This is a genomic window from Enterococcus sp. LX10, from assembly GCF_023539285.1.
Taxonomy (GTDB): Bacteria; Bacillota; Bacilli; order Lactobacillales; family Enterococcaceae; genus Enterococcus; species Enterococcus faecalis.
The window spans coordinates 2,332,501-2,563,186 of sequence record NZ_CP092784.1 but is presented as its reverse complement, the minus strand read 5'-3'; the positions used below and the strand labels follow the sequence as shown (position 1 = coordinate 2,563,186).

The following is a 230,686-nucleotide window of genomic DNA, read 5'->3' as shown; positions in this document are numbered from 1 at the left end:
AAATTTCGCGTTAAATAAAGCAATTGTAGCCGGCTATGGTTCGAAACTAATGGTGGGGCGTTTTCCAATTGCTGTGTTAGAAATTGAAATGGATCCGCTGTTAGTCGATGTCAATGTCCATCCTACTAAGCAAGAAGTTCGTTTAAGTAAAGAAAAAGATTTAATGGCATTAATTGAACAGGCGATTCAAGAAGTGTTGAGCCAAGAACAGTTGATTCCCAATGCGGCAGACAATTTGCGGTTTAAAAAGAAACTACCGCCAGAACCCAAAGCCGAACAAATGGAAATTCCTTTATCGACTGAACAACCTGCGGTAAAACAACGACCGGGCAGCTTAAGCTATAATCCCGCAACAGGTCGCTTCTATGCGGAACATGCGACAGACGAAACACCAGTCTCAAGCGCCCCTGAAGCTGTCAACCAGACAGAAAGAGCAGTGGACCCAATGGACGATCCATTTGCGCCGCCAGTACCAGAATCAACGAGTGTAGCGGAAGAAACGTCAGCTTACGAAATCTCTTCGGCAGCTGTTGATTCCGCAAATCATTGGGAAACAGCTAGTAATGAGCAACAGATAATAGCCGAAGAAACGAAAATAACTGAAGTGCCTGATTCAGAACCTTCTCTGCGTTCATCAGAGGCTGCTGACGAGGTTTTCCAAGAAGAAATGAAACTTCACCCAGAATTTGATGCCAATAGCGCTGCGAGTCAAAGAGAACTGAAACAAGCCCTGAATAAGTTGGAAGAAGAACGACCGACAGAACGTTTTCCTGAGCTAGAATACTTCGGTCAAATGCACGGAACTTATTTATTCGCACAAAGCAAAGATGGCCTGTTTATTATCGACCAACACGCTGCCCAAGAACGAATTAAATACGAGTACTTCCGTGAAAAAATTGGCGAAGTCAGTGATGATTTACAAGAATTATTGGTACCAATCGTTATTGATTATCCAAATAGTGATGCCTTGAAAATTAAAGAGCAGAAAGAAACCCTTGCAGAAGTCGGCATCCATTTGGAAGACTTTGGACAAAATAGTTTCATTGTGCGGGCGCACCCAACTTGGTATCCTGCAGGCGAAGAGGAAAGCATTGTTCGCGAGATGATTGACATGTTGCTAACAACTGGCTCGGTCAGCGTGAAAAAATTCCGTGAAGCAACTGCCATTATGATGAGCTGTAAGCGATCCATCAAAGCCAATCATTACCTCAACGAGCAACAAGCACGCGTGCTATTAAAAGATTTAGCCTTGTGCGAAAATCCGTTTAATTGTCCGCATGGACGTCCGGTGCTGATTCATTTTACGAATTCAGATATGGAACGAATGTTTAAACGCATTCAAGACCCCCATTAAAAAGAAACGAGGCGTCATCAATTTATGCAAATTATTTTAGCATCCCAATCTCCTCGCCGTCAGGAGTTATTAAAGCGTGTGGTCCCAAATTTTACGATTGCACCAGCCGATATCGATGAAACTGTTGGCAAAGACGGCTTACCAGCAGAATATGTGGCGCAAATGGCTGCCCAAAAAGCAGCGGCTATAGCAGAACAAACCCCCGAAGCACTAGTCATTGGCTGCGATACAATTGTGGCATTGGCGGGAGAAATCCTCGGCAAACCCACTTCTCGGGAAGACGGTTATCGCATGTTGCGCCTCCTAAGTGGCAAAACACATGACGTGTATACAAGTGTGACGTTGAAACAAGGGGAAAAAGAGCGCTCCGCGACAGTTCATTCAACCGTGACGTTTTATCCACTGACAGACACGGAAATCCATGCGTACTTAGATACCGCAGAATATGCCGACAAAGCAGGCGCTTATGGTATCCAAGGACAAGGAGCATTATTAATTGAAGCAATCGCTGGCGATTATTACGCCATTATGGGCTTACCAATTGCCAAAGTAGCCCGACTACTAAAAGAATTCAACTAATAAAAGACAGTCCTTTTCATTCGTCAAAAAGAGAAAGGACTGTCTTTTACTATGCAAACTATTAGGTGCCTGTTTGGCAAACGTGGTATCATTGAACCCAATAAATTGAACAGAAGAAAAGGAGTGGACAGAATGACAAAACCAACAGAAGAAGAATTAAAACAAACCTTGACGGATCTTCAATATGCCGTCACACAAGAAAACGCAACAGAACGCCCTTTTTCAGGAGAATATGATGACTTTTACCAAGACGGAATCTATGTAGACGTTGTTAGTGGCGAACCGTTGTTTAGCTCCCTGGACAAATACGATGCTGGTTGCGGCTGGCCATCCTTTACCAAACCAATTGAAAAACGTGGCGTCAAAGAAAAAGCTGATTTTAGTCATGGCATGCACCGAGTAGAAGTTCGCAGTCAAGAAGCGGATTCACATTTAGGGCATGTTTTCACTGATGGCCCACTCCAAGAAGGCGGCTTACGTTATTGCATTAATGCGGCAGCTTTGAGATTTGTGCCAGTGGCAGATTTAGAAAAAGAAGGCTATGGCGAGTACCTTTCTTTATTCAAATAATCCTCATTTTTTAGACAAATACGATAAAATAGTTAGAAGAAAGCGACTTTTGATGAATATCTTGTATGAAATACAGAAAATCTCTTGATTTATTTGGCTAGGACTACTATTATTTTAGAAGGAAAGTATTGTTCAGTTTTAACGAATTGGCTGAAATAGAAAGTGGAGGTTCTAATGTCGAAACATTATTTTGATCCAAGATTGAAAATCTTTTCTTTGAACTCTAATCGTCCCTTAGCAGAAAAAATTGCGGATGCTGTGGGTGTGGAGCTAGGAAAGTGCTCTGTAACACAATTTAGTGATGGCGAAATTCAAGTGAATATTGAAGAAAGTATTCGTGGTGCACATGTTTACGTCATTCAATCAACAAGTAGCCCTGTTAACGATAACTTAATGGAACTATTAATCATGATTGATGCGTTAAAACGTGCGAGTGCTAAAACAATTAACGTGGTTATGCCTTATTATGGGTATGCACGTCAAGACCGTAAAGCACGTGCCCGGGAACCAATCACTGCTAAACTTGTTGCAAACATGATTGAAAAAGCTGGCGCAACAAGAATGTTGACATTGGACTTACATGCGGTCCAAATTCAAGGATTCTTTGATATTCCAGTGGATCATTTGATGGGTGCACCATTAATTGCCGATTACTTCATCGAACACGGCATTCAAGGCGATGACGTCGTTGTTGTTTCCCCTGACCATGGTGGTGTAACGCGTGCGCGTAAATTGGCAGAATTCTTAAAAGCACCAATTGCGATCATTGACAAACGTCGTCCAAAAGCGAACGTAGCAGAAGTAATGAACATCATTGGTCATGTGGAAGGCAAAACATGTGTCTTAATTGATGACATGATTGACACAGCGGGGACAATTTCTCTTGCTGCAAACGCATTGAAAGAAGCCGGAGCAAAAGACGTTTACGCTTCTTGTACACATCCCGTTTTATCAGGACCAGCCTTACAACGTATTGAAGATTCAGCAATTGAACGCTTAGTTGTAACAGACTCTATTTACCTATCTGATGATCGTAAAATTGCTAAAATTGACGAAGTCAGCGTTGGTGAATTAATCGGAGATGCGATTAAACGTATCCACGAAAACAAACCAGTTAGTCCGTTATTTGAAACAAAAAATAAATAATTACAAAAAAACCGCCCACATCATTTTTCTGATGTGGGCGGTTTTTTTTGTGTACTATAAATTATTTAATAGCAAATGAATCGCAAGAGGATACGTGAGATTGTTATTACAGAAATAATAGGTAGAGGCTAAAACCCAGCCCATTCCACAATAAAAAAGCATGGAAATTGATGGTAATAGTCCATGGCTAAGACCAAAAAAAAAGACCAGAAAAAAATATTTTACATAAGACACTTCGAGAGGTGTTTTTTATAAAAAATAAGTTCATAAAAATGCCACGAGTCAGGAGTTCTTCTATTATAGGTGAAAAGAGTCTAGTATGAAGGGCCATTAAAACAGGTGCTACATTTCGGACTTCATTAATATAATGTTGATTTTCTGGAGTAGGAATGCGTGAGAAAAGTAAATTTAGAATAATAGAAAATAAGAACATGCCAATAGCTAGTAATAGATTTTTAAAGATTGCTTGCTTTTTTTCTTTACTATTTTTTTATAGCTATTAAGCTCATTCCAGTTAATGCTTCTATGCTGGGTAGGGCTGTCAAAAAAGTGGACAGGAGATAAAGAAGTGTTTTTTTCTTTGTAGATAATTTTGTTTCGATACTATAACAACCCCCTTTTCTATTTTGTCAGAATGATATGTTTACAAATTGAACTACTAATCAAGGAATAAAAAGGAAATGAAAAAATGATGCTTCCTCTATTGTGACTTTTATTATAATTAGATAAAATATAGATGTCAAAAAGATTAAAAAGGTTGAAGCTTTAAAAATATTGGAAAGGAGTATACAAATGAAAAAGATAACTGAACGACCAATTGTCAAAATCTTAATTAAGATTTTGATGTTTGCCTTATGTTTTTATGCGGGGATAAAATTCGTTGATTTCATTTTTCCGTTAGTAGGATTTAAATAATAAGCAAAAGAAATGAACGTGGAGACAAGCACAAAGGACCGTGAACTTCGTTGCTAATAGTAAAGTATTGATCCTTGGAAACTAAAAAGCTGTTAAAAATGACAATAAAAAATAACCGTCAACTTTGATCGGTACGGTTATTTTTTGTAACAAAATCGGTCACCGTCTTAAACGGCTCTGCATCAGAGAGGTATGTTGAAGCATATCTCTCTTTTCGTTTTCATTATAGCACATTTTCCTAAAAAAATATATTTGAAACTAATTATTTTTTAGTTTTACATGGTATAATCTAAGTGTAGAGAAGTTATGGCGGTGGCCATCTAATCTGAAAGTGAGGTGGTGCGTATGAGCGTACTTCCAAAATTTACGGAAAGGAGAGGCCTGTTGTCAGCATATGAAACAATTCAGACGATCCTAGGGTTTGGTATGTTTACCATTGCTTTGATTGCGCTGATTGTGAAATTGCTTAAAAATGACAATAAAAAATAACCGTCAACTTTGACCAAGCACGGTTATTTTTAAATAATTAACATGGTCACCGTCTTAAACGGCTCTACATCAGAGAGGTATGTTGAAGCATATCTCTCTTTTCATTTTCATTATAGCACATTTTCCCGAAAAGCACGAATAAATTTATCGTTAATCCGTGAAATCCTAAAAGCTGTTAAAAATGACAATAAAAAATAACCGTCAACTTTGACCAAGCACGGTTATTTTTGTAACTAAAAAGGTCACCGTCTTAACCGGCTCTACACTAAAGAGGTGCCTGCTGCTAAAGGTTCTTGTCCTTCTTTAGCGATTGAGCAGTACATCAACGCTTAGTTCAGTCATTTCAGAGACTTGTATGTCGGCTCCGAGTAAGGGTTGGCTGGCCGACAAGCCGACGGCATAGATGCCCGCGGCTTTCAAGCCGTCAATGCCTGATTGTGCATCTTCAAAGCCAATGGCGTTTTGCGGTAGCACGCCAATACTGTCAGCGGCGGCTAAAAAGATTTCAGGATCAGGTTTGCCTTTGCTTAACGAGTCGGGATCGACAATTGTGGCGAAGTACGCGCGCACGCCTAATTTTTCCAAAATCAGGGGCGCGTTTTTTGAAGCTGAAGCCACGGCACAGGGAATGTGACGTGCTTGGGCTTGCTGTAGCAATGGCACGACACCAGGTAAAACATCTTCTGTCGTTAAATGTTCTAATAATTGAACGTAGTGGTCATTTTTTTGCTGAGCTAAGGCTTCTTTTTCTGCTGGAGTAAACGCATTTTCACGGTGGCCATGGGCTAAAATGCGGTCCAAGGAATCCATCCGACTAATGCCTTTTAATGTTTCGTTGAAGGTTTCGTCAATGGGAATACCTAGCGAATCGGCCAACGCTTTCCAAGCTTGATAATGAAATTTGGCGGTGTCAGTAATGACACCATCCAAATCAAAAATAAATCCAATCGTCATTGTGGTTCGCTCCTTTATTGATAATGTACTTCTTTTGGTCGTTCGGCGGTTAACGGAATCAACGCGCCCTGAACCAATAATTGTGTGTCTTTATCTGCTGTAATCGTGACACTGGTTTGTGTTAATGAAAATTGATACGTCACACCTTGATGAATAAACTGGAAGGCCAGCGATTGCCAATGTTCAGGTAAGTTTGGACAAATTGATAACTCGTTTTGGCGCGTGTCAACGCCTGCATACGTCGCTAAAGTAACGTGAATCGTCGCAGCCATGACCCCTGTATGAATCCCTTCAGCGGTCGTGCCACCTTGAATGTCACGATAATCGGAATACAACGCTTCTTGATAAAGTTGCCAAGACAGCTCATGGAATTGCGCCATTTCTGCCAATTGAGCATGAACAATTCGTGACAAAGTCGAACCATGAGACGTCCGTTTTAGATAATACAAAAGATTTTTTTCCAAATAATCCGCAGGCAATTGATACCCTAAATCTTCTAAAATTTGATCCACCCGAGTTTTGTCTAAGTTGTAGAACAACATTAACGTGTCGGCTTGTTTCGCCACTTTGTAATCATCGGGAGATTCTCCTTCGGCTTTTAAAATTCGATCCATGCGGTAAATATTGCCGTATTTCTCTTTCATCGCTGCCCAGTCAATCTCTTTTAAGCCGAAATACCCTTCATATTGCGCAATAATGCCGTCAGAATTAACTTCAATTTCCAGTGAATTTTGAATTTGCTGCATGCGGGCTAGATCACCCGAAGTGGTCTGAGTTTTGGCAAAAAGTTGTGCCTGTTCTTCCTCAGAGAAAAGTGCCAAAATGTTGGTTAATTCTTCGAATAGCCAAACCACCATCAAATTCGTATAGGCGTTGTTTTTCAAGCCGCTTTCCGCTTGGTCTGGATAGCCCTCGTGAAATTCATCAGGTCCCATCACTTTATCAATAAAGAACCGTCCTGTTGCGTCATCTAACGTCGCAGCGCTGTTCCAAAATTGAGCGATTTCTAACAACATTTCGCCGCCATATTGTTTCATAAATTCATGATCCTGTGTACTATGCCAATACAACCAAGCATTGTAAGCAATCGCCAAGGACACATGCCGTTGCAAAATACTATGATCCTCGCCCCAATGTCCATTCAACGGATTTAAGTGAAGTTTTTGCGTGGTTTCCCGCCCATCACGTCCTGATTGCCACGGATACATTGCGCCACGATACTGGCTGGCCGCCGCATTTTCCTTCGCCTTCTCTAATCGATGGTAGCGATACAGCAACAATTGTTTCGCCGTGTCAGGATAATGTTGAATATAAAAAGGTAAAATAAAAATTTCATCCCAGAAAATATGTCCACGATACGCTTCACCATGCAAGCCTCGGGCGGTAATCGAGACGTCCAATGCTTGGGCTTGGTTACTAAAAGGCGAAGCCGAAGCCAGCAAGTGATAACTGTGAATCCGTAAAAGTTTTTGAGACATCAAATCGCCTGTCACAGTAATGTTGGCTTGTTGCCAAAGGGTTTGCCAAGCGCGGGCGCTTTCCTGAGCGGCGGCCGCAAAAGAGTCCTTCGGCGTAAATGGTACCTGCCAACTTTGTTCGGCGTGGCTGGCTTGCACATAGACTTGTTTTTCTAGCGTATAGCGCGTGCCTTGGTGCGCCATCACGGTCACCACTTGGGCGATTTTTTCCGCTTCTTCTTGAATCGTAATGGCTTCTTTTTCAAAAAAATCACCGGTTATCAAGGCCGTTTCTCGGACGCTCAAGTTGGATTGATTGGTACAAACCTCAATCACGGTTTTGTTTTCCTGCGCGCTTAATGCTGTCACCTGAAAATGTTTGGCTGTTAAGTTACGATACCGCGCCACGTTATAGTTGTAGACACTGCCATCAGTGACGGTTTTCAAAGTAATCGGGGCTGAAAAGTTTAACGGCTCAAATGTATATTGCAGATGATAGTCATTCGGCTGTGCCATATTGGCAATTTTTTTCGTCGTTAATTTAATTTGCTGATTGTCCGCATCTTTCAAAATCATTTCTGCGACAAACAACCCCGTTTTCAAGTTCAATTGACGATGTAATTGTTGTAGCGTGTCTGGAGAAATCGTTAACCAGTCAGTGGCATCGCCAATTTTTAAAGCGATGTGTTGGTTGTCAGGAGCATTGACGAAATCTTCATTTTCCACTACTTGACCCGCAACTTCCGAAGACGCTGTATTATAAAGCCCCGCAATGTAGGTCGCTGGATAATGATCATCAGAAATCGTCATCTCAGGGGTTGTGCCGCGCAAGCCTAAAAAGCCATTGCCGACAGTTAACAGGGACTCCACCGCATATTCATTTTTCCCAGGCACGTAGCCATAATAGTCCAAATGCCAAGCCAGATACTGCCGTTTTTCTTCAAATGCTTCCAGCAAATTCGGTGTCGCCGCTTGTTCGGCTGCCGTTAAAAGTGGCGTGTTTAACTGTTCTGCGAACGCTTGAATCACCGCTTGCGGAACTAGCGCCAACGTTTCCTCTGGCGAAAAGAAGTCCGCTGGGAAATCAGCCACAATCCCCCCCAGAATCGGCGCCGCCTCTGCCAAAATCAATTGGCACAGTTCAGGAACCGTTTCTTCGATAGTCAAGGCTTCGAAAGGGAACGTTTTTTGGTGAAGCGGTTCCAATTTATGGTTAAAAAAAGTCGTCGTTAGTTGGTTCGTTGCGAATGTTAATTCTAAAATAGTCATGTTTGGCGCCTCCTTGTAAACTTGTATAGACATGTTGTGTTTGACTACAGTATAGTATGAACGAATCAGAATTACAAGGATTTTCCCTAGATTCTTGGGAAAAGTTTTCCAGAAGGGGGCTGTAACAGACTGCACTGGTTCCGAAAAAAAGGCGGTCAAGCAGTGGTTTAGCTGGGGGAGTCAGTGCGTAAGCAAGGCAGAAAGTGCGGGGGATTTTTCTGACCAGCTCTAGGTTTTTCGGAGGGAATATGCTATGCTTTTAGAAAAGAAATTGTTGGTAGAGGAGGATCGGCATGAACAAGTTTCATGACATATTTTTAGAATTAGAACAACAAATTGTCCAAGGCGACTATCAGCCAGGCGATTTATTACCTAGTGAAAATCAATTAGTGGAAACCTACAATGTTTCCCGTGAAACAATTCGGAAAGCCTTGAATTTACTGATTAACGCTGGCTATATTCAGAAAAAACAAGGCAAAGGCTCGATTGTCTTAAACTTTAAAAAATTTAATTTCCCTATTTCAGGAGTGACCAGTTACAAGGAGTTACAACAAACGCAACATATTGAAAGTCATACTCATGTAGTTTCCTTAGAAGAAATTCCTGTGGAGCGCAACTTGGCTCAATTAACTGGTTGGACAGAAGGCGCCCCTGTTTGGCGCTTAGTCCGGCAACGGGAGATTGAAGGGGAAGTCGATATTTTAGATATTGACTACTTGATTAAAGAGATTGTCCCAGAACTGCCGAAGCACCGTGCCGAAGATTCGATTTTCGATTATCTGGAAAACGACCTTGGCTTGGCGATTAGTTATGCTCAGAAAGAAATTACCGTGGAACCGCTCACAGAGATGGACAAGCAGCTGATTGGTGAAGTCGAAGGCAATCATGTCGTGGTGGTCCGCAGTATCATGAACTTGGAAGATACGCGCTGTTTTGGCTATACGGAATCCCGTCACCGCTTAAACAAATTTAAGTTTGTGGAATTCGCCCGTCGTCGCAAGTTGTAAGTCTTGGCGACTAGCAAATGCAAAAATGGCTGTCATTAAATGGAAATTGACGATTTTTTCGCCGAAATCGCGGATAAATTTATAAGATTTTAAAAGAAAACGTCAAAAAGTAAGAGTCGAACCCTTACTTTTTGACGTTTTCTTGCTGTTTATTAATCGATTTTGCCGTGAAAATCATTAAATAACACTTTCGAATGTCGAAAAGTGTTGAAATTTATGTTTAAAACCAAGGGATATCGTTGATATCAAAAGAATTGTTGATTTTTTCTATGCACGGTTAAATATTTAAAATCACAGACACAGGGGAATCTTGTATAATTAAGACCATAGCTTCAGAAAGGCATTCTGGAAATTCTTGAACAAAGGAGGCATACATAGATGAAAAAGAAATTATTTGCAAGCTTACTCGTTGGTAGTGCAGTCGTTGGGGCAAACTTGGTGCCTCTTTCGGCACAGGCTGTCACAACAGGAAATACACCAGTCCAAGTAGAATTTGATGGGGGGAAATTAGCAGATCAGGGAGATAATACTGGCGCAATCGTAGATCCCGATCCGACGAAACCGAATACGAATTTTGACTTATTAGCCATTCCGAAAATTTTTGACTTTTCTCCAGTAAAAATTGGCGAAGACTTAACCGCCATTAAGCCCATTTCAACTAAGCCAAAATCGATCATGGTGGGTGATGTCCGCGGAACCAAAGAAGGTTGGCATGTCACTGGCGAAGTAGTGAGCATGAGCAATGGCACAGATACATTAGATGGACAGATTACTTTTGGGATGACACCATACTATGCCATATTCAATGAAAGTACGAGTTCTTACGGGGGCTTCAACACTCTGAATGGCATGAATATCGCCAATGATCCAACGGCCCCTAGCTTTAACGGTGCGAGCCTTAAGATTGGTGGCGGCGCTACGGCTTTAATTAACGCCCCTCTAGGAAAAGGACAAGGGACTTGGTCAGGTCGTTTAGATAACTTAACGTTAAATGTAACAACCCCAATGCAACAACTGAAAAAAGGCGCGTATACAGGAAATGTCACTTGGAATCTTGTGGCAGGACCAGCAATTTAAACGTAAACAGGTAAACAATAGCGGACGGAAGAGCTGTTTAAATGGTCTTCCGTCCGTTATCAAACAATCAATAAAAAAAAAGAGAGGTATGTAAAATGAAAAAGAAATTACTCGCAAGTTTGTTGGTAAGTAGCGCAGTGGTTGGTGCTAGTTTGGCACCGCTCTCAGCACAGGCCGTGACGACTGGGAATACGCCAGTGCAGGTGGAGTTTGGTGGTGGAACGTTGCCAGATGGGGACTCCGATGGGGAAAATACAGTAAGACCTGACCCGGGTGCTACAAATACTGATTTTGATTTGCTTTATATTCCTGAAAAGATTTCATTTGCTAAAACGGCTATCTCTGATGACCTATCTGCCATTTCTTCTGAAGACATTACCCGCTATGGAGTAGGTGATTTAAGAGGGACGAAAGAGGGCTGGCATGTTACTGCCACAATTCCTGAAATGACTAACGGTGAAGAGACCTTGACAGGCACATTCTCTTTTACTCAAACAGGCTATGCTTTAACTTATAATGAAGTATCAAATAAATTTTCTGTATTAAAAGAGGAAATTTTCACGAATGATCCTTCTGCTCCTGAATTTCTAGCTGCCAGTAGTATTACGATTGGCGGTGGTGCCGCATTAGTGGGGAATGCAGTGAGTGGAAAAGGCCAAGGAATGTGGAATTCTTATTTGACCGAAAAATATTTAAACATCACGACCCCTTATCAACAAATTAAAGCAGGTACCTATACAGGTAACATCACTTGGAACCTCGTGGCAGGACCATCAATTTAAACATAAACAGTTAAACAATAGCGGACGGAAGAGCTGTTTAAATGGTCTTCCGTCCGTTCTTAAACAATTAATTTAAAAAAGAGAGGTATGTAAAATGAAAAAGAAATTACTCGCAAGTTTGTTGGTAAGTAGCGCAGTGGTTGGTGCTAGTTTGGCACCGCTTTCGGCACAGGCCGTGACCACTGGGAATACGCCGGTGCAGGTGGAGTTTGGTGGGGGAACGTTGCCAGATAGTAATGGTGATCCGAACACAGTAAGACCTGACCCAGGTGCTACAAATAGTGATTTTGATTTACTGTTTATTCCTAGAGAATTTGATTTTGGGAAACTGTCAATTTCCGATGATTTAACACAGCCTATTCCTAATAAAGAAGATGAAGGGGAAGGGCTTAATGGGCACGTAGAAGCTGTTGGTGTAGGTGACTTGCGAGGTACGAAAGAAGGCTGGCACTTAACTGCCCAATCAAATGGTTTGAAGTTAGGTAGTGAAAGTTTACAAGGAAATATCAGTACTAGTTCGATAGGTAGATATGACTTGAAATTCGATGAAACTACTAATAGTTATACGAATTTAAATGTGGAAGCTTCTAATCCTGAAGTTCGGCCAGACGTAGCTATTCCAAAAGGTTGGACACTGGCCTTAGGTGGAGAAGCAACGCTGATGGCTAACGCTGCTACAGGAAAAGGCCAAGGGTTATGGAAGTTTTCAATGTTTAGTAGTTCTTTAAATATTACGACACCAGCATACAATATCAAAGCAGGGAACTACACAGGAACTATTACCTGGAACCTCGTCGCAGGACCATCTATCTAAGACCAAACAAAAAAGTCATCCCCTCAGGATGACTTTTTGCTTATTTCTCTGTGAAGGTGCTATCTGTTTTGACAGTTTCAGCAGGCGGTGTTTGCGCCGCTAATAAGTCGCGAATTTCTTTTAAGTAATCTTCACTCGTTGGTACCACTTCTTCTTCTGCCGCTTCTTCTTTTTTGCCACGGTTTTTCATTTTGTTAGCTGCTTTGACAATCAAGAAGAGGACGAAGGCCGTAATTAAAAATGTAATAAGTGCACTAATCACGCTACCAATATTGAATTCAACGCCTTCGACTTTATAAACAAGGGCACCCAATGCATCATCGGCACTCTTTTTCCCAGTCGTCAAGACAAAAATCAGACTAATTAACGGGGTAATCAAGCCTTCCACCACTTGTGTCACAATCGCTGTAAACGCGCTACCAATGACAACACCAACGGCTAGGTCTAAGACACTCCCGCGCATGATAAACTCTTTAAATTCTTTAATCATTCTTTTTTCCCTCCTCACTTTAAAAACAGTATACCGAATCTTCTTGAAAATTTGAACTGAAAAACTCTTATCATTCAGAAAGCACCTGAAGCTGTGTTATAATGGAGCTATTGGAAAAAACATTAAAAAATGCTTTAGAATTTACACGATACATATATTTCACAGCATTCTTTAGGTAAGATGAAGCAAATGAAGGAGCGATGCGGCAATGTCTGTTCAATTAGTTAAAGGCGTGAATTTACACGTCATTCCTACAGAAAAATATAAAACGGTGCGTCTTTTAGTCCGCTTTAATACACGATTAAATCATGAAACCATTACAAAAAGAACGCTGTTGTCCAGTTTAATGGAAACCAACAGCTTGAATTACCCGAATCAAGTCAAGTTAAGTGAGCGTTTGGCGGAACTTTACGGCGCCAGCTTTGGGATTGGCGTTTCCAAAAAAGGCAATCAACACTGGTTTAATATTTCTATGAACATTGTCAATGATCATTATTTACAGGATAGTCAGGTGCTTGCCGAAGCAGTGGACTTTTTGAAGGAAATTATTTTTGCCCCCAATATTCAAGCGGGCCAATTCGAGGCAGAAACCTTCCAACGGGAGAAAGAGAACTTGAAAGCGTACTTGGAAAGTATTGTGGAGGATAAGCAAACCTATGCTTCTTTGGCGCTTCAAAGTGTCTATTTTAATCAATCGGAGGATCAAAAAATCCCTAGTTTCGGGACCGTTGCGGCGTTAGCTGAGGAAACAGCGGCGTCATTAGCAGCGTATTATCAAAAAATGCTGGCGGAAGATCAAGTGGATATTTTTGTCTTAGGCGATGTCAATGAGGCGGAGTTAGTGCCATTATTCAAGCAATTACCGTTTACGCCTCGTGAAGAAGGCAAAGCCGCGATTTTCTACAATCAACCAATTCGCAATGTGATTGAAGAGCGGACCGAGCGTGAGGTGCTAGCCCAATCGAAATTAAACTTGGCTTACAACACGGATATTTATTATGGCGATAGCTATTATTTTGCGTTGCAAGTGTTTAATGGAATTTTTGGCGGTTTCCCGCATTCTAAATTATTTATGAATGTCCGTGAAAAAGAGCATTTAGCGTATTATGCTTCTAGTAGTATCGACACCTTCCGTGGCTTCATGACGGTTCAAACAGGGATCGATGGCAAAAATCGGAATCAGGTCTTGCGTTTGATTTCGACAGAATTGGAAAATATTCGCTTAGGTAAGATTAGCGAATTAGAAATTGAACAAACGAAAGCAATGCTAAAAAATCAGTATATCTTAGCGTTAGATAATGCAGGCGCGTGGCTGGAAAAAGAATACTTGAACGAATTAATGCCGCAGACGATGCTGACGGCGGAGGAATGGATTGCGCGGATCAATGCCGTGACCATTTCAGAAATCCAAGAAGTGGCCAAACGCTTGGAACTTCAAGCGATCTTCTTTTTGGAAGGAGAAACGGAAAATGATTAAAAAAGACTATGCACAAATTAAAGAAACATTGTATACAGAAACACTGGAAAATGGTTTAAAGGTTTACCTATTACCGAAAAATGATTTCCAAAAAACGTATGGCTTGTTTACGACCGATTATGGTTCCATTGACAACACGTTCGTGCCAATTGGTCAAGAGGAAATGATTGAAGTACCTGACGGAATCGCCCACTTTTTAGAACATAAAATGTTTGAAAAAGAAGATGGCGATGTCTTCCAAAAATTTGGGCAACAAGGGGCTTCAGCGAATGCCTTTACCAGTTTTACGAAAACGAGTTATTTGTTTTCAACGACGGATCAAGTGACACAAAATCTAGAAACGTTGCTTGATTTTGTGCAATCGCCGTATTTCACGAAGGAAACGGTCGAAAAAGAAAAAGGCATCATCGGACAAGAAATTCAAATGTATTTAGATGATCCTAACTGGCGCTTGTTCTTTGGGATTTTAGGCAACCTTTATCCGAAACATCCATTGCACATTGATATTGCCGGTACAGTGGCAAGTATTGCGGAGATTACCGCAGAGGATTTGTATACATGCTACAATACGTTTTATCATCCAAGTAATATGACCTTATTCGTGGTAGGGAAAATGGACCCCGAAGCGTTAATGGCGTTCATTCGTGAAAACCAAGCGGCGAAAGAGTTTTCTGCCGCCCAACCTATTCGTCGGCATTTTCCTGAAGAAACAGCTGCTGACATTGTCAAAGAGAGCGCCATTGAAATGGCGGTCACACGGGCAAAAGTGCTTGTTGGCTTGAAAGGCTTAGATGAAGTGCCAACAACGGGTCGTGACTTAATGAAATATCAAGTCACCGTGAATTTGTTGTTACAATTATTGTTTGGTAATACCTCTCAAAACTATTTGGCTCTTTATGATGAAGGCTTGTTAGATGATAGTTTTAGTTATGACTTTAATTTAGATCGCAGTTTCCATTTTGCGGATATTGGCGGCGATAGTGAGCAACCAGAAGTCTTAGCAGAACGAATTGAAGCTATTTTATTATCTGCCACAACAAGTCCAGAATTAACGGAAGAAAATTTGTCCTTATTGAAGAAAAAAATGATTGGTAAATATTTCCAATCCTTAAACTCTTTAGAGTATATCGCCAACCAATTTTCACAATCATTGTTTGGGGAAACCACGCTGTTTGATAAGATTGAAGTCATTGAAAGCATTCAATTAGCCGACGTCCGCCAAGTAGCAGAGACCTTTATTCGTGAAGAAGGATTGAGCCGTTTCTACATGTATCCTAAAGGAGAAACCGAGCAATAAACCAACTGTTTAAGAAAAAGAAAAATCTTTGAAATCTTTCAATTTTGTTATCCTCAGTTGGCTTCTTTTGTGGTATTCTTAAAGGACGGGAATGTTTTCCTTGGCAATTGAAAAAGACTGATGAGACAATCGATAAATTAACAAAATAGACTGGAGAAGATGGACGAGTGGCCAGCGTAAATATTGGAGAAACACTAAAAGAAGCAAGATTGCAGAAGAACATCTCAATTGATGAACTGCAACAAATGACAAAAATTCAAAAAAGATATTTAGAAATTATTGAACAAAACGATTTTGAGTCCTTACCAGGCACCTTTTATGTGCGGGCGTTTATCCGCCAATATGCAAGTGCGGTCGGCTTAGATGGCAATCAATTGGTAGATATCTATGATGGCAAAGAGCCAGCAATTGTCGAAGAACCCAAGCCAGTGTATGAAGAGCTTGAAGGGTCACGTAAGCAATTGCATGACGAAGAAAAGCAATCCAGTTGGTTACTGCGGAACTTACCAGCCATTGCCTTTTCGTTAATTGGTTTAGCCATTGCGGTCGTGGTGCTGTATATTATGTGGCAAGATCAAAAAGCCGAACCGATTATTCAAACACCGGCAACTAGTGCCAGTGTGGAAAAACCCAAAGAATCAAGTCAAGCCCCAGAAAGTAGCACACAAAGTAGTACACCGCCGTCTTCTTCAAGCGAACCAGAGAAGAAAACAGCTGTGGCTGTGGTGAGTGATGCCAACAATCAAGTAACTGCAACGGTTAAAGATGCGAATAGTCCAATCAACATTACCTTTAAAGGGACTGAAGGCTCTTGCTGGATTGGCGTGATGGTCGATGGCAACTATACGTACCAACACACCCTGCAAGCAGGAGAGACCCAAACAACAGCTTTACCTGCAAATGCCGCCAATGCAACACTGATTCTAGGCGCCTCAAATAACGTCGCCATCCAAGTCGATGGCGCCGATTTAACACTGGAAAAAACGCCAGTTTTAATTCGTAAGGATGTTACATTAGGGATTACGTATCGTTAGAAATGATGTAAGAAGAATCTGGAAAAACCGTCAAACGGCAATTACTCCAGATTCTTTTCTTTTATAATTAACAGCGAATGGTTAAAAAAGACGACAATAATAATTCAAGAGAGAAGGGGATATCAATGCTTAAAATAGTTAATAAAAAATTTAATCTTATCACCATATTTTCAATCGCTCTGTTGGTCATGGGCTCCTTGATTGTTGGCTTACAACTGTATTTCTACTTTATCTATGGTTCTAAATTTTTAGACAGTATCACATTGATTGGAATGATTAATTTCGGTTTAGGCTATTACCAGCTCTTTTTAAAAAAAGGCAAGAATATTTCTGAATAAACGGTCAAACGGCAATTATTCCAGATTCTTTTCTTTTTTTCGTGACACTGCCAGCAAGATAACGTAAAATAGAACAGGAGAAGGAAGGGGCAATTGAAGTGAATTTACCAAATAAATTAACAGTTTTAAGAATATTTATGATTCCGATTTTTATTATTATTGTGTCGGTGCCGATGGACTGGGGAACGATTAGTTTTGGCGACACAACGTTAGCCGTTACCCAATTAGTGGGCGCGATTATTTTTGCAGTTGCTAGTTTTACAGACTGGTTGGATGGCAAAATTGCCCGTGCGCAAGGCTTGGTGACGAACTTCGGAAAATTTGCGGACCCATTAGCGGACAAAATGCTAGTGATGACCGCTTTTATCGTCTTAGTTGGTCAAGGCAAAGTACCCGCTTGGATTGTAGCAATTATTGTTTGTCGTGAATTGGCAGTAACTGGTTTACGGTTGTTATTAGTCGAACATGGCGAAGTAATGGCAGCAGCTTGGCCGGGAAAAGTAAAAACAGCTACCCAAATGGTTGCAATTATTTTACTATTCATTAACAACATTCCATTTTCAGCACTTCATCTACCACTAGATCAAATCATGCTATATGCCTGCTTGATTTTCACCATTTACTCTGGTGTTGATTATTTTGCTAAGAATAAAGATGTTTTTAAAGGTTCGATGTAAAGAGAGAATCAAAACGCTTGGCTTGTGCCAAGCGTTTTTTTAGTATTCATGATTGAATGGACAAATAAACTGTGCTTGTTTAAAGGGAACAAGGAAGGGTACACTGCTTTAATGACCGATAGCTTTTCAGCGCTATGGAATGGAACAGGAGGAGATAATTATGAAAAAAATCGGGTATCTTTGTTGTATTATTTTGTTCATATTTTTAACGGGGTGTAGTCATAATGAAAAAGAAAGCGGACATCTTTTAGATAACAATTCGTTTCCATTGATACTTACCACGATCACTGAACAGGAAGAAGACCTAACAAAAGGTTCAATTTTTTTAATAAGGATAAAACCATGACGTTTGAAAAAGAATATTTGGTTAATCCAAATAATGAAGACACACTAAAAACAAGTAGAGCAGAAAAAGAGGTGTATCAAAATATTAAAATAAAAGAAAATAGAGATAGTTATGAAATTACTGGTCAGTTGGACAAGAAAACGAACACAATAACGTTTAAAAAAGTTGATAAAGGAAAACGTCTATCTGATGCAGAAGGAAATGTGTATGGCGATTTCGGTGGTAAATAGAAAAATGGTCAGAAGTTTTAAAGGGCAAATATAATACAATTCCGTTTTAATTGAAACTAGATATTTTAACAATTGGCTGCCGCTTAATTAGTATTTCAATGTGAGATACTAGTTAAGCGGCAGCCAATTTTTGTCACCGACTTTCCTTTACGACAAATAATGCGGATCGGTCTTAGTCGTGCTAATGTTATCACGGATTTTTTTCAAGGAATCGGCATTTTGATCAAAATTGTGATACATCGTATTTGTATATAAAATATCCATTACCGTTAAGTAACTAATCCGTGAAGCCAAGGATTCCGCACGAAACAAGCCTTCTTCGGTGACGACAATAATTGCTTCGTCGGACAAGCCTGCCAACTCTGAACCGCTGTTACCAGTTAACGTAATCATTTTTGCGTTGGTTTTTTTAACTTGTCGTGCTAGGTTGATTGATTCTTTAGTTTTGCCTGAATGGGAAAAAATAAACACACAATCTTCACTGGTTAATTTTGTGACAAAACTTAACTGCATGTGGTAATCAAAAATGTAGTTGCACCGATAGTTAGTCCGAATGAATTTATGGAAACTATCAAAAGCCACAATCGAGGAGCCGCCTTGCCCAAAAAAATGAAGCGTTTTGGCAGAGTACATCAAAGCCAACACGTTATCTAACAGCTCTTTTGTTAAGAACTGTGTGGCGTTACTGAGGGAATAAATATTGGCTTGTAAGACTTTTTTAGCAATCGTAATACTATCATCATCTGGTGAAATATCATCGGCGCCATTCACGCTATTGACGTTTTGAAAAGTCGGCTGATAATTAGAATTTCTGGCGATATCAATTTTAAATTCTTGGAACCCAGAATAGCCAATCTTTTTTACAAATTGATACACGGAAGATTGGGAGACGCCAATTTCGTTGGCCAGACTTTCTAACGTCATTTGTGTCAATAGTGATTCAGAATGAACAAAGTAATCGGAAATTTTCTTTTCTGTGAGGCTCAAATTCGGTTTTTTGATCCGAATCCGTTGATCCAAATAGTGGTTTTTCATTAACACGTTCCTCCAATCTTATTTTTTAAAAATAGAATGAATGCCTTTTCATTGTTGGTATAGACTGATTATAGTGGAAAAAGAGGACAAATACAATTTCTCTTTTTCTCCACAAAAAAGAAATTCTTTAAAAAAAGCCAAAAAAAATAAATAATCTTTTTTCTGAAAAATGAAGGGGTCTTGAAAAGACTTCTCACAACTAAAGAAAGTAGCCAGTAAAAAGAACGTGATACCAAGAGATTTACTTGTGTTTTTTGTATGAAAGCTCCTTAAAAATAAAAACGTTTTACCTTTTGAGTAGGCAAGATTTTTGCTAAAAAATAAAAAATATTTTTTAATTAGTGTAATCGTTTACATTATTTTTTTTATCCTTTATGATTGAAGTATCAAAAGAGGCAGGTGAAAGAAAAATGGACATTGGCTTTATTGGACTTGGGAAAATGGGTTTGAACATGGCATTAAATGTTCACGAACAAGGCTGGCCCATTATTGGCTTTGATGTGACAAAGGAAGCAAGAGCGACTGCTAGAGAACAGGGGCTTTCCGTTGTAGATTCGTTGTCAGAATTATTGAAAGCGCTTAACAAAAGGAAGGTGATTTTTTTAAGTACCCCCGCTGGTCAGATTACCAATCAATTAGTGGCAGAATTGGTAGAGCAATTAGCACCAGAGGATATCATTGTGGATAGTGGCAATTCAAATTTTCATGATAGTGTCGCGAATGCTCAGCTTGCTAAGGAAAAAGGAATTTATTTTATTGATTGTGGTACTTCTGGTGGCATCAAAGGAGCGCGGGAAGGAGCGTGTTTAATGGTTGGCGGTGCGCCTGAAGCTGTCAAAGTGTTAACCCCATTTTTTGAAGATTTAGCTTGTGAACAAGGATATCTTTATGCTGGGAAATCAGGAGCTGGTCACTATTTGAAAATGGTGCATAACGGGATTGAGTACGTCATGATGCAAGCCATGGGCGAAGGATTCAATTTATTAGAAGCCGCCGAATATGATTTTGCGTTGGAGAAAGTAGCCGATGTGTGGAATCACGGCTCGATTATTGAAGCTCGCTTGATGGGCTTAGCGAAAGAGGTTTTTGCAGAAAATCCTACGTTAGCCAATTTAGAAGGGAAAGTTGCAGCAAATGGCGAAGCCAAATGGATGATTGAAGAAGCATTGCGTTTGGAGATGCCCGTCCCAACGACAGCGTTGTCCTTATTTACTCGAAATGAAAGTATGCTAGCAAATCATTTTTCAAACAAAGTGGTCGCTTCTTTGCGACAAGGATTTGGCGGGCATGAAGTCGTAAAAAGTCAGTAAAGGAGTTTAGTCATGTTAAAAAAACAAAAAATTGCCATAGTGAATTCCAGTAGTTTTGGTCAAATTTTTCCTGAACACTTGACGCGCTTAGAAAAAATAGGCACCGTGAAGCATTTTACAGTCGACAGTGAAATTGGTGGCAAAGAGTTAGCGGAATGTTTACAAGGATATACGATTATTATTGCTAGCGTGACGCCATTTTTCACGAAAGAATTTTTTGAACATAAAGATGAATTATTGCTGATTTCTCGCCATGGCATTGGGTATAACAACATCGATTTAGACGCTGCAAAACAGCATGACACAATTGTTTCCATCATCCCAGCTTTAGTAGAACGAGATGCCGTGGCGGAAAACAATGTCACAAATTTACTAGCTGTTTTACGGCAAACCGTGGCTGCAGATGCCAGCGTTAAAGCAGATCAATGGGAAAAACGAGCGAATTTTGTCGGTCGGACATTATTTAACAAAACTGTGGGTGTCATTGGTGTTGGGAACACAGGAAGTTGTGTCGTTGAGACGTTACGAAACGGATTTCGCTGTGACGTGTTAGCGTATGATCCCTATAAATCCGCCACTTATCTGCAAAGTTATGGAGCCAAAAAAGTAGACTTAGATACGTTGCTAGCTTCAGCAGACATCATTTGTTTATGTGCCAATTTAACTGAAGAAAGTTATCACATGATTGGCTCGGCGGAAATTGCCAAGATGAAAGACGGCGTCTATCTTTCCAATAGCGCACGAGGCGCCTTGATTGATGAAGAAGCCATGATTGCCGGCTTAGAATCGGGCAAAATTGCTGGGCTTGGGACAGATGTTTTAGAAGAGGAACCAGGTCGGAAAAATCATCCTTATCTTGCGTTTGAAAATGTAGTAATGACGCCGCACACCTCCGCTTATACCAGGGAATGCCTGCAAGCGATGGGAGAAAAATGTGTACAAGATGTGGAAGACGTGGTGCAAGGTATTTTACCTCAACGGGCAGTGCAAGAAGTCAGTCGTTACGTTAGTTAAGAAGGAGGAGGAGCATGTTAACTGATTTAAAAGTGAAAGTTGGACCGCAATTTTATCGTTACCACGAAGGCGCCTTAGCTTCGGTGCCGTCACTTTTCAAGGAATATCACGCCCAACGAATTTTGGTGGTGCATGGCACCGTATCCTTTGAAAAAGCTCAGCCATTTTTGCCCTTCTTGGCAGATTCAGAGTATCAATTCTTCTATCACACTTACACAGGAGAATGTAGTTATTTTGGCGCCGAACAAATTTCACAGCAAATAAAGGAACACCAGATTGACTTTCTTCTGGGAGTCGGCGGCGGTAAGTTAGCCGATTTAGTGGGCTACAGCGCCCATTTAAACAATCTGAATTTTGGCTTGGTCCCTACTTTAGCTAGTAACTGTGCGCCATGGACACCGTTAGCTGTGATGTATCAAGAAAATGGCGCGGCCGAAGGCAAAACGGAACATTTCTTTCGCCAAGCTGCGTTTTTAATCACTGATCCTAAGTTGCTTCTTGATGCGCCCCGTGATTATTTTGTCGCTGGTTTAGCTGATACGTTAGCGAAATGGTATGAATCAGAGACCATTTTACGCCAAGCCCATTTGCAAGGGGAACCCTTTTTACAATTAGCGGGAGCGACCGCCAAGCTTTCGCAAGAAGCGATTATGCGGGACTCAAAAGCAGCCTTAGCAGCGATGGACGAGGGCAAACTCACGCCTGAATTTGTCCATCTTTCAGAAATTGTTTTCGCCGTTTCCGGATTAGTCGGCGGCTTCGGCGACAAATACGCCCGCAATGCAGCAGCACACGCCATGCATGATGCTATGAGTAAATTTTTACCAAAAAGTCATGACTATTTACATGGCGAAAAAGTAGCTTACGGCATCTTCTATCAATTAGCATTGGAAAAAAGGTGGGCCATCATAGACGCATTAATCCCTTTTTATCAAGAGCTAAACTTGCCCATGTCGTTACGACAAATGGGCCTTTACCCAGAAGAAGAAGCAGTACTCGATGCAATGGTTCAATTTATTGATTCAAAAGAAAAGGTTCATTTAATTCCTATTGAGATTTCGGAAGAACGTTTACGTCAAGGGATTGAAGAGCTAGAAAAGTATATCCAAAACCAAGGATAAGAAGGAGGAACTATGGAAACGTTAAGTGTTTTACAAAGTTTGATAATGGCGCTTTGGGTGGCAGCAATTATGTCCAGATGGCTTGGAGGAGGAGCAACGTTAACGTTGCGTTTCTCGCCCTTAATGACAGGGTTAGTAGCAGGTTTAGTGATGGGCGATGTCCCGAAAGCGATGATTGTCACCGCAGCATTACAAATGATTTACATGGGTGTTTTTTCACCAGGTGGCTCTATGCCAGCAGAACCATCAATTGCGGCAGCGATTGCTGTGCCAGTTGCGTTGCTAGGGAATTTGAAGCCGGAAGCGGCTATTGCCGTAGCGGTTCCTGTCGGTCTTTTAGGAAGTTATTTATATCAATTCCGTTTCTTTATTAACACGTTTTTAGGGAAGTATACCGATCGTGCGGTGGCTGAACTAAATTCTAAAAAAATTGCCCGCTCAATTATCTGGTATCCAACGATTGCCTCATTTATTTTATTCGTTCCATTAGTCTTTTTTGCTCTTTATTTAGGGGCACCAGTCATTGCCGATATTATTAAAGCATTAGAAGGAACCGTTGTGATTCACGTGTTAGAAGTAGTCGGTGGTGGTTTAGCCGCAATTGGGATTGCGACAACGGTCTATGTCATTGGTCGAAAAGATTTCTTGGTTTTCTTTTTCCTTGCATACTTCATGAGTATCGTCTTTAAGTCATTGGAAATTACCATGGTAACGTATGCCATCTTTGGCGTAATTATTGCGTTAATTTTTGTGCAAGTCCAAAAAGGCAAACCTGTAGCAGAAAGTGCTAGTTCCGCCAGTGCCACCACTGATTTTGATGATGATGACGATTACGATGACGGGTTTTAAAAGAAAAAGGAGGAACTGAAATGACGGAAACAACAGAAAAAGTCGTGCCGAAAACAACGAATTTAGCACCAGAAGAAATTACCAATAAAGATGTTACAAAAGCCTATCTCCGTTGGCATTTTGCCAATGAAATTCCCCATTCCTTTGAACGTTACTTGGCGCCTTCGTTACTGTACGCAATGATGCCACTTTTAAAGAAATTATATAAAGACGATGAACAATTAAAAGCCGCTTATATGCGTCAACTGCTGTTTTTCAATACGCAATTAAGTTGGGGCGGCGGGGTCATTACTGGATTGATGGCTTCTATGGAACAAGAGCGGGCCAAAGAAGAACATGAAGGCCGCGAAATCATGATGCAAGATGATTTAATGTATAACACCAAAGCTGGCTTGATGGGCGCGTTAGCTGGAATTGGTGATGCGATTGACTCAGGTACGGTTCAATATATTTTTATTGCGATTGCGGTGCCGTGGGCGCAACAAGGTAGCGCATTAGGTGCGATTTTCCCCTTTGTCGCGTTTGCCCTTTATCAAGTACTGTTAGGTGTGTTCTTTGCGAGACAATCCTTTAAAATGGGGCGGAATGCCACAGGCTTAATGCAAAGTGCTGGGATTCAAAAAGCTATTGAAATGTTATCTGTTTTAGGGTTGTTCATGATGGGAATTTTAGCTGGTAATTATGTCAAAGTTTCTTCAACCCTTCAATTTAAACTTTCTGGCCGTGAGTTTGTGGTCCAAGATATCCTTGATCAGATTGTCCCAGGACTCTTGCCGCTAGCTGTCGTAATGGGCGTGTATTGGTTCTATACGAAAAAAGGCTTGAAAGTTACGCAAGCATTATTGTGGTTAACAGGTATCTTAATTGTCTTAGCAACAGTCGGTATTTTATAAAAAGAAAAGGACGTGAATCAGATGGGCGTAGTAAATTTAGCAAGAGTAGATGAACGATTAATTCATGGACAAGTGATGGTGACCTTGTCCCAAAAAAGTGGCGTTAATTCCATTTTCGTTGTCGATGAAGTGGTGGCAAAGGATAAATTTATGCGTGATTTATACAAAAGTGCAGGCAGTCGGACAGGACAAAAAACCATTGTCATTACGCCGGAAAAAGCCAAATTTTATTGGGATGAATACCAATTCAAAGAGTACAACTGTATTTTAATCGCTAAAACCGTCTCTGTAATTTATGACTTAGTAAAACACGGAGTCCCTATGAAGGAGTTAAACATCGGCGGTATTGCACAGAAAAATCCAGAAAAAGATTTATTAGTAACCAAATCAGTTTATTTAAACAAAGAAGATGCTGAAAAATTAAAAGAACTACATGAGGTGTATGGCGTAGAAGATATTTATTTCCAAGCAACGCCTTCTGCACCAAAAACTAGTTTAAAAGAGGTTTTAGGCAAATTTAATTTATAAAAAGGCCAGTCGCTTGAGTCATTGCATGACTGTTTGAAGTAATGACTCAAGCCACTGAATTGAAGGAGGAACTTTTATGTTAGGGATTGTGATTGCTACACACGGTGCACTAAGTGACGGTGCGAAAGACGCAGCTACTGTGATTATGGGCGCAACCGAAAATATCGAAACTGTTAATCTAAATAGTGGAGACGATGTCCAAGCACTAGGCGGACAAATTAAAACAGCGATTGAGAACGTCCAACAAGGGGATGGCGTGTTGGTCATGGTTGACTTATTAAGTGCGAGTCCTTACAATCAGGCAGTTTTGGTGATTAACGAACTCGAACCAGCACTACAAAAGAAAATCTTTGTGGTGAGTGGTACCAACCTACCAATGGTCTTAGAAGCGATAAACCATCAATTATTAGGCACACCGATTGCTGAAGCGGCGCAAGCGATTGTTGCGCAAGGCAAAGAAAGTGTGCAAGCATGGGATATTTCTATGACTTCCTTTGAGGACGAAGAGGATGAGGACGATGATTTTTAAGAATGTAGTAAAGGGTGAAAGCAATGAAATGGGGATTTAGATGGTACGGAGCGGCAGGCGATGCCATTCCGTTAAAACACATTCGACAGATTCCAGGAATTACTGGCGTTGTCGGTACCTTGTTAAATAAACTACCAGGTGATGTTTGGACAGTAGCCGAAATTCAGGCACTTAAACAATCGGTGGAACAAGAAGGATTAGCACTTTTAGGAATTGAAAGTGTCGCTATTCATGATGCCATTAAAGCGGGAACGGATCAACGAGACCACTATATTGATAATTATCGCCAAACGTTACGTAACTTGGGGAAATGTGGAATTTCCTTAGTGTGCTACAGTTTCAAGCCTATTTTTGGTTGGGCTAAAACGGACTTGGCGTATGAGAATGAAGATGGCAGCTTATCGTTGTTATTTGATCAAGCTGTGGTAGAGAACATGCAGCCAGAAGACATGTATCAATTAATTCACAGTCAGTCAAAAGGATTCCGGTTACCAGGTTGGGAAGAGGAGCGTTTGCAACAATTTCAAGAATTGAAAGCCATGTATGCCGGCGTAACGGAAGAAGATTTGGTCGAAAATTTGCGCTACTTTTTAGAACGTGTGATTCCTGTCTGCGAAGAAGAAAATATCAAAATGGGGATTCACCCCGATGATCCACCTTGGGAAATTTTTGGTTTGCCAAGAATCACTAAAAATTTAGCGGATTTAAAACGGATCCTTTCCTTGGTGGACTCACCAGCAAATGGGATTACATTTTGTACAGGTTCCCTTGGTGCGGATCCGACGAATGATTTGCCTGCTATGATTCGTGAAATAGGTCACAGAATTAATTTTGTTCATTTCCGCAATGTGAAGTATTTAGGCGAGCATCGTTTTGAAGAAACGGCGCATCCGAGTGTCGCTGGTTCGTTAGATATGGCGGAATTAATGCAAGCACTGGTAGATGTAGGGTATGAAGGTGTTATTCGTCCTGACCATGGGCGGGCAATTTGGGATGAAAAAGCGATGCCTGGTTATGGTTTATATGATCGAGCAATGGGGTTGACCTATATTCAAGGACTGTACGAAGCAACCAAAGCCAAACAAAATAGGAAGTGACAGAATGGAAACAAAAGTTGAAAAAAATCAACTGTATCAACAATTAGCGACATGTAAACTTTTACCACTATACACTGCAACAGATTTACGCTATTTGCCACAAGTAGAATCAGTCTTAGTAGAAAACGAATTACCGTTTATTGAAGTCACTTTTCGGAGTCAGCTGGCCTTGCCTGCCATCAAACAACTTGCTGCTTCAGGGAATTTAATTGTGGGCGCAGGAACTGTTAGAACCTTGAAAGAAGCCCAAGAGGCAGTAGCGAACGGTGCACAGTTCATTGTTTCCCCAGCGATTGTTCCAGAAGTCATTGATTTTTGTCTGGCAAACGAGGTGCCTATTTTTCCAGGAACAGCTACGCCTGGGGAGATTCAGCGAGCGCTGGCGTATGGCTTACGAGTGGTTAAATTTTTCCCAGCCGATATTTATGGCGGGTTAAAAGCCATTAAAAGTTTAAGCGGTCCGTTTTATGATGTTCAATTTTTACCAACTGGCGGGATTGATGAAACAAACTTTATAGAGTATGTGGAAGCCAAAGAAGTATTAGCAGTGGGCGGCTCCTTTATTTTATCGGAAAAGATGCTTCAAGAAGATGAAGCTTCGGCACGCCAGCATGTTCAATCTTTACTCACGAAAATCAAAGAACGACAAGCAAAATAAAAAGATGGGCTAAGTTTTGTTACTTAGTCCTTTTTTTTCTGTCCAAATGTTACTGACATTATTTTAGTTTTCATTTTGTAAAAATAGTATAGGAGAAAAGCAATCAGTTATGTATAATTAGTGAAAGAAGGTTGCGTGAATGAAGTAAAAATAAAAAGGAGAGCAAAGGATGTTAAAAAATGTAGAAGTGTTTTGGCAAAACTTTTTAGATAAACATGAATTAGATATGTTGATGCCCGATGTGTGGATGTTTGGTGATGGCTCTTCTGAGATGGGTAATCGTTTGGGTCAATTGGTTGTTTCTGGTCGTAAGACTGCGACATGTTCTTCTTTAGATATTTATAAAATGGAAGAAGAACAACTCCCTAAAGCAGGTCAATACGACATAATTTTAGATGGTCAGTCTCAACCGCTGGCTATTATTCGAACAACCAAAGTTGAAATTATGCCCATGAATAAGGTCTCAGAATCTTTTGCGCAAGCGGAAGGTGAAGGAGATTTGACGTTGGATTATTGGTATGAAGAGCATGCGCGGTTCTTTAAAGAAGAAATGGCCCCCTATCAGTTACAATTTTATCCCGATATGCTGTTAGTTTGCCAAAGTTTTGAAGTAGTGGATCTTTATACAGAAAAAGAATAGACAGAGAAGCGGTGACTGACACGATTGAAACGAGCAGTTGTCGCTTTTTTTACTGATTTTTTGAAAAAGTTGCGTATGTTTATATAGACAGGGTGATAGAAAAGAGATGTGTATTTTAAGTGTCGAGGAAAAGATGGTACAATAACCTAAGGAATACTAACAAGGAGTGAATGTTATGAAAGAAGAATTTTCATATGAAATTTTAGAAGAAGTCGCTGTGTTATCTGAGAATGCTCGTGGCTGGCGTAAAGAATTGAATCTAATTAGTTGGAATGGTCGTCCACCAAAATTTGATTTGCGTGAGTGGGCCCCTGATCACGAAAAAATGGGTAAAGGCATCACCTTAACCAACGAAGAATTTGCTGAATTAAGCAAAACAATTAAATCCATGTAAAAGGAGCACCCTGTCAATGAAAAGTATGACTGGATTTGGAAAAAAGACCATTCAAAATGAAAATTATCAATTGGATATCGAAGTCAAAAGTGTTAATCAGCGGTTTTTAGATATTCAATTGCGTATGCCCAAGGAACTGAATGCCTATGAACTGGTGATTCGGCAAGTAATCAAACGCACGTTAAAACGTGGACGTGTGGAAGTCTATGTAAATCTCCAAAAAATCGGCAACAATCAAAAAGAAGTACTCGTGCAGTGGGACTTAATTGATCAATTATTAACTTCGGTAGATAAACATTTAAAGGAAAACTATCCGGAAGCAACGTTTGATGCAGGGAGCACGGTCAACCATTTATTAAAGCAAAATGATTTTGTCGAAATAGTGGAAGCAGAAATCGTTGATCAGACATTTGAACCATTTCTTGTTCAAGCATTTGAAGCAGCCATCGCTAGTCTTGACCAAAGCCGTGTGCAAGAAGGAACGCAAATTAAACAAGTCCTGCTTGACTATGTAGCAGTGTTGACCCAATCAATTCAAGAGCTGCAAGCGTTTGTGGGTGTTTTTGAACAAGAATACCGTCAACGTTTTGAAGCGAAATTAAACGAATGGTTAGGGAGCCAAGTGGATGAAACACGCTTATTAACAGAAATGGCCATTTTATTGGAAAAAGGCGATATTCATGAAGAATTGGATCGTTTGGATATCCATATTGATAAGTTGCATCAGTTGCTTGATGAAACAGAACCAGTGGGCCGAGAACTAGATTTCTTAATTCAAGAAATGAACCGTGAAGTCAATACGATTGGTTCGAAATCAAGTCCAATTGAAATAAAAAATAGTGTCGTTCAAATGAAAACAACCTTAGAAAAGATTCGTGAACAAATTCAAAATGTCGAATAGAGAAAATGGTTTCGTGTTTTTCCAGAAAACGCTATAATATAGAAGTAACGAATAAATGACAGAGGTGAAAGCAATGACTAAATTTTATGATGTAACCTTTCAAGAATTAAGTGGTCGTTCTGTGGTAAAAACAGAAGTCGCTTCAGACAGAGAACCATTTGACGTCTGGCAAGATGCTTGTGCAAGCTATTCTGAAACAGAATTAAATATCCAAATTAACGAAGACACGTTTGTAACTTTAAATCGTCACTTTGTTGTTCGGATTGACGTAAAAGAAGTCGACGGCCCTGTCGACAAACAAGTTCGTCGTCGCGATGAATTGATGAACGTGGTCAATACGCTTTCTAATATGGGCTTATAAAAAAATGAGCGTGGGACAAAAATCCAAGGTGATTTTTGTCCCACGCTCAAAAAATGATAAACGTTGGGAATAGAAGCAACTCATTTTCAATATTCTTATCTTCTTTTATGTGTATTACTTTAATAAAGTTGAGTGGAAAGCTCATTACATAGTAATAATTGCATTATTTATTTTGTTACAATTCATTAATTAGAATAATTTATTTTTCGTAGGATGATAGTCGTAAATAAATATTCAATTATGGTAAGATATATATAATTACAAAATAATATAAGGAGGCTATGAAATTGAGCAACAAGTCAACAATTCACACTCCCAATCATGAACAAAGTCTTCATATTTTTCATATTGACTATGATATAGATGATTCTGGTAGTATGAACCAAATGGAAAATAAGTTTTATAACGAACTTTTTAACGATATCCCTAATTTTGCTTTTGGAAAGTATCAAGTGGAGAAACGACTAAAAGATGGAGATAGTATAATCCCTATAGTCAGAGAAGCTATGGAGAAAATCTATAGTATACCTGAAATCCGAGAAGCTAGAGAATATTATACAGGTAATCTTGATGTAGAGGATAAATACATAAAAAGAGGAGAATTTGGAGAATTAATATTATATCACCTACTCCATGAATATTTTAACGCAGATGCTTTAATATCAAAAATTTATTTTAAAGATAGCTTAAGCCTAGCTCCTCACGGATTTGATGCAGTACATGTGGATTCTGAAAAAAGAAGCCTCTGGCTTGGGGAATCTAAACTCTATAAAGATGGTAATAAAGCAATATATGAGTTAATCAAAGACCTCGAAGGTCATTTTCAAACAGATTTTTTTCATTCTGAATTTACAATTATTTCTAATCGAGTTCAAGATGACGATGGAGAAGATGATGAATTCATAAAAGAACTAATATCACCTGAAACAAAGTGCTTGGATAAACTTGCAAATATTAAAATCGCATTATTTGCTGGCTACTCTAGTGATTGTATAAATCAAGTTAATCCATCAGAAGACACATTTCTAGAGAAATTAAAAATTGAAGGACAAAAAATGATGGATATTCTAAATACTGGGAAAGAAAAACATCCTTGGAAAAATCATTTAGATGTTTATCTATTTTTATTGCCAATAAAGAATAAAACTGAATTTGTAAAATCTTTGCACTTAAAATTATTAGGAGGACAACAGATATAGATGGAAATTGAAGTTCAAAAAATTTTGAAAATTAAAAAGCTAGAATCCATTGAGGATAGTTTCAAATTAGCAAAATATGTATCTTCTAGAGTAGATGATGAAGAAGCTCGAAGAATCATTATTCATGTCCTTGAAATATGGGATAATGTCAATGCTCAAAGTAAATCGATTTGGATGGATTTAATTGAGCGTGCTGGCTTTTATTCCTATCTTAATGATAAAGATGAGACCTCACTTGGTATACAGGCAAAAATACGGAAACAGTGGTATAAATCTGAGCACCTAGAAGGAGTATTCTTTCATGCTAAACAAAAAATTATTGAGCAAAAAATATATCAAGGGAAAAATGTAGCTGTTAGTGCTCCCACAAGTTTCGGAAAAAGTCTATTGATTGAGGAAATAGTTGCTAGGAATAAATTTAATAATATACTAATTATCCAACCAACACTTGCTTTAATAGACGAGACAAGAAGAAAAATGAGTAAATACAATAATTACAACCTTGTAGTAAATACATTACAAGAGCCAAGAGAACGAAATATATTTATTCTAACCGCAGAACGAGTTCTTGAATATGAAAGTCTGCCTGTAGTCGATTTCTTCATAGTTGATGAATTCTATAAAGTAAGTAACAGGCGAGGCGATGAACGAATTGACGTTCTAAATATTGCGATACACAACATACTTTCTAATGGACCTCAAGCCTTGTTCTTAACCCCTTCAATTGATGCACTTTCAGATGATTTTATAAATAAGTACGACATTGATTTTTTAAGAACAGACTATTCACTGGTTAATACAAATGTTCAAGAGGTAAGATTTAAAAATAGTAAAGAGAAGAAAAATATACTATTTCAAATGCTTGCTGAAAGGAAAGAACCGTCACTCGTCTACATGTCCTCACCGTATAAAGCATATTCTTTAGCAAACGAGTATAAAGAATTCCTTTGCAAAAATAACTTCGTAAGAAAACAAGTTGATCTCCCTCTCACAGAGTGGATTGATAAAAACATCTCTGAGGACTGGGATTTGAAAAGGCTTCTCAACTTTAGAATAGGAGTTCACAATGGTGAACTTCCAAGGCATGTAGTCACAAGTCAATTAGCATATTTTGAAGAAAAGATTTTAGATGTACTATTTGTAACAACTTCACTAATAGAAGGGGTCAACACTTCTGCTAAAACAATGTTTATTTTTGAAACAAAGAAAGCAAAAACAAAAATTGACTTTTTTGATTACTCTAACATTAAAGGTCGAGCAGGAAGAATGAATAAATTTTTTACTGGGGATGTATTTATTTTCGGTGATATTCCGACTGAAGAAGATTTTAAAATAGATGTACCTTTTGTAGAACAAAAAGAAATTTCAGATGAAGTTTTAGTAAATCTAGACGATGATATAAAAGAAGAGCACAATAATCGAGTAGATAATATAAAAAAAAATATTCCTGAAGATTTAATGGAATTGATTAAGAAGAATGTTATCAATATAGCTGGTCAAAAAAATTTATATAGATATATTGAAGACAATTATCAAATTTTGATGCCAACACTGATTTGGAGTGGTATTCCAGACTATTTGCAATTGTCAAAATCATTATATTTAGTATATAGATTTTTAGAGTCGGAAAATATAAATGTAAAATACACAAATATGTTAGCTAGCAGATCTCTAAGTATGGTAAATTCTGTATCATTAAAAAAAGTAATTAATGAGCATGGAAATTATTTGTTTAGCGAAGAAAGAAAGAAAAAAAATATAACTTCAGATAATATTTCTACAATAGAAAAAAATGCTAAAGAAAAAGCAATCAGAGAAATACTACGTTTCGCTAGAAAAGATGCCGGATATAAGATTCCTAAATTACTTAATGTTCTTAGAACGATTCAAGAATATGTTTATAGTAAGCATCAGCTACCTTTTGGGGATTATTCTTATTTTTCTGCTAGACTTGAAAATGAACAGGTTGATGAGAGGCTCAGAATGTTCATAGATTTTGGCGTTCCAACGAGTGCTATCAGGAGTATTTCAAAAGTGATCCCAGGGCACCTTGAAAGTGAAACGGATATAATTAATTATATAAAAATAAATTTTCAAAGTATATCTCAGAACCTAATTGAGTATGAGAAGAAATTACTTTTTCAAGCTATTAATAATGGAGTATAGTCAGATTTATCAGTGACAAAAGACCTTCTATGATGAAGGTCTTTTTGGCTATGGTGAATCCATATTCTATTTGCACTTATGAACGTTAACACTTCTGTTTCGACCTCAATTAGAATAAAAGAAACAAGCCAACGGCGCATAGGAAAGAAAGAACTGCGGCACTTAAAAAGATTGTCCGCATGGCTGCAGTTTTACTGCTTTCTTTGCCGTGCTTTTTCTGACGTTCTAAACGTTTTTGAAGCTGACGGGTAATTACTGAGAAAATCAGCCCGAAAAGGACTAAAACACTTGTGGCAATCGATTTGGGAATAAAATGATTCGGTTCTGCAACGGTGGTTTCCCCAGAATGTTCGTTTGATTCTGACGCAGCTTCCGCTGTTGTTTGTTTTGGCTTAACTTCTTGGTAAGCCACTTTTGGCGCTTGAACCGTACTATTTAACAAGGTCAAGGGCGTGTCGACTTGCACTTGCCCTGCTACTAATTTAAAAGTAGGTTGACTGCCTTTGGGAACGACACCGTATAAATCGTTAGCCAAAGTGACTTTTTTGTGATCAATGGTTTGTGGTCCTTTGTCTAAAAGTTTTTTGCGTTCGTATGTCGTATAGGCATAGTCCAGCAAAGCATTCCCAGCCACATGACGTTCGTATTCACCATCTTGGTTTTGCCAATTACCAACGCCTAAAATGACTTCAATTAAACGGAAATCCCCTTGTTTGACAGTCGCAATATAGTTAAAGCCACCTGTTGGACTAGAGCCTGTTTTTAAACCATCCACGCCTTGGTAGCCATACTTAGCGCCTGGCAAAGAATAATTGTACGCTTCAAAAGTTTCCTCGTAAGGCGTGCCGACCATTGTTTTCACCACTGGTTTATTGGTGATTTCTAAAATTTCTGGATAATTTTTCAGAAAATGATAGGTTAGTGAAGCTAAATCTCTAGCTGTAGAGACGTTATCGCCATTTGGGTCAATTCCTTGCATTTGATACAGGCCGTTAAAGGCACTTGCTTGCGCCCCACTGCAGTTGTAATAGGTAGTATTTGTCATCCCTAGTTCAGCCGCTTTTTGATTCATTAAATGAACAAAGTCAGTAGGTTGGTTCCCTGAAATTAAGTTTGCCAACATGAGAGTCGCCACATTAGAAGAGGGGACAGCAATCATTTTTAACAGTTCACGGACTGGATAAGCAACACCTAACGTAATTTTGTTATTACTAATGGCGTATATTTTAGAAATATCGACATCTTTTTGCGTAGCAGTCACAGTCGTATCCATTGTAAATTTTCCTTGCTCCATTGCTTCAAAGGCCAAGTACATGGTCATCACTTTGGCAATACTGGCAGGATTCCACGCTAAATCTGGTTGCTGCGACCAGAGAATTTCTCCTGAATCAGCATCAACAACGATGGCTGCTTTGGGAATGCCATCCGCTTTCAGAGTCGTCCCCATTTTTTTAGCAATCGCGGTAATATCTTCTTCTGCGTGAGTCACAGTAGGTTGGGCAAAAAAGGCCCCATAACTGACAACTAAGCCTAGCAGAAACAATGTAAATGGTTTAATTCGTGCGATGTTTCTCAGTCCTTTCTTATTCACGTTTTTTCATCCTAAAGGAGTCATCACTTCATTTTACTTAAAAAATGGCTGCCTGTATAGGAATTCTAGGTAATTTGTTTAAAAAAAGAACAAGTTATGAAAGCCAAATTAAAGAAGAAATGTTATTTTTTCAGTGAATCTCCAAGAAAGTCTTGAAAATTGCAGAAAAAAAGTGCAAAATAGAACTAATACTGTGAAATTATGTTTTGAAAGGAAGTCGTTATGTCAGAGCGCGGGTTATTAATCGTATTGTCAGGTCCTTCAGGAGTGGGGAAAGGGACTGTAAGAAAGGCTATTTTCGACAGTGAAGAAAATGATTTTCAATATTCAATCTCAATGACCACTCGGAAACAGCGAGAAGGCGAAGTGGATGGAGTAGATTACTATTTCCGTTCAAGAGAAGAATTTGAAGCGATGATTGAAGCTGGAGAAATGTTGGAATATGCGGAATATGTTGGTAACTATTATGGGACACCATTAACGTATGTTAACCAGACGCTAGATGAAGGTAAAGACGTCTTTTTAGAAATCGAAGTCCAAGGGGCTAAACAAGTCAAAGACAAAGTGCCTGATGGCGTATTTATCTTTTTGACACCCCCCGATTTAGCGGAATTAAAATCAAGAATTATTGGCCGCGGAACAGACGAAATGTCTGTGATTGAAGAACGAATGGCTGTGGCCAGAGAAGAAATCGAAATGATGGCGCTGTATGATTATGCGGTAGTGAATGATGAAGTTCCTTTAGCCGTGCAACGAATTAAAGACATTATCGCGAGTGAGCACTTCCGTGTTGACCGTGTAATTGGAAAATATATTAAAATGTTAGAGGAGATGTAGCCTTATGATGTTAAAACCGTCAATTGACTCATTGTTAAAAGAAGTCCCTTCAAAATATTCTTTGGTTATTTTAGCAAGCAAACGTGCGCATGAATTAGATGAAGGCGTTCAACCAACCGTTGAATCCTTTGATTCTGTAAAAAGTGTGGGTCGTGCGTTAGAAGAAATCGAAGCAGGAACAGTGATCAGTGATCCAAATCCTGAAGAAAAACGCGAACGTCTACGCATTGAACGTGAAGAACGCAAACGCCAACGTGAACAAGAGCAAAAAGAATTAGAAAACCGTTTACGTGACGAAAAAAATTAATTGAATGATTGTCAACGAATGGAGAAAGCCGTCTGTCTATTTCAGAGGCTTTCTCTTCGTTTATTCTGAAAGGTGCCAACGAGACACACAAGACAAATCAGTCAATCTTTAGTACAATAGGCAAAGAGAATTTACATAAAAAGGAGGATGCACCATGCAAAAAGTAGCCAAAGTTATTGTGGATGTACCAACGATGCAAACCGATCAACCATTCACTTATTTAGTTCCTGAAAATTTAAATGAGCAATTGGCTGTCGGCATGCGTGTAGAAGTGCCTTTTGGTAACGGTAATCGGCATGTTCAAGGGTTTGTTCTAGCCATTGAACCAATGGCTGCAACGGTTCTTGACGAAGCCAACGTTCAGTTGAAAGAACTAGTGGCGGTGTTGGATTTAAAACCTGTCTTAAATACAGAAATGTTGACTTTAGCTGATTATATGAAGGAAAAAACGTTTGCCTTTAAAATCACTTGTTTGCAAACCATGTTGCCTAGCGTAATGCGTGCCGATTACCAAAAATATATTTATTTAACGGATGAGCTTTCTGAAGAATTACAAGATCAGTTATTTTATGGTTTAGAGGAAATTTCGTGGGACCAAGCGCAAGAACGTGGGATTTTGCCTCAACTAATGGCGTTGCGTAAACAGCAAAAAGTCGATATTCGCTACGAAGTTACGACGAGAAATAAAGTCAAAATGGTCCGCTTCATTCAAGCCGCTAAGGAATTTGAACAACTAGAGGAAATTCGTTTGGGTTTACGCAAGGGAGCTAAGAAGAAAGAGCAACTTCTTTACTATTTACAACGCTTGGGCACTGAAAAAATCACCGCTGTGAAGGAAATGAAAGAATTAGGTTTCAGTACCGCGCTTTTAAATGAAGCGGCCAAAAACGGCTGGTTAACGTTCATTGAAAAAGAAGCGTATCGTGATCCGTTTGCTAATCAGACGTTTGAAAAAACGACTGCGTTATCTTTGAACGCAGAACAACAGGTGGCTGTGGAAACAATCTTACAATCGGTCCAAGAACAGCAAAGTCAAACCTATTTATTGGAAGGTATTACAGGAAGCGGGAAAACAGAAGTTTATCTACAGGTCATTGCAGAAGTTCTTAACCAAGGCAAAACAGCCATTATGCTTGTTCCTGAAATTTCTTTAACTCCACAAATGGTGCAACGCTTTAAAAGTCGCTTTGGCGAACATGTTGCTGTAATGCATAGTGGCTTATCGCAAGGTGAAAAATACGATGAGTGGCGGAAGATTGAACGAGGAGAAGCGGAAGTGGTGGTTGGCGCGCGTTCTGCCATTTTTGCGCCAATCGAAAACATCGGTGTGATCATTATTGATGAAGAACACGAGGCAAGTTATAAACAAGAAGAAACCCCCCGCTACCACGCGAGAGATTTAGCGATTTGGCGTTCGGAGTATCATCATTGCCCTGTTGTTTTAGGCAGTGCCACGCCATCCTTGGAATCACGCGCTCGTGCGCAAAAAAATGTTTATCAGCGGTTACGATTAACACAGCGTGCCAATCAAGCGGCAACCTTGCCCACGATTGATGTAGTGGATATGCGTCAAGAAGTAGAAAATGGCAATGTCTCTTCTTTTTCCATGTCGTTGCAAGAAAAACTCCAAGAACGCTTAGAGAAAAACGAACAAAGTGTTCTCCTGCTTAATCGCCGTGGCTATTCGTCATTTGTGATGTGTCGCGATTGTGGCTATGTGTTGCCGTGTCCGAATTGTGATATTTCCTTAACTTTGCATATGGATAGCAAAACAATGAAATGTCATTATTGTGGGCATGAAGAGCGGATTCCTTATCGCTGTCCTAACTGTGGCCAAGATAAAATTCGTTACTACGGAACAGGCACACAAAAAGTAGAAGAAGAATTACAAACGTTGTTACCAGACAGTCGTATTCTCCGAATGGATGTTGATACGACCCGTCGCAAAGGTGCGCATGAAAAGATTTTGCGAACATTTGGTGAAGGACAAGCGGATATCTTATTAGGCACACAAATGATTGCCAAAGGACTGGACTTTCCAAATGTGACGTTAGTCGGTGTCTTAAATGCTGATACCGCCTTGAATTTACCCGATTTTCGTTCCAGTGAACGGACCTTCCAATTATTGACACAGGTCAGCGGCCGCGCTGGTCGCGCTGAAAAACCGGGAGAAGTCATCATTCAATCTTTTAACCCCGAGCATTATGCGATACAATTGGCAAAAGCCCAAGATTATGAAGATTTTTATACAAAAGAAATGTATATTCGTCATCGTGGGGATTATCCGCCGTACTATTTTACGGTCCAAATTACGGCCAGCCATCCTGAAGAAAATGAAGCAGCGAAACAAATGTTTCAAATTGCGACGAAATTAAAACAAGGCTTATCGCCGCAAGCTATTTTGTTGGGACCAACGCCCAACGCAATTATGCGTGTCAATAATCGGTACTTTTATCAAGTGATTATCAAGTATAAACAAGAACCAATGCTTCAACCATTATTGAAAGAAATTTTAACCGATACACAACGAGCAACGGCTCGTGGTTTAAAACTTTCCATTGATGCAGAACCCATGAATTTTATTTAAAAAATACAGCTTTGAAAGGAGCACTTATGCGCTATCCAGTTGTGATTCACCCGAACGAACACTTAAAAATGAAGGCTCAACCTGTGACGATTATTACCGATGAAATTGTGCAGTTACTAGAGGATATGTATGAAACAATGCTGGCCCATGATGGGATTGGCTTAGCAGCCCCGCAAATTGGGAAAAATTTGCAAATGGCAGTGATTGAAATCGATGAAGAATCTGGTCGTTTTGAACTAATTAATCCTGTGATTATTGAAAAAAAAGGAACCAGTATTGATGTGGAAGGCTGTTTAAGTATTCCAGAAACATATGGAACCGTTGAACGAGCAGATGAAGTGACTGTCCGTTATTTTGACCGTGAAGGTGAAGAAATGGAAGTTACGGCTTACGGCTATTTAGCTCGAGCTTTTCAACACGAAATTGATCATTTGAATGGCGAGTTATTTATCGACAAAATGATTGAGAAAATTGCACCAGAAGATTTAGAAGCGTATATGGAGGAACATTTTGATGACTAAAATTGTATTTATGGGCACACCAGCCTTTTCTGTTCCGATTTTAGAAAGTTTAATCGAGGCAGGCTATGACGTTCAAGCGGTTGTCACGCAACCAGATCGACCAGTTGGCCGAAAAAAAGTGATTACCCCAACGCCTGTCAAAGAAGCAGCTTTAAAACATAACTTATTAGTCTTACAACCAGAGAAAATTTCAGGTTCTCCTGAAATGGAAAAAGTGATTGACTTAGCACCAGATGTAATTGTGACAGCAGCCTTTGGGCAATTTTTACCAGAGAAAATTTTAAAAGCGCCCAAACTAGGTGCGATTAATGTCCATGCCTCACTTTTACCAAAATATCGTGGCGGCGCACCTGTACATTACTCGATTATTGAAGGAGAAAAAGAAACAGGCGTCACGATTATGGAAATGGTGAAAAAAATGGATGCTGGCGCGATTTTATCGCAACGTGCAATTCCGATTACGAAACAAGATGATGTAGGCACCATGTTTGAAAAATTAAGCATTCTAGGAAAAGAACTTTTATTAGAGACGTTACCTAAGCTAATTGCTGGCGAAATTACGCCTATTCCACAAGTGGAAGAAGAGGCTACTTTTTCACCAAATATTACTCGAGAACAAGAACGAATTGACTGGCAAAAAACCGCTGAGGCAATTGATAACCAAGTGCGTGGTATGCGTCCTTGGCCAACAGCGTTCACAACCTACCAAGGGACCAACTGGAAAATTTGGGCAGTGACACCACTGACTGAAACAACAACCAGCGCCCCAGGAACGATTATCCAACGTAGTAAAAAAGCGCTGTGGATTGCTTGTGGTGAAGGGACAGTCCTTCAAATTGATCGCCTGCAACCAGCAGGTAAAGGTCAATTAACGATTCAAGAATTTTTAAATGGCGTTGGTCAAAATGTCGCAGAAAAAGATAAGGTGGACTAACAAAAATGGCTGAAAAAATCCCCAAGAAATTAAAACGTTCTGTTCGATACGTTGCTTTAGAAACCATCGAACGTGTGGATAAAGGTGGGGCGTACTCCAATCTTTTACTTAATGAAATGATGACAAAATCAGAACTAAGCGAGAAAGATGGCCGCTTGTTTACAGAACTTGTCTACGGCACAATTAGTCGCAAATTATTGTTGGAATACTACTTAACACCATTTGTTAAGAAACCGCAAAAAGTCGATAATTGGGTGAAAAATTTATTGATTTTATCGTTATATCAATTACTTTATTTAGATAAAGTGCCCGATCATGCAGTCATTAATGAAGCGGTTGAAATTGGCAAACGTCGTGGCAATCCTGGGATTGGTAAATTCGTGAATGGCGTGCTGCGGGCGTTCCAACGAAATGGAGCACCTAGTTTGGCAGCAATTAGCGATCCAGTTGATCGTTTAGCCACGGAAATTAGCATGCCACGTTGGTTAACAGAAAAATTACTTGCCCAATTAGGCGAAGAAGAAACACGGCAGTTAGGTTTGTCATTATTTGAAAAAAGTCATGCGAGTGGTCGAGTAAACACGCGGTTTATTTCACGAGAAGAAGCGCTGGAAGAATTACAAGAAACAGGGATTGCCGCGAAGGAAAGTCAACTTTCCCCTTATGGTGTTGTCGCTGAAAAAGGCTACTTAGCTGGCAGTGAACTGTTTATTAACGGTTGTTTAACCATTCAAGATGAAAGCTCTATGCTCGTGGCTCCAGCGATGCAAATTGAACCGCATCATCGTGTCTTGGATGCTTGTGCGGCTCCTGGTGGCAAAACGACTCATATCGCAACTTTTTTAGAGGCTGAAGCAGGTGGTCGTGTGACTTCTTTAGATATTCATGCGCACAAAATTAAGCTAATTAATGAAAATGCGCAACGCCTCCATGTGGCGGATGTCGTCCAAGCAGAAAAGCTTGATGCGCGACAAGTGGCCGAAGAATTTCCCGCAGAAACCTTTGATCGGATTTTAGTTGATGCACCATGTTCAGGCTTAGGGCTAATGCGCCGTAAACCAGACATTAAATACCATAAAACGGCCAATGATTTTCAAAATTTACCTAAAATTCAGTTAGAAATCTTAGAAAGTGTTGCCCCAACACTAAAACAATGGGGTATAATGGTCTATAGCACTTGTACTATTACGCCAGAAGAAAATCAGGAAGTAGTGGCAGCCTTTTTAGCCAAACACCCTGAATTTGAAAAAATTGAAATTGTTGCAAATGAAAACGTCCAAGCAGTAGTAAAAGAGCAAGAACTGGTTCTGTATCCCCATCAATACATGACAGATGGCTTCTTTATTTGCTGTATGCGGAAAGTTAGTTCAAATGAGGTGAAATAATTTGGAAATCAACGTTCAATCAGATGTCGGTCGCAAAAGAAATACGAACCAAGATTATGCCAACGTTTTTGAGAACCAACAACACATAACCTTTGCTGTTTTAGCAGATGGCATGGGTGGCCACCAAGCAGGTGATGTCGCTAGCCAAATGGCAGTCAATAATTTAGGTGAGAGTTGGTCCAATGCGTCTGTCGACTCAGCTGAAAAATCTGCACAGTGGTTAATTCAAGCAATTCAAAAGGAAAATGAAAAAATTTATGAACGCGGACAATCGAAACCAGAGTATTTAGGAATGGGGACAACCGTGGTTGGTGCCATTCTTTTACCGGATTCATTTGTCTTAGCAAATGTGGGGGATAGTCGTGCTTATTTAGTTCGTGACCAACACATGTTACAATTAACAGAAGATCATTCTTTAGTGAATGAACTAGTAAAATCAGGGGAGATTACTCGTGAGATGGCTGCAAATCATCCACGAAAAAATGTCCTAACACGTTCTTTGGGAATGCCTGGCACTGTCGAAGTCGATGTAACCAATCATGAATGGCTGCCTAATGACTATTTACTGTTATGTTCGGACGGTTTAACCAATATGGTTCCTGAGACAAAAATTTTAGAAATTTTAGAGACGTCAGATCCCTTAGAATCCAAATTAAGCCAACTCGTTGCTCAAGCAAATGAAGCGGGTGGTTTAGATAACATTACCGTGTTAGTGATACACTTTGACGAACAGAAGGAGGAAAACCAATGATAGAAATCGGCAAGAAGCTGAATGGTCGATATCACATTATTGGCAGCATCGGAAGTGGCGGCATGGCCAACGTCTATTTAGCACACGATTTAATTTTAGACCGAGACGTTGCAGTAAAAGTCTTGCGCTTTGACTTCCAAAATGATCAAGCCGCCATCCGACGTTTTCAGCGTGAAGCACTAGCCGCAACTGAGCTGGTTCACCCGAATATCGTCAGTGTGTACGATGTAGGCGAAGAAGATGGACTACAATATTTAGTCATGGAATATGTGAAAGGAATGGACTTAAAACGTTACATCCAAACGCATTTCCCAATTCCTTATTCCACAGTTGTGGACATTACGCAACAAATTTTATCTGCTGTCGCAATGGCACATGAACATAGAATTATTCACCGGGATTTAAAACCGCAAAACATTCTGATTGACGAACACGGCACAGTCAAAATTACTGACTTTGGGATTGCGATTGCCTTGTCAGAAACGTCAATTACGCAAACGAACACAATGTTAGGTTCGGTGCATTACTTATCGCCAGAACAAGCGCGCGGAAGCATGGCGACCAACCAATCAGATATTTACGCTGTGGGAATTATTCTCTATGAAATGCTAACGGGGAATGTACCGTTTGATGGTGAATCAGCCGTAACGATTGCCTTAAAACATTTTCAAGAAGAAATTCCTTCTGTCAAAATGTTTGATCCAGGGATTCCTCAATCATTGGAAAATGTGGTTCGTCACGCAACCGCAAAAGACCCAAGCGATCGCTACAAAACAGCGAATGAGATGGCAGAAGACTTATACACGTCCTTGTCAGCCAGTCGTTTAAACGAACCTGCGTGGGAACCAACGGCTTTATTAGGAGAAACGAAAGTATTAACTCCGATTCCCGAAGACATCGCTGAACCGGAAGAGACAACGCCTGTCGAAGTTCCAGAAGATACCGCAGATGACATTTTAGCTGAACAACCACCGAAGAAAAACCGCAAAAAATTGTGGATTGGCTTAGCAATTGCGGCATTAATTGCTTTAGCAATAGGTGGCTTAGCCTTTGCAATGTCGGGCGGTAAAGACGTTGAAGTTCCTGATGTTACAAATGAAACGAAAGCGGCCGCTTCACAAGCGCTACAAAGTGCCGGGCTGAAAGTCGATAGTGAAACCAAAAAAATTCCCGACGATAAGATTGAAGAAGGCAAGGTGGTCAAAACAGACCCCGAAGCAAAATCATCTGTGAAAAAAGGCCGATCTGTTACTTTATATATCAGCTCTGGAACAGAAAAAATTGAGATGGCCGATTATACAAAGGAATCGTATGAATCTGCTGTCGAAGCCTTGAAAAAACTAGGGTTTTCAGAAGACCAAATTACAACGAAAAAAGAATACAGTGATTCTGTGTCTACAGATAACATTATTAAACAAAAACCAGCTGCAGGTAAAAAAGTTGATCCGAAAAAAGACAACGTCACTTTAACGGTCAGTGAAGGACCAGAAGCGGTTACTTTGCCTAGTTACGCCGGTTATTCTTACACAAATGCAGTAAATGCACTGGCACAATTAGGTATTTCTGAATCTCAAATTACGCGTGTCGACCAAGCAAGCGATACGGTAGAACCAGGTTTAGTCATTACGCAAGACCCCGCACCAGGGGGCACCGTAGTACCTAAAAATGGTCAAGTGACATTATATGTAAGTAAAGGTAGCGACAAAGTGACACTTTCTGATTATAGCGGAATTTCTTATGATAATGCGGTAAGTCGCTTAATTGCTTTAGGTATCCCAGAATCTCAAATTAAACGAGTGGACGAAGAAAGCGACAAAGTTGAAAAAGATACCGTGATTAGTCAAGAACCAGCTTCTGGTACCGCTGTTGATCCGAAAAATGACACGATTACTTTACATGTCAGCAAAGGCAGCGACTCAGTAACTGTTCCCGATATTTCAGGCTATTCGCCAAAAGCTGCAGAAGACAGCATCAATAACGCTGGTCTTAAAATCAATGAACAAGGGTTATCTGGCTCTGGCGACGGGCAAGTCGTTGAACGAACCAGTCCATCCGCTGGCAGCAAAGTCAAAAAAGGCGACGCTGTTACGGTTTATTATTCAAAAGCAAATGATTCAAAAAGCACCACTAGTGAAAGTAGTACGAGTAATTAAGACAAGAGGTTGGGACAGGAGTGTTTAGCTTCAAGAAATAAGAAGAAATTTCCGAAAGATGCTTTTCGTCTTTCGAGGAATTTCGGCTTATTTCTGAAGAAGCTGCTCCTGTCCCGCCGTTTATCTTAAGATTTAAGTCTAGGAAGGTAAGTCATTTCGACTTATGTCCTAGGCTCTTTTTAATTAATAGAATCGAGAGGCTCTATTGATTTCTCTGCCACTATCCTGTATATTCGAAAGTAGTTAGGAGTGGTTTATCTGAAAGGTCAAATCAGAAAAGCGTTAAGCGGTTTTTATTATGTATACGCAGATGGAGAAACATATCAAACAAGAGCGCGAGGGAATTTTCGTAATCGAAAAATTACGCCACTCGTGGGAGATGAAGTACTTTTTGAAAGCGATAATTTAACAGATGGTTATGTGTTGGAAATTTTACCAAGACGAAATGAATTAGTGCGCCCGCCTGTTGCAAATGTGGATCTAGGTGTGGTTGTCATGAGTATGGTTTCGCCAAATTTTTCGTTTAATTTGTTGGATCGTTTCTTAGTCAGCTTAGAGTATAAGGATATAGAACCAGTTATTTATTTAACGAAAGTTGATCTATTAGATGAGCCGCAACGTCAAGAAGTCACTGAAATTAAACAGATTTATGAAGCGTTAGGTTATGCGGTGATCGCTTCGGAAGACGTAGAAGCCACCAAAGAATTAGAACGCTTTTTCCCAGAACGGTTGACTGTTTTTATGGGACAATCAGGCGCTGGAAAATCAACATTGTTGAATCAAATTTCACCAGAATTACAACTAGCAACTGCGGAAATTTCCCAATCTTTAGGACGGGGCAAACATACGACCCGTCACGTGGAATTGATTCCGTTATACGACGGTTTGGTTGCTGATACACCAGGATTTAGTGCCATCGATTTCTTGGAGATGGAAGCAGTGGAATTACCAAAGCAATTTCCTGAATTTGTTGCCGCGGCCTCTCACTGTAAGTTTCGTGAATGTATGCACCACAAAGAACCTGGTTGTGAAGTGAAACGCCAAGTGGAAGCGGGAACCATTGCGACGAGTCGTTACGAAAATTATTTACAGTTTTTAATGGAAATCGAGAATCGACGACCTGTTTATAAGAAAAAATCATAGCAAATATAAAGGGAGCGAGCCAAATGAAACTAGCACCATCCATTTTAAGTGCCGATTTTGCCAATTTAGAAAGAGATATCCGTTTAGTAGAAGAATTAGGAGCAGATTATATTCATGTTGATGTCATGGACGGTCAATTTGTGCCCAACATTACCTTAGGGCCGAATATCGTTTCAGCGATTCGTCCAGTGACAAAACTACCATTGGATGTTCATTTGATGATTGTACAACCTGAAAATTATATCAATGCCTTTGCGGAAGCCGGTGCGGATATTATTACTGTCCATCAAGAAGCAACACCCCATATTCATCGTGCCTTACAAATGATTAAAAATGCGGGTGTGAAAGCTGGCGTAACCATCAATCCTGGGACACCACTTTCGATGATCGAAAATGTATTAGACTTGGCAGATCAAGTCTTGGTAATGACTGTCAATCCAGGCTTTGGCGGACAATCATTTATTGAAAACTCACTAGAAAAAATTGCTCAATTAAAAGAATGGAAAGAAACAAAAGGATACACCTATGAAATTGAAGTCGATGGCGGGATTGTTCCTGAAACTGCCGCACGCTGCAAAGAAGCTGGTGCGGAAGTGTTTGTTGCAGGCTCCTACATTTATAATGCTGAAAATCCTCAAGAACGAATCGATGCACTGAGAGCAGTGCTAGACAAATGAGTCGTGTCTTACTGGTAGCTGGCGGTGAGCCAAGTGATTGGCCAACCATTGAACCAGCTACGTATGATTATTTTGTAGGTATTGATCGCGGCTGTCTCCATTTATTAGAGGCCGATTTACCGTTACAATTAGCGGTGGGCGATTTTGATTCATTATCACGAGAAGAATACCATTTTGTCCAAGAAACTGCCGAAACACTTATCCAAGCACCTGCTGAAAAAGATGATACAGACACACAATTAGCACTTCAAGAAGCTTTACAACGATTTCCACAAGCAGAGATGACGATTATCGGTGCAACAGGGGGCAGAATTGACCACCTGTTAGCCAATCTTTGGTTACCCTTTGAACCACGATTTCAAGGTGTACTTCGCCAAATTCGTCTATGCGATCGTCAAAATAGCATCCAGTATTACGCCCCTGGTTCGTATATCGTACAGAAAGAGCCAGATAAAGAATATCTGGCCTACTGCTGTTTGACGCCTGTAGAAAACTTGACGCTACGACGCAGTAAATATTTATTAACCAATCAAGATGTTCCTTACCCAACATCGTATGCAAGTAATGAATTTATCGAAGAAGCCGCTGCTTTTTCCTTCGATGCAGGGATGATTGCGGTTATTCAAAGTAAAGACAAGTAAAAAGAAGTTGAACCTTCAGCAAAGTGCTGAAGGTCCAACTTCTTTTTTATGCAATAAAAAAAGCCGAACAACGAACGTCCAGCTTTGCTTATTTAAGTTTATTAAACACGTTCGATTTTACCAGATTTCAAAGCACGAGTTGACACCCAAACTTTTTTAGGTTTACCATCGATTAATACGCGAACTTTTTGTAAGTTAGGTTTCACAGTGCGTTTTGTTGAGTTCATCGCATGTGAACGGTTATTACCACTTGAAGTCTTACGACCAGTGAAGTAACATACTTTTGCCATTTTAAGTTTCCTCCTTTGCCTTGATCTTGGAGCGATAATATTCAGCTCATACTAACTTAATTTATCATATTAGGCACTGATTTGCAAGAAGATTTTTTTCTATGATTTGACTTTAGCAATCAAAAAGAGTAAATTGAAATCTTGCTAGAATGTTCACTTAGAAGTGGAAGAATGAAAATATCTGACGAACTTCCTTTTAATTAAAGGCTGGATATGATAAAATGTTATGGAAGAAAATAGGGCGAATGTGCTCTTATAAGGAGGCTTTCATCAATGGCTGTAAAAATTCAAACACCCGCAGGTACCATTGAGATTACCAATGATGTGATCGCTACAGTAGTTGGCGGAGCTGCGACAGATATTTACGGAATTGTCGGAATGGCAAGCAAAAATCAAATTAAAGATAACTTAAACGATATTTTACGTCGTGAGAATTACTCACGTGGTGTCGTTGTTCGTCAAGAAGACAACGGAATCGCAGTGGATGTCTACACGATTGTTAGTTATGGTACAAAAATTTCTGAAGTTTCTCGTAACGTCCAAGAAAAAGTAAAATATAATCTTGAAACATTATTAGGTGTCACTGCGAATTCAGTTAACGTTTTTGTTCAAGGAGTTCGTGTATTACCGGATTAGAGGTAGTGTACTGTCAACGATGCAATTGCACAAGGAAGTCGTGTGTTGCCGTTAGCGGTAAATCTGAAGGAGGATTTTTTAGGTGAATGTAACAGAAATCAGCGCAGGTCAGTTCCAGGAAATGGTCCAGGCAGGTGCGACTCGTCTGCACACAAATGCAGAATATGTCAACTCATTAAACGTTTTCCCTGTACCCGATGGTGATACAGGAACAAATATGAACTTATCAATGACCAGTGGTGCAAAGGCTGTGGCCGATTCTCGCTCTGAAAAAGTAGGAGAATTAGCAGGTGCGTTATCCAAAGGGTTATTAATGGGTGCTCGTGGAAACTCTGGGGTTATTTTATCTCAATTATTCCGCGGCTTCTCAAAACAAATTCCTGAGGTTACAACATTAAATGCCAAAGACTTGGCCGCTGCCTTTACACATGGTGTAGAAACAGCGTATAAAGCAGTGATGAAACCCGTTGAAGGAACAATCTTAACAGTTTCTCGTGAAGCGGCGCGTTCTGGTGAACGTAAAGCGAAAGAAACAGATGACTGTATCGAAGTTATGACAGCTGTTGTAGCAGGCGCTAAACGTGCCTTAGCGAAAACACCTGATTTATTACCTGTCCTAAAAGAAGTCGGCGTTGTAGATAGTGGGGGTCAAGGACTACTATTTATCTATGAAGGATTTTTAGAAGCGCTTAGTGGCGAATTTTTACCAACTGAAACGTATGAACCAAGTCCTGCCGAAATGGACGAAATGGTTAATGCTGAACATCACCGTGGTGTTAGTGGCCACGTTGCGACAGAAGACATTAAATTTGGCTATTGTACAGAAATTATGGTTCGTATCGGCGAAGGCCCAACCGTGGACAGCGCTTTTGATTATGAAACATTCAGAAACTACTTAAATGAACTAGGCGATTCTCTATTAGTCGTTAACGATGACGAAATTATCAAAGTTCACGTACACACTGAGCATCCAGGTGAAGTGATGAACTACGGCCAAAAATTTGGTTCGTTAGTAAAAATAAAAGTAGACAATATGCGTTTACAACATGAAACGTTAGTTGAACGCGATGCTCAGCAAAAAGCGTTGACTGAAAAAGTTCGCGTACCGTTTGCTGTGATTGCTATTGCAGCCGGTGAAGGCGTTCAAGAATTATTCCGAAGTTTAGGTGCAAGCTACATTATTAGTGGTGGCCAAACAATGAACCCAAGTACGGAAGATATTTTAAAAGCAGTTAAAGAAGTGAATGCAGAGCAAGTCATTATTTTACCAAACAACAAAAACATCTTTATGGCGGCTGATCAAGCAGCAGAAGTTGCCGATGTACCAGTAGCGGTTGTTCCATCTAAAACCATTTCTCAAGGAATGACAGCAATGTTAGCTTTCAATGATCAACAATCATTAGAAGAAAACAAAGCAAGTATGACGGAAATGTTAGACAGCGTTGTGAGTGGTCAAGTAACCACAGCTGTTCGTGACACAACCATTGATGACGTTGAAATTAAAAAAGATGACTTCTTAGGAATGATTGATGGTAAAATCGTCGTTTCTGAAGCAGATCGTTTTAATGCATCATTAGACACGTTGAACCGCATGATTGATGAAGACACTGAAATCGTGACAATTATTGTCGGCGAAGATGGTTCAGTTGAAGAAGCTGAAAAGCTAATCGCTATTTTAGTTTCTGAAAACGATGAACTAGAAACAGAACTTCATGAAGGTGGACAACCTGTGTATCCATACTTATTCTCAGCAGAATAGGTTTTCGTGATGAAAAAATAAAAACGAATAGGCTGGTTCATTAGTTAGGGCTAATGAACCAGCCTATTTAATGAATGATCCATTTTTTTGCGTATATTAATGAGGAGGGGATTTTATGGACATCACAGATTTAGTCAGCGTATTGCCCGGTGTTGGCCCAAAACGTGCTGAAAATTTACAAGAACTGGGGATTGTTACAATTGAAGACTTATTGACGTATTATCCCTTCCGCTACGATGATATCCAAGAAAAGGATTTAAGCGAGATTCAGGATCAGGAAAAAGTTACGCTAAAAGGGCTAGTGGTTTCGGAAGCAGTCGTTAGTCGGTACGGTTATAAGAAGAGCCGGTTAACGTTTCGAATGATGCAAGAACATGCGGTCATTAATGTTTCCTTCTTCAATCAACCTTTTTTAAAAGACAAAGTAGTTCTTTCCGAAGAAATTGCTGTTTATGGCAAATGGGATGCCAAGAGAAAATCATTAAATGGCATGAAAATCTTAGCTTCTAAAGGAGACAATGAAGATTTCGCCCCCATTTATCATGTGAATAAAAAAGTCCGCCAAAGCACGTTGGTTCAGTTAATCCGCACTGCTTTTGAAGAGTATGGTTCGCTGATTGAAGAGATTTTACCGAATGATTTATTAGAAAAGTACCGCTTGATGCCTAGAAAAGAAGCAATGTGGGCGATGCATTTTCCCAGTAATCCAGAAGAAAGCCATCAAGCCAAACGGCGAGTAGTCTTTGAAGAGTTTTTCCTTTTCCAACTTAAAATGCAAGGATTGAAGAAACAAGAAAAAGCGGAAAAAAATGGCTTAGCCATTCAATATGACGTGGATCGCTTAAAAACGTTTACCCAAGGACTGCCGTTTGAATTGACAGGCGCCCAAAAAAAAGTGACCAATGAAATTTGTCGAGACTTGCGAAGTCCGAAGCATATGCAACGATTGCTTCAAGGTGACGTGGGGAGTGGGAAAACGGTAGTGGCTGCGATTGCGCTATACGCCACCATGACCGCTGGCTTTCAAGGAGCGTTGATGGTTCCAACTGAAATTTTAGCGCAACAACACATGGAAAGCTTACAGCAGTTGTTTGATCCATTAGAAGTGCGAACGGCCTTATTAACAGGTTCCACCAAAACGAAAGAACGTCGTCTAATTCTCGAAGAACTGGCCAATGGCGAGATTGACATTGTGGTAGGGACCCATGCTTTGATACAACAAGATGTCAGTTTCCATCAATTAGGTTTGGTAATCACCGATGAGCAACATCGTTTTGGTGTGAATCAGAGAAAAATATTAAGAGAAAAAGGCTTAAAACCAGATGTTTTATTTATGACGGCCACTCCGATTCCTCGAACGCTGGCCATTACAGCCTATGGCGAAATGGATGTATCAATCATTGATGAAATGCCAGCTGGACGGATTCCAATCGAAACACGTTGGATTCGGCCGCCGCAGTTAGATACTGTTTTAGAATGGATGGAAAAAGAGTTGGCTCGAGGACATCAAGCCTATATTATTTGTCCCTTGATTGAAGAATCGGAAGCCTTAGATGTGAAAAATGCAACAGAAATTTTTGAACATATGCAAAGCTTTTATTCCCCAAGATATCAAGTGGGATTACTACATGGTAAAATGAAAAACCAAGAAAAAGATGACATTATGCAGGAGTTCAAAGACAATCAGCTACAATTACTGGTTTCTACCACCGTTATTGAAGTTGGCGTGAATGTACCAAATGCCACGGTGATGTTAATTATGGATGCGGACCGGTTTGGGTTAGCACAGTTACATCAGTTACGGGGCCGTGTGGGGCGTGGCTCCAGTGCATCTTATTGTATTTTAGTGGCCAATCCGAAAAATGAAATGGGCGTTGAGCGTATGAAAATCATGACAGAAACCACCAATGGTTTTGTCTTGAGTGAGCGTGATTTGGAACTTCGCGGACCTGGGGAAGTGTTCGGTGCACGGCAATCAGGGGTGCCTCAATTTGCGGTAGGAGATATCGTGACGGACTTTAATATTTTAGAAGTTGCGCGCCAAGAAGCAAGTGCCCTATGGCAAGTGAAAGAGTGGTGGCAATATCCTGCTTATCAAGCCTTAGCCAATCGAGTGAAACCCCAAGGTGAGGCGGCCCAATTTTTCGATTAGAAGAGGTAATTTTTGAAGCCAGAAAGTAAAAGCCAATGCGTATTTCTTTGAAAAAAATATGTTATACTTGTTAGGAAACAAAAAAGTAGGAGGGAATCACTCATGAAAATTGCTGTAGATGCAATGGGTGGAGATAACGCCCCACAAGCGATTGTTGAAGGGGTTATGCTAGCCAAACAAGACTTCCCAGACATTGAATTTCAATTATATGGAAAAGAAGCCGAAATAAAAAAATACATCACCGATGAAAAAAACATTACGATTATTCATACCGATGAAAAAATTGCTAGTGACGATGAGCCAGTGAAGGCAATCCGTCGTAAGAAAACTGCTTCCATGGTTTTAGCAGCGCAAGCAGTTAAAAATGGGGAAGCCGATGCGATTTTTTCTGCCGGTAACACCGGAGCGCTATTAGCAGCGGGTCTGTTCATTGTCGGCCGCATCAAAAATGTGGAACGTCCCGGTTTGATGTCAACTTTACCTGTCATGGGAGAACCAGACAAAGGGTTTGACATGTTAGATTTAGGAGCCAATGCAGACAATAAACCAGAACATTTGGTTCAGTATGCCGTTTTAGGTTCATTCTATGCTGAAAAAGTTCGGAACGTTCAGAATCCTCGTGTTGGTCTATTAAATAACGGAACTGAGGAAACAAAAGGCAGTGAATTAACGAAAAAAGCCTTCGAATTGTTAGCAGCAGATGAAACGATTAATTTTGTCGGAAACGTTGAAGCACGAGAATTATTAAATGGCGTAGCTGACGTGGTGGTGACAGATGGCTTCACAGGGAATGCCGTTTTAAAATCTATCGAAGGCACAGCTATGAACATGATGAGCTTGCTGAAAACAGCGATTCTTTCTGAAGGTGTCAAAGGAAAAATGGGTGCCTTATTATTAAAGAATGCGTTGCGTGGCATGAAAGACGAAATGGACTACTCAAAACATGGGGGAGCGGTTTTATTTGGCTTAAAAGCGCCAGTCATTAAAACGCATGGGGCCACGGGTCCTGATGCCGTCCGCTACACCATTCGTCAAATTCATACAATGTTAGAAACCCAAGTTGTCCCACAATTAGTGGAATATTATGAAGGCAAAGCAGAGTAATTTGCAATTGTCTTGACATCAGTTTGTTACTCAAATGAAAAAAAGATGGACAAATACCCAAATTGTGAGTACAATGTATCTTAGCGTTTTAGTAAAAGAAAGAACCTTTTTTCAAAAGCAGTGGAGGTGAATACAGTTGACTCGTGAAGAAGTACTTCAAAAAGTAGCGAAGATTATCTCAAACCACTTTGATATTGAAGCGGATCAAGTAACAGATCAATTAAACATTAAAGATGATTTGAACGCTGACTCAATTAGCGTAATGGAGTTTGTTTTAGAACTTGAAGATGAATTTGGAACAGAGATTTCAGATGAAGATGCAGAAAAAATTGAAACAGTTGGTGCCGCTGTAGATTATATTGTGAGTAATTCATAAAAAATAATAAGACAAAGTCGATTGACATTCGTGTTGATCGACTTTTTTTGCGTACATAATGGTTATTTTATTAAGCAATAAGGCTATTTTTACACATATTTTTGTAAAAAAAAATCATACATGTAAAAAAATAACTGCGAAAAAAGTTATTTTATCTTGCTTTTTATGGAATAATTCTATAAAATTATGAAAAAACAATGAGCTGTAAATTAACATTGATAAAAATTAGAAAGTGCTATCATTAAATATTAGTTAATTTATATAATGTTTTTGAAAGGACGTAAGGGGTGCGTATGGATGCAAGGAAATGAACAATTACTAGAGGTTTCAGGATTAGAAACAGCATTTAGAATCAAAGATGATTATTATAATGCCGTCGATGATATTTCATTTGAATTGAAGAAAAATGAGATTCTAGCAATCGTCGGAGAATCTGGTTGTGGAAAAAGTACCTTAGCAACAACGATTATGGGCTTACATGATCCCAATCATACCAAAATTACTGGGGAAATTTTATACAACAATTTAAACTTAACTACGTTTAATGAAACATTGTACAATAAAGTCAGAGGAAACGATATTGGGATGATTTTCCAAGATCCGTTGTCTGCACTGAATCCGCTCATGCGAATTGAAGACCAAATTAAAGAAAGTCTCACGTATCATACCAAAATGACCGCACAACAAAAACAAGCACGGGCCATTGAACTGTTAGATCAAGTGGGGATTCCCAACCCAGAGCGTGTCGGGAAACAGTATCCTCATGAATTGTCTGGCGGCATGCGCCAACGGGTGATTATTGCCATTGCAATCGCGTGTAAACCACCGATTTTAATTGCAGATGAACCAACAACGGCCTTAGACGTTACCATTCAGGCACAAATTCTCGATTTGTTAAAAGATTTGCAAGAAGAAACAGGGAGCGGCATTATTTTAATTACCCATGACTTAGGTGTAGTTGCGGAAATGGCTGATCGTGTAGCGGTTATGTATGCGGGTCAGTTTGTAGAAGTAGCCACTGCTGAAGAATTGTTTAGTCATCCGAAACATCCATATACACGTTCCTTACTTCAGTCCATTCCCCAAGAGAATTCCGATGAAGAAGAACTTCATGTGATTGAAGGGATTGTTCCTTCGTTAACCAAATTACCTAGAAAAGGTTGTCGGTTTGCCCCACGAATTCCTTGGATTGATGCATCGGAACATGAAGAAAATCCAACATTACATGAAGTTGCACCGAATCATTTTGTTCGTTGTACATGTTATAAACATTTTCATTTTAGAGACGGGGAAGGGGAAGCGTAATGACAGAAATTATTCAAATTAAAGATTTAAAAGTTCATTATCCAATTCGCAGCGGCTTCTTCAATCGAATCACTGATCATGTTTTGGCGGTTGATGGTGTGGATTTCATGATTGAACAAGGTAAAACGTATGGGTTAGTTGGTGAATCGGGTTCTGGAAAATCAACGACAGGAAAAGCAATTATTGGTTTAGAAAAAATTACAAATGGTGAAATTATTTATCAAGGACAAGATGTAACCAAGCCGCGAAGTCGAAAAGCGATCGGATACAACAAAGATGTCCAAATGATTTTCCAAGATTCGATGTCAAGTTTAAACCCTAAAAAACGAGTACTAGATATTATCGCCGAACCAATTCGAAATTTTGAACGGTTAAGTGACCAAGAAGAAAAGAAAAAAGTCAAAAGTTTGTTGGACATTGTGGGGATGCCAGAAGATGCGTTGTACAAATATCCTCATGAATTTTCTGGTGGACAACGCCAACGTTTAGGCGTCGCCCGAGCGGTGGCTACCAGCCCCAAATTAATTATTGCAGATGAACCTGTTTCAGCACTGGACTTATCTGTGCAAGCACAGGTATTGAATTTTATGAAGAACATTCAACAGGAATATGGGTTAAGTTACTTATTTATTTCCCATGATTTGGGCGTAGTTAAACATATGTGTGACAACATTGCCATTATGTACAAAGGCCGTTTTGTAGAAATCGGTACACGCCAAGATATTTACACTAATCCACAACACATTTATACCAAACGCTTACTTTCAGCAATTCCTAAAATTGACGTAGCGAACCGAGAAGCTCATAAAGAAGAACGAAGAAGAGTTGAGCAAGAGTATCGGGAAAATCATAAAGACTATTATGATGAAAATGGGCGGGTTTATAACTTACATTCGATTAGTCCAACCCACCAAGTAGCGTTAAAAAATGGAGGTGCTGAATAATGTGGAAAACAATTTTACGCCGTTTGTTATTGATGATTCCGCAAGTGATTATTTTAAGTGTCTTGATTTTCCTGTTGGCTAAAATGATGCCTGGTGATCCGTTTACAGGATTGATTAATCCGAACCAAGACCCGAAAGTGATTGAAGCCATGCGCGAAGCTGCCGGGTTAAATGATCCTTGGTACGAACAATATTTCCGTTGGATTGGCAATGCCTTACATGGAGATTTTGGTCATAGTTTTATCTTTAAATTACCTGTGTCCACGCTCATTGCTGGTCGGGTGGGGAATACGATTGCATTGGCCGCTGTGTCAGTTATAATCACGTATTTAATCGCCATTCCTTTCGGTTTAATTGCTGGCCGTTACCAAAATTCATGGTTTGACAAAATGGTGGTTATCTACAACTTCTTCAGTTTTGCCGTACCATTATTCATCTTTGCCTTGATTATGCTCTTTATTTTTGGGTATCGCTTAGACTGGTTCCCAACGAGTGGAACCGTGACTGTTGGTTTGGCTGAGGGAACGTGGCCGTATTATTTAGATAAACTGAAGCATTTAATTTTACCAGGGGTCACTCAAGCGTTGCTAGGGACAGCGGTCACTATTCAATATTTGCGCAGTGAAGTGATTGATGTTAAAAACATGGACTTTGTTCGTACTGCTCGTTCAAAAGGAGTGCCAACGAATAAAATTTTTAATCGACACATTTTTAGAAATGCAGCATTACCAATTGCCTCTCAATTAGGTTATGAAATTACTGCTTTGATTGCCGGATCAGTCGTTATTGAAAAGATTTTTGCTTTCCCAGGAATTGGAAAATTATTTATTGATAGTATCATTCAACGTGACTATTCCGTTATTACCGCTCTCGTGTTGATTTTGGGATTGGCAACCCTTATCGGAACCTTAATTTCTGATATTGTAATGAGTATTGTTGATCCAAGAATTCGAATTCAGTAGAAAAAACACGAAGAAAGGGTGATAAAAATGGAATTGACAGAAGAAAAAAGAGAAGAAGTCTTACAAGAAAGTATTCCACCAATGGGCTTTCGGATGATTGCGCGAGAATTCGTCAAAGAAAAAATGGCGATGTTTTCTTTAATCCTTTTGGTCATTATCTTATTAGCCGTTTTTATCGGTTCGTTAGTGTTAGACCAAAGTGCCGTTATGCATGTAAGTATTTTAGATAAATATGCGGAACCAGGTACCGTTACAATGAATGGCACCAAGTTCATTTTAGGTGCCGATGAAGGGGGTCGTGATGTTTTAGGACAATTGATTATCGGGGCTAGAAACTCGATTTTAATCGGTTTTGCCATTACGATTATTACGTCTATTATCGGGGTCGGTTTAGGGATTATTTCCGGTTATTATGGAGGCATGATTGATAATATTTTGATGCGTATCGTGGATTTTATTATGATTTTGCCAATTATGTTAATTATTATTGTGTTCGTTTCCGTGATTCCTAAATATAGTATCTGGTCCTTTATTTGGATTATGTGTGCGTTTTATTGGGTTGGAAAAGCGCGGTTGTTCCGCAGTAAAACGTTATCTGAAGGGCGCCGAGATTACGTTAGTGCCTCTAAGACAATGGGAACAAGCGATTTTAAAATTATGTTTCGAGAAATTATGCCGAATTTAAGTTCATTAATTATTACGAACTTAACGATTAATTTCGCGGCCAATATCGGGATCGAAACAACGTTAACTTTCTTAGGCTTCGGGTTACCACAAAGTGTCCCAAGTTTAGGAACCTTAATTGGCTACGCCAGCAGTGGGGATGTATTAGTCAATAAACAATGGGTTTGGTTACCTGCATCAATTCTAATTTTAGTCTTGATGTTAAGTATAAACTATGTTGGACAAGCATTTAAGCGCTCAGCAGATGCACGACAACGATTAGGCTAATTAGCCAAAAAATGAGGGAGGAAAAGAGATGAACAAGAAACGGATTTTAGGTGCAATCACGTTAGCTTCTGTGTTAGTATTCGGGTTAGCTGCATGTGGTGGCGGTAATAAAGGCGGGGGCAATAAAGCAACGGAAACAGAAGACATTTCAAAAATGCCAATCGCTGTTAAAAATGATAAAAAAGCAATTGATGGCGGGACATTAGATGTCGCTGTAGTTATGGATACACAATTCCAAGGACTTTTCCAGCAAGAATTTTATCAAGACAACTATGATGCACAATACATGCTTCCAACGGTACAGCCATTATTTAACAATGATGCAGACTTTAAGATTGTCGATGGGGGTCCTGCAGATCTGAAATTAGATGAAGATGCCAATACAGCAACCATTAAATTACGTGACAATTTGAAATGGTCTGACGGTAAAGATGTGACGGCAGATGACGTGATTTTCTCTTATGAAGTCATTGGTCATAAAGACTATACAGGGATTCGTTATGATGATAACTTTACGAATATTGTTGGTATGGAAGACTACCATGATGGTAAATCGCCAACCATTTCTGGCATAGAAAAAGTCAATGATAAAGAAGTTAAAATCACTTACAAAGAAGTTCACCCAGGAATGCAACAATTAGGTGGCGGTGTTTGGGGTTCAGTTTTACCAAAACATGCCTTTGAAGGAATTGCTGTTAAAGACATGGAATCAAGCGATGCAGTTCGTAAAAACCCTGTGACTATTGGACCATACTACATGAGTAATATTGTGACAGGTGAATCTGTTGAATACCTACCAAATGAGTATTACTACGGTGGCAAACCTAAATTAGATAAATTAGTGTTCAAATCTGTTCCTTCTGCGAGCATTGTAGAAGCGATGAAAGCGAAACAATACGATATTGCATTATCAATGCCAACAGATACGTATCCAACCTACAAAGATACTGAAGGGTATCAAATCTTAGGACGTCCCGAACAAGCCTACACGTATATTGGCTTTAAAATGGGTACGTTTGACAAAGAAACAAATACAGTGAAATACAATCCAAAAGCTAAAATGGCAGATAAAAGCTTACGTCAAGCCATGGGCTATGCAATTGACAATGATGCAGTCGGCCAAAAATTCTACAACGGCTTACGAACAGGGGCAACAACGTTAATTCCACCAGTCTTCAAGAGCTTGCATGATAGCGAAGCGAAAGGCTATACGCTTGATTTAGACAAAGCGAAAAAATTATTAGATGATGCTGGTTATAAAGACGTAGACGGCGATGGCATTCGCGAAGACAAAGAAGGCAAACCACTAGAAATCAAGTTTGCTTCAATGTCAGGCGGCGAAACTGCACAACCACTTGCTGATTACTATGTCCAACAATGGAAAGAAATTGGCTTAAACGTAACGTATACAACAGGACGCTTAATTGATTTCCAAGCATTCTATGATAAATTGAAAAATGATGATCCAGAAGTAGATATCTATCAAGGCGCGTGGGGCACAGGTTCAGATCCTTCACCAACCGGCTTATATGGTCCAAACTCAGCCTTTAACTACACACGTTTTGAGTCAGAAGAAAATACTAAATTACTTGATGCGATCGATTCAAAAGCATCATTTGATGAAGAAAAACGTAAAAAAGCCTTCTACGATTGGCAAGAGTATGCCATTGATGAAGCGTTTGTAATCCCAACGCTTTACAGAAATGAAGTCTTGCCTGTCAACGACCGTGTAGTTGACTTTACTTGGGCAGTTGATACGAAAGATAATCCATGGGCAACGGTGGGTGTCACTGCGGAAAAACGTTAAACAACGTTCCGCTGATTTAATAGAGATAGAACGAGGTCGGGACAGAAGTGTTTAACTCCGAGAAATAAGGAGGAGTTGCTTCTGTTCCCGCCGTTTATCAGTTTTTGAGCGTGGCGCAAAAATCCAAAGTGATTTTTGTCCCACGCTCTTTCTATCTCTTACGTAAACAAACGCTTTTATCTCAGTCATAGCCCTATTTATTTATTTTTTTCTAAAAAATAATGAGAACACAGTGAATAACAGGCTTTTTCTGAATAGAACCATTTAAAAAAAGTGAAAAAAAAAGTATAATGAAACAAGGTGTAAATAAATGTAAAGGAATGTGGAGAATGGACAATCAGTTAACAACAGAGTTAAAAGAACGTTACGGCATTGTTTTCCATGATGTCAATCTATTAGAGCAAGCTTTTACTCATTCATCCTATGTGAATGAGCATCGCTATTTAAAATTATCCGATAATGAACGTCTTGAATTTTTAGGAGATGCAGTTTTAGAATTAATTGTTTCACAATATTTGTATTTAAAATTCCCAGAACTTCCAGAAGGGAAATTAACGAAGATGCGCGCAGCCATCGTTCGGGAAGATAGTTTAGCCAAATTTGCGAAAGAATGTCACTTCGACAACTACATTTTATTAGGTAAAGGAGAAGAAGCATCGGGCGGACGAACACGTGCATCATTATTATGTGACTTATTTGAAGCCTTCTTAGGTGCCCTCTACTTAGACCAAAAAGTTGGCGCAGCCAAGAAATTTATTGAAGACGTTATTTTTCCGAAAATTGATGCCGGTGCTTTTTCACATGAGATGGATCACAAAACACAATTACAAGAAGTTTTACAACGCAAAGGCGATGTTTCAATTGAATATCGCTTAATTAAAGAAGAAGGCCCTGCTCATGACCGCACCTTTTTCACTGAAGTTTACATGAATGGTGAACTCATTGGGTTAGGCCAAGGAAAATCGAAGAAGTTAGCTGAACAGGATGCCGCTGAGCGGGCACTGAAAAGTATTCCTCAGTAAGGCTGGAAGGAGCAATATTCGTGTATTTAAAACGAATTGAAATTACAGGATTTAAATCATTTGCAGATAAAACCATTATTGAATTTGAAGATGATGTGACAGCAGTGGTTGGTCCGAATGGAAGTGGGAAAAGTAATATCACGGAAGCCGTTCGCTGGGTATTAGGTGAACAATCTGCGAAAAACCTTCGCGGTGGCAAAATGAACGACATTATCTTTGCCGGTTCGGAAGGTCGTAAGCCGCTAAATATTGCGGAAGTTACCGTGACGTTAGACAACAGCGACCATTATTTAGCATTGGATTATAGTGAGATTAGTGTCACCCGTCGTTTAAAACGAACGGGCGAAAGTGACTTTTTTATTAATAAACAAGCGTGCCGTTTAAAAGACATTCAAGATTTATTTATGGATTCAGGGTTAGGCAAAGAATCTTTTTCAATTATTTCACAAGGGAAAGTTGAAGCGATTTTTAATAGTAAACCTGAAGACCGTCGAGGGATTTTTGAAGAAGCAGCGGGCGTTTTAAAATACAAACAACGAAAGAAAAAGGCTGAACAAAAGCTTTTCGAAACCGAGGACAACTTAAGCCGTGTCCAAGATATCATTTACGAGTTGGAAGACCAATTAGTTCCTCTAGCCGCCCAAGCAGATACGGCTAAAAAGTATTTAGCTTTGAAAGAAGAACTTACCGAAATTGATGTCAATTTAACTGTGACCGAAATTCAAGAAGCAAAAGCTATTTGGGAAACGAAAACGCAAGAATTAACAGCCATTGAAGAAAAGTTAGCTGACGCAAGTAAGCAAGTCCATGACCTAGAAGGCAAATTGGTACGTTTACGCAGCAAGCGCAATCGTTTAGATGAACAAATTGAAACGGAACAACAACAATTATTACAAGTGACAGAAGCGTTGAAACAAGCAGAAGGACAAAAAAATGTTTTAATTGAACGTTCCAAACACACCTCCCAAACGGCAAGCGAATACGAAGAGACATTGGCAGAAACAGCCGAAAAAATTGTTCGTTATCGAGAAGAATTGCAGACGCTGGAAACAGCAATCGCAGAAAAAACGGTACAACGTCAGACGTTAAAAGAAGCATTGGCTTTGGCAACGAAAGATGTGGAAAAATATAGTAAGTCTTCTAAAGAATTGATGGAGGAATTGCGCAGTCAGTATGTGGAAGTCATGCAAGAACAAGCCAATACAGCCAATGACTTAAAATATTTAGAACGACAATATCAACAAGAAACAGCTAAAAATCAACAATCGCTAGCAAAACACGAAGCGCTAGAAGAACAGATGGTTGAAGCTCTCGCAATGAAAGAAACGCTAGAAAAAGAGCAAAAAGTCGCAAAACAAGGCTTACAAGAACAACTGGAAGAATACACCGCGTTGAAAGCAACGCTTGAAGCCAAACGTGAACGATTAGCACGGCGTCAAAACGATATGTACCAAGCGATGAATCAAGTGCAACAAGCGAAGGCACGCCAAAAAAGTTTGCAAGAAATTCAAGAAAATTACGCTGGCTTCTATCAAGGTGTGAAAGCTGTATTGCGTCACAAAAACCAATTAACTGGGATTGTTGGCGCAGTGGCTGAGTTAATTGAAGTGCCTAAAGAATATACGTTGGCGATTGAAACGGCCCTAGGTGGTGCGGCGCAACATATTGTTGTGGAAAATGAGAAAGATGGTCGAGCAGGCATTACCTTCCTAAAACAACAACACAGTGGCCGGGCAACCTTTTTACCATTGACTACCATTAAGCCGCGCTCTGTATCGGCGATGGTTCAGAATCGTTTGGCTGGTGCACCGGGCTTCGTGGGGATTGCCAGTGAATTAGTTCGTTATCCAGAACAAGTACAAACCGTTATTCAAAATCTCTTAGGCGTCACGATTTTAGCGGCAGATTTAACGAGTGCCAACCAGTTAGCAAAATTAGTCAATTACCAATATCGCGTTGTCTCATTGGAAGGCGATGTGATGAATCCTGGCGGTTCGATGACTGGGGGAGCCAATAAACGTGGCAACCAAGGAAGCCTATTTTCACAAGCGCAAGAACTTCAAACAATTACTGAACAAATGACTCAATTAGAGACACAACTAAGAAGTGTGGAACAAGAAGTCCAAGCGCTCTCGCAAGAAGTGAAAACAGCCACGGAACGTGCAGAAATGTTGCGCTCTGCTGGTGAACAAAATCGCTTAAAACAACAAGAAATTGACAATAAATTAGCCAATCAAACAGAAACGATTACTCGTTTAACAAAAGAAAAACGTCTGTTTGAATATGAATCACGGGAATTGCATCAATTCTTAACCGAATATCAAACGAAAAAAGCCACATTGACAGAGCAACAAGCAAACTTAATGGCAACGAAAGAACGTTTAGATGCTGAAATGAAACAAGTGGAACAAGAAGCTAGCCAAATGGAAACCTTTAAAACCCAAGCGCAAGAACGCTTGACGACAGTTCAAGCAGAACAAGCAGTAGCGGCGGAACAATGTGCCCATTTTGCTCGTCAAAAGCAAGACAAACAAGAACAATTGGACGAATTGTTGATTCGAGAAACGGCCATCCGTCAACAGCTACAACAACTAAGTAGCCATTCTAGCGATCACCAGTTAACCGAAGAAGGCTTAGCGGCACAAGTCGCGCAATTAGCGGAGAAACAAACAGCGTTGCAAACGTCTTTACAAACGGCACGCAGTCAACGACAAGCGTTGCAAGAAGAAGTAGACGAGTTAGATACAAAATTAGCGGAAGAAAACAAACGCCAACAACAGTATTTAGCAGATAAAACACAAATTGAAGTCCTAAAAAATCGTGCAGAAATGCAATTAGATAGCTCGTTAAGTTACTTACAGGAAGAATACAGCTTAACCTTTGAAGCTGCCTATGAAGCGTATTTCCCAATCGATGATTTAGCGCAAGCGCAGCAAACAGTGAAACGCCTAAAACAAGAAATTGAGCGGTTAGGACCTGTTAACTTAAGCGCCATCGAGCAATTTGAACAAGTCGATGAACGCCATCAATTTTTAGTCAGTCAACGAGATGATTTATTAAATGCGAAAGAACAATTATTTGAAACCATGGATGAAATGGACCAAGAAGTGAAAGAACGGTTTAAAGAAGTCTTTGAAGCAATTCGTGGCCAGTTTAAAGTGGTATTTCCTAATATGTTTGGTGGCGGCCGGGCAGAACTGGTGCTAACTAACCCAGAGGATCTCTTGAATACAGGGATTGAGATTGAGGCGCAACCACCAGGGAAAAAATTACAACATTTAAGCTTGTTGTCTGGAGGCGAACGGGCATTAACAGCGATTGCGTTACTCTTTTCAATTATTCGTGTTCGACCCGTTCCGTTCTGTATTTTAGATGAAGTAGAAGCAGCTTTAGATGAAGCCAACGTTGCTCGTTTTGGCCATTATTTAAGCGAATTTGAAGATGGTACACAGTTTATCGTGGTGACACATCGTAAAGGGACAATGGAAGCCGCAGATGTTTTATATGGCGTGACTATGCAAGAATCTGGGGTTTCAAAAATCGTTTCAGTTCGCTTGGAAGAGGTCAAAGAAGGTGGCGCAATTGAAAAAAGCAATTAGCCAGAAGCAAGGAGGAGCGAACGTTTGATAAAATTAGTTGCTATTGATTTAGATGGAACATTATTAAATAGCCAAAAAGAGATTTCTTTACGGAATAAACAAGCACTGATGGCTGCGAAACAAGCAGGCGTGAAAGTTGTTATCTGCACAGGTCGACCTTTGGCAGCTATTGGTCCTTACTTAGAAGAATTAGGTTTACAAGATGAAGGCGATTATAGCATTACTTTTAACGGCGGGTTGGTTCAAAAAAATGATACAGGGGCCATTATTGAGAAAACATTGATGCCCTTGGAAGCGATTCATGAGCTGTACCAATTAGCAACCACACTCAATATGCCGTTTGATGTCTTATCCGATGAGGTCGTGATGCAACTGCCTTCTGCCCCAAATTATCCTTCAATTTATAGTTCTCTAAACAAATTATTAACCTTTGAGTCCTACAAATTAGAAGAGTTAACCCCGAATCGAATTTATAATAAAGTTGTTGTTGCGATTGATGAAGCGTATTTAAATGAACGCATCAAGGAAATTCCAGCCTCTTTTTATGAGCGTTTTGAAATTATTAAAACGCGAAATAACTTATTAGAATTTATGCCAAAAGGGATTACGAAAGCCTATGGTATTTCCTTGTTAGCCAAAGATTTAGGAATCCGTGCAGAAGAAATCATGACCCTAGGGGACGAAGAAAATGATTTACCGATGATTGAATACGCTGGCTTAGGTGTCGCCATGGCAAATGCGATTCCATTAGTTAAAGAAGCCGCAGATGTCGTTACAGACACGAATGACCAAGATGGCGTTGCCAAAGCGGTCGAAAAATATATTTTAACGCCGTTGGAAGGAGGCCAATAAGAATGGGATTTTTTGATAAAATTAAAAAAGCTTTTTCCGCTGAAAAAAAGGAAGAAGAAAAACAAGAGATTGTTGAAGAAACAGTAGACGAAACACCAAGTGATGAATCAGCGCCTGCTGAATCAAAAGAAACCGCAGCAGAAGAGGCGCAAACAACGCCAGAAACGGCAGCGGAAGAAGTTGCAGAAACAGCCGATTTAACAGATAACGCTGAAATGGAAAAATTAGCTGATGTAGAAGAAGCATTAGAAGAAGAGCCAGAAGAAATCTTGACAGAGGAAACACAAGAAGTTGTTGTGGAAGTGCCTGAGGAAGAAAGTAGTGTCGTGACTCCGTTGGCAGAACCAACAGACACGCAGGTTTCAGAAGAAATTGAAGAGTCGAAAGAAGAGCAAGTCCAAGAAAAATATGAAAAAGGCTTGGAAAAAACACGTAAAACATTTGGTCAACGGTTGAACGAATTGTTTGCTAATTTCCGGAGCGTCGATGAAGATTTCTTTGAAGAATTAGAAGAAACGTTGATTGGTGCAGACGTAGGCTTTGATACATCCTTAAAAATTACAGAAGCCTTGCGACAAGAAGTGAAACTGCGAAACGTGAAAAAACCAGCTCAAGTTCAAAATACCATCATTGAAAAAATGGTTGATTTGTATGAAGAAGCAGGAATTAATGAAAATAACGCGATTAACTTACAGCCAAATGGCTTAACCGTGATTTTATTTGTCGGTGTTAATGGAGTGGGTAAAACAACCAGCATTGGTAAATTAGCCCATCAATACAAGTTGGAAGGAAAGAAAGTTTTAATGGCAGCTGCCGATACGTTCCGAGCGGGCGCCATCGATCAATTAGTTGTTTGGGGCGAACGGGCTGGCGTTGAAGTTGTGCGTGGGAATGCTGGCGGCGACCCAGCAGCGGTCGTTTTCGATGCAGTGGAACGTGCCAAAGCAGAACAGGCCGATGTTTTGCTAGTGGATACAGCAGGTCGTTTACAAAATAAAGTCAACTTAATGAAGGAATTAGAAAAAATCAAACGAGTCATCCAACGAGAAATTCCAGATGCGCCTCACGAAGTTCTCTTAGTCGTGGACGCAACTACTGGTCAAAATGCGATGACACAAGCTAAACAGTTCAAAGAAACAACCGATGTCACTGGCTTAGTTTTAACCAAACTAGACGGAACAGCCAAAGGTGGTATTGTCATTGCTATTCGGAATGAATTACACTTGCCAGTGAAATTAGTTGGTCTAGGTGAAGGCATTAACGATTTAGAACCATTCAATGCCAACGATTTCGCAATGGGCTTATTTAAAGGCTTATTAAAAGATGTTTAGTTGTAGAAAATAAACAGGTTTGGGAAGAACGTGGGACAGGAGCCTGGGACAAAAATCACTTTGGATTTTTGTCCCAGGCTCAAAACCTGATAAACGGCGGGAACAGAACCAACTCCTTCGGAAATAAGTCGAAATTCTCCAAAAATTAAAGAGCAATTTTCGGAAATTTCTTCTTATTTCTCGGAGCTAAACGGTTCTGTCCCGACCTCCTGTCCCGCCGTTTATTTTAGGATTAGGACGGATGTTCTAAGTTCTTCCTAAATTGTTTCTGAAAAAAATGAAGGAGTGAGGGAGAAGATGACAGAACAAATGTGGATTGAGAAGTTAGGATTAGAAGCGCATCCTGAGGGCGGTTATTTTAAACAAACCAATAAAAGTGAACAATTGATTCCGACCAAACGAGGCGAACGGGCGTTGCATACAGCGATTTTGTTTCTATTAAATACAGAAAGTCCGTCACATTTTCATCGTTTAAAAGCGGATGAATTATGGTTTTTTCACGATGGTCAGCCGTTAACCGTTCACTGTATTTTTCCTGATGGAACGTATCAAGCTGTTCAGTTAGGGAAAGACTTAGTTCAAGGACAACAGCTTTCGTTCTCAGTTCCTGCCGGCACAATCTTTGGCTCTACAGTAGCGACAGGATTTGCGTTAGTCAGTTGTGTGGTTACACCAGGCTTTGAGTTTGAAGACTTCGAGTTATTTACTCAAGCGGAATTGTTAAACGATTATCCACAACATAGTGAAATCATTCAGCACTTGGCTTATCGAGAATTACCTTAAGAAAACGTTTTAGTAACATTTCTTTTATGAATATGCTAGTATAAATCAAACAAGCTTGTTGATTTTGTCGCAACGCACACTTAGCTGTCGTAGATGATTAAAAGAAAGGGATGAATCACATGGGCACAATGGTTTTTGTTAACTTCCCAGTAGCGGATGTCCAACGTTCTACAGCATTTTATGAAAAACTTGGATTCAAAAAGAACGAGGAATTTTCAACAGAGGAAGCTAGTTCGATGATGTGGGATGATCAATTTTGGATTATGTTGTTGAACCATGACTTTTATGGAAAATTTATCCAAGAAAAGCAAATTATTGATGCGAAAACAACCAGTGGAGCATTAATTTCCTTTAGTTTAGAGAGTGCCGAAGCCGTAAAACAGTTTGGCGAAATCGCCAAAGCTAACGGAGGCAACTGTTACCGAGTTGATATGGGAATACCAGAAGAGCAAATGTATGGCTTAGAAGTGCAAGATTTGGATGGCAATAGCTTAGAACCTGTCTGGATGAAGATGTAAAAAGAGCCGCAAAATTTCTACAGATTTTGCGGCTCTTCTCCTACAAAAAACTATTGTAAATTATTGGCATTAGTAGCTTCAACACCATAAGAATCAGCTACTTTTTTCAAGCTAAATCCTTTTCCGTAAACTTCACTTGCACTCATTGAAATCAAAAAGGCTTCTTCATCAATCTCAAGAATGGCTTCTTTTAAGCGGGGAAAATCTTTTTCACGAATGACGGTCATTAAGAGCATGCCTTTCGCGCTTCGATAACCGCCTTCGATTGGCACCAAGGTCACACCTTTATCTAGTTCACGTAATAAGCGTTCTTGAATAGCGACATATTTTGGTGAAATAATCATCACATTCTTCGAGCGAACCAGACCAACTTGAATCATGTCAACGACACGACCAATTGTAAATAAACAAATTAAAGAGAATAACACAATATCTGCATTAAAAGCGTACATTGCTGATAAAATGACTAAACCATCGACGAATAAAATAGCAATACCTAAGGAAACTTTGAAGTATTTATTGACAATTTGTGAAATGATTGCTGTACCACCAGTTGAGGCATTGCCACGGAAAACCAAGCCTAGGCCAGCACCTGTAATAATACCGCCAAATAATGCTGCTAGAAAAATATTATGTGTTAAAACAGGCATCCCTGAAGTAATTCCTACAAAAAATGGATAAATAAGACTGCCATAAATGGTTTTGACACCGACCTCTTTCCCAAGAAGTAAGAAACAAAGCACTAAAAGAGGAATATTGATGGCGTAAAGAACAATGGCGGGACTAATCCCGAAAACATAATTAATAACAATACTAATGCCATTGGCTCCGCCTGCCACAAGTTTATTTGGCAATAAGACCGCATTGATTGAAATGGCCAAAATGAATGCACCGACTGTTACATAGGCGGTGTCTTTTAAACGTTGGGCTGTAAAAAATTTGTTCATAAAATACCTCCAATTATTTATTAGTTTAGTGAATGATGACATAAAAAAAGACAGAACATGAGAGACAAGCCTAATCGACTTATGTCCCACACTCTAAATCTTCAACTAATCAACTGAACACTTTTTCCTTATACTAACATGAAATACGACAAGAAAACATAGTGAACAAACAATTTTTTGGAAAAGCTCTCAATTTATTGAAGGCAAAAAAGTCAAAAAGCGGCCAGCCCAAATAGCTTCATGATGTTGGATAATTTGTGCCGCGGTTAAATGCCCATTATCCAAGGTGGAAGTGGTTTTCGGTGTCATCAAACACGTATAGCCTAAACCATGAGCCATCCGAATTGTAGTGTCCACACAAAACTCGGTTTGGACACCAGCAATTTCTAACGTTTGAATGGCTTGTTCCGTCAATAAATCATTTAAATTTGTTTGGTAAAAGGCATTCGCATGTGTTTTGCGGATGAAAAAATCTGTAGGTTGTGCATCCAGTTTTTCAAAAAGTTGCCAAGAGTCTGAGCCAAAAGGTAGTTCAGTTTCTTCATGTTGAACAAAAATAATGGGCGCATGGTGTTGGCGGTAGACAGCAATACGCTGATTGACTTTATCCAACACTGCTGGTAGACGGTACAATTGCTGCGTCGGACTTTCGATGCCTTTTTGAAAGTCAATTAAAAGTAATGCACGATTTTTCATGAGCAATCCCCACTTTCTATAAACTAGTTGTTTTCAGTATAACGGAAAAAGGCGCTCTCTAAAAGTGTCTCGAAAATTCCCAAGCGAACGTTCAAAAAAACAGCATATTTACTCGTTTTCCTATATAATAGTAAGAGAAACAGATAGTTTGTAGAAAGAAAGGCGACAAGATGAATTATAGAGAATTAATGCAAAAGAAAAATGTTCGTCCTTACGTATTGATGGCTCGTTTTGGTTTAGAAAAAGAAAACCAACGTAGTACACGAGAAGGGCTTTTAGCGACAACTGATCATCCCACGGTTTTTGGTAACCGTTCTTATCATCCATATATTCAAACAGATTTTAGTGAAACACAATTAGAACTAATCACGCCTGTAGCAAATAGCGGCACAGAAATGCTTCGTTTTTTAGATGCCATTCACGATGTGGCTCGTCGTTCGATTCCAGAAGATGAAATGCTGTGGCCATTAAGTATGCCCCCACAATTACCAACAAAAGATGAAGAGATTAAAATTGCTAAATTAGATCAATATGATGCAGTGTTATATCGTCGTTATTTGGCAAAAGAGTATGGCAAACGAAAACAAATGGTCAGCGGAATTCATTTTAATTTTGAATATGACCAAGCCCTGATTCAGCAATTATATGATGAACAATCCGAAGTGACAGATTGCAAACAATTTAAAACGAAAGTGTACATGAAAGTTGCCCGTAACTTTTTACGTTATCGTTGGTTAATTACGTATCTTTTTGGGGCTTCGCCAGTTAGTGAAGACGGCTACTTTAGGGTCTACGACGACCAACCGCAAGAACCCATTCGCAGTATTCGGAATAGTACGTATGGCTACAGAAATCATGACAATGTGAAAGTATCGTATGCTTCATTGGAACGCTATTTAGAAGATATTCATCGCATGGTGGAAAATGGTTTACTTTCTGAAGAAAAAGAATTTTATGCGCCTGTGCGCTTACGTGGCGGGAAACAAATGTCTGATCTGCCTAAAACAGGTATTCGCTATATCGAGTTGCGTAATTTAGACTTAAATCCTTTTTCACGTTTAGGCATTGTGGAAGATACCGTGGATTTCTTACATTATTTCATGTTGTATTTATTGTGGACAGATGAAAAAGAAGAAGCGGATGAATGGGTGAAAACTGGGGATATTTTTAATGAACAAGTGGCTCTTGGTCATCCTCATGAAACGATTAAGTTAATTGCAGAAGGCGATCGGATTTTTTCAGAAATGATTGATATGTTAGATGCTCTAGGCATTCGCAAAGGCAAAGAAGTTGTCGGTAAGTATTATCAACAACTGCGGAATCCACAAGACACCGTTTCTGGCAAAATGTGGACGATTATTCAAGAAAACTCCAACAGTGAATTGGGTAATATTTTTGGAAACCAATATCAAAGTATGGCCTTTGAACGCCCTTATCAATTAGCTGGTTTCCGTGAGATGGAATTATCCACACAAATTTTCTTATTTGATGCGATTCAAAAAGGTCTGGAAATCGAAATTTTAGATGAACAAGAGCAATTTTTGAAACTGCAACATGGCGAGCACATTGAATACGTCAAAAATGCCAACATGACTAGCAAAGATAACTACGTGGTACCATTGATTATGGAAAACAAAACCGTGACAAAGAAAATTTTGTCTGCAGCAGGTTTCCATGTGCCTGGCGGTGAAGAATTTTCATCTTTTATTGAGGCACAAGAAGCACATTTGCGCTATGCCAATAAAGCGTTTGTCGTGAAACCAAAATCAACGAATTACGGTTTAGGAATTACCATTTTTAAAGAAGGCGCTTCGTTGGAAGACTTTACGGAAGCGTTACGGATTGCTTTTAAAGAGGACACAGCGGTTTTAATTGAAGAATTTTTACCTGGAACAGAATATCGGTTCTTTGTGTTAGATAATGATGTAAAAGCCATCATGTTGCGCGTGCCAGCCAATGTTACCGGAGATGGCAAACATACTGTAGAAGAATTGGTGGCCGCTAAAAATAGTGATCCATTGCGGGGAACCAATCACCGTGCACCACTAGAATTAATCCAGTTAAATGATTTAGAAAAACTAATGTTGAAAGAACAAGGTTTAACTATCTATTCTGTGCCAGAAAAAGAGCAAATCGTGTACTTGCGAGAAAATTCTAATGTTAGCACGGGCGGGGATTCGATTGATATGACCGATGTCATTGATGATAGTTATAAACAAATCGCCATTGAGGCCGTAGCTGCTTTAGGAGCCAAAATTTGTGGCATTGATTTAATCATTCCTGACAAAGACGTAAAAGGCACACGTGATAGCTTAACGTACGGGATTATTGAAGCAAACTTTAATCCAGCCATGCACATGCATGTGTATCCTTACGCTGGAAAAGGACGCCGTTTAACAATGGACGTTTTAAAACTTTTATACCCAGAAGTGGTTCAATAAAAAAAGAATACCGCCAAAAAATTCATAATAGATTTTTTGGCGGTATTTTTTATAAAAACGTTTTCTTGGTGCACCCAATAGGTTATACTAAAGCTATTACCAATGAAAGTTGTATGACGGTGGCTCTGAGTTAGAGAGGCAGGTGATGCCTATGTGTATCCGATGTACTTTAACGAAAGGAGCATTTTTTTGTCAATCGAAGCGGCATTGGAATTGATGATTAGTTTTGCTCTGAGGCTAAGGCGAAAGCGTTTAGCTCCGAGAACCAAGTAGGTACTGTTTAACATCTATTTGCTTTGCAAATAGTGTTTCTCAGCAATAAGAAGGAATTTCCGAAAATAGTTCTTCAATTTTTGGAGACCAAGTAGGTATTATTCATCATCGAATCACTACGTTCTTCGTGATTCTCAACAATTTCGGCTTATTTCCGAAGGACCTTCAACTCTTAGAGCTTTAGCTCTTAGAAGTTGTTGAGATCGAAGCAACGCGTAGTGTTGCTTTTGTTCAGCTGATTAGCGTTTGTTGCGTTACTGATTTTCGGTATCCTTGAAGCAACGAAAAACAATAAAAAATAACCGTTCATAAGCTTGACAGGCCGAACGGTTAAATAGTAACAAAAATTTAACTCAGTAAGCCACCAGTTCTTATAACTGGCGCTGGTATAAAGGAGAGGTATGTACCCGCATACCTCTCTTTTTCATCTTTATAATAGCACAATTCTATTATAAATGGAAGCGCTCATAACTTATGTTTAAACAATTCAATGACTCGTAACTTTCCTCGAGCTTTTTTATGAGTGAAATAGTTTTTGCCAGAAGCCTTTTTTAGCTTTTGGCTCTTCTTTTGGCGTTTCGGTTGCTTGAGGATATTTTTCTGTAACGTCAATCACAGGTTCATCGACTGCATGTTTTTCAGCTAACAGTAAGCCGAGAGAGTCAGGGTTGTTCTCCACAAAATTGTTAACAATCTTAAAGGTTGCGCCATGCTGATTTAATAATTTAATATAGGTACTTTGCAGGTCAGAAGAGATTTCGCCGTTTAAAAGTACTGTAACTTCAGGATGCTTCGCTAATTCTTCTAATAAATGTTGTTGGTTCTGTGCATCTTTCATTTCAGCGACGGTCATGGAGAGACGGCAGCGTTCACGAAATGTGCCCATGTATTTGTGTTGTTCTTCAGGATTGACGAGGGGCGTACCGTACATTCCTTTATCCAGACGTTGTTGTAAGTCATCATTCGCCATTCAGTAACACTCCTTTCCTAACGTTTCCCTCCATTATAGCATATCTTAGATAAGTCGTTGGTCAGTCGGCTTGAGAAGAAGTTTTTAAGAAAGGAAAAAAAGTGGTTGCATTTGTGATGGTTTTCTCATACACTGTAATTAAGAATGAGAATCATTCTCAATTAAATAAAAATGGAGTTTTCTCATGAAAAAGATTGGTTTGTTTGTTCTACTATTACTTTTCAGCTTATTGTCATTAGTGATAGGGGTGAAGGACATTGCACTTTCTCAGTTGTTTCAATTAGATGCGCAGCAACAATTTGTTTTATTTACCACCCGTGTTCCCCGCACGTTGAGTTTAATCATTGCTGGTAGTACGATGAGTATTTCTGGATTGATTATGCAGCAACTCACACAAAATAAATTTGTCGCTCCTAGTGTCGCTGGAACAACCGATAGTGCAAGGTTGGGTATTTTAGTTGCAATGTTATTTTTCCCAACAGCTCCGTTTCTCTATCGAACGGCAATTGCTTTTATTTTTGCGCTAAGCGGGACCTTATTATTCTTAGCGCTCATTCGATTATTACCAAGTAAGAATCAAGTGATGGTCCCTTTGGTGGGCGTGATGTTTGGTAACATTCTAGGCTCAATTGCCACATTTTTTGCCTATCAATACCAATTGGTTCAAAATATGTCTGCTTGGTTACAAGGAAATTTTTCCACAGTTATGAAAGGGAATTATGAATGGTTATTTTTAATGATTCCTTTGTGGTTTGTTATTTATTTATTTGCTTATCATTTCACTGTCGTTGGTATGGGTGAAGCATTTGCAAATAGTCTTGGCGTCCATTACCAGCGAATTCAGTTTTTAGGTTTGACGCTGGTTGCTTTAGCAAGTGCCATCGTTTTATTGATGGTGGGGAATATTCCGTTTTTAGGGGTTGTGATTCCCAATCTCGTGTCTTTACGTTATGGCGATCATATGAAAAATACCTTGTGGTTAACTGGGAGTTGTGGGAGTTTGTTCTTGTTAATCTGTGATATTTTAGCACGAGTATTGATTGCCCCTTATGAAATTCCTGTCAGCGTGGTTGTCGGAACATTAGGGAGCATTTTGTTCATTTTATTATTACTAAGGGGGCGCAAACGATGAAACGGCCTTTAAAAAAATGGCTTTCATTACTTTTGCTTTTAGCTGCCGTAGTAATTGTGAGTCTTTGTTATTTAACTTATAACACGTATGGCAATTGGTCCTTTGCTTTGGCGTTACGAGGCAAAAAGTTATTGGCTTTTATTTTTGTCGGAATCGCTGCGGCTTTTTCAACCATTAGTTTTCAAACAGTCACGCAAAATCATTTCCTAACGCCAAACATTTTAGGGATGGATTCCTTGTATGTCTTTGTGCAGACGGTGTTATTTTTTCTTTTAGGAGGCGCACAAGCGTTAGGTCAAGTAAGTCTTGGCTCGTTTTTGATGAACGTCTTTTTAATGGTGTTTTTAAGTACTAGTTTATCGTATTTTCTATTACGCAAAAATCAATCCGATTTATTTTTATTATTGATGATTGGCATGATTTTAGGTACTTTTTTCAGTAGTATCAGTACGTTTTTACAAGTGATTATGGATCCTAACGAATACGACTTACTCCAAGGAAAGTTGTTTGCCAGTTTCGGTAACGTCAATAGTCAGTATCTCGTTTTCGTTGGTGTGGCGGTACTCATGATTTGTGGGATACTTTGGCGGGAAAGTTACCGTTTAGACGTTTTACATTTAGGGAACCATCAAGCCCAGAATTTGGGGATTGCTGTGAATCAGTTTCAATTAGTGTTGTTGTGTTTGATCAGTAGTCTGGTCGGCTTATCAACAGCATTAGTGGGACCGATTACATTTTTAGGTTTTATCGTGGCCAATATGAGTTATCAATTCATGAAAACCTATCGCCACCGAGAACTGTTTGTGGCAGGGAGTTTAATAGCAGTCTTTTTACTGGTGTTTGGTCAATTGATGGTTGAACAGGTCTTTCATTTGAATACCCCGCTCAGTGTGGTGATTCAATTTGTTGGGGGCGTTTATTTTATATGGAAAATTATTGCAGAAAGGAAGCAACGCACATGATCCAGATGAGTGATGTATCAAAAAAATATGGCGATAAATTTGTCGTTTCAGACATTGATTTACCTATTTCTGAAGGCAAATTAACGGCCTTTATTGGGCCGAATGGCGCTGGGAAAAGCACGCTGCTAGCCATGATGAGTCGCTTAATTCCCAAAGATACCGGGGAAATTTATCTGGACAAGCAAGAAGTAAAAACCTGGAAGCAATCGGCTTTTTCACAAAAAATTGCCCTTTTAAAACAAGCCAACGGTGTACAACTTAAATTAACTGTGCGAGAACTGGTCAATTTTGGCCGCTTTCCTTATTCCAAAGGTCGCTTAAAAAGCGCTGACCATGAAAAAGTAACAGAAGCACTGGAACAATTGGGCTTAACTGAAATGGCAGAAGAATACATTGATACCCTTTCTGGGGGCCAATTACAACGGGCGTATATTGCCATGATTTTAGCCCAAGATACCGATTATATTTTATTGGATGAGCCCTTAAATAACCTCGACATGAATTATGCGGTTCAAATGATGCAGATTCTTAAACGCTTAGTGGATGAACTAGGAAAAACAATTCTGATTGTTCTACATGATATTAATTTTGCCGCAAGCTATGCAGATGAAATTGTCGCCATGAAAGGCGGAAAGCTCTATGCGCATGGCGCAACAGAGGAAGTTATTCAAACAAGTATTTTAAATGATCTTTATGAAATGAATATCCGGATTTGTGAAATTGAAGGAAAACGCTTTTGTCTTTATCACTAAATCGAGCAATTTAAAAATAACGTTTTTGGAGGAAAAGAATGAAAAAGAAATTTTTAGCAATGATGGCAGTTTCAATGATGGGACTGTTAATGTTAAGTGCTTGTCAAACAAATAAAAAAACAGCAGATTCTGCAACAACAGAAACAGCAGCTAAAACGGAAGTCACAGTCAAAGACACCAATGGTCAATTAACCGTTCCCAAAAATCCTAAGAAAGTCGTTGTTTTTGATAATGGTTCCTTGGATACAATGGATGCACTAGGTGTTGGTGACCGCGTGGTAGGTGCGCCAACCAAAAATATCCCTGCGTATTTGGAAAAATACCAAAAAGTTGAATCAGCAGGCGGTATTAAAGAACCAGATTTAGAAAAAATCAATCAACTAAAACCAGACTTAATTATTATCTCTGGTCGTCAACAAGATTATCAAGAACAATTAAAAGCCATTGCGCCAACCATTTACTTAGCTGTAGATGCCAAAAATCCTTGGGCATCAACGAAACAAAATATTGAAACATTAGGCACTATTTTTGGTAAAGAAGAGGTAGCCAAAGAAAAAATAACCGGCTTAGAAAAAGAAATTGCTGACGTGAAAAAACAAGCAGAAGCTAGCGCGAATAATGCGCTTGTTGTGTTAGTTAACGAAGGACAACTTTCCGCTTACGGAAAAGGCTCTCGTTTCGGTTTAATTCATGATACATTTGGCTTCAAAGCAGCAGACGATAAGATTGAAGCTTCCACTCATGGGCAAAGTGTTTCTTACGAATATGTTTTAGAAAAAAATCCTGGGATTCTCTTTGTGGTAGATCGTACCAAAGCAATTGGTGGCGACGATTCAAAAGATAACGTCGCTGCAAACGAATTGATTCAAAAAACCGATGCTGGTAAAAATGATAAAGTCATTATGCTTCAACCAGATGTTTGGTATCTAAGTGGTGGTGGATTAGAATCAATGCATTTGATGATAGAAGATGTTAAAAAAGGATTAGAGTAAAATTGTTTTAGAAAAGAGGAATTGAAACCTCTTTTCTTTTTTTGATGAAAAACAAAAAAGTTTTAAATTAAAAATGTGGTTGACGGCCTCGAAAATGTTTGCTAAACTATCCGTAAATCAGTATGATTGATGAAACAAATAAAAGAACAAAATGTGATGAGAAGGAAAGTACTTTTTAAAATAGCTTGCAGAGAGCCTCGTTTGGTGAGAAGAGGTAGTGACGTTAAAGAGGAAAATGGCCTTTGAACAGGTTGGTTGAAGCCGTTCGCTTAAACCAATTCAGGTGCGCCTGTTATAGCGCTACAGTATGATTGTACTGGAAACGAGCGGATCTTTTTTAGCGAAGAGATCAACAAAGGTGGTACCGCGATTGCATAAGCATTCGTCCTTTTTAGGACGAATGCTTTTTTTATTTGTTTAAAAAATATGAGGGGGCAACAACATGAAATTGGGGAAAAAAGTAGTAGGTTTGATTGCAACAGGGTTTCTTTTAGCCGCATGTGGCGGAACCAAAGAAGCAGCAGAGAAAGTAGATTCGGGAAATTTAGCAGCTGAACAAAAAATCAGTATTAGTTCACCTGCACCAATCTCAACATTGGATACAACACAAACAACAGATAAAAATACCTTTACAATGGCACAACATTTATTTGAAGGCCTGTATCGGTTTGATGATGATAGTGCCACGGTGCCAGCTCTAGCTAAAGATGTCAAGATTAGTGACGATGGGCGCAAGTACCACTTTACCTTGCGGGAGGGGATTAAGTGGAGCAACGGCGAGCCAATCACGGCCCAAGATTTTGTTTATTCTTGGAAAAAACTGGTGACACCAGCGACGATTGGACCGAATGCCTATTTACTAGATAGTGTTAAAAATAGTTTTGAAATACGCAACGGTGAAAAGTCAGTCGATGAATTAGGGATTTCAGCCCCTAATGACAAAGAATTCATTGTTGAATTAAAACAGGCCCAACCTTCCTTCTTAGCAGTCGTTTCGATTGCTTGGTTAGCGCCACAAAATCAAAAATTTGTCGAAGCGCAAGGTAAAGATTACGCCTTGGATAGTGAACATTTACTTTATAGCGGGCCATTTACGCTAGCCAATTGGGATGCGACTTCAGATACTTGGACATTGAAAAAAAATCCAGAATACTATGATGCGGATCAAGTGAAACTGGAAGAAGTTGCGGTTAGTACAATCAAAGAAGATAATACTGGGATTAACTTATATCAAGCGAATGAACTAGACTTAGTTCGCATTAACGGACAATATGTTCAACAATATCAAGAGGATCCAGGCTATGTCAGTCATCCAGATGTGGCCAACTACTTCTTAGATTTCAACAAAAAAGAAGGAACGCCATTAGCGAATGTTCATTTACGAAAAGCGATTGGCCAAGCAATTGATAAAGAAGCCTTAACACAAAGTGTCTTAAACGATGGGTCAAAACCCCTCAACGGATTGATTCCAAGTAAACTTTATGCGAACCCAGAAACAGATGAAGATTTCCGAGCTTACAGTGGCGAATATTTGAAAAATGACATCAAAAAAGCTCAAGCTGAATGGACGAAAGCCCAGGCGGATGTCGGTAAAAAAGTGAAACTTTCCTTGCTAGCGGCAGATACAGATCAAGGAAAACGAATTGCGGAATATGTTCAAAGTCAGTTACAAGAAAATCTGCCAGGTTTAGAAATTACCATTTCATCGCAACCAAGTAATAATGTGAACCAATCGCGACGTGAAAAAAATTACGAGTTGTCTCTTTCAGGTTGGATTGCCGGCAGTAGTGAATTAGACTCTTACTTTAACTTATATGCAGGAGAATCAAGTTACAATTATGGCAATTATCATAATGCCAAATACGACCAACTGGTAGAAGATGCACGAACGATTAATGCCAATAATCCAGAGAAACAGTTTGCAGAATACAAAGAAGCGGAAGACATCTTGTTGAACCAAGATGCTGCCCAAGTACCGCTGTATCAAAGTGCCTCAAATTATCTAATCAATCCTAAATTGAAAGGCATTAGTTATCACTTGTATGGGGATTATTTCCACTTGCGCAATGCTTATTTAACAGAATGATTCAGGAAGAAGGAGTAAGAAATGGAAAAATTAGTCGAACGATTTTTAACTTACGTGAAAGTTAACACCCGTTCAGATGCCAACAGTCAAACCACACCGACGACGGTCGGGCAAGTGGTTTTAGCAAGAATGATTGAAACAGAACTGCATGAATTAGGTTTGGCCGATGTGCATTATAACGAACAAAACGGTTTTTTAACGGCACGGTTGCCTGGTAACCAACCTGCAGCGAAGAGCATCGGCTTGATTGCACATCTGGATACGGCGGATTTTTCAGCAGAAAACATCCGTCCACAAGTCATCACTAATTATGATGGCCAAGATGTCCTCTTGAATCAAGAACAAGGCATCGTTTTATCGGTTGCTGAATTTCCCAATTTAAAAGAGTATCAAGGGGAAACGTTGATTACTACAGACGGAACCACACTTTTAGGAGCAGATGACAAAGCGGGAATTGTCGAGATTTTAGCTGCTGTTGAGTATTTTTTGGCACATCCAGAAGTAGCGCGGGGGGATGTTTGGCTCGCTTTCGGTCCAGATGAAGAGATTGGACGCGGGGCCGATCAATTTGATGCGCCGAACTTCCCAGTCGCTTTTGCGTATACAATCGACAGTGGCCGCGTGGGGCATTTCGAGTATGAAACGTTTAACGCTGCTCAAGCTGTGATAACAATTGAGGGAACCAGTGTCCATCCGGGAACGGCCTATGGTTCGTTAGTAAATGCCATTAAATTAGGCGAACAACTTGATCAATCACTGCCGCAAAAGGAAGTACCAGAACAAACACGTGGAAATGAAGGATTTTATTTACTCAATAAATTTACAGGAAGTATTGAAAAAGCAGAACTTGTCTATATCATTCGGGATCATGATCAAGAAAACTTTCAAGCGAGAAAGCAATTTTTGGAAAAACAAGTTCAACGTTTAAATGCGCTGGCGGATAAACCCAGACTAACAATTACTTTCCAAGACCAATATTATAATATGAAGGAAATCATCGAAAAAGATTGGACCCCTGTGGAATTAGCCGTCCAAGCAATGGAAAGTTGTGACATTGAACCAATTATCACACCTTTTCGTGGCGGGACAGATGGTTCTAAGATTTCTTTCATGGGCATTCCCACGCCTAATCTATTTACAGGAGGCGAAAATTTTCACGGGCAATATGAATTTATTACCGTTGAATCAATGGCCAAAGCTGTTCAAACAATCATTGCCATCATTCGCCTAAACGCTAATTAAAGAAACACGCGAGGGAAATGCCGATTTTCCTTGCGTGTTTCGCTGTTTTTCGGTAAAGTATTTAGAAAAGTAGGGAGTTTTGCTCATGAATTATCCATTGATTTTTGCAGAAAACCAACAATTGGAAACGGAACGATTGCATTTACGACCAGTGACATTAGCAGATACAGATGATTTATTTGAATATGCTTCAGATGAAGAAACGACGCGTTTTGTGTTTCCTAAAAATGAAACCAAAGAAGAAACAAGAGCCAGTATTGCGAAATATTTTATGGGGGAACCTTTAGGAAAATATGGGATTGAAGTGAAAGAAACGGGCAAAATGATTGGCACGATTGATTTGCGGGTCAATGAAACCAATAATATTGGAGAATTAGGCTATGTCTTGAACCGTGCCTTTTGGGGCAAAGGCTACATGCCTGAAGCCGCGACAGCGTTAGTTGAACTGGGTTTTGCAAAAATGAAACTCATGAGAATCTTTGCTTTACATGATCAAGACAATCCAGCTTCTGGTCGTGTCATGGAGAAAATTGGTTTTACCTACGAAGGAACACTGCCCAATGCCCGAATTAGTAAAGGGAAAATTGTCACAGATGTTTATCGTGGGATGACGCTGGAAACATGGCAAAATCGACAAAAATAGAAGTGTAAGACAAGTTGAGAGAGGAATTAGAGAAATGTTGATGTTTACAGAAAAAGAATTCGCAGCCTTTGAAGTTGCTGGATTAGATGAACGAATGGCGGTTATCCGTGCGCAAATTCAACCGATTTTTCAAGAATTAGACACTTATTTTGCCGAACAACTAGCGCCTGAACTAGGAACGGAGTTGTTTGTCCATATTGCGCAACATCGCCGTCGCACCGTGTATCCACCAGAAAATACTTGGTCCGCACTCAGTCCGAATAAGCGTGGCTATAAAATGCAGCCGCATTTTCAATTAGGCATTTGGGGCGACTATGTGTTTATGTGGTTGTCATTCATTGATAATCCTAAAAATGAAAAGCAGATTGCGCAAGCCTTTTTAGAGAATCAGCCATTATTCCAAGCTTTACCAGAAGATACGTATGTTTCCTTGGATCATACGGTTCCTCAAATTACTCCGCTGCCAGACACGGATTTAGAAAAAGCCTTAACTCGTTTTAGAGATGTAAAAAAAGGGGAATTTGAAATCGGGCGCATCATTCCCAAAGATAGTGCTTTATGGCAAAGCCCTGAAAAAGCACGCGCTTATATGTTGGCAACCTACCAACAACTCCTGCCATTGTACCAATTGGCTGTTGCCCAATAAGAGAAACAGACAGTTATTTTTTGCTTTGGTGTTATTTTATTTAATTGTACAAGCGTCAAAAATTAGAAAAGCTCACAATGTTAGTGTTCAACACTAACATTGTGAGCTTTTCTAAAGTTTTACTAGTAAAACTTTAAGAAATTAAAGGCGTTTTCTAAAGAATGGACGTGTTTTGACAATCATTTTCAAAGGATATCTTTAAATAACGAAGCGGGAAAGGCTTGCTATATAAGAGACTTGTGAAAAATAGGATTGTCAAATGGAAAATAATGGTGTTTTGAAAAGCTGTTTCTTTGTTATCATGGAGGTATAAAAAAAGGTTCTTTGAGCAGCAGGAAGTAAAAGCTCAAAGCGATTGTTGATTTAAAGGAGGTTTTTAAATGAAAAAAAAGCGTTATTTAGTACTTGCGTGCCTACTATTTTCCCCTAGTCTTTTTATAAATGCTGAAGCGTCTGAACGTGGTTCTAGTTCGGTGGGGATTGAATTTTACAAAAAAGCACCCCCGAAAGTAGCTCCGAAAGAAAAGCCCTCACCGAAAACAGACGCGCCAAGTCCTAAGGGGCAAGTATCGGGACAGACGAGAACTAATCAAGCCGGTGTGGTAGGCGGTCAAGGTACCCCTACCACTGGCGACAAACAACTACCGAGTACAGGAAGTAAGAGCCAGGCCAATCTTAGCATACTTGGCTTCGTCGTACTTGGCCTTGTAGCAATAGTACATAGAAAGAGGGGACGACATGAAGCAAAATAAATGGCAACGTCTTGCAGCTATTGGCTTATGTGGTTCTTTGCTAGTAAATGCCTTTTCGGGCGTGACGGCAGTTGCGGAAACCGTGACGATTGAAAGTAGTCCGACCGCCGAAAGTAGTGTGAAAGAAGAAACACAAGCAAGTAGTGAAACGCAAGAAACAACGACTGAAACAAGTCGGGAAGTGGCAGAGAAGACAGAGCAACCAGTAGAGGTGCAGAATCAAGAAACTGTTGATACATCACAAGATGCCTTCGCAGAAAATAATCAATCAAAAGGTGTGCCACCATCCGAGACTACACCGATATCATCAGAGGCAAATCCATCCCAAATTAAACCGAGATGGGTTCCTTTAAAAACGGTTGTTTATCCTAATGTTCAATATGATTTTGTAGATGAAACAGGTACGCCTTTTACAGAACAATTAGTCTTCTCTGGAAACTATCAAGCGTTTAAAGGTGGTGATTTTAATTCAACACCAGTTCCTTTGCCGGCACCATATAATAAACTATCAGCTCAGAACAATGGTTCGGGTTCTTATATTTTAAGTGTTAGTAATGGTTCAGCAATGCCATTTACTGAGCAAACAATTGCAAATTATGGCGGTGGTGGAACAAACCCCGTTGTTAAGTATCGAACAATGTTTATTTTAGATAAATTGAATATTGCAACACCATTGAAATTTGTGGACAGTATTGAATATGATTTTGTAAACAGTAATTGGGCTCTGTACCTGTACACCGGATTTAATGCAACGACAGGTATCTTTGATAACAGTGTTGAGGAAGCAAAAACATTTCCAATGTCGGAAACATCAAAAGATGCGAAGTTCCAAAAAAATGCGCAAGGATATTTTGAAATTATTCAGCCCAGTACCTTTGCGATTTCAAGTGGGGATTTTACTGGTTGGACGATTCCTGGATACAGTAATATTAGATTATTTGGATTTGATGGTACAAATACAATTAAATCAAAAATGATTTACAAAGTTACTCGAAAACAAGTCACAGAAAAATTTGTTGATGGAACAGGTGTGGCAATTACACCACCGACTGGTTTTACGCAAAATAAGAAAACACCGATGACAAGTAACAATTTTACTTATACAAGTGCCAAAGCCTTGCCAGATACGTACAAGGCAGGCGGCAAAACTTACAAGTTCAAAGGCTGGTACAAAGGCAAAACAAAACCAGCGACTTTAAAAACGACGAAGACACCAAGTTACGCTGTGACTTACGATGACAATGACGACATGACAGCGGTCTATGAGGAAGTTGTACCTAAAACAGTAACGGTACCAGCAGTTGATTATTTATTTGGCTTTATCAATGAGAAAGGTGTGTACGTCTATGATGCGAAACTAACTGCAACTATCACAGAGGTCAGTGGTGGAACAGTCAAAAACGGTAGTGCAATCACTAGTGTACCCGAAGGTGTTTTCCAAAAATTAACAATTCCTAGTAAAGCATTAACATATACGGAAACGTCACCCGTGTTTTATGGCGTTACTAAAGCTAACGTGCAAGTACCAAAATACTATAAACAACCAACCGTTAAACCAGGTAGTTATTTTACTGGACCTCTTGGCGGCTACCCGATGGCTACCATCGCTCTGCAAAACATTGCCAACGGTCAAAAAAGTAACGCTTCTGTAGACGGTTCACGCTTTGATGTTGTCCCAAATGAGTCAGCTAAGCCTAACAATTATTTGCTAGTAAGCAATTTTTGGGCAAGTGATACAACTAAGACAGCTTTTTCAAAAGCCTTAAGCATGACTACAACCGTAAACGCGCCGTCCTTCTTTACAACAGAGGATAAAATGTTTTATTTCTTAGAAAACCGACGTATCACCGAAAACTTCGTCGATAGTAATGGAACGAAAATTACACCGCCAACTGGTTTCACGCAAGGCAAACAAACCGTGATTGATAGTGATTCTTATACCTTCAAACAAGCTGGTACTTTGCCTGACACCTATAAAGCTGGCACAAAAACCTACAAATTCAAAGGCTGGTACAAAGGCAAAACCAAACCAGCAACATTAGAAACCAGCAAAACACCAAGTTATGCTGTTACTTACGATGATAATGACGATTTAACAGTTGTCTATGAAGACCAAACATCAATTACTTTGCCAGGTGCAAGCTATCAATTTGGTTTTATTGATGATTCAGGAAAGATAGTGGATCCATCAAAAGTTGGTTTAACCTATGACTTATGGCTGTTAGATAAAAAAGTAAGTACCGTTACTAACAAAAATCTAAGTGGAGTCAATATTGGCAATGTTAAGTCAATGAGTATTCCTGATAAAGAAATTCCATTGCCTGTTTATGGAGATGGGAATAGTCTGTTTAGTCCCATCAACATGACGTTCTCCTTGCCAAAATATTATTCAAATATGACTATCAATACTGGCTTAAATAGCAGTTATCCGCTTCCTGTAGTTACTGAACATCGAAGCAATGAAGCGCCAAAAGAAGTACCAACAACCGATGCTAGTTTTGCTTTACAAAAGGTAGCAGATCAATCTTATACCACAGCATATACGAATAGTAATCCAGTAGCGCCTAATGTTAAGTTTCCAATCCTTTATCGTCGATATGCAGTCCCACCAATGGGGCTTGATCCTTATACTAATTACTCAACCTTTAGTGGGCCAGTATATTATACGTTAACTCAACGGCGAGTAACGGAACATTTTGTTGATAATAACGGCAATGAAATTCCAGCGCCAACAGGCTTCACGCAGGGCAAACAAACCGTGATTGATAGTGAAAACTTTACGTATACGAGTGCCAACGCCTTGCCAGATACGTATACCGCAGGAGACAAATCTTATAAGTTCAAAGGTTGGTACAAAGGTATTGATAAAACTGCGCTGGAAACCACGAAAACACCAAGTTACGCCGTCACTTACGATAACAAAGACGACATGACAGCGGTCTATGAAGAAGTGCAAGAAACCACTGTTCACCCTGGTTTCTACGCGGAGTTTGTCGATGAACAAGGCAAAGCATTCACGAATCCACTTACGCTTTCTGGAAACTATACAGAATTTCTCAGAAAAAATGCTACTAGTCCCTTTGAAGCGACGGGTTCGCTTTACCCAATGGCGGGAAGTAAAGAGGCAACTGTTGCTAATCGCTATAAGATAGAAACCAAGCAAAACGTCTTGATTCCTAATAATTATGAGCTTTTACCTGATCCAGCAACAGGTGTTTTAAATAGAGGATTTGCGTTGAATAACTTTGGTATTACGAATGAATTGAAGTACGTGGACAAAGTGGAAGCAACAACGAAAACCATTACGTTGTACGACTATGATACGATTAGTGACATTGGCACCAACCTTCTGTCAGATGCAGCAACGACTAGTTTAAATAGCTTTGAAACAACGCTTAACAAGGAAACGAACAATACTTTTTCTGTTAAGGCCAAGTGGGGCCAATCAGGATTATCAAGAGATATCCTACCTAATCTGTTATTTTTAACCAGTGCAAATTCCAAACCAAGACTATTTGGTTTTGATGGAACTAGTGACTACAAGCAAACGATAAACTATAAAATTACACGAAAACAAGTCACTGAAAATTTTGTCGATGCAACGGGGGCCAAAATTACACCACCAACAGGTTTTACGCAAGGTAAACAAATACCAATGACAAGCAATAGCTTCACCTACACGAGTGCCAATGCCTTGCCAGATACGTATACCGCAGGAGACAAATCTTATAAGTTCAAAGGTTGGTACAAAGGTATTGATAAAACTGCGTTGGAAACCACGAAAACGCCAAGTTATGCCGTGACTTACGATGACAAGGATGACATGACAGCAGTCTATGAGGAAGTCCAACCAACGGCAGAAATGACTGTTAGTCGGTTACTAGAAGTGATTCCCAACGGATCTTCTATGGTTTGGACAGTTAGACTAAAAAACACCAGTGAAGTTCCGTTGACCAATATTAAACTAGCACCAACGGCCAAATGGGCGGCAGGTATTTCGGCGCCGACTCAATTAGCTGTTCGCATTGGTAGTACATCAAAAATTATCCCAGTGACGGCAGAACAATGGCGCACAGGAGTTAACTTGGGTGTGGAAATTCCGGTGAATGGTGAAGCTTTAGTGACAGTGAACACAGCGAAAATCACTGGAGAACCAAGGCAACTTTTAACCGCAGAAATGACAGCTAGCGGGAACTTTTCTGCAGTGACAGCTAGTAACTTTGTGCGTATTCAAGGCGAAGATCAAACGATTACGCCTGCGCCAGTAGAAGAAGGTTTCATTAGTACACCAACGTTTGATTTTGGGAAAATTACGATTAGCAGTAGTGCCAAACAGTACGGTCTGAAAAAAGCAGCCGATTATTATGGGAATGGTACGCGTAATCCATACTTGCGGATCAAGAAAAGCCAACCCAATTGGCAGTTGACAGCACAATTATCACAGCTCAAAGCATCTACCGATAGTTTGCCAACAAGTACGCGCTTATTATTAGGCAATGCGGATGTTGCAGCAATCGAAAACTATAACCAAGTCACAGAATCAACGAATAAAGTGGGGGTTACGAAAGCCTTAACTTTGACGAGTGACGGTACATCTACACCAGTAATTCTTAATAACCAATTTACAGGTAATGATGTCTACCAATTAGATTTTGATTTTGCTAGCGTGAAATTAGACGTCCCAGCTAATCAAGGGAAAATAAATGAGAAATATCAAGGGACGGTGACGTGGAACTTAGTCACTGGACCATAACAAAAATACGTGAATAAAAGCTGAACCGCCCTCAAAAAGTCTAACTTTTTGAGGGCGGTTTAGTATTTTTATGGAAAGCCAATTTTATCTAACGGATAATAACGAAAAGTCAAAACACCTTCCACGCTCTCTTGTTTTACAAAGCCAAAGTAACGACTGTCATCTGAGCGCGGGCGATTATCGCCTAAGACAAAATACATGCCTTCTGGAACGGTCAGGGATTGGGTGGCTTCTAAGGTCTCTAAGGTAAAATCTTGGGTATAATTTTCATTTTTAGAGACATTTCTTTTAGCACTTGCTAAGTAATCTTCACTGAGTGATACACCATTAATATAAAGGGTATCATCGCGATACTCGACTGTTTCGCCAGGTAAACCAATTAAACGTTTGGCTACTCGTTGGCCGTTGCGAGGACTAGGAAAAGCGATAATATCAAAGCGTTGTGGCTTTTTAATCGAAGTCACCCATAAACGGTCGTTGTTATGAAGTGTTGGTTCCATTGAAGAGCCATTCACCGCAGCAGGGGAGAAAACATAGTGTCGAATCAGCAAGACAGCGCCGACTAACAAAACCAACTGAACCAATCGTTTTAATAATGAGGACATGGACTTCACTCCTTTGTCCTTTTAGTGTACTACAGACAAGGAAAAGAAAAAAGTTTTCCCCTTAAGAAAGGTGTGCTAAAAAACGTTTCATAAAGCGTTGGCGAATTAAAATACCAACATAAGCAGCTGCGACAGCCTTGATGATACCAGGAATAATAAACGGAGCAAACCCGCCCGCGAAAGCATTTGGCCACGGCAGATTTGCGGAATATTTCAACCAAATCATACCGAAAACTAAGGTAACTAAGGCGCCAGCAATATTTGCGATAATGGCCCAAGTATAGTTAAAGGTTGTTTTTTCTAAAATATAACCAGTTAATAAGCCGTTAAAGATAAAGCCGATTAAATAGCCGCCAGTGGGTCCAAAGAGTACACCGAACCCGCTGGACATCCCAGCGTAAACGGGTAAACCAATTAATCCTAATAAGAAGTAAATTAAAATAGCGTAGGTCCCCGTTCGCTTGCCCAAAACGGTAGCGGTTAAGCCGATGGCAAACGTTTGTCCAGTTAAGGGGACAATCCCCAATGGAATTGTAAATTGTGAAAGTACAGCAATAATCACAGCGAATTCTGCTGCTAAAATTAAGGAGCGTAACGATGCTTTATTCATAAGAAGCCTCACTTTCTATTGTTAACCAATTATTTTTATTTGGTTAACAATAGTTTAGCGGAAGTGAACCATTTTGTAAAGAGGGCAAAGAAAAAAACCTTGCCAAGAAAGGCAAGGTTTTGAAAGAAGGTAAGAACCGTAGTTCGACCTTTTGAAATCTTAAAGTTTTTGGTTGTAGTATTCAACGACAAGTGCTTCGTCGATTTCTGGGTAAAGTTCATCACGTTCTGGTAAACGAGTGAAGCTACCTTCTAATTTTTCAGTGTCAAAGCTTACGAATGCTGGACGTCCAACAGTTGCTTCAACTGCTTCTTTAATTGTTGAGATGTTTTGAGATTTTTCACGAACACCGATCACTTGACCAACTTCAACGTGGTATGATGGAATATCAACACGTTTGCCGTCTACAGTGATGTGGCCATGGTTAACTAATTGACGTGCTTGACGACGAGTAGTTGCAAGACCTAAACGGTAAACAACGTTATCTAAGCGTTGTTCTAGTAAAACCATGAAGTTAACACCGTGTTTACCTTCTTTGATTTTGCTTGCTTTAATGAACAACGTACGGAATTGACGTTCGTTCATGCCATACATATGACGTAATTTTTGTTTTTCAGTTAATTGCATTCCGTATTCAGAAACTTTACCACGGCTGTTAGGTCCGTGTTGTCCTGGTTTGTAAGGGCGACGAGCTAGTTCTTTACCAGTACCTGATAAAGAGATACCTAGACGACGAGATACTTTCCATGATGGTCCAGTATAACGAGACATTAAAAATTCCTCCAATAAATAAATGTTTTTTTGGAGTAAAATAATTAGATGAAAAATTCATATTCGTTCAGTTCATTCTTCAACCTTCGCCTTTGCAGCCGCGGTTACGCAGTTGAACCAAGTTTGGCAATGAACTGTTGACGAGTTATTATTCTTCTGCTGCAATTATTTTACACAAAATCTAGTATACTTAATAGGATAGGAAACGTCAAGGTTTTAAAGTGAAATCTGAAAAAAAAGGTAGACAAAAACACTTTTCCTCATTAGAATAAGAGGAGATGTTTTGAAAATATAAGTTGAAAACGGAATGAAAGGGAGTTTACAATGAAGTCTGGTTCACCATTGTTTGAACAAATTGATAAATCCATCGACAAGAAAGTGAATTTATTCTCAAACAGCTTTTCCCGCTACGCTGTTCGTGCAATGCTTGCTTGTCTATTTTTAACGTTGGGAACAGCCGTTGCTTTTGCAATCGCAATTAAAGGAGAAGGAATTTCTCATGGTTTAGGGAAAATGCTTTACGCCTTCATGTTCAGTTGGTCACTTGTGATGATTTTATATATGAATGCCGAACTTGGTACCTCGAATATGTTGTACATGACTGTTGGCGTCTATCGTAAAAAAGTCAACTTTTCCTTAGCTGCAAAAATTTTATTTACCTGTATCTTATTCAATTTAATTGGTGGTGTCTTATTTGGTTTCTTGGTATCACTTACGGTGCCGTTCCAAGATTTACCAAAAGATAGTTTCTTCTTTACGTCGATTGCTGGAAAATTAGAAAAAACCACCCTGCAAATTTTAGTTGAAGCTATGTTCGCCAATATTGTGGTTAATACAGCCGTATTAGTGAGTATGCGAATGAAAGATGACGCCGGCAAAGTCGCGGCCATTATTTTCATTATCTTTATCTTTGCTTTCCTTGGTTTTGAACACGTGATTGCCAACTTCCCAGCGTTCAGTTTAGCTTACTTTGCTTCAAACGGCGCAATTGAAGCTTTCACAGCTGGTAATGTTATTCATAATCTTTTCTGGGCCTTTATCGGTAACTTTATCGGTGGTGGCTTAATTATGGGTCTCGGCTATGCTTGGTTAGATAAAGACAACAAAAACTTAACGTATTTTGATTAATTGACCAACCAACTATACTAAAACATGGTACACTGTTTTAGTATAGTTTTTTTATTATGAGGAGCGAAGGAATGGACACACTTCAATTTCAGAAGAACCCAGAAACAGCAGCAAAAATGTCTGCTTATATGAAACACCAATTTGTTTTTGCAGGCATCCCCGCCCCAGAACGTCAAGCGTTAAGTAAACAACTTTTAAAAGAAAGTCATACGTGGCCAAAGGAAAAATTATGCCAAGAGATTGAGGCTTACTATCAAAAAACAGAACGAGAATATCAGTATGTCGCTATTGATTTAGCTCTTCAAAATGTTCGGAGATTTTCATTAGAAGAGGTCGTAGCGTTTAAAGCCTATGTTCCACAAAAAGCGTGGTGGGATAGTGTGGATGCTTGGCGAAAATTTTTTGGGTCGTGGGTGGCGTTGCATCTGACTGAATTGCCAACGATTTTTGCCCTTTTTTATGGCGCTGAAAATTTATGGAATCGGCGAGTTGCGCTGAATTTACAGTTGATGTTGAAAGAAAAGACCAATCAGGACCTGTTGAAAAAGGCGATTATTTATGATAGAACTACAGAGGAGTTCTTCATTCAAAAAGCGATTGGCTGGTCATTACGCCAATATAGTAAAACGAATCCGCAATGGGTCGAGGAATTGATGAATGAATTAGTGTTGAGTCCTTTAGCACAACGAGAAGGCAGTAAATATTTAGCGAAAGCGAGCGAATAAGGAGAAATGATGGAAAGAAAACTTTTTGCATTTGATATTGATGGGACGTTGTTAAATTCGGAGAAGAAAGCATTGGATAGCACGAGAGAAGCGCTAGCAAAATTGCGGGAGCAAGGACACTTAGTTACGCTGGCAACTGGCAGAAGTCGTTACATGGCGCAAGAGGTGATTTGGGATTTAGATTTTACCAATTACGTATTATGTAATGGCGCCGCAGCTTTTGTGGATCATGAGCAATATTATCAAAATTTATTGCACGCTGAAGCGTTGGAACGTTTGGCACAAGACAGTGATCAACGCGGCTTAGGATTTGCTTGTGTGGGCTTAGATGATATTAAGAAGAGCAACCAGCACCGTGCTGAAAAAATGGAAATTGCGATGAACTCTTTTCATTTTCATTCACCTGCTTATGATGAACACTTTTACCGTCAAAATGATATTTACCAAGCGTTGGCATTTTATGACGCAGAAGATCAGTGTACGTTTGAAGAAGAATACCCAGAATTTCGCTTTATTCGCTGGCATCAACATAGCGTAGATGTTGTGCCTAAAGATGGCTCAAAATCAGCTACGTTAACGTATTTAGCCAAACGTGTGGGCATTGATGCAAAAAATATCATTGCCTTTGGGGACGGCGAAAATGACCGAGAAATGCTAAGCCATGCAGGGATTGGCGTCGCAATGGGCAACGCGAGTCCTTCCATTCAAGAAGTGGCCACAATGGTCACAGATACCAATGATAATGATGGCATTTGGAAAGCCTTAAAAGAAATGAAGGCCATTTAAAAAAACTGCGCCGTTTGTTTTCAGACAAACGGCGCAGTTTTTTTCTTTATTCGATGACTAAAACGCCCTCTTTTAAAGCAAATGGATTTTCTTTGTTAATATGATCGTAGAACATGATGCCATTAATATGATCAATTTCATGTTGAACCACAATCGCTTCGTAGTTTTTTAAACGAACTTTGTGTTTTTCGCCAGCCATGTCAAAATAACTGACGGTAATTTTGTTATGGCGAACGACATACCCAGGCACATCCCGATCGACAGATAAACAGCCTTCCCCTTCACCTAAACATACATCTTGCACAGAATGGCTCAAAATTTTAGGGTTGTACATCACCGTACTTAATGAAGGCTTTTCGTTTTCTGGGTCGTTACTAGGAACATGGACAGCAATAATTCGTTTAGAAATATCTAATTGTGGTGCAGCTAAACCAACGCCACCACGTAATTGTAATTCTTCGGCTTTGACTGGATCTTGACTATTTTTTAAGAAAGTCAACATGTCCTCACCTAATTGTCGGTCTTCCTCAGTGATAGGGACAGGCACTTCTTCTGCCACAGCACGAAGTGTGGGATTCCCTTCACGAATAATATCTTTCATTGTAATCATTCAATGGTTCCTCCTTTGAAACATAAAAAAATTCTTCTTTTATTTATTCATGCGCTGAAATAATCAGTTGTTTACCACCATTTAGTGTATCACAAAATCACCAAAAAAGGGGCTAGATTGTTTAAAAAAACTATCGAATAATAGAGATTAAGCTTGCATTTTAGCGGTGTTTCCTGTAAAGTAAGCTTGTGTGGAAACACACCATCTATCACTTGGTTTAGCGAGTCACCAACGCTTCACTCAGTGATCAGACGAATAATAGAGAAAGAGGTGGAACAAATGGCAATTTCACAAGAAAGAAAAAACGAAATCATTAAAGAATACGCACGTCATGAAGGAGATACTGGTTCTCCAGAAGTACAAATTGCTGTCTTAACTGAAGACATTAACCAATTGAACGAACATGCGCGTACACACAAAAAAGATCACCATTCTTACCGTGGTTTAATGAAAAAAATCGGTCACCGTCGTAACTTGTTAGCTTACTTACGTAAAACTGACATCCAACGTTACCGCGAATTGATCCAACGTTTAGGATTACGTCGTTAATCATTACGTATAAAGCGAGGTTCAATCAGAATCTCGCTTTTTATCTTATTGTCACTATTGAAGGTCCTCTTTGGAAAGTTTTTAGGAACTACTAACCAAATGAAAGAGCAACAACGACTTGTTACTTTTTCATTTGTTTAGTAGCCGTCTGACTTTTCCAAAGAGCAAGAGTAAAGGAGAAGAATTATGACAGAAAAACAAGTCTTTAAAACAACTTGGGGCGGCCGCCCACTAGAAGTAGAAATCGGCCAATTAGCCAAACAAGCCAATGGAGCTGTCTTAGTACGTTACGGCGATACGGTCGTTTTAAGTGCTGCTGTTGCCTCTAAAGAAGCGAAAGATGTAGACTTTTTCCCATTAACTGTAAACTATGAAGAAAAAATGTATGCGGTAGGAAAAATTCCTGGTGGCTTCATTAAACGTGAAGGTCGTCCAAGTGAACGTGCGACATTAACCGCTCGTTTAATCGACCGTCCTATTCGTCCAATGTTCTCAGAAGGCTTCCGTAACGAAGTCCAAATCACAAACATCGTTATGAGTGTGGATCAAGATTGTACACCAGAAATGGCTGCAATGTTTGGGTCTTCCTTAGCGTTAGCAATTTCAGATATTCCGTTTGATGGACCAATTGCTGGTGTTGACGTTGGTCGTATTAATGGCGAATATGTTTTAAACCCAACGGTAGAACAAGCGGAACAAACAGATATTGAATTAACTGTTGCTGGAACAAAAGAAGCCATCAACATGGTTGAAAGTGGTGCTAAAGAAGTATCAGAAGAAGATATGTTAGGTGCCTTACTTTTCGGTTTTGATGCCATTAAAGAACTAGTGGCGTTCCAAGAAGAAATCGTTGCCGCTGTAGGTAAACCAAAAATGGACGTGGACTTATTACAAGTGGACGCTGATCTTAAAAAAGAAATTTTTGATGCGTACTACAATACAATGAAAACAGCCGTAATGACGGAAGAAAAATTAGCACGTGAAGTTGAAATTGACAAAGTAAAAGATACAGTCAAAGAAGTTTACGCTGAAAAATTTGCGGAACACGAAGAAGAAGCGCAATTACTAAAAGAAGTGAAACAAATTGCGGAAGATCTTGAAAAAGATGTCGTACGTGAGTTAATCACGATCGATAAGATTCGCCCGGATGGCCGTAAATTAGACGAAATTCGTCATTTATCATCAGAAGTAAGTATTTTACCACGTGTGCATGGTTCTGGCTTATTTACTCGGGGTCAAACACAAGCTTTATCCGTTTGTACATTAGCGCCTTTAGGGGAACATCAAATCATCGATGGGTTGGGTGTCCAAGATAGCAAACGTTTCATCCATCATTATAACTTCCCACAATTTTCTGTTGGTTCAACAGGACGCGCGGGCTCACCAGGTCGTCGTGAAATCGGTCACGGTGCGCTGGGTGAACGTGCCTTAGCACAAATTATTCCATCAGAAGAAGACTTCCCTTACACAATCCGCTTAGTAGCAGAAGTGTTAGAATCAAATGGTTCTTCTTCACAAGCAAGTATTTGCGCGGGAACATTAGCATTAATGGATGCGGGTGTGCCAATTAAAGCGCCAGTTGCAGGTATTGCAATGGGTCTTGTTAGTGATGGCGAAAACTATACAATCTTAACAGATATTCAAGGTTTAGAAGACCACCTTGGCGATATGGACTTTAAAGTAGCAGGAACGAAAGACGGAATCACTGCTTTACAAATGGACATCAAAATCCAAGGAATTACAGAACAAATTTTAACGGAAGCATTAGACCAAGCGAAGAAAGCACGGATGGAAATTCTAGAAGAATTAACAACAACGATTGCTGCTCCTCGTGAAGAATTAAGTCAATATGCACCGAAAATTGAAATGATTCAAATTAAACCAGCGAAAATTAAAGATGTCATTGGTAAAGGTGGCGAAACAATCAACAGCATCATTGATGAAACTGGTGTTAAGATTGATATCGATCAAGACGGTAACGTAAGTATTGCTTCATCAGATGCTGAAATGATTAAAAAAGCCATCAAGATTATTGAAGAATTAACCAAAGAAGTCGAAGTCGGCCAAGTTTACTTAGCAAAAGTTGTCCGCATTGAAAAATTTGGTGCGTTTGTTAACCTAATTAAAGGCAAAGATGGCTTGATCCATATTTCTCAATTAGCAAACGAACGTGTGAACAACGTTGAAGATGTCGTGAAATTAGGCGACGAAGTCCTTGTCAAAGTAACTGAAATTGACAAACAAGGCCGTGTCAACGTGTCAAGAAAAGCATTATTAAACGAAGAAAACAAAGAAAAATAATTTCTTTTTAAACCAACGAAAACCAAGGAAGTTTCCTTTCTTTTCGTTGGTTTTTTCGTTGAAAATAAGCCCTAAAAAAGAAATGATAAAAAAAGCTAAAGACGATCGCCAACTCTTTTGTTTATAGTCAATTAGTGGTAAAATTAATACTATCAGTCTGAAGAATATCTGGGGTGTCTTTGTGAAAAAATTTAATCCAAATAAAAATATAATCATTACCTTAATTTTAGTCATTATTTTAGTAACCATTATTAGTTTAACTGCTGCGCAACGTTCTGAAAAAGGCAAAACCAATGTCGTTCAAGGTGGCGTCAACAATAGCGTTAGTATGGTGGATCGTGTGATTTCTTTTCCAGCTCGTGTGGTGGAAAACGGCTTGTCTTCAATGGGCAATTTAATTAACACGTTTAAAGAAAATGAACGTCTAAAAGAAAAAATTGATAGCTATAATGAATTAGCTGTCCAAAACAATAACTATAAACGCGAAATTGATAGTTTAAAACAAGAATTGAATCTGAACGAAACGTTAGCTAACTATGAAAAAGTAACTGCGAATGTCATTACGCGTTCGCCGGATACTTGGCAAGACTTATTAATTATCGATAAAGGAACCAATGACGGCATTGAAGCGGGCATGGCGGTCATGGCGCAAAAAGGGTTAGTGGGGCGTGTTATTGAAGTCAATGCAACGACTGCAAAAGTGGAACTACTAACGTCTAAAAATGTTAACTCGAACCATTTCCCTGTGCGAGTAACTTCCGCAAATGGCGAATCGTTTGGTTTACTTAAAAATTACGACAATAAGACAAATGCATTAATTGTGTCACAATTAACTGGCGATGCCACTCTGAAAGAAGGCGATGTCGTTCAGACTTCTGGCTTAGGGGGTAATTCACCAGCCGATTTAGCGGTAGGAACAGTTATTAAAGTGAAACCAGATAGTTTTGGTTTAGATCGTGAAGTCTATGTGAAACCTTATGCGGATGTCTATGGTATCTCCGTTGTGACGGTCGTGAAAAGATCGGCAGGGGAAAGCGAATGATTCGGAAAGAGTATTTAAAATACATCACACCTATTCTCTTGTTTTTCTTAATGTTAATTGATGCTCATTTAACAAAGTCTTTTGAAACGTGGACAAGTAATGTTTACTTCGCCAGTTCTCATCTGCTGTTACTTGCGTTTATGTTCGTCGTTCCTAATTTTTCTAAACGTTATTTATTAATTACTTCGTTAATTTTAGGCTTTATTTGCGATAGCTACTACATTGGCATTATCGGGATTTATACAGTCGCACTGACGATTTCGGTTATGTTGATGTATACATTTAAAGAAGTAATTCAAACAAATTTACTAACTGGTTTTTTTGGGATCGTTATTTTTACCACGTTGTATGAACTGATTGCGGTACTGATTCAAGTGGCCTTTCATTTAGCGGATGTCAGCCCGATTTTATTTATTACGCGTGTTTTGGGCCCTACATTGCTATTGAACATGGTGTGGTATGTTATTTTATCTTATCCGCTGAAAAAACTGTTTTCCGTAAAATAAAAATTGAAAATTTTGTTCGTTTGCGAAAAATGCTCATTTGTTAGCATTTTTCGCTTTTTTTATTTTCTTTAAATAACAAAACAATGAGAAGATTACCCTGGAGCCTTGAAGAAAGTTGTGAAAAAAGTGAAGCTTTTTTTTGTCATTTACAAGAAGAAAATTGAAATATTACTGTAACATCCATATTATCTCAGTGACATACAGCTATGCTACAATTGCTCTATCGTTGAAAAAGAGAAATTTATTCAAATTTTAATAAATAATAAAAAAGCTTAACAAAAAAGGATTTTCGGAGGACAACAGATTGAAGAAAAGTGTATTATCGGCTCTAATGGTATGTTCCATTACATTAACAAGCGTAGCGTTGCCATCCGCAGCATTTGCAGATGAATACGATACAAAGATTCAACAACAAGATCAAAAAATTAATGCGTTAACAAGCCAAATGTCAGATGCAGAAGCAAAAGTTGCCGCGATTGAAAATGATATGGTTGAAACGGCCAAACAAATCGATACATTAACAGCTAAAAAGAACAAGCTATCATCAGAAGTATCTAAATTATATAGTGAAATTTCTGATTTGAATGTCCGTATTCAAAAACGTGAAGTACAAATGACAAAACAAGCACGCGATGTCCAAGTGAATGGTCAAAGTGATTCAATTATTGATGCTGTCTTAGATGCAGATTCAGTAGCAGATGCAATTGGTCGCGTTCAAGCGGTCTCAACAATGATGAGCGCCAACAATGAATTACTAGAACAACAAAAAGAAGACAAAGCGACTGTTGAAAAGAAAACAAAGAATGTTGAAAAACAAATTGCTGAATTAGAAGCAGCAACAAAAGAATTAAATGACAAAACAGAATCATTAAAAACATTGAAGATCCAACAAGAAGTGGCTAAAAATGATTTAGAAGCACAACGTTCTGAAGAACAAGGGAAAAAAGACGGCTTCATTAAACAGAAAAAAGAAGCAGAAAAACGTTTAGCAGAAGAACAAGCACGCCAACGTGCAGCTGCTAAAAAAGCAGAAGAACAAGCGGCAGCGCAAGCACAAGCCGCAGCACAAAAAGCGGCAGCAGAGCAAGCGAAAGCAACAAAAGCAGCCAATGAGGCAGCAGCATCCGCCGCTGAAGAAAAAGCCGCAACACCAGTAGTAGAATCATCAACAACTACCGAAAGTACCACAACGCAAGAAACAACAACTTCAAGTACTGAAACAGAAAGTGTTGTAACAACACCTGCAGCAGCACCTGAAAAAGAAAAAGAAGTTCCTGTAACTAACCCAACGACTCCTGAAAAAGGTAATGAAGCAAAACCAGGGAATGGTGGCGTGACTTCAGGAAAACAAGCCGCAATTAATGCAGCTTTAGCAGATGTTGGTAATTCTTATGCAACAGGTTGGAATCAACCAGGCGAATGTTTAGTATCTGTTCGTCGCTGGCTAGCGGCAGGCGGTATTAACTTCGGTTATGGTGGTCCAAACAGTGGCTATGTTGCTTCTGGCGCAACACAAGTTAGCTGGAGTAACGTGCAACCAGGCGATGTTGTTCAATATGAAAGTGCCTATAGTCCAGATAGCTGGATTGGTGGCGTGCATACTGTCTTAGTTACAGGTGTAAGTGGTGGAAGTGTTCAAATCGTTGAAGCGAACAACCCAGGAGGTTCTGGTTATGTTTCTTCTAACTCTAACTGGTCACCAGCACCACCAGCAGGATTCCGCGCTGTTGTATGGCGTTTTCCAGGCTAAATAGTCATCTATTAATAATTGATAACAAGGAGTGGTAACTAACAAAAATCGTTAGTTGCCGCTTTTTTTATTCATTTAATTTTAAATATATGCATAAAATGTATCTGAAAATATTGTAATCTGGCCGTTTTTTTGCAATTATAGAGGTATATACATATTAGGAGCGGAGGAATCAGCATGAGCGGAACGCACGATACAAAACAAGCAATCGCTTCAGCTTTAATAGAATTATGTGAACAAAAGGATTTTCGTAAAATAAGTGTCCAAGATATTACCAGAAAAGTGGGCTTGAATCGTCAAACATTTTATTATCACTTTACAGATAAATATGATTTATTACGTTGGATTTATCGTCACGATGCATTGATTTACTTAGAAACAGATATTTGTTTGGAAAACTGGGAGGAACAAGCCCTGAAGTTATTAAAAGCGATTAAAGAGAAGAGTTATTTTTACTATACAACGGTGACCTCAGATTCAGAAGTTCTTCTTAATGTTTTTTCCGCTTCGACCAATCGCTTATTTATTTCATTATTTGAACAAGTCGATGTTGAGAACCATTTAACAGATAAAGACAAACAATTTTATGCGAATTTCTTTTCCTATGGATGTAGTGGCGTCTTAACGAAATGGATTCTTGAGGAATATCCTCAGACTCCTTTGGAAATGGCGACGCAATTATTCCGTTTAGCGAAAGATACAGAATTTATGGCTTATCATTTGTATGAACAAGAAGCCAATGAGTAATGTGTGAAGGATAAAAAGTTTTATGAAGGAGTGAAACGTTGTGGTAACTGTGTTATTTGTTTGTTTAGGCAATATTTGTCGCTCGCCAATGGCAGAAGCGATTTTTCGTCAGAAAGTCCAACAAGCTGGTTTAGAATCGACTATTCAAGTGTTTTCAGCAGCTACTAGCCACTGGGAAGTTGGCAGTCAGCCACATAAGGGAACCAGAAAAATTTTGGAGCAACAAGGAATTTCCTATCAAGGAATGCGGGCAACACAAATCCAGCCAAGTGATTTTAAAAAATATGACTATATCATTGGGATGGATGCGAATAATGTGGCAGATTTAAAAGCATTAGCTCCTCAAGAAGAGCAACGGCGGATTCATTTATTTATGGAAGTTGTGGCTGGTAAAGAAACCATGGACGTACCTGATCCTTATTATACTGGTGATTTTGAGGAAACTTACCGCTTAGTGGAAGCAGGTACCTCAGAATGGTTGAAAAAAATAAAAGCACAGCTGAAAGATTAGGACTATAGTCCGATAGTACTTTCTGTTTCCCCTTGGTACAATAGTGTTAACAAATTGTTCAGGGAAAAAGAGACAGGAGGGAAGTAAGATGAACAGTAGTTATTTATCCTATGTTTTTGAATTGAGTTTGTATTATTTATTGTTGATAATGAGTCTGCCGCTAGTGTATGCTGTCACGTATCATTTATCTTTTAGTAGTATGTATACAAGTGAATGGTTAATGATCTCTGTTTTCTTATCTCCGTTAGTTTTATTATTTGCAGGTATTCGTTATGGTTTTGCTCGTTTGAAACAGCAAGAACGCCAAGTGATGAAATAAAGCAAAAAATCCTTGAAAAGTTTTGAAACTTTTCAAGGATTTTTTTATTAAGCCACCCAATCGGCTAAGGTTTTTTGCTCCAATTGGAAAGCCTTCAACATATCGTCGTTGGCGTCTTTAATAGGCGTCGTTGCTGCCAATGTTCCTTGAACAGCAATTCGCGTCGTTGCTTGTAAATCGCCACAGGTAATTAAGGTAATCATATTTTGACCAGGAACGTCATCAATTAACTCAACACGGGTTGGTTCGATTTTTTCTACAGAAGTTATTTTGTATGTATAAACAGTAGATAAATCAGTGATATAAATGAGTTCGTCTTTTTTGGTTCTTTCTAAAGGTGAAAATAAGGAAACGCCATCTTCCGTTCGATGACTAGCCAAGGCATAATTGTTTTTCCCCATGACTTGATCTTCTTTCATGGTCCCGGCACCAGTTAATAAAGCGACATTTGACAATCCTTTAAAAATAGGCAAATTAATTTCGACACTTGGTATCGCAATGGCACCAATCACAGGTAAGTTTTTGTTTTCAAATTGGGCTTTCATCACCGCTTCTGTGCTCAAGGACTCAACTGAATCAAAGTCAAACGTTGTTTCACGAGCCATATTTTTCTTCACATCAGCTGGTTTCAACTTGCTAACGGCGTACGAGCGGCTATTTTGTTGAACCACCCAACTGCGTATCTGATTGTTAAAAATTAAGGCCAAGCCAATGATAAATAGTAAAACTAATAAACTATTGATTAACCAATTTTTTCCTCTTTTTTTCTCTTTTGGGCGCATATTCTCCCTCCTTTTAATGTATCAAGTTTACCACAATTTATTTGAAAAACCTATTTATTTTCTTCGGGAAATAGGTAAGCAGACCGGACCTTGATTTAATAAAAAACAACTGAATCGATTGATTTTTCAAAAAAATCCTCATTTTGTAATGGAATTTTAAAGTAAAAGAAACAAGCTTTTCTTTTGAAAATATTGTAAAATGGTAAGGAGGCTAGTAGAGGGGAGATGGGAATTTGCTTGATTTAATTTATGTACATATAGATGTAACCAGCAACGCGGTTTTATCTAAAGGAATTACCCATTCCGATTTTGTTCGTTCAATTGTGCATCATCCACAGAACTTACTATTATTAGATCCTTCTGCCGAAGCTGGCGAATACGATATGCATTCAGGCTTGAAAATTATTCGTGGAGAAGAAAGCGTCAATCGCTATTTTCAATCGCTACAACGGCGTTGGATGACTGAAGAGATTAAATGGATTGACTTTTCCGATGTGACGATGCTAAAAGAGCTAACGCCATTAGAAATTTCGGAACTTCTTTATTTTGGACACATGAAGAATAGTTTGCATTCGCCTTTCTTTTATAAGCTACAAAATGATTTTGTCTTTTTTGAATTTGCAGATCAGATGACGCGTGTCTATTATCGTTATATTGATGAATTTTATCGAATCTTTGCTGATAAAATTACACGTGTTGTTTTAGAGAAAGTGAACCAGAAAAAGGCCTTCTTTAAACGAAATACGCCTGTCGAAAAATTAAGTCCTGAATTACTTAAAAATATGAAAGGTATCTTGCAAGAAGGTGTTATTTTTTGCTTCCAACAAACGGAAGTGGATAAAGAAGAATATCGGATTCCTATTTACTTGGTGGAAGATTCACTTAGCAAGATGAAAAATACCTCTTACCAAAAAGAAGAAATTTTGGCAACGCTTGTCTATAATAGTGAAAAACGCATTTGGCACATTGAACAAGAGAATGATTTCGGTGAAATTTTTATGTTGGCCCATGAAGGCTGAGAGAGCTCTAACTTTATCAACTAAAGTAGGGCTCTTTTTGTAGCTATGATTTGAATGAGAAATCAAGTATAATAAAATGATAAAAAGGAAAGAAGGTTGTTTAATGAAAAAAATACTCTATGGCGCTCTGACTGGCTTGGCCCTCTTTTTGGTAGCTGGCTGTACACCCAAAACGCCTACTGCTGTTTCATCAACAAATGAGCAAAAAGAAACAGCAATATCAACTAGTGAAACAAGTACAACCGTACAACAAGAAGCAACGACGACATCAGAGAAGGCAACTGCGGTAGCTGTCTCTTTAGAAAAAGTAACGACAGCATTTGAGAAAAAATATCCAGAAGCTAAAATAACAAGTCTGCAGTTAGATACAGATTTTGGCCGTTATTTTTATGAAATAGAAGGCGTGGATCAGCAAAAAGAATATCAAGTTGAAGTGAACGCAGAGACAGGCGAATTCACAAAAGAAAAAGTCGAAACTTTGGATGCCGATGAACAAAATGGCGTTAAAATGCAAGAAGAGGCACTTGATTTAACAAAGATCATTTCCAGAGAACAAGCCACAACCTTGGCTGAAAAAGCAGCGAAAGTCGGCCAGGCAACAGATTGGAAGTTAGAGAAAGAATTAGGAATCACCTATTGGGAAGTGAAAGTGAAAGAGGGCCAACAAAAAATAGAGGTAAAAATCGATGCTCATTCTGGTAAAATTTTGACAACTGAGCGGGATGATTAATGGATAAACAGTAGCTGGCATGCGTTTGAGTAGGAGTTGATTCCCTTAAACGTTGGTCCAGCTATTTTTTTGCTTGTTCGACAAACGTGTTTTTCTAAAGTCCCTATGGTAAAATAACGATGTATTAGTGGTTGAGAGCGTCAGAACATAGGAGGAAATTTGTTTGGCTAGAAAAATGGATTTACGTATTTGGGTAGAAGGAACAGTCGTCGCAGCAATGGCAATGGCCCTCTCTTTTTTACCGATTGAATTTGCCAATAGTGGCTTGGACCTATCGTTGGGAATGGTCCCATTAGTTCTTTATTCGTTTCGTCGTGGGTTGCTTCCTGGAGTTGCAGCAGGCTTTGTTTGGGGCATGTTAAATATTATTCTCGGCACAGCCATGAAAAATTTCTTGTCCGTTCCACAGATTATTTTTGAATATCCCTTTGCTTTTGCGTTTGGAGGAATGGGTGGCGTATTTGCTAGAAAAATTCAACTGTATTTTCAAGCGAATCGCTTAAAATCAGCCATTCGTACAATTATTTTAGGAAGTGTTGTCGCAGTCTTCGCCCGCTGGTTTTGGCATTTTTGGGCGGGTGTATTGGTTTGGGGCATGTATGCACCAGAAGGAATGAGCCCATATCTCTATTCCTTTGTTCTAAACGGTACAAGTACCGTCGTCAATTGTTTGTATGTAAGTCTAGTTCTAGGCTTATTGGCAAAAGTAGCACCGCAATTATTTGTTCCTAAGAAATAAGTTGAGTCCTAAGTCAGAAGTTTCCTTTACTTCTGACTTAGGACTTTTTTCTTTTTAAAGCAACTAGCTATTTCATTGTCGAGTACTGTATAATATGAATAAAAAAAGAAAAAAGGCGGTGGTTTCACTGAGTGAATTGTTAGAAGTCTCTTTTTATCCGAAGGCTTTGCTACATGTGGCAAAAAGAGTAACCATTTTCGGTCCGTTAAGTGAACAGGAGCTAGTTGAGCAATGGCAACAAAAACAGTCATTTGCTAGACAGGACGAAAGAACAATAATGCCAGAAAAGCTGTTACAGCAATCAGCTAGCAAAAGTTATTTAAGCATCCGTTGTTTAGGACTGGCCTTAGACCCGAAGATTTTGCTAGAAAAGTTGCAACACCTCTTTCCTCTCTTTATCTGGACAAAGGGACAAGCCGAAACAAGCGACACAGAAAATTGTTATTTTTGTGAATTTATACCAATCTGTTCCAATGCGGCACAACCTTGCAACCTCGAAGCAAGCTTACAACAAATGAATTATCCAACCACGCAATCATTGGTAGAAATTGTTAACGAGTGGCTAAATAACGAACGACAAATAGAACAAGCATCCGTAACGGGTACATATTATCAACAGGCAAGTTTACCCCAACAAGTGGGCAGCCAATCTGAAATAAAAACAAAAGAAGAGCAGCAAATTCGATTTCTACAAGAAAGCTTACGACAAGAAAAAGCAGCTAAAGCGCGCATGAAAGTAGCGAAAGAAAAAGCAGAACAAGAGCTATTAAGATTAGAAAAAGGGTTGTTCGCAAGTAGTTGGGCACACTTCGAGGAGCAACAAACTAAGGAATTAGAGGAAGAGGAATGGTACGATCTCGTTAAAATTGATTTGTTTTACTACGATGAGTTATCAAAAAAAGCTAAATTCCTGAAAGAAGCTTGGGAGATTAATCAACAATTATTAAAGGCGTTCCCTCAAAAAGAAGGAACTACTTTTTTACCAGAATTAGCTCACCATGGTCGCGTGGCCTCTTTGACAGACCAAGTTTCTGAATTAGAGATAAAAACGCTCTATGAGCAAGGCGTGTTAATCAAGGAACGAATGAAGTTTACACAAGGCTCCTGGCTAACCAAACCAAGAGTGAAACTTTATCAAATAGACTTGGAACAATTAGAAAGAATTGGCACACTGTTTGATCTTTTACAAACAGAAAATCGTTTAATTGAGGTCGCTTTGGCGCATCCCTAAAATAAAAGAAACCACCAACCTGCAATCGCCAGGGTTGGTGGTTTCCATTATTTTATAAAGACTTCAATATTCTAGTGAATTTGACGTTGGTGACGATTGGCTAACGTGCTGACTTTCATGACAGAAGCAACAGGAATCATGCGCAACTGTTGTTCATCCGTTTGTAAACGAACGACGATATTGTCCGAAATATTTTTTGAGACAATCCAGCCGATCACCGTTTCGAATTTATGCGCTGTAGGGACTTCTTTCAATTGTAAGACCACTAAGGATTTTTGGGCGGCAGCGACTTGGAGCTCTTGTAAAAGCGCACTGCGTTCCTTTTCTTTATTCTTTTGATCTTGAGAATCTTCTAAAAATGCCGAAAAGAAATGTTGGGAAGAGAGCGTAATCAGTTTAGAAATGCTCTTGATGGTAGCTTTATGTTGATCCATTCTTCTGCCTCCTTTACGAATAAAATAGAATAAAACTCAAATGACTAATTACCTGTATTTTACCTAATTTTGTGATAAAATTCAAGAAAATATGTTCGCCTTCAATAATTATGAGAATTTACCAACGTTTCTGTTTTTCGAAAAAGAAAGTAGTATAATGTGTGAGCATATAAGAAATACATAAGATTATCGGATGTAGTCAATAGATAGAAAAGGATGAATAGTATGTCAAAAAAACCATCAGGTTACCAAAAAAAAGTTCTCACGGTGTTGTTGGTATCGTTTGGCTTTGGCGGGTTGTTAGCGCAGTTTTCGCCGATGAAATCAGGTGGGTTTTCAAGTTGGTTTGATGATTCATATGTTAAAGCTAGTGCTGAATCAAGTAAAACAAAAGAACCAGCACCAGTTAAAATTGAGAAAAAAGTCAAACCTTTAAGCTATGGACAACAGGTCAATCAAGAAATTGAAAAGAAGCAATATGATGGACATCTGGATTTGCCGTTAGAATTGCAGACAGATGCTAAATGGAAAGACACCGCGTACGGATTTGGCAATGTAGATAAGCCGAATACAATCGAAATTAATGGCTGTGCGATTGTGTCGCTTGCAATGGTTGGTTCATACATGGATCACCAAGAAGTTACTCCTCTAGATGTGTTAGCTTGGGCAAAAAATGACTTCTTTATGGAAGGACAAGGGACGGCGTGGTCTATTTTTAGTGCATATGCTGAAATGAAAGGCTATAACTGTCAAGAAATTGGGGATATTGAAACAGTGGCAGCTTTCTTGAAGGAAGGTCATCCAGTCATTATTTCTGTAAAACCAGGCTATTTCACTACAACTGGTCACATTATGGTGATGAGTGGTGTGGATGAAAAAGGCGATTTCTGGATTAATGATCCAAACGATTCAGAAGAAAAGGGCCATTCAAAACGGACATTTACAGCCGAAGAAGTGATGAATGAAGCGTTAAACTTCTGGGCATTTTATTAGGAATAAGAAAAGGTGTGGAACAAAAGGCAGTACCCTTTGTTCGCATCTTTTTTAGCAAATAAAAGGAGGCAGTACAATGGAGCGATGTACTTGGGCAACGAATACAACGGAAGAGATGCAAGCCTATCATGATGATGAATGGGGACGTCCAGTTCATGAAGAGCAACAGTTATTTGAGTTATTGACCTTGGAAAGTATGCAAGCGGGCTTAAGCTGGGCGATTATTTTGAATAAACGAGAAACGCTCAGGGCAGCTTATGATGCGTTTGATTATCGGAAAATTGCGCGATATGATGAGAAAAAAATTTTAGCTTTACTAGCAAATCCTGGTGTGATTCGTCATCGTTTAAAAATTCAAGCGACCATTACGAATGCGCAAGTTTTTCAAGAAGTTCAGGCAGAATTTGGCTCCTTTGATCGCTACCTCTGGAACTTTGTCGATCAGCAACCAATCGTTAATCACTGGCAGCACCCAGAAGAGGTTCCAGCCTCCACGGAATTATCGCAACAGATTAGTCGAGCGTTAAAAAAAAGAGGATTTAAATTTTTAGGTGCCACGACAGTCTATTCCTTTTTACAGGCGGCGGGATTGGTGAATGATCATTTAGAAACGTGTCAGTATAAATAATAAAGGTCTCCTTCTAAAATTGAAGGAGACCTTTACTTTATTCTTTATACGCCCACTTGAAGTCGTATTTAGCACCTGTTGGATGATAAATAATTTCTTTCACGTTTGGTGCACGTAAGTGTGATTCTGCTTTTTGGTAAATTGGCACAACACCCATATCAGCAATTACTGTTTTTTCAGCATTGATTAGATCTTCCCAGCGTTTTTCAGGATCGTTAACATCTGTGGTTTTGGACGCAGCAATGAATTTATCGTATTCAGGATTGCTGTAACGTCCACGGTTATTAGAAGTTGAGCTTTCTAATAAATCTAAGAAGTTAATTGGGTCTGAATAGTCGGCACTCCAACCACGAATAGCGATTTGGAAATCCCCTTTTAAGGTACGATCTAAGCGAACAGCCATAGGGACAGGCGTCACAGTTACTTTTAAGCCTTCCAAAGTATCAGACAATGATCCTTGAAGATATTCGCCCATTTTTTTAGCGCCTTCAGAGTCGTCTACCATTAAATCAACCGTTAAGTTGGAAACACCAAGTTCTTGTTTCGCTTTGTTCCAGTATTCCACAGCTTTTTTCTTGTCGTATTTGACTAATTTGTCGCTACCAGCTTCTTTAACAAAGTCTTCACCCGTTTTTGGTGATTTCGCGACATCCACAGGAACGAAGCCTTGTGAAGGAAGAGAGCCATTGGCTAAAATGTTTTTAGCTAATGAATCGCGATCGATGGCATAAGACATAGCACGACGTAAGTTTGCGTTGGTCAATGGTGATTTTTCATCTGCTTGATTCATTTCTAAATAGAAAGAAGAAGCGGCTTTTAATTGGACCAAGTCAGGCGAGTTTTGCATTTGTTGGGCCAGTTCGCCAGATAAATACGTATCATCCACTTCACCAGTTTCATAAAGATTTAAGGCAGTTGGGGCTTCTTTTACCACGTTGATAGCGACTTTATCTAACTTGACAGTCTCTTTGTCCCAATATTCTTCATTTTTAGTTAGAGACCATTTAGTATCTGTTCCGGGACCATCAAACTCAGTTAGTGTAAATGGACCATTGTAGACTGCTTTATCGCTACTCTTTGTATAATCTTTACCAAAACGTTCAACGATATCTTGACGTTGCGGCAAGAAAGAAGGGAAAGCCAATAAATCGTCAAAATATGGTGTTGCTGTTTCTAAAGTGATTTCCAATTCATGATCATTGATTGCTTTAATGCCCAATTCTTCTTTAGGTAGTTCCCCTTTAGAAATTTTTTCAGCATTTTTTACTGGTTCAAACATGTAGGCATATTCTGAAGCAGTGGCAGGGTCCACTGTTCGTTGCCAACCATAAACGTAATCTGCAGCAGTAACTGGTTTGCCATCAGACCATTTTGATTCTTCACGTAATTTAACTTTGTAAACTAAACCGTCTTCTGAAACAGTTGCTTTTTCGGCTGCACCAGCAGGCGCGGGTTTATTGTCTTTATCTAAACGATAGATTCCTTCGTAGATATTATTTAAAGTGGTAAAACTCACTTCATCTGTCGCAAGGGACGGATCGGCACTAGGCATTTCTTGGGATTCAACCATTGTGTATACTTGGTTGTTGCTACCGCCGTTGCTTGCTCCTTTATCGTCACTGCCACCGCCGCAGGCCGCTAAAGCTAAGCTTGATAATACAAGTAATGAAGTAAATAAAACAGATTTCTTCATTTGACACGCTCCTTTTCATTTTTAGCAATACTCTCAGTATAATGTAAAAATGAAAAGGAGAAATTAAAAAATCGTTAGAAATGATTATTCTTTTATCAATTTTTAAAAAATGTCTAATCTTTTTTATGAAAAAAGTGGACAAACGTTGATAAGTAAAGATTTAAGCTGATTTCCATGCAGAAAGCATTCGATTTTAGAGTATTTATTCATCATTGATTTGATTTTTTTGACATAAAATAAACATCCCTTTTACAAAAAACAAATGAGAAGAAAAAAAGATTGTTACAAAAGCAAATAAGTGCTTTTGTAACAATCTTTTTAATCTTTTAATCGTTGGATGTCAATGACAGTTCCTGTGTAGGCATCTGCAGTGAATTCGTATTGAACAATGCCGTCGTCTTCAATGCGGCAAATTCCTCCAGTATACGTTTTGGAGTGGATGGCGAATTTCCGCAAGGGCTTTTTCTCAAACTCAATCCACGAACCTTCAATCGGTCCTTCTTTTAAAAAAGCAGCTTTTACATTTTCTAAGACGAGATCAGCGGAGATTGTTTTTTTCTTATGGTAGAACAAGGTTGAGGCAATGCCGCCTACTAAACCAAGACCAACGCCTAGCGCTAAGCCGCCTTTAAAGTATGTCAACTCATTTTCTTCGTTCATTTGTATGACCTCCCTTGGTCGGTTTCTGCTTACTATTACTTTTGTCAGTATCACTCTTATTTTACCATAGAGAAGGGGCCGCTGAGAAATAAAAAAAGTTTTTCAATCATTCTTTTAGGGCATTCTCATTGTCACGTTTAAAAAGAGAAAGCGATGTGCATTTTCTAGTATTTGCGTTATAATAAGAGTGAAATCATATGAAAGGAGTACCTATTTTTATCGACAGGATAAAGTGACTTTTTAGAGAAAAAGTGACGCTTGGTTGGCGTAATTTCCAACAAATCAAAAGCAATAGGACATACATCTATGGAAGAAAAAACATTTCAACGAATCAAGGAATTAACTGAATTACAAGGAACCAGCGGATTTGAAGACGACATTCGCGCGTACATGAAAGAACATATCACCCCGTTAGTGGACGATGTTCAATATGATGGTTTAGGTGGTATTTTTGGGATTAAACGTTCAAAAGTGGAAGCAGCGCCACGCGTAATGGTAGCAGCCCACATGGATGAAGTTGGCTTCATGTTAACTCAAATTAACGATAATGGTTTATTCCAAGTGGTTCCTTTAGGTGGCTGGAATCCTTATGTTGTTTCAGCACAACGTTTTACGTTAAAAACAAGTAAAGGGAACTATCCATGTATTTCTTCATCTATTCCGCCACACTTGTTGCGTGGTACGAGTGGTCAAAAACAATTAGAAGTCTCTGATGTGTTATTTGATGCAGGATTCTCTTCAAAAGAAGAAGCTGAAAGCTTTGGCGTTCGTCCAGGGGATTCCATTGTTCCACAAACAGAAACGATTAAAACAGCCAATGGCAAAAATATTATCAGTAAATCATGGGATAACCGTTATGGTTGTACGTTGGTATTAGATGCATTGGAAACGTTACAAAATGAAGAATTAGGCCACACATTAATTGCTGGGGCAAACGTACAAGAAGAAGTCGGGTTACGTGGTTCTAAACCATCTGTTCATAAATTTAATCCAGATATCTTCTTTGCGGTGGATTGTTCAGCGGCAGATGATATTCACACGAAAAAAGGGACATATGGTCATTTAGGTGAAGGAACGTTATTACGGATTTTCGACCCAGGTTTGATCACATTGCCTCGCTTACGTGAATACTTATTAGATACAGCAGCGACACACAATATTCCGTATCAATATTTTGTTTCTAAAGGCGGAACGGATGCTGGGGCTGCGCACACAACTAATAATGGTGTACCAAGTACAGTCATCGGCGTTTGTGGTCGTTACATCCATACGCATCAAACAATGTTTAGTATTGCGGATTATGAAGCAGCGCGGGAAATGTTGTTACAAGCATTACGTGGCTTGGATAAATCAACAGTTAATACAATTGTTTACGGAAAGTAGAGGATGTTTAAATGATTTATCCCAATTCATTAGAAGAACTAGCAACTTATGTTGAAAAAGGTAAAAATGTTTTCTTCTTTACTGCTGATTGGTGCGGAGACTGTCGTTTCATTAAACCAGTCATGCCTGAAATTGAAGAAGCATTTCCAGCGTTTCAATTTATCGAAGTTGACCGTGATCAGTTTATTGACGTGGCTGCCGAGTGGAATATTTTTGGTATTCCGAGTTTTGTCGTAATTGAAAACGGTCAAGAATTAGGACGCTTAGTAAACAAAGACCGAAAAACAAAAGAAGAAATCAGTGCATTTTTAACTAGCTTAGGCTAATTTTCATGAACCAGAGGAACCATTAAATTAAGAGAGAATCAGCTGGACAAAAGGGCGTTCTGCGCAAGGGTCCTAAATTCATTTTTGACTCTAATTTCTTAGTCAAAGAAGCCTTTTAGATCAGCCTCCATCGGGAAGGTGACGAAAATGGAAGAACAAATGTATAAAAATATTCTTGTCGGCGTAGACGGTAGTGATCAAGCTAATTTAGCTTATGAACGTGCAATTGAGGTTGCTCGTCGAAACGGAAGCCGAGTCATTGTTGCAAATATTTTAGAAAATCAAGTGTATACAATGATGGGGTATTCGACGTTAAATGATCAATTAATTGATCAAGAAACAGCCGCTGCGGAAGAATTAATGGCCGATTGTAAAAAGTATGCTGAAAGCGTTGATTTTCATAATGTTGAAACAGTTACCATGTTTGGTTCACCCAAAGAAGTCATGAGTCATGAATTACCTGAAAAATACAATGTTGATTTAATTATGGTGGGACAATCAGGATTAAACGCAGTCGAACGTGTGGTCATGGGAAGCGTCAGTAGCTACATTATTCGCCAAGCCCCTTGCGATGTCTTAATTGTTCACTCTGAAGAAAAATAAGTAAAAAAAGTTATTGATTGAATAGAGAGTTGACCCTACGTTTCTTTTGTTTTTTCAAAGGATCAGCGGCTTGTCACTCAAAATTGAGGACTTGGAGAATAAGTCGTAGCGACATATTTTCCAAGTCTTTTAGTTTTTCGACAAAAAAGTATGCACAATGGGTCAATTTTTGATAAGATAAGACAGGAAAACGACAGAGGAGGAACAAAAATGATTTTTGCATATAACAAAGAACACGTTGGCGATGTCTTACTTGTCATCGTTGCGGACGATCAAGGGGCGGAAAACCAAGTGAAACGTGTCGGCGATGTGGCACGTGTAAGTTTAGTTGAGGCGCCAGAAACAGTGGTAGCTTGGAATATTTTCAATGCTTCAGCGCTTCTAGGCGACATTAATGGCACCGGCCAAGTAACTTTAACAGATGAGCAAATCGAAAAAGTCAATACAGCGATTAAAGATGCGGGATTTTCAGAAACCCTTGAAAAAGACGACACCCCTAAAATTGTGGTCGGCTTTGTCAAATCATGTAAAAAACACCCAGATTCAGATCATTTATCTATCACACAAACAGAAGTAGACAACGGCGAAATCTTACAAATTGTTTGTGGCGCACCGAATATCAAAGCAGGACAAAAAGTAGTTGTGGCCAAACCAGGCGCAATGATGCCTGATGGTTTAATGATTTGGCCAGGGGTTTTACGTGGGGAAGAAAGTTTTGGAATGATTTGTTCAGCAAAAGAATTACGTTTACCAAATGCACCTGCTAAAAAAGGAATCTTAGAATTGCCTTTTGATGCAGAAGTTGGTTCTGCATTTGCGGTAGGAGAATAAAAGAAAGAAACGACCTGTTGTTCAGACAACAGGTCGTTTCTTTCTTTTATTGATTGCTACGATTATTTTGTTGTGTTAAAGCTGATTTATCAATGGTTAAATCGATGGTTGCTTTCATTTCTTTAGAACCACGATAATAAGTCACTTCCATTTTGTCGCCAACTTTTTTCTTGTAAAGCGCGCTTTGTAAATCTGTAGTAGAGCTTACGTCTTGGCCGTCAACTTTCGTGATAACATCGTATTTTTCCAATCCAGCCTTTTCAGCAGGGGTCGCTGCTTCAACACCACGAACCACTACGCCAGTTTTTACAGAAGCTGGAATTTTTAAAATTTGTTCTTGTTGTTGTGAAGAGATACCTGTTAAATCAGACATCGTAATCCCTAGAGCTGGCCGCGTCACTTTACCATCTTTTTCTAATTGGTTGATAATGTTGACTACGTCATTACTTGGAATGGCAAAGCCCATCCCTTCAACGCTCACTTGACTAGTTGATTGCACAATTTTTACTGAGTTAATGCCAATGACTTGCCCTTCAATATTGATTAGTGGACCACCGGAGTTTCCTGGATTGATGGCAGCATCGGTTTGAATGGCATTAATATTGATGGTTTCACCGGATTCGTTTTTATTGGTAATATTTCTATTCACAGAAGAGATGATTCCTTGTGTGACAGAGTTAGCATAATCAGAGCCTAGCGGGGAACCAATTGCAATAGCAGGCTCACCGACTGTGATTTTACTAGAATTCCCAAACTCAGCGACTTGATCAACTTTGTCGGAAGAAATTTTAATCACGGCTAAATCCGTGTAAGCATCGGTTCCGACTAACTCGCCTTTCACTTTGGTACCATCAGATAAAACAACTTCCAATCCTTGTGCTTTATCCACGACGTGGTTATTTGTCACGACATAAGCCGTTTTACCATCTTTCTTATAAATAACCCCACTACCTTCACTGGCTGCTTCTAAATCGTTACCATTGTTGCCGGAAGAGTCTTGAGTACCTTCATTCCCACCGAACAATCCCCCAAAAGGATCATCTGCCGAAGAATTGTTGCTAGCACTTTGCATATTAATGACAGAAACCACAGAATTTTGAACTTTTTTCACGGCTTTTGTGACATCGCTAGACACATTGTAACTCACATTGCTGACTTTTGTGTCGCCGTGGTTAGTGGACGTCGTCGTCGCCGCATTATTTCCGCCGTTGGGTGTGGGAATAATCCCAGAATAAGCGCCTCCTAAAATAAGAGCGCCACCAAGTAAGCCGCCAGCTAAACCAATCCCAAATTTTTGCAATAAACTTTTTTTATCTGAATTAGGTGTAACATCTTTTCGTTGCATAAAATAACCTCCCAATAAGTGCATCTGAATTTTCTATATTAAGTATATCTGTTTCCTACTCCTTTAGTCTATCGAATAGCTTTGAATTTTTTATGAACAACTTAGGGAAAAATTACAGAAAAAATACGAATGAAAAAGTTATACACAGAAAAATGTGAACAAATCGGGAATAACTCTGTGTACAGTTTTCAGGAAAGTTATCCACAGAATGTGGATAATGTGGACAAATCAGTGGCGAATATGTGTTTGTATTGAAAAAGCTGTTAAATAAAGTAATTTTTTAGTTTCTTCTGTGGATAACTCTGTGTATATGTGTATAAGTATGTGGAAACGTTGTGGAAAGTAGCCAAACTTCGTGCTAAAATAAGAAAGAAGAGAAAACGAGAAAGTAGTGGAATAGGTGAAAATTAAACTAGTAACAGTCGGAAAACTGAAAGAAAAATACCTGATTCAAGGCATTAATGAATATCTAAAACGTTTAAATAGCTATGCCAAGATGGAAATCATTGAAGTCCCAGATGAAAAAGCCCCGGAAAAACTCAGTGACGCTGAAATGCTTCAAGTCAAAGAAAAAGAAGGCCAACGTATTTTGGGAAAAATTAATGACAACGAATACGTCTTTGTTTTAGCCATTAATGGCAAACAATTATCTAGTGAAGAATTTTCAAAAGAAATTGAACAATTAGGGATTAGTGGCAAAAGTAACCTAACGTTTGTCATTGGTGGCTCCTTAGGTCTCAGTGATTCAGTCCTTCAGCGAAGTAACCAACAAATTTCTTTTGGCCGCTTGACTTATCCACATCAGTTAATGCGTTTGGTATTAGTGGAACAAATTTATCGCGGTTTTCGGATTATGAAAGGGGAACCTTATCATAAGTAGGGGCGGTGTTTAAGAAGCGGAAATTTAGAAAGAAGGAGTCAAAATAGATGTTAGATAAGTTTTCTGCCCCAACACTAAATAAGTTACAAAAAGATAATCAGCATATTTATTATGTATACTGTTTGGTTGATCCAAGAAACAACCAACCTTTTTATATTGGTAAAGGGAAAGATAATCGTGTTTTTGCTCATCGACAAGCTGCGCTAAATTTGTTGCGACAATCAAATTTATTAAAAAACGATGAAACAGCGGGAACATTAAAAATAAAAACAATTCAAGAGATAAATGCATTGGGGATGCAAGTACTAAGCTATATACTTAGTTATGGATTATCTGAAGCTGAGGCTTTTGCAAGTGAAAATGCGTTGATTAATTATGCACGGCTTATTCAAAGGCTACCGTTGACAAACTTAGTAAAAGGGCATGGTTCTAAAGCTATGTTAGTGGAAGACATTGAAGAATGTTTTGGTTTTCAACCTATGTCAATAAGTGAAATAGCAACAGATGAGTTGATTCTAGCGGTGAAAGTAAGAGATGCTTTTCGCCTTAGTAAGGATGAAACGAAAGAGTATCCATTAGATGATACATTACGTGATGTTAATAACTTGAAATCGCGGACCTTGGGTAACTGGGTAATTGGTCGTGATAAAATACACCGTATTCGCTATATTATTGCCGTTAACACTGGAGCGGACAATGCTGTTGTTGCTGCATACAAAGTTTCTTCAAAGTATTCAGAATCAAAAATATTTGAGAATGGATTGACTCGTTATGCATTCCAAGCTTTATCAAGTAGAAAAGACACATTAAAAGAGCTCAATTTGTATAAAAAATGTTTGCCAGGAATTAAGTTTGGTAGCGGTAGTGCTGTTGCGTATATTAATAACTAGAATTTTTATTTAAAAAAGTTATTTTTTAATGAATATATTCAAAATAACAATAACGAAAAAAGCAGACTTCCATACAAGAAGTCTGCTTTTTCATTAATTACTCCGCTTCCGCATTTTGCAAGTCAGCGACATCAGTCAGATAAGTGGCTTCATCCAACAAATCTTCCGAATGTGCAACATAAATCGCAGTGGCGCTATCACCCACCACGTTTAGGCTAGTAACGAGCATTTCGATTGGACGATTAATGGCTAAAATTAATGAATACGTCGCAATCGCAATCTCATTGTTATAGTTTAAACCAGTTAAAATAGTGAAAAGGATAATCCCGCCAGCGCCAGGTGCCGCCGGTGTACCAATGGATGACATTAAAGCTAAAATGGCAATCAAGGCAATATTAGCTGGTGTCACTTCATAACCAGCTACGCCCGCCACAAAAATAGCCGCAATTACTTGCATAATCGCTGTGCCGTTCATATTAATAGTCATTCCTAACGGCAAGACAAAGGCGGCAACATCGCTGTCGACACCTAACTCTTCAACCGTTGTTTTTGTATTTAACGGTAAAGTGGCTGCCGAAGAAGAAGTAGAAAATCCAAAGACCACAACTTTCATAATCTTTTTAATAAAAGGAACAGGATTTAATTTTGTCGCAAATAAGATAAATAATGGGTAACCGATCATCAAAAAGGCTAAGAGCGTCGCTGTCGTTGTTACGACGTAGACTAACGCTGGTTTTAAATAATCAATCCCGTAAGAAGCAAACGTCCGAACTAACAACATAAAGACGGCGATAGGAGCAAATTTAGTAATTACAAAGGTTAAAAATAACGTGACCATCGCATTGACTTCTTCAATTAATTTTTTGAAAACACGAATTTTATCTCCTAATGCATTAATACATAAACCAGTAATCACTGCCAACACAACAACGGCTAAAATAGCACCATTGTCGCTAAATGCAGAACCGATATTTTTCGTGACAGCATTGACAATCACCATTAATGGGTTGCCGCTCGTACTTACTTCGACAGGAGCTAGCGTTTCAGATAACGACACATTAAAAGCGCCAGTTAAATATACGCTATAGCCCACAATTCCAGCCGTTAATAGAGCAATCAGTGACATCGATAAAAAGCCAAAAATCGTTTTATAGGAAATTCGTCCTAATTTTTGCGTATCGGTAATATGACAAATGGCTAAAGTAATTGAAGTAAAGACCATCGGCACAATCACTAATTGTAGGCCGTTGATAAATAGTTGACCAATAATATAGAAAAGCCCAATCGCAGATTGTCCTTTTTCAGGATCTGAAATATCTTGGAAAAGAATCTGATTGATTGTCTGCCACACAGCGCCTTGATTGCTGCGAATAAGGTGCTCTCTTAAAAATAAAAAGCCGAGCCCAACGATTAATCCTCCCACCAATGAAATCACCATTTTTTTGGTAAATGAGATACCTTTCACTTCACGTTTTTTCTTTTCCACTTTGTTGCCTCCCAAATAAATTGATTAAGCACCGCGCAAAAAAAGCCTTGCACACAAAAAAAGGGCAAGACATCTCGTATCATTCACTATACAAAAATACAGAATTTTACAGAACTTTGCCTTGTTAGCCTCTCGGACTATCTTAAAGGTACTTTTCCACATACTAAGGGAAACTAAGAGAATTGTCAATTCTTTTTTACTTAGGGAAGTGTTATTTTTGAAGAAAGTGATCTTTACCCTTTCCGCAGATACCGCAGCCAAAAAAGAACTACAACGGATTCTTTTGCAGTATAATAGAAAATAGAAACGAAAGAACAGGCACCAACACAAAGGAGGTATTTTTATGAAAGTCACTCAACTTTCTAGTGAAACCCTTGACCGAGCACATGAACGTTTTGAAGAAACACTTGCGCAAATGACCGTTGCCGAAGCAAACACGATGCCCGCACCATTAATCAAGTCTGTTACTTGGCTGATGTGGCACACAGCCAGAGAATTAGACCTACAAATTTCCGCACTTAATCATAGTGAACCGTTATGGCTTAGCCAACACTGGACAGAAAAATTTGCCTTGGATTTGCCAGATGAGACAGAAGACTGGCATCACACACCAGAAGAAGCGGCGAAAGTCGTGGTGGCAGAAAAGCAATTGCTTAGTGACTATTTAGCTGCCAGTGTGGCACTTACCAAAAGCTATTTAGATCAAGTCAAAGAAGAACAATTGTCAGACGTGATTGATAAAAATTGGACCCCGCCGGTGACTAGACAAGTGCGTTTAGTTTCAGCGATTGATGATGCAGTGATGCATTCTGGGCAAGCCGTTTATACACGAAGATTAGTCATTGGAAAATGATAAATAAGCAAAAACAAAAATGCTTCTGCTTAAGCAGGAGCCTTTTTTATTGAAAGAAAAAATACATAAAAATAATGAGCGAAGGACTGTCCACTTTTTCCCTAGTTGAAACGTTGTATAAGTGAAAGGAGCAATCAGATGAAAAAGGAGGCAAATTTTGACGAAGTACTATTTTCTTTGGGGCAAGAAGTCATCCAAGTCTTGATTCGCCGAGGAGCAAGTCTTGAAGATGCACAAGATGCAGTGTCGCAAACATATACAACGATTTTTTCAATATTACCTGAAATTACATCAGAAAATCTACGCCCGTGGTTTTTCCGAGTAACATTTAATTACTACATTACGATGTATCGAAAAAAGAAACGAGAACGCACTTTTGTGGCAAACAGCCATCCTGTACAATCAATAGAAAAAATGGAAGGGCAAGAGTTATTATTATTGATCGATTCCTTAAAAGATGAGGAACAAGAACTATTACTTTTGAAATATTATTATCAATTATCGTATGCCGAGATTGCGTTGATTTTAGAATTATCTGTTGAAAATGTTCGCAAAAAATTGTATCGCACACGTCAAAAATTAAAAAAAGAACTGGAGGAATAGAAGTGGATTTAAAAAAAAGTATTCGTAAAGCGAAAAGAAAACAATTTATCGTGATTGGTGCCATAACCGTTGTTAGTTTTGCTGTATTGTTTGTCGGTTTTTTTGTGGGAATGGATAAACTTTCGACGAAAAACTATCATACCCTACTAGAAGTAATTAATGATCAAGAAATGATTGCTTCACCAAACACTCAATTAGATTCCCAGGTAATTGCTAATAGTTCGCCTTTTGGGGGCGAAGTTGTAACTAATCGTTCAAAAAATATTGATGGTTACACGGTGGAGTGGAGTAATTTACGTAGCAGATATAGCTTTTTCAGAAATTCGATTGACTGGAATGAAGTCTATCCTGGTAGCTATTATTCTTCTAAGAATTTTTATGAATACAACCGACAAACCAAGCAGAAAGTAGCATCTTTTTATAACCCAGCGATTACCAATTACTATGGTGGTATCAAAAACGAGTTAAGTGAATTAGATAAAATGGAAAACCAAGTAGCGGAAGTGGCGATTTCTTTTGATAAACCTTATCCATATGAAGAAGTCCGCAAAATGTTACCGAGCAATGTCAACTTAGTTTGGCTCTATGTATACTCCGAAACGGTTAATGAAAAAGAAGGTCCTTCTGGTACGCTGCCTTATGGTTTTCAATTAAGCATGGACGATCACAACGAAATATTTGATCCTGAAAACGACAAGCAACACTTTTTTGAAACCTTAGAAAAATCCCCGTTGTTTGCTGACAACCAAGAAGGCCAAAAGTTTATCCAACAAAATAAAAATAAAAAAGTCGAAAAATTACCTATTTGGGGAGTCATGCTCACCGGACAAACCAAAAATTTCAAAGCCTTACAAAATGAACCTTTTGTTCGTGGTGCTTCAATTGGCGTGACCGTACCTATCGTTCCTTATATTCAGCCAGAGAAATAAACGTTCTTCAGAACTCTAAGCCTTCCGACTGATTTTGCTTCAACGATATTGTCAGTAAAAATAGAAAACGTTATAATAGAATGGATCACAGGAAGTGCTTCTACAATGCGTGGGAGCACTTTTTTTACTTATCTATGAGGAGGGCAAGTGAATGTTTTTTAATTTTATTGGGTTAACGTTATTTTTTGGTATCGGGATCTTAGTTGCGAATGGCGCCAAAATTGTAGCGAATAAAGGGAAAAAGAGTAAGGGGACCATTCTATTAATGGCGATTGAATTGCTCTTGTTAGGTATCTTTTTATTTGTGACTTTGCCAAGTAAAAATCTTTCAACCGTGTTATGGATTAATCTGATTGGCGCAGTGATTGCTAGTGGGGTGTTATTAAGTACACGCTTAGCTAGTAAAGTCGAAGTTCCTGGTATCCAAAAGGGCCGCAAAGAAGTAGGCAAGAATACCAACAAAACGGCTAACAAAGACTGGTCTGGCAAAATTTTGGGTGTTGCCGTTTTGGCAATGATTTTGTTGACCATTGTCAGTAGTATTACCAGAATTTCTTCTATTGATGAAATTTATCAAACGATTCCTTTAAAAACGGAAGAAAAAGCTGAAGTTTTAACTTCGGCGAAAGAAACACCCATTGCGATTGCACCACAAACGGCGAAACGAAAAATGTTACAGAAATTTTCTGTCATTCCCAATTCCAATATGTTTACTTTGGATGGTATAACGGCACAAGTTGTCAATGGCGAGTATGTTTATGTAACAACAGTCGAATTTAATGGCTTCTTTAAATGGCTAAAACTGGGGGAAGTACCTGGCTATTTCATCATTAGTGCAACAGATATCAACGCACAGCCAGAATTTGTAGAAAAACCAATTGTTTATACTCCTTCAGCTTACTTTGGCAAAGATGCCGCACGAAAAATTTATTCCGCTTATCCAGGTTATGCAGCAACTGGCACAATCAATTTAGAGCTGGATGACCAAGGGAATCCTTACTATATTCAAACGCTTTACAAAGAGTATGGGGTTTCTGGTCGCATGCACTATAATGAATTTAAAACGGCAGTATTGAATGCTACAACAGGAGAAGTTAACGTTTATGACAGTCAAAAAGCCCCAAGTTTCGTTGATGCGCCGATTACTAGCTCAGCGGCGAATAGCTTAAATGAATTCTTTGGTCGTTACAGTCAAGGCTGGTGGAACCAGACAATGTTTGGTGCCAAAAAAGATGTTAAAATTCCAACTGAAAATGGTATTTATGCATCAGGACAAATTACGCCGATGATGAACAAGGAAGGGAACCAGTTGCTTTATTTTACGGACTTTACAAGTAGTGAAAAAGACCAAGATTCCGCTTTAGGTTACTCCTTAATCAATGCCCGAACAGGTCAAGTTACGTATTATCGTGATACTAAAGTCGGCATTATGGATAGTGATGGCGCCATTTCTATCGCCTCAAAAATTTATCCAGAAAAGAAATGGAAAGCTAGTATGCCAGTCCTTTATAACATTGATGGCGTGCCAACGTGGATTGTTTCGTTAATGGACAGTAAAGGGATTTTCAAAAAATATGTCTATATAAACGCCGTAGATAATGATATTGTGATTGATGCAGACACGGCACAAGGCGCATTAGACGCTTATCGAATTGAGTTAGTAACCAAAGGAAGTAACAATGAAAATACAGACAAAGCCAACTTGAAAACGATGCAAGGTAAAGTAGCTCGTGTCTCAGTAGTAGCTGGGGAAGCGCAAACGGTAGTTTCATTTTTACTAGAAGATGAAAAAACCATTTTTAGCGTAACGACTAATAACAGTCCGCTGGCGCTATTCTTAAAAGAGGGCGACCAAGTGACATTTAAAGCCGTAGTGACTGAAAATGCTAAAGCAGCGAATGTTGAAGAATTGAAAATTGCAGGATTAAACTAAATAAAACACCTCTTTTCTATGGAAAAGAGGTGTTTTATTCTTGGAAAAGAAGAAAAATCCACCTATTTCTGCTATGATAAGAGAGAAAAAGAATACGAAGGAGCTTCGCCCATGCGCAACATAAAATTAACCATTGAATATGATGGTAAAAGATACTCAGGTTGGCAACGACTAGGCAATTCAGAGAAAACGATTCAAGGGAAAATTGAAAGTATTTTAACACAAATGACAGGTGAACCGATTGAAATTATTGGCTCAGGCAGAACGGATGCCGGCACACATGCACGTGGTCAAGTAGCGAATTTTAAAACGACTAGTTCACTAACAACAACCGAAATGTTATCCTTTTTAAATCGATATTTACCTGGCGATATTGTTGTTAAAGAAGTTACAGAAATGCCTGAACGTTTTCATGCACGGTATAACGCCACAGGCAAACAATACAGCTACTATGTTTGGAATAGCCCAATTCCTAATGCCTTTGAACGGTATCATAGTTTTCACTTTCCCAAAGCGTTGGATCAAGAAAAAATGGAACAAGCTTGCCAAAAATTAATAGGGACCCATGATTTTATTGGCTTTTCAGCATTGAAAAAAACCAAAAAATCGACTACTCGAACGATTGAAAAGATTACGATTGAAAGAGACGGCGAAATGTTACAGTTCACTTTTGTGGGCAATGGTTTCTTGCATAAAATGGTCCGCATCCTCGTTGGGACACTTTTAGAAATTGGTGCAGGCACCAAAGAATTAGCGATAATTGACGAATTATTCGCAACAAAAGTCCGAGAAGGCGCAGGTGAAACGGCTCCGGCACAAGGGTTATTTTTAGATGAAGTGTATTATAAATAAACAACTTTAGAGGTGGGGGAAAAGTGAATAAAGATTGGAAAAAACTAAAAGCGTCTAATGAAGGTATTCCAACATTTGAATCATTAATGCCATATACTTTAGAAGTTTTGAAAGATGGAGATATACTGAACAGAAAGATCATTTTAAAGCGTATTATTCAGTTCTTAGATATTCCGGATGAAATTGCCTCAATGATGTATCCAAACTACCCTCAAGGAGATGGGATTTTAGCAAATCGTTTCAGCTTTGCTATCAGCGATTTGTATAAAGCTGGAGCTGTTGAACGGATTAAACGAGGTATGTATCAAATAACAGAACTAGGTTTGGATTTATTAAATAATTATGGTGAAAAAATCAATAGAAAACTTTTGGAACAACAACCTGCATATCAAAAATATATGCAAGAATTAGTCGAACGGAATAATCGTGTTGGAACGACTACTATCGAAGCAAGCGCACCAATTGAAAGTGCTAAAATAGACATTGAGGATATGATCAACAATCAAAATAATCAAATTGCGATTGAACTATTAAATAAAGTTCGACAAGTGGAGCCAGTATTTTTTGAAAAGCTAGTTATACATTTATTGGAGACAATGGGATATAGTGGAAAACACGGAACGGCAGTTGTTACATCCAAATCAAATGATGGTGGAATAGATGGTATCATCAATCAGGATCCATTAGGAACTAGTACTGTTTATGTTCAAGCAAAGCGATATCACGAAACTAATACCATTGGTCGCCCTGCTATACAAGGATTTTATGGCGCTTTAGCTGCTGTAAATGCAGATAGAGGAGTTTTTATAACAACTTCTAGTTTTAGTGCTAATGCGCACGAATTTGCCAAAAATCAAGGGATAGTTTTAATAGATGGTATAAAATTAACAGAGCTCATGTTAGAGTTTGGTGTTGGTGTAGAAATAGCCAAGACGTACAAGCTATTTAGAATTGATAATGATTACTTTGAAGATGAGCTTTAGCTTATTATAAATAACAAAAAAATAAATTTTCTTTAACCATACCAATTAAAAAGTTGAACTTTTTTTGAAAAGTGCTAACGTTAAGAAGAGATTAACAATAGAAAGAGGTCATTTTGTTGCTATCTTTACTTATTTCTGTCAAAAAACTATTTTCATCTTTTTTAGGTATCTTAAAAAAAGAAGACACTCGTGCCTTGTTCTTTTTATTGGCAACCACGTTGTTGAGTGGGACTATTTTTTATTCAACAGTGGAAAAATTGTCGCCATTAGATTCGTTATATTTAAGTTTCATGACGTTAACCACGATTGGTTATGGAGATGTTCATCCAGTTACTGACTTGGGAAAAATTTTCACCATGGTTTATGCTACAGTGGGCTTGGGGATTATGGCTATGTTTATTTCGGTCGTAGCAAAATCCTACTTGTATTCTAAACAAAGTCATCACCACCATCACCATAAAAACAAAGAACATTCAGCGGAAAAGTCTTCAGAAAAATAGACGAAATTGATGAGTTGACCAAGTGTTTCTCGAAAAATGAAAGTTTTTTGAGAAACACTCTTTTTTTATCTTAATAATTATGGTAGTATGTCCCAAACTGTATTTTATTTTAAAGGAGCGTGAAGTGAATGGTCAAAGCGATTCGGAAATTATCGTTAATTCAAAAAATCATGATAGGGATTGTGATTGGAACCACCTTGGGTTTCTTGGTGCCAGAATGGACCTTCATCAGCGTTCTTGGTGAATTGTTTGTGGGCGCCTTAAAAGCAATTGCGCCGATTTTAGTTTTTGTCTTAATTATTGCGTCGCTAGCCCAACAAAAGGCTGGGGCGAAAACATATGTTGGATCAATTTTAGTTGTTTATCTGTTAGCGACATTTTTGGCAGCTGTTGTTGCCGTGACAGCAAGCTATCTGTTTCCCGTTAAGATTGTCTTGGAGGCGGCGCAGGAATCGCAAGCAGCCCCAACGCAACTTAGTGATGTTTTAAGTAATGTGTTAACAAGTGTTGTCCAAAATCCGATTCAAGCGATGATTGAAGGCAATTATTTATCTGTTTTATTTTGGTCCTCATTAATAGGTATTGGGTTACGTCAAAGTTCGGTCGCTACCAAGGATGTGATTGCCAATCTTTCAACAGGGATTACCACGGTCGTTCAAATGATTATCGGCATTGCGCCAATTGGAATTCTAGGTTTGGTGTTTCATTCGGTGGCAACAACAGGCATTGCAGGGTTAGCCAAGTATGGTCAGTTACTATTATTGTTAATTGGTACGATGGCCGTGGTTGCTTTAGTCGTTTATCCAGCGATTGTTTTTTGGAATATTCGGCAAAATCCGTATCCGTTAGTCTTTTTTGTATTAAAGGAAAGTGCGATTCCCGCATTCTTTACACGCAGTTCTGCGGCCAATATTCCCATTAATATGGAATTGGCGAAAGCAATGGATTTAAATGAAGAATCTTATGCGGTCTCTATTCCGCTAGGCGCAACGATTAATATGGGCGGCGCAGCCATTACGATTACTATTATGACATTGGCGGCAGTCCACACATTAGGCATGTCCGTACCAATCTATTTAGCATTATTGTTGAGCATCATCGCCGCTGTTTCTGCTTGTGGGGCTTCAGGAATTGCTGGTGGCTCCTTGTTGTTAATTCCGCTTGCATGTAGTTTGTTTGGCATTTCCAATGACATTGCCATGCAAGTCGTCGGCGTTGGCTTTATCGTCGGCGTAGTCCAAGATTCCATTGAAACAGCGTTGAACTCTTCTAGTGACTTGTTGTTTACCACCTCAGTTGAGTTAGCAGACCGACGTAAAAATGGTGAAATTATTGATGTTAAAGCGTTAATTGGCAAAAGTCAATTGGTGGTCGAACAAGAAAATATTTAAAAGAAAGGAACAACCCGCTAAAATGCTGGTTGTTCTTTTCTTTAATAATCTCGGCCCCATTTTTTTCAGGGGCCACTGAAATTATCGACCATTTTGTGAAGAAAATCCTCTCTATAATAAAGGTATCAAGTAAATAGGAGGTACACGAAATGAAATGGTATCAACTTTCCTCAACAAAAGTAATCGAGCAGACTAAGACGAAGCAAACGGGTCTTTCTAGCGAAGAACGTCAGCAACGTTTACAAACGAATGGTCCAAATAAAATTGAAGAAAAACAACAACTGAAAACGTGGCAAAAGCTAGCCAAACATTTTACAGATTTACTAATGGTGGTCTTACTCGCTGCCGCAATTCTAAAATTTGCCACAGGCGAAGTGGTCGAAGGAAGTATCATTTTTCTAGTGGTACTTGTCAATGGCTTTGTCGGTTATTGGCAAGAGCGTAAAGCAGAAGAATCATTAGACGGCCTGAAACAGATGATGGGCCAAGAGGCAGTCGTTCTAATTGATGGACAAAAAACAACCGTTTCTTCTGAAACATTGGTTCTGGGAGATGTAGTCACGTTACAAGCTGGCGATGTAGTCCCAGCAGATTTGCGCTTATTTGATGTTCACAATCTGATGATTGAAGAATCAATTTTGACAGGCGAATCAGAAGCCGTGGAGAAAATTACTGGTTCCTTGAATGAAGAATTGCCAACAGGCGATCAAAAGAATTTGGCTTTTTCAGGAACTCTTGTCCAAGCGGGCTCAGCCTTAGGCGTTGTAGTAGAAACAGGAGATTCCACTGAAGTTGGAAAAATTAATCACGCGTTGCAGTCAGTAGATCAAAAAACAACGCCGCTCGTACGGAAAATGCACCAATTAAACAAGCAAATTTTCCAAGGGATTATGGTCTTGATCTTGTTTCTGATTTTTTTTACCACTTTTCGTCATGGCATGGAATGGAGCCTCTTATTTTCTGCGATGATTGCATTAATTGTAGCAATGATTCCAGAAGGCTTACCTGCTGTGTTAACGATGATTTTATCGATGGGTGTTCATGAGATGGCTAGAGAAAATGCGATTATTAAAGGCATGCCTTCCGTTGAAACATTAGGTTCAATGACAGTTATCTGTTCAGACAAAACAGGAACGCTAACTAAAAATGAAATGACGGTAATGGATGTAGTGACTGAAGAAATGGCCATTGTCAAAGAGATTATGGCCAACTGTCAAGAATTGAAATTACAAGACCAACAAAAAATCGCCGACTTACAAGGGAATCCTACCGAGTTAGCTTTACTACAATATGTTGATCAGGATCAACTGTCTTTACGCCCTGTAGAAAAGAAAATTCCGTTTAGTTCAAGTTATAAATACATGGCCACTCGCCATCCGCAAGCAGAAGGTTCAATTATTTATGTCAAAGGTGCGCCAGAAGTATTGTTACAACTTTCTACGTTATCTGATAATCAAAAAGGTGCTTGGCAAGCACAAGCTGCGCAATTAGCGCAAAAAGGACAACGGGTATTAGGTTTCGCTTATAAGACAGTTACGTCACAACAGGAACTGACACATGAAACATTGTCAGGATTGACGTTTGCTGGACTGGCAGGCATCATCGATCCGCCAAAAGAAAGTGCCATTCAAGCCGTCAAAGAATCTCAAGAAGCAGGTATTTCCGTCAAAATGATTACCGGAGACCATAAAGATACAGCGCAAGCCATTGGCGAGCAAGTTGGTTTAAAGCATACGAAAAAAGTTCTTGAAGGATTAGAAATTGATACTATGTCAGATGAAGAATTAGCCCAGCACGTTCAAAAAGTCGATGTATTTGCACGAACAACGCCAGAACATAAATTACGAATTGTCACGGCGTTACAAAACAATGGTGAAATTGTCGGGATGACCGGTGATGGCGTGAACGATGCGCCAGCACTAAAGAAAGCTGATGTCGGAATTGCCATGGGAATTAAAGGAAGTGAAGTAACCAAACAAGCCGCAGATATGGTTTTGGCAGATGATAATTTCCATACGATTGCTAAAGCTGTGAAAGAAGGACGCCGCATTTTTGATAACTTGAAAAAGACGATTACCTTCTTCTTGCCAACCTCTTTAGCACAAGGCTTAATTGTTGTCTGGGCGCTTTTAATGAATCATCCTCTCCCGTTGACACCTGTCCAGATATTATGGGTAAACATGGTAACTACGATTACTTTGTCTTATGCATTAGGTTTTGAAAAAGCGAGTGCTGATACCATGAAACGACCACCAAGAGATGTCAACGAAGGCATTTTAACAAAGTACAGTATTTTTAGAATCATCTATGTGTCGGTACTCATTATGGTACCAGGTTACCTCATGGCGTTACAATTTGAGGGCCAAGCCTTACAGCAAACGTTCCTCTTACAAAGTATCGTCTTAGCGCAAGCAGCGTATATGATCAACTGTCGTAAGTTGGTTGATCCGTCGTTAAGCACAGGATTTTTCCAAAATAAAGTGTTGTTTGCTTCATTAGGAATCCTCTTTTTACTACAAGCGCTAGTAGTTTACTGGCCAGTAGCGCAGCAATTAATTGGCACAACTTCTTTAAATGGCCTTCAATTAGCAATGATTTTCGTCCATGTTGTGAGTCTGTTTTTCCTTGTTGAAGGGGAAAAATATATAACCAAACGATTCATGACGAAAGAAAGCCAAAAAACTAGCGAATGTCCTCGCTAGTTCCTTTAAAAATAAGAATGAAGAGTGAGCTCTGCTAGTCGGCGGAGTTCATTTTTTGTTGGAATTAAAGAGAGATAAAAGACAGGAAGATCAAGATGATCCAAGGGGAAATTGGAAATAATTATGTCGGCTTCATTTAACGTCAACTGGCTTAGTTCCACATATTCAATAGCTTGTAATTTCACACGAGTACCTAAATAAGCAGCTAATTCTTGTTGTAAAAAAGCTTTCCAAGCAGGTTCCCCTTGAAAGAGGAAATAGGCAGTCATCGTTTGCGCCTGAATGGAATAAATGGCTTGTTTTTCTAACAAAGAAGCCAAACTAAGAAAATAAGTTGGTTCTTCAATCGTGGTGTAGCGAGATAAAATCTCCAAAAGTTCTTGGTTGCTCTTTGATAACGCAAGGTCCTCTGCGGCTTGTTCGGTCATTAATTCTTGATATTCCAATTGAAATTGCTCAGAAAGTGTTGGGGACTCGGTATATTTAATGAATAACAATAACAGATTATCCAATAAATTTGTTTGGATTAAATCAGGCCGGGCTTCTTCAGTGGACAAATTAGTGACAAACTGCTGTAACGACTTTCGCAGCTGACTGTAATGAGTGTGGAGCGCAGAAGCCAACGTTTCGCCATAGACATTATCGTAATTCCAGCTTTCTAAGAAACAAAAGAAGGCAAAAAAACTTTCTTCTCCTTGCAAATAGATGCCTTCAGAAACATAAAGTTTTGCTAAGGACGGTTGATAAAGTTGAAACAAGACATCTTTTGAGTCAAAAGAAAATTGACTCACTCGGCAATTGGCTTTGTTGCGAATCGTGTTAATGAAAAACCAACAAGCACCAAAAATTTCTTCCGTTTCCACCGTCAACTCACTACTGTAAACTTGTTTCAAAAATTGAAAATAATGCTCCTCATGAATCGAATAATCGTCAAAAAAATAATTATTATGAGTAAAAGGCACCAACAAACGATGATAAAAAATCCGAATATTGCTTTCTGCCCCGATTAGCTGAATGGTCGTCGTGGTTAGTTGAATCGTTAAATGAAAATCACGTAAGGCCTGATTCATTTTTTTGATATGTCGCTTCAAAGTTTCATAAGAAACACCACTAGTGCTCAAAAAAGAAGTTGTCACTAACTCTTTCGTAAATAGTAGTTCTTTTAATAGCTGAATACTAATGGATTGAGGTAAAAATAATGACCAAAGCTCATTGGTTTGCGCATTCCCCTGATTGCGTAACCGAATACCACTGCTATCGGTTTCAATGGACCAGTCGGCGGGTAATTGACTGCGAATATATTGTAAATCCGAAAAAACGGTTCGCTCTGTCGTCTGGATTTGCGTGGCTAAACGCTTGGCTGTCAGCTGAGGAACATTTAATAACTGTTCCAACAAACGAATTTGCCGAAGCAAATCTTTTTCCGTTATCACACGTTTTAACATGGAGTACATGGCAAAACCTCCTTTTGCTTAAGAATACGGATAAAAAGGGGATTGGTCAATTAAAAAAAGAAGCGAATCGTCATTCGCTTCTTTTTATTCACTATACAAAAATATCAAATGTATGCAAAACGGCTGACAATAAAATAGTTACAACAGCCATTCCTGACACAAAGCCGACAGCACCAGGAACAAACGGAGGTAATCGTTTAGCAATATAGTTACCGACAGGGGCCGCACTGATTCCTGCTAAAACGGCGATGGTCAGGGAAAGCCAAAAACCACCACCCATCATTAAAATCACACCAGGAACAATGCTGACCAGTGGCATAAACGTTGGATACCAACCTTCTTCAGCGAAATGTTTTCGATAAAGAAAAACACCAACAGCCGAAGCAATCATTTGTCCCATTAAAATGTCAGGAACCAAGCCAGAACCATTTGTAATATGATTAATGTTGACAAACCAATCTGTTAAAACGCCTAGAATTACCAAACCTCCAACTAACTCATTTCCATAAAACCAAGCTTCGGAGAAGTCAGCAAAAGTGCGTCGTATTGACCATTGAAAGGTTTGCGTATTTTCAATTTTAGGTTGTTTTTGCCGCTTCTGAGCGATTGGTGCAACAGAAGGAACCATCCAAGGAAGTTGATGACAGATGGCTGAAACAATCCAGCCAACAAAAGCCATTGTGGTAACGTTGGAAACTGTCCCAGGTACATTTAAAAGGGGCATCAATTGCGCATTCAGCCAATTGGCAAACGGAAAGGTGAAAAGCGCACTCAACAGAGAAATCGTTCCTAATTTTTTCCAGCCAGGACCATAAACGAGCGTTAAAGCTGGCGGCGTGCCGACCACCACAATAAACGTTGGTAACCACAACACTTCTTTTGTAAAAAAGCGTGTAAAATCAAAAACATAAATAGTTAAAAAGAGGGAAAGTAGCTGAGAAGCAAGTACCCAAGGCCAAGCACCAGAACCACCAGCAATTGCAAATCCCTGCCATTTTGAATTTTTCCGATAAAGTTGCCAAGCAATCAGACCGCCGATTAGTAAGAAAAGCGTTGTAAAAAGTCCACCGTAAAATTCCCCTTCCGTGAAGTTCATAACAAAATAGATAAATTTGTAAAATCCCTGCTGATTCACTTTGGTAACTACGTCATTGTAAGGAAAAAAGTTAGACACATGTCGAAAGCCATTCATGATCCAATACAGGAACATTCCCAAAAAAATTTTTACAACAAGAGCTAAAACGGCTTCGTAATTGATCGATTTATTTTTCATATGATCGCTCCAAAAAAAATGACATTTTACTAAGTTTTTGAAATTAGTTTATTTTAGCTACTAAAGCTTTTAGTGCCTCGTTAAAGACATTTGCTGGCGGATTAGTCAATCCAGCGCCAATCATACCAATCCCCGGTTCTTTATGAGCAATAGCAGTATTAATGACAGGCAGCATCCCTGTTTCTAAGACTTTTAAGATATCAATGCCTGAAGGAATCCCCATAAAATCTAAAACAGGAATCGTGACATTGGGATTTTCTTTCGTAGTAATTTCCAGCATTTCTTTTGAATAATTCAATGCTTCTGCCACTGTTCCGCCAACTAATGGGACAATTGCTGGTGCAGCTGCCATGGCAAATCCGCCAACACCATACGTTTCTGTAATAGCACTATCGCCCATATCCAAACCAGCATCTTCTTGTGTGTAACCAGCAAACATCGGACCAATCACCCGTTGGGCAGGCCCCGTAAACCAGTGATTTCCACCAATCCCACTGACACGAATTCCAAATTCGACCCCGTTTCGACACATGGTGGTGACAATTGTACTATTCTCCACATTATGCCCAGCATCTAACGCACATTTAGCGGCGCCCATCCAAGTCGGACCAGAAAAATAGTCAGAACTGCCAAGAAATTCAAATACTTCTTTTAATTGTTCACGAGAAAAATCAGTTTGAACCATGTAAGGTGTTAATGCTTGGACTAACAACGTACTTCCGGCTACATTGCGATTATGGCACTCATCGCCCATATGCAAGGCTTGCGAAAGCATTAAGCGTAAATCAATGCCTTCTGGACAAAAAGTCATGGCATCATGAAGTAATGGACCTAAAACATCGCGCATCCAAATCAGGCGATCCACGACGGATTGATCATTTGCACCAAATCGTAAAACTTTCGCCAATTGTTCACTTAAATTAGTAAAAGCTGTGTTGCCGTACGTTTCATTTTTGATAATATGAACGTACATATTCGGAGAAGTCACGCCAGCCATAGAACCAACGGCATCATGTTCATGACAAGGAGAAAACGTAATCGCGCCAGAACGAGCAACCCGATCGGCATCAGCTAGATCTTTTGCTAATCCTTCAAAAACAAGCGCTCCTTGAACGGCACCTTTCATCGGTCCGCACATATTTTCATAAGTAATGGGTGGTCCAGCATGTAAAATGGTCGTTTCAGTCATATTGGGCATGACATTAATTGCTTTATCAAATCCCACTAAAATAGGTTTTGATTGAATAATGCGGGTAACCGCTTCTTCGTTGGCTTGTTGGAATTTTTCATAAAGTGTTGGATTTTTTAATTGATCCAATAATTTCAATAGCTCTGGGTCACCATTGGCTGGCGGTGCCCAATTTACTTGATGTGAAGGAATCCCTTGTTTTTTCATATCTTCATGAATAAAGTCAATGCCTACATTGATCGTATCTAAAGGCTGTTTAAAAAGATCATTTCTGCTCATGTTCGTTCGCTCCTTTTACAAAAGTTTTGGTGGCTTCGCAAAGTTGATGACTGCTGTCGACAACGAGAACCTCTAAATCTTCTAAAATTTTCCGCTGTTCATGAATATCTTGTGGATCTTCTTCGGTCCCTAAAACATAGCCAATAATGGCTAGCTCACGACCATCTGATTTCGCTATTGCTTTGGCTTCCTTTAACGCCTCCGCTAACACGCCAACAGGATTTTCGTGAGAACCATAACCTAATTCAAAATCTAACGCTAAAACTGCCACTTCAGGATCTTTGGCTTCTTGAAGAATGCGAGTAATCCGAGAAGTCGGATCGATCATTGGATGTGGGCGGCCTTCTGTGAAACGATCATCACCGAAATCAATCAATGTATGTGCTTGGCTGTGGTCAGGATTTGCTAATTGCCGTTCAGGAATTTTATGAATATTACTATAAACATCATCAGAGACTTCTGTTAAAGCATATAAAAGTTCATCACAAAGAGTGCCACCACAGAACAACCCACGAACAAATTTTTGAGAAGGGGCTTGTTTCTGTTGGATGGTTGTTAACGTTGCGCCTGTCGGATTTTGATAGAGGCTGGTTTCCGCTTCCTGTGTTTGACTAAATTGAATCACCTTTTGAACTGCATCCAGAGAAGAAGTAGCAAAAGTGACGTTGTCTATTTTTCGTTCCGTTTGTTCACTGCCGATAAAATAAATAACAACTGGTTTAGTTGAAACAGCTAATTTTTTTAAAATTTTCTCTATTACTTCTGGAGCAGGCGGTTTAGAAATAAGCAAAATTGCCTTAGTTTGTTCGTCAGCCATTAAAGCATCCAGCCCGTCAAGCATCATCAGCCCACCAATTTCAGCAGACAAATCACGGCCACCAGTACCAATTAATTGTGAAATCCCATAACCATATTTATGGATTTGGACACTAACTTCTTGGCTGCCTGTACCAGAAGCGCCGACAATTCCAATATCTCCTGAACGTACCTCGTTAGCAAAACATAACCCAACGCCATTAATAATCGCTGTTCCACAATCAGGACCCATCATAAACAGTTCTTTTTCGTGTGCTTTTTGTTTTAACGCTAATTCCTCGTCAACCGTCACGTTATCACTAAAGAGCATGACGTGTTTTTGCTGATCTAAAGCTTTATGCGCTTCTCGTGCAGCAAATTTTCCATTGACAGAAATTACAACTAAGTTGGCATCAGGCTCTTCATGAAGGGCTGAATCTAACGTCTTATAGGTTACTTCAGAAGAAGCGGTTTTCTTTTTCTTCGTAAATAACTCGTCGACTTGCTGTAAAATTTCTTCTGAGTTCGCTTGGTCATCAAGATCTAAAACAATTAATAAATCACCCGTTGTAACATGATCCAAGGCGGGTGTATATAAACCAACATTCCGAATCACTTCAAGATTCATGTCGGTTCCCATCCCAATCATTGCAGTTTTAACTCCAGCCAGTTCATTGGCTCGTGTTGAAATGGTCATTAAAGTAACTGAATCAAAATAGGCGTTCTCTTTAATTACTGTTTGAATTGTCATGATTATTCTCCTCACAAAATAGTTTTAAACCAAAAATAATGCCGCAAAGTATGTCGCTTCCTGAAGTTGAGCCCACCTCCTCTAAAGCTGAAACTGCTTGAGCCATTTCGTTTGTATTTCCGCTTTCAATTGATAAAAAAACACGCTGAACTAGTTGAGAAAACCGCTCGTTCACTGCTTCATGGATTTCCGCATAACTGACCGCATTCGTTCGTTCCTTGGCTAGCACAGCCAGCTGTTGGAAATTCGAGGGAAGCTGCTGTAATGCAGAAAAACTAGCAAGTAATCCTGTGATAAAATCATCGCCAGTGGGGGTTAAACCAATCCCCAATCCCAAAATCTTCGTTAAACAATCAAGAGCTATTTTAAAAGATTTTTGCTCCCAAGCCTGTTGAAAATGAACCATTTCTTTTTGAATCTGGGTCCGACTATAAGAATCAAAAAGAAAGGTTGACGACGAAGCAGGAAAAAGCGCTTGCCAAGGATTGAAACGAGTTTGCTGAATATACGTTAAAAAAATAGCTATCTTTGTTTTACTGGGTGTTAAATAAAGTGGCGTTGGTTGCCAAATTTGGGCATCGGCTAGGGTTAATTGTCGTCGGCCTAACCGGATAAACAGGGGCTCAATTTGGACAGGTAAATCAGCGAAATGGCTAAGTTTTTTTTCATCGAGTATAATCGTGTTAGGTGCTATATGTTCGGGATGCGTTGAAATGGTCAAGAGAATTTCTTGGGTGTCTACATGACCATAATTAATAGCGTGCGTAAAACATTGCAAACTAGTCAATGTTTGATGAGGGAGTTTCGATAAAATCGTTTGGTCATAAGCTAAAATTTTTGTCATTCCAACGACCTCCTTTTTAATAGCGCTTTCACGACTTTATAATAAAAGAATCCTGCACGCTAAACAATTGCTAAAAATGACATTGATTTACAAGTTTGAATGGACAATTTGTACATTGGGAGGATAAATGATGTTAAAAGTGAGTGATTTATTAACGTTAGAAGAATTGCCTGGCATTACCTTAGTGGCAGGACATAAAAATCAGGACCAACCGATTTTAAAAGTCAATATTTTAGAAAATCCTGATATTTTAGATTGGCTAACAGCAGGTGAGCTGCTGTTAACGACAGGGTACATATTTAAAGATGATCGGAAATTACAGAAAAATTTTTTGAAAGAACTAGCCAAACACCATTGTGCTGCCTTGGGATTTAAAACCCAACGTTATTTTGAAGAAGTTCCACCAGACCTAATCAAATTAGCAGATGAAATGAACGTTCCTATTTTAGCAATTCCTTACAATTACACCTTTTCGCAAATTGCTGATGTGTTGAAAAGTCGTGTCACGTTAGAACAATTTGACATGAATGCGCAAGAAACCGCATTGCATAATAAAATTTATCAAATCTTAGAAACGGGAAGTAGCAGTTTTCATTTGCTGCAGGATCTAGCAGAAACCATTCAAAATCCTGTCTTGTTATTGAATGACCACTTTGAAGGAGTTAATTTTTTTGACTTGCCTAAAAATCCAATTCGTATTTCTAGCATTTTAGAAGATAGACAAGAAACCTCAGAGTTCCAAAAACAATTACTGGAACAAAGTCATCCATTATTACGCTTTTATCAAGAACCGATTCATTTACAGTTGAAACTCCAGAACCAAGTGGTGCCAATTGAAATTTATCCAATTAAAAAGAAAAATGTTATTTTATATTATTTACTCGTCTGGAACACCTTGGCCCCATTACGACCAGTCGACGTGGCTCATTTTAAAATCACAGCTCATTACTTACTTTTACAATTGCAATTGGAATACTCACGGAAATTTGAAGAATACCAACAACGAAACGAATTATTTTTTAAGCTGATTGCGTATGAAAAGAGGGATCAAGCTGTTTTCCAACAATTTCAACAATATTATCGCTTGGCAATAGATAAGCCCTATGCGATTTTGCTAATTTCATTAACCTTAAATGAACGCCAAAGGCAAGAAAGAATGTCTATTTTAGGTAACCAGCTAAACCAAGTTATCTTAGGGGACAAACAAAAAATTGTTTGTATTGAAATTGATAGTTCCTTTATTTTATTAGTTGAAGATCCACCTGAAAAAGAAGGCGATTATCTGAAAATGATGCAACGCCTAGCAAAAAGCAGCATAAATCAGTTAATGAAAGTACAAGAAGATGTGGAACTTTTCCTAACAATAGGACCTAAGATTCAAGGTCTGACCCAGATTCATGAATCTTATCAACAAGCGATTGACGTTTTAGCCTTTCAACGCCAATTCATTGCAGAAAAACCTGAAATGAGGATTGCTTCCTACGCGAATTTTCATTTTAGACAGACATTGCAACGTTATTTTTTAGAAGAAGGACAAGCAACCCTCAGAAACAAATATCTCCAACCATTGCAGAAAAGTGATCAACAGCAACATACCGACTTTGTCCATACACTGAATGTCTATTTTCAATCAAAACGAAACTTGTCTCAAACAGCCAAAAAGCTCTTTATTCATCGCAATACTTTGTTACAACGATTGGAGAAAATTGAACAGCTAGTGCTGTTGGATTTTGATAAGGAAGTGGATTTGTTGGCGCTGGAAGTGGCGTTGTTTGTGGGAACTTAAGAAGCAATATAAGTGGCGGTTTTTAATTTAATGGAATATATATAGCTAAAAGAAACGATTATACAAGAAGGATAATTTAATCAATAAAAAATTGGGGTAATTCATTACACTTACACTGTTCCCAATCGTCTCTATACACTATCTGTTTTATATATCATCAAAAATTACATCATGATATAATAAATAATTTTAACAAAATACACCCTAGAAAGAAGCCCAAAAATGAACCTAACCCATCAAGACTTCAATCTATTCAACCGAGAAATCTTCACATTCAAACAACTCAAAGAACAACAAACACCAGCAGAAATCGATGCCTTAAAGCAAACCTACAAGCAACATTGGGAAAAGTGGAAAGCCTTAAACCTCGCCATCGCCCAAAGTTTACCAGCTGAACTCGGCATCACTAAGCCGAAAATTGAAAGCTGGACCAACGGCTGGAATTTACGCAGTCATTTCTGGGCTGCATATCTCAGTGAGCAACGCCAAGCGGAAAATGCTTGTCTGGCGTTGTTATTAAATAAAAAGCAATTTCAAGTATATTTGATGTTTCAACATTACAAAAGTGAGGAGCGGGCAGGCTCAGTCGTCGCTTACAATCAATTGCTTAATCGTTTAGAAGCTTGGAGTCAAACCATCGACTGCGAAGGCTATTATATTTGGCCGCAGGAGGAGCATGAACTAGTGGACCATTTGCCTTTAAAAGATTATTTAGCAGATGAAAAACAATGGAAAATTCTAGAAGAGCGGATAGGCAATCACTCTTTTCAGATCGGTAAGTTGTGGTTTGCGACAGAAAAGCTTGAAACGATTGAAGAAAAAAGTTGTCAGGCGCTTCAAGAATTAGCGCCTCTGTACGTGGCATTACATGAAGAAAAAAACTTCTTTGATTGATTTATTGATCAGAGAAGTTTTTTGAGTTACAGCTATCAACAATTAACTCATTAATAATGGAGAGAAGACGAAAAAATTGCGATTTCCTTCACAAAACACCTTATTATCTTTCCGAAAATATGATATCTTTAGAATGGAAATTTCATGAAAAGAGGATGCGAATGTTTAAAAAGTACACACAAATGATAAGGGATGAATTTAAAGGGTATAATCAAAAAAAATTGAAAAAAGATTTCTTGGCAGGTTTGACTGTCGCAGCCGTCGCGTTGCCGTTAGCGTTAGCGTTTGGGGTCTCTAGCGGCGCGACTGCAGCAGCTGGCATGATCACGGCGATTATCGCTGGAATTGTGATTGGGAGCCTTTCGGGTGGGTTTTATCAAATTTCAGGACCAACAGGTGCGATGGCAGCTATTCTAATGTCAATTGCGGCAGTGCATGGCATGCAAGGGATTTTGTTGGCCACCTTTTTGGCGGGAATTTTCTTGCTTTTGGCAGGGATTTTGCGTTTAGGGAGCTTGACTTCTTTTATTCCGTCACCGGTCATTACCGGGTTTACTTCAGGAATTGCTATTATTATTGCGTTGGGACAGCTTGATAATTTCTTTGGGGTTCGTTCAGAAGGCCACAATTTAATTGAGAAAATCAGCAGTTATCGTTCATTGGGCTTTGATTTAAGTATACCAACGACGGTTATGTCGATTTTAGTGGTGCTTGGATTAGTGTTCTTTCCGAAAAAGTGGAATGCGATGATACCAGCTTCATTGGTGATGATTATTTTAGCTACGTTAGCAACAGTGGTTTTTCAACTGCCAGTGGCCACTGTAGGGAAAATTCCGACAAGTATTTTTAGTGATACACGTTTGGAACTTGGTTCGCTTCAATTAAGTGCGTTTCAGGATATTTTGGTGCCTTCAATTAGCATTGCTATGTTAGGTATGATTGAAAGTTTGCTTTGTGGCGCTTCGGCTGGTCGCATGACAGGGAAACCATTAGACAGTAATCAGGAACTAGTGGCACAAGGAATTGGCAACTTAATTTTGCCATTTTTCGGTGGCGTGCCTGCGACGGCAGCGATTGCCCGCACGAGCGTAGTGATTAAATCTGGTGCGCAAACACGTTTAGCGGGTATTTTTCATGCGGTCTTTTTATTGTTATCGATGTTGCTTTTATCGCCAGTCATGTCTAAAATTCCCATGCCTGCGTTAGCTGGTGTTTTAGTGGTGACAGCGTGGCGAATGAATGAATGGTCGGTGATTAAAGAATTCTTCCAGAAACGTTTCCACACAGCCTTGTGTTTATTCTTCTTAACGATGGTAGCGACCGTTATTTTTGACTTGAGTTTAGCGATTATTTTAGGGGTCTTAGCTGGTTGCCTGTTTTTCATTGCGAAAAGTGCCGTGATTACGATTAATGTCGAGGAAGTTGATTGGTCAAGAATGGGGCTAGTACCAACCGATTGTACGGAAAATTGGGTGGTGGTTTATTTGAGTGGCCCGTTATTTTTCATGTCTTCTGAACGATTGAAACAAACGTTACTGCAATTGGAAACAAAAAGTGGTGTAGTATTTTCAATGCGAGGAGTTCCTAGCATTGATAGTACGGCGTTAGATATTTTAGAAGAATTTTGTCTTGCAGCAGAAGGTCGTGGACAACAAGTTCAATTTGCCGCTCTGCAACCAGAAGTTGAAAAAATGATTCGAACCATTCAAGGAAATCAAGAGAAAGAATACCATTTCTCAGTCGCAGAATTTTTACAAACGGTGCATGTTGCAGAGCCATAATTCATTTTCAAATAAAATGTTCTATTTTCTATCGCGGGCTTAATGGGTGAAGAAATAAGAAAAATAAGTGGGGACTAAAACGAGTTTCTAGAGGAGTTCCTAAAAAATAATAAAGAGAAAACTTCATACTTAGAAGTTTTCTCTTTATTATTTTTTTAGGTTATTTATTGAATTACTTCTAGCATAACGTCTTTTTGATCATCCGTAACATTGCCAGCGTAGTTAGGAGTGATTAAAGATATCGAACCATTTTTATTGTTGAATAAGTATAAAGTGCCCGATCTATTTTGTTCATCGTTTGAAGAAATATTAGTTCCTAAAATTAACTCTGTATTTACTTTAACGGTGCGAATACTGTTATCGCCCGCCGAAAATATTCTAATCTCTTTTGTAGGAATTGTATTTATAGATAGCTCATATTTATTAATGGCTTCTTTCACTTGACCATTTTCAGCCCCAAACAATTTAGTTCGGAAGGTAGCAGTTGGTGTTGAATTTAAGTTTTCTAACGTAATTGAAGTTGGCACATTCATTCCTTTAAAATTAAATACGAGTGGATTGTTTAAACTACTAAGGTCGACAGCATAAGGTGTTGCTTCTAAAGAATTTGTTTCTTCGACATTTGTGGATACTTCATTTTTAGACTTTGACGAAGCCTGAGTGGTACTGGCACTTTCTGAAGTTTCTTTTAGTTTATTATTAGAGCTTGTTTCTGTGCTAGAACTGTAATGATTAGTACTGCTTTTTATTGATGTTGTATGATTGGTAGAATTTTCTTGTTTTTTAGGTTCATTCGCTTTTTGAGAACTACAACCTGTTAAAAAAATAACTAAAATAACACAAACTAATTTTTTCATACTATTCCTCCTATAGACGCTATAACTAATTTTATCTTACTTGTTAATATAACAAAAGAAATAATTATTTTATTTTTACGAATGCTCAAATTGTTTAAATCTATAGTTTTTATACTTATTTTTGTTGCATTTGCAACAAAAATAAGTTAAAGTAATGACAATCATAAAATATTAGCGAAAGGAAGTGTCCTAGTGACAGATATTTTAAGAGAAATTGGCATGATTGCGCGGGCCTTAGATTCAATCAGTAATATCGAATTTAAGGAATTATCTTTAACACGAGGACAATATCTTTATTTGGTCAGGGTCTGTGAAAATCCTGGAATTATCCAAGAAAAGATCGCCGAACTGATTAAAGTTGATCGAACCACAGCGGCGCGGGCGATTAAGCGTTTGGAAGAACAAGGCTTTATTTATCGTCAAGAAGATGCAAGCAACAAAAAAATTAAGCGGATTTATGCCACAGAAAAAGGGGAAAACGTTTATCCAATCATTGTGCGCGAAAATCAACACTCGAATCAAGTTGCTTTGCAAGGTATGTCAGAAGTGGAAATTTCACAATTGGCAGATTACTTAGTCCGGATGCGTAAAAATGTCAGCGAAGATTGGGAATTTGTCAAAAAAGGGAACACTCGAAATTATTAAGGAAAGGACGACTGATTGATGGGAGAAATAAAACAATTAACAATAGAAGATGCACCAGCGTTACAAGAAATCAGCATTGAAACTTATACAGATACTTTCGGACCATATAATACCCCAGAAAATATGCAAGCCTATTTAGTAGAAGCTTACAATTTAGAAAAATTACAAAAGGAATTGGCTAATCCCCACTCTGACTTTTATTTTATCTTTGTCGATAATCAATTAGCTGGCTACATGAAATTAAATCGTGAGAAGGCACAAACGGAACCAATGGGGCCAGAAAAGCTTGAGGTTGAGCGATTGTATATTTTACCTGCATTTAAAGGAAAGAAGCTGGGGACACAATTGTTAGAACTGGCGGAAGAGAAAGCTCGTGAATTTGGTAAAAACGCACTGTGGCTAGGTGTCTGGGAACACAATGATGCGGCGCGGGCATTTTATAAAACGATTGGCTACCGCTATTACAGTCAACATTCATTTTTTATGGGAGACGATGAACAGACGGATTTTATTTTGTTAAAGGAATTATAGCAAGAAAATTTAGAAACAAAGATTTCTGATAAAATCAGAAATCTTTGTTTATTTTTTTGATTAAAATTAAGCAATTTTTTATTTTCAAAATGTTATTTTTTAAAACGTAAAAATTGAAAAAGAAGATTTTAAATCTGTGAAAAGTTGTCGATCTTGTGAGAAAACTCTTTTGTCAGTGTCTTTTTTCAGGATGGGTCTCTTCCTGAAAATCCACTTCAGTTTATCTGTTTTGTGTGTTTTTGATTAAAAAATGTTGTGTTGTATTTCATTTAACTGTATAATTTATTTATGTCATTTTTAATAATAAGCGTATTTTAGCATTGAAAAAGAGAAGTTGTACATAATATGTGAATAAAAAGATTTGTTTCTTATTTTCTAGAGTGAGAGGGCGATATAAAAAAGGTTGCTATTTTTTCGTTCAAAGTGAACAAAGAATCGTTTGTTATTTAGTTGGGGTAACTAATGATTCTTGTTATAAAAAGCGCTTACAATTCGTGTGATGAGCGTAGTACGCATGTTTGTGCAAAAGTGACAAAAAAGAGAAGGCAGGGTGTTTTAATAGAAAAAATTTTTAATAAAAAGGAGAGTTTGTCGTGGAGAAAAATGTGTCTCAAGTAACAGCTCAAGAAGAAACAGCGCTGAAAGCACGTGGCTACAATGAGGATTTGTTGCCAAGTAGCCCGAAACAACGGACAATGGGCGCGCGCAATTTTTTTACATTATGGATGGGTTCGATTCATAATATCCCGAATTATGCAGCAGTTGGCGGCTTTATTTTCTTAGGCTTATCGCCGCTGCAAGTTATGCTGGCAGTTGTGTTAAGCTCATTCATTGTAGCAGCCTTCATGAATTTGAATGGCGTGGCTGGCTCTAAATATGGGATTCCTTTTGCGATGCACTTACAGTCTACTTACGGAAGTCTCGGAGCAAAACTGCCAGGGTTCTTAAGAGGTTGTGTGGCCGCGATTGCTTGGTTTGGTCTGCAAACATTTACAGGATCGCTCGCTTTATTAATTATTCTCGGGAAATTTTGGCCGAACTTTTTACAAATTGGTGGGTCATTCCAGTTTTTTGGTCTCAGGCTACCTGAATTAATGGCGTTTACTCTTTTCTGGCTCTTAAATGTGGCAATAGGTTTCGGTGGTAGCAAAATTTTGAACCGGTTTACCGCCATTTTAAGTCCGTTGATTTATGTCGTTATTATTGGATTAACGATTTGGGCCATTCGAGCTGGGGGCGGTTTAACACCGATTTTGTCCTATCAAGTTTCTGGTGCGATTCGTTCAGTCAATCCACTGGTGGCGTATCTGATTATTTTTAACTCGGTTGTGGCCGTTTGGTCAGCGCCTGGTGCGAGTGTGGCGGATTTTACTAAGAATGCGCGCTCGACACGTGCTCAGGTTGTGGGGCAAACAGCAGGTTTAGTTGTTGGTTATGGGATTTTCGCTTTTTCCAGTGTGGTTATTCTGTTAGGTGGTTCGCTGTATTTTGGGATTCAAGAATGGAATATTTTAAACATTATTGACCGTTTAGATAATGTGGCGGTGGTGGTCTTAGCCATGTCGGTTTTCTTATTAACGACTATTTCAACGAATGCAACGGGGAACATCATTCCGGCAGGTTATCAATTGGCGGCGCTATTTCCTAAAAAAATGACGTATAAAAAAGGCGTCATGATTGCCAGTGTTATCAGCTTTCTCATTATGCCTTGGAAACTGATGGAAAACGCCGATAGTATTTTTATTTTTCTAAACGCAATTGGGGCTGTTTTAGGACCAGTCGCTGGTGTGATGATTGCGAATTATTATTTTGTTCAAAAGCAACAAATTGATTTAAATGCTTTATACGTAGATAAACGCAAAAAAGAGGAAGCCAATCCCTTTTACGGATTAAACAAGCCGGCGTATGTCGCTACTATTCTGGCGTTGGTTCTTTCCTTAAGTGGTCAATTTATTCCACAGGTTAAAATCATTGCTGATATTTCGTGGTTTGTGGGCTTTGCCACAGGTTTTGTGCTGTACTTAGTGTTAAAAAAATGGACTTGGGATTCAAAAAAAGTGAAAGAAACAGCTTATCAGGAGGGAAAATAAATGCAAGCAGAGTTAGTGATTAAAAACGGGTTAGTTATTTCAGAAACTGGAGAAGTCATTACGGATGTCGCCGTTCAAGGAGGAAAAATCGTAGCGATCGGGCAAGACTTGTCGGGAGAACGTGTGATTGATGCGACGGGTTTGGTCGTTAGTCCTGGGATGGTGGATGCTCATGTTCATATTACCGATCCTGGTGGTGGTTACCGCGATGAATGGGAAGGGTATGTCACAGGAACGACCGCTTGTGCCAAAGGGGGCGTGACGACCTTTATGGAAATGCCTTTAAATCAGATTCCAGCAACTGTGGATAAGACCTCTCTTGAGATCAAATACAAGGCAGGAGAAAATAAACTAAAAGTAGATGTAGGGTCATTTGGGGGTGTGGTCCCGACCAACTTGGCTGGTGGGATTCAGGAACTTGATGAAGGAGGCGTTTCTGGCTATAAATGCTTTTTGGGAACGTGCGGCGATCGTTCAATTGAAGGAGATTTTCAAAATGTCGACGATTATTCACTATATGAAGGAATGAAACAAGTTGCCAAAACTGGCAAAGTGCTAGCAATCCATGCAGAAAATGCGCCAATTACGGATAAATTAGGCGCGTTAGCTTATCAAAATGGCGAAACGACTTTAGCGGCATATGTAGCTACACGTCCTGTGTTTACCGAAGTTGAAGCGATTCAAAAAGCCATTTTATTTGCCAAAGAAACAGGTTGTCGGATTCATATTTGCCATGTGGCTTGTCAAGAAGGCGTGGAAGAAGTTTTAAAAGCCCAAGCAGAAGGGGTAGATGTGACTTGTGAAACATGTACGCATTATTTATATTTTACCACGGATGAACTTGATGCCATTGGTCCAGTTGTCAAATGTTCGCCGCCGATTCGTGACGCGGACCAACAAGCCGCCTTATGGAACCACGTGCAAACGGGCGGAATCGCGTTTGTAACCTCTGACCATTCTCCTTGTACGCCAGACTTAAAAGATACAACCAATGCTTTTGAAGCTTGGGGCGGCATTTCTGGTGTTCAAAATAACGTCGATGTGTTATTCGATGAAGCCGTCCAAAAACGTGGTTTATCCTTGAAACAATTCGCGGATATGATTGCAGCAAACCCAGCTGACCGTTATCACTTAGCACAAAAGGGCCGCATCAGCATTGGTAAGGATGCCGATTTTGTACTAATTAAACCTAATGCGCCGTATATCTTAAAAGCAGAAGATTTAGAATATCGAAATAAAATTAGTCCTTACATTGGTCGTGAAATTGGGGCCCAAGTGATTCAAACAATTTTAAGAGGCGAAACAATTTACGCACAAGAAACTGGAGTAACCGAGGCGTTTAACGGCGTATTTATCAAAAATTAAACATTTATTTTAGAAATGAAAAGGGACAGAAGCGTAATTGAATTAGCGCCTCTGTCCACGAGTTACGGGTTATACATTGGTTATTTTGCACAAAAATACACTTAATTTTGTTTTATAAGTACAATGAAGATAACTAGGGAAACGTTTACAATCAGAGTGTAATCAGTCAGGAGGTTTTGTGATGGACTTGGAAAAAGTTTTAAAACAAAGAATCGAAGAGTTGTCAGCAATTGGGAGTGATCCTGCAGGAGGGATGACACGCTTACTTTATACAGATTCGTGGTTGGCAGCACAAAAGTATGTGCAAAGCCAAACTGAGGCGTTTGGACTGGAAACGCAATTTGACGAAGTCGGGAATCTGTTTTGTCGAGTGGCAGGAACGGAATTTCCTCAGGAAACGATTTTAACTGGGTCACATATCGACACAGTAGTTAATGGTGGGACCTTAGATGGTCAATATGGTGTTATTGCTTCCATGACGGCTGTTCAATATTTATTAGACAAATATGGGAAACCACGGCGTTCTCTAGAAGTGCTTTCCATGGCTGAAGAAGAAGGGAGTCGTTTTCCAACGGTTTTCTGGGGAAGCAAAAATGTCGTTGGTGAAGCCAAACGTGAAGAAGTAGTCGATATCTCTGACAACGAAGGTAAAAAGTTTGTTGATGAGATGCATCGCCAAGGCTTTGATTTTCGGCAGGAGCAAACTAGACGTGAGGACATTGAAGCATTTGTCGAAATTCATATTGAACAAGGCAATATTTTAGAGAATGAAAAACTCCAAGTCGGTGTTGTTCATAGTATTGTAGGGCAACGTCGCTACACGGTTAACTTAAAAGGGCAAGCCAATCATGCAGGCACTACGCCAATGAGTTATCGTCATGATGCGGTGTACGGTTTTGCTAAAATTTGTGCAGAAGCCATTGATCGTGCGAATGAAATTGGTGATCCGTTAGTTTTAACATTCGGTAAAGTCATTCCGAAACCCAATACAGTCAACGTGGTGCCTGGAGAAGTGGAATTTACAATTGACTGCCGTCATACCGACGCTGCTTTTTTACGACATTTTACCGGTGAATTAGAAGAACGGATGAAGACAATTGCTCAAGAATTAGGCTTAACGATTGCAATTGACCGCTGGATGGATGAAGCCCCTGTACCGATGAATCAAGCAATTGTAGAAGTTATTGAACAAAAAGCCAAAGAAGGCAAGTATCAGTATCGTATGATGCATAGTGGCGCTGGGCATGATTCGCAAATTATTGCGCCCCATTACCCGACGGCGATGATATTTGTGCCAAGTATTGGTGGGATTAGTCATAATCCAGCAGAAGCAACGGCATTTCCAGATTTGGTTGAAGGCGTCAAGCTTTTAGCAGATACCTTATATGAATTAGCGTATAAATAAGATAGAAAAGGAAGAATTGTGATGGGTTATAAAAATAATCGAGTTGGTTACCAAAAAGAATTGTTAACATCAAGAGCTGTGATAAAAAAAGACAATTACGCCATTATTCCCCATGATGGTTTGGTGCAAAATGCAGTACCTGGCTTTGAAAATGTCGATATTTCCATTTTGGGATCGCCTAAATTAGGTGCGACATTTGTGGATTACATTGCTACGTTTCATAAAAATGGTCAACAAACAACTGGTTTTGGTGGCGACGGGATCCAAACGTTGGTTTATGTCATTGACGGTCGTTTGCGCGTTTCAGATGGTCAAGAAACTCATGAACTTGAAGCAGGGGGCTACGCCTACTTTACGCCTAAAATGAAAATGTATTTAGCGAATGCACAGGAAGCGGACACAGAAGTTTTCTTATATAAAAAACGCTATCAGCCGTTGGCGGGCCATCAACCTTATAAAGTGGTTGGGTCAATTCATGACCAACAACCCGAAGAATATGAAGGAATGACAGACGTCTTGCTTTGGAGTTTATTGCCGAAAGAGTTTGACTTTGATATGAATATGCATATCTTATCTTTTGAACCAGGTGCTAGTCATGCCTATATTGAAACGCATGTCCAAGAGCATGGTGCGTATTTAATTAGTGGCCAAGGGATGTACAATTTGGACAATGAATGGTATCCAGTGGAAAAAGGGGACTATATTTTCATGAGTGCCTATGTGCCACAAGCAGCCTATGCGGTTGGCCGTGAAGAACCGCTAATGTACGTTTATTCCAAAGATGCCAATCGTGAACCAGAATTATAACGAAAAGCCGAATGTAAAGTAATGACCTCGGAACAATAGGATTTGAACACGCAGTGGTGAACGGTAGAGTCCTTCTTCTTGGTAGACGTTACTTTTATTCGGCTATTTTCCTGTTAATTATTTTTCTGAAAGTTCCAACGCTACCCGTAAGAGTAAACTCGTCTCAGGCTCTTGAATAGAGGTGCCTAATAATTTTTCACATTGATTCATGCGATATTTAATGGTGTTTCTGTGAAGGTAAAGAGCGTTGGCCGTTTTAGTAATTTCGCAATTGAAATCTAAAAAAACTTTTAAGGTTTTTCGTAATTCTTGTAACGTCGGTTCCGTCGGATAGGCCAACTCTTTCAATTGTTGCTGGCAAAAGTATTCAACATCTTCAGTACCAATCTTTTCAAAAAGTCCAGCTAGGCCTTTGGGATGGAACAATTGCACAGTTGCTGGTTTTTGAGCGTGTAAAGAAGCCTCTAATGTCGAGGAAGCTTCAATATAAGAATTAGGCAAATCTTCTAGGTTTTCATAAGCGTTGCCTAAAGCAAAGCGAATGGTAATAGGCAAAGCCTGTTGCAAACGTTCAGCGAGGTTTTGCAAAATCATCAAATGGTCATTTTTCTTAGATTGAAAAATCAAGATACTTTTATTTTGATTTTTTAATTTAAACAAGGCGACATCTGGCAGGATTTCCGGCAATTGTTCTTTGAGCCATTGGAAAATTAGTTGCCCTTCCGCTTGCTGATAACGAATATGGGTTTCATTTTCTGGTTTAGTCACGCCGTAGACAATCGCTAATTGATAATAATCACTGTTGATTAAACGATAATTTTTCCAAAGTTCCAACCAATTTTGATGTTTACTCAGCGCTTCTTGATGTGTATCAAGCAAGCGGTCCAAAAAGTCTGTTTTGAGATGCTCAAAAGATTCAGCAATTTTCTGGTTTTTAAATAACATAAAAGTCAAAACTAAAATGGCCTGATCAATGGCAAATTCAGAAATAGGATAAGGAATCTGTTCAGGAGATAAGACCAATAAATAATAGGGAAAATAATCGTTCACACGAATTGGAAAGCCAGCTACTTGAATGTTTTCTTGTTGCTCATCCTGTAAACGAAAGATTTTCTTTTCTTGTGCCAATTGTTGAAAGTGGTCTTTTGATAATTGTTCGATGAAAAACTCCGCCGATTTTTGATTGCCATAAAAATAATTCGAGTGGGCAATCACCTGTTGCCAAGGACTTAATAAAATAATTGGCGCATTTAAAATTTTCGCAAATTCAGCGATGAAACGCGTAGCATCAACATCTTGCATTAATAATGTTGAAAAACGCTTTTGGATGTCAAATGCCGCAGACATCTGTTCGGTTTTGCTATCACGAAGATAGCCTACAATTTCATGCAACAACCCGCCTAGTGGCTGTGTGCTAGGAATTTTAATCAGGGGCAAATCAACGGCGCTGGCATAGGCAACAATTTCTGGTGAAATTTCGTCAAGGAACCGCCCAACTTTGATTCCTAAAGCCGTACACTCTGCTTGTTTTAGCGAGTCAATAAAAGGTTTCAATTTTTCTTGATCATCTTTATAAATCATTGCCGTTGTTAAAATCATGACATTTTTAGGGATAAAATCAGCCACATCAGGTGTTTCCGTGATTTCTACACTTTCCAAGGGCTGTGTTAAGTTTGAGTGAGACGATAATAATTGTAAATCAGAAAATCTTGGTAAAGCCAAGACCTCAGCTAATATTTTCATCACAACAACCTCCTTTTTTTATAGTATAGCGAAGAATAAAAAGGAGTACAAAAGATAGTTATTGAATATGTCTAAAAAACAAAGTCAAAATAGTGCAAATTGAACAATGAATTTCTGAGTTTTTCCAAAGATAATAAAAGAGAAGAATTAAAAATGAAGTGAGGGATTACTATGTATCAACAACCAAATTTTGTACGGCGAACAATCATGACGCCGGGACCAGTCGAAGCCCATCCATCGGTACTTCGTCAAATGGGTCAACCAATTTTAGGGCAATTCGATTCAGAATTTCTACAAATTATGGATGAAGTTCGGGAAATGATTAAAGTACCTTTTGCCACAAAGAATCAACAAGCCTTTGCCATTGATGGCACGTCACGTTCAGGCTTGGAAGCGGGGTTATTTGCATTGATTGAGCCAGGCGACAAAGTGCTTGTGCCTGCGTATGGCCGGTTTGCTTATTTATTAGGTGAAATTTGCGAACGCGCCCGGGCCGAAGTCATTTATTTAGAAAAGGACTGGCTCGCACCGTTTGAACAAACAACGGTGATTGAAGCGATTAAAGAACATCAACCAAAAATTGTTGCGATGGTCCACGGCGAAACGGCGAATGCACAAATGCAACCACTGGATCAAATTGGCGCCTTTTGTCGGGAAAATGAAATTTTCTTCGTAGTAGATATGGTGGCGACTTACGGCGGTGTCGAAACAAAGGTCGATGATTGGAAGATTGATATTGCGGTAGCAGGCACTCAAAAATGTGTCAGTGTACCTTCAGGCCTTTCTTTGATTACTTACAACCAACGTGTGGCCGATTATCTGGCGGGCCGTTACCAAAAAGAGTTAGGACTTGGCGCGGATGCGCGGAATGAACGGTTCATTCAAAGTAACTACTTGGATTTATCGCAATTAGAAAAATATTGGGGACCAGAGCGCTTAAATCACCATACAGAAGCGACTACAATGATTTATGGGCTACATGAAGGGCTGCGCTTGTTACTTCAAGAAGGCATGGAAAATGTCTACGCACGCCATCGGAAAAACGATCGTATTTTAGTTGAAAGTCTGCAAAAAATGGGCTTAGAAATTTTCGGGAAGTTAGACACAAAAACACCAACAGTCATTCCTGTGGTCATTCCAGAAGGAATTGATGGTGAAAAAGTGCGGAGCTTATTACTGGATCATTTTAAAGTTGAAATTGCCTCTTCCTTCGGTGATTTAAAAGGAAAAATTTGGCGGGTCGGTAATATGGGTTACAGCAGTCGCGAAGACAATGTGTTGCATTTTTTAAGTGCCTTTGAGACTGTATTGAAACACCAAGGCTATCAATTTGAAGGCGGTAGCGGTAGTACTCATGCATTGGCTGAGTATTTAAACTAAAAAAGAAGGTAGGACAAAGGTCACTACGTAAAAAGCGTAGTGCTTTTGTTCCTTGTGAAACGTTAACCAAAAAAATGATTGGTGGAGGAAAAGAAAATGACAGACAAGACAAAAAGTTCGTTGGCTTATTGGAAAAAAATCGTTATTTTACTATGTATGGGCTGGGTAACAATCTGGATTTATCGTTCCGCGCTTTCTCCTGTTTATCCACAAATTCGCGCGTCTCTAAATGGTAACGCTTCCGATACGGCCCTAGGGTCCATTTCTAGCTTTTACTTTCTCGGTTACGTAGTCATGCAGATCCCTGCAGGCTTCTTGGTAGACAAGATCGGGAAAAAACGTGTATTAATTCCAGGATTTATCTTGTTTGCGCTGGCAGCATTACTGATTGCCCAAGCCCAAACGATTGGAACAATTTACTTAGGTAGCTTATTGGCAGGCTTAGGATGTGGTTCTTTCTATGGCTCGGCTTACTCGTTGACGTCGCAAAACATTCCTCAAGCCAAAAAAAGTTTTGCAACAGCTATTGTCAACAGTGGTTCAGCCGTTGGTTCAGGTTTAGGGATGATTTTATCTAGTTATTTAGTTGCCCAAAAAGGATTACCTTGGCAAGTGATGATGTACATTTCCGCCTTTATGATTATTTGTATGTTAGTGGCTTTTCAAGTGATTATTCGCAATCATAAAGAAGACATGGCCTTGATTCAGCCAACCGTTGTTGATGAAAAAGATAACGGAGCGGTAAAAGAAAAAGTGCCCTTTAAAAAACTGTTTGCGCCACATATGCTATTTGCGTATATTTTATATTTTGGCACTTGTTATGCATATTATATGATTGTGACTTGGTTACCTAATTTTTTAAGTACCGAACGTGGTTTCCAAGGAGCAGCAATAGGGTTGTCCTCTTCGCTGGTCGCATTTGCCTCTATTCCAGGAGCGTTATTTTTTAGTCGGTTGGCGGATAAGTACATGCATAAAAAAGTTCAATTCATCGTTGTTTTAGAATTTTTAGCAACAGCCATGCTTTTGTTAACTGTACAAGTAAGTAATGCGACGTTATTATTAATTGCTTTAATTATGTATGGGTTCTTAGGAAAATTAGCTGTAGAACCGATTATTATTTCTTGGCTAGGTGAAAATGCACCAAAAATTGGAATTGGCACTACTTTGGGTGTTTTTAACTTTTTCGGCATGATGTCATCTGTGATTGCCCCAGCTTTAACTGGGAAAATTTCAGACACAACGGGTTCGAAAGTCATGGGCTTTTATATCGCCGTCGTGATTTTACTAATTGGCACGATTCTTTTTATGCTTGTTAATTTAAAAAAACGCGGGGCAGATTCGTCTAATAAATAAAAAAACAACGCAAACTTATCTTTCGCTGAATAAGTTTGCGTTGTTTTACTTTTTAACAATCATATTAATCGCTTGTGCTAATCGCTCTTCTTGTTCTTTAGGATCTTTTTCAGGATTTTCAAAGCAATGCTTTAAATTTTCCGCAACAATCATCCCCATTACGCGATCAATACTAGAACGGACCGCACTCAACTGAGTGATAACATCGATACACTCTTTTTCTTCATCAATCATTTTTTGAATTCCGCGAATTTGACCTTCTGTGCGGCGTAAACGATTCAGCACTTTCTTTTTTTCTTCAGTCATTTTGCCCCTCCTTAAGAGTAGTGATTGGTTTAAAATATACCTACACGAGGTATTTTTGTCAACTATCTTTTCTTTGAATCTAAAAATGGCAGAAATCTCTTCAGTTGACAAGTCTAACTTTTTCATGTTAAATATACCCCATAAGGTATATAAGAGAAGGAGAAAAAGATGTTATTTCAATTGTTTAAAAAAACGCCAAGTATTTCAACAAAGGAATTGCAGTCACGTTTATCTAAAGAGATAACGTTATTAGATGTCCGGACACCTAGCGAATACCGCGCAGGGCATATTCCACAAGCGATTAATGTCCCACTTAACAAAATTCCCGCCTACAACAAATCCGCTAACGAAGTCTATGTGATTTGCCAGTCCGGCATGCGCAGCAAAAATGCGGCCAAAATTTTAGCGAGAAAAAACTATCACGTGATTAACGTTCGTGGCGGGATGTCCCAATGGTCTGGTCAAATTAAAGGAGGAAAATAAATGAAAATTGTAATTATCGGAGGCGTGGCTGGTGGTATGTCAGCAGCGACACGTTTACGTCGCTTAATGGAAGATGCTGAAATTGTTGTCATGGAAAAAGGCCCTTTTGTTTCATTTGCAAACTGTGGTTTGCCTTACTACGTTTCTGGCGAAATCGCAGAAAGAGAGCAACTGCTTGTTCAAACACCCGAAGCGTTAAAGGCACGGTTTAATTTAGATGTTCGTCCTCACCATGAAGTCGTGGCGATTGATCCGATAGAAAAAGTGATCACAGTGAAACATGAAACAGAAATTTTAACAGAACACTATGACAAATTGATTCTATCACCAGGGGCGAAACCTTTTGTGCCGCCAATTACAGGATTGGCAGAAGCCAAAAATGTTTTTTCATTAAGAAATGTTCCTGATTTAGATCAAATTATGACAGCCTTGACACCAGAAACAAAACGAGCCGTCGTGATTGGCGCAGGCTTCATTGGCTTGGAAATGGCAGAAAACTTGCAAAAACGCGGATTAGAAGTCACTCTCGTGGAAAAGGCACCCCATGTTTTACCGCCATTAGACGAAGAAATGGCCGCTTTTGTCAAAGCTGAATTAAGCAAAAATAATGTTCAAGTAATTACGGGACAATCTGCGGTTGCTTTTGAAGAAGAAGGGCAAGTGATTCGCTTAGAAGACGGTCAAACATTAGCTTCTGATTTAACCATTTTGTCGGTGGGGGTCCAACCAGAAAATACCTTAGCAGTTGAAGCAGGTGTAGCAACTGGTTTACGTGGCGGTATTGTTGTTGATGAACACTATCAAACGAATCAACCCGATATTTATGCGGTTGGGGATGCTATTGTAGTGAAACAACAAATCACTCAAGAAGATGCGCTGATTTCTTTAGCTTCTCCCGCCAATCGCCAAGGACGTCAAGTAGGGGATGTGATTGCTGGGTTAGAGAGAAAAAATCAAGGGAGCATTGGGACTGCCATTGTGCGAGTCTTTGATTTAACCGCCGCTTCAACTGGTTTAAGCGAACGAGCTGCTAAAGCTGCTGGACTAACAACAGCTGTTGTGCATATCAGTGGAAAAGACCATGCGGGGTATTATCCTGGCGCAACAGATCTTCAGTTAAAATTAGTTTTCCATCCTACGACAGGGGAAATTTATGGCGCACAAGGAATTGGGGCCAAGGGTGTAGATAAGCGGATTGATATTCTTGCGACCGCTATTAAAGGACAGTTAACTATTTTTGATTTGCCTGAATTAGAGTTTACCTATGCTCCGCCGTTTGGTTCAGCAAAAGATCCTGTGAACATGTTAGGCTATGCAGCGATGAACCTTGCAGAAGGATTGAGTGAAAACGTTCAATGGTATGAGTTATCCAACGAATTAGCTAATGGGGCTGTTTTATTAGATGTCCGTAATCCCGCCGAACGAGCCGATGGTCAATTTAAAAATGCTGTCTCTATTCCTTTAAATGAGTTAAGAGAACGTCTGGAGGAATTAGACAAGTCAACGGAGTACATTGTTAGTTGTCACAGCGGTTTGCGTAGTTATATTGCAGAACGGATGCTAAAACAAGCAGGCATCTCAGCCAAAAATTTAGATGGTGCTTTTGCGCTATATCGAATGGTAAAACCGGAGGAACTAGAAAATGTATAACACGATTGGCATGCCTGAATTTTATCAGGAAGCAAAACGAAAAAAATTACCGATTATTGATGTACGAGAAGAAATGGAATACCAACTGGGGCATGTCCCTCAGGCCATCAACTTACCTTTAAGTACTTTAACCGAAAATTATCAGCAATTAGATAAAAACCAACCCTATTATCTGATTTGTCAAATGGGATCGCGCTCCGCACAAGCGTGTGCGTTTCTCAGTCAACAAGGGTATCAAGTAACCAATGTTCTAGGTGGTACATCTGGCTGGTTGGGTCAATTAGAACAATAAAATAACAAAAAACGTTTATCCTTTTACACAGGATAAACGTTTTTTTGTTAGATAAAGATGTGTCAAAACTGTAAGAGGAATGATAGGAAGATGAAGGGACCGATTTTTTTATTCATTATATACTAAATAAAATGACAAACTCGTCAACAGAAATCAAGGAGGAACAAATAAATGAAAAAGTCAGGCCAGAAGAAGCGAAATAAAAAAGTGTGGTTCGGTATTGGTGCCGCAGTGGTCGTCGTCGGATTTATCGGAGCAAAAACAGTTTTTTCTTCAAAAGAAGTTGAACCTGAATACACAACGTATACCATTACAGAAATGGCCTCATTAAAATTAGATGGTCAAGTGAGTTTTCTAGATACTCGGGATATTTTTTTTGATCCTTCTTTAGGAAAAATTGCCGAAATAAATGTTGAAAATGGTAAAGAAGTCAAGAAAGATAGTCCATTGTTAACCTACAATAACTCAGACATCCAAGCCACAGAAACAGAACAAGCGAATGCCGTTAATCGGAATAATCTTCAAGTCCAACAAGCACAAGAGAACGTTAACTTAGCCACTCAAAAATACAATGAAGCCTTAAACAAAGTTGCTGCAGCCAAGCAAAAATTAAACACCGCAAAAGAGGCTGAAGAGAAAGAAACACTAAATGCGGAAATTCAGCAATTGAATGAAGCTGTTAGTGCTGCGAATAGTGAAGTCGCCCAAGCTAACCAAGCCCTTCAATTAGCCAACAGTGATGCCGTCGGAGCAGCAAACACGCTTGAACAAACACGTGGCAAAGTCAACACAGTCGTTACAGCACCAATTGATGGCCAAGTCACTGTTGATGCTAGTGCCATGAGTAGTACCGACAAACCAGTCATTAAAATTGCAACACAAAAGAAAAATATTCAAGGAAAAGTAACCGAGTATGATTACGATAAATTACAGACAGGGGAAGAAGTAACAGTGACGACCGTTGGTTCAGGTAAATCAGCGCCAGGCAAAATTGTTTCCATTGCGCAAACCCCAATAGCTAAAAATGAAGGCAATCCAGTAGTGAGTTATCAATTTACAGTAGAAGGTGATTTTCCTTGGGCAGAAGGCTTGTCTACTAGCATCGCTGTGCCACAAAAGCAAATGATTATACCGACAGCAGCAATCCAAAAAGAAGGCGAAAAAGAATTTGTCTATGTTTACAAAGCGGGCAAAGCGAAAAAAACACCGATTGAAACAGAAACAAATTTAGGTCGTAAAGTTGTCAAAAGTGGCTTGAATTGGAAAGACCAAGTGATTGCCAATCCCAATAAAGAATTAAAAGATAATCAAGATGTTCAGGTAGCTGCCAATGATTAAGCTAGCCCATATTCATAAATATTATTATTCCGAAGAAGAAACACTGCATGTGTTAGATGATATTAACCTCCAAGTAGACGCTGGAGAATTTTTAGCGATTATGGGTCCTTCTGGTTCTGGGAAATCGACTTTGATTAATTTGCTAGGCTTTATTGATAAAAAGTTTGAAGGAACCTATTTATTTGAAGATCGTGAAATTGGCGACTTTTCTGATAAGGAACTATCCCGAATTAGAAATGAAGCAGTCGGCTTTGTCTTTCAGAATTTTAGTTTAATTGAAACACTAACAGTTGAAGAAAACATTGAATTACCTCTTTTATATAGTGGGTTAACCCCAAAAGAAGCCAAAGATCGTGTCCACGAAGTTCTGACAAAAGTCGGCTTGCCAGATAAAGGCAAGAAGCATCCAAAACAACTTTCGGGCGGACAACAACAACGTGTTGCCATTGCGCGTGCGATTGTCAATCGACCAAGTTTTATTATTGCAGATGAACCAACTGGGGCTTTAGATAGTAAAACATCGGAAGAAATTTTAACGCTCTTTCAGCAATTAAACAATGAAGGTGTCACTATTATTTTAGTGACACATGATGAAGAAACAATTGAATACTGCAATCGTTTGATTAAAGTTCGTGATGGAAAGATTTTAGAGGAGGTGCTGACATGAAACGTTCAATTATTTGGAAAACCGCCTTCCGTTCCATTTTGAAAAATAAGCGACGCAGCTTGTTAACGATGCTAGGGATTGTCATCGGGATCGCTTCGGTGATTACCATCGTGGCTATCGGTAACGGCTTTAAAGAAGACATGGTCGATAAATTATCTGCTGAAAAACAAAAAGAAAATGTGAAAAAGATTTCTTTTTCGGCCTACAACACTTCGGATATGTTTAGTGACCAAGCGATGTTTACCGACAATGATTTAGGGGTCGTGCGCATGGTTCCTGGCGTAGAAAAAATTGATTTTGATCAAAGAGAAGTTGATGGCGCCCAAAAAGGCACACTGAATTTTCAAGCAGGACCGAAAAATCTTTCTGTAACCTATGAACTTGCCGACAAAACCACCAAAGAATTGTTGGCGGGACGCCAACTGAATGATGGAGACAATGCAAAACTGGATAAAACAGTGGTGGTGGATGAACTGATTGCCAAAGAACTCTACCAAGACCCAACTGCAGCAGTTAATCGAACTTTTCCATATAAAGAGCAACTTTTTACCATTGTTGGCGTGACAACCAATACCAGCGGTGCCATTGGTCCAGGTAATGATGACTCATTACTTTATTTTCCCAAAAAGACCTATGAACATTATTTCGGCAAGCTAAAAGATACATCTACGTTGAAGCTAACAGTGGCACCTGGCTACCAACCAGATCAAGTATTGAAAGAAACAATAAAAGCTCTCTCTCAACAAGGAACCATGAAAAACAGCGGGACATATCAAGAATATAATGTTAAAGATACCATCAAAGAAATGGGCTCTTTATTAAATAATTTAACCTTGTTTATTTCCGCAATTGCAGCCATTTCACTGGTAATTGCTGGGGTCGGCGTTATGAATATGATGTACATTTCGGTCTCAGAACGGATTAAGGAAATTGGTATCCGACGTGCATTGGGCGGGACAGCCAGTGATATTAAAAAGCAATTCTTAACAGAAGGAATTGCCTTGACCTTAATCGGCGGAATTACTGGTTATCTTTTAGGAATGATTATTGCCTACTTGGCCTCAATGGCACTACCGTTTTCTGTTCGACCAGATTTAATGACCGTTTCATTAGCCATCGGGATTTCTGTCTTTATCGGGGTTGTATTTAGCTATTTCCCTGCCTCGGCAGCTTCGAAAAAAGACTTGATCGATATTATGAAATAAATATAAGCAGCAAAAAAACAGCCACTTTTGGCTGTTTTTTTTAGTGAAAGTAGAAAAAAATCCAAAGATTTCAAGAGAAAATAGCTAACAAACGTCAAAAGGTTGATATTAGCTACCAACCTTTTGACGTTTGTTAGCTAAATAAAAAAAGAAAAAATTAAAAAAATAGCATATTGAGGATTAAATAACAAATATTTTTTTAAATAAGACTATTGGAAAGCCTTTATAAATCAGGGATTATAGGAATGACTGTTAATGACTGATTTGCTTGTAAATTTCTAAATTTTAATTCGAAAAATTTCCAGTATACTAAATATATCAAATCGAAACACGAAAATTGAGAAAATTTTGAACTAAAAAAGAATTAAGGAGGAATCAAGAATGAAAATAATGGTCATCACAAAAAATGTCTTAGCAGAAACTGCTTTTCAAAATCGCTTACAGCATTTAGATCACCAAGTTTTTTGTACGACGTGTCTGATTGGTGAAATTAAGGAAAGTCATTTGTTTTATCGAAAATTTGATGCCATCATTCTCAGCGAAACGATTCCTCGCAAAGAACAATATTTATATCTAAAGGAATTAGCCAGAGTTAAAACGCCGTTGTTTCTTCGCTCCGAAGACATTCCTACCTCGGAAGAATTGAGCATCAGCTATCAATATGGCATTCTCAATTGGCTACGATTGGATGCGACTTTGGATACATTAAGAGAAAATCTCCTCTTGGCAGAATTAAATAAACCCATCCAACGAGAAGATGAAAAGTTAAACGTAGAAGGGATAAAGCTAACCGCTACAGAACGGGCACTACTGGCTGTCTTGTACAGTACGCCAAAAGAACACTTACCAATGGAGCGCCTGTGTAAATTAATTTATGACACAGAAGAAACAGCCAACAATCGAAAAAAAATGACCAAACAGCTGACAAAATTAAATAAAAAAATTCAAGTAGGGGGCTTTAAAAAACAAGGTATCCAAAATACACGGTATAAAGGCTACAAACTGCATCCGCAGTTGCTTCCTTACATTGGCGAATTATTTACTTAAAATAGAGAAGCACTTAACGAATGAAAATCACCATCACAGGATGACCTCTAAAAACCATGCTATACTAATACGGAATAGTATAGGAGGTGGGTCTGTATGAAAGACGGACTATATTGGGTACAACAATTAAAAGAACAGAAAGTAAGTCGCACAGAACTCTTAAAGGATATTGAGAAAAAAGTCCAAAAGTTAAATCCAAAGATCAATGGCTTTGTAACTTTTGATAGCCAAGAAGCAGAAGCAACTTATCAAAAAAATAAACAGCAGGACACACTATTTGCTGGTTTGCCATTTCCATTGAAAATGTTAGGCCAAGAAAAAGCGGGGTGGTCAGCAACGGCCGGCTCGCAACTTTTTAAAAATAGTACTGCAACAACGACCTCTAACTTTGTCAAACAAGCAGAAACGATTGGTTTGATGCCCTTAGGACAAACCAACGCCCCAGAGTTTGGCTTTAAAAATATTACGGATCCTGCGCTTTACGGGCCAGCCCGCAATCCTTGGAACCTGGAACATTCGCCAGGCGGTTCCAGTGGCGGCGCTGCCGCAGTTGTCGCTAGCGGGATTGTTCCTATCGCCGGCGCTAGTGATGGCGGTGGCTCCATCCGAATTCCCGCCTCTTTTAGTGGCTTAATTGGCTTAAAACCTAGCCGTGGCTCCATGCCTGTCGGCCCAGAAGGCTGGCGAGGCTGGCAAGGTGCCTCGATTGACTTTGCGTTGACTATTTCTATGAGAGACACCAAAGCATTATTTTATGGCCTACGTGGTAGCCACAGTGGCGCCCCCTACCAAGCGCCCTTGGCAGAATGGCAAACACACCCTAAAAAACAACGGCTAAAAATTGCTCTGTGCACCGCTTCGCCTATCGGCTCACTGATTTCGCCAGAAGCAACACAAGCGGCGAAACAAGCGGCTGATTTTCTGGCAGCCGCTGGCCATGAAATCATTGAGATTCCTTATCCAGTCGATGGTACAGCGCTGATTCGCTCCTATTATCAAATGAACGGCGCAGAAACTACAGCGATGATGAACAGCATTCAACAGGGGCTCGGGCGCCCAATTCGTAAAGAAGAAATCGAACCTTTTTCATGGACCATGCATCAATTTGGCCAAAAGATTCCAGCAGCCACCTATGTTCATTCATTACAGTTGTGGGATCAAGCAGCAGTAACGATGGAAGAACTTTTCCAAAAATTTGATCTGTTTTTATCACCAACAACGGCTTTTTCAGCACCAAAAATTAACGAAGATTTGCAAAGTGAGCACATTCGTCAACGAATGGTGCAAGCAGCAGAATTAACAGAAGCAGAATTAGCTGAATTAATCTATGATTATTTTGATAAAAGTTTACAGCTAACACCGTATACTCAACTAGCGAACTTGACAGGACAACCAGCCATCAGCTTGCCCACACATGTGACAGCAACGGGGTTACCCTTAGGTATTCAATTGTTGGCTGCTCGTGGACGTGAAGATCTCTTGTTCCAAGTAGGTGAACAGTTTGAGCAAGAAGGCAAATTTAAATTACCAGAAAGTTATCGCTAAATAGGGTGTTATTGTGACCAAATTTCAGATAAAATAGACACAAGACAAAAAACTGAGGTGGAAAAATGCTGTACGTAGTGAGACATGGTGAAACAGATTATAATGTGGCCCGTAGAATTTGTGGTCATGCGGAAGCGCAATTGACCGAAAAAGGCTATCAACAAGCGGAATTGGTAGCTGAAAAAATTGCCAAACAAGGAATTCAAATCGACCGTTTACTGGCGTCCCCTTTAAAACGGGCGCAAGAAACAGCCCGTAAAATTGCGGAACGAAATCAATTGACGATTGAAACAGAACCACGTTTAATTGAGATGAATTTTGGCATTTATGATGGTGAACCGATTGAAACAACGGCTTTCCAGGAAAATCGTTCTGAGATTTCCTTGCCATTTCCAGAAGGGGAATCAGTCTTAGATGTCGCGGGCCGAATTTATCCCTTGATTGAGGAAGCCTTGGCTTCAGAGGAAACTTACCTATTTGTTTGCCACAATGCGGTTATGCGAGTCATTGATAACTACTTCAATGGTAAAAAAATCCAAGATTTCTTGGACTTTCATTGTGAAAATACACAACTTGTACAATACGGAGAATAAAAATCAAGTCTTTAATCTTTTGGTTAAAGACTTGATTTTTTTATGGTAAATAAGAAACCGCTTCCGTTTTAATGTATAATAAATTAACTTTTGGATCAAAAAAGAAATGGGGAAAAGACTATGAGAATTGATAATATTCATCAAGCGTTAAAAAAGTTTCACGTACAAAATCCAAGTAGCAAAGCAACCTTGTTGCCCGCAACGGCTTCGCAATTAAGTCAGGCCTCTGGCTATACCCGAACCGCTGTTAGTGAAGAGCTTTCAGAATTAGTGAGAAAAGACCAAGTCGTTAAAGTTAAATCAAGACCAGTGTTATTTTTTGACAAAGACTACTTAGAGGAACAGTTTCCTTTTTTTAAAAGTAGCACGTGCTATGATTCCCTCGCTTCGCTGCAAGAGGATATTTATCAACAGACAGAACAGATACATAAGAAAAAGCAGCTACTGAAAATGAATCCATTTGCGAACGTAATTGGTTTTGATGGGAGCTTAGCAGACGCCATCAAGAAGTTGAAAGCCGCTATTTTATATCCGCCTAATGGCTTGAATATTTTACTTACTGGAGAATCTGGAGTTGGGAAAACCTTAATTGCAGAACAATTACACCAATTTTATCAAGTTAAAATGAACCAAGAAGTTCCATTCATTTATTTTAATTGTGCAGAATATTTCAACAATCCAGAATTATTAACTTCTCATCTGTTTGGCTATAAAAAAGGCAGTTTTACTGGTGCCGTCAATGACCAAAAAGGCTTAGTAGAGTTGGCAGATGGTGGTTTTTTATTTTTAGATGAAGTCCATCGATTAACGAGCGAAGGCCAAGAAAAATTGTTTACAGTTTTGGATAAAGGGTATTTTACACGGATGGGCGAAGCCGAAAAACAAAGAAATGTATCGATAAAATTTATTTTTGCAACAACCGAAGCAGTCAATCAACATTTTTTGAAAACGTTTTTAAGAAGGATCCCTGTGACATTAGCTATTCCAGCTTTAGCCGAGCGCTCTATGAAAGAAAAAATTCAATTGATTTTGTCCTTTTTCTTAGAAGAAAGTCAACGGATTCAAAAGAATATCCATATTCGTTATGAGGCGTTGAAACAATTAACGTTTACTCATTTTGAAGCCAACGTTGGCGAATTGAAAGCGGCGATTCAATTTATGAGCGCACAAGCCTATTTAGAGGTGTTCGATCAATTAACGGAAACTATTTGCATTGAAGCAAACGAGGGGACAGTCAAAGAGCAACCTGATGTAGAAAGTCTGCTGGCTTTTAATGAGTGGATACCTAACGATGGCCTCACGATTCAATACAACCATTTTTATTTAAGCAGTCAAGAGTTACTCAAATCAGAAAGTCTGAAAAATGATCGTTTTTATAATTTTCTATTGAAAGAATATGCAGATTTGAAAAAATTAACTCTTTCGACAGAGGATGCGCTAGCAATCATGCAAAACAAAGTCGAGCAACTTTATGATATGGACATTTTTGCTCAAGAACCGCTAGCCTTAGAGGCCATTGACGAAACATTGCAGCCAAAAATTCAAGAAGCCATTGTCTTTTTTGAACAATTAATCCAAGAAAAATTGACAGAGGATTTCCAGAATATTTTAATTGTCCACCTTTATTCTGCTGTTTTTTATTCTGCACAAATGAATGAAACATTTTATTCAGATACCAAAAATATCTATTCTGGCAAAGTAACCCAGTATCAAGCTGCTAAGACCATGGTGGACTTTTTACAAACGCTGTTTGGGATTTCTTTTGCTGATACGGAAATCCTCTTTTTTGATCTATTTATTCGTAAAGTCACAGCTAAAAAAAGAGCGCACTCAGTTGAAGAAAACTGTGGCGTTATCGTCGTTGCACATGGTGCCGCGACGGCCAGCAGCATGGTTGAGTACACCAACCTTCTGTTCTCAACAACGGTCATGCGTGCAGTTGATATGCCAATTAATCAATCAGTGGAAGAAACATTAGAAAAAGTCCGTACAATTGTAAAGCAAAATCAGTATAAAAAAATTATTTTAATGGTGGACATCGGTTCCTTGGTTTACTTTGGTAATGCTATCAGTCAAACGTTTCAAATGGAAGTGCTGCTAATTAGCAATATCAATCTCTTAACATTGCTAGAAGTGGCCCGAGAAGTCATTTATGAATCGACGGCGTTTGAGTATCTATTACCAGTCTTAAAAGAAAAAAATCATCGCGCCTTGATTTGCAGTAAAGGTCGCTTCAACGAGGCAAAAGTTCTCATTATTTCCTGTCTAACTGGCATGGGGACTGCTATTAAAATTGAACAGTTGTTACTAAAAACTTTTCCTAATGAATTACTAACGAATGTACGCATCATTACTTTAGAGAAAAGAGAAGTGGAAGACATTGATCGCTTGCATTCTTTTATTCGGAAAGAAGAGAAAATCGTTGGCATCATTGGCACCGTAAAGACAGAAGTGCCAGATATTCCGTTTATTTCTTTACAAGATTTACTATCGAAGCGGGGCATTCAGCTAGTTTTCGAATTATTAGGCCATCATTTAGAAGAAAAACAAAACCAAGAGTTACTAAAGAAAGTTTCAGCTAAATATATTCAAGGATTATCAATCGAAGCTATTACAGACTTACTAACGGTTTTGAATCCTACAACCATTTCAATCGAATTAGCTAAGATTTATTCAGATATTTGCTTGCAAACTAAAATAAAAAGTGACGAAAAGGTTTTACTTCGTTTTATCATTCATTGTGCTTGTATGTTAGAACGGCAATTGCTAAATCCAGAATATGACCCGACAGCTTATGAAGTGTCATACCGAGAGTTGCCAGAAGCAGTATCTGTCATAAAAATGGCGTTTCGACCGATTGAAGTGTCCTATAATTTGTTGATTCCACCTTTGGAAGTGCGTTATATTTATGAATTGCTCTTTGAAAAGGCTTAATTCAAACGGAAATGAAAGTTGGCACACTTATTGCTTTTAATAAAATGATTAATTAGCAAAGGAGTTTGTTTATGGAAAATGAACCAATTTTACTTTTAACACACAATGGTTGGGGCTTGGAATTAGTCAAAAGCGTCCAGATGATTGTTGGAGAAGTTACAAATGTACATGAAGTTGCATTACAAGCAGAGGATTCACTGGGGGATTATTTAGAACGAGTCACAGAAAAAATTGAACAATTAACGTGGCACAACCAGCTGCTAATTTTAACAGATGTTAAAGGCGGCACACCTAGTAACGTTGCATTGCGTTTATCAAAAGATTATGACCTCCTGATTGTGTCCGGACTATGCACATCGTTATTATTAGAATCCGTCATGAAACAAAGTGGTCCTGGGTTTCGTTTACAAGACGCAGAAATGATTCAACAAGCAGCAGTAGACAGTTGTCAAATTTTAGAAATTCCAAAATAAGAAAGTACAGGTGAACAGAATGTCAAAAATCGTATTAACAAGAGTCGATAGTCGTTTAATCCATGGACAAGTAGTGACTAAATGGTTACAACAATCAGGTGCAAATGAAATTTTGGTAGTGAGTGATGAACTAGAGCAAGATGAATTTTTACAAAGTATTTATTTAATGGCAGCGCCTCCAGGGGTTTCTGTAGTAATTAAAGGGATTGAAAATGCCAAAGAATATTGGGAATCGCAAGAAAAGGAAGAGAAAAAGGTGTTATTTTTAGTGCCAGATTTAACGACCTTAAAAGCGATGGTGGACCAAGAAATTATTAAAGAGGAGATTCAAGTTGGTGGCTTAGGTGGCGGACCAAATCGGAAAAATGTTTTAAAAAATATCAATTTATCTGAAGAAGATGTTGCAATTTTGACTGAACTTTTAACGAAGGGCATCCATGTTTTCTTCCAAGCGATTCCCGAAGAAAATCCCCTACCAATTCAAAAATTAATTGAAAAATATCAATCACTATAATCAGAGAAAAAGGAGAGAATCATATGGGCGTTTTAGGTGTTTCAATTATTATGGGACTTTATTATTGGTTTGCACGTTTGCGTTTTGGGTACACATTTTCAGGCATGCTGTCTCAGCCATTAGGTGCAGCATTGGTGGCTGGTTTAGCAACAGGAAAACTTAGTGAAGCAATGGTTGTGGGGGCGGGGATTCAACTTGTTTATCTCGGAGTCACCTCTACACCGGGCGGCAATGTGCCTAGTGATCCGGCTTTAGCTTCAGCAATTGCGATTCCAATTGCTTTAGGTGTGGGAATGAATGCCGAGGCGGCTGTTGCACTAGCTGTTCCTTTTGGTGTGTTAGGCGTCTTTATGGATCAATTACGGCGGACCATCAATGCGACGTGGGTGCATATGGCTGATAAATATGCAGAAGAGTTAAATTATGGGGGGATTTACCGAGCTGCGTTTGTTTATCCAGCTTTAGCGGGATTTTTAATTCGCTTTCCGTTGGTTTTTGCGGCGAACTTTTTTGGTCAATCTGTGGTGAATAAAGTCTTAGAAGTTATCCCAGCATGGTTGATGCATGGATTTGAAGTAATGGGTGGTATTTTACCAGCGTTAGGATTCGCCTTAACAATTATGGTAATTGGCAAGAAAAATTTGATTCCTTATTTTTTAATTGGTTTTGTTGCAGTAGTATATTTTGGCGCAGAAGTTATGGCCGTCGCTATTTTAGGAATCTGTATTGCCTTTTTAGTTAGAAATAAGGCATTGAGTGAGGAGGCAGCATAATGGAACAAATGACACAAGCAAATGAACAACAATTGGAACAGAAAAAAATTACTAAAAAAGAATTATCCAAAGCCTTTTGGATTTATCAACTAGGCTGTGAATTATCAAATTCTTATGAACGTCTCCAAAGTTTAGTTTTTTGTGCATCGATGATTCCTGCAATTAAAAAACTTTACGCAGACGATGAAGAACAACAAAGAGAAGCTCTGAAACGTCATTTGAATTTTTTTAATACTGAAGGAACAGTAGGGGCTTCAATTCAAGGGATTGCAATTGCTATGGAGGAAGAAAAATCCAATGGTGCAGCGATCTCTGATACGGCGATCACATCGATTAAAACTGGGTTGATGGGTCCGCTGGCAGGGATTGGCGATTCGATTATTTGGGCAGCATTAATGCCGTTAATCATTTCCATTTTTATTCCAATGGCTAAAGGAGGTAACGTGATTGGAAGTATCGGTCCGTTGGTTCTGTACACAGCCATTACGTTATACATCAGTTGGACATTAGTGAATAAGTCCTATACATTAGGGCGTAATTCAATCTTAAGTTTGTTAAAAGACGGCAAAATTAAGCAAGTCATTTATTCAGCAAATGTTTTAGGAATGATGATGATGGGCGCTTTAAGTGCGAGTTATGTTAAAATTGCTAGCCCGATGACGTTTAAAGTTACTGGCGGTGCCACGATTGTTTTACAAGATATTCTAGATCAAATTATGAAAGGGTTACTTCCTTTAGCAGCAGTCATGGCTATTTATTTCTTCATGGTAAAGAAAGGCCCACGTTACGGTATCATTATCGGCACGATTGTCTTAGTTAGTTTGGTCACTTCATTCTTTGGTTTGTTATAAAGGAGAAAATAATGAATAGTTACGAAAAATTCCACTTAAAAGAAGTCATCAATGCTTCTGGGAAAATGACCATTCTAGGTGTCTCCAAAGTTTCGGAGGCAGTCCTCGCGACTCAACGATTCGGCGGCGAACATTTCTTTGAAATGAGTGAACTTAGTGTGCAAACAGGGGCCTTTTTAGCCAACTTGTTGAAGGTAGAAGATGCCCAAATCGTTTCCTCGGCTTCGGCGGGGATTGCCCAAGCGGTGGCTGCCTTGATTGGAAAAGGCAGCTTGTACCACGCGTATCATCCCTATACAGAAAAAATTGAACAGCGAGAGATTATTTTACCTAAAGGGCACAACGTGGACTATGGCACGCCTGTAGAAGTCATGGTAGCGCAAGGCGGCGGCCAAGTAGTGGAAGCTGGCTACGCCAACATGTGCAGTCCAGAACACGTGGAAATGATGATTTCCGAAAAAACAGCGGCCATTCTATACATCAAAAGCCATCATACCGTGCAAAAAAGTATGCTGACGGTGGCCGAAGCGGCCAAAGTGGCGCAACGCCACAAGGTGCCGCTAATTGTTGACGCGGCAGCAGAAGAAGATCTTTTCAAATACACCGAAGCAGGCGCTGATTTGGTGATTTACAGCGGCGCCAAAGCCATTGAAGGGCCAAGTGCCGGTTTAGTGGTCGGGAAAAAAGAATACATTGATTGGGTGCGCCTACAAGGCAAAGGCATTGGTCGAGCAATGAAAATTGGCAAAGACAATATCCTGGGCTTTACGCAAGCAGTGGAAGAATACTTGGCGCATGGCAGTGAATCAGGAGCTTCGATGCAAGAACGCTTAAAACCGTTTGTTGAAGCTATCAACAACTTGTCAGATTTAACCGCCAAAATCGTCCAAGATGGCGCCGGACGAGACATTTATCGCGCCAGTGTCAAAGTGGACGGCAGAAAAACTGCCAAGGAAGTCATCCAAGCATTAAAAGCAGAAAGTCCGGCCATTTATACGCGAGAATATCAAGCCAACAATGGCATCATTGAGTTTGACATTCGTTCTGTCAATCAAGAAGAAATGAACAAAATCGTGCAACGATTACAAGAAATTATGGACACAAAGGAGAAATAAGTCATGTCATTAAAACCTAATTATTTAGAAGAACGCATTTGTTTAAACGTCTTAGCCAATTCAGTAGAAAATGCCCAAGCCTGTTATGAAGCAGCAGAAGGGCATGTTGTGTTAGGCGTCCTTTCAAAAAACTATGAAACCGATGAAGCAGCCATTGAAGATATGAAAAAATACCAAGCAGCAACCAACAACGCTTTATCTGTCGGCTTAGGGGCTGGCGATCCTAATCAAAGTCAAATGGTGGCTCGCTTATCAGAAGTTCTACAACCGCAACACGTGAACCAAGTCTTCACAGGTGTCGGCGCTTCGCGGGCCTTACTTCGTCAAGACGAAACAGTGATTAATGGCTTGGTGTCACCCACAGGCAAAGTTGGCTATGTTAATATTGCGACAGGTCCGTTAAGCTCGGGTGCGCCAGCGGCAGAAGTACCTATCGAAACTGCCATCAAATTGTTGAAAGACATGGGAGGTAGTTCCATTAAATATTTCCCGATGAAAGGCTTGGCTCACAAAGAAGAATACCAAGCAGTAGCAGCAGCTTGTGCCAAGTATGACTTTTATTTAGAGCCAACAGGGGGCATTGATTTAGAAAACTTTGAAGAAATTGTTCAAATTGCGGTGAATGCCGGCGTTAAAAAAATCATTCCTCATGTCTACAGCTCAATTATCGATCAAGAAACAGGGGACACTAGAACAGAAGACGTGAAAACGTTACTAACCATGATGAAAAACACATTGAATAAGTAAAGGGCCAATCTTTAGTTGACTTTCTCCACCAGATTTGCTACTCTCAAGTGGAGAATAAATAAAAACCAACAAACGAATGTGGGGTATTTTGGTGAGTGTCGTAGGTATCTAATTGATAAGTTGAATAACCAGTGAACCAAGCAAGGTTTATTTGGTGTGCTTAGAAAGTGATACCTGTCAGTCATCTCAATTACTAAATACCTCATTTAAAAGAGGTTTCTTTAGTAACCTTTATCCAACGATAAAGAGGACAGCGGTAGAACGCTGTCCTCTTTTTCTGTAGAAACTGGTTTTTATTTAAAGGCGCCAGGTATTCTTTTCGCGATAGAAAGGAAGAAAAAAACAAATGAATCATGAAACCATTCAAAAATTACAATTTACAACAATTCTTAAAGAAGTTCAAACACGTGCGATTGGCGAGTATAGTAAAGAACGGTTGGCGAAAATGGTCCCTGCAACACGTTTAGAAACAGTGCAGTCCCGCTTAACGGAAACAACTGAGGCCCGCTTAATTATTGATAGCGGACAACACGTCCCTTTCATGGGCTTGAGTCAAATTACCCGCTTGCTTCAACAAGTGAAAAAAGGCTTAATCCTTACACCAAACGAATTGATTGAGGTGGCTGACTTTTTAAGAAGTAGTCAGCGAATCCAGAAGTTTTTTGAAAAAAATCAATACCAAACACCACGCCTATTTAGTTACAGTCAGCACTTAGCTGACTTCAGAGCAATCGAAGAACAAATTTATACGAAAATCCATAACCAAAAAGTCGCCACCGATGCTTCCCGTCAACTTCGGAAAATTCGGCGTCAAATCAATGAATGCCAACAAGACATTGAAACAAAAGTCACCAAATTTTTACGTAATAAAAATAATCAACTGTATATTCAAGAAAATATGATGGTGAAAAAAGGGGAACATTACACGGTACCAATCAAAGCTAGCTATAAAAATAAGGTTTCAGGCACAATCATTGAACAATCCAATAAAGGACAAACGGTCTTTATTGAACCTGTAGCAATTAGTAAATTAAATGAACAATTGACACTCTTAAAAGCGGAAGAAACAGCGGAAGAATATCAAATTTTGGCGGAACTAACTGGGTTAATTAATGAGCAAGAACGACTTGTCGATCAAGCCGTCGATACAATGACCACCTTAGATATTATTTTTGCACGAGGAAAGTATAGTCGCGAAATTGGTGGGATCACGCCAAAAGTAAACAAAGAAGAACGCTTGCGCATTGTTCAAGGAAAACATCCACTTTTATTAGAACACGCAGTACCATTGACGTTTTCTTTAGGAGCAGAGTATCGAGGACTTGTCATTACAGGCGCTAATGCTGGTGGTAAAACGGTTGTCTTAAAAACGGTGGGCTTATTGACTGTCATGACACAATTTGGGTTGCAAATTCCAGCACAAGCGGGCACAGAGATTCCAGTATTAGATGAAATTTTTGTCGATATTGGTGATCAGCAAAATCTGGAAAATGCGTTAAGCACTTTTTCTGGGCACATGAAAAATATTGCGGAAATGTTGCGTAACGTTAAGCGACACACACTTGTTTTATTAGATGAAATTGGCAGTGGCACCGAGCCAAACGAAGGAGCTGGCTTAGCGATTGCGATCATGGAAACGATGTATCAAAAGGGTGCCTTGGTAGTTGCGACGACCCATTATGGTGAAATTAAACGTTTTGCCCAAGAACATGATGATTTTGTGCCCGCCGCAATGGCCTTCGATCGTGAAACATTAACGCCCAAATATCAATTGAAAATTGGTGAAGTTGGCGATAGTCAGGCGCTTTGGATTGCACGTAAAATGAAGATGGAGCCACAGCTCATTGAAAAGGCGGCTCATTATATTCAGCGGAAAGAATACCCTACTAATCGAATTTTATTTAAACCCCTGAAAGCAAAAGAAACGACCTTTGCCACGTTTGTAGAAGAAACACACCGTTATCAAAAAGGTGATCGTGTCCTATTGACAGAAACACAACAAATTGGGTTGGTTTTTACAGATGAGGGTGAACAAGAAATCCAAGTATTTGTGAATGATAAAATTGAAAATGTACCACGAAGACGGTTGAAATTACAAGCGAAAGCACAAGATCTATATCCGCAAGACTATGATTTAGAAAGTTTATTTACAGATTTCCATGAACGAAAGAAACTCAAAGATATTGAACGCGGATCAAAAAAAGCGCAGAAACAATTACGCAAAGAGGCCGAAAAAAGAGCAGCAAGACGCGACAAATAAGGAACTTAACAGAAGCAACACAACAACTTAACACTTTGTTTACTTGTTATTTATCAGAAATCAACTAAGACTTGTTATAGTCAATGTATGGGTAGATATGAAGGAGGAAACAAGGAAATGAAGAAAAGAGCTTTGCTAGGGGTTACCTTATTAACATTCACAACATTAGCGGGTTGTACAAATTTATCTGAACAGAAAAGCGGCGAAAAACAAACAGAGGTTGCTGAAGCGAAGGCAAGTGAATCCGAAAAAGCACCAGTAAAAAATGTTATTTTTATGATTGGAGATGGCATGGGGAATCCGTATACAACGGGCTATCGCTATTTCAAAGCCAATCACTCAGACAAGCGTGTTCCCCAAACAGCTTTTGATACCTATTTAGTCGGACAGCAAGCCACTTATCCAGAAGATGAAGAAGAGAATGTCACCGATTCAGCATCCGCAGCGACAGCGATGGCTGCCGGAGTAAAAACCTATAATAATGCTATAGCACTCGATAATGACAAGTCCAAAACAGAAACAGTGCTGGAACGTGCGAAAAAAGTGGGGAAATCAACGGGGCTTGTAGCAACATCTGAAATAACACATGCAACCCCTGCTGCATATGGCGCACATAATGTTTCACGCAAAAATATGGCAGAAATCGCCGATGACTATTTTGATGATCAAATCGACGGACAACACAAAGTCGATGTGTTACTTGGCGGCGGCTCCGAATTATTTGCGCGGAAAGATCGTGATTTAGTCAAAGAATTTTCCCAAGCGGGTTATGGTCATGTCACAGATAAAAAGTCGTTAAATGAGAACCAAGACGACAAAATTTTAGGCTTGTTTGCACCAGGCGGGCTACCTAAAATGATTGACCGAACGGAAGAAGTTCCTTCATTAGCTGATATGACAGAAGCGGCTCTTCAACGGTTAGATAAAAATGAAAAAGGCTTCTTTTTAATGGTTGAAGGTAGCCAAATTGATTGGGCCGGGCATAGCAATGATATTGTTGGCGCGATGAGCGAAATGCAAGACTTCGAAGCGGCGTTTGAAAAGGCCATCGATTTTGCCAAAAAAGATGGTGAAACATTGGTGGTTACAACTGCAGATCATTCTACTGGTGGTTTGTCTTTAGGTAAAGGCGATCAATACAATTGGTTGACGGAGCCTTTACATGCGGCAAAACGCACGCCTGATTTCATGGCAGAAGAAATTATTAAAAATGGTAATGTGGAAAAAACAGTGACTGAGTATATTGATTTTCAATTAAGTGAGGCTGAATTGAAAGCAGTGAAAACAGCGGCGGAGTCAAAAGATGTTGAAAAAATCGCTCAGGCATTAAGAAAGATTTTTGATGAACGTTCGAATACTGGTTGGACTACTGGCGGACACACGGGAGAAGATGTAAATGTCTATGCTTATGGCCCACAAGCAGAAGCTTTTTCAGGACAAATTGATAATACAGACCAAGCAAAGATTATTTTTGGCTTAGTAGATGGCACCGGGCAAAAAGCTGAGATTAAAGACAAAGGTATTGGCAAATAACAAAATAAAGAAAAAGCAGAACTTCTATACGTTCTGCTTTTTCTTCATTAAAGGCATAAAAATTTTATCTCTGTTATAATGAAGGTAACCAGATAAAAGTGAGGTCAAATAATGAAAAAAATGCATGTTGAAAGTGAATTTGCACCGTTGCGTTCAGTTGTTTTAGCACAATCGCAATTTTGTTTACCAGATAAATTTGATGAAGCGGATACGACTTTTTTAACAGAGGAAAATGCCCGTTTAACACAGAATAATGAAGGGCGTGATTTAGCAGACTTTGCACCAGAACAACAAGTTCGTTGGGAAAAAGAAAAAGAAGTCATGCAAGGAGTATTAGAATCTTATGGCGTAGAAGTATTTCGTCCGCGTTTATTGACAACCTATGAAAAAGAACATGGCAAGGAATTGGGTGTAGGATATAGTAACTTCTTTTCACGAGACCCTTTTTTTACAATTGGCAATCTCTTAATAGAAGGAAACTTAAGATTCCAACACCGTCGACAAGAAATTTTACCAATTCGTCCGATTATTCAGCAGTGGACACAAGAAGCAGAAGGCTATTATTTTGCTGCGCCACAACCTGACATTTCTGAAGGGGCTTTAAGTGAAGCAGGTCCCTTTATTGAAGGCGGCGATGTTTTAGTTTTAGGAAAAACAATTTTTGTGGGCTACTCCGGTTTGGCAAGTAACCTAGCGGGGATTCAGTGGTTGACCAATATGATTGGTCATTTTGGTTATGAGGTGGTGCCAGTTCGGTTACATCCACATATTCTCCACTTAGATTGTGCGTTAAGCTTGTTGAGAGATGGCTTGATGATTGTTTGTGAAGAAGCCTTTTTGGATGGTCTTCCTGCGCAATTAGCAAACTGGGAAAAAATTCACGTTACTTTGCAAGAAGCAGCGTATTTAGTGACAAATGGTCTACCACTTAATGAAGAAACGTATGTAACGGACCAATCGTTTACAACCTTAATTCCTCAAATAGAGGAAAAAGGTATCAAAGTTGAGGCAATTGATTACCATGTTTCTAGAATGTTAGGTGGTTCTTTCCGTTGTACAACGCAAGCTTTGATTAGAGAATAGTCAGCGAGTGATTATCAATTTTCGTAAGAAAAAATGTACGTTTTGTCTATGAAAACGATATAATTTTAGTTTTCACTAATTTTTTTAAAAATATCGAGGGAATTTTGATTTAATAAATGCGAGAAAACGTCAAAATGTTAGTGTTTGTTACTAATGTTTTGACGTTTTTTCGCTGTTTTTTTATAAAATCACCACTTTATATATGGAAAAAAACAATATCTTTTTTGAAAATTACGTTTTCAAAGACGCGAAAAGTCGTTGGAACCTTGCTGTTATAGTAAATTCATTTTTTTTGCATGAGGTGTTTAAAATTTGAAATCACAAGCAGGCTTTTTTTCGCTATACTTAATTTACGTTCTACCGAGATAAAAAAGTTTTTAACTTTTTTATTCATTAATCAACCAAGATAATAAAGGAGAGAGTAAAATGAAGAAAAAAACATTGGTAACTTTATTTGCAGGAACAGCTATTTTAGGAGCAAGCATCGCTCCTGCAGCAGCACATGCAACAACGACTGGTACAACACCAGCAAACGTAGAAATGACGAGTGGTTCATTACCACCTGATGGGACTGGAGATGGTGACGGAGATACACAAGATCCAGATCCTGCAAATCCGAATACTAACTTTGATTTGTTATATGTTCCAACAGAATTCAAATTTGCTGCGACAGAAGTTAGTTCTGATTTATCAGCGATTTCATTAGATGCAAAAGGAACCCAAACAAAACGTTATGCCGTTGGGGATGTTCGTGGAACACAAGCTGGTTGGTCGGTTACTGCAGGCGTTGCTGAAATGAAAAATGGTACTGCTACTTTAGAAGGTTCAATTACCTTTACACAAACAGGGGCTGTAGCTAAATACAATGAAACAGCAAAAACATACTCACGTGATGTGGCTGCCTTTGCAGCAGACCCAGGAAGCCCTGAATTTGCTGGAACAACTATTCCAGTAGGTGGAGCAGCTGTATCAATTGCTACAGCAGCAGTTGGTAAAGGTCAAGGTACATGGGATTCTGAATTATCAAATGTAAAATTAAACATTACAACACCTAGTTCACAAATTACAAATGGTGCGTATACAGGTAACGTAACTTGGACATTAGTGGCTGCGCCATAAACAGTTACTAACGAGAATACTGCATTACTAGAAAAGGAGCTGCGCAGTGGTGCACGGCTCCTTTTCGATACATAGGAGGAACAAATAATGAAGACAATGCGCTGGCTAATCGTCACAGTTTTTATTTGTGTGATGGCATTAAGCATCCCTTCTGCTGTACAAGCAGAAGAAGCGGATGACAACATGAATACAAAATTTACAGTTAAACCCAATATCCCAGAGAATCAAGCGAAAAATACGCAATCCTACTACGATCTCATTGTGAAACCAGGACAGAAACAAGAAGTAGAACTGTCATTAATTAATAAAACAAATGAAGAATTAACGATTGATTTAAATTTGGCAAATGCTACGACGAATGACAATGGTTTAATTGTGTACAATGATTTCGAGAAAAAACCAGATGCAAGTTTGAAAGTACCCTTGACAACATTGATCAAATTGCCTGAGGAACACGTGAAAGTTCCCGCTAAGAAAACCGTAGCAGCCAAAATGACTGTCGAAATTCCAGAAAATGGTTTTCAGGGATTAGTCTTAGGTGGTGTCTATGCTTCGCTTGCAGAAGATGAAAAGGAAGAAAAAGGAAAATCAACGGGGTTAACCAGTCGATATGGGTTTAACGTAGCGATTGCTTTACGAACGTCAGAAGATACACCAATGTATCTAGCAGAGACTCTTCAATTAGTTAAATTAGTTCCGACCATTGCTTTAGGAAATAAATCGGTCCAAGCGGTTATTCAGAATCCGACATCCGCTATTTTTCCTGAAGTACGTTTAGAAGGAAAAGTAACGAAAAAAGGCGAAACGAAAGAATATGCCAAACGGATTTTACCAAGTGTTCGTTTCGCACCGAATTCGACGATGAACTTCCATTTAGATTTCGGGAAAGAAGATCTTCGTCCAGGTACCTATATTTTTGAAGGAAAAGCGGTCTTGAAAGAAGATGAACAACAAGTGTGGCCGTTTAAGCAAGAATTTACCATCAGTAGTCAAGAAGCCAAGAAATTAAACAAAGAAGCAGTAGTGAAATTGGTCCTACCGACTTGGTGGAATCAAGTTTTTTATGGATTGTTAGCTGCAACAATTGTGAGTCTAATTCTAGCTATTTGGCGTTTTACACAACAGAAAGCAATACTAAAACAACAAGCCTATTTACAACAAGAAAAACAGGCAGCCTTGAAAAATAGACAAGGAGTGCGTGATGATGACAGCGAAAAGTAAAGGGTCACTTCTGGTGACATTAGGAATGCTTTTAATCATCGCCAACGCGAGTCTGACCGCTTCTTCTGAGAGCTTTGCAGAAGAAGCGGGACAAACGAATATCGGTGTGACGCTTTATGGAGGGAAGGCACCCCTAAAAACGGAAGGTGATACTAAGTCAACAGAACAACCAGTCACTAATAAAGATAAAAAAACGTCACAACAACAAGACAAAGTGAGTAGAAAAAACACTGCTAAGACGAATCCGACTATTGCACAGACGTCCTTACCAAGGACAGGTGAACGAAATAGCACATGGCTTTACAGCCTTGGTATTGCCTGTTTACTTGTAGCACTAATAAGTTTCTATTATTTGAATAAAAAAAGGAAAAAGGAAAAATAATGTGCTGTTTTTATAAACAGAGTCAATTGTAGAAGGAGGAATATAGATGGAGATTACGATGTGGATTTGGATTTGTGCTGGCTTGGCCGTCCTTTGTTTTGCTTTATTTTTACTGTTCTTAGTAAGTAGCATGAATTTTGTTCATCAAGCAAAGCCTAAGCAGTCTTTAGTAAAACAATCAATGTTTAGTTGGCTGCTTCTGGTGATGTGTGGTGGCTGGGTAGCAATAGCTATCTTGCTGAATATCGCATTACAAACACAATTAACATAAAGACAACCCGTTGTAAGTTTTTGAGAAACTTGCAACGGGTTTTTGTTAACTTTAAAATAAAGAACGGTACAATTTATCAAAAAAGTACAGTAGACATTTGTACCCAACTTAGATAGAAAATAAAGCGCTATCATTATATGATGATTACAGGAGGAGGACACAGCTGTGAATTATAAAATAAGTTATCTCCTTGACGAGTATGCAGGGCAAAAAATTGCGCTCTCTTTGGCTCAACAAATAACCGATCTTTCACAACGAGAATTAGTGACACAACTTTCGACAATAGGCGGAGAAGTTCAAAAGAATACCGTCAGCATTCCAAACCTTTCCGCAAATGAATGGGGAAAACAACTTTTTCAACAACGTCAAGTGATTTATAGCGAAACAGAAAGACAAGCACTCATTTTTTTACTCACTTATTCAGAAATCGAAGAACTATCGGTGTATCATTACCAAAATTTTTTAGACGTTTCGAAAGGCACTATTTTAGCGGACATCAAAAAAGTACGACACCAACTAGCAACTGAAAACATTGCTTTATCCTACGAACGAAAACGAGGGTTTTACCTAGAAGGAGATGAATTTCGGATTCGTCGTTTCGGGAAAAATTGGCTTGCCCGCCTCTTACAACAAAAGTCGGGCACCTTCGCTTTATTTTGCTGGCTCAGTCAGCATCAAATGAGCCAATACGCAAAAATGCGTGACGGCATTCAATTAGCCGTCCAGGAAGCACAGCTTCAACTGGTACCCAGCAGATTGGATGAAATTAGTTACTTTCTTGCTTTTTCTCAAAAAAGATTAGGCAAATATGAAACAGTCGTCTGGCCTGAGAACCAGTTAATTCAGTCCTTACGCGCTTATCCCGTCAGTTGTCGTATTTTAAGTGATTTAGTTGGGCCAGTAGCGAGTGTAGAAACTGAGAGTCTTTTTTTAACGATTTGTTTAATGACAGCCTTGCAAGGAGAATTGCGAGATACGAAGTTAGAGTTTTTATTAGATATTTCTGGTGAAATTATTCGGAAAATGGAATTATTGGCCGTCGTTCAATTTGAACAGCCTCGTGAATTGCTCATGAATGTGTATTATCATCTGGTTCCTGCTTATTTTCGGATTAACTATGGCTTTTACTTACCGAATGTTTTAATCAAGGATATTCGACAATCGTATCGGTCGCTTTATCATCTTTGTGAACAAGCGTTAGCTCCTTTAGAAAAATTAACGAAACGTTCAATCCCGTCAGAGGAAATTGGTTTTTTTACCATATTATTTGGTGGAGAAATTTTCGGCCAAAAAAATGAGCAGCGGCAAGAAAAGCTAAAAGCGCTAATTGTTTGTCCCAGTGGTATCAGTTCTTCGTTGATTTTGCAATCGGAATTGCGTCGGCTATTTCCAATAATTGAATTTAAAGAAACAAATGCGGTGAGGGAAATAGAGAATGTGTCTGAAAAAAGCTATGACATCATTTTCTCAACGGTCCCTATTGAAACAGCCAAAAAGGTTTATCTTACCAAGCCCATTATGAGCTCTTTGGAGAAAAATCAATTGATGCACCAAGTTCAATCAGATTGGCTATTGCCAGGTATTTCCATGCCAGATGTTAAAGATATTTTAGATGCGTTAAAACCTTACATTTCCTTAAAAAAAGGAGTCACAGAAGCGCAGTTATATCGTGTCTTGCATCGTAAAATGAACAAAATTTTAGAAAAAGAGGAGGATCTGCGTCCAATGTTATCGGAATTATTAACAACAGAAACAGTCCAAGTCCAGCCTGAAGTTGCAGACTGGCGAGCGGGAATTACAGAAGCTGCCAAGCCGTTATTAAAAAATGGCAGTATTACGGAAAAGTACATTGATGCAATGATTCAAAAAGTCGAATCGTTTGGGCCATTTATCCATATCTGTCCAGACGTAGCATTGCCTCATGCGCGACCAGAAGATGGCGTTAATCAGTTAGGCATGTCATTACTAAAAATCCAAAAAAGTGTCGATTTATTGGAAGATCCTAAGCATGAAATTCACCTTTTTATTTGTTTAGCTGCTTCAGATAACGAAACACATTTACGGGCCTTATCTAGTCTGACAAAAATTCTATCAAAAAAAGAATCATTACATCGCTTAGTGGCGGCTGAAACCGTCCCAGAAATATTATCAATTATCCAAGAAGGAGAGAAATAAGATGAAGATTTTTACAGTTTGTCAAAGTGGTTTAGGAACAAGTTTTATGGTGCAAATGAATATCCAACAAATTTTAGAGGAAGTCGGTGTTGATACAGATAATTTTCAAATTGATCACACAGATGTCGGGAGTGCCAGTGGTGATATGGCTGATTACTTCTTTGTCGAAAAAACATTGCAAGATGCTTTAGGGTCAATTCCTGATGAAAAAATCATTCCTTTAAATGCGATTATTGATTACGATGAAACGAAGGAGAAAGTCTTGAAAGTTTTAGATGACAATGGCATTGCACATCAATAAGAAGGAGGAAAAACATGGAAACTTTATTGAATTTATTTGTTTCAATTGTTAGTCAGCCAGCGATTCTGGTTTCATTAATTGCTTTGTTGGGATTAGTTTTACAGAAAAAGAAATTTTCTGATGTTGTTCAAGGAACGTTGAAAACATTCGTCGGCTTCTTAGTTTTAATTGGTGGCGCAGGGCTATTGGCGAACTCATTAACGCCCTTTGCGGAGATGTTCCAAACCGCATTAAATACACAAGGCGTGGTGCCTAGTAATGAAGCGGTTGTAGCGATTGCCTTGCAACAATATGGGACACCAACTGCTCTGATTATGTTGGTGGGCATGGTTGTTAATATTCTGTTGGCGCGTTTTACACGTTTTAAATATATCTTTTTGACAGGTCAAGCGATGATGTACGTTTCGTGTTTGACAGCCGTTATTTTAGTTGGGGCCGGTTTTAGCGTTAGTTTGCCAATGATTCTTTTAGGTGGTTTATTTGAAGGAACTTTATTAACAGTGACACCTGCTCTTTGTCAGCCCTTTATGAAACAAATTACTGGAAATGATAAAGTAGCAATGGGGCATACAGGGAATATTGGTTATGCTGCAAGTGGCTTTATTGGAAAAGTCTTTGGGAATAAAGAAAAGTCAACGGAAGATATTAAAATTCCTAAAAGTTTTGGTTTTTTAAGAGACTCAACCATCTCAATTATGATTTTGATGTCGATTGTCTATGTGATTTTGGCTTTGCTGGCTGGGACAGGCTATGTCGAGCATGAGTTAAGCAATGGCGAAAATGCGATTATCTTTTCATTAATTCAAGCAGGAACCTTTACGGCTGGTTTCGTAGTGGTTTTACAAGGTGTGCGGATGGTTTTAGGAGAAATTGTACCAGCTTTCCAAGGAATTGCTAAAAAATTAGTGCCTAATTCTAAACCAGCACTTGATGTTCCAATTATCTTTCCTTATGCGCCAAATGCTGTCTTGATTGGGTTCTTTGTGAGCTTTATTGTGGGAACTATTTCAATGTTAGCGATGGTTGGTCTGAATACCACCGTGATTATACCAGGCGTTGTTGGGCACTTTTTCTGTGGTGCCGCGGCAGGCGTTTTTGGAAATTCCACAGGGGGACGTCGGGGAGCGATTTTAGGGGCTGCGTTTAATGGCTTATTAATTAGTTGGTTACCGTTATTTATTTTACCAGTCTTGGGTGATCTACAGTTAGCATCCTCAACGTTTGCGGATACAGATTATTTAATCCCAGGCCTATTTTTAGGTAAATTAGGTGAGGCAGGTCCGAGTCTTTTAGTAGGAGGAATCATTGCTTTTGTAGTGGTTGTTCTTTTGGCTAGCGCTGTTTTGACTATGCGGGAGAAAAAAGTCGCCGAAGAAAACTAAGTGTTTTGTTCTAAAAAAAGGCAAGTGGGACAGAAGTCGTTTTGACTTCTGTCCCATTTGCCTTTTACCATTGTTCTTGGATAAACTGTGCAATTTGTTTCCGCACTTGTCGTCCTTCGGGCAAGTATTGTTTCATTGCGAAAACGTGTTGCATGCCAGGCACCAATCGGCAAGTATCTTGTGGTCGTGGCCCTAATTGTTTTAAAAATTGGTGATAGGAAGGACAAAAAACTTCATGTGTGCCGCCCACGAAAAAAAGTGGCGGAAATTTTTGATAATCAAAGGACAAGCAATTTAAAGAAAGCGTGGAGTGATTAGCCGTGTCATCAATCTCTTGGGCAATTAATTGTAAATAGTTCATGCCAATCATTTTGTCCTTTTTTTGATAACTTTTGGCAACAGGAATGTCTAAATGTCCATCTAACCAAGGAGAAATTAAAACAGCAGCTTTGGGTAAGCGTTCAGGGAAATCGATGGCTAAATTCTGCAATACGTTTAAAACCAATGTGCCACCAGCAGAATCACCTAATAAAATAACGTCTTCGGGATCATAATGCTGTAAAATTTCTTGATAAGCAGCATAGCAATGATCATAAATATCAGCAAAAGACTTATTTGGTGCTAATGGATATACAGGGATAAAATAATCTGTTGCAAAAGAGAGATCTTCAATTAGTTTATAACTAAAGTCTAATTGGCTATAGGCTAGATTCAATGTAAAGCCCCCACCATGCAGGTACAGTACAGCTTTCTTGGTAGGTGCAATAACGGAGTTTGACATGCGATACATCGTAGGAAATTGAGTCATTTCTTGAAGAGGAAAAAGATGACGTAAATGTTTTGGCAAAGTCACTTGTTCATTTAATGATCGTTGCCAATGATAAAAAGCCTTGGTGACTTTCGGATTTCGTTCAAGTCGAGCAATTTGGGAAAGACGTAAAGAATCTTCAAAAAGACAGGCTTTTAAGGATTTTTGACGAGAACGTGCGTGAAATAAATATGCGCTAGCTAACAACAAACCAATCGATTTCTTTTTCAATTAAGGCCCTCCATTCAGCAAAAAGTAAATCATTTTTTCTACAGTATAACATTTTAAAAGTAGAACAACGAAATTTGTTGAAGGGATGAAAGGACGGTTTAAACGAATGTACGTATTTATTTGTGGTTGCGTAAAGTAAATGATTGTAGTAAATTAAATGAGATTAAGAGGTCCGGTGAATGGGCGCGTTCACGGCAAGGAGAGAAGTAGGATGACAAATAAAAAGGTTACAATTAAAGATGTTGCCAATGACTCAGGTGTCTCCATTACTACCGTTTCACAAATTTTAAACGGGAATGGGGCACGGTTTAGTGGGAAAACGGTCGAAAAAGTATTGGCTGCAAAAGAGCGATTAAACTATCAGCCCGACTATTTTGCGCAACGTATGGTGATGAAAAAAAGTAAGACGATTGGCGTAATCGTACCTGATATTACCAACCCATTTTTCGCGCAATTGATTCGAGGAATTGAAAGTGTTTTATACAAAGAAAATTTTATACTGATGTTATGCAATGCGGACCAAGATGTTACAAGAGAACATGAATATTTAACAGAGTTGATTCGTCGTAGTGTCGATGGCTTTGTGATTGCAAGTTCTGAAATTTCCAATCAAACGATTAATGAAACGCTACGTGCGAAAAAGATTCCGTTTATTGTACTTGACCAAAAAAAAGCAGAAGGCTTTAGCGATGCTGTTTTGACAGACGATTATAGAGGTGGGCAACTAGCAGCAAAGCATTTACAAGAGCAACGACATAAACAGGTCGTCGTGGTAATGCCACCACATGCGCCAGTCAATATTCAGCAACGTTTAAAAGGTTTTTGTTCTGTTTATACGGAAAAGGTCCAGTTGATCGAAACAGAATTATCAAAAACCGGCGGCTACCAAGCTGTTCCCGAAATTTTAAAAACAGAGAGCACCGGAATTTTTGCTATCAATGATGAAATTGCTTTTGGTTTATATCGAGGATTAGCAGAAGCGGGCAAAAAAATTCCTGAGGATTATAGTATTATTGGTTATGACAATGTTGATATGTGCGAGTATGTTTCGCCGCCGCTAACAACAATTGCTCAACCTGTTTTTCAATTGGGGAAAACTACGGCGACTTTATTATTGGAAAGAATCCATCAGCCTGCAAAAGATTGGGAGGAGCAAACCTTGCCTGTCCAACTGATTGAACGATTTTCGACAGCACCCTTGAAATAGCTTTCAAGGTGTGCTATATTTTTGTTGTGGAATTAAAACGTTTTACTAAAACGTTTTAATTAGAATGAAAAAATAAATTTTATTGAGGTGGATGAAAATGAACGCGGTTACAATTATCGGAAGTATCAATTTAGACACAACATTAAGAGTCAAAGAAATGCCAAAACCAGGCGAAACAATTCACGCCATTGAACATTTTACAGCGGGTGGTGGTAAAGGAGCAAACCAAGCAGTCGCAGCGAAACGTTCAGGCGCAGAAACATATTTTATTGGTGCTGTGGGAAATGATGGCGCTGGAGCTATGATGACTGATTTAATGAGTCAAGATGAAATTAATTTAACTGGGGTCACCACTTTAGAGAAAACAGCTACTGGCCAAGCCTTTATTATGGTAGATAACGCTGGTGAAAATAGCATTATGATTTACGCAGGAGCCAATAACGCCTTTACGCCAAAACAAGTACAGGAACATCAAGAAATTATTGAAAAAAGTGATTTTGTGATTGCCCAATTTGAAAGTGCGATTGATAGTACGATTGCAGCGTTTAAAATTGCTAAAAAAGCAGGCGTCAAAACGATTTTAAATCCCGCACCTGCGTTAGAACAAGTTCCTGAAGAATTACTAAACGTGACAGATATGATTGTACCAAATGAAACAGAAACCGAAATTTTAACAGGCATTAAAATCACAGATGAAGCTAGTATGCGTAAAGCCGCAGAAGCACTTCATCAATTAGGGATTGAAGCAGTAATTATTACAGTAGGTAGTAAAGGCGCCTTTTATGACGTTAATGGACGAAGTGGTATTGTGCCTGCTTTTAAAGTGAAAGCGGTTGATACAACGGCTGCTGGCGATACTTTTATTGGCGCATTAAGTAGTATATTAGAGAAAGACTTTAGCAATTTGGAAGAAGCTATTCGTTATGGAAACAAGGCGTCCTCGTTGACTGTTCAACGTTTTGGAGCCCAACCTTCGATTCCTTATCAACACGAATTGGCAGACAAATAAAAAGGAGCGAGCGACATGAAAAAAACAAAAGTTATTAATTCAGATATTTCCCGCGTCATCGCACAAATGGGTCATTTTGATAAATTAAGTATTGGTGATGCAGGCATGCCTGTGCCTCGGACTACAGAAAAAATTGATTTAGCTGTTACTAATGGTGTCCCTAGTTTTATGGAAGTTTTAAACAATGTTCTTGAGGAATTGGCAGTTCAACGAATTTATTTAGCAGAAGAAATTAAAACAGAAAATCCTGATATGTTGACAGCAATTAAAACTCGTTTACCAGAAACTCCCATCAGTTTTATTCCTCATACAGAAATGAAACAAGAATTAAACAACTGCCATGCATTTATTCGGACAGGGGAAATGACCCCTTACGCAAATATTTTATTAGAAAGTAACGTTGTCTTTTAAACGAGAGAGGGGAAATAGAGATGAATGCGACTGCATTATTAATCGGTTTAGGACCGCTTCTAGGTTGGGGGCTTTTCCCAACAATCGCTTCCAAAATTGGTGGTCGTCCAGTGAATCAAATTCTCGGGACCAGTTTAGGAACATTAATTTTTGCGGCTATTTTTTCAATGATTAATGGTTTAGCTTTTCCAACGGGCATGGATTTATTCTTTTCAATTTTATCTGGTGTCGGTTGGGCCTGTGCGCAAATCATTACATTTAAATGCTTCACGATGATTGGGTCATCACGTGCTATGCCAGTAACGACCGCGTTCCAACTTTTAGGTGCTTCTCTCTGGGGTGTCTTTTTCTTAGGAAACTGGCCAGGTGCGACAGCCAAATTGTTAGGCGCATTTGCCTTAGTGTTAATCATGATTGGTGCCAAAATGACGGTCTGGTCGGAAACGGAGTCCGCTGAGAGTGCTGGGATTATGAAAAAAGCAGTTCTTCTATTAGCCGTTGGTGAAATCGGCTATTGGGCGTACTCTGCAGCACCCCAAGCGACGGCAATTGATGGCATGCATGCCTTTTTACCACAAGCAATAGGCATGGTAATTGTCGCAGTTATTTATTCAGCAGTTGTCACTATTAAGGGTGGGGAAACATCGCCATTTATAGAAACTGTTTCTTACAAACAAATTTTTTCAGGCTTTTTCTTCGCCTTTGCAGCGTTAACTTATTTAATTTCAGCGCAGCCAGATATGAACGGCTTGGCAACGGGCTTTATTCTATCCCAAACATCAGTTGTGCTTGCAACGTTGACAGGTATTTGGTTCTTAGGTCAAAAGAAAACAGCCAAGGAAATGACCGTAACGATTATCGGCTTAGTTTTGATTTTGGCAGCAGCTACGATCACAGTGATGATTTAAAAAAGTATTCAACGACCTATTATTCAGGGCGTTGAATACTTTTTTTTATTTGTTCTAAAAATAATGCAGCAGCTGTGGAAAGAACCGTATTTTTGCGCCAAATTAAACTAATTTTGGCTGTTAAAGCAGGATATAGCGGGATAAAACGTAAATTTGTTTGCTTTGTTTCTAGAATACCATCAATGCTTAGGGCGCTACCTAGCCCAGCTTCTACCATCAGTGAAGCGTTGTAAAGTAAGTTGTAGGTCCCAACGATTCGGAACTGATCTAGACTTGCTTCGAGCCAATCAGAGAGTTGGCTCGGAACTTGTGCTTGTCGAGAAATAAATAAAGGTTCTTCTTTTAAATCGGCTGCAGTAATAACATTTTTAGTGGCTAAGGGATGGTCCTTTACAGTAATTAAGCCCCATGTATCTACAATTGGTAATGTTAAATAGCTATATTTTTGTTTAGGTGCAGGCTCAATAATTAAACCAAAATCTAATAATCCTTTGTCTAGCCGTTCTATTACATCATCTGCATTCCCACTGTATAAATGAAGGTGAATATCAGCTGAGTGCTGGCTTGTTATTTGTTGTAGTGCATTCGCTAAAAAAGACATAGCTTTTGTTTCGCCGCCACCAATCGTGATTTCGCCATTAATGAATTCATTTTGCGACAAGTTGGTGACTGTTTTATTCGCTAAGCTTAAAATATCTTGCCCTTGTTTAGCTAAATATTCTCCTTCAGGTGTTAGTTGTATTTGTCGATTTCCTCGTATAAATAATGTCACGCCTAATTCTTCCTCTAATTCTTTTAATTGCTTAGATAATGTTGGTTGTGATACATGCAATTGTTTGGCTGCGCCACTAATCGTTTTTTCTTGGACCACTGCTAAGAAATAGTGAATCACTCGTAATTCCATTACTTTCCCTCCTATAACTAAAACGCATACTTATCTATTTATTATAAGTATTAGACAGAGGAGTTGTCACGTATTACGATAAATTTAGCAAAAGGAGGCGATTAGGAATGCTTACAAAAAATCTCCAAGAACTAATTGCAACAGGTAGCATTGATAAAGATGAACCACTATTTCAACTTATTCATCAGATTCAAGAGGAAAATAGTCGCTATTTAATAGAATTAAATCAACAAGCCTACACACATAATGAAGTAAGGAATCTTCTTGCCACGATTATCCAAGACAAAATTGACGAAACCGTTACGATTTTATTGCCTTTTTATACAGATTTTGGACGCAATATACATTTTGGTAAAAATATTTTTATTAATCGGGCAGCTATGTTTGTTGATTTAGGGGGCATTATAATTGAAGACAATGTTTTAATTGGGCCGCGCGTTAATCTCTTAAGTGTCAATCATCCGGAACTGCCAATGAAACGGCGAGGTGTATTGCTAGCACCAATTACCATTAAAAAATTTGCGTGGTTAGGCGCGGGTGTCACTGTTTTACCAGGTATTACGATTGGTGAAAATGCTATCGTAGCAGCTAATGCGACTGTAACTAAAGATGTGCCAGCTAACGCTATTGTTGCAGGAACACCAGCTAAAATTATTCGTTGGATTCAGGAAGATAAGGAGGAAATATAATGAAATCATTATCAGAAAAAGTTATTGTTATCATGGGCGCTTCCAGTGGCATCGGTGAGGCAACAGCCCGTTTACTTGCCAGAAAAGGAGCGAAGTTAGTCATTGCAGCACGTCGACAAGAACGTTTAATTGCTATAAAAAAAGAACTTCCTGAAGCAACGATTCTCGTGCAACAAGCAGATGTAACGAAAGAAGAGGAAGTTCAGCGTGTAATCAAGCTTACAATGGAAAAATATGGACGAATTGATGTTCTTTTTAACAATGCAGGAGTTATGCCAACGGCGCCTCTTATTGAAGCACCAAAAGGAGAATGGCGTCAAATGCTAGATATTAATATTATGGGTGTTTTAAATGGCATTGCGGCAGTTCTTCCAATTATGGTTGAACAAAAATCAGGGCAGATTATTGCTACTGATTCTGTGGCAGGACATGTCGTTTATCCAGATTCGGCTGTCTACTGTGGAACAAAGTTTGCTGTTCGAGCAATTATGGAAGGATTGCGACAAGAACAAAGAGAGAATAACATTAAATCAACGATTATTTCACCAGGTGCTGTACAAACAGAACTTTATCAAACAATTTCTAATCGAGTAGTAGCTGAAACGTTACATCTAGAACAGTTAAGTTGGGGCTTAAAGGCGGAAGACATTGCGCAAGCAGTGGTCTTTGCCATAGACACGCCAGATCGTATGTCAATCAGTGAAATGGTTGTTCGCCCGACCACACAAACGATTTAATTTAAAAAGTATTCCTAGAAAGGAATACTTTTTTTAATCGTGATTGTTCGTTTTTTACAGAATTTAGAATTTGATATTTACTTATTTGTTGGTTTATTATATGATTAAACACGTTGTTTCATTAATAAATTGAATATTTTACGAACATTGTAAAATATTTAGATTTTAGGAGGACGGAACATGAAAGAAAAAATAAGTTCATATTTTGAACTTGAACAATTGAATACGAATATGAAACGAGAAATGTTAGCTGGTTTCACCACATTTATCTCAATGGCGTATATTTTGTTCGTTAATCCAACCGTACTTGGTGCTTCTGGCATGGACGAAGGCGCTGTTTTTACTGCCACCGCTTTAGCGAGTGCTTTAGGTTGTATTTTAATGGGTGTGTTGGCGAAATATCCGATTGCGACAGCACCAGCTTTAGGAATTAATGCATTCTTTGCTTATTCAGTCTCTGTTGGTATGGGGATTCCTTGGCAAACGACATTAGCAGGCGTTTTTGTGGCTTCATTGATATTTATTTTAATTACAATTTTTAAATTACGCGAGCTAATTATTGATGCAATTCCTGCAGACTTGAAATTTGCCATTTCAGGTGGAATCGGGTTGTTTATTGCTTTTCTTGGTTTAAGCCAAGGTGGCTTAATTGTGGCTAATGATGCGACACTCGTTGGCTTAGGACCTTTGAATGTTGGTTCAACGTGGGTCACCATTGTCGGCTTAGTCGTAACTGCAATTTTGTTAGTTTGTCGAGTGCCTGGTGGTATTTTTATTGGGATGGCGATTTCAACGATTGTTGGTTTAGCGACAGGCGTTATTCCAATGCCTGATAAGATTATTTCAAGCGCGCCAAGTTTAGAACCAACATTTTTAGTGGCGTTAGGACATGTGAAAGATATCAATACGATTCAAATGTGGGTCGTGGTTTTAACGTTCCTATTAGTAACATTCTTTGATACCGCTGGTACGTTGGTGGGCTTAGCCAATCAAGCAGGTTTTATGAAGGACAATAAAATGCCGCGTGTGGGGAAAGCTTTAGCTGCTGATTCAACAGCGATGTTAGCTGGTTCTCTACTAGGGACATCGCCAGTTGGCGCATATGTAGAATCATCTGCGGGGATTGCTGTGGGTGGTCGTTCAGGAATCACAGCTATTACAACAGGGATTTTATTTATTTTCAGCTTGCTATTTTCTCCTTTGTTAGCAGTTGTCACTTCGCAAGTTACAGCACCAGCGTTGATTATTGTTGGTGTTTTGATGGCACAATCCTTAAGCAAAATTAAATGGAACGAGATGGAAATTGCGATTCCTTCCTTCTTAATCTTGTTAGGAATGCCATTGACATACAGCATTTCAGATGGGATTGCCTTAGGCTTTATCTTCTATCCAATTACAATGATTGCGGCAAAACGTGGGAAAGAAGTTTCGCCAATTATGTATGGCTTGTTCTTTGTTTTTGTCGGATTCATGTGGATCCTGAATGCGCAATAAGCAAGAGAGAAAGTTATCAAATAGTTGATTCATAAGACAATGAACTTATGAATCAACTATTTTTTTTCGACTAAGCACTAGAAAAACGCCCCTTATTTGATGTATAATTTGCAAAGACATTGACCTGTGAAGATACAGGAACAGAGAGGAATTAATTGAGTGAAGTATACAGAAATTATGGTTCGCTATGGCGAATTATCAACTAAAGGAAAAAATCGTAAAACGTTTATCATGCAGTTAGCACAAAATGTGAAACGTGCGTTAGCTGATTTTCCAGCATTGAAAATCCATGCAGATCGAGATAGAATGCATATTTTATTAAATGGGGAAGATAGTGAAGAAGTGATTCCAAAACTAAGTAAAGTGTTTGGAATTCAAAATTTTTCGCCAAGTATTCGTATTGAAAAAGAAATGCCAGCGATTCGTGCAATGGTTCAAGAGGTTGTTCGGGAAGTTTATACGCCAGGTAAGACGTTTAAAATTACTGCTAAACGTTCGGACCATTCATTTGAACTTGATTCAAATGGCTTGAATCAAGAATTAGGTGGGGCTGTTATTGAAGCCATCCCGGAAATTCAGGTACAAATGAAAAAGCCTGATATTAACTTAAGAATTGAAATTCGTAAAGATGCGGCGTATTTATCTTATGAAACGATTCGCGGTGCGGGTGGATTGCCAGTGGGCACCAGTGGTCGTGGTATGTTGATGTTGTCAGGAGGCATTGATTCACCAGTTGCAGGTTATTTAGCTATGAAACGTGGCGTGGAAGTGGAAGCTGTCCATTTTGCTAGTCCACCTTATACAAGTGAACAAGCGTTACAAAAGGCTAAAGATTTAGCTGAAAAATTAGTCCCTTATGTAGGAACTATTCAATTTATTGAAGTGCCCTTTACAGAAATTCAAGAAGAAATAAAACGAGTTGTTCCCCAAGGCTACTTAATGACCATTACACGACGTTTAATGTTACGCTTAACAGATGCAATTCGTGAAATGCGGAAAGGTTTAGTCATTATTAATGGTGAATCGTTAGGACAAGTGGCTTCGCAAACACTTCAAAGTATGGTAGCAATTAATGAGGTTACCTCAACACCGATAATTCGACCCGTTGTTTCAATGGATAAGACAGAAATTATCGAAATTGCCGAAAAAATTGACACGTTTGAATTAGCCATCCAACCCTTCGAAGATTGTTGTACAATTTTTGCGCCACCGCAACCGAAAACACGACCTCGCTTGGATAAAGCGCAAGATTATGAAGCGCGCTTAGACTTGGAAGGTTTAATGGCTCGGGCCTTAGAAGGACTCAAAATTACAGAGATTTCAGCAGAAACAGCGAAAGATAAACAAGAAGACGAATTTGCAGATTTCCTATAAGAAATAAATACAGTGACGGTCGCTTAGACGTCACTGTATTTATTTTGTACTTATTTCACAAACAAGTTGCTCGGAGAGGGGAACCGTGATAAACTGAATATGTGAAGTAGGTAACAAGGAGGACAGAGGATGGAGAAAAAAATGCCTAAAGCAACGGCAAAACGTTTGCCGGTTTATTTACGTTATTTAAAAATGTTAGGGGATTCTGGTGTTAAACGCATTAAATCACGAGAGTTTAGTGAAATGATCCAGATTCCTTCTGCAACGATTCGGCGTGATTTTTCCCATGTTGGTGAACTGGGCCGAAGCGGTTATGGTTACGATGTGCCGTATTTAATTGAGGTATTTAGTAATATTTTAAATACGCAAGAAGAAAAAAGAATTGCTCTGATTGGTTGTGGCAATTTAGGCAAGGCATTATTAAAAAATAATTTTAGACGCAACGAGAATTTGAATATTGTCTGTGCTTTTGATAATGATTCAGCTTTAGTTGGCACCACGATTAATGGATTATTAGTTCATGATATGTCTGAGTTAGAAGCATTCGTTCGACAAGAAGGGGTCACGGTAGCCATTTCTACAGTACCAAGTCACCATGCCCAAAAAGCCATCGACAAAATTGTACAAGCGGGTGTGACTGCGATTTTAAATTTTGCGCCAGACCGTGTCAGTGTGCCAGCCAACGTTAGTGTGCAGTATATTGATTTAACAACGGAACTGCAAACACTGATTTATTTTAATGAAACTTTTTCACTAGCAAATAGCCCAAAGCAATAAAATTGTCTTCATAAAAATCCTCTACTATACTTATTATTGAAAGTGGAAAAGGAGGATTTCAGAATGAATGTTACAAGAAAAGGGCACGTATTAGAATTGACAGGTGAGCAGCCTAAAGTTGGCACAAAAGCCCCCGTCTTTTCTTTGAAAAATTTAAACAACCAAGAAATCAACTTGGCAGATTATAAAGGTAAAACGGTTTTAATTAGTGTGGTTCCTGATATCGACACACGTGTTTGTTCACTGCAAACGAAACGTTTCAATCAAGAAGCGGCGAAATTAGACGGTGTTCAGATTATCACGATTTCTAATAATACAGTCGAAGAACAAGCAAATTGGTGTGCCGCTGAGGGTGTCGAAATGGAAATGCTTCATGATACTGAAGACTCATTTGGTGCAGCTTATGGTTTGTATATTCCAGAAATGGGCCGTTTAGCACGTGCTATTTTTGTGATTGACCCAGAAGGAACGTTAGTTTATGAAGAAATCGTCTCAGAAGTTTCGTCGGAACCCGATTATCAACAAGCGTTAGAAGCTGCAAAAAAAGTGTAATCCCTCTAGATTACAAATTGACTTTGCTTGCGCTTCATTGTAGAATGAAGCAAAGACAGCGAACAAGAGGAGTATCATTGGCGTCGTTTTAGAGAAAAAGTCGTTCAGGTGCAAGACTTTTACACAACCAGTGAGAAGGTAGCTTGTGAGTCAATGGTTTGAACACAGTACGTTAGTAGAACGATTCGTTTCGTGAACGTTATCTCACGAATGAGTGGCATTTGAATGAATTCAATTCAAATGCAATTTAGGTGGTACCGCGTAAATAAGATGAATCTACGCCCTAAAATACGAAAGTATTTTAGGGCGTATTTTAGTGTTTAGCCCAAAAAACTCATTTGTAAAATAATTACCGCTCCAAATCGCGTATTTTAAGAAAGAAGGGGAAAAAATGTCAGAAGAAAAAAACTTACCAACGAAATATCAACCGACAGAAATCGAAGCTGGCCGTTATCAAAAATGGCTAGATCAAGATTTATTTAAACCAAGTGGCGACAAAAAAGCGAAGCCCTATTCAATTGTTATTCCACCACCTAATGTAACAGGGAAGCTACACTTAGGGCATGCTTGGGATACAACATTACAAGATATGATTATCCGCCAAAAAAGAATGCAAGGATTTGATACGTTATGGCTACCAGGAATGGACCATGCCGGAATTGCCACGCAAGCAAAAGTAGAAGAGAAACTAGCACAACAAGGAATTTCACGTTACGACTTAGGTCGTGAAAAATTTGTTAATCAAGTGTGGGAATGGAAAGAAGAATATGCTTCTCACATTCGTGAACAGTGGGCAAAAATGGGTCTTTCTTTAGATTACAGCCGTGAACGTTTCACTTTAGATGAAGGGCTATCTGAGGCTGTTCGTAAAGTGTTTGTCTCTCTTTACGAGAAAGATTTGATTTACCGTGGTGAGTATATCATTAACTGGGATCCGAAAGCGAAAACAGCATTGTCTGATATTGAAGTAATCCATAAAGATATTGAAGGAGCTTTTTACCACATGAGCTACCCATTATCAGATGGTTCTGGTGTTGTTGAAATTGCGACAACGCGTCCTGAAACAATGTTGGGAGATACGGCGATTGCGGTCCATCCAGAAGATGAACGGTATCAGGAACTTATTGGTAAGACAGTTGTCTTGCCATTAGTCGATAAAGAAATTCCAATTATTGCAGATGACTATGTAGATATGGAATTTGGAACAGGGGTTGTAAAAATCACACCTGCCCATGATCCAAATGACTTTGAAGTCGGTAATCGTCATGACTTACCTCGAGTAAATGTTATGAACGAAGACGGCACGATGAATGAACTGGCTGGAAAATATGAAGGAATGGATCGTTTTGCTGCACGTAAAGCGATTGTCTCTGACTTGAAAGAACTAGGTCGCTTAATTAAGATCGAAACAATGAATCACAGCGTGGGCCATTCAGAACGAACAGGCGTTGTCGTGGAACCACGTTTATCGACCCAATGGTTTGTAAAAATGGGACCACTAGCTGAAAAAGCAATGAAAAATCAAGAAACAGAAGACGCTGTTGAATTTTATCCACCACGCTTCAATCAAACATTTTTACGTTGGATGGAAAATGTACATGATTGGGTTATTTCGCGACAATTATGGTGGGGCCATCAAATTCCTGCTTGGTATCACAAAGAAACGGGCGAGATGTATGTTGGAATGGAAGCACCAGCCGACAGTGAAAACTGGGTTCAAGATAGTGATGTCTTAGATACATGGTTTAGTTCTGCATTATGGCCATTTTCAACGATGGGCTGGCCGGACGAAGCAAGCGAAGATTATCAACGTTACTTCCCAACAAGCACATTAGTTACTGGCTATGACATCATCTTCTTCTGGGTGAGTCGTATGATTTTCCAAAGTTTAGAGTTTACAGGTGAACGTCCCTTCCAAAATGTCTTAATTCACGGCTTAATTCGTGATGAGCAAGGACGCAAAATGAGTAAATCATTGGGGAATGGGATTGATCCAATGGATGTCATCGAAAAATATGGTGCAGATGCGTTACGTTGGTTCTTATCAAATGGTTCAGCTCCAGGTCAAGATGTTCGTTTTAGTTATGAAAAAATGGATGCTTCTTGGAACTTTATCAATAAGATCTGGAATGCAAGTCGCTTCGTTATCATGAATGTAGAAGGTATGACTGCTGCAGATATTGACTTTAGTGGTGAAAAGACTGTCGCTGATCGTTGGATTTTAACGCGCTTAAACGAAACAGTCGCCCGTGTGACAGAATTATTTGATCGTTTTGAATTCGGTGAAGCAGGTCGTCAATTATACAACTTCATCTGGGATGATTTCTGTGATTGGTATATTGAAATGAGTAAAGAGATTCTTTACGGAGACAATGAAGTAGCTAAACAAACAACACGGAGCATCTTGGTGTACACATTGGATCAAATCTTACGCTTATTGCATCCAATTATGCCGTTTGTAACAGAAGAAATTTGGGAAAAAATTCCGCATCAAGGTGAGTCATTGGTTGTGGCAGAGTATCCAGTTGTGCATGAAGAATTTAACGATGAAGCAGCAGCTCGAGGAATGGAAGTTCTGAAAGAAGTCATTCGTTCAGTTCGGAATATTCGAGCAGAAGTGAATACACCACTTTCTAAACCAATTACCTTGTTAATTAAAACAAACGATACAGAAGTAGAAGAATTTTTAACAGCTAATACTAGCTACTTAGAACGCTTCTGTAACCCAGAGGAATTAGTCATCAGTCGTGAAATAGAAGCGCCAGAATTAGCCATGTCCGCTGTATTAACAGGCGCAGAACTATTCCTACCATTAGCTGGGTTGATTAATATCGAGGAAGAAATTGCTCGCTTAGAAAAAGAATTAGACAAATGGACAAAAGAAGTCAAACGTGTGCAAGGCAAGCTTTCAAATGAACGTTTTGTGTCAAATGCACCAGATGAGGTCGTGGAAGCAGAACGTGCAAAAGAAAAAGACTACCTTGAAAAACAAGAGGCTGTCAAAGAACGGATTGCCCAATTACGTTCAATCTAAAAAAGAAAAGACAACAAAACCAAACGTTGGTTTTGTTGTCTTTTTATTATAATTTGCCAAATAATTGAAACAAATACAACATTAAATAGCTGTAAGTAGCCACAGACCAGAATTTCAATAAAAGAACAATTTTCATGAATTCCTTTAAAGATATATCTGTAATTCCCGCCACTAAACAAACAATATCATCTGGAGCGAAGGGGACTAACATAGTAAAGATTAAGAGCTTTTTGACATTGTGTTCATTTTTGTCTAAAATCTCTTCAAATTTTTTGTATTTATTGGGTGAAAGGATTATTTTTACAAAGCTACGTCCATAGTAACGAACCAGTAAAAAGCCAATAAACTCACCAATAATCAACCCAAGATAGCTATACAAAAGGCCTTGCAAATTGCCAAACATCAACATTCCTGCAACAGAAGAGATTCCTCCAGGTAGAATAGGAATAATCACTTGGACGATTTGTAAAAGAATGAAACACAGAACCGCATAGTTACCAAACTGTTTAATAAAAGCTTGCAAGGAAGCAACAGAATGAAAAATTCCTCTGGAATATCCCCATAAAATTAAGCCGAAGAAAAGCACCAGTCCAACTAGGGGTAACCACCGAATGAGTCCATTTAAAAATTTTTTCTGATTAGTCATGAGTGGCCTCCTGACGTTTTCGACGGTATTTTTTAAAGCCAAGATAACCAGCCGTTCCCAGTAAAATCGTTCCGCTGACGGCAGTGCCGAGATAAATCATTCTTGGATGATAGGCAAAGGTTAACTGCTGTTTGCCAGCTGGGACTTCAACAGCTAAAAAGCCACCTAGAATGCGTTGTGTTTTTAATGGTTCTTTTTGTAGCGACGATTTGACTTGCCAATCTTGGTCATAAGGAATGGACGTATACAGTAACTGAGTGTCATTTCCAGGTACATTCAGTGCGCCATTTAAATGGCCTTTTTTAGTTGCATTCACGTGAAGAGCTTGTTGGCGTAATTTGTCAACCGCACGATTAAAGGCTGTTTGGTCTAAAGTTTGAAGTTGCCAATTGGTTAAATCAACCACTTGTTCAGCAGTTAGTGACAGGGTCACGGTAGTTCCTTTTTCAAAATGCCCTAAATTGAACAGTTGATTGGTTGCAATATAAATCGGCGTCGAGATAACTTGTTGGTTTACCTTCAATTGTGTAACTTTTTTCCATTTTAAATTCGGAATATAAAGATGCAAGTCACCAGTGCTATTCACTTTAAAGGTTGCTTCAATTGTTTCGTTGGTATGATGAGGTTCATTTATCAACGAAGCTGTTTTAAAGTAAGGTTTATCCGTCGGCACGAGCGTTTGCAGGAGTTCTTCTTGGGCATCTAAAGGATTATTTTTTGCTAATTTTAACTTGGTTAATGCGGTTGGCGCCAAAAAGCCTATACCGATCGCTTCATCATTTTCCATGATTTTCGTGGAACCAACTGTTTTTAGCAATTTTTCACTCGTAGGTTTTTCAATTGGTAAAAAGTCATATTTCACATTTAAAAGTAAATTGGTTAGTTGTGAATTATCCACATAGGCAATCCGGCGATCATTTTTTCGATATAAACCTAGCGCACTTAATGTGTCTTGGGTAGTGGCAGTTAAAGTCGAAGTATAGCTAGAAACGCCAGCATAGCCATAAAGTAAAGGATTATTGTAGCCGTTATTGATTTCACGGAACCCTGTTTCTTTGGAAGGAATGACTTGTTTCATGCGATAAAGTTCTGGTGCTGAGGCCATTTTTTCATCGATTAATTGGCTGTGTTTTCGGTAATCTTGGGCAAATGTTGCTTGGCTACCAAAGGGCATGTGTTTAAAAGAAATCCAGAAATTCGTTGTTAATTCTGTGCTGACCAGTAAGAATAAAGCCACGACTACATAGTTTCTTAAGGCCTTTTGGTGTGCAAAACGCAAGCAAACGAAAATCAACCAAATAAAAAGTAAACTTAGCCATAAATAATTGATCGAAATTAAGAGATTCTTTTGTGGACCATAATACAAAGATCCGTAGCCAATGACTAACAGCAGACTAAAAATAATAGGTGCGGACCAAGGAATGGTCACTCTTGTAAGCCAAGCTTCATAGGCAAAGACAATCAATAAAAAGCTAAAGATAAAGACATTTCGGTAAGGGAACCCAGCTGGGCTTTGAAACATGTGCCACACAGTGTTAAAGGCTTCTAACCAAAAGCTTAAAAAGAGAATGAATAAAAGAATCGCTGAAGCTATTCTTTCTTTTAACGCAATTTGTTTCGTTTGAAAATAGGCAACACAGAGGAGTGTCACAAATAATCCAGCAAAAACGGTTGGTAAATGGTCTAAACGCAACTCATAATTAATAGAACCTAAGCCTAATTGCGAGAAGAACGAAGTGTTGAACTTAGGCGTTAAAAAGAACGTCGAGACATCAAAATCTGCTTTTTTTGTATAGAGCATCCCTTCTGCTGCAGGTAATAATAAAAAACTAGTTGCGGTTCCTGTTAAAAAAGAAACGAGGATGAATAACGGACTTTGTTTAAAAAATTGCCGAATAGCATGGGCTTGGGTATTCTTTTTAAAGAACCAATAGATACTGTACAAAACAGCAAAGAGACAAATCATATAACCCATGTAGTAATTCGTCACAATCGCTAAAAATAGGGTGATACTGTATAAGCCCCATTTGCGTTGATCCCATAAACGTTGGAGTCCCAATAAGATAAGCGGGAATAGAATCAGTGCATCCAACCACATAAAGTTTTGGCTATAGACGGTGACAAAGCCACAGAAACTATAGGAGGTTGAAAAAAGTAACGTGGTGCCATCAACTTTTTGATAGGTGTATTTTAAATAGCTAAACATCGTAGTGCCCATCAAGGCAAGTTTTAAGGTAATAATCCATAAAATTGCTATAGGTAATTGTTCATAAGGAAAAAAGAAAGCCAACACATTAAAAGGGCTCAGTAAGTAATAGGCTGCCAAAGGAACAATCGACTCACCAATCTCATTGGAAAAAGAGTAGAATGTAGTTATTCCCTCGTGAAAAGAGCGTTTTAAAAAACTCAAGAAAGGCATGTATTGTGTGCCTAAATCACTAACTAATAAGTTGTTGTCACCAAAAGGCGCAAGTTGTAATGTCATCCATACAAGCAATAGAAGTAAAAACGGCAAGAAAAAACTTCCTAACCATAAAAGCTTCGATTTGTTTTTCATCAAAATAAGTCCACCTTTATAAAAAAATCATGAATAAGCGTGTTGAACGCTCTAAAAATAGTTTTTAATTGGCTGGCTAGAATGAACCATCCAGAATGTTAGTTTACCATAAGTTCATTAATGTATCCGCTAATAACGCAAAATTATGAAAAATGCAAAAAGTTTTCAAGAAAAAGTTTCAATTGGTTATTAGTGAAAAAGTCACCTAACTTGGTTATAATGTAGAAGAAGACAAGGAGTTGGACAAGATGCAATTAACAATAGAAGAAGCCATTGAATGGATTCATAGCCGGTTACCCTTTGGTTCAAGACCTGGTTTGGATCGGATTAATGCGTTATTAGAAAAAATTGATCATCCAGAAAACAAAGTGTCAACGATTCATATCGCAGGGACCAATGGTAAAGGCTCAACCGTGACATATTTACGCTGTCTATTAGAAGAAATGGGCTTGAAAGTCGGAACCTTTACCTCTCCTTATATTGAATCATTTAATGAAAGAATTGCGATAAATGGTCAACCAATTTCAGACGAACAATTGATTACCTATGTGGAAAAGTATCAACCAATCATTAAAGAATTAGACCAAATCACTGAAGTGGCTGGAATTACAGAATTCGAAACATTGACAGGAATGGCCTTGGACTATTTCGTGAATGAACAAGTGGATATCGCCGTTGTTGAAGTTGGCTTAGGTGGATTACTTGATAGCACCAATGTCGTGAAGCCAATATTGACGGGAATTACGACAATTGGGAAGGATCACACAGAAATTTTAGGTGAAACAATTGCTGAAATTGCCTATCAAAAAGCGGGTATTATTAAAGAAAAAGTCCCAGTAGTAACAGGCAATATTTGTGCTGATGCGCTAGCAGTCATTGAAAAAGTCGCACAAGAAAAACAGAGTCCAATTTTTCGTTTTGGCAAAGAGTATCAAGTGGAATATCTACATCCTGACACACAATGGGGGGAAGTATTTAATTTCTATGGAGAAATGGGCAAACTGACAAAGATTAAAGTTCCCTTGTTGGGGCGTCACCAAGTAGAAAACGCGGCGGTAGCTATTCAATTATTTGACAAGTATTGCCAACTACAACATTTGCCGTTTAAAGAACGAGACATTGCTCAAGGGTTGGCTAAAGCACAATGGCCAGCTCGAATGGAACGACTTAGTGATGAACCATTGATTGTTTTAGATGGTGCCCACAATGATCATGCAGTAAAACGCTTAGTTGAAAATTTGCGCAAAGAGTTTCCACAACACACGATTCATATTTTATTTTCAGCTTTAGCAACTAAAGATGTGGATGAGATGATTCAGGACTTAAAGCAAGTACCGAATGCGCATCTTTACTTAACTAGCTTCGATTATCCTAAAGCTATTGCACTTACAGAAATGGAAAAATATGAAGACGATTTAACAGAAATTGTGTCTTTATGGCAATTTGGCTTAGGCGAAATTTTAGAAAAAATGTCGACAGATGATTTATTATTAGTAACAGGTTCATTATATTTTGTTTCTCAAGTAAGAGAATTACTTTTAACTATAGGAGGAAATGATGAAGAAATTTGATGGCGTAATTTTTGATATGGATGGGTTGCTTTTTGATACGGAGTTGATTTACTATACATCTACTCAAAAAGTAGCAGATGCAATGGGGTTACCATATAGTAAAGAAGTCTATTTAGACTATGTTGGGATTTCCGATGAAGAAGTACAAGAGAATTACCGACGTATTTATGCATCTTATGGTCACGACACAGTGGAAGAATTTATCCGCCGTTCTTATGAGGATACCCTGCAAGAGTTTCGATCTGGTAACGTCCCTTTAAAACCAGGGGTGGTGGAATTCCTCGACTTTTTAGATGATCAAAAAATTCCTCGATTAGTTGCCTCAAGTAACGTCCGTCCAGCAATTGAAATGTTATTAAGCCATGCTGGGATTCAGGATCGTTTTGTAGGGATCGTTTCAGCAGAGGATGTTAAACGAGCAAAACCGGACCCAGAAATTTTTCAAAAAGCTCGTCAACTTTTAGGAACAGAAGCCCCGAAAACCTTGATTTTCGAAGACTCATTTCATGGGGTAAGTGCGGCTCATAGTGCGGGCATTCCAGTGATCATGGTACCTGATTTATTGCAACCAACTGAAGTTATCCAAGAGAAAACATTACATGTCTTGGAGAGTTTACATCAAGCGCCACATTATTTAAAATAATAAAAACAACACTCCTTTGCGTAGTTTATTAATGACTAGCAAAGGAGGTTTTTTTTATGCAAGTATCGGATCTGTTTATTCGCGAGATGCCGAGTGATTGTTTACCACGAGAACGGCTCTTAGCGATAGGAGAAAAAGCATTATCGAATCAAGAGTTGTTGGCGATTCTGTTACGAACTGGCTCAAAAGAAGCAGACGTGATGACTGTTGCTGCAACGCTGTTAAAACAGTTTAAGCAACTTTCTTATTTGCAGCAAGCCACATTGAACGAGTTAATGGCTATTAAAGGCATTGGCCAAGTGAAAGCCATTGAATTACGTGCGGCCATTGAATTGGGGTGTCGAATTTATCAAAGTAGTCAAATCAAATTTGGCAAAGTTACGTCCAGTCAACAAGTCGCTCAACGATTACTTCAAGAGATGAAGGGACTGCAACAAGAACATTTAATTTGTATTTACTTGAATACCAAGAATGACATTATCCAACAGAAAACGATTTTCAAAGGATCACTGAATCAAAGTATTGCTCATCCACGCGAAATTTTTCGGGAAGCGGTTAAATATTCTTCTGCTCGCATACTATTAGCTCATAATCATCCATCTGGCAATCCGACACCGTCTCCACAAGATATTCAATTTACCAAACGAATGGAAGAATGTGGCGAAATGATGGGGATTCAATTGTTGGATCATATTATTGTTGGTGATAGCGGATACATTAGTTTGAGAGAAGAGAATTTTTTTGCTTCAGAATGAGGACAATTCTTGCAAAAATATTTTATCACGTGTAAAATGAAAGGGTAATCTTGTTTGGAATTATGTAGACTTTTTAAATTTTTTTAAATATTCTATTGGAAGCGAGCAAAGTTACGACTATTTATGTGCAAATGCACGAGGAGGAACAAAAGAATGGAACAAGGAACAGTAAAATGGTTTAACGCAGAAAAAGGTTTTGGGTTTATCTCACGCGAAGACGGAAGCGACGTATTCGTACACTTCTCAGCTATCCAAGGTGATGGTTTCAAAACTTTAGAAGAAGGTCAAGCAGTGACTTTCGATGTTGAAGATTCAGACCGTGGCCCTCAAGCAGTTAACGTAGAAAAAAACTAATAAAAAATAATCCAAAAACACCTAACGCATGTTAGGTGTTTTTTTGTTAGAAAAAATAGAGAAGAAAAATGGACAAGCATTTTTCTTCTCTATTAAATGAGAGCTTTATTGATCACTAACTGTGGCAGTCATAATCATTGGCAGAATCATTGGATGACGTTCTGTTTGTTCAAACAAGAAAGGCTGTAAAGCGGTCGTCATAGCTTCGCCTAATTTTGCTTCGGTACAGTTTTTATCTTTCATTGCTTCACGTAGAGCATTGAATAAAAGACGTTGGCCTTCATGAATCATATCACCAGACTCACGCATGTAGACAAAACCACGGGAAAGAATGTCTGGACCAGCCATAATTTCTTTATTTTTAATATCAACTGTTGCTACCGCTAAAACTAAACCTTCTTCAGATAAGATACGACGATCCCGTAAAACAACATTCCCGATATCGCCGACACCATTTCCATCAACGTACACGTCGTTAGCGTTGAAGTGACCAGCAGGACGTGCGCTATCAGCCGTTAAAGCTAAGACATCGCCGTTGCCCATGATAAAGCAATTTTCTTCAGGAACCCCTGTATCTTGAGCGAGCGAAGCATGGATTTTTAACATTCTAAATTCACCATGAACAGGCATGAAATATTTAGGCTTCATCAAGCGAAGCATTAATTTTTGCTCTTCTTGTCCACCGTGACCAGAAGTATGGATATTATTGATTTTTCCGTGGATAACTTCCGCACCGGCTTCAGATAATAAGTTGATTAAACGGTTAACGCTTGTCGTATTCCCAGGAATTGGTGAACTTGAGAAAACAACCGTATCGCCTGGTTGAATACTAATTTGGCGATGTGTACCGTTAGCAATCCGACTAAGCGCGGCCATAGGTTCTCCTTGAGAGCCAGTACATAAAATCATTGTTTCATTTGCTGGCAATTGATTCAGTTCCGCCGCATCGACAAACGTTCCTTTTGGCACTTTGATGTAGCCTAAGCGTTCGCCATTGACAATGGCATTTTCCATGCTACGACCAAAAACAGCAATTTTGCGACCGGTTTTCACGGCTGCATCAGCAGCTTGTTGTAAACGGAAAATGTTTGAAGCAAAACTGGCAAAGATAATCCGACCATCAATTTTTTCAAAGATTTTTAAAATAGAGGTCCCGATTGTTTTTTCGGATTTTGTAAAGGTGGGTATTTCAGCATTGGTACTATCCGAAAGAAGACAAAGGACGCCTTCTTCACCTAATTTTGCCATTCTGTGTAAGTTGGCTGGCTCGCCAACGGGTGTAAAGTCAAACTTAAAGTCACCTGTTGCGACAATGTTACCAGAAGGCGTTTTAACCACAACGCCCAAGGCATCAGGAATACTGTGAGTCGTCCGGAAAAAGCTAATCGCTGTTTTTCTAAAACGAATCACCGTATCTTCATTAATTTCGTGTAATACCGCTTCTCGCAATAAACCATGTTCATCTAGTTTGTTGGTAATTAAAGCCAAGGCTAGTGGTCCCGCATAGATTGGAATATTCGCTTGACGTAAAAGATAAGGAACGCCACCAATATGGTCTTCATGACCGTGGGTAATAACGAGTGCTTTGACTTTATGCAAATTTTGAACGATGTAGCTATAATCTGGAATCACGTAGTCAATCCCAAGTAAATCATCTTCTGGGAATTTGATCCCAGCATCAATAATGATAATTTCATCTTGGAATTGTACCCCATATGTGTTTTTTCCAATTTCGCCTAAACCACCGATTGCAAAAACGCCAGTTTCGTTATTTTTTATGTTTACTTTCATGTTAAAACTCCGTTAGAGTGAAGTCCGCATGTTCTTGCTCATAAGCAAGATGTTTTTCGTCTAATAATTGAACGTATTCAATATTGTATGGGGTATTTTCTTCAACTAATTGGCGCACGATTACATCGCTATCGGCTTCCATGTAAAGAGATTTTGTGTCTTCTCTTTTTGGGTTTCTGATTTTTGTTTCTTGATAGTATACTTTGTAAATCATCGATTCATTTCTCCTTCAGCTACTAATAGTAGCAATTTATAGTTTTTTTCATTTTAAGACAGAAAATTAAACACAACAAAACGAGGTGCTGATCACCTAAAAAAGAATGCTCATCAAAAACATCTGTTAATGATGAAATGAAGCCTCGACTTTGCTTCATTCTGGGTATTTGATTTTATGTGTTCTTTTTCAACCGTCCCGTGTGTTGTGAATAACAACAATTAAGCTTATTTTATCATAGAATGATAAGGAAGTATAGAAACACTCACTGGACTTTTAAAAAAAACAAACTTCTTGTTTCGCCTTATTCTTGATCAAGTTCGAGTGCCTTTTTTTTAGGACGCCAATACCAACTTAAGCCAATCACGTGAGCTAAATAAACAATCGCTAAAGTCGTAGTCATCAACGTATTTCGGACAATTAAACACGGAATGGCAAATAAAAGAAACATGGAAATAAATAGTTTCCATTTGCCTTTACGAGTAATTTTTTTCTCAAAGAAGGCTTCTTGGATATATTTTTGATAATAAGAAGAAGCTAAAAATTTGTTATAAAGTTTATCTGAACTACGCATCCAAAAAAAGGCCGTTAATAAATAAAAACCAGTGGTGGGTAAAAGCGGCAAAAAGATTCCTAACGTGCCTAAAGCAAACGTACAGGAACCGAGAAAAATGAAGAATAATTTTTTCATTCAAAGGGTCCTTTCAGTTTTTCCCAATTATGGCACAATCAAAAGGAAGTAGCAATTTTAATCGTATAAGTAAATCATTAAAATTATCTATTTTTTAGAAAATCTAAAAGAGAAAGGATAGAAAGAGAAAGGCTGTTTTTTCTAGCCAGACAGCTTGTATTACCGATTTCTTTTTGATACAGTGGGAGTACTAGAAAATTTAAAGTAAGATAAGAAGGAGATGATTAATTGAAGTTAATGTGGCGTTACACAATGCGTTATAAGAAATTACTTTTCGCTGATTTTATTTGTGTGTTTGGTTTTATTTTAATTGAATTAGGCTTGCCGACCATTTTAGCACGAATGATTGACAAAGGAATTATTCCTAAAGATATGGACTATATTTATCAGCAAGGGATTTGGATGGTTGTAATTACGATTATTGGTGTCGCAATGAATATTTTGCTGGGGTACTTTGGTGCCAGAATTACAACAAACATTGTTCGTGATATTCGTGATGATTTATTTGAAAAGATTCAAACTTTCTCACACAGTGAATATGAAAGTATTGGGGTTTCTTCCTTAATTACGCGAACTACCAATGATGCATACCAAATTATGCTCTTCATGGGAAATATTTTACGTCTTGGCTTTATGACGCCAGTGATGTTTATTGCCAGTCTTTACATGGTGATGCGAACGAGTCCGTCGTTAGGAATGTACGTTTTAGGTGCCTTGCCTTTTCTGCTGCTAGCAGTTGTCGGAATTGCTCGTTTGTCAGAACCGTTATCTAAAAAGCAACAAAAGAACTTAGATGGAATCAATGGGATTTTAAGAGAAAATCTTTCTGGATTGCGGGTAATACGCGCATTTGTTAATGAAAAATTTGAAGAATCTCGTTTTAATAAAGTCAATGAAACTTACACTAAAAGTTCAAAAAGTTTGTTTCGTTTAATGGCAGCAGCCCAACCAGGCTTCTTTTTCTTATTTAATATTGTGATGGTCTTAATCATTTGGAGCGGGACTGTTCAAATCAGCCACGGGGATTTAGAAGTTGGGAATTTAATAGCTTTTATTGAATATATTTTCCATGCGCTGTTCTCGTTTATGTTATTTGCCAGTGTCTTTATGATGTATCCTCGGGCTGCGGTTTCGGCTTCACGGATTCAAGAAGCCTTAGACATGGAACCAGCTATTCGTGAAGAAGAAGGCGTAACAGAAACAGCTACTAAAGGCTATCTAGAGTTTAAAAATGTAACCTTTGCCTATCCTGGACATGCGGAAAGCCCAGTTATTCGCAATGTAAGTTTTAAGGCGTCACCTGGTGAAACAGTGGCCTTTATTGGGAGCACAGGTAGTGGGAAATCAACATTAATTCAATTGATTCCACGGTTTTATGATGTATCAGAAGGTGAAATTTTAATCGATGGAGTGAACGTAAAAGATTACCAACTTAGTGCATTACGCAATAAAATTGGCTATATTCCACAAAAAGCGTTACTTTTTACTGGTACAATTGCTGATAATCTTCGCTACGGTAAGGAAGATGCGACGTTAGAAGAAATGGAACGAGCAATTGACATTGCTCAAGCAACAGAATTTGTTTCACAAAAATCGCAAGGCTATGATGAACCTCTTTCAGAAGGTGGCACGAACTTTTCTGGTGGTCAAAAACAACGTTTAGCTATCGCACGGGCGATTATTCGCAATCCGGAAATTTATATATTTGATGATAGTTTCTCTGCGTTAGATTATCAAACAGATGCAAATTTACGAGCGCGTCTGAAAAAAGAAACAACAGAATCCACTGTTTTAATTGTGGCACAACGTGTTGGAACAATTATGCATGCGGACCGCATTGTTGTTTTAAACGAAGGCGACGTGGTCGGAATTGGCACACATCGTGAATTACTTGAGACTTGTCCAATTTACTATGATATTGCGGCTTCTCAATTGTCAGAGGAGGAATTAGCATGAAACACGCCTTTTCTTCTATGAAACGAATCGGTCGCTATATTAAACCGTACCGAGTGACGTTTTATTTAGTTATTTTATTTACAATATTAACCGTTGCCTTTAATGCAGCGTTGCCTTATTTGACTGGATTACCAACGACAGAAATTAGCCGTAATATTGCGGCCGGCGAATCAATCAACTTTGATTATGTAATCCAATGTTTAATTTGGATTTTAGTTGTGGGAACAGGTTATTGTGTGGCACAATTTTTGTCAGGCTTTTTAATGACGAATGTCGTTCAACAATCCATGCGCGATTTACGTCGCGATATTGAAGAAAAAATCAATCGTTTGCCAGTTTCTTATTTTGATAAGAACCAACAAGGAAATATTTTGTCACGGGTGACGAACGATGTGGATGCTGTCAGCAATGCGATGCAACAAAGTTTTATCAATATTGTTTCAGCAGTCTTAGGGATTGTGATGGCGGTAGTGATGATGTTTTTAATCAATCCGCTGATGGCGATTTTTTCAGTGATTATGATTCCGTTGTCGCTGATTATTTCCAGAACAATTGTTAAAATCTCCCAGAAATATTTCCAAGGAATGCAAAATTCTTTAGGAGACTTAAATGGTTATGTCCAAGAAAATATGACTGGGTTCAGTGTTTTAAAACTATATGGTCGGGAAAAAGAAACCCTTGAAGGCTTTAAACAAGTCAATCATCGTTTAAATGGTTTTGGTTTCAAAGCATCCTTTATCTCAGGATTAATGTTGCCATTGGTTCAGATGACCGCTTATGGGACCTATATCGGGGTAGCTGTCCTTGGTAGTTACTATGTGGTTGCTGGTGTGATCGTAGTGGGGCAATTACAAGCGTTTATTCAATATATTTGGCAAATTAGCCAACCAATGGGGAATATTACGCAGTTGTCTGCAGCTTTACAAAGCGCTTCAGCTTCGACCATGCGGATTTTTGAAATCCTAGATGAGCCAGAAGAAGAACTTAACGAACAAGATGTTCCTTTGCCAGAACCTATTTTAGGCTCTGTTGAATTTGAAAATGTCAGCTTTAGTTATGACCCAGAAAAACCGTTAATTCGTAATTTGAACTTTAAAGTTGATGCGGGCCAAATGGTTGCGATTGTGGGACCAACTGGCGCTGGGAAAACAACCTTAATCAACTTACTGATGCGTTTTTATGATGTAACAGAAGGCGCCATTAAAATTGATGGTATTGACACGAAAAAAATGAACCGTAGTGATGTCCGATCTGTATTTGGAATGGTATTGCAAGATGCTTGGTTGTATAAAGGTACCATTGCAGATAACATTCGTTTTGGGAAGTTGGATGCCACGGATTATGAAGTTGTGGATGCAGCGAAAACGGCCAATGTGGATCACTTCATTCGGACAATGCCAGACGGGTATGAAATGGAAATCAATTCTGAGGGAGATAACGTTTCCCTTGGTCAAAAACAATTGTTGACCATTGCCCGAGCGGTAATTTCTGATCCGAAAATTTTGATTTTAGATGAGGCGACTAGTTCAGTCGATACACGCTTGGAAGCCTTAATTCAAAAAGCAATGGATCGTGTTATGGAAGGACGAACGAGTTTCGTTATTGCCCACCGCCTATCAACTATTCGTGAAGCTGATTTAATTCTTGTTATGAAACAAGGAGAAATCATTGAAAAAGGTACGCATCATGAGTTGCTGGAACAAGGTGGCTTCTATGAAAAACTATACAATAGTCAATTTGCTGAAGAAGGCGACTATGAGGAATAAAAAAGAGCCTGGGACAAAAATCACTTTGGATTTTTGTCCCAGGCTTAAAAATTGATAAACGGCGGGAACAGAAGCAACTCCTTCGGAAATAAGCCGAAATTATCCAAAAATTATAGAACAATTTTCGGAAATTCCTTCTTATTTCTCGGAGTTAAACGCTTCTGTCCCGACCTCTTTCTTGTCTTTTTTACTATGAAAGTGAGTAATTCTTGTCTATACTTAATGAAAAGAGGTGACAGAGTTTGAAAAAAGAGTATTTTATTGCTGCTAGTGCAGATGTCTATGGAAACGTACAACTAGCGAAGGATAGTAATATTTGGTTTCAGTCGGTCTTAAGAGGTGACAGTAACACAATTACCATTGGTGAAGGTAGTAATATTCAAGATGGCACGATTATTCATGTTGATGAAGATGCCCCGACAATTGTAGGCAAGTATGTAACAGTGGGTCATCAATGCATGTTACACGGTTGTAAAATCGGTGATGGTGCTTTGATTGGCATGGGTTCAACCATTCTAAATAACGCTATTATTGGAGAAAACAGCCTGATTGGTGCGGGCTCTTTAGTGACGGAAGGCAAAATTATCCCGCCAAATGTTTTAGCATTTGGTCGACCCGCGAAGGTTATCCGTCCGTTAACGGCAGCAGAAATAGCCAGTAATCATACGAACGCCTTACATTACGTTCAACGAGCAGAAGAATTTCGCCAACAAAAATACCCGAAACTAACATAGAATTAGGAGGAAAATGATGAAGAAAATTAAAGTAATGACGGTTTTTGGAACACGGCCAGAAGCGATCAAAATGGCGCCCTTAATCAAAGTTTTAGAAGAGCAAAGTGAAGGATTTGACTCTGTAGTAGTCGTAACAGCGCAACATCGCCAAATGTTGGATCAAGTGTTAGAAGATTTTCAAATTACACCGAATCATGATTTAAATATCATGAAAGATGGGCAAACCTTAACAGATATTACAAGTCGTGTTTTGAATTTATTAACTGAGGTTCTTGTGACAGAACAGCCGGATATTGTCTTGGTTCATGGCGATACAACCACGTCATTTGCGGCTGCATTGGCTGCTTTTTATCAACAGATTCCGGTGGGACATGTGGAAGCAGGATTGCGGACCTGGCAAAAATATTCTCCGTTTCCGGAAGAAATGAATCGTCAACTGGTAGACGTGTTAACGGATATTTATTTTGCCCCAACCACTCAAAGTAAGGACAATTTAATCAAAGAAAATCATCCAGAAGAACATATTTATGTAACTGGCAATACAGCGATTGACGCGATGGCGTACACTGTTGATGCCCACTATCAAAATGATTTATTGGAAAAAATCCCTACAGACCAACGCATCGTGCTAATTACAATGCATCGTCGTGAAAATTTAGGCCTGCCAATGGCAAATGTTTTTAAAGCTGTTCGTCGACTTGTAATGGAACATCCAGAAATTGAAGTCATTTTCCCTATGCACAAAAATCCCAAAGTCCGTGAAATAGTAGCGGAACACTTAGGTGAATTAGCTCATGTGCATTTAATTGAACCATTAGACGTCAAAGATTTTCAAAATTTTGCAGCGAAAAGTGCGTTAATTTTAACTGATTCTGGCGGTGTGCAAGAAGAAGCTCCTTCCTTAGGTGTGCCAGTTTTAGTTTTACGAGATACAACGGAACGTCCAGAAGGCGTAGCGGCAGGAACATTGAAATTGGTTGGTACAGACGAACAAGTAGTCTATCAAGAGGCGAAAACATTATTGACTGATTCTGATGCTTACCACGCGATGGCGCATGCACAAAATCCGTATGGGGATGGTCAAGCTAGCCGCCGAATCGTTGAAGCCATTGCCTATGAAATGCAGCAATCAGATAAAAAACCAGATACGTTTACAGCAAAATAAATAAAAAGGCAGAGAAGCGCTGAAAAATGTGCTTCTTTTGCGTATCTTATTTTGAAGAATCAATTAGACAAAAAATGCTAGAAAGTAGTGAAGTGAAGATGTATCAAACGATTTTATTTGATTTAGATGGCACAATTACGGATTCTGGTAGCGGCATTATGCGTTCTATTTTGTACGCAACAGAACAATTAGGCTGGCCAGCTCCTAGCGAGGAGACGTTACGTTCTTTCATAGGGCCGCCTTTATATGAGTCATTTTTGCACATGGCGCCTTCAGCTGAAGCAGCGCAACAAGCCGTGGGTCATTATCGAGCGTATTATCAGAGAAAAGGTATGTTTGAAAATCATGTGTATCCAGGGATCCCAGAGGTACTAACAAGGTTAAAGGAAGCGGGAGCAAAGTTATACATTGCGACTTCCAAGCCAGAAGAATTTGCTAAAAAGATTATTACTCATTTTGATTTAGATCGTTATTTTACAGGCATCTATGGAGCGAGCATGGACGGTCATCGTTCTAAAAAAGCAGATGTGATTCAGTATGCATTAACGGAAGCTCAATTAGACCCAACCAAAGAAGCAATTATCATGGTTGGTGATCGTAATCATGACATTCTTGGTGCTCAACAAAATGGCTTAGATAGTATAGGTGTCTTGTATGGATTTGGTGAAGAAACAGAATTACAAGAGGCGGGAGCGACATTCCTAGTACAATCGCCTAAAGACTTAGGTGCTATTTTGCTACAAAATTCTTAATAGAAAATGGATTTTCGATAAATTTAGGAGGATTTTAAGATTTATTATCGTTTCAATAGAAAAGCGCCATCATAGGCTTTAAACGTTGTCAATGATGAATTTTTTATCAGGGAATGACGGTCTTTTTATTAAAAACATTTAATTTTAAAGAGGTTTCATGTATAATAGTTTCAGTCATAAACGATAGAATAGTAAGGAGGGTTAGTTTTGGCTAATGATAACCAAAATAACCAAGATCCCAAATCTTCGCTTAGAGATCAAGTAACTGGGTCTTTAAAAGGTAGAAATGATGGCGATCAACCTGATTCCTCTGAAAAAAATGATAGGTCTCCCCAACCTTCATCTGATGAATCACAAGAAACAGCGAGCCGCACAACACAAACACGTGCAGGTTCTAGAGCTGCTCGAAGACGTGGGAAAGACAAGACAACACAGACAGTCGAAGAGCCAACCCCGATTGAAACAGACGAAAAGCCAACAAATACAAAAAAACAAACACGTAAAAAAGAAGATCGTTTAGTCGGTCGTATCGTGTTAATTGTAGTTTCTGTATTGGTTTTAATGATGGCAATCTTTGGGTTTACTTTTTATAAATATGTAGACGCTGGGCTACAACCACTAGACAAGAACAATAAGAAGCTTGTTCAAGTGCATATCCCAGAAGGATCTTCTAATAAGCAAATTGCTGCGGTTTTAGAAGAAAGCAACGTCATTAAAAGCGGAATGGTTTTTAACTACTACGTAAAATTTAAAAACTTAACAGATTTTCAAGCGGGCTATTATCAAATGTCTCCAAGCATGACACTCGATGAAATTGGTGAAATGCTAAAAGAAGGAGGCACGCCAGAACCAACTAAAATTGCAGATGGCAAAGTAACGATTCCTGAAGGCTACGATATAGATAAAATTGGCGAAGCTATTGAAAAAAATACAGATTTCAAGAAAGCAGATTTCATTGCATTAATGAAAAACGAAGACTTCTTCAATCAAATGAAAGCTAAGTATCCTGATTTACTTGAAAGTGCTGCAACTGCAGAAGGTGTTCGTTATCGCTTAGAAGGCTATTTGTTCCCGGCAACTTATGATTACTACAAAAAAGCAACACTTCCTGAATTTGTCGAACAAATGATTGCTAAAATGAACACAGTAATGGAACAATATACGCCGACAATTCATGCAAAGAATTTAACCAATCAGCAAGTCTTAACGTTAGCTTCATTGGTTGAAAAAGAAGGAGTCAAAGAAGCAGACCGCAAACAAATTGCGCAAGTATTCTTTAACCGCTTGGCTGCCGATATGCCAATCCAATCAGATATTTCTATTTTGTATGCTCTAGGAGAACACAAAGAAACTGTAACGTATGCTGACTTGGAAGTGGACTCGTCTTATAACTTGTATAAAAATACTGGTTATGGACCAGGACCATTAGATAGCCCAAGTGAGGAGTCAATTAAAGCAGTCTTGAATCCGACACCAAGTGACTATTTATACTTTGTAGCAGATATTTCTACAGGAAAAGTCTACTTCTCAAAAACATATGAAGAACATCAAGTATTAGTAGATCAGTATGTCAATAATTCAAGTAGTGAATAAAATGAAAACATAAAAGAGCTTGGTGAATCAATTTTGTATGATTCACCAAGCTTTTAGATACTCAAAAAGTAATCTGTTTAACAGAGGGAAAGAGTAGCAACTAGAAATTTATATAAATAAAATTTAGCAAAATCACAAAAATTCAATAATTATATTTACAATTTAGAAAAAGCGTGGTACTCTTTTGTGGATTGAAAGCGGAATTTTTTTCAATAACCAACCAAGAACTACGTATCGTTAAGCGAAAAAGGAGAATTAACATGGTAGAAAAAGTATATCCAATGACTCTTGAAGGAAAAGAAAAATTAGAACAAGAGCTAGAAGAATTAAAAACAATTAAACGTAAAGAAATCGTAGAGCGTATTAAAATCGCTCGTAGCTTTGGGGATCTTTCAGAGAACTCAGAGTATGAATCAGCTAAAGATGAACAAGCTTTCGTTGAAGGACGTATTACAACGTTAGAAAATATGATTCGTTTTGCAGAAATCATCGATAATGATGGCGTGGACCAAGACGAAGTTTCCATCGGTAAAACAGTTACTTTCCAAGAATTGCCTGATGGAGAAGAAGAGGAATACACAATCGTAGGAAGTGCCGAAGCCGATCCATTTTCTGGTAAAATTTCTAACGATTCACCGATTGCGCAAGCCTTAATTGGTAAACAATTAGGCGACCAAGTGATTATTGCAACACCTGGTGGCGACATGACAGTTAAAATTACAAAAGTTGAAGCAAACTAAATAATTGAGTAGGGCAGGCAGCTTCCAAGGCCTGTCCTTTCGCAATCTAGGACATTTAGGGCTAAAGTCCTATGGTAACCTGAGGCGCAAACCACTATGATTAAATAAAATAAACGAGTAAAATAAATGACAGAGGGAGGAGGCAAATCTATGAATAACCCTTGGCGCTTTTTTATCGTCGCAGAAGCATTACTTTTTATTCTGGCGTTATGGCAAATTGTACATAATCCTGGATTAGCTGTTTTATTAACAATTGGCGTTTTACTTGTGGCCTACGTTTCCAGGAAAGCATCTAAAACACATTTTAACAACTTTCAATTCGTCCTCGGCGTTGTTTTTATTGTCATTGGTGCAATGAACAGCACGGCTGTTTGGTTTATGTTGATTTTTGGCGTACTCTTTATTGGCTTAAAAGGCTTTGAGATTTCAGGCGTGGATATAGCTGAGCGAGCACCTTGGCGAAAAAAACAAATGATTATGGTGGAGACGGCGGCAAAAGAACCTAAAAATGGCAAACGATTTAAACGCCGCTGGTTTGCCAACGAACGCATTGGTAACAATATCTATGAATGGGACGATATCAATATTGATTTAATCTCTGGGGACACCATTATTGATTTAGGTAATACGTTACTACCGAAAGAAGACAATATTATTATTATTCGTAAAGGTTTTGGCCGCACGCGAATTCTAGTGCCGTTAGGTGTAGCTATTTTGTTAGAACATTCAACTTTTTACGGAACGGTACGTTTTGAAGAAGAAAAATATCAATTGAAAAACGAATCATTAAAAATTTACAGCAATGATTATGATACCAATCTTCGTCGTTTGAAAATTATGACGAACACTTTAGTAGGAGATGTTGAGGTGATCCGTGTATGACCGATCGGATTTCAAGACGCATGATTTCATTATATGCGTCCCTTAGCACCTTTATTGTTATCTTAATTACATTGTTTTCATATTTTCATTCGATTAAACAAAACCGGTGGCTATTAGAGCTTCTTCAGAGAAAAGTCTTTTATTTACCACTAATTGTGCACATTGTTCTCATATCCTTACTAATAGGCTTATTGACCTTTTTACTGATTTCATTGGTTCAAAAAGGGCAATATGGACGGATTGAAGAAAAACTTCGGTTATTGGCCAACGGTAATTATGAAAGTCCAGTCTTAAACAAACCAACGACCAGTGAAAATCAAGACCATTATCTAACCGAAGTCGAACAAGATATTTGGTCGATTAAAAATAAATTATTAGAGATGTCTAAAGAATTGCAATTATTAAACAGTCGACCGCAATTAATGGATGGGCAAACAAAAGAAGAAATTTTAGAGAACGAGCGGCATCGTTTGGCGCGGGAGTTGCATGATTCAGTCAGTCAACAACTTTTTGCAGCCATGATGATGTTGTCTGCCTTAAATGAACAAGCACAACGAACAGAAACCCCGGAACCATATCGTAAACAACTAGCCATGGTGGCAGAAATCATTAATGCCTCCCAATCGGAAATGCGCGCGTTACTATTGCACTTGCGTCCTATCAGTCTAGAAGGAAAAAGTTTGCGTAAAGGTATTGAACAATTACTGAAAGAACTACAAACAAAAATTAAAATTGAATTGATTTGGGATGTTGAAGATGTTCATTTAAATAGCAGCATTGAGGATCATCTTTTCCGAATTGTGCAGGAATTACTTTCCAATACCTTAAGACATGCCAAAGCAAAGGAATTAGAGGTATACTTACACCAAGTCGATAAAAACGTGCTATTGCGTATTGTTGATGATGGTGTCGGCTTTGATATGAAGGAACAAAGTAATAAAGCCGGTAGTTATGGCTTAAATAATATTCGAGAACGTGTTGTCGGCATGGGCGGTACAGTTAAAATTATTAGTTTTAAAGGGCAGGGAACCAGCGTTGAAATTAAAGTTCCTGTCATAAAGGAGGAAACTGCAAGTGATCAAAGTAATGTTAGTGGATGACCATGAAATGGTCCGTTTAGGCGTTTCATCATATTTATCTATTCAAGAGGATATAGAAGTCGTAGGCGAAGCAGAAAACGGTAAGATTGGCTATGAAAAAGCATTGGAACTACGTCCAGATGTTATTTTGATGGATTTGGTAATGGAAGAAATGGACGGCATTGATTCAACAAAAGCGATCTTGAAAGATTGGCCAGAAGCCAAGATTATTATTGTGACGAGTTTTATTGATGATGAGAAAGTGTATCCGGCGATTGAAGCTGGTGCAGCGGGCTACCTATTAAAAACATCAACAGCACATGAGATTGCTGATGCAATTCGGGCGACTTATCGCGGAGAGCGTGTGTTGGAACCTGAAGTGACGCATAAGATGATGGAACGGTTAACAAAAAAACAAGAGCCGGTGTTGCATGAAGATTTGACAAATCGAGAACACGAAATTTTAATGTTGATTGCACAAGGTAAAAGTAATCAGGAAATAGCTGATGAACTCTTTATCACTTTGAAAACAGTTAAAACACATGTTTCAAACATTTTAGCAAAACTAGATGTGGATGATCGGACCCAAGCGGCGATTTATGCTTTTCAACATGGTTTAGCCAAATAAATATCAGATAAATCCATAAATAAATTCTAGGAAATCCTTCTAGGAATTTATTTATGGATTTGTTATACTAATTTTAACGAACAGACAGGAGCGGTCAGAAGAAATGAAACAAAATTTTGCAATTATTGGTTTAGGACGTTTTGGCGGCAGCATATGCCAAACTTTGGTGGAAGCTGGTCAAGAAGTTTTGGCCATTGACAGCAGTGAAGACCGTGTCAATGAATATATGAATATTGCAACGCATGCAGTGGTGGCCAACGCCCAAGATGAAATGACGTTGCGTTCTTTAGGAATTCGGAATTTTGATCACGTAGTGGTGGCAATTGGTGAAGATATTCAAGCGAGTATTTTAGTGACACTAATGGTTAAAGAGATGGGGGTTCCCAATGTCTTAGCCAAAGCAGTCAATGAATATCATGCCCGTGTCTTAGATAAAATTGGGGCAGACATGGTCGTTCACCCAGAGCGGGATATGGGCATTCGAATTGCTCACAAACTTGTTTCGCGCAATATTTTAGATTATATTGAATTATCTAGCGAATTTTCATTAGCTGAGGTTAGGGTCACCAATCCTAAATTTTACAATAAAACCTTAGCAGAATTAAATTTCCGTCAACGATTTGGTTTAACTGTGGTAGCGATTCGCCGCTCGAAAACAGAAGTAATTGCTTCGCCAGATGCTTCTGAAATTGTTCGAGAAAACGATAATTTATTAGTTATCGGTGATACCGCAGATGTTGATTTATTAGATGAAAAAATGAATGGCTAAGCACTTTATTCTCTAAAAGCACTGCGCTGTGCTACAATAAATGGCGACAGAGATGTGAAGGAGGAACAAAGAATGAAATTAGAAGTGACACCGAAAGCCCAACAATGGTTTAAAGAAGAAACCGGGGTTCAGCCTGAGACAGGCATTCGTTTTTTCGGAAAAATTTACGGAAAAACACCTGTTCATGATGGTTTTTCCATTGCGATGTCTGTAGAAGCGCCAGATGAGCCAATGATTAAAGAGAACCTAGATGGGATTACCTATTTTATTGAAGAAACAGATGATTGGTTCTTTAAAGGCTATGATTTGATTGTTGATTATGATGAAAAGAATGATGAACCGCGTTATCAATTTGAAGCAAACCAAGAAGATTTAACAAAATAATTTTAGTGCTAAACAAAAGAGGCTGAAATAGTGCGTAGGACTATTTCTGTTGCTTTCGTTTAACCGCTAGTCAGCCTGAGAAAAAATCGTTTTGGATTTTTTCTCAGGTTCTTTCTATTTAAGTTATTTTTAGTTGGATATCGTTATTTAATAAGGCTATTATATGGTATAATGATAATTAACTGAAGTGTGGAGGAAATAAAATGTTATCAATTGTTGTCCCTTGTTATAATGAGGAAGCAGCGATTCCGCTGTTTTTTGAAGAAGTAGAAAAAATTAGCCAGCAACTGTCTCATTCAGTAGAATATATATTTGTGAATGATGGCTCAAAAGATAAGACGTTAGCTGTTTTAAGACAGCTTTATCGCGAACATCCAGAGAAGGTTCGTTATCTTTCTTTTTCACGAAATTTTGGGAAAGAAGCAGGCTTATACGCTGGTTTAAAAGAAGCGACAGGTGACTTAGTGACAGTCATGGACGTTGATTTACAAGACCCGCCTGAGTTATTACCTCAAATGATTGAGATGATTGAAACCAGTACAGATTTAGATTGTGTTGGCACACGACGCATAACAAGAGACGGCGAACCGCCCATTCGTAGCTTTTTTGCTCGGATGTTCTATAAACTCATTAATCGAATTGCTGAGACAGAAATGGTGGATGGTGCCCGTGACTTTCGTGTCATGACCCGACAAATGGTCGATGCGATTTTAGAGTTATCTGAGTATAATCGTTTTTCAAAAGGGATTTTTAGTTGGGTCGGCTTTAAAACAGAATATATTGAATTTAAAAATCGAGAACGAATTGCTGGAGAAACCTCTTGGTCTTTCTGGAGTCTATTAAGTTATTCAATTGACGGGATTGTCAATTTTTCAGAAACACCATTGAATATTGCTTCATACGTTGGCGCCTTTTCGTGTATTGGTTCTGCACTAGCAATGTTAGTGATTATCTTTCGAACATTAGTTAATGGTGATCCAACAAGCGGCTGGCCTTCAATGGTTTGTATTGTACTTTTTGTAGGTGGCTTGCAACTATTATGTTTAGGAATTATTGGCAAATATATCGGCAAAATTTTCTTAGAAACGAAAAAACGACCAATTTATATTGTAAAGGAATCAGAAAAAGATTCTAAAAAATAACCAAAAAAGCAGAGAAAAATTCTCTGTTTTTTTGTTGTACATTAAAAAAAGTGTGAATAGACTTTCAGAAAAACAACATTTTTTACATAAAAAATACATTAACTTTACCTATTTTTATCTTAATGAAACAGCTTTGCTCTCGCGGTTGCAAGAAATAAATGTTAAAATCAAAAGGTATGCTATTAAATGTTTTTTTGGAGGTTGGGTCATGATAGAAGTTATCGACTTGAAAAAAGTATTCGATAATGGGTTTGAAGCGTTAAAATCGGTCAATTTTACGATTGAGCAAGGGGACTTGGTTTGTTTGTTAGGACCAAGTGGGTGTGGGAAATCCACAATTTTAAACTTAATTGCAGGTTTATTACATCCAAGTGATGGAGATATTCAGTTTCGACAGCAATCGGTTGTCAAAACAGCACCAAAAGATCGGAACATCGGGTTCGTTTTTCAAAACTATGCCTTATATCCACATATGACTGTTTTAGAAAACGTAATGTTTCCTTTGACGGTAGGAAGTAAGAAAGTGCCCAAGGCAGAGGCACAAGCTATTGCCGAAGAATATATGAAACTAACGAATATTGAAGAGTTAAGCCATAAAAAGCCAGGCACACTTTCTGGTGGTCAACAACAGCGTGTTGCGATTACCCGGGCGTTAGTTCAAAAACCAGATGTTTTATTATTAGATGAGCCTTTAAGTAACTTGGATGCACGTTTGCGTTTGAAAATTCGTGAAGAAATCCGCCGCTTGGTGAAAGAAGTAGGGATTACAACAATCTTTGTAACGCACGACCAAGAGGAAGCGCTATCAATCAGTGATAAAATTATTTTATTAAACGAAGGGGTTATTCAACAAAATGATGAACCTCAAAACCTTTACTTAGAACCAAATAACTTATTTGTTGCTCAGTTCATAGGTAACCCAATTATTAATTTATTGTCTGTTGAAGTGAAAGACGGCAAAATGTACCACGAAAGTTTTGAAATTCCGCTTGAGCGTTTTGAGCAAGCACGCTTTAAAATGCCGATGACTGATGGGAAATATACGTTTGCTTCTCGTCCAGAAGATGTGGTACCAGCTGAAACAGGTCTCTTTACCACAACGACAGATTTAGTGGAATTGATTGGTCGAGAACGTATTTTACGATTTACATTAGGAAATGAACAAGTGAAATCAATTGTAAGTGTAGAAGAAGCGATTGAAGAAGGAGACACTTTATCTTTTGATTTTTCATATAAAAAAGTATTTATCTTTAACGAAGCGGGAGACCGGGTTTACTAATGAAAAAATACAATCCAGAAAATCAACCAAAAGCATGGCTCTTCCTTCTGCCATCATTAGGAATCATTTTACTGTTTAGCGTTTATCCACTGTTTCGTTCTTTGTGGATGAGCTTCCAAAAAGGTTCCTTAATTAACCAACGCTACGCTGGTTTAGAAAATTATCAACGTGTATTGAATGATCCAATCTTCTATAAAGCGTTAAAAAATACAGCGCTCTATGCATTTGCTGTGGTACCGATTGCCTTGATAATTTCCCTAGCAATTGCTTGGATTATCTTTGAAAAAGTTAAACATAAGAGTTTCTTTGAAACGATTTTCTTTATGCCTTATGTAACGAGTACGATTGCCATTGGGATTGTCTTCCGTTACTTCTTTAATGGCGATTATGGAATTGTCAATTACGTCTTAGGCTTTTTCGGCATTCCTTCTGTCAACTGGCTAGATAATGTTCAAATGAGTATGCCGACATTGATTATTTTTGGGGTTTGGACGAGTTTAGCATTTAATATTATTATTTTGTTGGCTGGGTTGAGAAATATTGATGAAGAACACTTTAAAATAGCGAAAATGTTTGGTGCCTCAGACGGCGAAATTTTCCGACGTATTACGTTTCCGCAGCTAGTCCCGACCATTGCCTTTTTATTAACGGTCAATTTAATTGGCGCCTTTAAAGTTTATACACAAGTTTATGCTTTATTCGGTGGCCGTGCGGGGATTGCCAATAGTGCCACAACCGCAGTGTACTATATTTATGACAAATTCCACATTGCAGGGCGTCCCGGAATTGCGATGGCCGCCACAGTGATTTTATTTGTGATTATTTTAGTGGTCACTTTCTTACAAAATAAACTCTTAAAGAAAGTGGGGCAATAAGCCAATGAAAAAAGTTTTAACGATTATCGCATTTGTTTTCTTAGGCATTTTAGCCGTTATTACGTTATTTCCATTTGTCTATATGATTTTAGCTGGTTTAATGAGTTACTCTGAAGCGACCAGCATGCCGCCAACCATGTTTCCGAAACAACCACAATGGCAAAACTACACAGAGGTCTTTCAAAAAGCACCCTTTCTTCGGTATTTCTTGAACACAGTCTTTGTTTCAGGCGTTACAACGATTGCTACGGTAGTCACCGCCGTGTTAGCTTCATTCGCATTAACGAGTTTGAAGTTCCGTTTTAAAAATGTGGTCATTGCTTTGATGATTTCGTTATTAATGGTTCCGTATGAATCTATTATTTTTACCAATTATCAAACGATTGCGCAATTAGGTTTGTTAAATACTTACAGCGCCTTAATTATTCCATTTTTAACTAGTATTTTTTATATTTACTATTTAAACGGTTATTTAAAAGGTATTCCTGATACTTTTTATAAGGCTGCCAAGATTGATGGCGCTAGTGATTTAGAATATATTTGGCGTATTTTAGTACCAATGTCAAAACCAGCGTTGGTAACAGTAGGGATTTTAACATTTATTTCTAGTTGGAATTCTTTCTTGTGGCCATTGTTGGTGACGAACGAGAAAAAATACCGTCTATTGAATAATGGACTATCGGCCTTTGCGACAGAGAGCGGTAGTGACGTACATTTACAAATGGCTGCTGCAACATTAACCGTTATTCCAATTTTAATTATTTACTTGATTTTCAGAAAAGAAATTATCAGAGGAGTTGCAAAAAATGGAATCAAAGGCTAAAACAACTGTGACTTTTCACAGTGGCATTTTAACAATTGGAGGAACCGTGATTGAAGTGGCGTATAAAGATGCCCACATCTTCTTTGATTTTGGTACAGAATTTCGACCAGAATTAGATTTGCCCGATGATCACATTGAAACCTTAATTAATAATCGTTTAGTGCCAGAATTAAAAGACTTATATGATCCACGTTTAGGTTATGAATATCATGGTGCAGAAGACAAAGAGTATCAACACACCGCTGTTTTCTTATCTCATGCCCATTTAGATCATTCACGCATGATTAATTATTTAGATCCAGCTGTTCCGTTGTACACACTAAAAGAAACGAAAATGATTCTAAATAGTTTAAATCGCAAAGGTGATTTTTTGATTCCATCACCGTTTGAAGAAAAGAATTTTACCCGAGAAATGATTGGTCTTAATAAAAACGATGTGATTAAAGTTGGCGAAATTTCAGTGGAAATCGTACCTGTTGATCATGATGCGTACGGTGCTTCGGCATTACTGATTCGCACGCCTGACCATTTCATCACATACACAGGTGATTTGCGCTTACATGGCCATAATCGTGAAGAGACTTTAGCTTTTTGTGAAAAAGCCAAACATACAGAATTATTAATGATGGAAGGCGTAAGCATTAGCTTCCCAGAACGTGAACCAGATCCAGCCCAAATAGCGGTTGTCAGTGAAGAAGATCTTGTTCAGCACTTGGTTCGTTTAGAACTAGAAAACCCGAATCGACAAATTACCTTTAATGGTTATCCAGCAAACGTAGAACGTTTTGCTAAGATTATTGAAAAGTCACCACGTACAGTCGTTTTAGAAGCAAATATGGCTGCGTTGTTACTTGAAGTATTTGGAATAGAAGTTCGTTATTATTATGCTGAATCTGGTAAAATACTAGAATTGAATCCAGCGTTAGAAATCCCGTATGACACGTTACTAAAGGACAAAACAGACTATTTGTGGCAAGTTGTGAACCAGTTTGACAACCTCCAAGAAGGTAGTTTATACATTCACAGTGATGCGCAACCGTTAGGGGACTTTGATCCACAGTATCGCGTGTTTTTAGATTTGTTGGCTAAAAAAGACATTACTTTTGTCCGTTTAGCTTGTTCAGGACATGCAATTCCAGAAGATCTGGATAAAATTATTGCATTGATTGAACCTCAAGTATTGGTTCCAATCCATACGTTAAAACCAGAAAAACTGGAAAACCCGTATGGTGAAAGAATATTGCCAGAACGTGGCGAGCAAATTGTTTTATAAATTTTTTTAAGGGAGAGAAAAAAATGAAGTTCAAAACTCTAGCAACAACAGTGTTAGCAACCGCAGCTATTTTCGCATTGGGGGCTTGTGGTAACGGTAATGGGGCCAAAGAATCAAACGATATTGTGAAAGAAGTGAAGGAAGATACGACAATCACTTTCTGGCATGCAATGAATGGGGTTCAAGAAGAAGCGTTAACAAAATTAACGAAAGACTTCATGAAAGAAAATCCAAAAATTAAAGTGGAATTACAAAATCAATCTGCTTACCCTGATTTACAAGCCAAAATCAATTCGACTTTAACTTCACCAAAAGATTTACCAACAATTACGCAAGCGTACCCAGGCTGGTTATGGAATGCTGCACAAGATGAAATGTTAGTGGACTTAAAACCATATATGGATGATGACACAATCGGTTGGAAAGATGCAGAGCCAATTCGTGAAGTATTGTTAGACGGCGCCAAAATCGACGGCAAACAATACGGCATTCCATTTAATAAATCGACAGAAATGTTATTCTATAATGCTGATTTGTTGAAAGAATATGGTGTTGAAGTACCGAAAACATTAGAGGAATTAAAAGAAGCTTCTAAAACAATTTACGAAAAATCCAACAAAGAAGTCGTTGGTGCTGGTTTTGACTCGTTAAATAACTATTACGCAATTGGAATGAAAAACAAAGGCGTTGATTTTAATAAAGACTTAGATTTAACAAGCAAAGATTCACAAGAAGTCGTGGACTATTACCGTGATGGTATCGAAGCAGGTTACTTCCGCACAGCTGGTTCAGATAAATATTTATCTGGCCCATTTGCAAACAAAAAGGTAGCAATGTTTGTCGGTAGTATTGCTGGTGCTGGTTTTGTTCAAAAAGATGCTGAAGCTGGTGGCTATGAATACGGTGTTGCACCACGTCCTGAAAAAATCAACTTACAACAAGGAACAGATATTTATATGTTCGATAGTGCTACGCCAGAACAACGGACAGCGGCATTTGAATTCATGAAATTCTTAGCAACGCCTGATTCACAATTGTACTGGGCACAACAAACAGGTTATATGCCAATTTTAGAATCTGTTTTACACAGTGATGAGTACAAAAACTCTAAGACAACCAAAGTACCTGCACAACTTGAAAACGCAGTAAAAGATTTATTCGCTATCCCAGTAGAAGAGAATGCTGATTCAGCCTATAATGAAATGCGGACAATTATGGAAAGTATTTTTGCTTCATCAAATAAAGACACGAAAAAATTATTGAAAGATGCAACATCACAATTTGAACAAGCATGGAACCAATAATCAATAAATAAACAGACGTGGGAGGTTGGGATCTGAGTCGTTATGGCTCGTGTTCTAACCTTCCTGTTCTTTTGGGCGGAAGAAGGAGAGAAACAAAATGCAAATAAAAATTTTAGCAACAAGTGATATGCATGGGTATATTATGCCAACAAGTTATAGTGAAAAAAAGATGGATTTGCCTTTTGGAACCGCAAAAGCAGCAACCATGCTGAAAAAGTTACGTGCGTCTGCCAAAGGACCAGTTTTTCAAATTGAAAATGGGGATTTTATTCAAGGTTCGCCGCTTAGTTACTACGTAAGAAAAGCAGAAACACATTCAGTGGAAGCCATCACTAAAATCATTAATCAAATGAATTATGATGTTAGCATTTTAGGTAACCACGAATTTAATTACGGTTTAGATTATTTAAAGGAAACGATTGCCAGTTATCAACAGCCAGTTTTAGCTGCCAATATCCTTGGTAAAGATGGACAACCTTATTTCGGTCAGCCGTATGTCATCATAGAAAAACAAGGGGTTAAAGTAGCCATCCTTGGCGTGACGACTCAATATATTCCTCATTGGGAACAGCCGGCAACAGTCAAAGATTTAACGTTTAAAAGTGTCGTTGAAACAGCGGCAGAATACGTGCCAAAACTGCGGGAAGAAGCGGATCTAGTTGTTGTCGCTTACCATGGCGGTTTTGAAAAAGATTTAGAAACAGGGGAACCCACGGAATTACTAACAGGAGAAAATGAAGGCTACGATTTGTTGGAAAAAGTTCCTGGGATTGATGCCTTAGTCACTGGTCACCAACATCGAGAAATTGCTACAAAACTGAATGGAATACCTGTGATTCAACCAGGTTTTCGAGGAGCTTTCGTTGGAGAAATTACTTTAGAAATTGAACCTATGGCTAAAGGCTATCGCGTTATTGGAAGTGACGCAGCTATTCATCCTGTTGGAAACGAACAACCAGATACAGAAGTTTTAGCTTTGACAACAGCGTTACATGACGAGGTAGAAGAGTGGCTTGACCAACCAGTGGGAAATGTGGAAGGGGATATGACGATTCAAAATCCGAATGCCGTACGCCTCAAAGAACATCCATATATAGAATTTATTAATAACGTCCAAATGGCTTCAAGCGGAACGGATATTTCAGGGACTGCACTTTTTAACAATGAAGGCAAAGGATTTAATAATCAAATTACGATGCGCGATATCATTACCAACTACATTTATCCAAATACTTTGGCTGTATTGCGTGTCACTGGACAAGACCTCCGTGAAGCGTTAGAACAAAGCGCTACTTATTTTGTGTTAGAAAAAGGCCAACCAATTTTTAACCCGAAATATGTCGATCCAAAACCACAATACTATAATTATGATATGTATGAAGGCATTGAGTATACGCTTGATTTAAGACAACCGTTTGGTGAAAGAGTGACGAAACTTAATTATCATGGCAAAGCAGTGCAAGCAGAAGATGTTTTGGAAATCGTGACAAATCAATACCGAGCAGTCGGTGGCGGAAACTATCAAATGTTCCAACCTGAAAAAATTATTCGAGAAATTCAAATTGACATGACGGAACTGATTGCAGAATATTTGAAAAAACATCCAATCATTCAAGCGTCGACAAATGATAACTTCAAGGTTATCTGGTAAAAAATAGCAAAAAAAAGCCTTCAACCATGCAATTACTTGAAAGATGGTTGAAGGCCTTTTTTGAGTTAATAGCCTTTTTTTAAGGAAACTTGGTTTTTGACGAGGGTCTGATCCGTCACAAATTGATTTAAGTTTGGAATAAAAATCGCCAGTAATTTTGATTTGAACTTCGGTGTCATGCCAGAAATATGAGGTGTTAATAAAACATTCTGCATCTCCCATAAAGGGCTATCTTCGGGAAGAGGTTCTTCTTCAAAGACATCTAAGGCAGCAAAAGCAATGGTTTTATTGTTTAAGGCAGTTATCAAATCGTTCGTTGCTACTGAGGCGCCTCGACCAACATTTACGAAAATTGTTTCAGGAGCCATTTTTTCAAAAAGTGCCTGATTGTATAAATGTTTTGTTGTTTCAGTCAAAGGAAGAATGTTCACAACAATGGACATTTCATGGATAATTTTACTCATATTCTTCTGTGAATAGCATTCAATGAAGCCTTCCGTCACATGTCCAGAGGTATTCACGCCATAAACTTGAAGATTTAAACCTTTAGCAAATTTAGCTAATTGTTGTCCGATTTGCCCGGTGCCTACGATTAACATTTTTTGCCCAGAAAGTTGTTGATAGGAAGGGGCTGTTTGATTCCATGTGTGTTGCATTTGTTGTTGGATACTTTCTTGCAGTCCGCGGGTATGTGCTAATAAAACGCCTAAAACATGTTCTGAGATAGAAACACTATGGATTCCGCTACCATTAGACAACAGAATGCCTTTTTCTCTTAATTTATCAAAATCCATATAATCAGCACCAGCAGAAATGAGCTGAATCCATTTTAGGTGACTAGTATCAGAGGCTAATAAACGCGGACCAATTTCTTTATGCCAGCCTAACATAATTTCGATTGCCTCTTCTTCAGCAGAGGATAAATGATCGGTAGATGTTTTAACTAGATAATTGGGCGCCACAGCTTTCACTTGTTCCAGTTGTTCTTCATTGAATACTTCATTTAAATAAATAATTGGTTGGTTCATCTTTCTTCCTCCTAGCACTTTTTATTGTATCAAAAATAAATTTAAAAGAGAAAAAGAAAGGCTTTTCAGTAAAGCAGAAAGCCAAGGACAAAAATCCGATTTAGATTTTTGTCCTTGGCTTAAAAACTGCTAAAGTCCAGTGCTAACCTTATTTAGGTACGCCGTTTTCAAATAAACTTGTACTATGAACTGGTTGACGTCGAGCATCGGGCCGTAAGTAATGTAAAGCATTATTTACGGCAGTAGGTGCCTCACCAAAGCCTGTAGCGATTAATTTCACTTTTCCCTCATAGGAACAGATATCTCCTACAGCGTATACACCAGGAATGTTAGTTGACATATCGGAATGAACATTAATAGCATTTCTAGAAACGTCTAATCCCCATTCTTTGAGGTGTGTTAAAGAAGAAGTAAAGCCATAATTGATAATTAAATCATCCAGAGGGAGCTCCAATGTTTGGTCACCTTTTGTCTCCGTTAATTGGATGCCTGTGAACGTTTCGTTTTCCTTTAAAATATCACTAATGATATAAGGAGTTCTGATAGAAACGCTAGATTTTTCCAGTTGTTCCACGCTATGTTCGTGGCCGCGAAATTGTGGGCGACGATGGATAATAGATACTTCTTCTGCGACGTTTTCTAGCATTAAAGCCCAATCAATTGCGGAATCGCCGCCACCAGCAATCGCAACTTTTTTGCCAGCGAATTTTTTCATGTCAGTCACATAATAATGGATTGACTCACCTTCAAAGGCTTCAACATTTTCGATAGCTAAACGTCGAGGTTGGAAAGCGCCGTTACCAATCGCAAAGATAACCGTTTTAGAATAATGTGTGCCTTTAGTTGTGTCTAAGCGCAGAAGTCCATCTGCTTCCTGTGCAAGGTGTGTGACCTCTTCTTCCAAGCAAACATCGTGCTGAAATGGCTGCATCTGTTTTTCCAAATTGGCAATTAACTCACCGGCTTTAATAGCAGGGAATCCAGGAATATCATAAATATATTTTTCGGGATACAGCATTGTTAGCTGACCACCTAATTGCGGCAGGCTATCAATGATTTTCGTTTTTGCTTTACGAATTCCCGCATAAAAAGCGGCAAATAATCCAACAGGACCGCCGCCGATAATCGTTAAATCATAAATATCTTTTTCATCAGACATTTGAAAATTCCTCCTAATTCATTTAGGGTTGAGACAACTATTGATCGTTTTGCGAACACTTCACAAAATAGCACGGCTTTTCGAAAAAAGCAAGTTTGGCTAACGAATCAAAGCATTCTTTAATCATTGGAAAAAGATCATAGCAATTTTTAGCATTTTTCGATATGATGGAACTATAAAATAATTATCTAGGAGGACATTCTCATGTCACAATTTCCACAATTAGATTTAGAAAATGCTAAAGGCCCAAAAGCGGTCATTAAAACAAACCGAGGCGACATCACTGTTCAATTATTCCCAGAACAAGCGCCTAAAACGGTTGAAAATTTTGTTGAATTAGCGAAAAAGGGCTACTATGATGGCGTTATTTTCCATCGTGTGATTCCTGATTTTATGATTCAAGGCGGTGACCCAACCGGAACAGGAATGGGCGGCGAAAGTATTTATGGAGAAGCATTTGAGGATGAATTTTCTCGGGATGTTTTCAATTTGCGTGGCGCATTATCAATGGCAAATGCTGGTCCTAACACAAATGGTAGCCAATTCTTTGTTGTTACTAATCAAAATGTTCCAGCTCAAATGATGAGTCAGTTAGAAGATGCTGGTTTTCCAGAAGAAATTATTGAAGCCTACAAACAAGGCGGAACACCTTGGTTAGACTTCCGTCATACTGTTTTTGGTCATGTTGTTGATGGTATGGATGTAGTGGATGAAATTGGTGGAGTCCAACGGGATGCCCAAGACCGTCCAACATTTGACGTCGTGATGGACACAGTTGAAATCATTGGTGAATAAGTTTAACCAATTGAAAAAGAGAGTATCAACGAGGGACAAATTCGTTGGTACTCTTTATTTTTTTCTTAAAACGACTAACTTTTTTTTAAAAGCATCCAAATCGCTTCTTTTAATGAAGTCTTTATAGGATACTGAGTGAAAGAATAGAAGGAGAGGAAGCGAATTTGTTAGAAAAATACAGATATCCAATGGCCTTGGCTTTGTTTGCAGTAATACTCCCATTTATAGGAACGTTTTTTACGTATGTAGATCAGCAAGGAATCGTTCATGAACCAGGATTTTATACAATAATAATTGGAGAAATTTTACTTCTATTTTCAGGTATCTGGTTCATCAGAGTTTATTTAGCTAAACGCAAAAGAAAGAATTAAAAACAGCTGTCCTAAAAACTAGGACAGCTGTTTTTAATTAAAGGCTTTTTTGATACGTAAAAGGCCTTCTTCGAGAGTTTCTCTTGAACAAGCTAAGTTTAAACGCATGTGTTGAGAACCTTGGGGACCAAAACTAATTCCTGGATTTAGAACCACTTTCCCCTTATGAATTAAGGTATCGCGAAGTTCCCGATCCGTTAGCGAATAAGAACTAAAGTCTAACCATAAAAGATAGGTTCCTTCAGGCTCCATTACACGAACGCTAGGCAGCTCTTCACGGAAAAAGGAAAGGGCAAAATCAATATTTTCTTTTAAATAATCAAGTAACGCCGTTAGCCATTCTTCCCCTGTTTGATAGGCAGCTGCCGTTCCCACGTAGCCAAAAGTATTGATACCGCCTTGATGATTTTTGTCTTGTAAAGATACGAAAGATTGCCGTAGTTTTTCATTAGGAATGAACAGCATTGAATTTTTAATCCCCGCTAAATTAAAGGTTTTCGTTGCCGCTGTTAAGGTAACAGTGAATTCCTTAAATGCTTCATCAGCGACAGTGAAGGAAGTGAAGGTATGCGGTTTGAAAATCAAATCCTGATGAATTTCATCGCTAACCACAGTTACTTGGTGTTTTTTGCATAAACGGCCAATTGCTAGCAATTCTTCTTTTGTCCAAACACGTCCACCAGGATTATGGGGATTACAAAAAAGTAACAGCTTCACCTTTTCTTCGATTATCTGTTGTTCCATTTTAACCAAATCAACTTCATAATGTCCGTTAACTTCTAGTAAAGAATGTCGCACAAGTCTACGCTCATTTTGTTTTACCACATCTGCAAAAGGGGGGTAGACTGGATCACAAATCATGACAGAATCCGCAGGTGCTGTATACGCTTGAACGGCTGTGGCCAAACTGGGTACCACGCCACTATTAAACAAAATTTCTTCTTTTTCAACAATCAATTGATGGTGTTGCTGTTGCCAATCTTGAATTGCTTGATACAGTTCATTAGGTGCCACTGCATATCCTAGAATACCCTGTTCAATAACTTGTGACAAAGCATCAAGAATAGGCTGATGCACTTTGAAATCCATATCAGCAACCCATAAAGGTAGTAAATCTTTTTCGTGGTAACTCGTTTCAACGGTGTCCCATTTAACACAATTCGTGTGGCGACGATCAATGGTTTCATTAAAATTAAACATAAGATAACTCCTTTTCTTCTATATAAAGTCTTACTTCCTATAGTATAGTAGATTTTGCTTAAAAGATGAAACAATAGTTTTAACAACTAGGGAAGAAATAATGCACAAACGTTGAAAAAATGCTATTATTTTAAATGAGTAGAAACGGAAAAAGAAATTTATCGTATGAAAAGAGGAAATTTGATGAAGTACAAAATTGGTATGGTACTTTCTGGCACAATTACCGGACTTCAACCATATGGCGCATTTGTTTCTTTAGACGAAGAAACACAGGGACTGATTCATGTTTCGGAAGTACAAGCTGGCTTTACCAAAAATATCCATGGACTCTTAACCGTTGGACAAAAAGTAACCGTTCAAGTTATTGATGTTGATGAATATTCTCAAAAGATTAGCTTATCTTTACGGACCCTTGAAGACAAAGTTCATTCAGTGAATCATCGACGCAAAAAATATTTTACGGATAAGAATAAAAAAATTGGCTTTGCAACCTTAGACAAAGAACTTCCAGAATGGATTGATGAAGCAATGGATAAGTTGCTTGAAAAATAATTCTGTATTTTTTCAGAAAGTGTGTTACAATTTCTTTTGTTAGTGAATCTAAAAATTAATTGAGGTGGATGTCGTGTCTAACAAAAAAGTCGCTGGAACAATCATACTGAACTTAAACGATGGTAGTAAAAAATTTTTGATGCATCCAATAGGTGAAGCGATTGAGTTTGCGATGGCAAAAGTTTCTGATGAGATGACGGGTTTAGCTAGTATGCTACAATGGTTCAAAGAAGAGGTTCAATTGGACGTTACTTCAATTAGCTTAGTAGAATTAACTAACGCGCATATCAATAAAGAAAATGTTCCGCTGTTTGTCTTCGAGATGGATGAACAAGCACTTAAAAATGAAATGGATAAAGACTATACATGGGTAGCACCTGCAGAATTAAAAACGATTTGGTCAAAATATCATATTGAAGGTGTTCCAATGTTTTAAACAAAAAAGAAAGAATCTGTCGATAATCGAACAGATTCTTTCTTTTTTTATGTTGTACGTAAAAAAGTTAATCGAACTATTTCAAATATATGATTCAAATTGTTCGATTTTTAGTAAGGAATTAAACTGTTTTGATAGACAATTAGGATTTAAAAAGTTTAAAAACGAAATAATTGAAAAGAATGAAAACAGATTGAAAACTTCTTTTAATTTTTTTGAAAAAAAGTGTTGACCAAACATCAAAATCTTGATATATTATTACATGTCGCAAGGCGAGTCACACAGCTGAGCGATTCAGAAATCAATAATTAAATAACAATTCTTGATTTCGAATCTCTCGAAAAAAGTTTGAAAAAACAACAAAAAAGTTGTTGACAAATAACAAACGAGATGATAAGATGTAGAAGTTGTCACAACAGACAACAACAACCGAGCAAAACAACTTAAAAAAACTTTTTTAAAAAAGTTCTTGACATTCAAACGAGAGTTTGTTATGATATAAAAGTTGCTGCGAGGTAACGTAGACCTTTGAAAACTGAACAAAGAATAGACGAACCAAATGTGTAGGGCGTCTTGATTCAATTCAAGACAACAAACATTTTTAACAAGCAAGCAATATGCTAGCAAACAAATTGAGCTTAACAATCGCAAGGTTGTTCTAACTTTTATTATGAGAGTTTGATCCTGGCTCAGGACGAACGCTGGCGGCGTGCCTAATACATGCAAGTCGAACGCTTCTTTCCTCCCGAGTGCTTGCACTCAATTGGAAAGAGGAGTGGCGGACGGGTGAGTAACACGTGGGTAACCTACCCATCAGAGGGGGATAACACTTGGAAACAGGTGCTAATACCGCATAACAGTTTATGCCGCATGGCATAAGAGTGAAAGGCGCTTTCGGGTGTCGCTGATGGATGGACCCGCGGTGCATTAGCTAGTTGGTGAGGTAACGGCTCACCAAGGCCACGATGCATAGCCGACCTGAGAGGGTGATCGGCCACACTGGGACTGAGACACGGCCCAGACTCCTACGGGAGGCAGCAGTAGGGAATCTTCGGCAATGGACGAAAGTCTGACCGAGCAACGCCGCGTGAGTGAAGAAGGTTTTCGGATCGTAAAACTCTGTTGTTAGAGAAGAACAAGGACGTTAGTAACTGAACGTCCCCTGACGGTATCTAACCAGAAAGCCACGGCTAACTACGTGCCAGCAGCCGCGGTAATACGTAGGTGGCAAGCGTTGTCCGGATTTATTGGGCGTAAAGCGAGCGCAGGCGGTTTCTTAAGTCTGATGTGAAAGCCCCCGGCTCAACCGGGGAGGGTCATTGGAAACTGGGAGACTTGAGTGCAGAAGAGGAGAGTGGAATTCCATGTGTAGCGGTGAAATGCGTAGATATATGGAGGAACACCAGTGGCGAAGGCGGCTCTCTGGTCTGTAACTGACGCTGAGGCTCGAAAGCGTGGGGAGCAAACAGGATTAGATACCCTGGTAGTCCACGCCGTAAACGATGAGTGCTAAGTGTTGGAGGGTTTCCGCCCTTCAGTGCTGCAGCAAACGCATTAAGCACTCCGCCTGGGGAGTACGACCGCAAGGTTGAAACTCAAAGGAATTGACGGGGGCCCGCACAAGCGGTGGAGCATGTGGTTTAATTCGAAGCAACGCGAAGAACCTTACCAGGTCTTGACATCCTTTGACCACTCTAGAGATAGAGCTTTCCCTTCGGGGACAAAGTGACAGGTGGTGCATGGTTGTCGTCAGCTCGTGTCGTGAGATGTTGGGTTAAGTCCCGCAACGAGCGCAACCCTTATTGTTAGTTGCCATCATTTAGTTGGGCACTCTAGCGAGACTGCCGGTGACAAACCGGAGGAAGGTGGGGATGACGTCAAATCATCATGCCCCTTATGACCTGGGCTACACACGTGCTACAATGGGAAGTACAACGAGTCGCTAGACCGCGAGGTCATGCAAATCTCTTAAAGCTTCTCTCAGTTCGGATTGCAGGCTGCAACTCGCCTGCATGAAGCCGGAATCGCTAGTAATCGCGGATCAGCACGCCGCGGTGAATACGTTCCCGGGCCTTGTACACACCGCCCGTCACACCACGAGAGTTTGTAACACCCGAAGTCGGTGAGGTAACCTTTTTGGAGCCAGCCGCCTAAGGTGGGATAGATGATTGGGGTGAAGTCGTAACAAGGTAGCCGTATCGGAAGGTGCGGCTGGATCACCTCCTTTCTAAGGAATATTACGGAAATACACATTTCGTCTTTACTTTGTTCAGTTTTGAGAGGTCTACTCTCAATCAAATAAATTCGGGGCCTTAGCTCAGCTGGGAGAGCGCCTGCTTTGCACGCAGGAGGTCAGCGGTTCGATCCCGCTAGGCTCCATTGATAGCTTTTGCTATCAGATTCGTTCATTGAAAACTGGATATTGAAGTAAAAAGAATCAAAACAAACCGAGAACACCGCGTTGAATGAGTTTTTTAATAAGTTCAATTGCTTATTTATTGATTAACCTTCTATCGCTAGAAGAAGTGATCAAGACCCAACCGTAAGGTTGATAAGGTTAAGTGAATAAGGGCGCACGGTGGATGCCTTGGCACTAGGAGCCGATGAAGGACGGGACTAACACCGATATGCTTTGGGGAGCTGTAAGTAAGCTATGATCCAGAGATTTCCGAATGGGGGAACCCAATATCTTTTATAGGATATTACTTTTCAGTGAATACATAGCTGATTAGAGGTAGACGCAGAGAACTGAAACATCTTAGTACCTGCAGGAAGAGAAAGAAAATTCGATTCCCTGAGTAGCGGCGAGCGAAACGGGAAGAGCCCAAACCAACAAGCTTGCTTGTTGGGGTTGTAGGACTCCAATATGGTAGTCTGTTAGTATAGTTGAAGGATTTGGAAAATTCCGCTAAAGAGGGTGAAAGCCCCGTAGACGAAATGCTGACAA

Annotated in this window: 214 protein-coding genes, 1 tRNA gene, 2 rRNA genes, 1 pseudogene and 2 other annotated features (2 of these 220 running past the window's edge); of the genes and pseudogenes, 181 read left to right on the top strand and 37 right to left on the bottom strand. The window is 38.9% G+C overall.

The window, feature by feature from the left end:
* The 6 genes from mutL to pepG1 form a co-directional block, all read left to right on the top strand.
* On the top strand, positions 1-1,354 hold the 3' portion of the coding sequence (gene mutL, locus MKZ30_RS12070; RefSeq protein ID WP_002383210.1) for a DNA mismatch repair endonuclease MutL. 779 nt of this gene lie to the left of the window's left edge; 1,354 of the gene's 2,133 nt are visible here — the last part of the coding sequence; its start codon lies off the left edge, out of view; its stop codon occupies positions 1,352-1,354.
* A 24-nt stretch (positions 1,355-1,378) separates the two neighbouring features.
* On the top strand, positions 1,379-1,933 hold the full coding sequence (locus MKZ30_RS12065) for a Maf family protein (RefSeq protein ID WP_033601100.1): 555 nt from the start codon (positions 1,379-1,381) through the stop codon (positions 1,931-1,933).
* A gap of 132 nt (positions 1,934-2,065) precedes the next feature.
* Entirely contained in the window at positions 2,066-2,503 is a 438-nt protein-coding gene (msrB, locus tag MKZ30_RS12060) for a peptide-methionine (R)-S-oxide reductase MsrB (RefSeq protein ID WP_010715474.1), read from the top strand.
* A 174-nt stretch (positions 2,504-2,677) separates the two neighbouring features.
* On the top strand, positions 2,678-3,649 hold the full coding sequence (locus MKZ30_RS12055) for a ribose-phosphate diphosphokinase (RefSeq protein WP_002381060.1): 972 nt from the start codon (positions 2,678-2,680) through the stop codon (positions 3,647-3,649).
* A gap of 792 nt (positions 3,650-4,441) precedes the next feature.
* On the top strand, positions 4,442-4,564 hold the full coding sequence (locus MKZ30_RS13325; protein ID WP_002419628.1) for a hypothetical protein: 123 nt from the start codon (positions 4,442-4,444) through the stop codon (positions 4,562-4,564).
* A gap of 345 nt (positions 4,565-4,909) precedes the next feature.
* The gene (gene pepG1 / locus MKZ30_RS12050; RefSeq protein WP_002392696.1) at positions 4,910-5,053 is read left to right on the top strand and encodes a type I toxin-antitoxin system toxin PepG1; all 144 of its coding nucleotides are present in this window, start codon (positions 4,910-4,912) and stop codon (positions 5,051-5,053) included.
* A gap of 303 nt (positions 5,054-5,356) precedes the next feature.
* Here the strand turns inward: pepG1 and pgmB are convergent, their stop codons facing one another.
* Together pgmB and MKZ30_RS12040 are read right to left on the bottom strand one after the other, a co-directional pair.
* Positions 5,357-6,007, bottom strand: coding sequence for a beta-phosphoglucomutase (pgmB, locus tag MKZ30_RS12045; RefSeq protein ID WP_016614233.1), 651 nt, complete (start codon positions 6,005-6,007; stop codon positions 5,357-5,359).
* Positions 6,008-6,021: 14 nt separating this feature from the next.
* Positions 6,022-8,766, bottom strand: a complete 2,745-nt coding sequence (locus tag MKZ30_RS12040; RefSeq protein WP_129226010.1) for a glycoside hydrolase family 65 protein — start codon at positions 8,764-8,766, stop codon at positions 6,022-6,024.
* A gap of 260 nt (positions 8,767-9,026) precedes the next feature.
* On the opposite strand from MKZ30_RS12040, the gene treR reads away from it, so the two are divergent.
* The 4 genes from treR to MKZ30_RS12020 all read left to right on the top strand — a co-directional run bounded on the left by treR (position 9,027) and on the right by MKZ30_RS12020 (position 12,413).
* Positions 9,027-9,740 (top strand): trehalose operon repressor, encoded by a 714-nt coding sequence (gene treR / locus MKZ30_RS12035; protein WP_002354877.1) that lies wholly within the window; start codon positions 9,027-9,029, stop codon positions 9,738-9,740.
* Positions 9,741-10,118: 378 nt separating this feature from the next.
* Positions 10,119-10,817, top strand: a complete 699-nt coding sequence (locus MKZ30_RS12030; protein WP_010816841.1) for a WxL domain-containing protein — start codon at positions 10,119-10,121, stop codon at positions 10,815-10,817.
* 95 nt (positions 10,818-10,912) lie between these two features.
* Positions 10,913-11,599, top strand: a complete 687-nt coding sequence (locus tag MKZ30_RS12025) for a WxL domain-containing protein (RefSeq protein WP_129226013.1) — start codon at positions 10,913-10,915, stop codon at positions 11,597-11,599.
* 94 nt (positions 11,600-11,693) lie between these two features.
* Positions 11,694-12,413, top strand: a complete 720-nt coding sequence (locus MKZ30_RS12020; protein WP_129226016.1) for a WxL domain-containing protein — start codon at positions 11,694-11,696, stop codon at positions 12,411-12,413.
* Between the two features lie 40 nt (positions 12,414-12,453).
* On the opposite strand, the gene mscL is transcribed toward MKZ30_RS12020, so the two are convergent.
* Positions 12,454-12,903, bottom strand: coding sequence for a large conductance mechanosensitive channel protein MscL (gene mscL / locus MKZ30_RS12015; RefSeq protein ID WP_002354883.1), 450 nt, complete (start codon positions 12,901-12,903; stop codon positions 12,454-12,456).
* Positions 12,904-13,111: 208 nt separating this feature from the next.
* Between mscL and yfmF the strand changes: the two genes are divergently transcribed.
* The 6 genes from yfmF to MKZ30_RS11985 all read left to right on the top strand — a co-directional run bounded on the left by yfmF (position 13,112) and on the right by MKZ30_RS11985 (position 18,302).
* The gene (gene yfmF, locus MKZ30_RS12010) at positions 13,112-14,380 is read left to right on the top strand and encodes an EF-P 5-aminopentanol modification-associated protein YfmF (RefSeq protein WP_002354884.1); all 1,269 of its coding nucleotides are present in this window, start codon (positions 13,112-13,114) and stop codon (positions 14,378-14,380) included.
* Entirely contained in the window at positions 14,373-15,677 is a 1,305-nt protein-coding gene (yfmH, locus tag MKZ30_RS12005) for an EF-P 5-aminopentanol modification-associated protein YfmH (RefSeq protein ID WP_010827840.1), read from the top strand. Before yfmF ends, yfmH begins: the two co-directional genes overlap by 8 nt.
* Before the next feature lie 167 nt (positions 15,678-15,844).
* On the top strand, positions 15,845-16,711 hold the full coding sequence (locus tag MKZ30_RS12000; protein ID WP_002359020.1) for a RodZ domain-containing protein: 867 nt from the start codon (positions 15,845-15,847) through the stop codon (positions 16,709-16,711).
* 125 nt (positions 16,712-16,836) lie between these two features.
* Positions 16,837-17,049, top strand: coding sequence for a hypothetical protein (locus tag MKZ30_RS11995; RefSeq protein WP_033600539.1), 213 nt, complete (start codon positions 16,837-16,839; stop codon positions 17,047-17,049).
* Between the two features lie 98 nt (positions 17,050-17,147).
* Positions 17,148-17,726, top strand: coding sequence for a CDP-diacylglycerol--glycerol-3-phosphate 3-phosphatidyltransferase (gene pgsA, locus MKZ30_RS11990; protein ID WP_002365382.1), 579 nt, complete (start codon positions 17,148-17,150; stop codon positions 17,724-17,726).
* A 342-nt stretch (positions 17,727-18,068) separates the two neighbouring features.
* The gene (locus MKZ30_RS11985) at positions 18,069-18,302 is read left to right on the top strand and encodes a hypothetical protein (RefSeq protein WP_249958768.1); all 234 of its coding nucleotides are present in this window, start codon (positions 18,069-18,071) and stop codon (positions 18,300-18,302) included.
* A 147-nt stretch (positions 18,303-18,449) separates the two neighbouring features.
* Here MKZ30_RS11985 and MKZ30_RS11980 read toward each other — a convergent pair whose 3' ends face one another.
* Complete coding sequence (locus MKZ30_RS11980) at positions 18,450-19,337, bottom strand: MurR/RpiR family transcriptional regulator (RefSeq protein ID WP_002383224.1); 888 nt, start codon at positions 19,335-19,337, stop codon at positions 18,450-18,452.
* Between the two features lie 374 nt (positions 19,338-19,711).
* On the opposite strand from MKZ30_RS11980, the gene gnd reads away from it, so the two are divergent.
* The 15 genes from gnd (at position 19,712) to MKZ30_RS11905 (ending at position 32,997) form a co-directional block, all read left to right on the top strand.
* A complete protein-coding gene (gene gnd, locus MKZ30_RS11975; RefSeq protein WP_002378821.1) occupies positions 19,712-20,647 on the top strand; it encodes a phosphogluconate dehydrogenase (NAD(+)-dependent, decarboxylating) in 936 nt (311 codons plus the stop codon).
* A 12-nt stretch (positions 20,648-20,659) separates the two neighbouring features.
* Positions 20,660-21,661, top strand: coding sequence for a D-isomer specific 2-hydroxyacid dehydrogenase family protein (locus MKZ30_RS11970; protein ID WP_033600541.1), 1,002 nt, complete (start codon positions 20,660-20,662; stop codon positions 21,659-21,661).
* 14 nt (positions 21,662-21,675) lie between these two features.
* Positions 21,676-22,782, top strand: coding sequence for an iron-containing alcohol dehydrogenase family protein (locus MKZ30_RS11965; RefSeq protein ID WP_002359028.1), 1,107 nt, complete (start codon positions 21,676-21,678; stop codon positions 22,780-22,782).
* A 12-nt stretch (positions 22,783-22,794) separates the two neighbouring features.
* Complete coding sequence (locus MKZ30_RS11960; protein ID WP_002372794.1) at positions 22,795-23,631, top strand: PTS mannose/fructose/sorbose/N-acetylgalactosamine transporter subunit IIC; 837 nt, start codon at positions 22,795-22,797, stop codon at positions 23,629-23,631.
* A 20-nt stretch (positions 23,632-23,651) separates the two neighbouring features.
* Entirely contained in the window at positions 23,652-24,524 is an 873-nt protein-coding gene (locus MKZ30_RS11955; protein WP_002354903.1) for a PTS system mannose/fructose/sorbose family transporter subunit IID, read from the top strand.
* A gap of 21 nt (positions 24,525-24,545) precedes the next feature.
* Positions 24,546-25,052 carry a PTS sugar transporter subunit IIB gene (locus tag MKZ30_RS11950; protein WP_002354904.1) on the top strand — a complete coding sequence of 169 codons (507 nt, stop codon included), beginning with the start codon at positions 24,546-24,548 and terminating at the stop codon, positions 25,050-25,052.
* Between the two features lie 76 nt (positions 25,053-25,128).
* Positions 25,129-25,581 (top strand): PTS sugar transporter subunit IIA, encoded by a 453-nt coding sequence (locus tag MKZ30_RS11945; protein WP_002354905.1) that lies wholly within the window; start codon positions 25,129-25,131, stop codon positions 25,579-25,581.
* Positions 25,582-25,604: 23 nt separating this feature from the next.
* Positions 25,605-26,678, top strand: coding sequence for a mannonate dehydratase (uxuA, locus tag MKZ30_RS11940; RefSeq protein WP_033600546.1), 1,074 nt, complete (start codon positions 25,605-25,607; stop codon positions 26,676-26,678).
* Between the two features lie 4 nt (positions 26,679-26,682).
* Positions 26,683-27,336 (top strand): bifunctional 4-hydroxy-2-oxoglutarate aldolase/2-dehydro-3-deoxy-phosphogluconate aldolase, encoded by a 654-nt coding sequence (locus tag MKZ30_RS11935; RefSeq protein ID WP_002354907.1) that lies wholly within the window; start codon positions 26,683-26,685, stop codon positions 27,334-27,336.
* A 169-nt stretch (positions 27,337-27,505) separates the two neighbouring features.
* Complete coding sequence (locus MKZ30_RS11930) at positions 27,506-27,976, top strand: ASCH domain-containing protein (RefSeq protein WP_033600668.1); 471 nt, start codon at positions 27,506-27,508, stop codon at positions 27,974-27,976.
* Between the two features lie 175 nt (positions 27,977-28,151).
* Entirely contained in the window at positions 28,152-28,370 is a 219-nt protein-coding gene (locus tag MKZ30_RS11925; protein WP_002381076.1) for a YdbC family protein, read from the top strand.
* A gap of 16 nt (positions 28,371-28,386) precedes the next feature.
* Positions 28,387-29,271, top strand: a complete 885-nt coding sequence (locus MKZ30_RS11920; protein WP_033600669.1) for a YicC/YloC family endoribonuclease — start codon at positions 28,387-28,389, stop codon at positions 29,269-29,271.
* A 55-nt stretch (positions 29,272-29,326) separates the two neighbouring features.
* The gene (locus MKZ30_RS11915) at positions 29,327-29,632 is read left to right on the top strand and encodes a hypothetical protein (RefSeq protein WP_002383233.1); all 306 of its coding nucleotides are present in this window, start codon (positions 29,327-29,329) and stop codon (positions 29,630-29,632) included.
* A gap of 281 nt (positions 29,633-29,913) precedes the next feature.
* Positions 29,914-30,831, top strand: a complete 918-nt coding sequence (locus MKZ30_RS11910; protein ID WP_080279954.1) for a HamA C-terminal domain-containing protein — start codon at positions 29,914-29,916, stop codon at positions 30,829-30,831.
* Positions 30,832-32,997: a DEAD/DEAH box helicase gene (locus tag MKZ30_RS11905; RefSeq protein WP_249958767.1), complete on the top strand. Its 2,166-nt coding sequence runs from the start codon at positions 30,832-30,834 to the stop codon at positions 32,995-32,997.
* 109 nt (positions 32,998-33,106) lie between these two features.
* On the opposite strand, the gene MKZ30_RS11900 is transcribed toward MKZ30_RS11905, so the two are convergent.
* Positions 33,107-34,588 (bottom strand): DUF1958 domain-containing protein, encoded by a 1,482-nt coding sequence (locus MKZ30_RS11900; protein WP_033600672.1) that lies wholly within the window; start codon positions 34,586-34,588, stop codon positions 33,107-33,109.
* Between the two features lie 222 nt (positions 34,589-34,810).
* On the opposite strand from MKZ30_RS11900, the gene gmk reads away from it, so the two are divergent.
* The 11 genes from gmk to MKZ30_RS11845 all read left to right on the top strand — a co-directional run bounded on the left by gmk (position 34,811) and on the right by MKZ30_RS11845 (position 46,524).
* Positions 34,811-35,425, top strand: coding sequence for a guanylate kinase (gene gmk / locus MKZ30_RS11895; RefSeq protein ID WP_002354915.1), 615 nt, complete (start codon positions 34,811-34,813; stop codon positions 35,423-35,425).
* A 4-nt stretch (positions 35,426-35,429) separates the two neighbouring features.
* Positions 35,430-35,732 carry a DNA-directed RNA polymerase subunit omega gene (gene rpoZ, locus MKZ30_RS11890; protein WP_002354916.1) on the top strand — a complete coding sequence of 101 codons (303 nt, stop codon included), beginning with the start codon at positions 35,430-35,432 and terminating at the stop codon, positions 35,730-35,732.
* A 154-nt stretch (positions 35,733-35,886) separates the two neighbouring features.
* Positions 35,887-38,319, top strand: a complete 2,433-nt coding sequence (gene priA, locus MKZ30_RS11885; RefSeq protein ID WP_033600673.1) for a primosomal protein N' — start codon at positions 35,887-35,889, stop codon at positions 38,317-38,319.
* Between the two features lie 26 nt (positions 38,320-38,345).
* Positions 38,346-38,840, top strand: a complete 495-nt coding sequence (gene def / locus MKZ30_RS11880; RefSeq protein ID WP_002371656.1) for a peptide deformylase — start codon at positions 38,346-38,348, stop codon at positions 38,838-38,840.
* A complete protein-coding gene (gene fmt, locus MKZ30_RS11875) occupies positions 38,833-39,774 on the top strand; it encodes a methionyl-tRNA formyltransferase (RefSeq protein ID WP_002383238.1) in 942 nt (313 codons plus the stop codon). The genes def (MKZ30_RS11880) and fmt overlap by 8 nt, the downstream gene beginning before the upstream one ends.
* A gap of 5 nt (positions 39,775-39,779) precedes the next feature.
* Positions 39,780-41,159 carry a 16S rRNA (cytosine(967)-C(5))-methyltransferase RsmB gene (gene rsmB, locus MKZ30_RS11870; RefSeq protein WP_002354921.1) on the top strand — a complete coding sequence of 460 codons (1,380 nt, stop codon included), beginning with the start codon at positions 39,780-39,782 and terminating at the stop codon, positions 41,157-41,159.
* Position 41,160: 1 nt separating this feature from the next.
* Complete coding sequence (locus tag MKZ30_RS11865; RefSeq protein WP_002354922.1) at positions 41,161-41,910, top strand: Stp1/IreP family PP2C-type Ser/Thr phosphatase; 750 nt, start codon at positions 41,161-41,163, stop codon at positions 41,908-41,910.
* Positions 41,907-44,063 carry a serine/threonine protein kinase IreK gene (gene ireK, locus MKZ30_RS11860; protein ID WP_002419611.1) on the top strand — a complete coding sequence of 719 codons (2,157 nt, stop codon included), beginning with the start codon at positions 41,907-41,909 and terminating at the stop codon, positions 44,061-44,063. Before MKZ30_RS11865 ends, ireK begins: the two co-directional genes overlap by 4 nt.
* Before the next feature lie 249 nt (positions 44,064-44,312).
* Positions 44,313-45,206: a ribosome small subunit-dependent GTPase A gene (gene rsgA, locus MKZ30_RS11855; RefSeq protein WP_002359046.1), complete on the top strand. Its 894-nt coding sequence runs from the start codon at positions 44,313-44,315 to the stop codon at positions 45,204-45,206.
* A 23-nt stretch (positions 45,207-45,229) separates the two neighbouring features.
* Positions 45,230-45,883: a ribulose-phosphate 3-epimerase gene (gene rpe, locus MKZ30_RS11850; protein ID WP_002354925.1), complete on the top strand. Its 654-nt coding sequence runs from the start codon at positions 45,230-45,232 to the stop codon at positions 45,881-45,883.
* On the top strand, positions 45,880-46,524 hold the full coding sequence (locus MKZ30_RS11845) for a thiamine diphosphokinase (RefSeq protein ID WP_033600674.1): 645 nt from the start codon (positions 45,880-45,882) through the stop codon (positions 46,522-46,524). Before rpe ends, MKZ30_RS11845 begins: the two co-directional genes overlap by 4 nt.
* Before the next feature lie 101 nt (positions 46,525-46,625).
* Here MKZ30_RS11845 and rpmB read toward each other — a convergent pair whose 3' ends face one another.
* A complete protein-coding gene (gene rpmB, locus MKZ30_RS11840) occupies positions 46,626-46,814 on the bottom strand; it encodes a 50S ribosomal protein L28 (RefSeq protein WP_002354928.1) in 189 nt (62 codons plus the stop codon).
* A 273-nt stretch (positions 46,815-47,087) separates the two neighbouring features.
* Here rpmB and MKZ30_RS11835 point away from each other — a divergent pair, with 273 nt between their 5' ends.
* The 16 genes from MKZ30_RS11835 (at position 47,088) to MKZ30_RS11760 (ending at position 66,915) form a co-directional block, all read left to right on the top strand.
* Entirely contained in the window at positions 47,088-47,450 is a 363-nt protein-coding gene (locus MKZ30_RS11835) for an Asp23/Gls24 family envelope stress response protein (protein WP_002354933.1), read from the top strand.
* Between the two features lie 82 nt (positions 47,451-47,532).
* Positions 47,533-49,209, top strand: a complete 1,677-nt coding sequence (locus MKZ30_RS11830) for a DAK2 domain-containing protein (RefSeq protein WP_033600675.1) — start codon at positions 47,533-47,535, stop codon at positions 49,207-49,209.
* Between the two features lie 115 nt (positions 49,210-49,324).
* Complete coding sequence (gene recG / locus MKZ30_RS11825) at positions 49,325-51,361, top strand: ATP-dependent DNA helicase RecG (RefSeq protein ID WP_033600676.1); 2,037 nt, start codon at positions 49,325-49,327, stop codon at positions 51,359-51,361.
* 102 nt (positions 51,362-51,463) lie between these two features.
* Positions 51,464-52,465, top strand: a complete 1,002-nt coding sequence (plsX, locus tag MKZ30_RS11820) for a phosphate acyltransferase PlsX (RefSeq protein WP_002354938.1) — start codon at positions 51,464-51,466, stop codon at positions 52,463-52,465.
* 136 nt (positions 52,466-52,601) lie between these two features.
* On the top strand, positions 52,602-52,841 hold the full coding sequence (acpP, locus tag MKZ30_RS11815) for an acyl carrier protein (protein WP_002354939.1): 240 nt from the start codon (positions 52,602-52,604) through the stop codon (positions 52,839-52,841).
* A gap of 264 nt (positions 52,842-53,105) precedes the next feature.
* On the top strand, positions 53,106-54,146 hold the full coding sequence (gene opp2D / locus MKZ30_RS11810) for an oligopeptide ABC transporter ATP-binding protein Opp2D (protein ID WP_193363059.1): 1,041 nt from the start codon (positions 53,106-53,108) through the stop codon (positions 54,144-54,146).
* Positions 54,146-55,090, top strand: coding sequence for an oligopeptide ABC transporter ATP-binding protein Opp2F (opp2F, locus tag MKZ30_RS11805; RefSeq protein WP_002415658.1), 945 nt, complete (start codon positions 54,146-54,148; stop codon positions 55,088-55,090). Before opp2D ends, opp2F begins: the two co-directional genes overlap by 1 nt.
* Positions 55,090-56,052: an oligopeptide ABC transporter permease Opp2B gene (opp2B, locus tag MKZ30_RS11800; RefSeq protein WP_002354943.1), complete on the top strand. Its 963-nt coding sequence runs from the start codon at positions 55,090-55,092 to the stop codon at positions 56,050-56,052. Before opp2F ends, opp2B begins: the two co-directional genes overlap by 1 nt.
* 27 nt (positions 56,053-56,079) lie before the next feature.
* Positions 56,080-57,003 carry an oligopeptide ABC transporter permease Opp2C gene (gene opp2C, locus MKZ30_RS11795; protein ID WP_002365358.1) on the top strand — a complete coding sequence of 308 codons (924 nt, stop codon included), beginning with the start codon at positions 56,080-56,082 and terminating at the stop codon, positions 57,001-57,003.
* A 28-nt stretch (positions 57,004-57,031) separates the two neighbouring features.
* Positions 57,032-58,810, top strand: coding sequence for an oligopeptide ABC transporter substrate-binding protein Opp2A (opp2A, locus tag MKZ30_RS11790; RefSeq protein WP_002408275.1), 1,779 nt, complete (start codon positions 57,032-57,034; stop codon positions 58,808-58,810).
* A 329-nt stretch (positions 58,811-59,139) separates the two neighbouring features.
* Positions 59,140-59,832 carry a ribonuclease III gene (gene rnc, locus MKZ30_RS11785; RefSeq protein ID WP_002354946.1) on the top strand — a complete coding sequence of 231 codons (693 nt, stop codon included), beginning with the start codon at positions 59,140-59,142 and terminating at the stop codon, positions 59,830-59,832.
* Between the two features lie 20 nt (positions 59,833-59,852).
* Positions 59,853-63,431 (top strand): chromosome segregation protein SMC, encoded by a 3,579-nt coding sequence (gene smc / locus MKZ30_RS11780; protein ID WP_033600678.1) that lies wholly within the window; start codon positions 59,853-59,855, stop codon positions 63,429-63,431.
* 24 nt (positions 63,432-63,455) lie between these two features.
* Entirely contained in the window at positions 63,456-64,283 is an 828-nt protein-coding gene (locus MKZ30_RS11775; protein ID WP_002359053.1) for a Cof-type HAD-IIB family hydrolase, read from the top strand.
* Between the two features lie 2 nt (positions 64,284-64,285).
* Positions 64,286-65,614 (top strand): signal recognition particle-docking protein FtsY, encoded by a 1,329-nt coding sequence (ftsY, locus tag MKZ30_RS11770; RefSeq protein WP_016633571.1) that lies wholly within the window; start codon positions 64,286-64,288, stop codon positions 65,612-65,614.
* 297 nt (positions 65,615-65,911) lie between these two features.
* Positions 65,912-66,397, top strand: a complete 486-nt coding sequence (locus MKZ30_RS11765) for a cupin domain-containing protein (RefSeq protein ID WP_002381091.1) — start codon at positions 65,912-65,914, stop codon at positions 66,395-66,397.
* Between the two features lie 119 nt (positions 66,398-66,516).
* Complete coding sequence (locus MKZ30_RS11760) at positions 66,517-66,915, top strand: VOC family protein (RefSeq protein ID WP_010816824.1); 399 nt, start codon at positions 66,517-66,519, stop codon at positions 66,913-66,915.
* A gap of 50 nt (positions 66,916-66,965) precedes the next feature.
* Here MKZ30_RS11760 and MKZ30_RS11755 read toward each other — a convergent pair whose 3' ends face one another.
* Both MKZ30_RS11755 and MKZ30_RS11750 read right to left on the bottom strand, forming a co-directional pair.
* On the bottom strand, positions 66,966-67,862 hold the full coding sequence (locus MKZ30_RS11755; RefSeq protein ID WP_002365354.1) for a YitT family protein: 897 nt from the start codon (positions 67,860-67,862) through the stop codon (positions 66,966-66,968).
* A gap of 189 nt (positions 67,863-68,051) precedes the next feature.
* The gene (locus MKZ30_RS11750) at positions 68,052-68,558 is read right to left on the bottom strand and encodes a cysteine hydrolase family protein (RefSeq protein ID WP_033601324.1); all 507 of its coding nucleotides are present in this window, start codon (positions 68,556-68,558) and stop codon (positions 68,052-68,054) included.
* A gap of 170 nt (positions 68,559-68,728) precedes the next feature.
* Between MKZ30_RS11750 and gshAB the strand changes: the two genes are divergently transcribed.
* Together gshAB and MKZ30_RS13370 are read left to right on the top strand one after the other, a co-directional pair.
* Entirely contained in the window at positions 68,729-70,999 is a 2,271-nt protein-coding gene (gene gshAB, locus MKZ30_RS11745; protein ID WP_002368430.1) for a bifunctional glutamate--cysteine ligase/glutathione synthetase, read from the top strand.
* A 162-nt stretch (positions 71,000-71,161) separates the two neighbouring features.
* Positions 71,162-71,230: pseudogene (locus MKZ30_RS13370) on the top strand (putative holin-like toxin); the annotation flags it as partial.
* 559 nt (positions 71,231-71,789) lie between these two features.
* Here the strand turns inward: MKZ30_RS13370 and MKZ30_RS11740 are convergent.
* Positions 71,790-72,242, bottom strand: a complete 453-nt coding sequence (locus tag MKZ30_RS11740; RefSeq protein WP_002383256.1) for a YueI family protein — start codon at positions 72,240-72,242, stop codon at positions 71,790-71,792.
* A 184-nt stretch (positions 72,243-72,426) separates the two neighbouring features.
* Here MKZ30_RS11740 and fitA point away from each other — a divergent pair, with 184 nt between their 5' ends.
* From fitA to MKZ30_RS11690, 10 genes are all read left to right on the top strand, one after another.
* Positions 72,427-73,374: an iron chelate ABC transporter permease FitA gene (gene fitA, locus MKZ30_RS11735; protein WP_010816821.1), complete on the top strand. Its 948-nt coding sequence runs from the start codon at positions 72,427-72,429 to the stop codon at positions 73,372-73,374.
* Complete coding sequence (gene fitB / locus MKZ30_RS11730; protein ID WP_002371665.1) at positions 73,371-74,336, top strand: iron chelate uptake ABC transporter family permease subunit FitB; 966 nt, start codon at positions 73,371-73,373, stop codon at positions 74,334-74,336. Before fitA ends, fitB begins: the two co-directional genes overlap by 4 nt.
* Positions 74,333-75,088, top strand: a complete 756-nt coding sequence (gene fitC / locus MKZ30_RS11725; protein WP_002354962.1) for an iron chelate ABC transporter ATP-binding protein FitD — start codon at positions 74,333-74,335, stop codon at positions 75,086-75,088. The genes fitB and fitC overlap by 4 nt, the downstream gene beginning before the upstream one ends.
* 38 nt (positions 75,089-75,126) lie before the next feature.
* Positions 75,127-76,080 carry an iron chelate ABC transporter substrate-binding protein FitD gene (fitD, locus tag MKZ30_RS11720; protein WP_002419600.1) on the top strand — a complete coding sequence of 318 codons (954 nt, stop codon included), beginning with the start codon at positions 75,127-75,129 and terminating at the stop codon, positions 76,078-76,080.
* 147 nt (positions 76,081-76,227) lie between these two features.
* Positions 76,228-76,473, top strand: a binding site (T-box leader).
* A gap of 49 nt (positions 76,474-76,522) precedes the next feature.
* Positions 76,523-78,166: a peptide ABC transporter substrate-binding protein gene (locus MKZ30_RS11715; RefSeq protein ID WP_002383260.1), complete on the top strand. Its 1,644-nt coding sequence runs from the start codon at positions 76,523-76,525 to the stop codon at positions 78,164-78,166.
* A gap of 21 nt (positions 78,167-78,187) precedes the next feature.
* Positions 78,188-79,408, top strand: coding sequence for a peptidase T (gene pepT, locus MKZ30_RS11710; protein ID WP_010816819.1), 1,221 nt, complete (start codon positions 78,188-78,190; stop codon positions 79,406-79,408).
* An 85-nt stretch (positions 79,409-79,493) separates the two neighbouring features.
* Positions 79,494-80,051: a GNAT family N-acetyltransferase gene (locus MKZ30_RS11705; protein ID WP_002419597.1), complete on the top strand. Its 558-nt coding sequence runs from the start codon at positions 79,494-79,496 to the stop codon at positions 80,049-80,051.
* A 34-nt stretch (positions 80,052-80,085) separates the two neighbouring features.
* Positions 80,086-80,697 (top strand): YktB family protein, encoded by a 612-nt coding sequence (locus MKZ30_RS11700; RefSeq protein ID WP_002416537.1) that lies wholly within the window; start codon positions 80,086-80,088, stop codon positions 80,695-80,697.
* 380 nt (positions 80,698-81,077) lie between these two features.
* Positions 81,078-81,449 (top strand): LPXTG cell wall anchor domain-containing protein, encoded by a 372-nt coding sequence (locus MKZ30_RS11695; RefSeq protein WP_010816818.1) that lies wholly within the window; start codon positions 81,078-81,080, stop codon positions 81,447-81,449.
* A gap of 880 nt (positions 81,450-82,329) precedes the next feature.
* The gene (locus MKZ30_RS11690) at positions 82,330-86,202 is read left to right on the top strand and encodes a WxL domain-containing protein (RefSeq protein WP_458448804.1); all 3,873 of its coding nucleotides are present in this window, start codon (positions 82,330-82,332) and stop codon (positions 86,200-86,202) included.
* A 68-nt stretch (positions 86,203-86,270) separates the two neighbouring features.
* Here the strand turns inward: MKZ30_RS11690 and lepB are convergent, their stop codons facing one another.
* The 3 genes from lepB to rpsD form a co-directional block, all read right to left on the bottom strand.
* The gene (gene lepB / locus MKZ30_RS11685; protein WP_002383266.1) at positions 86,271-86,807 is read right to left on the bottom strand and encodes a signal peptidase I; all 537 of its coding nucleotides are present in this window, start codon (positions 86,805-86,807) and stop codon (positions 86,271-86,273) included.
* Positions 86,808-86,868: 61 nt separating this feature from the next.
* Entirely contained in the window at positions 86,869-87,417 is a 549-nt protein-coding gene (locus tag MKZ30_RS11680) for a biotin transporter BioY (RefSeq protein WP_002354975.1), read from the bottom strand.
* 159 nt (positions 87,418-87,576) lie between these two features.
* On the bottom strand, positions 87,577-88,188 hold the full coding sequence (rpsD, locus tag MKZ30_RS11675; RefSeq protein ID WP_002365342.1) for a 30S ribosomal protein S4: 612 nt from the start codon (positions 88,186-88,188) through the stop codon (positions 87,577-87,579).
* A 324-nt stretch (positions 88,189-88,512) separates the two neighbouring features.
* Here rpsD and MKZ30_RS11670 point away from each other — a divergent pair, with 324 nt between their 5' ends.
* The 3 genes from MKZ30_RS11670 to MKZ30_RS11660 all read left to right on the top strand — a co-directional run bounded on the left by MKZ30_RS11670 (position 88,513) and on the right by MKZ30_RS11660 (position 90,827).
* Positions 88,513-89,316 carry a formate/nitrite transporter family protein gene (locus MKZ30_RS11670; protein ID WP_002375588.1) on the top strand — a complete coding sequence of 268 codons (804 nt, stop codon included), beginning with the start codon at positions 88,513-88,515 and terminating at the stop codon, positions 89,314-89,316.
* A 71-nt stretch (positions 89,317-89,387) separates the two neighbouring features.
* Positions 89,388-90,041 carry a DNA alkylation repair protein gene (locus MKZ30_RS11665; RefSeq protein WP_033601053.1) on the top strand — a complete coding sequence of 218 codons (654 nt, stop codon included), beginning with the start codon at positions 89,388-89,390 and terminating at the stop codon, positions 90,039-90,041.
* A 9-nt stretch (positions 90,042-90,050) separates the two neighbouring features.
* The gene (locus MKZ30_RS11660) at positions 90,051-90,827 is read left to right on the top strand and encodes a Cof-type HAD-IIB family hydrolase (protein ID WP_002383269.1); all 777 of its coding nucleotides are present in this window, start codon (positions 90,051-90,053) and stop codon (positions 90,825-90,827) included.
* Between the two features lie 46 nt (positions 90,828-90,873).
* On the opposite strand, the gene def (MKZ30_RS11655) is transcribed toward MKZ30_RS11660, so the two are convergent.
* Complete coding sequence (gene def, locus MKZ30_RS11655; RefSeq protein WP_002381104.1) at positions 90,874-91,437, bottom strand: peptide deformylase; 564 nt, start codon at positions 91,435-91,437, stop codon at positions 90,874-90,876.
* Between the two features lie 279 nt (positions 91,438-91,716).
* Between def (MKZ30_RS11655) and rpsO the strand changes: the two genes are divergently transcribed.
* From rpsO to MKZ30_RS11615, 8 genes are all read left to right on the top strand, one after another.
* Positions 91,717-91,986 (top strand): 30S ribosomal protein S15, encoded by a 270-nt coding sequence (gene rpsO, locus MKZ30_RS11650; protein WP_002354983.1) that lies wholly within the window; start codon positions 91,717-91,719, stop codon positions 91,984-91,986.
* 186 nt (positions 91,987-92,172) lie between these two features.
* On the top strand, positions 92,173-94,287 hold the full coding sequence (gene pnp / locus MKZ30_RS11645) for a polyribonucleotide nucleotidyltransferase (RefSeq protein WP_002367402.1): 2,115 nt from the start codon (positions 92,173-92,175) through the stop codon (positions 94,285-94,287).
* 181 nt (positions 94,288-94,468) lie between these two features.
* Positions 94,469-95,329, top strand: a complete 861-nt coding sequence (mreC, locus tag MKZ30_RS11640; RefSeq protein WP_002383273.1) for a rod shape-determining protein MreC — start codon at positions 94,469-94,471, stop codon at positions 95,327-95,329.
* Entirely contained in the window at positions 95,326-95,835 is a 510-nt protein-coding gene (gene mreD, locus MKZ30_RS11635) for a rod shape-determining protein MreD (protein WP_002381106.1), read from the top strand. Before mreC ends, mreD begins: the two co-directional genes overlap by 4 nt.
* A 331-nt stretch (positions 95,836-96,166) precedes the next feature.
* Positions 96,167-97,585, top strand: coding sequence for a CHAP domain-containing protein (locus MKZ30_RS11630; RefSeq protein WP_002383274.1), 1,419 nt, complete (start codon positions 96,167-96,169; stop codon positions 97,583-97,585).
* Positions 97,586-97,762: 177 nt separating this feature from the next.
* A complete protein-coding gene (locus tag MKZ30_RS11625) occupies positions 97,763-98,332 on the top strand; it encodes a TetR/AcrR family transcriptional regulator (protein ID WP_033600625.1) in 570 nt (189 codons plus the stop codon).
* 40 nt (positions 98,333-98,372) lie between these two features.
* On the top strand, positions 98,373-98,843 hold the full coding sequence (locus tag MKZ30_RS11620) for a low molecular weight protein-tyrosine-phosphatase (protein ID WP_002378799.1): 471 nt from the start codon (positions 98,373-98,375) through the stop codon (positions 98,841-98,843).
* Between the two features lie 88 nt (positions 98,844-98,931).
* Positions 98,932-99,162 (top strand): hypothetical protein, encoded by a 231-nt coding sequence (locus tag MKZ30_RS11615; RefSeq protein WP_002385239.1) that lies wholly within the window; start codon positions 98,932-98,934, stop codon positions 99,160-99,162.
* Positions 99,163-99,209: 47 nt separating this feature from the next.
* Here the strand turns inward: MKZ30_RS11615 and MKZ30_RS11610 are convergent, their stop codons facing one another.
* Complete coding sequence (locus tag MKZ30_RS11610) at positions 99,210-99,944, bottom strand: class A sortase (protein WP_002354994.1); 735 nt, start codon at positions 99,942-99,944, stop codon at positions 99,210-99,212.
* Positions 99,945-100,177: 233 nt separating this feature from the next.
* Here MKZ30_RS11610 and MKZ30_RS11605 point away from each other — a divergent pair, with 233 nt between their 5' ends.
* The 4 genes from MKZ30_RS11605 (at position 100,178) to MKZ30_RS11590 (ending at position 103,663) form a co-directional block, all read left to right on the top strand.
* Positions 100,178-100,963 carry a hypothetical protein gene (locus MKZ30_RS11605; RefSeq protein WP_002354996.1) on the top strand — a complete coding sequence of 262 codons (786 nt, stop codon included), beginning with the start codon at positions 100,178-100,180 and terminating at the stop codon, positions 100,961-100,963.
* Between the two features lie 76 nt (positions 100,964-101,039).
* Complete coding sequence (locus tag MKZ30_RS11600) at positions 101,040-101,693, top strand: PepSY domain-containing protein (RefSeq protein ID WP_202566581.1); 654 nt, start codon at positions 101,040-101,042, stop codon at positions 101,691-101,693.
* A 163-nt stretch (positions 101,694-101,856) separates the two neighbouring features.
* Positions 101,857-102,432 (top strand): energy-coupled thiamine transporter ThiT, encoded by a 576-nt coding sequence (gene thiT / locus MKZ30_RS11595; protein ID WP_002354998.1) that lies wholly within the window; start codon positions 101,857-101,859, stop codon positions 102,430-102,432.
* 94 nt (positions 102,433-102,526) lie between these two features.
* Positions 102,527-103,663 (top strand): hypothetical protein, encoded by a 1,137-nt coding sequence (locus MKZ30_RS11590; protein ID WP_033600623.1) that lies wholly within the window; start codon positions 102,527-102,529, stop codon positions 103,661-103,663.
* A 71-nt stretch (positions 103,664-103,734) separates the two neighbouring features.
* Here the strand turns inward: MKZ30_RS11590 and MKZ30_RS11585 are convergent, their stop codons facing one another.
* Positions 103,735-104,097 carry a hypothetical protein gene (locus tag MKZ30_RS11585; RefSeq protein ID WP_002354999.1) on the bottom strand — a complete coding sequence of 121 codons (363 nt, stop codon included), beginning with the start codon at positions 104,095-104,097 and terminating at the stop codon, positions 103,735-103,737.
* A gap of 216 nt (positions 104,098-104,313) precedes the next feature.
* Here MKZ30_RS11585 and MKZ30_RS11580 point away from each other — a divergent pair, with 216 nt between their 5' ends.
* Together MKZ30_RS11580 and MKZ30_RS11575 are read left to right on the top strand one after the other, a co-directional pair.
* Positions 104,314-105,090: a C39 family peptidase gene (locus MKZ30_RS11580; protein ID WP_002372856.1), complete on the top strand. Its 777-nt coding sequence runs from the start codon at positions 104,314-104,316 to the stop codon at positions 105,088-105,090.
* A 76-nt stretch (positions 105,091-105,166) separates the two neighbouring features.
* Complete coding sequence (locus MKZ30_RS11575; protein ID WP_033600622.1) at positions 105,167-105,718, top strand: DNA-3-methyladenine glycosylase I; 552 nt, start codon at positions 105,167-105,169, stop codon at positions 105,716-105,718.
* 37 nt (positions 105,719-105,755) lie between these two features.
* On the opposite strand, the gene MKZ30_RS11570 is transcribed toward MKZ30_RS11575, so the two are convergent.
* Positions 105,756-107,411: a peptide ABC transporter substrate-binding protein gene (locus MKZ30_RS11570; RefSeq protein WP_033600621.1), complete on the bottom strand. Its 1,656-nt coding sequence runs from the start codon at positions 107,409-107,411 to the stop codon at positions 105,756-105,758.
* A 318-nt stretch (positions 107,412-107,729) separates the two neighbouring features.
* Positions 107,730-108,071, bottom strand: coding sequence for a PepSY domain-containing protein (locus tag MKZ30_RS11565; RefSeq protein ID WP_002355012.1), 342 nt, complete (start codon positions 108,069-108,071; stop codon positions 107,730-107,732).
* Between the two features lie 306 nt (positions 108,072-108,377).
* Between MKZ30_RS11565 and pepA the strand changes: the two genes are divergently transcribed.
* The 4 genes from pepA (at position 108,378) to ytpR (ending at position 111,214) form a co-directional block, all read left to right on the top strand.
* Positions 108,378-109,454, top strand: coding sequence for a glutamyl aminopeptidase (gene pepA, locus MKZ30_RS11560; RefSeq protein WP_002355013.1), 1,077 nt, complete (start codon positions 108,378-108,380; stop codon positions 109,452-109,454).
* An 11-nt stretch (positions 109,455-109,465) separates the two neighbouring features.
* Entirely contained in the window at positions 109,466-109,780 is a 315-nt protein-coding gene (locus tag MKZ30_RS11555) for a thioredoxin family protein (protein ID WP_002355015.1), read from the top strand.
* Between the two features lie 147 nt (positions 109,781-109,927).
* Entirely contained in the window at positions 109,928-110,383 is a 456-nt protein-coding gene (locus tag MKZ30_RS11550) for a universal stress protein (protein WP_002385249.1), read from the top strand.
* A 210-nt stretch (positions 110,384-110,593) separates the two neighbouring features.
* Complete coding sequence (gene ytpR, locus MKZ30_RS11545; protein WP_002361057.1) at positions 110,594-111,214, top strand: YtpR family tRNA-binding protein; 621 nt, start codon at positions 110,594-110,596, stop codon at positions 111,212-111,214.
* 46 nt (positions 111,215-111,260) lie between these two features.
* Here the strand turns inward: ytpR and MKZ30_RS11540 are convergent, their stop codons facing one another.
* Positions 111,261-112,559, bottom strand: a complete 1,299-nt coding sequence (locus tag MKZ30_RS11540; protein ID WP_002368406.1) for a S1C family serine protease — start codon at positions 112,557-112,559, stop codon at positions 111,261-111,263.
* 400 nt (positions 112,560-112,959) lie between these two features.
* Here MKZ30_RS11540 and rlmH point away from each other — a divergent pair, with 400 nt between their 5' ends.
* Together rlmH and MKZ30_RS11530 are read left to right on the top strand one after the other, a co-directional pair.
* Positions 112,960-113,439, top strand: coding sequence for a 23S rRNA (pseudouridine(1915)-N(3))-methyltransferase RlmH (gene rlmH / locus MKZ30_RS11535; protein ID WP_002355021.1), 480 nt, complete (start codon positions 112,960-112,962; stop codon positions 113,437-113,439).
* Positions 113,440-113,486: 47 nt separating this feature from the next.
* On the top strand, positions 113,487-114,329 hold the full coding sequence (locus MKZ30_RS11530; protein ID WP_002381116.1) for an LEM-3-like GIY-YIG domain-containing protein: 843 nt from the start codon (positions 113,487-113,489) through the stop codon (positions 114,327-114,329).
* A 97-nt stretch (positions 114,330-114,426) separates the two neighbouring features.
* On the opposite strand, the gene MKZ30_RS11525 is transcribed toward MKZ30_RS11530, so the two are convergent.
* Positions 114,427-115,830 (bottom strand): dicarboxylate/amino acid:cation symporter, encoded by a 1,404-nt coding sequence (locus tag MKZ30_RS11525; RefSeq protein WP_002387350.1) that lies wholly within the window; start codon positions 115,828-115,830, stop codon positions 114,427-114,429.
* 328 nt (positions 115,831-116,158) lie between these two features.
* Between MKZ30_RS11525 and gst the strand changes: the two genes are divergently transcribed.
* From gst to MKZ30_RS11480, 9 genes are all read left to right on the top strand, one after another.
* Entirely contained in the window at positions 116,159-116,668 is a 510-nt protein-coding gene (gst, locus tag MKZ30_RS11520) for a DinB family glutathione transferase (RefSeq protein WP_002409189.1), read from the top strand.
* A 138-nt stretch (positions 116,669-116,806) separates the two neighbouring features.
* Positions 116,807-117,271 carry an RNA polymerase sigma factor gene (locus tag MKZ30_RS11515; protein WP_002383292.1) on the top strand — a complete coding sequence of 155 codons (465 nt, stop codon included), beginning with the start codon at positions 116,807-116,809 and terminating at the stop codon, positions 117,269-117,271.
* A gap of 2 nt (positions 117,272-117,273) precedes the next feature.
* Complete coding sequence (locus MKZ30_RS11510) at positions 117,274-118,200, top strand: anti-sigma factor (protein WP_033600620.1); 927 nt, start codon at positions 117,274-117,276, stop codon at positions 118,198-118,200.
* A gap of 151 nt (positions 118,201-118,351) precedes the next feature.
* Positions 118,352-120,133 carry a DNA-binding protein gene (locus MKZ30_RS11505; protein ID WP_249958766.1) on the top strand — a complete coding sequence of 594 codons (1,782 nt, stop codon included), beginning with the start codon at positions 118,352-118,354 and terminating at the stop codon, positions 120,131-120,133.
* A 111-nt stretch (positions 120,134-120,244) separates the two neighbouring features.
* The gene (gene truA, locus MKZ30_RS11500; protein ID WP_010715458.1) at positions 120,245-120,985 is read left to right on the top strand and encodes a tRNA pseudouridine(38-40) synthase TruA; all 741 of its coding nucleotides are present in this window, start codon (positions 120,245-120,247) and stop codon (positions 120,983-120,985) included.
* Positions 120,986-121,008: 23 nt separating this feature from the next.
* Entirely contained in the window at positions 121,009-121,968 is a 960-nt protein-coding gene (locus tag MKZ30_RS11495; RefSeq protein ID WP_033600619.1) for a restriction endonuclease, read from the top strand.
* 116 nt (positions 121,969-122,084) lie between these two features.
* Complete coding sequence (locus MKZ30_RS11490) at positions 122,085-122,468, top strand: potassium channel family protein (protein ID WP_002355036.1); 384 nt, start codon at positions 122,085-122,087, stop codon at positions 122,466-122,468.
* Positions 122,469-122,596: 128 nt separating this feature from the next.
* Positions 122,597-123,859: a serine/threonine transporter SstT gene (sstT, locus tag MKZ30_RS11485; RefSeq protein WP_002383297.1), complete on the top strand. Its 1,263-nt coding sequence runs from the start codon at positions 122,597-122,599 to the stop codon at positions 123,857-123,859.
* A gap of 149 nt (positions 123,860-124,008) precedes the next feature.
* Entirely contained in the window at positions 124,009-126,561 is a 2,553-nt protein-coding gene (locus MKZ30_RS11480; protein ID WP_033600618.1) for a cation-transporting P-type ATPase, read from the top strand.
* A 5-nt stretch (positions 126,562-126,566) separates the two neighbouring features.
* On the opposite strand, the gene mafR is transcribed toward MKZ30_RS11480, so the two are convergent.
* The 5 genes from mafR to MKZ30_RS11455 all read right to left on the bottom strand — a co-directional run bounded on the left by mafR (position 126,567) and on the right by MKZ30_RS11455 (position 133,146).
* Positions 126,567-128,015, bottom strand: coding sequence for a global transcriptional activator MafR (gene mafR / locus MKZ30_RS11475; RefSeq protein WP_502799336.1), 1,449 nt, complete (start codon positions 128,013-128,015; stop codon positions 126,567-126,569).
* A gap of 91 nt (positions 128,016-128,106) precedes the next feature.
* Complete coding sequence (locus MKZ30_RS11470; RefSeq protein ID WP_002370060.1) at positions 128,107-129,288, bottom strand: hypothetical protein; 1,182 nt, start codon at positions 129,286-129,288, stop codon at positions 128,107-128,109.
* Between the two features lie 43 nt (positions 129,289-129,331).
* On the bottom strand, positions 129,332-130,756 hold the full coding sequence (locus tag MKZ30_RS11465) for a YlbE family protein (protein ID WP_033600617.1): 1,425 nt from the start codon (positions 130,754-130,756) through the stop codon (positions 129,332-129,334).
* Positions 130,743-132,302 (bottom strand): acyl-CoA synthetase FdrA, encoded by a 1,560-nt coding sequence (gene fdrA, locus MKZ30_RS11460; RefSeq protein ID WP_033600616.1) that lies wholly within the window; start codon positions 132,300-132,302, stop codon positions 130,743-130,745. The genes MKZ30_RS11465 and fdrA overlap by 14 nt, the downstream gene beginning before the upstream one ends.
* Positions 132,280-133,146, bottom strand: a complete 867-nt coding sequence (locus MKZ30_RS11455; protein ID WP_002367377.1) for an oxamate carbamoyltransferase subunit AllH family protein — start codon at positions 133,144-133,146, stop codon at positions 132,280-132,282. The genes fdrA and MKZ30_RS11455 overlap by 23 nt, the downstream gene beginning before the upstream one ends.
* Positions 133,147-133,273: 127 nt before the next feature.
* Here MKZ30_RS11455 and MKZ30_RS11450 point away from each other — a divergent pair, with 127 nt between their 5' ends.
* The 3 genes from MKZ30_RS11450 (at position 133,274) to MKZ30_RS11440 (ending at position 137,607) form a co-directional block, all read left to right on the top strand.
* Positions 133,274-134,932 (top strand): PucR family transcriptional regulator, encoded by a 1,659-nt coding sequence (locus tag MKZ30_RS11450; protein WP_050444138.1) that lies wholly within the window; start codon positions 133,274-133,276, stop codon positions 134,930-134,932.
* 222 nt (positions 134,933-135,154) lie between these two features.
* On the top strand, positions 135,155-135,826 hold the full coding sequence (locus tag MKZ30_RS11445) for a glucose-6-phosphate 1-dehydrogenase family protein (protein ID WP_033600614.1): 672 nt from the start codon (positions 135,155-135,157) through the stop codon (positions 135,824-135,826).
* Positions 135,827-135,945: 119 nt separating this feature from the next.
* A complete protein-coding gene (locus MKZ30_RS11440) occupies positions 135,946-137,607 on the top strand; it encodes a SulP family inorganic anion transporter (protein WP_033600627.1) in 1,662 nt (553 codons plus the stop codon).
* Between the two features lie 164 nt (positions 137,608-137,771).
* On the opposite strand, the gene MKZ30_RS11435 is transcribed toward MKZ30_RS11440, so the two are convergent.
* Entirely contained in the window at positions 137,772-138,464 is a 693-nt protein-coding gene (locus MKZ30_RS11435; RefSeq protein ID WP_033600613.1) for a hypothetical protein, read from the bottom strand.
* A gap of 192 nt (positions 138,465-138,656) precedes the next feature.
* Here MKZ30_RS11435 and sylA point away from each other — a divergent pair, with 192 nt between their 5' ends.
* The 6 genes from sylA (at position 138,657) to allE (ending at position 145,307) form a co-directional block, all read left to right on the top strand.
* A complete protein-coding gene (gene sylA, locus MKZ30_RS11430) occupies positions 138,657-139,109 on the top strand; it encodes a transcriptional regulator SylA (RefSeq protein ID WP_033600612.1) in 453 nt (150 codons plus the stop codon).
* An 18-nt stretch (positions 139,110-139,127) separates the two neighbouring features.
* Entirely contained in the window at positions 139,128-139,640 is a 513-nt protein-coding gene (locus tag MKZ30_RS11425) for a GNAT family N-acetyltransferase (RefSeq protein ID WP_002403403.1), read from the top strand.
* 593 nt (positions 139,641-140,233) lie between these two features.
* Positions 140,234-141,730 (top strand): allantoin permease, encoded by a 1,497-nt coding sequence (gene allW / locus MKZ30_RS11420; protein ID WP_010710914.1) that lies wholly within the window; start codon positions 140,234-140,236, stop codon positions 141,728-141,730.
* On the top strand, positions 141,731-143,095 hold the full coding sequence (gene allB / locus MKZ30_RS11415; protein WP_033600611.1) for an allantoinase AllB: 1,365 nt from the start codon (positions 141,731-141,733) through the stop codon (positions 143,093-143,095). It abuts the gene before it with no gap.
* A 181-nt stretch (positions 143,096-143,276) separates the two neighbouring features.
* Positions 143,277-144,500, top strand: a complete 1,224-nt coding sequence (gene allC, locus MKZ30_RS11410) for an allantoate deiminase (protein ID WP_002383320.1) — start codon at positions 143,277-143,279, stop codon at positions 144,498-144,500.
* Between the two features lie 21 nt (positions 144,501-144,521).
* Complete coding sequence (allE, locus tag MKZ30_RS11405; protein ID WP_033600610.1) at positions 144,522-145,307, top strand: (S)-ureidoglycine aminohydrolase; 786 nt, start codon at positions 144,522-144,524, stop codon at positions 145,305-145,307.
* 117 nt (positions 145,308-145,424) lie between these two features.
* Here allE and MKZ30_RS11400 read toward each other — a convergent pair whose 3' ends face one another.
* Positions 145,425-147,050 carry a PucR family transcriptional regulator gene (locus MKZ30_RS11400; protein ID WP_002419554.1) on the bottom strand — a complete coding sequence of 542 codons (1,626 nt, stop codon included), beginning with the start codon at positions 147,048-147,050 and terminating at the stop codon, positions 145,425-145,427.
* Between the two features lie 171 nt (positions 147,051-147,221).
* On the opposite strand from MKZ30_RS11400, the gene MKZ30_RS11395 reads away from it, so the two are divergent.
* Both MKZ30_RS11395 and MKZ30_RS11390 read left to right on the top strand, forming a co-directional pair.
* Positions 147,222-148,430, top strand: a complete 1,209-nt coding sequence (locus MKZ30_RS11395) for a pyridoxal-phosphate-dependent aminotransferase family protein (RefSeq protein WP_033600609.1) — start codon at positions 147,222-147,224, stop codon at positions 148,428-148,430.
* Positions 148,431-148,526: 96 nt separating this feature from the next.
* A complete protein-coding gene (locus MKZ30_RS11390) occupies positions 148,527-149,786 on the top strand; it encodes an MFS transporter (RefSeq protein WP_002368361.1) in 1,260 nt (419 codons plus the stop codon).
* Positions 149,787-149,831: 45 nt separating this feature from the next.
* Here MKZ30_RS11390 and MKZ30_RS11385 read toward each other — a convergent pair whose 3' ends face one another.
* A complete protein-coding gene (locus MKZ30_RS11385) occupies positions 149,832-150,092 on the bottom strand; it encodes a metal-sensitive transcriptional regulator (protein ID WP_002355063.1) in 261 nt (86 codons plus the stop codon).
* A 168-nt stretch (positions 150,093-150,260) separates the two neighbouring features.
* Between MKZ30_RS11385 and MKZ30_RS11380 the strand changes: the two genes are divergently transcribed.
* The 26 genes from MKZ30_RS11380 to ulaA all read left to right on the top strand — a co-directional run bounded on the left by MKZ30_RS11380 (position 150,261) and on the right by ulaA (position 178,046).
* Entirely contained in the window at positions 150,261-150,575 is a 315-nt protein-coding gene (locus MKZ30_RS11380; protein WP_002365287.1) for a rhodanese-like domain-containing protein, read from the top strand.
* Positions 150,576-152,225: an FAD-dependent oxidoreductase gene (locus tag MKZ30_RS11375; RefSeq protein WP_033600608.1), complete on the top strand. Its 1,650-nt coding sequence runs from the start codon at positions 150,576-150,578 to the stop codon at positions 152,223-152,225.
* The gene (locus MKZ30_RS11370) at positions 152,218-152,517 is read left to right on the top strand and encodes a rhodanese-like domain-containing protein (protein WP_002355066.1); all 300 of its coding nucleotides are present in this window, start codon (positions 152,218-152,220) and stop codon (positions 152,515-152,517) included. The genes MKZ30_RS11375 and MKZ30_RS11370 overlap by 8 nt, the downstream gene beginning before the upstream one ends.
* 171 nt (positions 152,518-152,688) lie before the next feature.
* The gene (locus tag MKZ30_RS11365) at positions 152,689-153,855 is read left to right on the top strand and encodes an efflux RND transporter periplasmic adaptor subunit (protein ID WP_002361088.1); all 1,167 of its coding nucleotides are present in this window, start codon (positions 152,689-152,691) and stop codon (positions 153,853-153,855) included.
* On the top strand, positions 153,848-154,522 hold the full coding sequence (locus MKZ30_RS11360; protein ID WP_002365285.1) for an ABC transporter ATP-binding protein: 675 nt from the start codon (positions 153,848-153,850) through the stop codon (positions 154,520-154,522). The genes MKZ30_RS11365 and MKZ30_RS11360 overlap by 8 nt, the downstream gene beginning before the upstream one ends.
* On the top strand, positions 154,519-155,727 hold the full coding sequence (locus MKZ30_RS11355; protein WP_016614295.1) for an ABC transporter permease: 1,209 nt from the start codon (positions 154,519-154,521) through the stop codon (positions 155,725-155,727). Before MKZ30_RS11360 ends, MKZ30_RS11355 begins: the two co-directional genes overlap by 4 nt.
* A gap of 381 nt (positions 155,728-156,108) precedes the next feature.
* A complete protein-coding gene (locus tag MKZ30_RS11350; protein ID WP_033600606.1) occupies positions 156,109-156,774 on the top strand; it encodes a helix-turn-helix domain-containing protein in 666 nt (221 codons plus the stop codon).
* Positions 156,775-156,870: 96 nt separating this feature from the next.
* Positions 156,871-158,319 (top strand): amidase, encoded by a 1,449-nt coding sequence (locus MKZ30_RS11345; RefSeq protein WP_129226128.1) that lies wholly within the window; start codon positions 156,871-156,873, stop codon positions 158,317-158,319.
* A 65-nt stretch (positions 158,320-158,384) separates the two neighbouring features.
* On the top strand, positions 158,385-158,912 hold the full coding sequence (locus MKZ30_RS11340) for a histidine phosphatase family protein (protein WP_002359138.1): 528 nt from the start codon (positions 158,385-158,387) through the stop codon (positions 158,910-158,912).
* 120 nt (positions 158,913-159,032) lie between these two features.
* A complete protein-coding gene (locus MKZ30_RS11335; protein ID WP_033600998.1) occupies positions 159,033-161,846 on the top strand; it encodes a sigma-54-dependent transcriptional regulator in 2,814 nt (937 codons plus the stop codon).
* 71 nt (positions 161,847-161,917) lie between these two features.
* Complete coding sequence (locus MKZ30_RS11330) at positions 161,918-162,319, top strand: PTS sugar transporter subunit IIA (RefSeq protein ID WP_002367343.1); 402 nt, start codon at positions 161,918-161,920, stop codon at positions 162,317-162,319.
* Positions 162,320-162,338: 19 nt separating this feature from the next.
* A complete protein-coding gene (locus MKZ30_RS11325) occupies positions 162,339-162,833 on the top strand; it encodes a PTS sugar transporter subunit IIB (protein WP_002368351.1) in 495 nt (164 codons plus the stop codon).
* Positions 162,834-162,856: 23 nt separating this feature from the next.
* Complete coding sequence (locus MKZ30_RS11320) at positions 162,857-163,606, top strand: PTS mannose/fructose/sorbose/N-acetylgalactosamine transporter subunit IIC (protein WP_002355079.1); 750 nt, start codon at positions 162,857-162,859, stop codon at positions 163,604-163,606.
* On the top strand, positions 163,606-164,457 hold the full coding sequence (locus tag MKZ30_RS11315) for a PTS system mannose/fructose/sorbose family transporter subunit IID (protein ID WP_002359140.1): 852 nt from the start codon (positions 163,606-163,608) through the stop codon (positions 164,455-164,457). The genes MKZ30_RS11320 and MKZ30_RS11315 overlap by 1 nt, the downstream gene beginning before the upstream one ends.
* Positions 164,458-164,468: 11 nt before the next feature.
* The gene (locus tag MKZ30_RS11310; protein ID WP_010816792.1) at positions 164,469-165,572 is read left to right on the top strand and encodes a DgaE family pyridoxal phosphate-dependent ammonia lyase; all 1,104 of its coding nucleotides are present in this window, start codon (positions 164,469-164,471) and stop codon (positions 165,570-165,572) included.
* A gap of 3 nt (positions 165,573-165,575) precedes the next feature.
* Entirely contained in the window at positions 165,576-166,319 is a 744-nt protein-coding gene (gene dagF / locus MKZ30_RS11305) for a 2-dehydro-3-deoxy-phosphogluconate aldolase (RefSeq protein ID WP_010715450.1), read from the top strand.
* Between the two features lie 346 nt (positions 166,320-166,665).
* A complete protein-coding gene (locus MKZ30_RS11300; protein WP_033601102.1) occupies positions 166,666-168,579 on the top strand; it encodes an endonuclease MutS2 in 1,914 nt (637 codons plus the stop codon).
* Between the two features lie 87 nt (positions 168,580-168,666).
* Positions 168,667-170,112, top strand: coding sequence for an alkaline phosphatase (locus MKZ30_RS11295; RefSeq protein ID WP_002419333.1), 1,446 nt, complete (start codon positions 168,667-168,669; stop codon positions 170,110-170,112).
* Between the two features lie 111 nt (positions 170,113-170,223).
* On the top strand, positions 170,224-171,195 hold the full coding sequence (locus MKZ30_RS11290; RefSeq protein WP_002415864.1) for a dimethylarginine dimethylaminohydrolase family protein: 972 nt from the start codon (positions 170,224-170,226) through the stop codon (positions 171,193-171,195).
* Positions 171,196-171,621: 426 nt separating this feature from the next.
* Positions 171,622-172,314, top strand: coding sequence for a WxL domain-containing protein (locus tag MKZ30_RS11285; RefSeq protein ID WP_002415866.1), 693 nt, complete (start codon positions 171,622-171,624; stop codon positions 172,312-172,314).
* An 87-nt stretch (positions 172,315-172,401) separates the two neighbouring features.
* A complete protein-coding gene (locus tag MKZ30_RS11280) occupies positions 172,402-173,535 on the top strand; it encodes a WxLIP family cell surface protein (protein ID WP_033601103.1) in 1,134 nt (377 codons plus the stop codon).
* Positions 173,516-173,917 carry an EF2685/EF0750 family sortase-dependent surface protein gene (locus tag MKZ30_RS11275; protein WP_002415868.1) on the top strand — a complete coding sequence of 134 codons (402 nt, stop codon included), beginning with the start codon at positions 173,516-173,518 and terminating at the stop codon, positions 173,915-173,917. The genes MKZ30_RS11280 and MKZ30_RS11275 overlap by 20 nt, the downstream gene beginning before the upstream one ends.
* Before the next feature lie 46 nt (positions 173,918-173,963).
* Positions 173,964-174,188 carry a hypothetical protein gene (locus tag MKZ30_RS11270; RefSeq protein ID WP_002415869.1) on the top strand — a complete coding sequence of 75 codons (225 nt, stop codon included), beginning with the start codon at positions 173,964-173,966 and terminating at the stop codon, positions 174,186-174,188.
* Positions 174,189-174,353: 165 nt separating this feature from the next.
* Complete coding sequence (locus tag MKZ30_RS11265) at positions 174,354-176,363, top strand: BglG family transcription antiterminator (RefSeq protein WP_033601104.1); 2,010 nt, start codon at positions 174,354-174,356, stop codon at positions 176,361-176,363.
* A gap of 1 nt (position 176,364) precedes the next feature.
* On the top strand, positions 176,365-176,664 hold the full coding sequence (locus MKZ30_RS11260; RefSeq protein WP_002355095.1) for a PTS sugar transporter subunit IIB: 300 nt from the start codon (positions 176,365-176,367) through the stop codon (positions 176,662-176,664).
* A 14-nt stretch (positions 176,665-176,678) separates the two neighbouring features.
* Positions 176,679-178,046 (top strand): PTS ascorbate transporter subunit IIC, encoded by a 1,368-nt coding sequence (gene ulaA, locus MKZ30_RS11255; protein WP_002355097.1) that lies wholly within the window; start codon positions 176,679-176,681, stop codon positions 178,044-178,046.
* A gap of 64 nt (positions 178,047-178,110) precedes the next feature.
* Here the strand turns inward: ulaA and MKZ30_RS11250 are convergent, their stop codons facing one another.
* Entirely contained in the window at positions 178,111-179,085 is a 975-nt protein-coding gene (locus MKZ30_RS11250; protein ID WP_033601105.1) for an alpha/beta hydrolase, read from the bottom strand.
* A 211-nt stretch (positions 179,086-179,296) separates the two neighbouring features.
* On the opposite strand from MKZ30_RS11250, the gene rbsR reads away from it, so the two are divergent.
* The 4 genes from rbsR to rbsU all read left to right on the top strand — a co-directional run bounded on the left by rbsR (position 179,297) and on the right by rbsU (position 182,620).
* Positions 179,297-180,292 (top strand): ribose utilization transcriptional repressor RbsR, encoded by a 996-nt coding sequence (rbsR, locus tag MKZ30_RS11245; protein ID WP_033601106.1) that lies wholly within the window; start codon positions 179,297-179,299, stop codon positions 180,290-180,292.
* Between the two features lie 91 nt (positions 180,293-180,383).
* Positions 180,384-181,301 carry a ribokinase gene (gene rbsK, locus MKZ30_RS11240; protein WP_002381157.1) on the top strand — a complete coding sequence of 306 codons (918 nt, stop codon included), beginning with the start codon at positions 180,384-180,386 and terminating at the stop codon, positions 181,299-181,301.
* Between the two features lie 15 nt (positions 181,302-181,316).
* Positions 181,317-181,712, top strand: a complete 396-nt coding sequence (gene rbsD, locus MKZ30_RS11235) for a D-ribose pyranase (protein WP_002355102.1) — start codon at positions 181,317-181,319, stop codon at positions 181,710-181,712.
* Between the two features lie 20 nt (positions 181,713-181,732).
* Positions 181,733-182,620, top strand: coding sequence for a ribose/proton symporter RbsU (gene rbsU, locus MKZ30_RS11230; RefSeq protein ID WP_016614484.1), 888 nt, complete (start codon positions 181,733-181,735; stop codon positions 182,618-182,620).
* A 19-nt stretch (positions 182,621-182,639) separates the two neighbouring features.
* Here rbsU and MKZ30_RS11225 read toward each other — a convergent pair whose 3' ends face one another.
* Positions 182,640-183,524, bottom strand: a complete 885-nt coding sequence (locus MKZ30_RS11225; protein WP_002365269.1) for a LysR family transcriptional regulator — start codon at positions 183,522-183,524, stop codon at positions 182,640-182,642.
* Between the two features lie 107 nt (positions 183,525-183,631).
* Here MKZ30_RS11225 and MKZ30_RS11220 point away from each other — a divergent pair, with 107 nt between their 5' ends.
* The 7 genes from MKZ30_RS11220 (at position 183,632) to MKZ30_RS11190 (ending at position 192,181) form a co-directional block, all read left to right on the top strand.
* Positions 183,632-184,213: a DapH/DapD/GlmU-related protein gene (locus tag MKZ30_RS11220; protein WP_002355105.1), complete on the top strand. Its 582-nt coding sequence runs from the start codon at positions 183,632-183,634 to the stop codon at positions 184,211-184,213.
* Positions 184,213-184,950: an SDR family oxidoreductase gene (locus MKZ30_RS11215; protein WP_002359155.1), complete on the top strand. Its 738-nt coding sequence runs from the start codon at positions 184,213-184,215 to the stop codon at positions 184,948-184,950. Before MKZ30_RS11220 ends, MKZ30_RS11215 begins: the two co-directional genes overlap by 1 nt.
* A gap of 180 nt (positions 184,951-185,130) precedes the next feature.
* Positions 185,131-186,444 carry an NCS2 family permease gene (locus MKZ30_RS11210; RefSeq protein WP_033601107.1) on the top strand — a complete coding sequence of 438 codons (1,314 nt, stop codon included), beginning with the start codon at positions 185,131-185,133 and terminating at the stop codon, positions 186,442-186,444.
* Positions 186,445-186,603: 159 nt separating this feature from the next.
* Complete coding sequence (gene thiI, locus MKZ30_RS11205) at positions 186,604-187,818, top strand: tRNA uracil 4-sulfurtransferase ThiI (protein ID WP_002359156.1); 1,215 nt, start codon at positions 186,604-186,606, stop codon at positions 187,816-187,818.
* Between the two features lie 129 nt (positions 187,819-187,947).
* Positions 187,948-188,595 (top strand): redox-sensing transcriptional repressor Rex, encoded by a 648-nt coding sequence (locus tag MKZ30_RS11200; RefSeq protein ID WP_002365189.1) that lies wholly within the window; start codon positions 187,948-187,950, stop codon positions 188,593-188,595.
* A gap of 63 nt (positions 188,596-188,658) precedes the next feature.
* Positions 188,659-189,147 (top strand): thiol peroxidase, encoded by a 489-nt coding sequence (gene tpx, locus MKZ30_RS11195; protein ID WP_002355111.1) that lies wholly within the window; start codon positions 188,659-188,661, stop codon positions 189,145-189,147.
* Positions 189,148-189,196: 49 nt separating this feature from the next.
* Positions 189,197-189,436: a binding site (T-box leader), on the top strand.
* A gap of 102 nt (positions 189,437-189,538) precedes the next feature.
* Positions 189,539-192,181: a valine--tRNA ligase gene (locus tag MKZ30_RS11190; protein WP_033601108.1), complete on the top strand. Its 2,643-nt coding sequence runs from the start codon at positions 189,539-189,541 to the stop codon at positions 192,179-192,181.
* 46 nt (positions 192,182-192,227) lie between these two features.
* Here the strand turns inward: MKZ30_RS11190 and MKZ30_RS11185 are convergent, their stop codons facing one another.
* Together MKZ30_RS11185 and MKZ30_RS11180 are read right to left on the bottom strand one after the other, a co-directional pair.
* The gene (locus MKZ30_RS11185; protein WP_002355114.1) at positions 192,228-192,827 is read right to left on the bottom strand and encodes a TVP38/TMEM64 family protein; all 600 of its coding nucleotides are present in this window, start codon (positions 192,825-192,827) and stop codon (positions 192,228-192,230) included.
* Entirely contained in the window at positions 192,820-195,384 is a 2,565-nt protein-coding gene (locus MKZ30_RS11180; protein WP_033600521.1) for a YfhO family protein, read from the bottom strand. The genes MKZ30_RS11185 and MKZ30_RS11180 overlap by 8 nt, the downstream gene beginning before the upstream one ends.
* A 248-nt stretch (positions 195,385-195,632) precedes the next feature.
* On the opposite strand from MKZ30_RS11180, the gene MKZ30_RS11175 reads away from it, so the two are divergent.
* From MKZ30_RS11175 to MKZ30_RS11160, 4 genes are all read left to right on the top strand, one after another.
* Positions 195,633-196,955, top strand: coding sequence for a bifunctional folylpolyglutamate synthase/dihydrofolate synthase (locus MKZ30_RS11175; protein ID WP_033600523.1), 1,323 nt, complete (start codon positions 195,633-195,635; stop codon positions 196,953-196,955).
* On the top strand, positions 196,939-197,598 hold the full coding sequence (locus MKZ30_RS11170; protein ID WP_016616796.1) for an HAD family hydrolase: 660 nt from the start codon (positions 196,939-196,941) through the stop codon (positions 197,596-197,598). The genes MKZ30_RS11175 and MKZ30_RS11170 overlap by 17 nt, the downstream gene beginning before the upstream one ends.
* A gap of 56 nt (positions 197,599-197,654) precedes the next feature.
* Positions 197,655-198,353, top strand: coding sequence for a RadC family protein (radC, locus tag MKZ30_RS11165; protein WP_002365188.1), 699 nt, complete (start codon positions 197,655-197,657; stop codon positions 198,351-198,353).
* Between the two features lie 153 nt (positions 198,354-198,506).
* Positions 198,507-198,707 (top strand): cold-shock protein, encoded by a 201-nt coding sequence (locus MKZ30_RS11160; RefSeq protein WP_002355121.1) that lies wholly within the window; start codon positions 198,507-198,509, stop codon positions 198,705-198,707.
* Positions 198,708-198,812: 105 nt separating this feature from the next.
* Here the strand turns inward: MKZ30_RS11160 and rnjA are convergent, their stop codons facing one another.
* The 3 genes from rnjA to MKZ30_RS11145 form a co-directional block, all read right to left on the bottom strand.
* A complete protein-coding gene (rnjA, locus tag MKZ30_RS11155; RefSeq protein WP_033600524.1) occupies positions 198,813-200,498 on the bottom strand; it encodes a ribonuclease J1 in 1,686 nt (561 codons plus the stop codon).
* Position 200,499: 1 nt separating this feature from the next.
* On the bottom strand, positions 200,500-200,712 hold the full coding sequence (locus MKZ30_RS11150; protein WP_002355123.1) for a DNA-directed RNA polymerase subunit epsilon: 213 nt from the start codon (positions 200,710-200,712) through the stop codon (positions 200,500-200,502).
* A 304-nt stretch (positions 200,713-201,016) separates the two neighbouring features.
* Entirely contained in the window at positions 201,017-201,403 is a 387-nt protein-coding gene (locus tag MKZ30_RS11145; protein ID WP_002355126.1) for a YbaN family protein, read from the bottom strand.
* A 228-nt stretch (positions 201,404-201,631) separates the two neighbouring features.
* Here MKZ30_RS11145 and efrA point away from each other — a divergent pair, with 228 nt between their 5' ends.
* The 19 genes from efrA to MKZ30_RS11050 all read left to right on the top strand — a co-directional run bounded on the left by efrA (position 201,632) and on the right by MKZ30_RS11050 (position 222,198).
* Positions 201,632-203,359 (top strand): multidrug efflux ABC transporter subunit EfrA, encoded by a 1,728-nt coding sequence (efrA, locus tag MKZ30_RS11140; protein WP_033600526.1) that lies wholly within the window; start codon positions 201,632-201,634, stop codon positions 203,357-203,359.
* Positions 203,356-205,125 (top strand): multidrug efflux ABC transporter subunit EfrB, encoded by a 1,770-nt coding sequence (gene efrB, locus MKZ30_RS11135; protein WP_002365186.1) that lies wholly within the window; start codon positions 203,356-203,358, stop codon positions 205,123-205,125. Before efrA ends, efrB begins: the two co-directional genes overlap by 4 nt.
* Positions 205,126-205,367: 242 nt before the next feature.
* Positions 205,368-205,859 (top strand): gamma carbonic anhydrase family protein, encoded by a 492-nt coding sequence (locus tag MKZ30_RS11130; protein WP_002367316.1) that lies wholly within the window; start codon positions 205,368-205,370, stop codon positions 205,857-205,859.
* 13 nt (positions 205,860-205,872) lie between these two features.
* Positions 205,873-207,024: a non-hydrolyzing UDP-N-acetylglucosamine 2-epimerase gene (gene wecB / locus MKZ30_RS11125; protein ID WP_033601332.1), complete on the top strand. Its 1,152-nt coding sequence runs from the start codon at positions 205,873-205,875 to the stop codon at positions 207,022-207,024.
* Positions 207,025-207,098: 74 nt separating this feature from the next.
* On the top strand, positions 207,099-207,776 hold the full coding sequence (locus tag MKZ30_RS11120) for an HAD family hydrolase (RefSeq protein ID WP_002386325.1): 678 nt from the start codon (positions 207,099-207,101) through the stop codon (positions 207,774-207,776).
* A 207-nt stretch (positions 207,777-207,983) separates the two neighbouring features.
* Positions 207,984-209,369 (top strand): endolytic transglycosylase MltG, encoded by a 1,386-nt coding sequence (mltG, locus tag MKZ30_RS11115; protein ID WP_002375722.1) that lies wholly within the window; start codon positions 207,984-207,986, stop codon positions 209,367-209,369.
* A 260-nt stretch (positions 209,370-209,629) separates the two neighbouring features.
* On the top strand, positions 209,630-210,109 hold the full coding sequence (greA, locus tag MKZ30_RS11110; RefSeq protein ID WP_002355133.1) for a transcription elongation factor GreA: 480 nt from the start codon (positions 209,630-209,632) through the stop codon (positions 210,107-210,109).
* 150 nt (positions 210,110-210,259) lie between these two features.
* Entirely contained in the window at positions 210,260-210,991 is a 732-nt protein-coding gene (gene liaF, locus MKZ30_RS11105; RefSeq protein ID WP_002381168.1) for a cell wall-active antibiotics response protein LiaF, read from the top strand.
* Positions 210,988-212,091, top strand: a complete 1,104-nt coding sequence (locus tag MKZ30_RS11100) for a sensor histidine kinase (RefSeq protein ID WP_002365182.1) — start codon at positions 210,988-210,990, stop codon at positions 212,089-212,091. Before liaF ends, MKZ30_RS11100 begins: the two co-directional genes overlap by 4 nt.
* Positions 212,066-212,698 carry a response regulator gene (locus MKZ30_RS11095; protein WP_002355137.1) on the top strand — a complete coding sequence of 211 codons (633 nt, stop codon included), beginning with the start codon at positions 212,066-212,068 and terminating at the stop codon, positions 212,696-212,698. The genes MKZ30_RS11100 and MKZ30_RS11095 overlap by 26 nt, the downstream gene beginning before the upstream one ends.
* A 103-nt stretch (positions 212,699-212,801) precedes the next feature.
* On the top strand, positions 212,802-213,467 hold the full coding sequence (locus MKZ30_RS11090) for a potassium channel family protein (RefSeq protein ID WP_002355139.1): 666 nt from the start codon (positions 212,802-212,804) through the stop codon (positions 213,465-213,467).
* A gap of 54 nt (positions 213,468-213,521) precedes the next feature.
* Positions 213,522-213,851, top strand: coding sequence for a HesB/YadR/YfhF family protein (locus MKZ30_RS11085; protein ID WP_002355140.1), 330 nt, complete (start codon positions 213,522-213,524; stop codon positions 213,849-213,851).
* 203 nt (positions 213,852-214,054) lie between these two features.
* Entirely contained in the window at positions 214,055-214,993 is a 939-nt protein-coding gene (locus tag MKZ30_RS11080; RefSeq protein WP_002355141.1) for a glycosyltransferase family 2 protein, read from the top strand.
* Between the two features lie 145 nt (positions 214,994-215,138).
* On the top strand, positions 215,139-216,272 hold the full coding sequence (locus tag MKZ30_RS11075; RefSeq protein ID WP_002396511.1) for an ABC transporter ATP-binding protein: 1,134 nt from the start codon (positions 215,139-215,141) through the stop codon (positions 216,270-216,272).
* Positions 216,272-217,147: a carbohydrate ABC transporter permease gene (locus MKZ30_RS11070; RefSeq protein ID WP_002355143.1), complete on the top strand. Its 876-nt coding sequence runs from the start codon at positions 216,272-216,274 to the stop codon at positions 217,145-217,147. The genes MKZ30_RS11075 and MKZ30_RS11070 overlap by 1 nt, the downstream gene beginning before the upstream one ends.
* A gap of 4 nt (positions 217,148-217,151) precedes the next feature.
* Positions 217,152-217,970 carry a carbohydrate ABC transporter permease gene (locus MKZ30_RS11065; protein ID WP_002355144.1) on the top strand — a complete coding sequence of 273 codons (819 nt, stop codon included), beginning with the start codon at positions 217,152-217,154 and terminating at the stop codon, positions 217,968-217,970.
* Positions 217,954-219,243: an MBL fold metallo-hydrolase gene (locus MKZ30_RS11060; protein WP_002371395.1), complete on the top strand. Its 1,290-nt coding sequence runs from the start codon at positions 217,954-217,956 to the stop codon at positions 219,241-219,243. The genes MKZ30_RS11065 and MKZ30_RS11060 overlap by 17 nt, the downstream gene beginning before the upstream one ends.
* Positions 219,244-219,266: 23 nt before the next feature.
* Entirely contained in the window at positions 219,267-220,547 is a 1,281-nt protein-coding gene (locus tag MKZ30_RS11055; RefSeq protein ID WP_002359172.1) for an extracellular solute-binding protein, read from the top strand.
* 97 nt (positions 220,548-220,644) lie between these two features.
* Positions 220,645-222,198 (top strand): bifunctional metallophosphatase/5'-nucleotidase, encoded by a 1,554-nt coding sequence (locus MKZ30_RS11050; RefSeq protein ID WP_002406273.1) that lies wholly within the window; start codon positions 220,645-220,647, stop codon positions 222,196-222,198.
* Positions 222,199-222,263: 65 nt separating this feature from the next.
* Here the strand turns inward: MKZ30_RS11050 and MKZ30_RS11045 are convergent, their stop codons facing one another.
* Positions 222,264-223,226: a phosphoglycerate dehydrogenase gene (locus MKZ30_RS11045; protein ID WP_002355148.1), complete on the bottom strand. Its 963-nt coding sequence runs from the start codon at positions 223,224-223,226 to the stop codon at positions 222,264-222,266.
* 148 nt (positions 223,227-223,374) lie between these two features.
* Entirely contained in the window at positions 223,375-224,385 is a 1,011-nt protein-coding gene (locus tag MKZ30_RS11040; protein WP_033601330.1) for an NAD(P)/FAD-dependent oxidoreductase, read from the bottom strand.
* Between the two features lie 204 nt (positions 224,386-224,589).
* On the opposite strand from MKZ30_RS11040, the gene MKZ30_RS11035 reads away from it, so the two are divergent.
* Together MKZ30_RS11035 and MKZ30_RS11030 are read left to right on the top strand one after the other, a co-directional pair.
* Positions 224,590-225,180: a peptidylprolyl isomerase gene (locus tag MKZ30_RS11035; RefSeq protein WP_002361120.1), complete on the top strand. Its 591-nt coding sequence runs from the start codon at positions 224,590-224,592 to the stop codon at positions 225,178-225,180.
* A 164-nt stretch (positions 225,181-225,344) separates the two neighbouring features.
* Entirely contained in the window at positions 225,345-225,551 is a 207-nt protein-coding gene (locus tag MKZ30_RS11030; protein WP_080280023.1) for a DUF3955 domain-containing protein, read from the top strand.
* 33 nt (positions 225,552-225,584) lie between these two features.
* On the opposite strand, the gene MKZ30_RS11025 is transcribed toward MKZ30_RS11030, so the two are convergent.
* Positions 225,585-226,751 carry a MalY/PatB family protein gene (locus MKZ30_RS11025; protein ID WP_033601329.1) on the bottom strand — a complete coding sequence of 389 codons (1,167 nt, stop codon included), beginning with the start codon at positions 226,749-226,751 and terminating at the stop codon, positions 225,585-225,587.
* Between the two features lie 183 nt (positions 226,752-226,934).
* Here MKZ30_RS11025 and MKZ30_RS11020 point away from each other — a divergent pair, with 183 nt between their 5' ends.
* The 6 genes from MKZ30_RS11020 to MKZ30_RS10995 all read left to right on the top strand — a co-directional run.
* Positions 226,935-227,303 (top strand): CvfD/Ygs/GSP13 family RNA-binding post-transcriptional regulator, encoded by a 369-nt coding sequence (locus MKZ30_RS11020; protein WP_002365178.1) that lies wholly within the window; start codon positions 226,935-226,937, stop codon positions 227,301-227,303.
* A gap of 64 nt (positions 227,304-227,367) precedes the next feature.
* Positions 227,368-227,739 (top strand): hypothetical protein, encoded by a 372-nt coding sequence (locus MKZ30_RS11015; RefSeq protein WP_002385270.1) that lies wholly within the window; start codon positions 227,368-227,370, stop codon positions 227,737-227,739.
* Entirely contained in the window at positions 227,723-227,971 is a 249-nt protein-coding gene (locus MKZ30_RS11010) for a hypothetical protein (RefSeq protein ID WP_033601328.1), read from the top strand. Before MKZ30_RS11015 ends, MKZ30_RS11010 begins: the two co-directional genes overlap by 17 nt.
* 434 nt (positions 227,972-228,405) lie before the next feature.
* A 16S ribosomal RNA gene (locus tag MKZ30_RS11005) occupies positions 228,406-229,966 on the top strand.
* Positions 229,967-230,045: 79 nt separating this feature from the next.
* Positions 230,046-230,118 (top strand) — tRNA-Ala (locus MKZ30_RS11000).
* A gap of 176 nt (positions 230,119-230,294) precedes the next feature.
* Positions 230,295-230,686: ribosomal RNA gene (locus MKZ30_RS10995) — 23S ribosomal RNA — on the top strand; it runs 2,521 nt beyond the window's last position.
* Together the 16S and 23S rRNA genes with 1 tRNA gene alongside form the textbook arrangement of a ribosomal RNA operon.

What these genes read in the sequence shown, in the direction of transcription:
- MKZ30_RS12065 (WP_033601100.1), top strand. Translation starts at nt 1,379, where the DNA reads ATGCAAATTATTTTAGCATCCCAATCTCCTCGCCGTCAGGAGTTATTA.
- msrB (WP_010715474.1), top strand. Translation starts at nt 2,066, where the DNA reads ATGACAAAACCAACAGAAGAAGAATTAAAACAAACCTTGACGGATCTT.
- MKZ30_RS12055 (WP_002381060.1), top strand. Translation starts at nt 2,678, where the DNA reads ATGTCGAAACATTATTTTGATCCAAGATTGAAAATCTTTTCTTTGAAC.
- MKZ30_RS13325 (WP_002419628.1), top strand. Translation starts at nt 4,442, where the DNA reads ATGAAAAAGATAACTGAACGACCAATTGTCAAAATCTTAATTAAGATT.
- pepG1 (WP_002392696.1), top strand. Translation starts at nt 4,910, where the DNA reads ATGAGCGTACTTCCAAAATTTACGGAAAGGAGAGGCCTGTTGTCAGCA.
- pgmB (WP_016614233.1), bottom strand. Translation starts at nt 6,007, where the DNA reads ATGACGATTGGATTTATTTTTGATTTGGATGGTGTCATTACTGACACC.
- MKZ30_RS12040 (WP_129226010.1), bottom strand. Translation starts at nt 8,766, where the DNA reads ATGTCTATACAAGTTTACAAGGAGGCGCCAAACATGACTATTTTAGAA.
- treR (WP_002354877.1), top strand. Translation starts at nt 9,027, where the DNA reads ATGAACAAGTTTCATGACATATTTTTAGAATTAGAACAACAAATTGTC.
- MKZ30_RS12030 (WP_010816841.1), top strand. Translation starts at nt 10,119, where the DNA reads ATGAAAAAGAAATTATTTGCAAGCTTACTCGTTGGTAGTGCAGTCGTT.
- MKZ30_RS12025 (WP_129226013.1), top strand. Translation starts at nt 10,913, where the DNA reads ATGAAAAAGAAATTACTCGCAAGTTTGTTGGTAAGTAGCGCAGTGGTT.
- MKZ30_RS12020 (WP_129226016.1), top strand. Translation starts at nt 11,694, where the DNA reads ATGAAAAAGAAATTACTCGCAAGTTTGTTGGTAAGTAGCGCAGTGGTT.
- mscL (WP_002354883.1), bottom strand. Translation starts at nt 12,903, where the DNA reads ATGATTAAAGAATTTAAAGAGTTTATCATGCGCGGGAGTGTCTTAGAC.
- yfmF (WP_002354884.1), top strand. Translation starts at nt 13,112, where the DNA reads ATGTCTGTTCAATTAGTTAAAGGCGTGAATTTACACGTCATTCCTACA.
- yfmH (WP_010827840.1), top strand. Translation starts at nt 14,373, where the DNA reads ATGATTAAAAAAGACTATGCACAAATTAAAGAAACATTGTATACAGAA.
- MKZ30_RS11995 (WP_033600539.1), top strand. Translation starts at nt 16,837, where the DNA reads ATGCTTAAAATAGTTAATAAAAAATTTAATCTTATCACCATATTTTCA.
- MKZ30_RS11985 (WP_249958768.1), top strand. Translation starts at nt 18,069, where the DNA reads ATGACGTTTGAAAAAGAATATTTGGTTAATCCAAATAATGAAGACACA.
- MKZ30_RS11980 (WP_002383224.1), bottom strand. Translation starts at nt 19,337, where the DNA reads ATGAAAAACCACTATTTGGATCAACGGATTCGGATCAAAAAACCGAAT.
- gnd (WP_002378821.1), top strand. Translation starts at nt 19,712, where the DNA reads ATGATTGAAGTATCAAAAGAGGCAGGTGAAAGAAAAATGGACATTGGC.
- MKZ30_RS11970 (WP_033600541.1), top strand. Translation starts at nt 20,660, where the DNA reads ATGTTAAAAAAACAAAAAATTGCCATAGTGAATTCCAGTAGTTTTGGT.
- MKZ30_RS11965 (WP_002359028.1), top strand. Translation starts at nt 21,676, where the DNA reads ATGTTAACTGATTTAAAAGTGAAAGTTGGACCGCAATTTTATCGTTAC.
- MKZ30_RS11960 (WP_002372794.1), top strand. Translation starts at nt 22,795, where the DNA reads ATGGAAACGTTAAGTGTTTTACAAAGTTTGATAATGGCGCTTTGGGTG.
- MKZ30_RS11955 (WP_002354903.1), top strand. Translation starts at nt 23,652, where the DNA reads ATGACGGAAACAACAGAAAAAGTCGTGCCGAAAACAACGAATTTAGCA.
- MKZ30_RS11950 (WP_002354904.1), top strand. Translation starts at nt 24,546, where the DNA reads ATGGGCGTAGTAAATTTAGCAAGAGTAGATGAACGATTAATTCATGGA.
- MKZ30_RS11945 (WP_002354905.1), top strand. Translation starts at nt 25,129, where the DNA reads ATGTTAGGGATTGTGATTGCTACACACGGTGCACTAAGTGACGGTGCG.
- uxuA (WP_033600546.1), top strand. Translation starts at nt 25,605, where the DNA reads ATGAAATGGGGATTTAGATGGTACGGAGCGGCAGGCGATGCCATTCCG.
- MKZ30_RS11935 (WP_002354907.1), top strand. Translation starts at nt 26,683, where the DNA reads ATGGAAACAAAAGTTGAAAAAAATCAACTGTATCAACAATTAGCGACA.
- MKZ30_RS11930 (WP_033600668.1), top strand. Translation starts at nt 27,506, where the DNA reads ATGTTAAAAAATGTAGAAGTGTTTTGGCAAAACTTTTTAGATAAACAT.
- MKZ30_RS11925 (WP_002381076.1), top strand. Translation starts at nt 28,152, where the DNA reads ATGAAAGAAGAATTTTCATATGAAATTTTAGAAGAAGTCGCTGTGTTA.
- MKZ30_RS11920 (WP_033600669.1), top strand. Translation starts at nt 28,387, where the DNA reads ATGAAAAGTATGACTGGATTTGGAAAAAAGACCATTCAAAATGAAAAT.
- MKZ30_RS11915 (WP_002383233.1), top strand. Translation starts at nt 29,327, where the DNA reads ATGACAGAGGTGAAAGCAATGACTAAATTTTATGATGTAACCTTTCAA.
- MKZ30_RS11910 (WP_080279954.1), top strand. Translation starts at nt 29,914, where the DNA reads ATGAAATTGAGCAACAAGTCAACAATTCACACTCCCAATCATGAACAA.
- MKZ30_RS11905 (WP_249958767.1), top strand. Translation starts at nt 30,832, where the DNA reads ATGGAAATTGAAGTTCAAAAAATTTTGAAAATTAAAAAGCTAGAATCC.
- gmk (WP_002354915.1), top strand. Translation starts at nt 34,811, where the DNA reads ATGTCAGAGCGCGGGTTATTAATCGTATTGTCAGGTCCTTCAGGAGTG.
- rpoZ (WP_002354916.1), top strand. Translation starts at nt 35,430, where the DNA reads ATGATGTTAAAACCGTCAATTGACTCATTGTTAAAAGAAGTCCCTTCA.
- priA (WP_033600673.1), top strand. Translation starts at nt 35,887, where the DNA reads ATGCAAAAAGTAGCCAAAGTTATTGTGGATGTACCAACGATGCAAACC.
- def (WP_002371656.1), top strand. Translation starts at nt 38,346, where the DNA reads ATGCGCTATCCAGTTGTGATTCACCCGAACGAACACTTAAAAATGAAG.
- fmt (WP_002383238.1), top strand. Translation starts at nt 38,833, where the DNA reads ATGACTAAAATTGTATTTATGGGCACACCAGCCTTTTCTGTTCCGATT.
- rsmB (WP_002354921.1), top strand. Translation starts at nt 39,780, where the DNA reads ATGGCTGAAAAAATCCCCAAGAAATTAAAACGTTCTGTTCGATACGTT.
- ireK (WP_002419611.1), top strand. Translation starts at nt 41,907, where the DNA reads ATGATAGAAATCGGCAAGAAGCTGAATGGTCGATATCACATTATTGGC.
- rpe (WP_002354925.1), top strand. Translation starts at nt 45,230, where the DNA reads ATGAAACTAGCACCATCCATTTTAAGTGCCGATTTTGCCAATTTAGAA.
- MKZ30_RS11845 (WP_033600674.1), top strand. Translation starts at nt 45,880, where the DNA reads ATGAGTCGTGTCTTACTGGTAGCTGGCGGTGAGCCAAGTGATTGGCCA.
- rpmB (WP_002354928.1), bottom strand. Translation starts at nt 46,814, where the DNA reads ATGGCAAAAGTATGTTACTTCACTGGTCGTAAGACTTCAAGTGGTAAT.
- MKZ30_RS11835 (WP_002354933.1), top strand. Translation starts at nt 47,088, where the DNA reads ATGGCTGTAAAAATTCAAACACCCGCAGGTACCATTGAGATTACCAAT.
- recG (WP_033600676.1), top strand. Translation starts at nt 49,325, where the DNA reads ATGGACATCACAGATTTAGTCAGCGTATTGCCCGGTGTTGGCCCAAAA.
- plsX (WP_002354938.1), top strand. Translation starts at nt 51,464, where the DNA reads ATGAAAATTGCTGTAGATGCAATGGGTGGAGATAACGCCCCACAAGCG.
- opp2D (WP_193363059.1), top strand. Translation starts at nt 53,106, where the DNA reads ATGTTTTTGAAAGGACGTAAGGGGTGCGTATGGATGCAAGGAAATGAA.
- opp2F (WP_002415658.1), top strand. Translation starts at nt 54,146, where the DNA reads ATGACAGAAATTATTCAAATTAAAGATTTAAAAGTTCATTATCCAATT.
- opp2B (WP_002354943.1), top strand. Translation starts at nt 55,090, where the DNA reads ATGTGGAAAACAATTTTACGCCGTTTGTTATTGATGATTCCGCAAGTG.
- opp2C (WP_002365358.1), top strand. Translation starts at nt 56,080, where the DNA reads ATGGAATTGACAGAAGAAAAAAGAGAAGAAGTCTTACAAGAAAGTATT.
- opp2A (WP_002408275.1), top strand. Translation starts at nt 57,032, where the DNA reads ATGAACAAGAAACGGATTTTAGGTGCAATCACGTTAGCTTCTGTGTTA.
- rnc (WP_002354946.1), top strand. Translation starts at nt 59,140, where the DNA reads ATGGACAATCAGTTAACAACAGAGTTAAAAGAACGTTACGGCATTGTT.
- ftsY (WP_016633571.1), top strand. Translation starts at nt 64,286, where the DNA reads ATGGGATTTTTTGATAAAATTAAAAAAGCTTTTTCCGCTGAAAAAAAG.
- MKZ30_RS11765 (WP_002381091.1), top strand. Translation starts at nt 65,912, where the DNA reads ATGACAGAACAAATGTGGATTGAGAAGTTAGGATTAGAAGCGCATCCT.
- MKZ30_RS11760 (WP_010816824.1), top strand. Translation starts at nt 66,517, where the DNA reads ATGGGCACAATGGTTTTTGTTAACTTCCCAGTAGCGGATGTCCAACGT.
- MKZ30_RS11755 (WP_002365354.1), bottom strand. Translation starts at nt 67,862, where the DNA reads ATGAACAAATTTTTTACAGCCCAACGTTTAAAAGACACCGCCTATGTA.
- MKZ30_RS11750 (WP_033601324.1), bottom strand. Translation starts at nt 68,558, where the DNA reads ATGAAAAATCGTGCATTACTTTTAATTGACTTTCAAAAAGGCATCGAA.
- gshAB (WP_002368430.1), top strand. Translation starts at nt 68,729, where the DNA reads ATGAATTATAGAGAATTAATGCAAAAGAAAAATGTTCGTCCTTACGTA.
- MKZ30_RS11740 (WP_002383256.1), bottom strand. Translation starts at nt 72,242, where the DNA reads ATGGCGAATGATGACTTACAACAACGTCTGGATAAAGGAATGTACGGT.
- fitA (WP_010816821.1), top strand. Translation starts at nt 72,427, where the DNA reads ATGAAAAAGATTGGTTTGTTTGTTCTACTATTACTTTTCAGCTTATTG.
- fitB (WP_002371665.1), top strand. Translation starts at nt 73,371, where the DNA reads ATGAAACGGCCTTTAAAAAAATGGCTTTCATTACTTTTGCTTTTAGCT.
- fitC (WP_002354962.1), top strand. Translation starts at nt 74,333, where the DNA reads ATGATCCAGATGAGTGATGTATCAAAAAAATATGGCGATAAATTTGTC.
- fitD (WP_002419600.1), top strand. Translation starts at nt 75,127, where the DNA reads ATGAAAAAGAAATTTTTAGCAATGATGGCAGTTTCAATGATGGGACTG.
- MKZ30_RS11715 (WP_002383260.1), top strand. Translation starts at nt 76,523, where the DNA reads ATGAAATTGGGGAAAAAAGTAGTAGGTTTGATTGCAACAGGGTTTCTT.
- pepT (WP_010816819.1), top strand. Translation starts at nt 78,188, where the DNA reads ATGGAAAAATTAGTCGAACGATTTTTAACTTACGTGAAAGTTAACACC.
- MKZ30_RS11705 (WP_002419597.1), top strand. Translation starts at nt 79,494, where the DNA reads ATGAATTATCCATTGATTTTTGCAGAAAACCAACAATTGGAAACGGAA.
- MKZ30_RS11700 (WP_002416537.1), top strand. Translation starts at nt 80,086, where the DNA reads ATGTTGATGTTTACAGAAAAAGAATTCGCAGCCTTTGAAGTTGCTGGA.
- MKZ30_RS11695 (WP_010816818.1), top strand. Translation starts at nt 81,078, where the DNA reads ATGAAAAAAAAGCGTTATTTAGTACTTGCGTGCCTACTATTTTCCCCT.
- lepB (WP_002383266.1), bottom strand. Translation starts at nt 86,807, where the DNA reads ATGTCCTCATTATTAAAACGATTGGTTCAGTTGGTTTTGTTAGTCGGC.
- MKZ30_RS11680 (WP_002354975.1), bottom strand. Translation starts at nt 87,417, where the DNA reads ATGAATAAAGCATCGTTACGCTCCTTAATTTTAGCAGCAGAATTCGCT.
- rpsD (WP_002365342.1), bottom strand. Translation starts at nt 88,188, where the DNA reads ATGTCTCGTTATACTGGACCATCATGGAAAGTATCTCGTCGTCTAGGT.
- MKZ30_RS11670 (WP_002375588.1), top strand. Translation starts at nt 88,513, where the DNA reads ATGAAGTCTGGTTCACCATTGTTTGAACAAATTGATAAATCCATCGAC.
- MKZ30_RS11665 (WP_033601053.1), top strand. Translation starts at nt 89,388, where the DNA reads ATGGACACACTTCAATTTCAGAAGAACCCAGAAACAGCAGCAAAAATG.
- MKZ30_RS11660 (WP_002383269.1), top strand. Translation starts at nt 90,051, where the DNA reads ATGGAAAGAAAACTTTTTGCATTTGATATTGATGGGACGTTGTTAAAT.
- def (WP_002381104.1), bottom strand. Translation starts at nt 91,437, where the DNA reads ATGATTACAATGAAAGATATTATTCGTGAAGGGAATCCCACACTTCGT.
- rpsO (WP_002354983.1), top strand. Translation starts at nt 91,717, where the DNA reads ATGGCAATTTCACAAGAAAGAAAAAACGAAATCATTAAAGAATACGCA.
- pnp (WP_002367402.1), top strand. Translation starts at nt 92,173, where the DNA reads ATGACAGAAAAACAAGTCTTTAAAACAACTTGGGGCGGCCGCCCACTA.
- mreD (WP_002381106.1), top strand. Translation starts at nt 95,326, where the DNA reads ATGATTCGGAAAGAGTATTTAAAATACATCACACCTATTCTCTTGTTT.
- MKZ30_RS11630 (WP_002383274.1), top strand. Translation starts at nt 96,167, where the DNA reads ATGGTATGTTCCATTACATTAACAAGCGTAGCGTTGCCATCCGCAGCA.
- MKZ30_RS11625 (WP_033600625.1), top strand. Translation starts at nt 97,763, where the DNA reads ATGAGCGGAACGCACGATACAAAACAAGCAATCGCTTCAGCTTTAATA.
- MKZ30_RS11615 (WP_002385239.1), top strand. Translation starts at nt 98,932, where the DNA reads ATGAACAGTAGTTATTTATCCTATGTTTTTGAATTGAGTTTGTATTAT.
- MKZ30_RS11610 (WP_002354994.1), bottom strand. Translation starts at nt 99,944, where the DNA reads ATGCGCCCAAAAGAGAAAAAAAGAGGAAAAAATTGGTTAATCAATAGT.
- MKZ30_RS11600 (WP_202566581.1), top strand. Translation starts at nt 101,040, where the DNA reads ATGATAAAAAGGAAAGAAGGTTGTTTAATGAAAAAAATACTCTATGGC.
- MKZ30_RS11590 (WP_033600623.1), top strand. Translation starts at nt 102,527, where the DNA reads ATGAATAAAAAAAGAAAAAAGGCGGTGGTTTCACTGAGTGAATTGTTA.
- MKZ30_RS11585 (WP_002354999.1), bottom strand. Translation starts at nt 104,097, where the DNA reads ATGGATCAACATAAAGCTACCATCAAGAGCATTTCTAAACTGATTACG.
- MKZ30_RS11580 (WP_002372856.1), top strand. Translation starts at nt 104,314, where the DNA reads ATGAATAGTATGTCAAAAAAACCATCAGGTTACCAAAAAAAAGTTCTC.
- MKZ30_RS11575 (WP_033600622.1), top strand. Translation starts at nt 105,167, where the DNA reads ATGGAGCGATGTACTTGGGCAACGAATACAACGGAAGAGATGCAAGCC.
- MKZ30_RS11570 (WP_033600621.1), bottom strand. Translation starts at nt 107,411, where the DNA reads ATGAAGAAATCTGTTTTATTTACTTCATTACTTGTATTATCAAGCTTA.
- MKZ30_RS11565 (WP_002355012.1), bottom strand. Translation starts at nt 108,071, where the DNA reads ATGAACGAAGAAAATGAGTTGACATACTTTAAAGGCGGCTTAGCGCTA.
- pepA (WP_002355013.1), top strand. Translation starts at nt 108,378, where the DNA reads ATGGAAGAAAAAACATTTCAACGAATCAAGGAATTAACTGAATTACAA.
- MKZ30_RS11555 (WP_002355015.1), top strand. Translation starts at nt 109,466, where the DNA reads ATGATTTATCCCAATTCATTAGAAGAACTAGCAACTTATGTTGAAAAA.
- MKZ30_RS11550 (WP_002385249.1), top strand. Translation starts at nt 109,928, where the DNA reads ATGGAAGAACAAATGTATAAAAATATTCTTGTCGGCGTAGACGGTAGT.
- ytpR (WP_002361057.1), top strand. Translation starts at nt 110,594, where the DNA reads ATGATTTTTGCATATAACAAAGAACACGTTGGCGATGTCTTACTTGTC.
- MKZ30_RS11540 (WP_002368406.1), bottom strand. Translation starts at nt 112,559, where the DNA reads ATGCAACGAAAAGATGTTACACCTAATTCAGATAAAAAAAGTTTATTG.
- MKZ30_RS11530 (WP_002381116.1), top strand. Translation starts at nt 113,487, where the DNA reads ATGTTAGATAAGTTTTCTGCCCCAACACTAAATAAGTTACAAAAAGAT.
- gst (WP_002409189.1), top strand. Translation starts at nt 116,159, where the DNA reads ATGAAAGTCACTCAACTTTCTAGTGAAACCCTTGACCGAGCACATGAA.
- MKZ30_RS11515 (WP_002383292.1), top strand. Translation starts at nt 116,807, where the DNA reads ATGAAAAAGGAGGCAAATTTTGACGAAGTACTATTTTCTTTGGGGCAA.
- MKZ30_RS11505 (WP_249958766.1), top strand. Translation starts at nt 118,352, where the DNA reads ATGTTTTTTAATTTTATTGGGTTAACGTTATTTTTTGGTATCGGGATC.
- truA (WP_010715458.1), top strand. Translation starts at nt 120,245, where the DNA reads ATGCGCAACATAAAATTAACCATTGAATATGATGGTAAAAGATACTCA.
- sstT (WP_002383297.1), top strand. Translation starts at nt 122,597, where the DNA reads ATGGTCAAAGCGATTCGGAAATTATCGTTAATTCAAAAAATCATGATA.
- MKZ30_RS11480 (WP_033600618.1), top strand. Translation starts at nt 124,009, where the DNA reads ATGAAATGGTATCAACTTTCCTCAACAAAAGTAATCGAGCAGACTAAG.
- mafR (WP_502799336.1), bottom strand. Translation starts at nt 128,015, where the DNA reads ATGTACTCCATGTTAAAACGTGTGATAACGGAAAAAGATTTGCTTCGG.
- MKZ30_RS11470 (WP_002370060.1), bottom strand. Translation starts at nt 129,288, where the DNA reads ATGAAAAATAAATCGATCAATTACGAAGCCGTTTTAGCTCTTGTTGTA.
- MKZ30_RS11465 (WP_033600617.1), bottom strand. Translation starts at nt 130,756, where the DNA reads ATGAGCAGAAATGATCTTTTTAAACAGCCTTTAGATACGATCAATGTA.
- fdrA (WP_033600616.1), bottom strand. Translation starts at nt 132,302, where the DNA reads ATGACAATTCAAACAGTAATTAAAGAGAACGCCTATTTTGATTCAGTT.
- MKZ30_RS11455 (WP_002367377.1), bottom strand. Translation starts at nt 133,146, where the DNA reads ATGACAAAAATTTTAGCTTATGACCAAACGATTTTATCGAAACTCCCT.
- MKZ30_RS11450 (WP_050444138.1), top strand. Translation starts at nt 133,274, where the DNA reads ATGATGTTAAAAGTGAGTGATTTATTAACGTTAGAAGAATTGCCTGGC.
- MKZ30_RS11445 (WP_033600614.1), top strand. Translation starts at nt 135,155, where the DNA reads ATGAACCTAACCCATCAAGACTTCAATCTATTCAACCGAGAAATCTTC.
- MKZ30_RS11440 (WP_033600627.1), top strand. Translation starts at nt 135,946, where the DNA reads ATGATATCTTTAGAATGGAAATTTCATGAAAAGAGGATGCGAATGTTT.
- MKZ30_RS11435 (WP_033600613.1), bottom strand. Translation starts at nt 138,464, where the DNA reads ATGAAAAAATTAGTTTGTGTTATTTTAGTTATTTTTTTAACAGGTTGT.
- MKZ30_RS11425 (WP_002403403.1), top strand. Translation starts at nt 139,128, where the DNA reads ATGGGAGAAATAAAACAATTAACAATAGAAGATGCACCAGCGTTACAA.
- allB (WP_033600611.1), top strand. Translation starts at nt 141,731, where the DNA reads ATGCAAGCAGAGTTAGTGATTAAAAACGGGTTAGTTATTTCAGAAACT.
- allC (WP_002383320.1), top strand. Translation starts at nt 143,277, where the DNA reads ATGGACTTGGAAAAAGTTTTAAAACAAAGAATCGAAGAGTTGTCAGCA.
- allE (WP_033600610.1), top strand. Translation starts at nt 144,522, where the DNA reads ATGGGTTATAAAAATAATCGAGTTGGTTACCAAAAAGAATTGTTAACA.
- MKZ30_RS11400 (WP_002419554.1), bottom strand. Translation starts at nt 147,050, where the DNA reads ATGAAAATATTAGCTGAGGTCTTGGCTTTACCAAGATTTTCTGATTTA.
- MKZ30_RS11395 (WP_033600609.1), top strand. Translation starts at nt 147,222, where the DNA reads ATGTATCAACAACCAAATTTTGTACGGCGAACAATCATGACGCCGGGA.
- MKZ30_RS11390 (WP_002368361.1), top strand. Translation starts at nt 148,527, where the DNA reads ATGACAGACAAGACAAAAAGTTCGTTGGCTTATTGGAAAAAAATCGTT.
- MKZ30_RS11385 (WP_002355063.1), bottom strand. Translation starts at nt 150,092, where the DNA reads ATGACTGAAGAAAAAAAGAAAGTGCTGAATCGTTTACGCCGCACAGAA.
- MKZ30_RS11380 (WP_002365287.1), top strand. Translation starts at nt 150,261, where the DNA reads ATGTTATTTCAATTGTTTAAAAAAACGCCAAGTATTTCAACAAAGGAA.
- MKZ30_RS11375 (WP_033600608.1), top strand. Translation starts at nt 150,576, where the DNA reads ATGAAAATTGTAATTATCGGAGGCGTGGCTGGTGGTATGTCAGCAGCG.
- MKZ30_RS11370 (WP_002355066.1), top strand. Translation starts at nt 152,218, where the DNA reads ATGTATAACACGATTGGCATGCCTGAATTTTATCAGGAAGCAAAACGA.
- MKZ30_RS11365 (WP_002361088.1), top strand. Translation starts at nt 152,689, where the DNA reads ATGAAAAAGTCAGGCCAGAAGAAGCGAAATAAAAAAGTGTGGTTCGGT.
- MKZ30_RS11360 (WP_002365285.1), top strand. Translation starts at nt 153,848, where the DNA reads ATGATTAAGCTAGCCCATATTCATAAATATTATTATTCCGAAGAAGAA.
- MKZ30_RS11355 (WP_016614295.1), top strand. Translation starts at nt 154,519, where the DNA reads ATGAAACGTTCAATTATTTGGAAAACCGCCTTCCGTTCCATTTTGAAA.
- MKZ30_RS11350 (WP_033600606.1), top strand. Translation starts at nt 156,109, where the DNA reads ATGAAAATAATGGTCATCACAAAAAATGTCTTAGCAGAAACTGCTTTT.
- MKZ30_RS11345 (WP_129226128.1), top strand. Translation starts at nt 156,871, where the DNA reads ATGAAAGACGGACTATATTGGGTACAACAATTAAAAGAACAGAAAGTA.
- MKZ30_RS11340 (WP_002359138.1), top strand. Translation starts at nt 158,385, where the DNA reads ATGCTGTACGTAGTGAGACATGGTGAAACAGATTATAATGTGGCCCGT.
- MKZ30_RS11335 (WP_033600998.1), top strand. Translation starts at nt 159,033, where the DNA reads ATGAGAATTGATAATATTCATCAAGCGTTAAAAAAGTTTCACGTACAA.
- MKZ30_RS11330 (WP_002367343.1), top strand. Translation starts at nt 161,918, where the DNA reads ATGGAAAATGAACCAATTTTACTTTTAACACACAATGGTTGGGGCTTG.
- MKZ30_RS11325 (WP_002368351.1), top strand. Translation starts at nt 162,339, where the DNA reads ATGTCAAAAATCGTATTAACAAGAGTCGATAGTCGTTTAATCCATGGA.
- MKZ30_RS11320 (WP_002355079.1), top strand. Translation starts at nt 162,857, where the DNA reads ATGGGCGTTTTAGGTGTTTCAATTATTATGGGACTTTATTATTGGTTT.
- MKZ30_RS11315 (WP_002359140.1), top strand. Translation starts at nt 163,606, where the DNA reads ATGGAACAAATGACACAAGCAAATGAACAACAATTGGAACAGAAAAAA.
- MKZ30_RS11310 (WP_010816792.1), top strand. Translation starts at nt 164,469, where the DNA reads ATGAATAGTTACGAAAAATTCCACTTAAAAGAAGTCATCAATGCTTCT.
- dagF (WP_010715450.1), top strand. Translation starts at nt 165,576, where the DNA reads ATGTCATTAAAACCTAATTATTTAGAAGAACGCATTTGTTTAAACGTC.
- MKZ30_RS11300 (WP_033601102.1), top strand. Translation starts at nt 166,666, where the DNA reads ATGAATCATGAAACCATTCAAAAATTACAATTTACAACAATTCTTAAA.
- MKZ30_RS11295 (WP_002419333.1), top strand. Translation starts at nt 168,667, where the DNA reads ATGGGTAGATATGAAGGAGGAAACAAGGAAATGAAGAAAAGAGCTTTG.
- MKZ30_RS11290 (WP_002415864.1), top strand. Translation starts at nt 170,224, where the DNA reads ATGAAAAAAATGCATGTTGAAAGTGAATTTGCACCGTTGCGTTCAGTT.
- MKZ30_RS11285 (WP_002415866.1), top strand. Translation starts at nt 171,622, where the DNA reads ATGAAGAAAAAAACATTGGTAACTTTATTTGCAGGAACAGCTATTTTA.
- MKZ30_RS11280 (WP_033601103.1), top strand. Translation starts at nt 172,402, where the DNA reads ATGAAGACAATGCGCTGGCTAATCGTCACAGTTTTTATTTGTGTGATG.
- MKZ30_RS11275 (WP_002415868.1), top strand. Translation starts at nt 173,516, where the DNA reads ATGATGACAGCGAAAAGTAAAGGGTCACTTCTGGTGACATTAGGAATG.
- MKZ30_RS11270 (WP_002415869.1), top strand. Translation starts at nt 173,964, where the DNA reads ATGGAGATTACGATGTGGATTTGGATTTGTGCTGGCTTGGCCGTCCTT.
- MKZ30_RS11260 (WP_002355095.1), top strand. Translation starts at nt 176,365, where the DNA reads ATGAAGATTTTTACAGTTTGTCAAAGTGGTTTAGGAACAAGTTTTATG.
- ulaA (WP_002355097.1), top strand. Translation starts at nt 176,679, where the DNA reads ATGGAAACTTTATTGAATTTATTTGTTTCAATTGTTAGTCAGCCAGCG.
- rbsR (WP_033601106.1), top strand. Translation starts at nt 179,297, where the DNA reads ATGACAAATAAAAAGGTTACAATTAAAGATGTTGCCAATGACTCAGGT.
- rbsK (WP_002381157.1), top strand. Translation starts at nt 180,384, where the DNA reads ATGAAAATGAACGCGGTTACAATTATCGGAAGTATCAATTTAGACACA.
- rbsD (WP_002355102.1), top strand. Translation starts at nt 181,317, where the DNA reads ATGAAAAAAACAAAAGTTATTAATTCAGATATTTCCCGCGTCATCGCA.
- rbsU (WP_016614484.1), top strand. Translation starts at nt 181,733, where the DNA reads ATGAATGCGACTGCATTATTAATCGGTTTAGGACCGCTTCTAGGTTGG.
- MKZ30_RS11225 (WP_002365269.1), bottom strand. Translation starts at nt 183,524, where the DNA reads ATGGAATTACGAGTGATTCACTATTTCTTAGCAGTGGTCCAAGAAAAA.
- MKZ30_RS11220 (WP_002355105.1), top strand. Translation starts at nt 183,632, where the DNA reads ATGCTTACAAAAAATCTCCAAGAACTAATTGCAACAGGTAGCATTGAT.
- MKZ30_RS11215 (WP_002359155.1), top strand. Translation starts at nt 184,213, where the DNA reads ATGAAATCATTATCAGAAAAAGTTATTGTTATCATGGGCGCTTCCAGT.
- MKZ30_RS11210 (WP_033601107.1), top strand. Translation starts at nt 185,131, where the DNA reads ATGAAAGAAAAAATAAGTTCATATTTTGAACTTGAACAATTGAATACG.
- MKZ30_RS11200 (WP_002365189.1), top strand. Translation starts at nt 187,948, where the DNA reads ATGGAGAAAAAAATGCCTAAAGCAACGGCAAAACGTTTGCCGGTTTAT.
- tpx (WP_002355111.1), top strand. Translation starts at nt 188,659, where the DNA reads ATGAATGTTACAAGAAAAGGGCACGTATTAGAATTGACAGGTGAGCAG.
- MKZ30_RS11190 (WP_033601108.1), top strand. Translation starts at nt 189,539, where the DNA reads ATGTCAGAAGAAAAAAACTTACCAACGAAATATCAACCGACAGAAATC.
- MKZ30_RS11185 (WP_002355114.1), bottom strand. Translation starts at nt 192,827, where the DNA reads ATGACTAATCAGAAAAAATTTTTAAATGGACTCATTCGGTGGTTACCC.
- MKZ30_RS11180 (WP_033600521.1), bottom strand. Translation starts at nt 195,384, where the DNA reads ATGAAAAACAAATCGAAGCTTTTATGGTTAGGAAGTTTTTTCTTGCCG.
- MKZ30_RS11175 (WP_033600523.1), top strand. Translation starts at nt 195,633, where the DNA reads ATGCAATTAACAATAGAAGAAGCCATTGAATGGATTCATAGCCGGTTA.
- MKZ30_RS11170 (WP_016616796.1), top strand. Translation starts at nt 196,939, where the DNA reads ATGATGAAGAAATTTGATGGCGTAATTTTTGATATGGATGGGTTGCTT.
- radC (WP_002365188.1), top strand. Translation starts at nt 197,655, where the DNA reads ATGCAAGTATCGGATCTGTTTATTCGCGAGATGCCGAGTGATTGTTTA.
- MKZ30_RS11160 (WP_002355121.1), top strand. Translation starts at nt 198,507, where the DNA reads ATGGAACAAGGAACAGTAAAATGGTTTAACGCAGAAAAAGGTTTTGGG.
- rnjA (WP_033600524.1), bottom strand. Translation starts at nt 200,498, where the DNA reads ATGAAAGTAAACATAAAAAATAACGAAACTGGCGTTTTTGCAATCGGT.
- MKZ30_RS11150 (WP_002355123.1), bottom strand. Translation starts at nt 200,712, where the DNA reads ATGATTTACAAAGTATACTATCAAGAAACAAAAATCAGAAACCCAAAA.
- MKZ30_RS11145 (WP_002355126.1), bottom strand. Translation starts at nt 201,403, where the DNA reads ATGAAAAAATTATTCTTCATTTTTCTCGGTTCCTGTACGTTTGCTTTA.
- efrB (WP_002365186.1), top strand. Translation starts at nt 203,356, where the DNA reads ATGAAACACGCCTTTTCTTCTATGAAACGAATCGGTCGCTATATTAAA.
- wecB (WP_033601332.1), top strand. Translation starts at nt 205,873, where the DNA reads ATGATGAAGAAAATTAAAGTAATGACGGTTTTTGGAACACGGCCAGAA.
- MKZ30_RS11120 (WP_002386325.1), top strand. Translation starts at nt 207,099, where the DNA reads ATGCTAGAAAGTAGTGAAGTGAAGATGTATCAAACGATTTTATTTGAT.
- greA (WP_002355133.1), top strand. Translation starts at nt 209,630, where the DNA reads ATGGTAGAAAAAGTATATCCAATGACTCTTGAAGGAAAAGAAAAATTA.
- liaF (WP_002381168.1), top strand. Translation starts at nt 210,260, where the DNA reads ATGAATAACCCTTGGCGCTTTTTTATCGTCGCAGAAGCATTACTTTTT.
- MKZ30_RS11100 (WP_002365182.1), top strand. Translation starts at nt 210,988, where the DNA reads ATGACCGATCGGATTTCAAGACGCATGATTTCATTATATGCGTCCCTT.
- MKZ30_RS11090 (WP_002355139.1), top strand. Translation starts at nt 212,802, where the DNA reads ATGAAACAAAATTTTGCAATTATTGGTTTAGGACGTTTTGGCGGCAGC.
- MKZ30_RS11080 (WP_002355141.1), top strand. Translation starts at nt 214,055, where the DNA reads ATGTTATCAATTGTTGTCCCTTGTTATAATGAGGAAGCAGCGATTCCG.
- MKZ30_RS11070 (WP_002355143.1), top strand. Translation starts at nt 216,272, where the DNA reads ATGAAAAAATACAATCCAGAAAATCAACCAAAAGCATGGCTCTTCCTT.
- MKZ30_RS11065 (WP_002355144.1), top strand. Translation starts at nt 217,152, where the DNA reads ATGAAAAAAGTTTTAACGATTATCGCATTTGTTTTCTTAGGCATTTTA.
- MKZ30_RS11060 (WP_002371395.1), top strand. Translation starts at nt 217,954, where the DNA reads ATGGAATCAAAGGCTAAAACAACTGTGACTTTTCACAGTGGCATTTTA.
- MKZ30_RS11055 (WP_002359172.1), top strand. Translation starts at nt 219,267, where the DNA reads ATGAAGTTCAAAACTCTAGCAACAACAGTGTTAGCAACCGCAGCTATT.
- MKZ30_RS11050 (WP_002406273.1), top strand. Translation starts at nt 220,645, where the DNA reads ATGCAAATAAAAATTTTAGCAACAAGTGATATGCATGGGTATATTATG.
- MKZ30_RS11045 (WP_002355148.1), bottom strand. Translation starts at nt 223,226, where the DNA reads ATGAACCAACCAATTATTTATTTAAATGAAGTATTCAATGAAGAACAA.
- MKZ30_RS11040 (WP_033601330.1), bottom strand. Translation starts at nt 224,385, where the DNA reads ATGTCTGATGAAAAAGATATTTATGATTTAACGATTATCGGCGGCGGT.
- MKZ30_RS11035 (WP_002361120.1), top strand. Translation starts at nt 224,590, where the DNA reads ATGTCACAATTTCCACAATTAGATTTAGAAAATGCTAAAGGCCCAAAA.
- MKZ30_RS11025 (WP_033601329.1), bottom strand. Translation starts at nt 226,751, where the DNA reads ATGTTTAATTTTAATGAAACCATTGATCGTCGCCACACGAATTGTGTT.
- MKZ30_RS11020 (WP_002365178.1), top strand. Translation starts at nt 226,935, where the DNA reads ATGAAGTACAAAATTGGTATGGTACTTTCTGGCACAATTACCGGACTT.